206 protein-coding genes, 2 tRNA genes and 1 pseudogene (2 of these 209 cut by a window edge) are annotated in these 230,686 nt (G+C 45.9%); 107 read left to right on the top strand and 102 right to left on the bottom strand.

What is annotated here, in order from left to right:
• From DDZ15_RS03675 to DDZ15_RS03715, 9 genes are all read right to left on the bottom strand, one after another.
• Positions 1–698, bottom strand: the 5' portion of a protein-coding gene (locus DDZ15_RS03675) for a hypothetical protein (RefSeq protein ID WP_109645003.1). It extends 97 nt beyond the left edge of the window; 698 of the gene's 795 nt are visible here — the first part of the coding sequence; the start codon lies at positions 696–698; the stop codon falls past the left edge of the window.
• A gap of 169 nt (positions 699–867) precedes the next feature.
• Positions 868–1,074 (bottom strand): helix-turn-helix domain-containing protein, encoded by a 207-nt coding sequence (locus DDZ15_RS03680; RefSeq protein WP_109645005.1) that lies wholly within the window; start codon positions 1,072–1,074, stop codon positions 868–870.
• On the bottom strand, positions 1,071–1,634 hold the full coding sequence (locus DDZ15_RS03685; protein ID WP_109645007.1) for a DUF2975 domain-containing protein: 564 nt from the start codon (positions 1,632–1,634) through the stop codon (positions 1,071–1,073). Before DDZ15_RS03685 ends, DDZ15_RS03680 begins: the two co-directional genes overlap by 4 nt.
• 214 nt (positions 1,635–1,848) lie before the next feature.
• On the bottom strand, positions 1,849–2,520 hold the full coding sequence (locus DDZ15_RS03690) for a hypothetical protein (protein ID WP_109645009.1): 672 nt from the start codon (positions 2,518–2,520) through the stop codon (positions 1,849–1,851).
• 9 nt (positions 2,521–2,529) lie between these two features.
• Positions 2,530–3,162: a CatB-related O-acetyltransferase gene (locus DDZ15_RS03695; protein WP_109645011.1), complete on the bottom strand. Its 633-nt coding sequence runs from the start codon at positions 3,160–3,162 to the stop codon at positions 2,530–2,532.
• A gap of 102 nt (positions 3,163–3,264) precedes the next feature.
• Complete coding sequence (locus tag DDZ15_RS03700; protein ID WP_109645013.1) at positions 3,265–3,942, bottom strand: DUF4386 domain-containing protein; 678 nt, start codon at positions 3,940–3,942, stop codon at positions 3,265–3,267.
• Positions 3,943–4,003: 61 nt separating this feature from the next.
• Entirely contained in the window at positions 4,004–4,567 is a 564-nt protein-coding gene (locus DDZ15_RS03705; RefSeq protein WP_109645015.1) for a hypothetical protein, read from the bottom strand.
• A 70-nt stretch (positions 4,568–4,637) separates the two neighbouring features.
• Entirely contained in the window at positions 4,638–5,201 is a 564-nt protein-coding gene (locus tag DDZ15_RS03710) for a hypothetical protein (RefSeq protein ID WP_109645017.1), read from the bottom strand.
• Between the two features lie 16 nt (positions 5,202–5,217).
• Positions 5,218–6,084 carry an SDR family oxidoreductase gene (locus tag DDZ15_RS03715; RefSeq protein ID WP_109645019.1) on the bottom strand — a complete coding sequence of 289 codons (867 nt, stop codon included), beginning with the start codon at positions 6,082–6,084 and terminating at the stop codon, positions 5,218–5,220.
• Between the two features lie 579 nt (positions 6,085–6,663).
• Between DDZ15_RS03715 and DDZ15_RS03720 the strand changes: the two genes are divergently transcribed.
• Both DDZ15_RS03720 and DDZ15_RS03725 read left to right on the top strand, forming a co-directional pair.
• Complete coding sequence (locus DDZ15_RS03720) at positions 6,664–7,245, top strand: Crp/Fnr family transcriptional regulator (protein WP_242978868.1); 582 nt, start codon at positions 6,664–6,666, stop codon at positions 7,243–7,245.
• Positions 7,246–7,742: 497 nt separating this feature from the next.
• Positions 7,743–9,149 (top strand): alpha/beta hydrolase family protein, encoded by a 1,407-nt coding sequence (locus tag DDZ15_RS03725; RefSeq protein ID WP_109645023.1) that lies wholly within the window; start codon positions 7,743–7,745, stop codon positions 9,147–9,149.
• Positions 9,150–9,329: 180 nt separating this feature from the next.
• On the opposite strand, the gene DDZ15_RS03730 is transcribed toward DDZ15_RS03725, so the two are convergent.
• The 10 genes from DDZ15_RS03730 to DDZ15_RS03775 all read right to left on the bottom strand — a co-directional run bounded on the left by DDZ15_RS03730 (position 9,330) and on the right by DDZ15_RS03775 (position 18,766).
• A complete protein-coding gene (locus tag DDZ15_RS03730; RefSeq protein ID WP_109645025.1) occupies positions 9,330–10,184 on the bottom strand; it encodes a glycoside hydrolase family 16 protein in 855 nt (284 codons plus the stop codon).
• Positions 10,185–10,333: 149 nt separating this feature from the next.
• Positions 10,334–11,185 (bottom strand): glycoside hydrolase family 16 protein, encoded by an 852-nt coding sequence (locus DDZ15_RS03735; protein WP_109645028.1) that lies wholly within the window; start codon positions 11,183–11,185, stop codon positions 10,334–10,336.
• 392 nt (positions 11,186–11,577) lie between these two features.
• Complete coding sequence (locus DDZ15_RS03740) at positions 11,578–12,417, bottom strand: NmrA family NAD(P)-binding protein (RefSeq protein ID WP_109645030.1); 840 nt, start codon at positions 12,415–12,417, stop codon at positions 11,578–11,580.
• A gap of 44 nt (positions 12,418–12,461) precedes the next feature.
• Entirely contained in the window at positions 12,462–12,953 is a 492-nt protein-coding gene (locus tag DDZ15_RS03745) for an anthrone oxygenase family protein (RefSeq protein WP_109645032.1), read from the bottom strand.
• Between the two features lie 101 nt (positions 12,954–13,054).
• On the bottom strand, positions 13,055–14,044 hold the full coding sequence (locus tag DDZ15_RS03750) for an AraC family transcriptional regulator (protein ID WP_109645034.1): 990 nt from the start codon (positions 14,042–14,044) through the stop codon (positions 13,055–13,057).
• A 106-nt stretch (positions 14,045–14,150) separates the two neighbouring features.
• The gene (locus tag DDZ15_RS03755) at positions 14,151–14,837 is read right to left on the bottom strand and encodes a DUF4386 domain-containing protein (protein ID WP_109645036.1); all 687 of its coding nucleotides are present in this window, start codon (positions 14,835–14,837) and stop codon (positions 14,151–14,153) included.
• A gap of 36 nt (positions 14,838–14,873) precedes the next feature.
• Entirely contained in the window at positions 14,874–15,842 is a 969-nt protein-coding gene (locus DDZ15_RS03760) for an NAD(P)-dependent alcohol dehydrogenase (protein ID WP_109645039.1), read from the bottom strand.
• A 386-nt stretch (positions 15,843–16,228) separates the two neighbouring features.
• Complete coding sequence (locus tag DDZ15_RS03765; protein ID WP_109645041.1) at positions 16,229–16,438, bottom strand: helix-turn-helix transcriptional regulator; 210 nt, start codon at positions 16,436–16,438, stop codon at positions 16,229–16,231.
• A gap of 9 nt (positions 16,439–16,447) precedes the next feature.
• Entirely contained in the window at positions 16,448–16,879 is a 432-nt protein-coding gene (locus DDZ15_RS03770; protein ID WP_109645042.1) for a DUF2178 domain-containing protein, read from the bottom strand.
• A 99-nt stretch (positions 16,880–16,978) separates the two neighbouring features.
• Positions 16,979–18,766 carry a helix-turn-helix domain-containing protein gene (locus DDZ15_RS03775; RefSeq protein ID WP_109645044.1) on the bottom strand — a complete coding sequence of 596 codons (1,788 nt, stop codon included), beginning with the start codon at positions 18,764–18,766 and terminating at the stop codon, positions 16,979–16,981.
• 509 nt (positions 18,767–19,275) lie between these two features.
• Between DDZ15_RS03775 and DDZ15_RS03780 the strand changes: the two genes are divergently transcribed.
• Positions 19,276–19,539, top strand: coding sequence for a hypothetical protein (locus DDZ15_RS03780; RefSeq protein ID WP_109645046.1), 264 nt, complete (start codon positions 19,276–19,278; stop codon positions 19,537–19,539).
• Between the two features lie 64 nt (positions 19,540–19,603).
• On the opposite strand, the gene DDZ15_RS03785 is transcribed toward DDZ15_RS03780, so the two are convergent.
• The 3 genes from DDZ15_RS03785 to DDZ15_RS03795 form a co-directional block, all read right to left on the bottom strand.
• On the bottom strand, positions 19,604–19,798 hold the full coding sequence (locus DDZ15_RS03785) for a helix-turn-helix transcriptional regulator (protein WP_109645048.1): 195 nt from the start codon (positions 19,796–19,798) through the stop codon (positions 19,604–19,606).
• Positions 19,795–20,187, bottom strand: a complete 393-nt coding sequence (locus tag DDZ15_RS03790) for a hypothetical protein (protein WP_109645752.1) — start codon at positions 20,185–20,187, stop codon at positions 19,795–19,797. The genes DDZ15_RS03785 and DDZ15_RS03790 overlap by 4 nt, the downstream gene beginning before the upstream one ends.
• A 99-nt stretch (positions 20,188–20,286) precedes the next feature.
• Complete coding sequence (locus DDZ15_RS03795) at positions 20,287–21,060, bottom strand: dimethylarginine dimethylaminohydrolase family protein (protein WP_109645050.1); 774 nt, start codon at positions 21,058–21,060, stop codon at positions 20,287–20,289.
• 269 nt (positions 21,061–21,329) lie between these two features.
• On the opposite strand from DDZ15_RS03795, the gene DDZ15_RS03800 reads away from it, so the two are divergent.
• Positions 21,330–22,694, top strand: a complete 1,365-nt coding sequence (locus DDZ15_RS03800; RefSeq protein WP_109645052.1) for a mercuric reductase — start codon at positions 21,330–21,332, stop codon at positions 22,692–22,694.
• Positions 22,695–22,744: 50 nt separating this feature from the next.
• On the opposite strand, the gene DDZ15_RS03805 is transcribed toward DDZ15_RS03800, so the two are convergent.
• The 4 genes from DDZ15_RS03805 to DDZ15_RS03820 all read right to left on the bottom strand — a co-directional run bounded on the left by DDZ15_RS03805 (position 22,745) and on the right by DDZ15_RS03820 (position 24,952).
• On the bottom strand, positions 22,745–23,197 hold the full coding sequence (locus tag DDZ15_RS03805) for an SRPBCC family protein (RefSeq protein WP_109645055.1): 453 nt from the start codon (positions 23,195–23,197) through the stop codon (positions 22,745–22,747).
• 89 nt (positions 23,198–23,286) lie between these two features.
• The gene (locus DDZ15_RS03810) at positions 23,287–23,784 is read right to left on the bottom strand and encodes a DUF4199 domain-containing protein (RefSeq protein ID WP_109645057.1); all 498 of its coding nucleotides are present in this window, start codon (positions 23,782–23,784) and stop codon (positions 23,287–23,289) included.
• 16 nt (positions 23,785–23,800) lie between these two features.
• Positions 23,801–24,190: a VOC family protein gene (locus tag DDZ15_RS03815; RefSeq protein ID WP_109645059.1), complete on the bottom strand. Its 390-nt coding sequence runs from the start codon at positions 24,188–24,190 to the stop codon at positions 23,801–23,803.
• A 168-nt stretch (positions 24,191–24,358) separates the two neighbouring features.
• Entirely contained in the window at positions 24,359–24,952 is a 594-nt protein-coding gene (locus DDZ15_RS03820) for a Crp/Fnr family transcriptional regulator (protein WP_199222871.1), read from the bottom strand.
• A 163-nt stretch (positions 24,953–25,115) separates the two neighbouring features.
• Here DDZ15_RS03820 and DDZ15_RS03825 point away from each other — a divergent pair, with 163 nt between their 5' ends.
• Complete coding sequence (locus DDZ15_RS03825; protein WP_109645061.1) at positions 25,116–26,537, top strand: amidohydrolase family protein; 1,422 nt, start codon at positions 25,116–25,118, stop codon at positions 26,535–26,537.
• Between the two features lie 184 nt (positions 26,538–26,721).
• Here the strand turns inward: DDZ15_RS03825 and DDZ15_RS03830 are convergent, their stop codons facing one another.
• The 4 genes from DDZ15_RS03830 to DDZ15_RS03845 all read right to left on the bottom strand — a co-directional run bounded on the left by DDZ15_RS03830 (position 26,722) and on the right by DDZ15_RS03845 (position 32,494).
• Positions 26,722–28,986, bottom strand: a complete 2,265-nt coding sequence (locus DDZ15_RS03830) for a TonB-dependent receptor (protein WP_158278614.1) — start codon at positions 28,984–28,986, stop codon at positions 26,722–26,724.
• Positions 28,987–28,999: 13 nt separating this feature from the next.
• Entirely contained in the window at positions 29,000–29,812 is an 813-nt protein-coding gene (locus tag DDZ15_RS03835) for a hypothetical protein (RefSeq protein WP_109645065.1), read from the bottom strand.
• A gap of 253 nt (positions 29,813–30,065) precedes the next feature.
• On the bottom strand, positions 30,066–30,497 hold the full coding sequence (locus tag DDZ15_RS03840) for a VOC family protein (RefSeq protein WP_109645067.1): 432 nt from the start codon (positions 30,495–30,497) through the stop codon (positions 30,066–30,068).
• A 530-nt stretch (positions 30,498–31,027) separates the two neighbouring features.
• On the bottom strand, positions 31,028–32,494 hold the full coding sequence (locus DDZ15_RS03845) for a Gfo/Idh/MocA family protein (RefSeq protein ID WP_109645069.1): 1,467 nt from the start codon (positions 32,492–32,494) through the stop codon (positions 31,028–31,030).
• A 193-nt stretch (positions 32,495–32,687) separates the two neighbouring features.
• Between DDZ15_RS03845 and DDZ15_RS03850 the strand changes: the two genes are divergently transcribed.
• The 6 genes from DDZ15_RS03850 to DDZ15_RS03875 all read left to right on the top strand — a co-directional run bounded on the left by DDZ15_RS03850 (position 32,688) and on the right by DDZ15_RS03875 (position 39,973).
• Positions 32,688–34,172, top strand: a complete 1,485-nt coding sequence (locus DDZ15_RS03850) for a tetratricopeptide repeat protein (RefSeq protein ID WP_109645071.1) — start codon at positions 32,688–32,690, stop codon at positions 34,170–34,172.
• Between the two features lie 328 nt (positions 34,173–34,500).
• Complete coding sequence (gene typA, locus DDZ15_RS03855) at positions 34,501–36,321, top strand: translational GTPase TypA (RefSeq protein ID WP_109645073.1); 1,821 nt, start codon at positions 34,501–34,503, stop codon at positions 36,319–36,321.
• 112 nt (positions 36,322–36,433) lie between these two features.
• A complete protein-coding gene (locus DDZ15_RS03860) occupies positions 36,434–37,915 on the top strand; it encodes a GNAT family N-acetyltransferase (protein WP_109645075.1) in 1,482 nt (493 codons plus the stop codon).
• Positions 37,893–38,183: a hypothetical protein gene (locus tag DDZ15_RS03865; protein WP_109645076.1), complete on the top strand. Its 291-nt coding sequence runs from the start codon at positions 37,893–37,895 to the stop codon at positions 38,181–38,183. The genes DDZ15_RS03860 and DDZ15_RS03865 overlap by 23 nt, the downstream gene beginning before the upstream one ends.
• 11 nt (positions 38,184–38,194) lie before the next feature.
• The gene (locus DDZ15_RS03870) at positions 38,195–38,800 is read left to right on the top strand and encodes a flavin reductase family protein (RefSeq protein WP_109645079.1); all 606 of its coding nucleotides are present in this window, start codon (positions 38,195–38,197) and stop codon (positions 38,798–38,800) included.
• Positions 38,801–38,803: 3 nt separating this feature from the next.
• Entirely contained in the window at positions 38,804–39,973 is a 1,170-nt protein-coding gene (locus DDZ15_RS03875) for a M20/M25/M40 family metallo-hydrolase (RefSeq protein ID WP_109645081.1), read from the top strand.
• 74 nt (positions 39,974–40,047) lie between these two features.
• On the opposite strand, the gene DDZ15_RS03880 is transcribed toward DDZ15_RS03875, so the two are convergent.
• Positions 40,048–41,661 carry a DUF4139 domain-containing protein gene (locus DDZ15_RS03880; RefSeq protein WP_109645083.1) on the bottom strand — a complete coding sequence of 538 codons (1,614 nt, stop codon included), beginning with the start codon at positions 41,659–41,661 and terminating at the stop codon, positions 40,048–40,050.
• A gap of 340 nt (positions 41,662–42,001) precedes the next feature.
• Here DDZ15_RS03880 and DDZ15_RS03885 point away from each other — a divergent pair, with 340 nt between their 5' ends.
• From DDZ15_RS03885 to DDZ15_RS03895, 3 genes are all read left to right on the top strand, one after another.
• Entirely contained in the window at positions 42,002–43,201 is a 1,200-nt protein-coding gene (locus tag DDZ15_RS03885) for a metallophosphoesterase (protein ID WP_109645085.1), read from the top strand.
• 88 nt (positions 43,202–43,289) lie between these two features.
• On the top strand, positions 43,290–43,994 hold the full coding sequence (locus DDZ15_RS03890) for a DUF2238 domain-containing protein (RefSeq protein ID WP_199222872.1): 705 nt from the start codon (positions 43,290–43,292) through the stop codon (positions 43,992–43,994).
• A 259-nt stretch (positions 43,995–44,253) separates the two neighbouring features.
• Positions 44,254–45,186 carry a PepSY-like domain-containing protein gene (locus DDZ15_RS03895; protein WP_109645087.1) on the top strand — a complete coding sequence of 311 codons (933 nt, stop codon included), beginning with the start codon at positions 44,254–44,256 and terminating at the stop codon, positions 45,184–45,186.
• A gap of 151 nt (positions 45,187–45,337) precedes the next feature.
• On the opposite strand, the gene nuoH is transcribed toward DDZ15_RS03895, so the two are convergent.
• From nuoH to DDZ15_RS03960, 12 genes are all read right to left on the bottom strand, one after another.
• Positions 45,338–46,339 carry an NADH-quinone oxidoreductase subunit NuoH gene (gene nuoH, locus DDZ15_RS03900; RefSeq protein WP_109645089.1) on the bottom strand — a complete coding sequence of 334 codons (1,002 nt, stop codon included), beginning with the start codon at positions 46,337–46,339 and terminating at the stop codon, positions 45,338–45,340.
• A gap of 63 nt (positions 46,340–46,402) precedes the next feature.
• Positions 46,403–48,136, bottom strand: coding sequence for an NADH-quinone oxidoreductase subunit G (locus tag DDZ15_RS03905; protein WP_109645091.1), 1,734 nt, complete (start codon positions 48,134–48,136; stop codon positions 46,403–46,405).
• A gap of 65 nt (positions 48,137–48,201) precedes the next feature.
• Positions 48,202–48,555 (bottom strand): four helix bundle protein, encoded by a 354-nt coding sequence (locus tag DDZ15_RS03910; RefSeq protein WP_109645093.1) that lies wholly within the window; start codon positions 48,553–48,555, stop codon positions 48,202–48,204.
• A gap of 80 nt (positions 48,556–48,635) precedes the next feature.
• On the bottom strand, positions 48,636–49,931 hold the full coding sequence (nuoF, locus tag DDZ15_RS03915) for an NADH-quinone oxidoreductase subunit NuoF (RefSeq protein ID WP_109645095.1): 1,296 nt from the start codon (positions 49,929–49,931) through the stop codon (positions 48,636–48,638).
• Positions 49,932–49,937: 6 nt separating this feature from the next.
• Positions 49,938–50,468, bottom strand: a complete 531-nt coding sequence (locus DDZ15_RS03920) for an NADH-quinone oxidoreductase subunit NuoE family protein (protein ID WP_109645097.1) — start codon at positions 50,466–50,468, stop codon at positions 49,938–49,940.
• A 5-nt stretch (positions 50,469–50,473) separates the two neighbouring features.
• Positions 50,474–51,766, bottom strand: a complete 1,293-nt coding sequence (gene nuoD, locus DDZ15_RS03925) for an NADH dehydrogenase (quinone) subunit D (RefSeq protein ID WP_109645099.1) — start codon at positions 51,764–51,766, stop codon at positions 50,474–50,476.
• A 9-nt stretch (positions 51,767–51,775) separates the two neighbouring features.
• Positions 51,776–52,288: an NADH-quinone oxidoreductase subunit C gene (locus tag DDZ15_RS03930; RefSeq protein WP_109645101.1), complete on the bottom strand. Its 513-nt coding sequence runs from the start codon at positions 52,286–52,288 to the stop codon at positions 51,776–51,778.
• 31 nt (positions 52,289–52,319) lie between these two features.
• Positions 52,320–52,802 carry an NADH-quinone oxidoreductase subunit B gene (locus DDZ15_RS03935; protein WP_109645103.1) on the bottom strand — a complete coding sequence of 161 codons (483 nt, stop codon included), beginning with the start codon at positions 52,800–52,802 and terminating at the stop codon, positions 52,320–52,322.
• Between the two features lie 2 nt (positions 52,803–52,804).
• On the bottom strand, positions 52,805–53,194 hold the full coding sequence (locus DDZ15_RS03940) for an NADH-quinone oxidoreductase subunit A (protein WP_109645106.1): 390 nt from the start codon (positions 53,192–53,194) through the stop codon (positions 52,805–52,807).
• Between the two features lie 446 nt (positions 53,195–53,640).
• Entirely contained in the window at positions 53,641–55,953 is a 2,313-nt protein-coding gene (locus DDZ15_RS03950; RefSeq protein ID WP_109645110.1) for a penicillin-binding protein 1A, read from the bottom strand.
• A gap of 24 nt (positions 55,954–55,977) precedes the next feature.
• Complete coding sequence (locus tag DDZ15_RS03955) at positions 55,978–56,730, bottom strand: UDP-2,3-diacylglucosamine diphosphatase (protein WP_109645112.1); 753 nt, start codon at positions 56,728–56,730, stop codon at positions 55,978–55,980.
• Positions 56,731–56,837: 107 nt separating this feature from the next.
• Positions 56,838–57,857, bottom strand: a complete 1,020-nt coding sequence (locus DDZ15_RS03960) for a polyprenyl synthetase family protein (protein WP_109645114.1) — start codon at positions 57,855–57,857, stop codon at positions 56,838–56,840.
• A gap of 133 nt (positions 57,858–57,990) precedes the next feature.
• On the opposite strand from DDZ15_RS03960, the gene pfkA reads away from it, so the two are divergent.
• From pfkA to DDZ15_RS04040, 16 genes are all read left to right on the top strand, one after another.
• Positions 57,991–58,959, top strand: coding sequence for a 6-phosphofructokinase (pfkA, locus tag DDZ15_RS03965; RefSeq protein ID WP_242978870.1), 969 nt, complete (start codon positions 57,991–57,993; stop codon positions 58,957–58,959).
• Positions 58,960–58,979: 20 nt separating this feature from the next.
• Entirely contained in the window at positions 58,980–60,272 is a 1,293-nt protein-coding gene (locus tag DDZ15_RS03970) for a glucose-6-phosphate isomerase (protein WP_109645116.1), read from the top strand.
• 2 nt (positions 60,273–60,274) lie between these two features.
• Positions 60,275–60,910, top strand: a complete 636-nt coding sequence (locus DDZ15_RS03975; RefSeq protein ID WP_109645118.1) for a deoxynucleoside kinase — start codon at positions 60,275–60,277, stop codon at positions 60,908–60,910.
• Positions 60,911–60,951: 41 nt separating this feature from the next.
• Entirely contained in the window at positions 60,952–61,485 is a 534-nt protein-coding gene (locus tag DDZ15_RS03980; protein ID WP_109645120.1) for a YceD family protein, read from the top strand.
• A gap of 16 nt (positions 61,486–61,501) precedes the next feature.
• Positions 61,502–61,681, top strand: coding sequence for a 50S ribosomal protein L32 (gene rpmF, locus DDZ15_RS17055; RefSeq protein WP_109645122.1), 180 nt, complete (start codon positions 61,502–61,504; stop codon positions 61,679–61,681).
• A 16-nt stretch (positions 61,682–61,697) separates the two neighbouring features.
• Positions 61,698–62,684, top strand: coding sequence for a phosphate acyltransferase PlsX (gene plsX, locus DDZ15_RS03990; protein ID WP_109645125.1), 987 nt, complete (start codon positions 61,698–61,700; stop codon positions 62,682–62,684).
• Between the two features lie 17 nt (positions 62,685–62,701).
• Entirely contained in the window at positions 62,702–63,688 is a 987-nt protein-coding gene (locus DDZ15_RS03995) for a beta-ketoacyl-ACP synthase III (RefSeq protein ID WP_109645127.1), read from the top strand.
• A gap of 21 nt (positions 63,689–63,709) precedes the next feature.
• Positions 63,710–64,594, top strand: coding sequence for an ACP S-malonyltransferase (gene fabD, locus DDZ15_RS04000; protein ID WP_109645129.1), 885 nt, complete (start codon positions 63,710–63,712; stop codon positions 64,592–64,594).
• An 18-nt stretch (positions 64,595–64,612) separates the two neighbouring features.
• The gene (fabG, locus tag DDZ15_RS04005) at positions 64,613–65,356 is read left to right on the top strand and encodes a 3-oxoacyl-[acyl-carrier-protein] reductase (RefSeq protein ID WP_109645131.1); all 744 of its coding nucleotides are present in this window, start codon (positions 64,613–64,615) and stop codon (positions 65,354–65,356) included.
• A 125-nt stretch (positions 65,357–65,481) separates the two neighbouring features.
• On the top strand, positions 65,482–65,718 hold the full coding sequence (locus tag DDZ15_RS04010) for an acyl carrier protein (RefSeq protein WP_109645133.1): 237 nt from the start codon (positions 65,482–65,484) through the stop codon (positions 65,716–65,718).
• Between the two features lie 27 nt (positions 65,719–65,745).
• On the top strand, positions 65,746–66,990 hold the full coding sequence (gene fabF / locus DDZ15_RS04015; protein ID WP_109645135.1) for a beta-ketoacyl-ACP synthase II: 1,245 nt from the start codon (positions 65,746–65,748) through the stop codon (positions 66,988–66,990).
• Between the two features lie 11 nt (positions 66,991–67,001).
• On the top strand, positions 67,002–67,766 hold the full coding sequence (gene rnc, locus DDZ15_RS04020) for a ribonuclease III (RefSeq protein WP_109645137.1): 765 nt from the start codon (positions 67,002–67,004) through the stop codon (positions 67,764–67,766).
• Positions 67,767–67,878: 112 nt separating this feature from the next.
• On the top strand, positions 67,879–69,261 hold the full coding sequence (gene mgtE, locus DDZ15_RS04025; protein ID WP_109645139.1) for a magnesium transporter: 1,383 nt from the start codon (positions 67,879–67,881) through the stop codon (positions 69,259–69,261).
• A gap of 20 nt (positions 69,262–69,281) precedes the next feature.
• The gene (locus DDZ15_RS04030) at positions 69,282–70,133 is read left to right on the top strand and encodes a thymidylate synthase (protein WP_109645141.1); all 852 of its coding nucleotides are present in this window, start codon (positions 69,282–69,284) and stop codon (positions 70,131–70,133) included.
• Entirely contained in the window at positions 70,130–70,600 is a 471-nt protein-coding gene (locus tag DDZ15_RS04035) for a dihydrofolate reductase (protein ID WP_109645143.1), read from the top strand. The genes DDZ15_RS04030 and DDZ15_RS04035 overlap by 4 nt, the downstream gene beginning before the upstream one ends.
• Before the next feature lie 103 nt (positions 70,601–70,703).
• Positions 70,704–71,813 (top strand): response regulator, encoded by a 1,110-nt coding sequence (locus DDZ15_RS04040; protein WP_109645145.1) that lies wholly within the window; start codon positions 70,704–70,706, stop codon positions 71,811–71,813.
• A 60-nt stretch (positions 71,814–71,873) separates the two neighbouring features.
• On the opposite strand, the gene DDZ15_RS04045 is transcribed toward DDZ15_RS04040, so the two are convergent.
• Positions 71,874–73,124, bottom strand: coding sequence for an HD domain-containing protein (locus DDZ15_RS04045; RefSeq protein WP_109645147.1), 1,251 nt, complete (start codon positions 73,122–73,124; stop codon positions 71,874–71,876).
• Entirely contained in the window at positions 73,117–73,563 is a 447-nt protein-coding gene (locus DDZ15_RS04050; RefSeq protein WP_109645149.1) for an acyl-CoA thioesterase, read from the bottom strand. The genes DDZ15_RS04045 and DDZ15_RS04050 overlap by 8 nt, the downstream gene beginning before the upstream one ends.
• Before the next feature lie 148 nt (positions 73,564–73,711).
• Between DDZ15_RS04050 and DDZ15_RS04055 the strand changes: the two genes are divergently transcribed.
• A complete protein-coding gene (locus DDZ15_RS04055; protein ID WP_109645760.1) occupies positions 73,712–74,791 on the top strand; it encodes a M20/M25/M40 family metallo-hydrolase in 1,080 nt (359 codons plus the stop codon).
• 693 nt (positions 74,792–75,484) lie between these two features.
• On the opposite strand, the gene galE is transcribed toward DDZ15_RS04055, so the two are convergent.
• The 3 genes from galE to DDZ15_RS04075 form a co-directional block, all read right to left on the bottom strand.
• Complete coding sequence (galE, locus tag DDZ15_RS04065) at positions 75,485–76,495, bottom strand: UDP-glucose 4-epimerase GalE (protein WP_109645153.1); 1,011 nt, start codon at positions 76,493–76,495, stop codon at positions 75,485–75,487.
• Between the two features lie 73 nt (positions 76,496–76,568).
• Complete coding sequence (locus DDZ15_RS04070) at positions 76,569–76,916, bottom strand: taurine dioxygenase (protein WP_242978871.1); 348 nt, start codon at positions 76,914–76,916, stop codon at positions 76,569–76,571.
• An 18-nt stretch (positions 76,917–76,934) separates the two neighbouring features.
• Positions 76,935–77,327 (bottom strand): acyl-CoA thioesterase, encoded by a 393-nt coding sequence (locus tag DDZ15_RS04075; RefSeq protein ID WP_242978872.1) that lies wholly within the window; start codon positions 77,325–77,327, stop codon positions 76,935–76,937.
• A 459-nt stretch (positions 77,328–77,786) separates the two neighbouring features.
• On the opposite strand from DDZ15_RS04075, the gene DDZ15_RS04080 reads away from it, so the two are divergent.
• Together DDZ15_RS04080 and DDZ15_RS04085 are read left to right on the top strand one after the other, a co-directional pair.
• The gene (locus DDZ15_RS04080) at positions 77,787–78,539 is read left to right on the top strand and encodes a ParA family protein (protein WP_109645155.1); all 753 of its coding nucleotides are present in this window, start codon (positions 77,787–77,789) and stop codon (positions 78,537–78,539) included.
• 25 nt (positions 78,540–78,564) lie between these two features.
• Complete coding sequence (locus DDZ15_RS04085) at positions 78,565–78,954, top strand: hypothetical protein (RefSeq protein ID WP_109645157.1); 390 nt, start codon at positions 78,565–78,567, stop codon at positions 78,952–78,954.
• A gap of 145 nt (positions 78,955–79,099) precedes the next feature.
• On the opposite strand, the gene DDZ15_RS16675 is transcribed toward DDZ15_RS04085, so the two are convergent.
• The gene (locus DDZ15_RS16675; protein WP_158278615.1) at positions 79,100–79,270 is read right to left on the bottom strand and encodes a hypothetical protein; all 171 of its coding nucleotides are present in this window, start codon (positions 79,268–79,270) and stop codon (positions 79,100–79,102) included.
• 146 nt (positions 79,271–79,416) lie between these two features.
• On the opposite strand from DDZ15_RS16675, the gene DDZ15_RS04090 reads away from it, so the two are divergent.
• The 26 genes and pseudogenes from DDZ15_RS04090 to DDZ15_RS04235 all read left to right on the top strand — a co-directional run bounded on the left by DDZ15_RS04090 (position 79,417) and on the right by DDZ15_RS04235 (position 118,487).
• Positions 79,417–82,605: an exodeoxyribonuclease V subunit gamma gene (locus tag DDZ15_RS04090; protein WP_109645159.1), complete on the top strand. Its 3,189-nt coding sequence runs from the start codon at positions 79,417–79,419 to the stop codon at positions 82,603–82,605.
• Positions 82,602–86,192, top strand: coding sequence for an exodeoxyribonuclease V subunit beta (recB, locus tag DDZ15_RS04095; RefSeq protein ID WP_109645161.1), 3,591 nt, complete (start codon positions 82,602–82,604; stop codon positions 86,190–86,192). Before DDZ15_RS04090 ends, recB begins: the two co-directional genes overlap by 4 nt.
• Positions 86,137–88,047, top strand: a complete 1,911-nt coding sequence (recD, locus tag DDZ15_RS04100) for an exodeoxyribonuclease V subunit alpha (RefSeq protein WP_109645163.1) — start codon at positions 86,137–86,139, stop codon at positions 88,045–88,047. Before recB ends, recD begins: the two co-directional genes overlap by 56 nt.
• Before the next feature lie 660 nt (positions 88,048–88,707).
• Complete coding sequence (locus tag DDZ15_RS04105; protein WP_109645165.1) at positions 88,708–89,712, top strand: NAD-dependent epimerase; 1,005 nt, start codon at positions 88,708–88,710, stop codon at positions 89,710–89,712.
• Positions 89,713–90,340: 628 nt separating this feature from the next.
• Positions 90,341–91,549 carry a Wzz/FepE/Etk N-terminal domain-containing protein gene (locus DDZ15_RS04115; RefSeq protein WP_109645169.1) on the top strand — a complete coding sequence of 403 codons (1,209 nt, stop codon included), beginning with the start codon at positions 90,341–90,343 and terminating at the stop codon, positions 91,547–91,549.
• Positions 91,550–91,958: 409 nt separating this feature from the next.
• Entirely contained in the window at positions 91,959–92,969 is a 1,011-nt protein-coding gene (pseB, locus tag DDZ15_RS04120; RefSeq protein WP_109645171.1) for a UDP-N-acetylglucosamine 4,6-dehydratase (inverting), read from the top strand.
• Positions 92,970–92,972: 3 nt separating this feature from the next.
• Entirely contained in the window at positions 92,973–94,208 is a 1,236-nt protein-coding gene (gene pseC, locus DDZ15_RS04125) for a UDP-4-amino-4,6-dideoxy-N-acetyl-beta-L-altrosamine transaminase (RefSeq protein WP_109645173.1), read from the top strand.
• Positions 94,205–94,891 carry a pseudaminic acid cytidylyltransferase gene (gene pseF / locus DDZ15_RS04130; protein WP_109645175.1) on the top strand — a complete coding sequence of 229 codons (687 nt, stop codon included), beginning with the start codon at positions 94,205–94,207 and terminating at the stop codon, positions 94,889–94,891. Before pseC ends, pseF begins: the two co-directional genes overlap by 4 nt.
• Positions 94,888–95,889, top strand: a complete 1,002-nt coding sequence (gene pseG, locus DDZ15_RS04135; protein WP_109645177.1) for a UDP-2,4-diacetamido-2,4,6-trideoxy-beta-L-altropyranose hydrolase — start codon at positions 94,888–94,890, stop codon at positions 95,887–95,889. The genes pseF and pseG overlap by 4 nt, the downstream gene beginning before the upstream one ends.
• Positions 95,880–96,755, top strand: a complete 876-nt coding sequence (locus DDZ15_RS04140; RefSeq protein ID WP_109645179.1) for a methionyl-tRNA formyltransferase — start codon at positions 95,880–95,882, stop codon at positions 96,753–96,755. The genes pseG and DDZ15_RS04140 overlap by 10 nt, the downstream gene beginning before the upstream one ends.
• The gene (gene pseI / locus DDZ15_RS04145; RefSeq protein WP_109645181.1) at positions 96,755–97,795 is read left to right on the top strand and encodes a pseudaminic acid synthase; all 1,041 of its coding nucleotides are present in this window, start codon (positions 96,755–96,757) and stop codon (positions 97,793–97,795) included. Before DDZ15_RS04140 ends, pseI begins: the two co-directional genes overlap by 1 nt.
• The gene (locus DDZ15_RS04150; protein ID WP_109645183.1) at positions 97,792–99,234 is read left to right on the top strand and encodes a lipopolysaccharide biosynthesis protein; all 1,443 of its coding nucleotides are present in this window, start codon (positions 97,792–97,794) and stop codon (positions 99,232–99,234) included. Before pseI ends, DDZ15_RS04150 begins: the two co-directional genes overlap by 4 nt.
• Before the next feature lie 4 nt (positions 99,235–99,238).
• The gene (locus DDZ15_RS04155) at positions 99,239–100,648 is read left to right on the top strand and encodes a glycosyltransferase family protein (RefSeq protein WP_109645185.1); all 1,410 of its coding nucleotides are present in this window, start codon (positions 99,239–99,241) and stop codon (positions 100,646–100,648) included.
• Positions 100,645–102,015 carry an oligosaccharide repeat unit polymerase gene (locus DDZ15_RS04160; RefSeq protein WP_109645187.1) on the top strand — a complete coding sequence of 457 codons (1,371 nt, stop codon included), beginning with the start codon at positions 100,645–100,647 and terminating at the stop codon, positions 102,013–102,015. The genes DDZ15_RS04155 and DDZ15_RS04160 overlap by 4 nt, the downstream gene beginning before the upstream one ends.
• The gene (locus DDZ15_RS04165) at positions 101,999–103,048 is read left to right on the top strand and encodes a glycosyltransferase family 4 protein (protein WP_109645189.1); all 1,050 of its coding nucleotides are present in this window, start codon (positions 101,999–102,001) and stop codon (positions 103,046–103,048) included. The genes DDZ15_RS04160 and DDZ15_RS04165 overlap by 17 nt, the downstream gene beginning before the upstream one ends.
• The gene (locus tag DDZ15_RS04170; protein WP_109645190.1) at positions 103,045–103,902 is read left to right on the top strand and encodes a sulfotransferase family protein; all 858 of its coding nucleotides are present in this window, start codon (positions 103,045–103,047) and stop codon (positions 103,900–103,902) included. The genes DDZ15_RS04165 and DDZ15_RS04170 overlap by 4 nt, the downstream gene beginning before the upstream one ends.
• Before the next feature lie 4 nt (positions 103,903–103,906).
• Positions 103,907–104,959: a polysaccharide deacetylase family protein gene (locus DDZ15_RS04175; protein WP_109645193.1), complete on the top strand. Its 1,053-nt coding sequence runs from the start codon at positions 103,907–103,909 to the stop codon at positions 104,957–104,959.
• The gene (locus DDZ15_RS04180) at positions 104,940–106,130 is read left to right on the top strand and encodes a delta-aminolevulinic acid dehydratase (protein ID WP_109645195.1); all 1,191 of its coding nucleotides are present in this window, start codon (positions 104,940–104,942) and stop codon (positions 106,128–106,130) included. Before DDZ15_RS04175 ends, DDZ15_RS04180 begins: the two co-directional genes overlap by 20 nt.
• A 3-nt stretch (positions 106,131–106,133) precedes the next feature.
• Positions 106,134–106,835 (top strand): WecB/TagA/CpsF family glycosyltransferase, encoded by a 702-nt coding sequence (locus DDZ15_RS04185; RefSeq protein WP_109645197.1) that lies wholly within the window; start codon positions 106,134–106,136, stop codon positions 106,833–106,835.
• 299 nt (positions 106,836–107,134) lie between these two features.
• A pseudogene (wecB, locus tag DDZ15_RS17060) lies at positions 107,135–108,229 on the top strand (non-hydrolyzing UDP-N-acetylglucosamine 2-epimerase).
• 764 nt (positions 108,230–108,993) lie between these two features.
• Positions 108,994–110,175 (top strand): MraY family glycosyltransferase, encoded by a 1,182-nt coding sequence (locus DDZ15_RS04200; RefSeq protein WP_109645201.1) that lies wholly within the window; start codon positions 108,994–108,996, stop codon positions 110,173–110,175.
• A 988-nt stretch (positions 110,176–111,163) separates the two neighbouring features.
• On the top strand, positions 111,164–113,638 hold the full coding sequence (locus DDZ15_RS04210) for an SLBB domain-containing protein (RefSeq protein WP_109645205.1): 2,475 nt from the start codon (positions 111,164–111,166) through the stop codon (positions 113,636–113,638).
• A 356-nt stretch (positions 113,639–113,994) separates the two neighbouring features.
• Positions 113,995–115,320, top strand: a complete 1,326-nt coding sequence (locus tag DDZ15_RS04215) for a nucleotide sugar dehydrogenase (protein WP_109645207.1) — start codon at positions 113,995–113,997, stop codon at positions 115,318–115,320.
• A 312-nt stretch (positions 115,321–115,632) separates the two neighbouring features.
• Positions 115,633–116,370 (top strand): tRNA pseudouridine(38-40) synthase TruA, encoded by a 738-nt coding sequence (truA, locus tag DDZ15_RS04225; RefSeq protein ID WP_109645209.1) that lies wholly within the window; start codon positions 115,633–115,635, stop codon positions 116,368–116,370.
• Between the two features lie 630 nt (positions 116,371–117,000).
• Entirely contained in the window at positions 117,001–117,705 is a 705-nt protein-coding gene (locus DDZ15_RS04230; protein ID WP_109645211.1) for an alpha/beta hydrolase, read from the top strand.
• Between the two features lie 74 nt (positions 117,706–117,779).
• Positions 117,780–118,487: a response regulator transcription factor gene (locus DDZ15_RS04235; protein ID WP_242978873.1), complete on the top strand. Its 708-nt coding sequence runs from the start codon at positions 117,780–117,782 to the stop codon at positions 118,485–118,487.
• A gap of 969 nt (positions 118,488–119,456) precedes the next feature.
• Here the strand turns inward: DDZ15_RS04235 and DDZ15_RS04245 are convergent.
• The 5 genes from DDZ15_RS04245 to DDZ15_RS04265 form a co-directional block, all read right to left on the bottom strand.
• On the bottom strand, positions 119,457–120,431 hold the full coding sequence (locus tag DDZ15_RS04245) for a M23 family metallopeptidase (RefSeq protein WP_109645216.1): 975 nt from the start codon (positions 120,429–120,431) through the stop codon (positions 119,457–119,459).
• Positions 120,432–120,515: 84 nt separating this feature from the next.
• Positions 120,516–121,544 carry an HPr(Ser) kinase/phosphatase gene (gene hprK, locus DDZ15_RS04250; protein WP_109645218.1) on the bottom strand — a complete coding sequence of 343 codons (1,029 nt, stop codon included), beginning with the start codon at positions 121,542–121,544 and terminating at the stop codon, positions 120,516–120,518.
• A 117-nt stretch (positions 121,545–121,661) separates the two neighbouring features.
• Positions 121,662–121,961: a ribosome hibernation-promoting factor, HPF/YfiA family gene (gene hpf / locus DDZ15_RS04255; protein WP_109645220.1), complete on the bottom strand. Its 300-nt coding sequence runs from the start codon at positions 121,959–121,961 to the stop codon at positions 121,662–121,664.
• Between the two features lie 39 nt (positions 121,962–122,000).
• Positions 122,001–122,939: a tyrosine recombinase XerC gene (locus tag DDZ15_RS04260; protein ID WP_109645223.1), complete on the bottom strand. Its 939-nt coding sequence runs from the start codon at positions 122,937–122,939 to the stop codon at positions 122,001–122,003.
• 184 nt (positions 122,940–123,123) lie between these two features.
• On the bottom strand, positions 123,124–124,236 hold the full coding sequence (locus DDZ15_RS04265; protein WP_158278616.1) for a glycosyltransferase family 2 protein: 1,113 nt from the start codon (positions 124,234–124,236) through the stop codon (positions 123,124–123,126).
• Between the two features lie 175 nt (positions 124,237–124,411).
• On the opposite strand from DDZ15_RS04265, the gene DDZ15_RS04270 reads away from it, so the two are divergent.
• Complete coding sequence (locus tag DDZ15_RS04270) at positions 124,412–125,500, top strand: hypothetical protein (protein ID WP_109645227.1); 1,089 nt, start codon at positions 124,412–124,414, stop codon at positions 125,498–125,500.
• A 277-nt stretch (positions 125,501–125,777) separates the two neighbouring features.
• Here DDZ15_RS04270 and DDZ15_RS04275 read toward each other — a convergent pair whose 3' ends face one another.
• The 5 genes from DDZ15_RS04275 to DDZ15_RS04295 all read right to left on the bottom strand — a co-directional run bounded on the left by DDZ15_RS04275 (position 125,778) and on the right by DDZ15_RS04295 (position 134,599).
• Positions 125,778–127,940, bottom strand: coding sequence for a fasciclin domain-containing protein (locus tag DDZ15_RS04275; protein ID WP_109645229.1), 2,163 nt, complete (start codon positions 127,938–127,940; stop codon positions 125,778–125,780).
• A 156-nt stretch (positions 127,941–128,096) separates the two neighbouring features.
• Positions 128,097–129,050: an L-threonylcarbamoyladenylate synthase gene (locus DDZ15_RS04280; RefSeq protein ID WP_109645231.1), complete on the bottom strand. Its 954-nt coding sequence runs from the start codon at positions 129,048–129,050 to the stop codon at positions 128,097–128,099.
• Positions 129,047–132,391 (bottom strand): transcription-repair coupling factor, encoded by a 3,345-nt coding sequence (mfd, locus tag DDZ15_RS04285; protein ID WP_109645233.1) that lies wholly within the window; start codon positions 132,389–132,391, stop codon positions 129,047–129,049. Before mfd ends, DDZ15_RS04280 begins: the two co-directional genes overlap by 4 nt.
• A gap of 166 nt (positions 132,392–132,557) precedes the next feature.
• Positions 132,558–133,556, bottom strand: coding sequence for a vWA domain-containing protein (locus tag DDZ15_RS04290; protein ID WP_109645234.1), 999 nt, complete (start codon positions 133,554–133,556; stop codon positions 132,558–132,560).
• Positions 133,553–134,599 (bottom strand): hypothetical protein, encoded by a 1,047-nt coding sequence (locus DDZ15_RS04295; RefSeq protein WP_109645235.1) that lies wholly within the window; start codon positions 134,597–134,599, stop codon positions 133,553–133,555. Before DDZ15_RS04295 ends, DDZ15_RS04290 begins: the two co-directional genes overlap by 4 nt.
• Before the next feature lie 180 nt (positions 134,600–134,779).
• Here DDZ15_RS04295 and DDZ15_RS04300 point away from each other — a divergent pair, with 180 nt between their 5' ends.
• A complete protein-coding gene (locus DDZ15_RS04300) occupies positions 134,780–136,066 on the top strand; it encodes a peptidoglycan DD-metalloendopeptidase family protein (protein ID WP_109645236.1) in 1,287 nt (428 codons plus the stop codon).
• 81 nt (positions 136,067–136,147) lie between these two features.
• Here the strand turns inward: DDZ15_RS04300 and DDZ15_RS04305 are convergent, their stop codons facing one another.
• On the bottom strand, positions 136,148–137,023 hold the full coding sequence (locus DDZ15_RS04305) for a DUF58 domain-containing protein (protein WP_109645242.1): 876 nt from the start codon (positions 137,021–137,023) through the stop codon (positions 136,148–136,150).
• Positions 137,024–137,290: 267 nt separating this feature from the next.
• Here DDZ15_RS04305 and DDZ15_RS04310 point away from each other — a divergent pair, with 267 nt between their 5' ends.
• The 5 genes from DDZ15_RS04310 to DDZ15_RS04330 all read left to right on the top strand — a co-directional run bounded on the left by DDZ15_RS04310 (position 137,291) and on the right by DDZ15_RS04330 (position 142,616).
• A complete protein-coding gene (locus tag DDZ15_RS04310) occupies positions 137,291–137,506 on the top strand; it encodes a hypothetical protein (protein ID WP_158278617.1) in 216 nt (71 codons plus the stop codon).
• 185 nt (positions 137,507–137,691) lie between these two features.
• Positions 137,692–138,804, top strand: coding sequence for an alanine dehydrogenase (ald, locus tag DDZ15_RS04315; protein ID WP_109645246.1), 1,113 nt, complete (start codon positions 137,692–137,694; stop codon positions 138,802–138,804).
• 117 nt (positions 138,805–138,921) lie between these two features.
• Positions 138,922–139,149 carry a hypothetical protein gene (locus tag DDZ15_RS16595; RefSeq protein WP_146198510.1) on the top strand — a complete coding sequence of 76 codons (228 nt, stop codon included), beginning with the start codon at positions 138,922–138,924 and terminating at the stop codon, positions 139,147–139,149.
• 570 nt (positions 139,150–139,719) lie between these two features.
• Positions 139,720–141,258: a glycoside hydrolase family 32 protein gene (locus DDZ15_RS04325; RefSeq protein ID WP_158278618.1), complete on the top strand. Its 1,539-nt coding sequence runs from the start codon at positions 139,720–139,722 to the stop codon at positions 141,256–141,258.
• Between the two features lie 20 nt (positions 141,259–141,278).
• Positions 141,279–142,616, top strand: coding sequence for a sugar porter family MFS transporter (locus tag DDZ15_RS04330; protein WP_109645252.1), 1,338 nt, complete (start codon positions 141,279–141,281; stop codon positions 142,614–142,616).
• A 1,132-nt stretch (positions 142,617–143,748) separates the two neighbouring features.
• Here DDZ15_RS04330 and DDZ15_RS04335 read toward each other — a convergent pair.
• Both DDZ15_RS04335 and DDZ15_RS04340 read right to left on the bottom strand, forming a co-directional pair.
• Positions 143,749–145,530, bottom strand: coding sequence for a DUF2207 domain-containing protein (locus tag DDZ15_RS04335; protein ID WP_109645254.1), 1,782 nt, complete (start codon positions 145,528–145,530; stop codon positions 143,749–143,751).
• Positions 145,531–146,124: 594 nt separating this feature from the next.
• Positions 146,125–147,336, bottom strand: a complete 1,212-nt coding sequence (locus DDZ15_RS04340) for a PQQ-dependent sugar dehydrogenase (protein ID WP_109645256.1) — start codon at positions 147,334–147,336, stop codon at positions 146,125–146,127.
• A gap of 740 nt (positions 147,337–148,076) precedes the next feature.
• Here DDZ15_RS04340 and DDZ15_RS04345 point away from each other — a divergent pair.
• Together DDZ15_RS04345 and DDZ15_RS04350 are read left to right on the top strand one after the other, a co-directional pair.
• Positions 148,077–148,559 carry a hypothetical protein gene (locus tag DDZ15_RS04345; RefSeq protein WP_109645258.1) on the top strand — a complete coding sequence of 161 codons (483 nt, stop codon included), beginning with the start codon at positions 148,077–148,079 and terminating at the stop codon, positions 148,557–148,559.
• 75 nt (positions 148,560–148,634) lie between these two features.
• Entirely contained in the window at positions 148,635–149,141 is a 507-nt protein-coding gene (locus tag DDZ15_RS04350; RefSeq protein WP_199222876.1) for a YciI family protein, read from the top strand.
• 11 nt (positions 149,142–149,152) lie between these two features.
• Here DDZ15_RS04350 and add read toward each other — a convergent pair whose 3' ends face one another.
• Complete coding sequence (gene add / locus DDZ15_RS04355; RefSeq protein WP_109645262.1) at positions 149,153–150,145, bottom strand: adenosine deaminase; 993 nt, start codon at positions 150,143–150,145, stop codon at positions 149,153–149,155.
• A 169-nt stretch (positions 150,146–150,314) separates the two neighbouring features.
• Between add and DDZ15_RS04360 the strand changes: the two genes are divergently transcribed.
• From DDZ15_RS04360 to DDZ15_RS04375, 4 genes are all read left to right on the top strand, one after another.
• A complete protein-coding gene (locus DDZ15_RS04360; RefSeq protein WP_109645264.1) occupies positions 150,315–152,042 on the top strand; it encodes a carbon starvation CstA family protein in 1,728 nt (575 codons plus the stop codon).
• Positions 152,043–152,173: 131 nt separating this feature from the next.
• Positions 152,174–152,677, top strand: a complete 504-nt coding sequence (locus DDZ15_RS04365) for an NfeD family protein (RefSeq protein ID WP_109645266.1) — start codon at positions 152,174–152,176, stop codon at positions 152,675–152,677.
• 3 nt (positions 152,678–152,680) lie between these two features.
• Entirely contained in the window at positions 152,681–153,616 is a 936-nt protein-coding gene (locus DDZ15_RS04370) for an SPFH domain-containing protein (RefSeq protein ID WP_109645268.1), read from the top strand.
• Positions 153,617–153,618: 2 nt separating this feature from the next.
• Positions 153,619–154,548: an SPFH domain-containing protein gene (locus DDZ15_RS04375; protein ID WP_109645270.1), complete on the top strand. Its 930-nt coding sequence runs from the start codon at positions 153,619–153,621 to the stop codon at positions 154,546–154,548.
• 152 nt (positions 154,549–154,700) lie between these two features.
• Here DDZ15_RS04375 and DDZ15_RS04380 read toward each other — a convergent pair whose 3' ends face one another.
• Complete coding sequence (locus DDZ15_RS04380; RefSeq protein ID WP_109645272.1) at positions 154,701–155,186, bottom strand: YybH family protein; 486 nt, start codon at positions 155,184–155,186, stop codon at positions 154,701–154,703.
• 326 nt (positions 155,187–155,512) lie between these two features.
• Between DDZ15_RS04380 and trpE the strand changes: the two genes are divergently transcribed.
• The 9 genes from trpE (at position 155,513) to DDZ15_RS04425 (ending at position 164,949) form a co-directional block, all read left to right on the top strand.
• Positions 155,513–156,979 (top strand): anthranilate synthase component I, encoded by a 1,467-nt coding sequence (gene trpE, locus DDZ15_RS04385; protein ID WP_109645274.1) that lies wholly within the window; start codon positions 155,513–155,515, stop codon positions 156,977–156,979.
• Positions 156,980–157,055: 76 nt separating this feature from the next.
• Positions 157,056–158,048, top strand: coding sequence for a tryptophan--tRNA ligase (gene trpS / locus DDZ15_RS04390; protein ID WP_109645275.1), 993 nt, complete (start codon positions 157,056–157,058; stop codon positions 158,046–158,048).
• A gap of 283 nt (positions 158,049–158,331) precedes the next feature.
• Positions 158,332–158,922, top strand: coding sequence for an anthranilate synthase component II (locus DDZ15_RS04395; RefSeq protein WP_109645278.1), 591 nt, complete (start codon positions 158,332–158,334; stop codon positions 158,920–158,922).
• 52 nt (positions 158,923–158,974) lie between these two features.
• Entirely contained in the window at positions 158,975–160,024 is a 1,050-nt protein-coding gene (gene trpD, locus DDZ15_RS04400) for an anthranilate phosphoribosyltransferase (RefSeq protein WP_109645769.1), read from the top strand.
• Positions 160,025–160,072: 48 nt separating this feature from the next.
• Positions 160,073–160,882 (top strand): indole-3-glycerol phosphate synthase TrpC, encoded by an 810-nt coding sequence (gene trpC, locus DDZ15_RS04405; protein ID WP_109645280.1) that lies wholly within the window; start codon positions 160,073–160,075, stop codon positions 160,880–160,882.
• A 54-nt stretch (positions 160,883–160,936) separates the two neighbouring features.
• Positions 160,937–161,602, top strand: coding sequence for a phosphoribosylanthranilate isomerase (locus DDZ15_RS04410; protein WP_109645282.1), 666 nt, complete (start codon positions 160,937–160,939; stop codon positions 161,600–161,602).
• 82 nt (positions 161,603–161,684) lie between these two features.
• A complete protein-coding gene (gene trpB / locus DDZ15_RS04415) occupies positions 161,685–162,896 on the top strand; it encodes a tryptophan synthase subunit beta (protein WP_109645284.1) in 1,212 nt (403 codons plus the stop codon).
• Between the two features lie 96 nt (positions 162,897–162,992).
• Complete coding sequence (gene trpA / locus DDZ15_RS04420; protein ID WP_109645771.1) at positions 162,993–163,811, top strand: tryptophan synthase subunit alpha; 819 nt, start codon at positions 162,993–162,995, stop codon at positions 163,809–163,811.
• Between the two features lie 19 nt (positions 163,812–163,830).
• Positions 163,831–164,949: a DUF4837 family protein gene (locus DDZ15_RS04425; protein WP_109645286.1), complete on the top strand. Its 1,119-nt coding sequence runs from the start codon at positions 163,831–163,833 to the stop codon at positions 164,947–164,949.
• Positions 164,950–164,998: 49 nt separating this feature from the next.
• Here the strand turns inward: DDZ15_RS04425 and DDZ15_RS04430 are convergent, their stop codons facing one another.
• Both DDZ15_RS04430 and DDZ15_RS04435 read right to left on the bottom strand, forming a co-directional pair.
• Positions 164,999–165,964, bottom strand: a complete 966-nt coding sequence (locus DDZ15_RS04430) for a phosphoribosylaminoimidazolesuccinocarboxamide synthase (protein WP_109645288.1) — start codon at positions 165,962–165,964, stop codon at positions 164,999–165,001.
• A gap of 15 nt (positions 165,965–165,979) precedes the next feature.
• Positions 165,980–167,008: a LacI family DNA-binding transcriptional regulator gene (locus DDZ15_RS04435; RefSeq protein ID WP_109645290.1), complete on the bottom strand. Its 1,029-nt coding sequence runs from the start codon at positions 167,006–167,008 to the stop codon at positions 165,980–165,982.
• A 171-nt stretch (positions 167,009–167,179) separates the two neighbouring features.
• On the opposite strand from DDZ15_RS04435, the gene DDZ15_RS04440 reads away from it, so the two are divergent.
• The 6 genes from DDZ15_RS04440 (at position 167,180) to DDZ15_RS04465 (ending at position 172,375) form a co-directional block, all read left to right on the top strand.
• A complete protein-coding gene (locus DDZ15_RS04440; protein ID WP_109645292.1) occupies positions 167,180–168,151 on the top strand; it encodes a phytoene/squalene synthase family protein in 972 nt (323 codons plus the stop codon).
• A 102-nt stretch (positions 168,152–168,253) separates the two neighbouring features.
• Positions 168,254–168,967 carry an alpha/beta hydrolase-fold protein gene (locus DDZ15_RS04445; protein ID WP_109645294.1) on the top strand — a complete coding sequence of 238 codons (714 nt, stop codon included), beginning with the start codon at positions 168,254–168,256 and terminating at the stop codon, positions 168,965–168,967.
• Between the two features lie 7 nt (positions 168,968–168,974).
• Positions 168,975–170,474 carry an acetyl-CoA carboxylase biotin carboxylase subunit gene (gene accC, locus DDZ15_RS04450; RefSeq protein WP_109645296.1) on the top strand — a complete coding sequence of 500 codons (1,500 nt, stop codon included), beginning with the start codon at positions 168,975–168,977 and terminating at the stop codon, positions 170,472–170,474.
• A 2-nt stretch (positions 170,475–170,476) separates the two neighbouring features.
• On the top strand, positions 170,477–171,403 hold the full coding sequence (gene murQ, locus DDZ15_RS04455) for an N-acetylmuramic acid 6-phosphate etherase (protein WP_242978874.1): 927 nt from the start codon (positions 170,477–170,479) through the stop codon (positions 171,401–171,403).
• A gap of 104 nt (positions 171,404–171,507) precedes the next feature.
• The gene (locus tag DDZ15_RS04460) at positions 171,508–172,185 is read left to right on the top strand and encodes an energy transducer TonB (protein ID WP_109645298.1); all 678 of its coding nucleotides are present in this window, start codon (positions 171,508–171,510) and stop codon (positions 172,183–172,185) included.
• Positions 172,186–172,286: 101 nt separating this feature from the next.
• Positions 172,287–172,375, top strand: a tRNA-Ser gene (locus DDZ15_RS04465).
• Positions 172,376–172,555: 180 nt separating this feature from the next.
• Here the strand turns inward: DDZ15_RS04465 and DDZ15_RS04470 are convergent.
• Complete coding sequence (locus DDZ15_RS04470) at positions 172,556–172,738, bottom strand: hypothetical protein (protein WP_109645300.1); 183 nt, start codon at positions 172,736–172,738, stop codon at positions 172,556–172,558.
• A gap of 157 nt (positions 172,739–172,895) precedes the next feature.
• Between DDZ15_RS04470 and DDZ15_RS04475 the strand changes: the two genes are divergently transcribed.
• Complete coding sequence (locus tag DDZ15_RS04475) at positions 172,896–173,252, top strand: hypothetical protein (protein WP_109645302.1); 357 nt, start codon at positions 172,896–172,898, stop codon at positions 173,250–173,252.
• 6 nt (positions 173,253–173,258) lie between these two features.
• Here DDZ15_RS04475 and pncA read toward each other — a convergent pair whose 3' ends face one another.
• Positions 173,259–173,888 (bottom strand): bifunctional nicotinamidase/pyrazinamidase, encoded by a 630-nt coding sequence (gene pncA, locus DDZ15_RS04480; RefSeq protein ID WP_109645304.1) that lies wholly within the window; start codon positions 173,886–173,888, stop codon positions 173,259–173,261.
• Positions 173,889–173,899: 11 nt separating this feature from the next.
• The gene (locus tag DDZ15_RS04485) at positions 173,900–175,306 is read right to left on the bottom strand and encodes a nicotinate phosphoribosyltransferase (RefSeq protein WP_109645306.1); all 1,407 of its coding nucleotides are present in this window, start codon (positions 175,304–175,306) and stop codon (positions 173,900–173,902) included.
• A 446-nt stretch (positions 175,307–175,752) separates the two neighbouring features.
• Between DDZ15_RS04485 and DDZ15_RS04490 the strand changes: the two genes are divergently transcribed.
• Positions 175,753–177,456: an Ig-like domain-containing protein gene (locus DDZ15_RS04490; RefSeq protein WP_146198511.1), complete on the top strand. Its 1,704-nt coding sequence runs from the start codon at positions 175,753–175,755 to the stop codon at positions 177,454–177,456.
• Between the two features lie 290 nt (positions 177,457–177,746).
• Complete coding sequence (locus tag DDZ15_RS04495; RefSeq protein WP_423242072.1) at positions 177,747–181,115, top strand: methylmalonyl-CoA mutase family protein; 3,369 nt, start codon at positions 177,747–177,749, stop codon at positions 181,113–181,115.
• A gap of 223 nt (positions 181,116–181,338) precedes the next feature.
• On the opposite strand, the gene DDZ15_RS04500 is transcribed toward DDZ15_RS04495, so the two are convergent.
• From DDZ15_RS04500 to thrS, 12 genes are all read right to left on the bottom strand, one after another.
• Positions 181,339–182,025 carry a tetratricopeptide repeat protein gene (locus DDZ15_RS04500; protein WP_109645314.1) on the bottom strand — a complete coding sequence of 229 codons (687 nt, stop codon included), beginning with the start codon at positions 182,023–182,025 and terminating at the stop codon, positions 181,339–181,341.
• A gap of 112 nt (positions 182,026–182,137) precedes the next feature.
• A complete protein-coding gene (locus DDZ15_RS04505) occupies positions 182,138–182,821 on the bottom strand; it encodes an ABC transporter ATP-binding protein (RefSeq protein WP_109645316.1) in 684 nt (227 codons plus the stop codon).
• Between the two features lie 11 nt (positions 182,822–182,832).
• Positions 182,833–183,642: a TIGR00282 family metallophosphoesterase gene (locus DDZ15_RS04510; protein ID WP_109645319.1), complete on the bottom strand. Its 810-nt coding sequence runs from the start codon at positions 183,640–183,642 to the stop codon at positions 182,833–182,835.
• A gap of 67 nt (positions 183,643–183,709) precedes the next feature.
• Positions 183,710–184,324, bottom strand: a complete 615-nt coding sequence (gene trhA / locus DDZ15_RS04515) for a PAQR family membrane homeostasis protein TrhA (RefSeq protein ID WP_109645321.1) — start codon at positions 184,322–184,324, stop codon at positions 183,710–183,712.
• A gap of 77 nt (positions 184,325–184,401) precedes the next feature.
• The gene (locus DDZ15_RS04520) at positions 184,402–184,692 is read right to left on the bottom strand and encodes a cell division protein ZapA (RefSeq protein ID WP_109645323.1); all 291 of its coding nucleotides are present in this window, start codon (positions 184,690–184,692) and stop codon (positions 184,402–184,404) included.
• 1 nt (position 184,693) lies between these two features.
• Positions 184,694–184,945 (bottom strand): hypothetical protein, encoded by a 252-nt coding sequence (locus DDZ15_RS04525; protein WP_109645325.1) that lies wholly within the window; start codon positions 184,943–184,945, stop codon positions 184,694–184,696.
• 47 nt (positions 184,946–184,992) lie between these two features.
• Positions 184,993–187,410: a phenylalanine--tRNA ligase subunit beta gene (gene pheT / locus DDZ15_RS04530; protein WP_109645327.1), complete on the bottom strand. Its 2,418-nt coding sequence runs from the start codon at positions 187,408–187,410 to the stop codon at positions 184,993–184,995.
• A 28-nt stretch (positions 187,411–187,438) separates the two neighbouring features.
• A complete protein-coding gene (gene pheS, locus DDZ15_RS04535; protein ID WP_109645329.1) occupies positions 187,439–188,449 on the bottom strand; it encodes a phenylalanine--tRNA ligase subunit alpha in 1,011 nt (336 codons plus the stop codon).
• An 87-nt stretch (positions 188,450–188,536) separates the two neighbouring features.
• The gene (gene rplT / locus DDZ15_RS04540) at positions 188,537–188,884 is read right to left on the bottom strand and encodes a 50S ribosomal protein L20 (RefSeq protein WP_109645331.1); all 348 of its coding nucleotides are present in this window, start codon (positions 188,882–188,884) and stop codon (positions 188,537–188,539) included.
• Between the two features lie 36 nt (positions 188,885–188,920).
• Complete coding sequence (gene rpmI / locus DDZ15_RS04545; protein ID WP_109645775.1) at positions 188,921–189,121, bottom strand: 50S ribosomal protein L35; 201 nt, start codon at positions 189,119–189,121, stop codon at positions 188,921–188,923.
• Between the two features lie 75 nt (positions 189,122–189,196).
• Positions 189,197–189,721, bottom strand: a complete 525-nt coding sequence (gene infC / locus DDZ15_RS04550; protein WP_109645333.1) for a translation initiation factor IF-3 — start codon at positions 189,719–189,721, stop codon at positions 189,197–189,199.
• A 40-nt stretch (positions 189,722–189,761) separates the two neighbouring features.
• On the bottom strand, positions 189,762–191,708 hold the full coding sequence (gene thrS, locus DDZ15_RS04555; RefSeq protein WP_109645335.1) for a threonine--tRNA ligase: 1,947 nt from the start codon (positions 191,706–191,708) through the stop codon (positions 189,762–189,764).
• Positions 191,709–191,895: 187 nt separating this feature from the next.
• Between thrS and DDZ15_RS04560 the strand changes: the two genes are divergently transcribed.
• Positions 191,896–194,403 (top strand): PAS domain-containing sensor histidine kinase, encoded by a 2,508-nt coding sequence (locus DDZ15_RS04560; RefSeq protein WP_109645337.1) that lies wholly within the window; start codon positions 191,896–191,898, stop codon positions 194,401–194,403.
• Between the two features lie 64 nt (positions 194,404–194,467).
• Here DDZ15_RS04560 and DDZ15_RS04565 read toward each other — a convergent pair.
• Positions 194,468–194,541, bottom strand: a tRNA-Val gene (locus tag DDZ15_RS04565).
• A gap of 39 nt (positions 194,542–194,580) precedes the next feature.
• Here DDZ15_RS04565 and nusB point away from each other — a divergent pair.
• From nusB to ychF, 3 genes are read left to right on the top strand one after another with little or no spacing between them, the layout of a single operon-like run.
• Complete coding sequence (nusB, locus tag DDZ15_RS04570) at positions 194,581–195,117, top strand: transcription antitermination factor NusB (RefSeq protein WP_242978876.1); 537 nt, start codon at positions 194,581–194,583, stop codon at positions 195,115–195,117.
• Complete coding sequence (locus tag DDZ15_RS04575) at positions 195,114–195,776, top strand: metallophosphoesterase family protein (RefSeq protein WP_109645339.1); 663 nt, start codon at positions 195,114–195,116, stop codon at positions 195,774–195,776. Before nusB ends, DDZ15_RS04575 begins: the two co-directional genes overlap by 4 nt.
• Positions 195,777–195,799: 23 nt before the next feature.
• The gene (ychF, locus tag DDZ15_RS04580; RefSeq protein WP_109645341.1) at positions 195,800–196,894 is read left to right on the top strand and encodes a redox-regulated ATPase YchF; all 1,095 of its coding nucleotides are present in this window, start codon (positions 195,800–195,802) and stop codon (positions 196,892–196,894) included.
• Between the two features lie 43 nt (positions 196,895–196,937).
• On the opposite strand, the gene DDZ15_RS04585 is transcribed toward ychF, so the two are convergent.
• From DDZ15_RS04585 to deoC, 4 genes are all read right to left on the bottom strand, one after another.
• The gene (locus DDZ15_RS04585; protein ID WP_109645343.1) at positions 196,938–197,588 is read right to left on the bottom strand and encodes an SPOR domain-containing protein; all 651 of its coding nucleotides are present in this window, start codon (positions 197,586–197,588) and stop codon (positions 196,938–196,940) included.
• 18 nt (positions 197,589–197,606) lie between these two features.
• A complete protein-coding gene (locus DDZ15_RS04590; protein WP_109645346.1) occupies positions 197,607–198,470 on the bottom strand; it encodes an aldehyde dehydrogenase family protein in 864 nt (287 codons plus the stop codon).
• Positions 198,471–198,495: 25 nt separating this feature from the next.
• Entirely contained in the window at positions 198,496–200,022 is a 1,527-nt protein-coding gene (locus DDZ15_RS04595) for an aldehyde dehydrogenase family protein (protein ID WP_109645778.1), read from the bottom strand.
• A gap of 118 nt (positions 200,023–200,140) precedes the next feature.
• Positions 200,141–201,049: a deoxyribose-phosphate aldolase gene (deoC, locus tag DDZ15_RS04600; RefSeq protein ID WP_109645348.1), complete on the bottom strand. Its 909-nt coding sequence runs from the start codon at positions 201,047–201,049 to the stop codon at positions 200,141–200,143.
• Positions 201,050–201,317: 268 nt separating this feature from the next.
• Between deoC and DDZ15_RS04605 the strand changes: the two genes are divergently transcribed.
• The 3 genes from DDZ15_RS04605 (at position 201,318) to DDZ15_RS04615 (ending at position 205,347) form a co-directional block, all read left to right on the top strand.
• Positions 201,318–202,166, top strand: a complete 849-nt coding sequence (locus DDZ15_RS04605; protein ID WP_199222877.1) for a carbon-nitrogen hydrolase — start codon at positions 201,318–201,320, stop codon at positions 202,164–202,166.
• Between the two features lie 119 nt (positions 202,167–202,285).
• Complete coding sequence (leuS, locus tag DDZ15_RS04610; RefSeq protein WP_109645350.1) at positions 202,286–204,877, top strand: leucine--tRNA ligase; 2,592 nt, start codon at positions 202,286–202,288, stop codon at positions 204,875–204,877.
• Between the two features lie 77 nt (positions 204,878–204,954).
• Positions 204,955–205,347 carry a hypothetical protein gene (locus tag DDZ15_RS04615; RefSeq protein ID WP_109645352.1) on the top strand — a complete coding sequence of 131 codons (393 nt, stop codon included), beginning with the start codon at positions 204,955–204,957 and terminating at the stop codon, positions 205,345–205,347.
• A gap of 20 nt (positions 205,348–205,367) precedes the next feature.
• Here the strand turns inward: DDZ15_RS04615 and DDZ15_RS04620 are convergent, their stop codons facing one another.
• From DDZ15_RS04620 to DDZ15_RS04640, 5 genes are all read right to left on the bottom strand, one after another.
• Positions 205,368–206,726 (bottom strand): GntP family permease, encoded by a 1,359-nt coding sequence (locus DDZ15_RS04620; protein ID WP_109645354.1) that lies wholly within the window; start codon positions 206,724–206,726, stop codon positions 205,368–205,370.
• On the bottom strand, positions 206,723–208,207 hold the full coding sequence (gene gndA / locus DDZ15_RS04625) for an NADP-dependent phosphogluconate dehydrogenase (protein ID WP_109645356.1): 1,485 nt from the start codon (positions 208,205–208,207) through the stop codon (positions 206,723–206,725). Before gndA ends, DDZ15_RS04620 begins: the two co-directional genes overlap by 4 nt.
• A 75-nt stretch (positions 208,208–208,282) precedes the next feature.
• Positions 208,283–208,762, bottom strand: coding sequence for a gluconokinase (locus DDZ15_RS04630; RefSeq protein WP_109645358.1), 480 nt, complete (start codon positions 208,760–208,762; stop codon positions 208,283–208,285).
• A gap of 5 nt (positions 208,763–208,767) precedes the next feature.
• On the bottom strand, positions 208,768–209,853 hold the full coding sequence (locus DDZ15_RS04635) for a hemolysin family protein (protein ID WP_109645360.1): 1,086 nt from the start codon (positions 209,851–209,853) through the stop codon (positions 208,768–208,770).
• Positions 209,854–209,958: 105 nt separating this feature from the next.
• Complete coding sequence (locus DDZ15_RS04640; protein WP_109645362.1) at positions 209,959–210,711, bottom strand: LytR/AlgR family response regulator transcription factor; 753 nt, start codon at positions 210,709–210,711, stop codon at positions 209,959–209,961.
• Positions 210,712–210,853: 142 nt separating this feature from the next.
• On the opposite strand from DDZ15_RS04640, the gene DDZ15_RS04645 reads away from it, so the two are divergent.
• On the top strand, positions 210,854–211,228 hold the full coding sequence (locus DDZ15_RS04645; RefSeq protein ID WP_109645364.1) for a MotA/TolQ/ExbB proton channel family protein: 375 nt from the start codon (positions 210,854–210,856) through the stop codon (positions 211,226–211,228).
• Between the two features lie 310 nt (positions 211,229–211,538).
• On the top strand, positions 211,539–212,300 hold the full coding sequence (locus DDZ15_RS04650; RefSeq protein ID WP_109645366.1) for a lysophospholipid acyltransferase family protein: 762 nt from the start codon (positions 211,539–211,541) through the stop codon (positions 212,298–212,300).
• 311 nt (positions 212,301–212,611) lie between these two features.
• Here DDZ15_RS04650 and DDZ15_RS04655 read toward each other — a convergent pair whose 3' ends face one another.
• A complete protein-coding gene (locus tag DDZ15_RS04655) occupies positions 212,612–215,104 on the bottom strand; it encodes a Plug domain-containing protein (RefSeq protein ID WP_146198512.1) in 2,493 nt (830 codons plus the stop codon).
• Positions 215,105–215,282: 178 nt separating this feature from the next.
• On the opposite strand from DDZ15_RS04655, the gene DDZ15_RS04660 reads away from it, so the two are divergent.
• Complete coding sequence (locus DDZ15_RS04660) at positions 215,283–217,277, top strand: ATP-dependent helicase (protein WP_109645370.1); 1,995 nt, start codon at positions 215,283–215,285, stop codon at positions 217,275–217,277.
• 40 nt (positions 217,278–217,317) lie between these two features.
• Here DDZ15_RS04660 and DDZ15_RS04665 read toward each other — a convergent pair whose 3' ends face one another.
• Entirely contained in the window at positions 217,318–217,551 is a 234-nt protein-coding gene (locus DDZ15_RS04665; protein ID WP_109645372.1) for a hypothetical protein, read from the bottom strand.
• A 58-nt stretch (positions 217,552–217,609) separates the two neighbouring features.
• Here DDZ15_RS04665 and der point away from each other — a divergent pair, with 58 nt between their 5' ends.
• The 5 genes from der to DDZ15_RS04690 all read left to right on the top strand — a co-directional run bounded on the left by der (position 217,610) and on the right by DDZ15_RS04690 (position 221,402).
• Positions 217,610–218,920 carry a ribosome biogenesis GTPase Der gene (der, locus tag DDZ15_RS04670; RefSeq protein WP_109645374.1) on the top strand — a complete coding sequence of 437 codons (1,311 nt, stop codon included), beginning with the start codon at positions 217,610–217,612 and terminating at the stop codon, positions 218,918–218,920.
• A gap of 95 nt (positions 218,921–219,015) precedes the next feature.
• A complete protein-coding gene (locus DDZ15_RS04675) occupies positions 219,016–219,708 on the top strand; it encodes a NuoI/complex I 23 kDa subunit family protein (protein ID WP_109645377.1) in 693 nt (230 codons plus the stop codon).
• Positions 219,709–219,732: 24 nt separating this feature from the next.
• Positions 219,733–220,308 carry a hypothetical protein gene (locus tag DDZ15_RS04680; RefSeq protein ID WP_109645379.1) on the top strand — a complete coding sequence of 192 codons (576 nt, stop codon included), beginning with the start codon at positions 219,733–219,735 and terminating at the stop codon, positions 220,306–220,308.
• Positions 220,305–220,922: a hypothetical protein gene (locus DDZ15_RS04685; protein ID WP_109645381.1), complete on the top strand. Its 618-nt coding sequence runs from the start codon at positions 220,305–220,307 to the stop codon at positions 220,920–220,922. Before DDZ15_RS04680 ends, DDZ15_RS04685 begins: the two co-directional genes overlap by 4 nt.
• Positions 220,923–220,934: 12 nt before the next feature.
• The gene (locus DDZ15_RS04690) at positions 220,935–221,402 is read left to right on the top strand and encodes a redoxin domain-containing protein (protein ID WP_109645383.1); all 468 of its coding nucleotides are present in this window, start codon (positions 220,935–220,937) and stop codon (positions 221,400–221,402) included.
• A gap of 166 nt (positions 221,403–221,568) precedes the next feature.
• On the opposite strand, the gene DDZ15_RS04695 is transcribed toward DDZ15_RS04690, so the two are convergent.
• Genes DDZ15_RS04695 through DDZ15_RS04710 form a run of 4 tightly spaced genes read right to left on the bottom strand, consistent with a single transcriptional unit; the run spans position 221,569 to position 224,244 of the window.
• Positions 221,569–221,913, bottom strand: coding sequence for a DUF952 domain-containing protein (locus tag DDZ15_RS04695; RefSeq protein WP_109645385.1), 345 nt, complete (start codon positions 221,911–221,913; stop codon positions 221,569–221,571).
• Between the two features lie 8 nt (positions 221,914–221,921).
• Positions 221,922–222,872, bottom strand: coding sequence for a succinylglutamate desuccinylase/aspartoacylase family protein (locus DDZ15_RS04700; protein ID WP_109645387.1), 951 nt, complete (start codon positions 222,870–222,872; stop codon positions 221,922–221,924).
• The gene (gene rimK, locus DDZ15_RS04705; RefSeq protein WP_109645389.1) at positions 222,865–223,800 is read right to left on the bottom strand and encodes a 30S ribosomal protein S6--L-glutamate ligase; all 936 of its coding nucleotides are present in this window, start codon (positions 223,798–223,800) and stop codon (positions 222,865–222,867) included. Before rimK ends, DDZ15_RS04700 begins: the two co-directional genes overlap by 8 nt.
• On the bottom strand, positions 223,801–224,244 hold the full coding sequence (locus DDZ15_RS04710; RefSeq protein WP_109645391.1) for an ATP-dependent zinc protease family protein: 444 nt from the start codon (positions 224,242–224,244) through the stop codon (positions 223,801–223,803).
• A gap of 110 nt (positions 224,245–224,354) precedes the next feature.
• On the opposite strand from DDZ15_RS04710, the gene DDZ15_RS04715 reads away from it, so the two are divergent.
• Together DDZ15_RS04715 and DDZ15_RS04720 are read left to right on the top strand one after the other, a co-directional pair.
• Positions 224,355–225,419, top strand: coding sequence for an alanine racemase (locus tag DDZ15_RS04715; RefSeq protein ID WP_109645393.1), 1,065 nt, complete (start codon positions 224,355–224,357; stop codon positions 225,417–225,419).
• The gene (locus DDZ15_RS04720) at positions 225,416–225,928 is read left to right on the top strand and encodes a hypothetical protein (protein WP_109645395.1); all 513 of its coding nucleotides are present in this window, start codon (positions 225,416–225,418) and stop codon (positions 225,926–225,928) included. The genes DDZ15_RS04715 and DDZ15_RS04720 overlap by 4 nt, the downstream gene beginning before the upstream one ends.
• On the opposite strand, the gene pssA is transcribed toward DDZ15_RS04720, so the two are convergent.
• The 5 genes in view from pssA to DDZ15_RS04745 are tightly spaced (at most 49 nt apart) and all read right to left on the bottom strand, a layout consistent with a single transcriptional unit that may run on beyond the window.
• Positions 225,929–226,741, bottom strand: coding sequence for a CDP-diacylglycerol--serine O-phosphatidyltransferase (gene pssA / locus DDZ15_RS04725; protein ID WP_109645397.1), 813 nt, complete (start codon positions 226,739–226,741; stop codon positions 225,929–225,931). It abuts the gene before it with no gap.
• The gene (locus DDZ15_RS04730) at positions 226,738–227,391 is read right to left on the bottom strand and encodes a phosphatidylserine decarboxylase family protein (protein ID WP_109645399.1); all 654 of its coding nucleotides are present in this window, start codon (positions 227,389–227,391) and stop codon (positions 226,738–226,740) included. Before DDZ15_RS04730 ends, pssA begins: the two co-directional genes overlap by 4 nt.
• 3 nt (positions 227,392–227,394) lie before the next feature.
• Entirely contained in the window at positions 227,395–228,738 is a 1,344-nt protein-coding gene (rseP, locus tag DDZ15_RS04735; RefSeq protein WP_109645401.1) for an RIP metalloprotease RseP, read from the bottom strand.
• Positions 228,739–228,741: 3 nt separating this feature from the next.
• Positions 228,742–229,896: a 1-deoxy-D-xylulose-5-phosphate reductoisomerase gene (gene dxr / locus DDZ15_RS04740; RefSeq protein WP_109645403.1), complete on the bottom strand. Its 1,155-nt coding sequence runs from the start codon at positions 229,894–229,896 to the stop codon at positions 228,742–228,744.
• A 49-nt stretch (positions 229,897–229,945) separates the two neighbouring features.
• Positions 229,946–230,686, bottom strand: the 3' portion of a protein-coding gene (locus DDZ15_RS04745; RefSeq protein WP_199222878.1) for a histone deacetylase family protein. 111 nt of this gene lie beyond the right edge of the window; 741 of the gene's 852 nt are visible here — the last part of the coding sequence; the start codon falls outside the window, past its right edge — the gene reads right to left on this strand; the stop codon is at positions 229,946–229,948.

A 230,686-nucleotide genomic window follows, 5' to 3' on the forward strand; every position in this document is an offset into this window, starting at 1 on the left:
TCAAAGGTTTGGTCGTTTTCAGTAAAGGATAAGATATTGTTCTCCGAAAAGAATCGGACATCCGGGAAATTGCTGCTTCCAAAAAAGGGCAGCCAAAGCTCTTTTTGAGGACTGCTCGACCCGTCGTAGGTGTACCTGCGGTCCTCCAGCTTTCGAAAGCCTGATGGATCTTCATCAGTGGCCCTGAACCGTTCATTTCGTACGATATTACCATCCGGCCCGGTGTGATAAAGCGAGTATCCGACGTAAAGTACGTCACCTGTACTGGCCTCGCGTGTCATGTCAATCCGTATCAAATCGTCTTCAGGATAGCTGAATTCATGGAAAAGGAGCACGCCGGACGATGTGAAGTAACGCGTAACAGTGGCCGGCCTGTCATTTTCCATTTCGATCGTCATAAAAGGAAATGGAGAGATAGAGTCTTGCTGATCGGTGACCTCAATTTTATTTTCGAAGTATTTGAATAAAAATGAACCTACAATTCGCGCTTCGCCCTCTTCCGGCCTGAACTCCTGCAGCACTCTGTAAATCCTGCCGCCGGAGATTGTCTGAAACTTAAGGCTGTTGAACGGATCGAACTGTATCTCTTCAAGAATACACTCGGTCTGCTTGTCTTCGTTAGATTCCAGGATGGAACAGGAACTGAACAATAGAAGCAAAAGTGCTGCTAGGGAAATTGACAGATATCTGAAAAACATAGGATGTCCGGTTTGATCATGCTCCGGTTATTCGGACGAAAGCATAGTATATAAATTATTGAAGAAAAATTAAGTGAAAATCATTCATCATGTATATCAGAGGCCTGTAGCATCGCATCGATATGCTTGTCGGGACAATCAATCTGCGATTATCAGATGAAAAATTTATTTATTCTTCCGCGTATTCAAGCAGGTCGCCGGGCTGGCAATCGAGAGCTTTGCAGATGGAGGCAAGTGTTTCAAAACGTACTCCTTTGGCCTTTCCGGTTTTCAGAAGTGAAAGGTTTGTTACCGAAATGCCCACTTCTTCAGCCAGCTCTTTGAGAAGCATTTTCCTCCGGGCCAGCATTACGTCTATTCGAACAATGATTTTCATATGATCATGTTGTTTTCTTCAAGAAGCATTTTTCCTTCACGAAACACTTCAGCCAATACCAGACAGGCCAGTGAGAACAGAAGGGGACCGGGAACGAGCCCTAGGGTAATCTGCATGCTGCCCCCGATATAGCTGAAGTTGATACCGCTTGCAATGAAGGCGATAAACCCCAGAAGTGACAAGTCGCGAAAGTGCTTTATGTTGCTGCCATAAAATGTTTTAACCTCATCAATCGATGTAAGGACCAACATTATTTTTCTGATTATCAGCACTGTAATTCCCAGGAAGAATAAGCTTCTGAATACGATCCAGCCGACCATAAAGCCGCTGAGTTCACTGAGGCTTACGGTATCCGTTGAATGGTCCGCAGTCATAAAATCGAAGCCGTTCAATCCGTATCCTGTTTCGACACCGGCTGAGACGCGTATACCCGAGAGCTGATCAGGTGCTATAAGCCAATAAAAAAAACCAATGACCAATAGAGCCATCAGTACGATGCATAGCCATTCAATCAATCGGCACGCGGTTTTGGAAAGACTGAGAATTCTGTTTTTTTCCATAAAAATTGAAGGTCTGAATGATTATTGAGTCATAAATCGTTGTATTAGTATAATAATTTTATGTAAAACATAAAAGTAATAGCATTTCACATAATCAGATTACGGTAAAACAGTAGCTCTGTTCAGCAAAGAACCGGTTCAGTTATACAGGTATCGGTGAGCGGATCAATCATGAGACCGCCGGTAAAGCGGCCGGAAAAAATGTTGATCTGTTTTAAAGCATGGCTAACGAGAGAAAGCAAAGGTAGAGAAGTACAGCCACGGGAATGCCAAGCCATTTTTCTTTCTTTGATCTGGAATTGGCATTCAAATAAGAGCTGATCAGAAAAAGGAACCCTAAGAAAGGGTATGCTTGCGGCAACAGCGGTCGGTTGGCTGCCTCAGTCCAAAGCAGCAGTAGAATAAAAACAAAGAGCAGGGATGAGAAGGCGCTGCCATAGCGGAGTTTATCAGGCAGAATTTTATACTCACCGCCCCATGCAAAATGTCCGAGCGGTAAGCCAAGAAACAGCAAGAGCTGAAAAAGAGCCATGAAGCCGGAGAGGATCAGAGCGAGGATGGTAAGCATACCCGTTAGATGAAAGTGTCGCGTATAATCAGAATCCGCTACCAGGTTTGATTCATTAAATATCACGGCGCAATCCGTACTTCCCATGTTGAATGAACTCGAGAAATAAAGGCTGTCAGAGTCAGTTCCGGTTTGGTTGTCAACATTCAGCAGGTTGGCTGTTTCAAGCGTGCTAAAAACATAATCTTTCGACTGCCCTTCGCTAAACATGGAGCAAAGAATTTCAATCTCTTTTTCGGCCTCAATCCAGTAAATGAGTCCGGCACTGGAGGCCAGCAGAAAAATTGTGAATAGCAGATTTTTTAAAAGAAGATTCATGATATAATATTATGAATTTGCTTCAATCAGTGCACGTACATCACCACCGGATAGAAGCGAGATATTATGGGATATTTTTTCAACCGGCCAGTCCCACCAGCTCATTTCCAGCAGGTGTTCAATTGTGTCATCATCAAATCGTTTTCGGAGGGTACGTGCAGGATTACCGCCCACAATGGCATAGGGTTCCACATTCCTGGTAACGGTGGCGTTGGTTGCGATAACTGCACCATCCCCGATCTGAACTCCGGGCATGATAGTGGCATTGTGCCCAATCCACACATCGTTTCCGATTACGGTATCCCCCTTATATGGGTACTCTTTTCCATCCATGGCACTTTCCCAGCCGTTTGCAAAAATGGCAAACGGATATGCGGAGATCGCTTCGGTAAGGTGATTGCCGCCGTTCATGATAAAGCTGGCACCGGAGGCTATCATACAGAATTTGCCGATGATGAGTTTATCGCCGATAAAATCGAAGTGGTATTTTACGTTTTTCTCAAAATTTCGAACATCCTCGAAATCATCGTAATAGGTGTAGTCACCCACGATGATATTGGGGTTTGTAACAAGATTTTTCAGAAAGCAAAGCTTATCGTGATCAGCCAGGGGGTAGAGGGTGTTTTTATCAGGACCTTTCATAAACTTTTGTGAGGTAGTATGACTTTTTATCACCCTGTTGAGGGATCAAAAAAACGATTAATAATAAGGTGTAAAATTTATAGATGCTTATGGAATGTGCCGTTAATCAGTTGCCGGCCGTATTCCGTAGATCAGTAAGTACCCGATCATCCAGAATTCGCCGATGGTTGCGGGAACCGTTAACAGCCTGGTAAATGATGTTTCAAAACCCGAATAATTTAAAAAGGTACTTGAAAGATACCCAATACTGCCGATGATAAGAGTCCATCCCAGCCAGACCGGCATCCTTTTTGAGCTAATGATGATATAGCCCATCGGAATAAGCCAGAGTCCAAAGAAAATGCTGCCAACACCCCAGGCATTGGAACCCAAACCTGTTAATAGTTCAGTTAACATTACCTGATTCACCGGTTCCATTGCAGATTGTGCAATTGAAATTGCTGAACTCATAGAAATGGCACTGATCATAATGGCTGCGGAATTGACCATTCCCCAGATACCAAGCGTCCAAGCAGCCCATTCATTCACAGATCTGAATAATTTATAAAACCAAACGGCGGTTAGCGCCTGGGAAATAACAATTACAAATTCCAGGAGTAACCGGGTTCTGGCTAGTCCTTCATGGTTAATTAAATTTGTCAAAGTCATTTGAGGATCATTGGCAATAAATACTTGCGGATGAACAATCATGAACCCCGAAATGCCTGATACTGCCAATATTAAATACCAGAAACCAGTAGTTCTGGCGGTGTTAAAAAGCGGATTATTGTTATTGCTCATGGAATCGATTTCATTTTATAGCAAAAACCGGTGACTGCTTTACGCATATTTCATCGAAAGGTTAGTCAATACGGGTCTTTTCTTTTTTGGATTGTTTTTGACGCATCCTCCTCAGTAACCAATAATCTATACCTAGCTTACCCGAACCGAGAATCAGCGAATACCCCGCTACGAAAACAAACACGCCAAACGTTGTATATGATGTGAAGGGGATAATTCCGTTAACTATCAACCCTTCCGATAATGTCCAGAGAATAGACAATGCGGTAAGTCTCGTGTTGAAACCCGCTAACATCATTCCGCCCATTGTCAATAAACCCAGCGAATCAAACCACTTCAACAAGCCGGTATCCAGCCATTCAATATCTTCGAGACTGGTGAAGTTCTGCTGCAGAGTTTCATGGTACACTTCCGGCGGCAGCCCCATATCAATATGCCAGATACCGCTTAAGATCATGAGTCCAATGATGACCCTTGGAACAGCGATAGCGGCATTCTTCCACAATGACTCAATTTTTATCGGAGTAAATAACTTTCTGACCAACCGAATCAGTTTGCCTGAGATTTGCAGAAAATGATTTATGATATCATCAGAGGTTAACCGGCACCGTGTTTCATTTTTCATCAGAAAGGAGAATTGAGTGATGAATACAGGGGTGAAAAGCTGGTGCTCACCCCTGGAACGTTTTCACAACTTAGTAGAAGTTGAATCCGACTCCGGCAAATACCATCCCGGCATCATAGTGGGTGTCATTTGTATGCATCCTGCCTGCCTGTATCGTACCTTGCAGATCGATTGTAAATTTTCCCTTCCGGTAGATTTCATAACCGCTGCTGATCATGAACGCGGTTCCCAAATTCAGGCTGTCCTGATCATGATCATTTTCGTAGAATGCCACGGTGTCAAGACCAAGGCCGATACCGCCGTTGATCCACCATTTCGGAAGTACCCAATGCTGAATTGAAGGAACAATGGCATCGAAACTTCTGTCCACACCTTCCGATTCATAAGCCATTCCGGGTAAGCTTAACAGCACCGCGGTGTTTGACCTGATCATCCAGCCTATTTTTAAGTTCGGCCATGAAAATTTTCCGTCCTCGTATACCGCCGGCGCCGCATCACCTTCTATGGAGAGGTACCCGGCTCCGGCACTGAGTCCGATTACGAATCCTTTCCGCGTTGGTTCTGATTCATTGTTTTGTGCAACTGCTTGCACGCTTGCCAATATCATGATGAGAAGAGGTATTATTTGTTTCATATCTGAATGTTTTTATTTATTTGTGATTTTGTTTGAGGGTTGCATTCTGGTTAAAAAAGTGCTGTAGCCGGTGTGAACCGTATCTGGGAGCCATATTGTCCTGTCCCAGGCCGGTAAGCATAAATTCCACGGGGCCATAAGTTTTCGCTGATGTAAATATTCTGAATCCGGCAATGATCGCTCTTCTTGTCCAGTCGGGCAGGTAGCTAATTTTTGGTTCTTTTCCCAAGGCTGTAAAAGCCATCTCAGCAATTTCATTATGTGTTAGAATGTCCGGTCCACCCACCGTGATTTCTTTGGATTTTTCAGAGATAGATCGAACACATATTTCGGCGAGGTCGGCGCCATGGATGGGATTCAATTTGTATTCACCATTCCCGAAGAGATAGATCTTTCCTCTTCTTGCCATCATCAGCACCTCTTTCATATCCGAGTAGAAGCCATTGGGTCGAATAATGGTATAATCCAGCCCGGATTCTTTCAGCTCATCCACAAATTTTTCTTTTGCAGACGTTAGGGCAAGGTGACGATGTGTACTCCCGTTTATGACTGAGATGTAAATAAACTTTCGAACCTGTGACCTCTGGGCCTCGCGTAAGAGGTTCATATTGGCACGGTAATCAACATCCATGTATGAGAGGCCGTCTCTCTGGCGAGTGATACCCACGGTGGAAATTACCGTATCAACTTCCTTGGCCAATCCCGTCAATGTTTCTGGGCGGGTTACGTCTGCTATGGCTACCTGAACGCTTTCTGAATTCACGTCATCGATGCCAGGCAGACGTCTTGTCAGCGCAATGGTCGGGATTCCCCATAAAGTCAATTCTTTGAGAATATGTTTTCCAAGGTACCCTGTGGCACCTGCCAGTAAAATAGTTTCCATGACGCAGTGTCTTTTTAAGATTCTGGCTCAAAGATGAGAACACCGCCGCCGCGCATCGTCCGGAATTATGAAACCGTACCTTTTAGTGAGATTCCGGACCTTTGGCTTGTTAAGGTAGCAGGGTAAAAAAACAATCAACCGCCGTTTATGGGGATAGAAAACCGTGTGTCAATCCATTGGTGAAACAATCACTATGTGAATTTTTGAAACCGCAAAACGTATAGAATCTCAACCCGGTTCACAGAGATAAAGAATTCCGGGCATTGGAATCCTTTCCGGACAGTAAGCAGTAAGATTAAATCTGTAGGAAAGTGAAGTATCTCTTTCATATAATATCCAGGTGAGTTTGAGAACAGATCCTCACCAGATTAGAGAGCGATTTATGTAACCGGTTTTTTTGACTGAATATACATCGTCGCTGAAATACAAGAACCCTTTCAAAATGAATAGCACAACCTGAAAAATTTGCAACACGGATCAGTTATATACAGGGCGTATAATTTTGGCATTATGAAGGTTCGAAACGGGATAAATCTAAACGGCAAATGACGGTATAATTTATCTGCTACGGAAAACGATATGGATAATGTGAGAATGTCGGCATTGGTGTCAGAACAGCTTCCACTTACGGAAGAGGAAGCGGCAGCCATTGATGAATGCATACCGATCAGACGGTTCAGTAAAGGCACGCTATTATTACGTGAAGGTCAAATCGCTACAGACAGCTACTTCAACCTGCAGGGTTGTGTACGACACTATTATCTCATTGACGGAGAGGAGAAAACAACGGCTTTTTATACCGAGGGTGAATCCATAGCCTCCCTGAGCAGCTACATCAACAAGACTCCTGCAAATCATTACCTGGAATGTGTGGAAGAGTGTACCCTTGCGGTATTGAATTACGATAAAGAACAGGAACTCTATGGGCGTGTGGAAGGATTTGAAAGCCTCTGCAGGGCCTCAGTAGAGGAGGATCTGGGCAAACAGCAGCAGTTGCTCGCACAGTATATCACCAAAAGCCCGGAAGACCGCTACCTTGATCTGCTCAAAAACAGGCCCGATCTGATGCAGCGTGTTCCGCAATATCATCTGGCAAGCTATATCGGTGTGAAGCCGGAATCGCTGAGCCGGATCCGGAAGAGGATTGCAGAGAGAAAATAAAGTCACCGATCATGATTCGGTCAGCTTAAAAGGATGAGATGCCTGTATTGCATAGAAGCTGTTATAACACAGATTCCGGGTTTGAATAACGGCTTAAAGCTGATTTTAAAGTCAGGTTGACTGCTCATTCAACTTGATATTCAGTTTCAAGATCTCTCAGGTCTGCACTGCTCATTCTACTGGGTCAAAACTGATTTGTGAGTGGGCGGATCTCTACCCCCGGCAATGAAATCGTTTATTCATAGCCGAATTATAAGTAAACCCCGCCAACATTGAGAGTGAGATTAAAACTAACTTGACAATTAGTAAAACAAACTTTACTATTTGTAAAGCTAAATTACCAGAGTGTGGTGATTAAGCTGATTATTGGAAATGTCGTCAAGAAAAGTACGTACCCGTTTAATTCCTGAGATCAAATATCCGGTTTTAAGTGTGGAACGGTCACTCCACGGACTCATTTTCCAGGACATAACGAATAACATTTTAAATAAGACCTCATGAATAACTTAGTAAAAGCGTTGGCTACCGTCGTTTTTGTTGTTTTTTGTGGTTTCTCAGATACACAGGCGCAAAGTTTTACAGGTGAATGGTATGGAGCCATGGATGTACAGGGCATGAAGCTTGACATAGTATTTCACATTGATGAATCTGAAGGTGGGTATACGGCTACCTTTGACAGTCCGCTGCAGGGGGCATTCGGAATTCCGTTTACCAGTACTGCTGTTGATGGGGCTAATATTTCCCTTAAACTTGAAAATATCGGTGCATCCTTTGATGGAGTGCTGGCTGATGAACTCATTTCAGGCTTGTGGAAACAGTCTGGAAGTGAATTTGAGCTGGTGTTATCAAAGGGAAAAGCGGAGAGCAGCAGACCCAACAGGCCTCAGGAGCCGACCAGGCCCTATCCGTACAAAGAAGAAGAGATCCGTTTTACCAACGTAAACGATCAGATAGAGTTGGCGGGAACGTTAACGATGCCTCATGGTGGAGGGAATTTTCCGGCGGTTATTCTGATCTCCGGAAGCGGCCCACAGGACCGGGATGAGACCTTTATGACACATAAACCATTTCTTGTGTTTGCAGATCACTTAACCAGAAACGGAATAGCTGTTTTGAGATTCGATGACCGGGGGTTTGGAGAATCGGAAGGGGATCACTCAATAGCTACATCCCTGGATTTTGCTTCCGATGTTGAGGCTGCTTTTCAATACCTGCAAGCCAGGCCGGAAATCAATAAAAAGCACATTGGCTTAGCCGGCCACAGCGAAGGAGGGCTGATCGCCCCGATTACAGCATCACAAAATGAAGAGGTTGCTTTCATCATTTTACTGGCAGGACCCGGTATAAACGGGCTTGAGATACAGAAGCAGCAGATTGAAAGTTTTGGACCTGGAATGGGGCTGACTGATGAACAGATTACAATTGAAAAAAGAAATGTTGAAGAAATAGCGGAAATAGTAAGAACGCATGAACCAGGTGAACAACTGACCCTTGCCTTAACTCAATTTTTTGAGGAAAAGCTTGGCGATATGGAACAGGTTCAGGGGATTCCCAGAGAGCAATACATTCAGGCCCAGATATCGCAGCTAAACAGGCCGTGGTTCAAATATTTTATCAATCATGAACCATCTGACTACCTGCAGCATGTCAGGGTACCCATTCTTGCCATCAATGGAGAAAAAGACATTCAGGTCACGGCGGATAATCTTGCGGCCATTGAGCAGTCTGTTATGGACAAAGAACTCATAACCATAAAGGAGTATCCGGGCATGAATCACCTCTTTCAGGAATGTACCAGCTGCATGATGAGCGAGTACGCGCAGATCGAGGAAACGATATCGCCTTTGGTTTTGACAGATATTACAGATTGGATACAAAACGTGATAACCCGGGAAAATAAATAACGTGTAATGTTCTGATCTTAAATCCGTGGTTTTATCTCACACATGCGCACATATGACCAAAGTATGAGGAATGGATCAGAATATTGCGTACCAAGTGTTGACTTGCCAGCGGTTCCAATTTCACGGTTGGGTTTCGGCGGGTGGATTCATTCACGCTTCCGGATCGGTTACATGTTCCTTTTAGCTTTTCTGATACACCCGTACCCAATCCACAACCATTTGCTGCGGGAATACGGTGGTGTCATCGGGCCGGCCGGCCCATGTTCCACCCACAGCGATGTTTAGCAGCAGAAAAAACTCTTCGTGAAATTCAGACAGTTCATCCGGGGTGATATCTGCGGTGGCGTATTCATTTCCATCGACCAGCCAGGTGATCTGATCTTCATCCCATATTAATTCGAATATGTGGAAATCATCCGCAAATGTTCCGGTTTCCAATTCATAATCGACAGCACCCATTTGGGTATGGGATCCGGATGCATCCGCATAATGTATATTTGCCTCAACAACCGAATTGCTCTTGGTTCCATAGAGCTCCAGGATATCAATTTCGCCGCTTTGCGGCCAGGGGGTATCTCCGCCGTTTTCATCGATATTGGCCCCGAGCATCCAGAAGGCGGGCCAGATGCCTTCACCGTAGGGAAGTTTTATCCGGGCTGCAATTTTTCCGTATTTGAAGGTTACTTTGTTTGCCGTATTCAGCCTGGCAGAGGTGTATTGATTCATGCCGTGGTCATCACTTTCATGAATAGCCTCAATAACCAGTTTCCCATCATCAACATAGGCATTTTCACTGTTATCCGTGTATCGCTGCCACTCTTCATTGAATCGTCCGGCGCGTACTACCTGACGGTTCCAGCTGCTTTCGTCCAGGCTTTCGCCCTCAAACTCATCGCCCCAAAACAGTTCCCAGTCCGAACCGGGGTCGTAGGTGTCATCTGGTGAATTATTGCTGCTATTTTGATTGTTCTGGCAGGAAGATGCTGTCATGATAAGTGTGACCAGGATTAATAGATGAAATATATGGCTACTCATAAGAGGGGGATTTAGTTGTGTATGAAATGCAGTACGGTATGGAGATTTTAGTTACCAAGCTTGAATGGTGCTGGTAGAACCACCCCCGGCCCCTCCTTTCAAAGGAGGGGAGGTTCATTAGTAATTATATTTACGTAAGAAATTAATGATCAATCGGAGGCATACTCGTGTTTTACCCAGTCCACTTCCATCACCCATTCACCTTCCATCGGGTTATCGGTGATTTTGGCGTAGTTCAGAATTGCAAACATGGGCTCAGGGTAATTGTCTCCCTGACCTTCGTTGCGATAGATCTCCTCGCCATTCAGGCGATACACCAGGTCGCTGCCTTCCCACTCCACGGAGTATTCGTGGTATTCGTTTAAATCAGCGGGAAAGTTCGCCCGCAGGCTCCACCAGTCACCCTGATCGCATTCACCCAGGCTTTTGATGGCTCCGGTCGTAAACTCATTGTCAAGATGGTCGCCGTGATGCTCAAAAATATCAATTTCCCCGGAACCTGTAAGCGGCCAGCAGACGTCTTCATTATCTTCCTGTACCGGTGGTTCATTGTTTCGCGCACCCAGTATCCACCATGCCGGAAACTGACTGGGCTCACCGTTACTCCAAAGCCGTAACCGTGCCGTCCATTTCCCCTTTACAAACTCCTGGCGGTTTTTGGAAGCAATACGGCCGGCAACATACTCCGTATCAGGGTGTTGATTGCCGAATTTGTCCATGTTATCGCAGGGGATCTTTTCGCCGATATTGATCACTTTCAGTTTAAGGGTTCCATCGCTGACTTCACGGGTTCCGTACTGGCCATCGGGTACGTAGCACTGGGCTTCGTTATTCACCCATATTCGCTGGTCCTGCCAGTTGTCGGGATTGAATGTGTCAAAATCATCAAAGAAATCAACCGTCCACCGGTCGGCAGTTTCAGGACTTTCTTCTGGCTTGTTATTGCAGCCTGTAAGTAGAGATAGAAGAACGATAAGGAGGGGGACAAGTATCTGTTTCATGTGCAGCGATGGTTGAATTTGTAAAAATTGTCAGATTATATACCCAATGTGATTGGATATCCGGATGGTCGATAACCTGTTTACATCTGCACAATCTAAGAGATTAGTTCAGAATATGCACGGAAAGACGTGCGGTCTGGATAAAGAGTAACCGGATTCTTCATCCGAAACGATCTGGATCCGGAGTTGAGAGATAAAATTTATGGGTTTACGTATCTCTAAGGCTGTTTCAGGATCAGCGACTGCACTGTTTGAAATATTTAACCGGTAGTTGTATCTGTCCTGCATAATGACTGGATAGAAGTAATAACTGCAGGTCGGGATCAAATCTGCCGGGCTCTATGCAAAGCCCGGCAGGCTGAATTCGGAAATGTTTAATTCTGAAATGCCCTTCAGATACTGCTTACTTTCTGTTCCCATACTCCCGTTTCAGCAGCGGCAGCGGCAAAGTCAGAGAAGTCTGTGGCTTTTCTTCCCAACACGCGTTCCACATCATGACTCACGATCTGATTGTCCGGATTGCCCAATACCTCCCTGAAAAGATATTCAAAGAGCCAGATGTAGTCTGGTGGGAGCCCGGCTGCTTTTAATCCCGCAGTATATTCATCCAATGATATCGGACGATAGTTGATATTGCTGCCGGTTGCTTTGGAGATCTCACTAACAACATCAGCGAAAGTAAGCTTCCGCGGGCCGGTTACTTCATATGTTTTTCCATTGTGTTGATCATCGGTGAGGGCAGCGGTAACCACATCCGCGATATCACCGGTGTCCACAAACGGGATCTTAACATCCGGCATCGGCAGTGCTACGTCTCCGGATAGGATGGGATCCACAAAGAAACTCTCGCTGAAGTTCTGGCTAAACCACGAAGCACGAACCAGGGTATAATCCATGCCGGAATTTGCTATCAGCTTTTCGCAGCGCTCCGCTTCTTTTTCTCCTTTTCCGGACAATAAAACAGCTTTTTGAACACCTACGGATGTTGCTATATCGATCAGTTTCTGGATAGCCTCATAAGCTCCGGGCACGGCCAGATCAGGATAGAATACGATATACATCCGATCGATATCTTTAAGCACCTCACCCCAGTTGGATGGATCCTCCCATTCGAAAGAAGGATTACTTTTTCTGGATGCAATGCGGACATTTCGTCCCGTTTCTTTCAGGTTCTTAACTACTTTTCGTCCGGTTTTTCCGGTTCCGCCAATAACGAGGTATTTGTTTTCCATGAGTCTAAGTTTATAGATTGGTTGATTATTGAATGGGTACTCTTTTATGAATGGATGAACGCAGTAAATAGAAGCAGCATGAAGGAAATCACTGCAAAAGCAGTGCGAATCAAGTGCAGGCGGTTCCAGGGTTTCTCGTACTCGTGCCTCTTGGCAGAGATCTCTTTATCGCTAAGTTTACTCAGCTCAACGGTGTCTAATGCATCATTCAGAGGTACATTTCCGGTACCGGTGACAATCACTGTCCCGGCTCCATAGATCAGTACTGAAGACAGGATGAGCCAGAAGGCAGTTGCCGCATCCCTGTAAAGATATGCGCACAAGAGTTGAATGACGACCGGACCCAGAAAGATCAGCATGAAAGGCGGGTTGATTATCGCACGATTGATTTTCTGCATCGTTTCGATGTAAACAGTATCCGTTACACGTTTTGTACCGGGAATTACCGAAACCTGCCATGCGAAGAAGAGTCCTGCAGATAATCCGGTCAGTATGATGGCTGTATATAAAGCTGCAAATTGAAAGTTGAAGTCCATTTTTCCTCCGTTTTTGGTTCAGAAGAAATATGGGCGCAGAAAAACGGCAAGACTTGACAGTACCTGCCAAATTTTTTGCAGATTTCGCCAAAAGTGCAGAATCAGGACAGGTTTCGGTACTCCAGGGGAGCTTTGCCTGTCCAGCGCTTAAAGGCGCGGTTGAAGGCACTCTGTTCAGAGAATCCGGTTTGAAAGGCAACCTCACTGACAGATTCAGAACTGTTTTTAAGAAGGTTGATACTGACTTTCTGCTGCGTATCCTGTACCAGCTGCCGGTAGGTGGTGCCTTTTTCCGAGAGACGACGGCTGAATGTGCGTGTACTCATCCCAAGGTGTCTCCCGATATCCGCTGCAAAGGGAATTCCGCTGGGTAAAGCATCCCTTATCAGATTCTGGGCATCCTTGATGAGCTTATCTGCGGCAACTTCAATGCCATCCGCTTTTTCTTTCAGCCGCTCTATCATGAACCGGTTAATACTTTCATCCGCCTTTACAGTACGAGTGTCCAGGTCCTCAGATTTGAAAACCAGCCGATTATAATCCTGCTCAAAGTGCACTTCACAGCCGAAAAAATCTTCATAACGTCCGATTTCATCCGGTCTGCCGTGAGCAAATGATACGCTTAGTGGACGGATGTCTGCACCGGTAATTTTATGGATCACAGTGAGAGTAGCTACGATGGAGGACTCATTTGAGATCTCAATCCCCCTTCGGACAGCATCCCTGTAAATGGTAATGTTGCCGGTTTCGCCTTCACCCGTAACTTTATAAATTTGAGTATCGGTCATCAGAATAAAGAAACGTTCGCACCTTTTGAACATGTCACGGGGTGAGAGGCATGTTTTCCAGGCAAGGCCCAGCACATCGAAATCATCCAGTACCATCAATTGTCCTACACGGACGGAAAATGCGGGTTCCAGGTGCTCGTCAATGATTTCATAAAGTTCAAAAAAGACGTCGGTTGGTGCATACTTGGAATCATGCTGAAGGATTTCACGAATTCCCAGATGCGAAACAGCATCATAAGGCAGGCCTTCTTTTTCCGCCAGGTCTGCAACCTTTTTGAATATGCTTTTTAGGACAAAACTCATTCTTATCTGTGAAATAGTTCTCCGTTTCTGTTTTTGAGAAAGTGATTAATATCGTGATTGCAGCGAAAAAGGACTGCATTTGATATCTGAAGCTTTCAGATTCCGGTCAGTGCCGCACTCCTTTAATCACCAGCCAAAGCATGAGGGTTACCTCGCCTATTCCGGCAGACAAACCAACAATGAGACCCAATGTGCTTTTCATTTCCGGAAAAAAGATAAAACCGAATGATTCAATCAGATATCCGAACGCGGCAGCTGCGAGTAATATCCCCAATACTTTTGGGAACAGGTCTGATTGATACAGAAGGTAACCGAGCAGCAGACAGTGAATTCCGAAAAAAGCTCCTGCTATCAGGTACCCCATGTTATGCAGTTCCATAAAAAAGAGCGAAAATTCCTGAAGCTGGGAAGGGTTGAACGATGCTGCAAATCCGTCCGACTCCAGCACTTTTAGAGCAGCAAAGTGATTCAGCAGGTTCAGGCTTCCGATGGCGGGGTGGGCGATCAGCCGGAAAGCCGCGGCTGTCATCGCCAGTCCCTTTCCTACCGGTTTGAGGAGCAGATAGAGCAAAACGGAGACTCCTGCATCGCAGATGAATGCGATCAGGTCGGTCATGAGCCCCGCATTGAACAGGTTTGTGTTTTCCAGAATATTCCGCGCGGTTGCCGCAGCATCTCCGCTGACGATCACCACTTCTCGCACAGCCCCCTGGCTGAAGCCCGCACAAACAATGATGATCAGGTATAATACCCCGGAGATGCGGGCGAGTTTCTTTGTATTCACAGAATCCATAAAATTTTGGGTTGTTTTGACTGAAGAAAATATTGATCAGATGGTTATGACGACGTTTCCTGCTTTATGTCCCTGTGAAACGTAATCAAAGGCGTCATGGATGTCATCGAGGGGAAAATCCCTGTCAATAACAGCTGTGAGACGGTGGTTCTTGAACAGATCTGCGATCATTCGCAGGTCTTCGGCCTTCTCCTCACTCTTTCGCATGCCGGTAAAGGCAAGTATACTTTTTTGGTTGCCCCGGGTCGTTCTCAGCATATCAAATACGGAACGGAGGCTCAGAACGGTAGTCAGATAGGTGCCATCCGCTCTTAGAAGATGCCGGGTTGAACTGATCGAATATTTGCCGACGGTATCAAAGATAATATCAAACTGGTCGCTTACGTCACTAAGAGGTGTTTTCCGGTAGTCAATAATATGATCGGCGCCCAGTGATTTCACCAGCAGGGCATTTTTGGAACTGGTAACACCGGTGACCTCTGCGCCGTAATATTTTGCCAGCTGTACCGCATATGTTCCCACGCTTCCGGAAGCTCCGATAATTAATACACGGTCGCCCTTTTTAATTTTCCCATGATCGCGCAGGAAGGGCAGAGCCGTCAGTGAACCGTACGTAACAGCTGCGGCCTCCTTAAAGGGGAGGTAGTCAGGTTTATGCACTACTGGATCCTGATCCGAAACAAGTACGTACTCTGCATGAGCACCATAGCGGGTACCGCTGTCGGCGATTACCTCGTCACCCTTTTTAAATGCTGTGACTTTTTCACCTGTTTTTTCTACCACTCCCGAAAGTTCGGTACCCAGTATCTTTATCTTCGGCTTGAAGATTCCTGTGGCCATTCGGGGAAAGAATTCATTTCCGGACCTGAAAAGTGCATCCACTGCGGTTACGGTTGTTGCCTTTACCCTAATCAGGATGTCATGTTCTTTTGGTTCAGGAGTATCGGTATCACCCACAACAACGGATTCGTGGACTCCGTAGGTTCTGAACAGTGCAGCTTTCATAGATATCCTCAGATGTTGAAGTGATGGTTTCGTGTTCGGCTGCAGTTTACGTCCAGTGCCACCGGGAATTCATTGACTTACGTCAATAAGTGAAATATTTTTGAAAAAAGTCTGACTATTTCAGATCAGGCGGACCAAATAACGGGTAGTCTCAATGCCGGTGGTCAGGTCAAAATGATACAAGTTCGATGCGGACTGTTATACGGAATAATGAAGGGCCCGATTAGGAAATACTTCATCGTACACACTTCAAGAGGGAACAAACGGAAGATGAGCTGCAGGGAGGGGCATAGCCATCTAAAGGTATAGTTGCCCGGTTTTGGATCCGTTCGCTGTCATGTTCATGTGATCCGCAGGCTTGGATGGATATCACACGTTCACTTTACTCAGTTGTACTGAAAGACATCCTCCAGCCCCAAATCAAATACCCTTGCGATTTTGAAAGCCAGCTCCAGGGAGGGTGAGTATTTGGCCGCTTCAAGGGCATTGATGGTCTGACGTGTAACACCCACTTTATTTGCCAGTTCTGCCTGGGTCATCTCATTGGCGTGGAACCGCAGAGAACGGATCTTATTTGTGATTTTCTTATCTCCCATGAGTCAGGTTTACATTTTTCTGTAAAAATAGATCTGGGTGCCTCTGTTGACGATCGAAGAGATCAGAACGATATAAACCAATATATGAACAAGCGATACGGTTCCGTATATAAACGATTCGAACCCAATCAATTCCTCAATCATCAGCTGGAACAATACGGATATGATGGCAACGGAAAGAAAAAGATAAGCATTTCTGAAACCTTTGCCGGCTATCCGTTCATCCCGTTCGTCTTTATCGACTTCATGTTTATTTTTGAGTATGCCGATTACAACTTCAACAATCAGGACGAAAAGGAAAATTTTGAAGAACAGAGACGATAGCTGGCTTTCAACTTCAGACCAGTTTTCCGGCAGCCCGAAAGCATAGAGCCCGTAAATGATAAGAATAGACACTGAAGACAGAATGGAAGTCCAGGCGTAAATTTCTTGTTTAGACATAGCATGTGAAGTTTAATTGAGAGTCAGCTATTTTTTACGTGATGTAAAAAAAATGTTACATGCTTTTGGAAAAAAATGCTGAATACATAAAAAACAGTACTAAAGTCTGCTTTTAAGCCATTTACGGGGGGATAAACCGGTTTTCTTTTTGAAGTAATCATTGAATGCCGACTTAGAATTGAATCCGCTTTCAAAAGCAAGGCCAAGCAGGGTGTAATTCCCGTTAGCGGGATCTGTCGCTTTCTCCTTAAACTGTTCGAGGCGAAAGCTGTTGATGTAGTCATTAAAATTCATATAAAAATGATCATTCAACAGCCAGGAAAGCTTGTTGGGATGCAAATTTATAGTATCCGCAACATCCCTTAATGAAAGACTTGCATTGAGGTATGCTTTATCTTCCTTCATCAGCAGATGTAATTTCTTGCTGGCTGCAGCAATTTCATCCGCTGATAACAGTTGTAATGGATTTTTTATTTTCAACGGGGTTTCAGTCTCATCGTCTACATTGGGTAGCTTCTCTTTTTTGAATATGCTGTCGGTAAGAACCTTAAACTCTTTACGTGCATGCAGCGGCTGCAGAAGCGGCAATGATTTAAAGTTCATGAATTGGCCCCGCTTTGCCTTTACTGCATCGTCAAGAATCCTCATGGCCTCTTCATGGTTTCCGGCCTGGGTTTCGAGAATCAAGTTCCAGGGTAAAAGGTCAACATGACCCTCACCATTACGAAGAATATTTGCAGGTGAATCGACGTGCGAACCTGATTTTGACTTGTGAATGAGATCATATAACAGAAGTGCGGCCTCGGGCTGATCAACTTTGGAAGCTTTATCAAGGAAAGACTCCAGTTCGGTTTTTCTTTTCAACTGGATATAACACAGGATAATTTTCTCAATAGCATGTGTAAAGTGCGGATCGATTCTGTAGGCAGCTAACAGGCTGCTGAGAGCTTTCTCGTAATCCTCCTGAAGATAGAAGATATTTGCGATTGTAAAGTGGTGGTTGGGTGAAAGAGGGTCGATTTGAAGGATATTCTTTGCATGATGTTCAGCCCTCTCAAAATCACCTATTGCCGTACATAATTCCGCAACGCCTTCCTCAGATTCCGTGTAGGATGGATTTGCCTCGATGGCTTTCGAGTAGAAATCATATCCCTTTTTAAAATCCCAGCGTCCCCAGAAGTGGAGGGTTGCCAAACCGTAATAGCCCAGGAAAGAGTTACTGTCAATTTCAAAACCTTTGTTAAGGTATTGCTCGGCCAAATCTATCATCTCCGGACTCCCGCTCCAGGAACCATACATGGTGTACGTAAATCCCAGACCAAAGTATGGCCAGGAAAACTCGGGGGCGGTTTTTATACATTTTTCATACAGGGTAACTGCTGTGCGGATGCCTGCTCCGTCCCATTTAAGGTGGTGGTAACGTGCCTTCAGGTAGAGATTGTAAGCATAAATATTCTCCGTTGGAGCCTGAATAAGATGATCATTGATCTCAAAATGTCCGAAATTCTCCCTGATTTGCTCCGCGATTGTGATACTGATTTCATCCTGGAGCGCAAAAATATCTTTCAGCTCCCTGTCAAATTTTCCGGACCAAATCTGGAAACCATTATCTGTACGAACCAGTTGAGCACTGATTCTGACTCTGCCGCCAGATTTACGGATGCTGCCTTCCAGTACAGTAGCAACCCCAAGTTCATTCCCTATATGGCGAATGTCCATCTGTCTGTTTTTAAATGAAAAAGATGAGGTTCTGGAAGAGACCTTCAATTCTTTGATACCACTCAACGCATTGATCACGTCCTCTGTTACTCCATCGCTGAAGTATTCATTATCCGGGTCGGAGCTCAAATTCAAAAAGGGCAGAACTGCAATGGAGGACTCATTCATAATCTCGTATCTAACAGGTAAAGCACAATAATCTACTAAAACCTGATCAAAAAGATACGTTTTGATTTTACGGATATAAGGTTGCGTATCAGGTAAGCGATACAGTACGGATGATGGTTTTGCAAGAGTCGCCTGTAGGTATCTTTGCCAGATAGTGCCGGAACGAATCTGCTTCGGATGACACATATCAAAATCGACAATCTCACTTTGATGCGGCTGGTTATCTCATTGTAGCACGGTTCATCCCCCGATTTTCTACGGTTCGTGAGATCAGGCCCTCGCGGTAAACCTAGAAAAATGAAAACACAGGGAGAGGGGACTCAAGGCGAGATGGCCAAGCTTCTGACACCGGGTTAAGGTAAAAGTTATATTTTCAATTCGCGGAAGCCGGAGTATTTTGGATTCACCATAAGAGCAAAGAAACTATTGCAAATATCGTCAGCGCATCGGAATTTGAGACGCTGACTTGACGTTAGAAAATTGGCCCGCAATACAATAGAGGAATTTGAATGGTCATTTTTAAAAAGTACAAAACCTGGTGGTTTGTCTTGTTTGTTCTCACCATCGCTGTCTCTTTTATCACTGCGGGCACTCCGAGCTTTACCGGACTTTTATTCAGTATGCTTGGGCACTTTGCATTTGCAGCCGTGGTTTCAATTCCCCCTTTAATTTTCTACTGGTTTATTAAAAAACCACTGTCACCGGAGGAGTACATGGCAACGTTTACAGTGGCCTGGCTGATCCTGGCCGTTGCCAATTTACTGGTTATGTAAGTCTGTTACTCTGCGCTGCAGACAGATGATTCCGGATTCAGATTGCAAGAATCCACTCCAGATCCTACCCCTGATCCTCAAAGATCTCCTCAATCGGCAAACCAAAGAGCCGTGAGATTTTAAACGCCAATGGCAAACTGGGATCATACTTGCCCGTCTCAATCGCGTTTACCGTCTGTCTTGAAACGTCCAGCTTTTCAGCAAGATCGGCCTGTGTGAAATCCCTTTCCGCACGCAGTACTTTCAGTCTGTTCTTCATTTGTATCGCCTGTATCCGATTACGACAGCTGCCATATAGGTTAAACCCATAAAAATAACGAGAAATGAAATCTCGGCATCTGCTGCCATCAAATTGGTGGTGTCCATTAATGAGTAACTGATTCCGGCAACAAGTGTGGCTCCGAGCGTAATTCCCATAGCTTGCAGCTGGATTTTTTGAAGCATCTCATCCAATGACGTTATGTGGTGAATATTGGCGAAAATCATACCTATTCCGACCAGAAAATTTATTCCGATGGCTCCACCGGTCAGCACCGTCTGGCTTTCCCATACAAATACAGGTCCAAATGCCGCCAGTGCGGTGGAGAGCACCCACGCTATCGTCCATATCGCAAGTGTCTTTACAGACTTTTTGTTTGTTTTATTCATAATCAAAATGTAATTGTTATTTGTCATATAGTAAAGCTTACTTTACTCATGATAGTGCGATTTGAGAACAATGTCAAGCGTGCTTTACAAAAATTAACTCTAGGACAAATGAGGCACAATTACGCTGCAGCACGTAAGACCTGCTTCAGCCTTGGCAAGCTCCGACTGATCAACGGTAAGCAGATCATATCCAAGTTTTTGCAATACTTCGGCAGTACCCGGAAAAGAGATGGGAGTGAGGGCGGTGTTATTCTTTCGCATCACGTTGGCGCCAAACGGCTCGGAGGGGTGAACTGGAATGGACCGGCATCCTTCAAAAATTGCAGGATCAATCCATTCAGGATTCATCAGGATCAGATCTTCTTCGATAGCAGATACAGCCGTTTTAAGATGCAGGCATCCGGTAACCGGAACGGCGACGACTTTGTAACCGATCGGACGGGTGATTTCAGCTACCTGCTGTATAGCGTGATGATTTGTCCGGCCGGAGCTTCCGATGTAGATCGTTTTTCCCAGAACCAAAACATCCCCGCCGTCAAGGGTGCCGGGGCTTGTGATGGGGTGCAGAACACGATACGCTTCAAGAACGGATGCCATGCTATCTGTTTCAGCCCGCCGCGATTCTGCTCCCGGTCTGGCAATAATGGCAATTTCAGGAAGAACAAAAGCCGTATCCTCTACAAATACTCCGTCGGGGTGGTCCGGTAAATCAGGCAGCCGGAGAATAGTATAGCCCATTGTCTCGAGCGCTTTTTCATAGGCCTGATGCTGCTCTGCGGCTTTGGCTATATCAATAGGTGACCGGTTCAGGTGGGTGAGTTCACATTCGGCAAGAAGAGGGCTCACGTTACGTGTAAGAGCGGTGGATTTCATCCGTAAAAGTTTTGGATGTTGAGTTTGGCAGCCTTATGGTAAGGCTTTTGCCCATTATTGGCCATTTGTAAACAAGCTGCAGGTTTGTGCCGGCAAACAGCCAGCAATCCTCACTTTTCCGATTGAGATTTAAATTTGCCTGGAGGTGCGCGTGTAAGGGCTTACGTTATGCAATCGTGATGAAATCCCCATGCTGTTTTAAGAACATGAGGATTGTGAAGCATGTTTGAAAACAGCTAAACCAACAAAATAAGAATAACGGGATTATCATGAGTCAAACATTTGACTACGTCATTTTGGGAACGGGTCAGGCCACCGGCACATTGCTGGGCAGGCTGATCCCGGAAGGAGGAACCATTGCTGTGATTGAAGGGGGGAGAATCGGCGGAAGCTGCGTCAATTACGGATGCACCCCCACAAAAACACTGGTGGCCAGTGCAAGGGCAGCACACATGGCACGCCGGGGGGAAGAGTTTGGATTTAAAACGGGCGACATTACGATTGACTTCGACCGTGTACGGGAGCGTATGAATAAAATTCGGAACAGCTCGAGCAATGGCCTTGAAAACTGGATGAAAAACACAGACTCCGTAACCCTGTTCAAGGGGTGGGGAAAATTCACGGGCCCCAAAAGCATACAGGCGGGAGAACATACCATAAAGGGCGAGACCATTTTCGTCAATACAGGTACACGGCCCTTCAAACCACCCCTAAATGGGATAGACGATGTTCCGTGGATGGACAGTGCCGGACTGTTGGACCTGAAAGAGCTCCCGGAACATCTGGTCATCCTCGGAGGCGGGTATATCGGCTGTGAACTGGGGCAGGTGTACAGACGGCTGGGCTCCCGGGTAACCATTCTGCAGCGCGATAATCAGCTGATGCCAAGAGAGGACAGCGACCTGGCGGAGACGGTTGAAGAGATTCTTCAGAATGAGGGTATTGAGGTGAAAAAGGGAACGGAAGCCATAGGAGTAAGCGAGTCAGATGACGGGATAACCGTAAGCCTGAATAACGGGAAGGAAGTTCACGGCTCACACCTTTTGGTAGCAGCCGGAAGACGCCCCAACAGTACAACGATAAATCCGGATGCTGCGGGTATCATGCTGGACAAAAAGGGTTTTATCAAGGTGGATGATCACTGCCGCACAACGGCGGGCAACATTTTTGCGGTCGGGGATGTTAACGGTGAGGGAGCATTTACCCATACGTCCGTGAATGATGCTGAGATTGTTTTGGATCTCCTTTTTTGCGGTGACAGGGCCATTTCAAAACGGAATATGATCTACAGCCTGTTTACCGACCCACCGCTTGGAAGGGTGGGTATGACCGAAAAAGAAGCCGTAGCCGCAGGATACAACGTGCTCAGGGCCATTCGTCCAATGAGCAAAATAAGCCGCGCAAAAGAGATGGGAGAGACTCAGGGATTTGCGAAGCTTCTTGTGGATGCGGATACCGACCTCATTCTGGGAGCCTCCATTCTGGGGCCCGGCGGCGATGAGATCATCAATATGTTTGCAGCCATTATGCACAGTGAAATACCCTGTCGTGAATACAGGAAAGTGGTTCTGGTGCATCCAACCGTGTCGGAACTGATGCCATGGGTTCTTGATGGCCTTGAGCCCGTTTCGTAACTCTGCCACGCCTTTTTTGCAGCAATTGCACAGAGTAAAAATATAGTTTCTTAAAGCTTTTTCTCCTTCAGTACAGACAGAAATGACGTCATGGTCTCGGTCCAGCCCTGTACACAGCTGTTATAGAACCCGTCGGCAGACTCATCCTCAGGAAAACCGGTTTGCAGGACGGTGATTACGGTTCCTCCATTCTCTTTTGAAAGTGAAAACTCCAGCTGCAGATCTGTATCAAATGGCAGGTCTCCTTCTTTTGAATGGTATTGGAAATCGGATAGTACGAGTCGCTCAGGTCTGATGAGCTCCGAAATCGTCGCAATTGAGATGTAGTCCGGATTGTCGATGTCTTCACCCCAGGTTATTGCATAAAGCCCGTTTTTCTCGGGTATCACAATTGCGGTTTGAGCAAACCACCATGTACAAATCTGACTGGGAGTGAGGAGAGCATCAAAAACATCTTCCGTGCTTCTCTGAATGCGATACGTTTGCTTGATTTGTCTGGACATACTTTAAGGACCCGGTCAGGTTTTTTTGCATTATTAAAACTATCAGCCTGCCTCATCATAAGCTTATTTGACCCAGAGGTACTCTCCGTTTACTCTGTTTCTGATTTGGGGGTGCCTCCCTTCGTAAAGAAGGCCACAACGGCTGAGGTGATGACTCCCAATACCAGGGCTCCGATCACCCCTTGCCGGATATAGCTCCTCAGATTGAAATATCCCTCTGCCTCCTCGCGTGACATCAATCCCTCACTTACCGTATACTCGATGATATTCGGAAAATAGTCGGGCGCTATGAATGCAGAGATCAGGTATTGTGTAACCGGACTCAGCAGTGCAACAATCAGGGTGATGATTAGCCCCGAAATAAATCCTTCTTTGTACGTCATTACTCCGCTGTAGTCATTTTTTCGCTTGTCAAGCAGTGCAAACACATAAACGGCAATCGCAATGACCGCAAAAACATTAGTGTAGATCATGTGTTTGTCGATATGCGTACTGTGCAGTCCCGTCAGCCGCTCTATGAACATCCACCCAAGAGAGGCGGCAATGAAGATAAGAGCCCATTTTACTTCAGTTTTACGGTTTTTCATTATGTTTTACTTAGAGTCAGGAGTTGGAATGAAGCCCAAATGTATTGCCTTCGCTATCCATGCACATAGCAACATACCCAAATTCACCGATTGAGAACTTGCTTTTCAGCACCTTGCCTCCGGCTTCTTCAACGCGGTTCTCCTCATTGCTGCAGTCGTCGCACGCGAAATAGACCATCACGCTGTTGCCACCCGGTTCCACTCCATTTGCCTTGACCAGGGCTCCGCTTGCATCGGGCTTATCCTGAACCATCGGGAAGCTCATCATCTGAAAGGAATTCACATCATCCATCTCGCCCGGAACCTCGAGCTTGTCTAACTGAATATTCAGTACCTGCTCATAGAATTTCCTGGCACGATCCATGTCGCTGACATAAATCTCAAACCAGTTAACGGGATTTTTCATGACTTTCGGTATTGATTAGTGTTGTTTATGATCTTATGGGGTACAGATATCGCTCTGTTTTTCCACCCCAGAAGAAATCACCTGGGGAAGAGGCTTACGTGTACTCCAGAGAAATCAGAAGTAAAATGTTCAGAAAAAAGGTTTTTTTACTTGTCATATGGCAAGAAATCATTCGTTTCCCTTACCCAGCTCTTTCCGGATTCTGCTAAGCGAAGTATCGGTAACCCCCAGGTAACTTGCGATATATTTCAGGGGAGCCTGCCGAATAATTTCGGGTTGCTCCTTTTGCAGAACCAGGTACCGTTCGGTTGCCGAGTCGGTGATCATCGACAATGATCGCTGTTTGGATATGAACAAAGCGCCCGACATCCATGTGCGACCCCATTCTGAAAAGCCATGAACAGTATCGAAGAGCTCCTGAAACGTGTTTAGGCTGATCCTCCAGCAGACGCAGTCCGTTAAGGCATGTATATTTTCCCTGGTGGGTGTTCCCAGGAACAGGGATGCTACCTCAATGGCGATATCACCCGGACTGAAAAATCCCGTCGTTATCTCGCGTCCCTGGTCATTTACAGCAAAAGCACGCATCAGCCCGCTTTCAAGGCAGTAGTAGTGTTGTGAGGTTTGATTCTCACGAAGAATAAAATCCCCTTTCGTAACCTGAACCTTATCGTGAGCAGATATAATTCTTTCTACGCTTTCATTGCTGAGTGCAGGGTGAGAGTAAAATCGATTGAGTATATGAGGATCTGACTGATTCAATAGATTCGTTCATTCTTGGAGCCTGAAACCTATTCTGATACTTGTATGTAGTGAAATAGATGATGAATCTCAATAATGCGGCCGGTTGAAACAGATGAATTTGATTTGATAAATATTCTGACGTAATTGGAGCTGAAAAGTTAATCCATACGTATCTTCTGCCATGTCATTAAAAAAATTCACGTCTATCCTGTTTGTTCTTCTAAGTGTGATATCCTTTTCAGGATGTATTCAGTTCAATGAAAGCAGTACGTCTCAAACGGTAGCGATCACGGGAGCCACGCTTTTTGATGGCAACGGTGGAGAGCCTGTAACCCAAAGTGTGGTTGTGGTTAGCGGAGGAGTGATTGATTGCATCGGTGCGGAGGGCGACTGCTATATTCCGACAGGAGCAGAGGTGGTTGATGCCTCCGGTCAATTTATCATGCCCGGCATGATCGACGTACACATGCACTTTTTTCAGACCGGCTTTTTTGACAGCCGTCCGGATGGAATGGACCTGAATGATACCTATCCGTTTCCCGAAGTGGCCGCCTATCAGCAGAAGAATCCGGAACGGTATTATGAGAGTTATCTCTGCTCCGGAGTTACCGGCGTATACGATGTTGGCGGAGCCTCCTGGTCCATAGCTTTTCAGGATCATGCCGAAAACCATCCCATGGCTCCGCACGTGGCTGCAGCGGGACCCCTGATTACACCGGCCCAGGGTGCACCATTCGATCTGCCCTCCGATAAAGTGCTGGTGCCGCTCAATACCGTGGATGACGGAATCAAAACTGTTCAGTACCTGTCGGAACTGGGAAGCACAGGCATCAAATTCTGGCAGCTTGATGCAGGGGATGAAGCATTCATGAGCAGGGTGGAAGCGGCGGCAGAAGAGATCGAAAGGAGAGGAAACCAGATGATTGCTCATGCCACCACTCTTGAACAGGCCAAAGCCGCACTTCGGAACAATACCAAACTGCTGGTGCACAGCGTGAGTGACACGGAAGTAGACAATGAATTTATTGAACTGGCCCTGGCTAACGGAACCGTTTATAATCCCACGCTAATTGTGAGCAGCGGATATCTCCTGGCCTACAGGGCCGCTGCGGGAATTGAGCCGTTTGAGATTGTGGATCCGAACGGCTGTGTGGATGATAAAACCAGGGAGCTGATGGAAACCGCGTCGCAGTTCAGCGATAACCCAAGATTTACGGATGGGTTTCTGAACAGAATCCGGAATTTTGACCCGGAGACAAACCGTGTGAATGAGATTGATGAAATAAATCTGATGAAAGTATATGAAGCCGGCATTCCCGTTGCGGTAGGCACCGATGCGGGCAACCCCGGAACACTGCACGGTATCTCCATCTTTGACGAATTGGAGGCCATGCAGGATGCAGGCATACCGGCGGAAGATCTGATCGTCATGGCTACCAAAAATGGTGCACAGGCGATGCGCCGCCTGGACGATTTCGGTACCCTTGAGGAAGGAAAACTGGCAAATTTATTGATTCTGAATCAGGATCCGTCTGAGGACATTTCGAATATGCGTTCAATTAAGGAGGTGATGGTGAAAGGGGCCTTTTTTAGTGAAAAGTGAAAAGGCAAAAGGGAAACGTCAGACGTCAAACGTCAAATGTGAGACGGGAAGAACGATATGCGATTCGAGTCCTGAGTGGAGTCGAAGGGTGAGGTTTGGGATTGTCGATCTCAGAAGTACATTTTTCCTTGAACCTTAACCGATACAACTCAAAACTCAAAACTCAACACTCAAAACTCACTCGCTAAATCACAAGCCTCAGCGACACATACGGAAAAAACGGCGACTGATCCACGCGTTGTAGTACGCTGTAGTCAAAATTGAAGATGTTGCTGCGATTGTAGAGGTTGATGGCCCCGGCCTGCGTCTCGAGTACCAGACCGTTTTTTAACTGAATGTCGCGGCTCAGTGAAACATCCAGGCGGTGATAGGTTGGCATGCGTCCGTTATAGGGTTCACTGAAGAGAATGCGTGCCTGTCCGGGATCTGTTTTGGGGTTTTCAAAAGGCAAACGCAGAAAAAAGTCATACCCGAAGATCTCAGTGTAGGGTTTGCCGCTGCCAAACTCCCAGCGCGTATCCAGGTTGAAGCCGGCAAGCTCAAAACCCGCAGCCACATTCAGCTTGTGGCGCTGATCGTGCGCGGGTGAATAGGAAAAAACGGGTTCCTCAACCCAAGCTCCCAGATCGCCGCTCACTGCCTCATATTCCGATTTGGACCAGCCGTAAGATATGGTTGCGTAGTATGAAGATCGCTCAAGCATCATTTTTACATCAGCACCAAACGTAAGCCCTTCTGCCCGGGCCGTTTCGATCTCAATCCGGGGTTCCGGGTTCCATTTTGAAACAGGGACATTATCATGCTGCTTAACATATCCTTCAGCGTTGAACGATAAGAAATTGCCAAGCCTTTGGTTGACTCCAATCATACCGTGAAGGGATGACGGAAGAGGGTTGTCAATTTCAACGGGCTGGTAAACCATAAATACGGTGCCTGCGTCCCGTTCATCACTGATTCCGGAGTGGGTTTGCACGTACCTGCCTGCCGCCAGTGAGAGTTGTGACCGGTCACTCTGACCCGGCTGCCAGGAAATGCGAATCCTGGGTTCAAAGGTGATGGGCATATCGAGCGTGAACTGTGAGGAGACGCCGGGATAGAAGGTGAGGCCCGTTGCGGGTTCCCATTCCGTAGCCAGATACATGTGTGTCACCGGCATCTTACGGTTCACGCTTTCAAGTGAAATAAATCTGGAAAAACGTTCATCCAGCTCAACGGAATAGCTTTTTAAATTAAAGCTGAACCCCAGATCCACCGGCAGATTCATGAGCTGCTCACGGATATCCACTTTCAGGTATACCTGGCCAATAGAAGAGAAACGCTCGCGCTGTCCCGGTGATCCCTCTTCATTGGCATACCGGGTGTAACCTGCCGAAACATTGAACGGATGGCTGAAAAATTCGGAATATCCAAGGCAACGGGCACCAGCTGCCACATTGGTCCACTTGTGATCCACGTTGCGAAGCGGGACGATTTCACCGCTGTCGTAGGTGTACAGGCCTGTAATGCTGCATGTGATATTCTCTCCCTGAATGGTATACCGGCCCGTAAAATCTCCAAACCGGATATTCTGATCCTCGCCGGTCAGGCTACTGCCGGTCCGGTCAATCAGCGAGTAGCGCCCGCTCAATAAAAAGGAGGAACGGTCGGTTTTAAAAGGGCCCTCAGCCTGAAGTGCCGTCATGTAGGGGCTGACCGACGCCGCGGCCCTGTGGTCTCTCATATTACCGGGACGCAGTGCAATATCAAGAACTGCGGAGGTTGCATCGTTAAATTTCGGGCTGAAACCGCCGGAAAACAGATCGGCATCCTGAATCAGATCGTCCGGAAAGGCGGAGAAGAGGTTGGATATGTGAAATGGTTTTACAATCGGCATATTATCTACAAGCACCAGGTTCTGGTCGGGCGTGCCTCCGCGGATGTAGAGATCTCCTCCGCGATCGCCGCTGGTAATTACACCGGGGACGGTTTGTAAAAACGTAGCCAGGTCGCCTCCTGCCACAGGTGAAGGAGTTCGGGAAATTTGCCTGCTGGTTATCCGCTGCACGCCCACTTCACCCGTTGTTATATAGCGTTGCTCGATCACTGTGAGCTCACCGATCTCTCCGACAGCCGGATTCAGTACGGCACGAATAATTTTTCGCTCGCCACCGGCAAAGGTGAGCAGTTCCGTGTAGGGTTCAAAGCCCACGTACGAGATTCTGAGCTCGAGTTCGTCACGAACGGGCACATTCCGAATTTCACAGAGTCCGTCGCGGTCGGAGATGCAAAATAGCTCGGGAGCTTGTTCGGATCCCGGTTCTTCCAGAATCACCGTAGCCCCAATCAGTGGAGTGCCGTCTTCGCCGTTCAGCGTAAGCACCCTGAGCAGTGCCCCGTCCTGTGCCTGAACGGCTTGAACCGTCAAAGTATAGAAAATAACAGAGAGCGCTATGGCAATTGTCTTCTTCACGAACAGTGTTTGTTTATTGAGACGCGTCTATAGGGATGGCCAGCGTATCGGCATAGAATCCGCCGAATTGCCGTGTGGTTTGCAGAATATTGGTCAGGTCCTCATTCAGTTTTTCATAAAAACCGGGTGAGTAGTGTGCTATGGCAACATAGATATTTCCTCTTGTAAGAAGGGAAGAGCATACACCAAATGTGCTTGCGATCCCCTGAGCTGTAATAAGCGGATTTACGGTGATACTGACCCGGTTCGTGTAGGTGGATGGCCCCAGTTCAATCAATCTTCCCCATCTCCCTTTTTGGTCAGGCGTATCCGGTTCCAATCCAAATCGAATAACAAGTGTGCCGCCGTTCATTGGGTCAAAAACCAGGTTTAATGGTGTGGTGCAGGCATCGTTTTCCCTGTTTACCTGCGGCACCGGAAGGGTGGGAGTGACAGTTTCAAGTTCTACCAGGTCGCCGTTCGAATTTTCCACTCTGAGCAGATAGGGAGTATCGGGAACCACACCGTCACTGACCTGAAATGTGTGAAGATACACCCCTTCAAACTCACGAACGGTGCTGCCCAGCGTGGTGCTGACACCCGAACGCAGATTTTGAAGTGTAACCACTGCATCCAGGTCTTCGGTGGCTTCTAAAGTAAAGGGGGCATTCAGGTCTCTAACACGGATATAGCTTTTCTCCTCCAGTAGATCCAGGGTTCCGTGGATGGAGAAGGTGCCGTTGTCGGGGCCGGATGGGTCAAACGAATTGTCGCAAGCGATAAACAGAAAGGGTGTCGCCACAACAAAAAGACCCCAAAAAAGAAAGCGGTTTACCGGAAGTTTCATGCAAAACAATATACTGGTACTGAGTGTAAAAAAAATAGCATAATGATGCGATGAGGGGGGCGAATTTCAGGTGGGTGGTTGTTCGTTGTTCGTTGTAGATAGGGTATTAAAATACTGATAAAAATTGACATAACTACGAAAAAATTAAAATTTTGCTCACGAGAATTCGGGACCTTTTGCCTTTTCAAAACTCAAGACTCAAGACTATTGACTACCAACCACCAACCTCTAACAACTAACTCAACACTCAAAACTACTTAGTCGTCGGCCCGCCCATTTCGGTAAACACACGGTCAACCGGCTCCCAGAGCTCTATCTTGTTGCCGAAGGGATCCATGATGTGCACGAACTTGCCGTAGTCGTACTCGGTGATTTCATCCACAACCGTGACGCCATTCTCCCGGAACTGCTCAACGAGACCCTCAATATTCTGAACCCTGTAATTGATCATAAATGGCTGTTCGGAGGGATTGAAGTATTCAGTATCTGCCGAAAATGGACCCCATTGCAAGTAATTGATTTCATCCGGACGATGGGCATTTCGGAACTCAAAAGAGGAGCCATATTCGTTGATCGTAAGGCCGAGATGCTTTCCATACCATTCCCGAACTTTCTCAGGATTTTTCGTTTTAAAAAAAATGCCGCCGATACCGGTTACTTTGGGTTTCAGATCTTTTTGGTTCATTTTTATTGAGTATTGAGTATTGAGTATTGAGTATTGAGTATTGAGTATTGAGTATTGAGTATTGAGTATTGAGTATTGGGTATTGGGTATTGATCAGGCAAAAGGCAAAAGGCAAAAGGCAAAAAAGCTAATGGGTTGGCAGATGACTCAATTCCTAAAGTACTTAAACACCTTAACACATTAACACCTTTTCACTGTCAGAACTAACATACTGTTGACCTGACACACTGTGAAATGACCAGTCCTTCTTCTGTACTAACTGATCTTTCCCGGAATCCCTCGATGCAATTCTCAGCGTTGTTCCAAACCTCGCCTCGGGATTATCCTTCTGTACTCTTATAACCCCGCGCTTCGCACGGGGCTATTGATGTTTAACGCCTCCGGCGTTAGAGTCGTGGACATCTGCTAATTGGACATTGTAACTGAATTAGACTTCATGCTTTTTTGACTGTGTTTTTTGCAAAGCAATGCGTAAACAAACAAACTTGCTCGGTTGCTCGGTTGCTCGGTTGCTCGGTTGCTCGGTTCCCTCAAACTTCCCATCCTTCCCGATACTCCCTGCCGACATATTGATTGGCTTCTTCCAGGTTGGTGATTCGCATATTTTCACCGTCCCACAGCAGTTTCTTCCGGCCGAAGTATTCCATTCCGCCGCGGCTGTTTTCCCTGCGAAGCATATAGCTCCGGATCGCCAGGTTGCCCATCAGCACGGTTTCGGTCATCGGACCCGCATAGTCAAATGATGAAGTGAGTGCACGGTGCTCCGCGCTGTCGTATCCGGCTTTGCAGGCATCCACCCACATGCGCTGGTGACCGTATTCGGGTTCTTCATTCTCTTCGGTTTCCGGACCGAACTCCGTGGTGCCGTCGTTCAGGTAGAGCTTCGGCATCAGCGGCGAGCTGTCGTTGATATTTGTTGTAATAACGCCATTTTCGCCAATAATGAGAACCCCGTTGGCGCTGCCCGGTCCGCCCATATCGTGGTCGGGTGGAATGATCTCCAGCCTGGAGGGACGAATACCGCCATCACTCCATGTCATGGTTATGGGGCCCCCGGTTTTTTCCGTTGCATCGTAGTGCATGGTAATAAAGGAGGACGCCGGGCAACCTTCCGGATGGTAGTCGGGTGTCCACATACGAGTAAAAATGGTGCCCACACTGCATTCAGCATCGGTGGGATAGGTGAGGCCCAGCGTGCGGTAGGGAATGTCAATAAGGTGGCATCCTACGTCGCCCAGTGCACCGGTACCATAGTCCCACCATCCCCGCCAGTTAAACGGATGCAGTTGCGGAGTATACGGGCGATAGGCTGCGGGACCCAGCCAGAGTTCCCATTCCAGGTCGTCCGGCTTTTGGGAGGGATCGGGTTCGGGCATCGCAAAGCCCTGCGGCCAGACCGGCCGGTTGGTCCAGACCTTTACGTCAGTGATATTTCCCAGAACGCCTGAGTCCACCCAGCCCTGAACCATACCCAACAGAGGATTGGATGCTCCCTGGTTGCCCATCTGGGTCACAATACGCTGTTCACGGGCCATTTCGGTTAGCAGTCGTGCCTCCCGGATATTGTGTGTTACGGGTTTTTGCACATAAACGTGGATGCCGCGTTCCATCGCAGCTTTTGCAGCCGGCGCATGAACGTGGTCGGGGGTGGAGATGGTAACTGCATCAATATCAGGTTCACGGTCGAACATCTCGCGGTAATCATGGTAGCGCGCAGCATCCGGGAAAGCCTCCACGGCGCGCGATGCCGATCCGGAAAAGTGTACATCACAGAGTGCAGCAACCCGTTCGCGTCCGTTCACGGTTGCGTTCGATATATCGCTGAATCCTTTTCCCCCGGCACCAATCGCTGCAAGGTTCAGCCGGTCGCTGGGTGCGGTATAGCCAATGCCTCCCAGGACATGGCGTGGAACAAATATAAACGATGAAGCAAGAGCACTTTTTTTGATGAATTCCTTGCGGGACAGAGCCGATTTTTCTTCGTGGTCGTTTTTCATTTTTGCGCTGGATTAATGAACAATTTGGAATATATGGATGACGATAAGGGCGATCTGTTGTATACAATCTTCAGCTGATGGATATTCAGCATTTCAGACGGATAAATCAAAAAAGGTTCGCGCTATGGATTTCATATTTGCATAAGAGTTTTGTATATCAACAAGAACTCCCCGCAAAAATTAAAAAAGCACCATGAAAAACGTTTTATTCCTCTTCCTTTCTGTCGTTCTAACAATGTCACTTGCGCGGACCAGTCAGGCCCAAAGCAAGCTGTTGGGAGAAATTGACTTTCCGAATTCTGGAGCAGAAGCTGCGCAGTCTGATTTTATAGAGGGCGTAAAATTTCTTCACAACTTTGAATATGAGGATGCAGAACGTGCATTTAAACGAGCCCGGGATATTGATCCTTCTTTTGCCCTGGCCTACTGGGGCGAGGCGATGACCCATAACCACCCTATCTGGTACCGGCAGTACCGCGACGATGCGATGGCGGTACTCAATCAGCTGGGGCAAACCGTCCGGCAGAGGCAGGAGAAAGCAGGTACGCAAAGAGAAAAAGACTATTTAATGAGCCTTGAAGTACTATACGGGAATACACCGGAATCGTCCGGGAAATCCAAGGAGGAGCGGGATGACCTGTATATGGAAACCATGAAGGAGCTCCATGAAAAGTATCCGGACGATCATGAGATAACGGCTTTTTACGGACTCTCCATACTTGGAACTGCACACGAGGGAAGAGATTATTTTATCTATATGAAAGCAGCCGCAGAGTTGTTTGATGTCTGGAATGAAAACCAAAAACATCCGGGAGCCGCGCACTACCTGATTCACTCATTTGACGATCCTGTGCACGCACCGCTGGGGCTTCCGATGGCCAAAGCCTATTCAGAGATTGCACCCGCAGCTGCGCACGCGCAGCATATGACGTCGCATATTTTCCTTGCACTGGGAATGTGGGATGGCGTTATCGATGCCAATGAAACGGCCAGGGATGTGCAGACCGCACGCCAGGCTGAACTGAACGAAGCCCTCACCGTTTGTGGCCACTACCCGTGGTGGCTCCAGTACGGGTATCTGCAGGAGGGCAGGGTTCAGGATGCGATGAGCGTGCTGGAAACCTGCAGTGAACGCATTGAAGGAGATCCAAGCCAGTCGGAAATGTGGCATTTTGCAGTAATGAGAGGTCACTATATCGTTGATACCGAAAATTGGGGAGATGCCAAAAACTGGATGGCAGAGATTGATGCAGAATCCTACGCTGCACGGAACTTCTACTTTACATCCGCACTGGCTGCTATCCACCGGGATGAAATGAGTGAAGCCAGAGACTATCTGGAAAAACTGGAGCAGTCGCCCGATGCACCGGAAAGGGATATTCAGTTGAATCAAATCAGGGGGCTGCTCTTAATTGCAGAGGGCAGAACCGATGAAGGTCTGGATCTGTTAAATCAGGCTGTAGCTGCAGAATTGGAGCTGCCGGTAGATTTCGGTCCGCCGTCGATTGTGAAGCCTTCCCTGGAGCTTCTGGGGGATGTGTTAATGGAGATGGGAAATCACAGCGAAGCTCACGAAGCCTATCAAAAACAGCTGGAGCGGACACCGAACAGGATGAGATCCGTTTCAGGAACGGAAAAGTCTGCACAGCTCTCGGGCGCTGCCGCATCCATGCAATAAGAAATGACAAATGGTACTCCTGTACAGTATTGATCAGTCCGGGAAGCTGTAGCCTGTTCTGTGTTCCCGCATGCCAAAACCGGGAGAGCGTCCTCAGAAAAGAAGGTTCTGAAAATACTGAGAACTCACCGAAATAAACCTTATCTTAAAGGCTGTCTATTTTTCGGACAAGTCATAGGTGACTTCCCGTCATCCTATGTCTCCTTACCCTGATTTGAGATTGTACATCGCTCCAAAACCGGGTTGAGAAAAAAGCACAGGGAGTGACCGGATGAAGCGACTTTATCCGTTCACGCACTACAAGATACTTTTTAGAACTTTACCTTATATGATCAAAGACATTCGAAATATCGCCATTATTGCTCACGTAGACCACGGAAAAACCACTCTTGTGGACCAGATGCTGCGTCAGAGCGGAACATTCAGAGAGAATCAGCAGGTTGACGAGCGCGTCATGGACTCCGGTGACCTGGAGAAGGAGAAGGGCATTACGATCAGCTCCAAGAATACGGCCGTTCTCTGGAAAGGCACCAAAATCAATATCGTGGATACGCCCGGTCACGCCGACTTTGGCGGTGAGGTAGAGCGCATCCTGAAAATGGTGAACGGCGTTATTCTGCTTGTGGATGCAGCCGAAGGCCCGCTGCCCCAAACCAAGTTTGTGCTCCGCAAATCTCTTGCGCTGGGGTATCGTCCCATTGTGCTCATCAATAAGATCGACCGTAAAGATGCGCGTCCCGATGAAGTGCTCAACATGATTTTTGATCTTTTTGTATCCCTGGATGCGGATGACGAACAGCTCGACTTCCCTGTTCTCTACGCCATCGGTATTGAAGGAATTGCCAAAGAGGAGCTGGAGGAGGAGGGCAAAGACCTGTCGCCCCTGTTTGATCTGATCGTAAACCATATTCCCGCACCGGAGCAAAACGCAGATGCCCCGTTCAAAATGCTCGTGAGCAGCGTGGACTGGAACGACTATGTGGGCAGGATTGCCATTGGCCGCCTGGAGCAGGGTACCATCAAAACCAACCAGGAGATCGTGCTTCTCGACCGCAAGGGGAAGCAGAAGGAGAAGGCAAAGGCAACCAAGCTGTTCACCTTTAACGGGCTGAACCGCGAGCCGGTGGATGCGGCCTATGCGGGAGATATTTTCGCTCTTGCAGGCTACGAGGACGTAGAGATCGGGGACACCCTGACCCATGTATCGGATCCTCGGCCAATCGACTACTATGACATCGATCAGCCCACCATGGCGATGTATTTCCGTGTGAACAATTCGCCTTTTGCAGGCAAGGAGGGTGACTATGTTACATCCAACATGATCAAAGACCGCCTCCAGAAGGAGATCCGTACCAACGTTTCCATTCGCGTGGAGCAGACCGACAACCCGGATGTATTCCGTGTGGCCGGACGCGGGGAACTCCAGCTGGCCATTTTGATTGAAACGATGCGCCGCGAGGGATATGAGTTTGCAGTGTCGCGTCCGGAGGTGCTTTTCCGTGAAGTGGATGGCAAGCTTCACGAGCCGTTTGAGGAAGTGGTGATCGATGTGCACAGCGATTACAGCAACCGGGTGATTGACAATCTTCAGAAGCGCAAGGGAATCATGACTTCCATGGTGCAGGAAGGAGAGAATAACCGCATTGAGTTCAAGGTACCCTCACGAGGACTGATCGGCTTTCGGGGCGAGATGCTCACCGAAACAAGAGGAACAGGAATCATGCATCAGCAATTTGACGAGTACGGTCCCTTTGCGGGTGAGATTCCGGGACGCACACGTGGTGCACTCATATCACTGGAGCAGGGTGATGTAACTCCGTATGCCCTTGAAGGCCTGCAGGATCGCGGACAGTTTATCGTCGAGCCGGGAAATCCGGTCTATACGGGTCAGGTGGTTGGAATTAACAACCGGGCCGATGATCTGGTGATTAACGTTGTGAAAAAGAAAAACCTCACAAACCACCGGGCTACGCAAACGGCTGATTCAGTAAAAATCTCCCAGGCAAAAAAGATGAGCCTGGAGCAGTGCATTGAATTTATTGACCGAGACGAACTTCTTGAGGTAACGCCAAAAAGTCTGCGAATCCGTAAGCTTTACCTCGATCATAATGAGCGAAAGAGGGCGGAGAAGAAGAAAGAGCTGGTTTAATCATCCATCCGCTTGTAGGATAAACCACCAATTTCCGCACAGGATACTACCTACAAAAAGTGTTCCGTAAATCCGTTAGGTTGGATTATACCAAACGTAATCTGCGGAACCAATGGAAGCACATCTGCTCCTGGAAGCAAAACTGGAAATGATTGGGTCTGTCACCGATTTCACATACAAATGGTGTGTGAATATGGGGCTGGATCAGCAGAGTGCTGCCCGGATGTCGCTCTGCATGGACGAAGTACTGACCGACATTGTTCTCTACGCATTTAAGGGTGAAAAAGGATATGTGGAGATCTGGTACCAGTATTCCCCTTCCGAAATAGAGCTGATCATCCAGGAGAAAGGGGAGCCCTACGACCCCGCGAAGTACACCTACAATCCTGAACATGCACTCGCCGAAAATGACTTCAAGGGAGCCTCTCAGGAAACGGTAAAGCAGATGGCGGATGATTTTCTGTTTTTAAACCGTGGAAAAGATGGAAAAGAGTATCGGATAGTCAGAAAATTCAGGTTTCCACATATTCTCGATGTTGTTCCCGCCGGGTATGATTTTAACGGTGAGGATGAGGAGGAAGACGCTGAAGCAGAGCAGAATTTCCTCATCACGCCGGTTACCAGCGAGGATGCGGAAGATATCGCCAAATTAATCTATCGCTCCTACAGTTACAGCTATCCCAAAGAGGATTTATACTTTCCGCAAAGGATTGAAACGGCAATCCGCAACGAATATAAATACGGCACCATTGTCCGAACGGAGTCGGGACGCCCCGTAGGGTATTTTGCGGTCGTAAAAAGTACCGATTCCATGATCGGAGAAGTGACCGAGGCAGTTGTATCACCCGCCTACCGCAATCGCGGCCTGATGAAAAAAATGATGCTGAACCTGATCGAAATGAGCCGGCAAAGAGGATTGTCCGGTCTCTTCGGCATGGCTCTTACAAACCACATTTTCAGTCAGAAGGTTAACAGTAAATATGGTTTTAAAAGTGCAGCACTGATCATTTCAAAGACCGGTAAACGCATTTTCAAGGGAATGGAAAAGAGCCACCTGGATATGGTGAGTGTTGTACTCGACTTTTTGCCTCTCACAAAGCAGTGGGTGCGTCCACCGGTACTGCCGGAAATCTACGCCGGTCTTATCACGGAAATCTATGATCAGTTTGACGATCCCGTTCCTGCACGATCCGACGACGAACCGGTATCAAGTCGCAAGACAAAAACAGACATGCAGCTCTCCATCAACTACGAAAGTCAGTCTGCACTGATAACGGTGAAAACGTATGGTGCCACATTCGAGGAAAGCTGTGCGCGTATGCTGAAAAGTACGGAGGAGATTACACTTACGTCACTGTATATCGATTTGCCAATGAACGACACCTATATCGATACAGCTATATCCTGGCTGAAAAAGAATGGGTTTATTCTCTCCGGACTGATGCCATTTTTCCATCAGGAACAGGATTATCTGAGAATGCAGAAAATAGTCAATGATGTGAAATTTGATGAGATCGAGACGTTTACCGATATAGCCGGAAAGCTGAAAAATGTGATTCAGAATGAATACAATGAACTACAAAAAGACCAGTGACAGATTGGAGGTTACGCTTTCGGGTGATTTTAATCTGAATGCGGTAAAGAAGATATCGGATTTACTGGATGACAGAAGTGAGCTTGCCATTGACTTCGGCCAGGCACGCTTCGCAAATAGCAAAGCAATCATATTTCTGCACAAAATAATGACGAGCAAGCAGCCCGTTAAGGTCAGTCTGAAAAATCCGCCTAAAATATTTTTCGAACTTTTGCAGACGCTGGGATTGCATGAAAACTGGAATCTTGATGACATTGTTGAACCCTAATACGCAATCCAATGGAAGACGATAAGCCCACTTTAACCACTCTCAACCTTGATTTTCCGGTATGGGAACAGATCTTTACCGTACATCCCCTGGTTATTGTCGGTACGACAGATGAGAATGACGAACCGAATTTAGCTCCCAAACATATGGCCTTTCCGCTTGGCTGGAAAAACTATTTCGGTTTTGTATGTACTCCGCGTCATGCAACGTATCAAAACATTAAGAAAACAGGTGTGTTTACCGTAACCTATCCCAAACCCGATCAGGTTGTAATCACCAGTTTAACAGCCACGCCGCGGTGTGATGACGGCACCAAACCGGACCTGGAGGCGGTTAAAACCTTCCCGGCTTCAGAGATCAAAGGTCACTTTGTGGAGGACGGTTATCTGTTTCTGGAATGCAAACTGGTGAAATTCGTGGATGGATTTGGGGATAATAGCTTGATTCTGGCTGAAATTATCGCTGCAAGAGCCTGGAATGATGTCATCAAAAATCCATCACACTCCGACAATGAGTTGATCTACAATCATCCGCAGCTGGTATATGTTGCCCCGGGACGCTATGCGATTGTCAGTGAAACACAGTCGTTTCCTTTTCCCGACGATTTTAAAAAATGAGCCATGGTCACGAAGAAAGAATCTGAAGCGATACTTGATGAATGCCTTTCACGTAAAAAGGAGTATCTGAACCTTTTAGGAAGGCTGGTAAAAATTGAGACACCACCGGCCGATTCCAGGGCACATCAAAAGTTGTTCGGCGTACTGGAGAAGGAGCTCTCATCGGTGCGATACCTTAGCAGCCACTACCCCGGCATTAACAGCGGGGGACAGATTTTAGCAAAACCGGAATCCCTGAACGGCAGCTGTTATCAATTGATGCTGGGACATATTGATACCGTCTGGCCCAAAGGAACACTTGATAAGATGCCGTTTGCACATGAGGGCGACGTGTATAAAGGGCCTGGCATTTATGATATGAAAGCCGGTATCACCATGATGATTCAGGCGCTTAAAATCATGAACGATCTTGAATTGAGCCCTCGCGTAACTCCGGTAATTTTTATCAATTCTGACGAGGAGACGGGCAGCCGGGACTCCGTTTACAGAATTCGTAACCTGGCAAGGGCGATGAACCGTGTGTACGTGCTGGAGCCGTCGCTGGATCCCGAAGGAAAGCTGAAGACACGGCGGAAGGGGGTCGGGCATTTCGATGTGATCATAAAAGGTGTATCGTCGCATGCGGGAATCGAACCCGAAAAGGGCAGAAGTGCCATTGTGGAACTCTCATTTCTAATCCAAAAACTGAATGAACTGAACGACCCGGAGAACGGAATTTCGGTAAATGTGGGGAAAATAGGCGGAGGCACCAATACGAACGTGGTTGCGGGCGAGAGCAGTGCTGCTGTTGACGTACGGGTCTTGACGAAAAAAGACGCGGAGCGAATCAGGGAAAGTATTCTGGATATTGAACCGACAACACCCGGAGTGGAACTGCAGATTACCGGGGGTTTCAAGCGCCCCCCACTGGTGCGTAACCAGAGAAACAGAACGCTTTGGAACGAAGCCGTCAAAATCAGCAAAAGACTGGGAATCGGGCTTTCAGAAGGAATATCCGGAGGCGGATCGGACGGCAGCTATACAAGTCTTTTTACTGCAACACTTGATGGCCTGGGAGCGGTAGGCGATGGCGCGCATAGTCCAACGGAAAAGATTTTTCTGGATAAAACGCTTGAACGTATCGCACTGCTGATTCACCTTCTGATGCTTCCAGAACAGAAAACTGCAGAGTAATTATTTCGGCCGGGTATGATAATGATACAGAACGATTTCGTCCGTCGCTGGCCATATCGGGTGAATCACCTCTATCACTCAAGCCGGATGTTTTGTCCCGATGGATATCTCACCTCATAGACAAGCTCAAGCGTGATCATTTCCGAAGGTTCAACAGTCAGCACCCAGTTAACAAAGCCGGTCTCATTGGTAAGATCACCGCCGCTAAGCTCGGTTGCCGTTACCTCAATTTCTTCGCGGACGCTGACGGGGATCTGGTCCATCAGCTCTATTTCAACCGGGTAGCCCTTTGTGTTCCGGATACTGATCTCATGCGCGACGGTTTGAGTGACCCTGTTTCTGAAAAAGGATCGTTCGCTTCTTTCCCCGGATTTTTCCCTGGTAACAACAATACCGTTGTCGCGGCCGAATGAGACCTCGAGGGTATCGGATACGGTTTGTGGATTCAGGTAGGTTTGTCCCACAAAGGTGTCCTCAAGGTGGAGCATCGCAGATCCAGGAAGTAAGAACGTATCTTCCCATTCAGGGATATTGGCAAGTAGAATGGCCCCCTCCTGAATCTTTGGAACGGAGAAGTAAGTGAAATCGGCAGGCACAGAATACTCTTCCAGCGTGAGACGGCTTCTCTCATTTCCGGATTCGATGGTTTGCCTGTCTCTGAGCATAAATTGTCGGGCTATCATTGATTCAGATCGGAATGACGGGGGTGGTGGGGGTGGCATTGCCAGGCTTGCGCCGAGGTCAGCAGACTCTGCATTGCCGCTTACTACAAGTTCATCCAACTCAGCTCTCCTGCGTTCCAGCACAGTCATTTGGGGTTCAAAAAAGTCCAGAAACCATGGATCCAAATTCGGAGTAGTGGTACCTCTTTGTGGTATTCGTGTGGAGAGGGTTATTTCCACATCTTGCCATGTTTGATTCGTATTGTTGTAAACTATTGCAGCCAGTTTCCCTGATATATCTTCATCGACACCTTGTACCCGCAACTCGTATTCCGGCTTCCATCCTGCTCGGCTTACCTGGTAGGAAATCTCCGTATCGAAGCTGCCGGGTGTTGGATTGTTTACCTCTACAAGAAGTTCTCCTTCAGATATATAGGGCTGATATCCCGGCTGCTGCAGGGCCCGGTTAATCTCATTAAGTCTGGTTCGCAGAGTTTGAAGGGAATCGGAAAGCTGTATTGTTTCGGTCTTCAAGTCCCGAATGCGCTCTCGGTGAAGGGTGAGCAGGTCTCTCAGTGAATCGTTATTTCCAGCTTCCGGTTCACGATTTACGGATAGCATCTCCATTTCGTAGTCGATTACCTGCTGATCAATTTGCACTGAACGGATAGTCGCTTCAAGCATCTCTTTTTCTGACTCCAGCCTGGCAATACTGTCCGCATTCACAGTTGCTCTCCGTCTGGTGACTCTGTGACTGACTGAAACGATTTCAACGTTTCCACCCAGCCCGATTGTGCTGGTTGATGCATTAATCTCCCGGTTCAGTCCTGAAAAAACGATGGTTTGATTGCCGGAGGGTATATCAACTGATACGTGATGGGTGATTTGTGCTCCTTCCGGAAAAAGGGTTACAGAGGTAACGGGCGGCTCAATATTGATTTCAGGATCCTGATTTAAATCAGTTTCAGGCGTCTGCAGCTGAAGCCCTGTTAATAGCCAGATAGTCAGTATGATTGGAATATGCATGGATACGGGTCGTTTCAGTATAGAAGTCGTTTACATTCACATCAAACAGGCATCTCTGCGATATATTGTATGATATGATTCAACTATAGTACTATAAAAGCAAAGCCTCCGCAACGTAAACCTGATCTGGTATGGAATGGAATCCGTTTTCTTCCATTTTATCCCTATTTTCAATACTTAACGTCAGTTTGAGATAAGGAAATGAACCGAAAAAGTCCCCCCTCGGGGGGGAGACTACCATTGCCCTCCGTCAGCCGACGGAGTGACACTCTTCAACAAACTCTTATGTCGAACACACGTTACTTACTAATTAACATTCATCTTATTCAACACATTACAGATGCCCTGGGCACTTCGAATGGTAACCTATGCAGCGGTTTTGCTGCTGATCTTCCTCACCTGGTTCGGATATCGCTATCTGAAAAGCCTTGACAGGATAGAGTTAAGCCATAAAATGTGGCTGAAAGCTCTGTTTTTTCTTGCAGCCGCGCTCTTTTTGGCTTATCCCGTTGGCGGACACCTGCTGTACTGGATCGGCGGATCATTCGACCGTAACGGTTTCCCGTTGCCTTTCATTTACCTTTTTTGGTATGGTCTGGTGTTTACGGGGGTGATGCTGAACTGGCTCATTATCCACGACATAACACGTCCCCTTGCGGTCAGATACGTGGACAGGCCGGCAAAGGAGGTCAACAAAAGCTGGGCGGGCGCATTTCTGATAATGACCCTTGTTACCTTCATCTATACGTCAGGAAAGATGTACGCTGATACCGGGCGTATGGTGTTGCATGAGATAGAAGCCGGTGACTATATGGAGCATTCAGATACGGGTGCGGATGCCGAAGATCTGAATGTTGTTCATATCGCAGATCTTCACGCAGACATCTATACAAAGAGGGATAAACTTTCAAGATATATCGACCTTGTAAACCGGGCAGAGCCTGATATTGTGATTGTGTCGGGTGATTTGATTACGTCAGGCCTCGATTTTATCCGGGAGGGTGCGCGAGCTCTTGGGGAGATCAATGCACCGGAGGGTGTTTTTTTCGTGATGGGCGACCACGATTACTGGACCGGGACACAGCACATTGAAAGCGCGCTTGTGGAAGAGGGGATAGACGTGCTTCAAAATGAGAACCGGACCATCACTTTCAACGGAAAAGAGATCAAAATTACGGGTGTTACGGAGCTGTACAGTTACAGGGTTGAACCGCAGCTTCTGGATTCACTGCTTGCGAAAGAAGAAGGGGACTATTTTCATATTGTGGCGGCTCATCAGGCATCGGAAAGGCTGATACGCCGGTCGCAGCTCTCGGAGGCAGACCTGCTGCTCACAGGGCATACCCACGGCGGACAGATCAACATCCCTCTCTTTTTCATGCCTTTGACTGCTGTAATGGAAGAAACACCGTATGTCCGCGGAGCCTATCAGCTGGAACGCCTGTTGTTGAATGTAAACAGCGGACTCGGGTTTACACTCTCACCTGTGCGATACAATGCACCAGCGTCGGTTTCGGTGCTTCGCATTGCCTTGCCATAGCAAGGTGGGTTCAGATCCGTGTTTTCCGCACAGCTTTTGCGGGTTTGATAACTTTTCATATTCTTAAACCGTACCCAAGGTAAAGTAGTTGAAGATTGAAAACCAGATGCCCCTCGACCCTTCACATACTGATGAATCTGTGGTAAACCGCTGGCACACCATCCTGACGAGGATTCTGTTTGTAGTGATGGCTATAGAATGGGGAATACTGGTATACCAGCAGCGCTGGCTGTCACTTTTTCTGGTAAGCCTGATCATACTGGCACTATTTGCACCTGTAGTTTTTAAAAACCGGTTGCGTATCGATCTGCCGGCAGAATTTCACCTCACAGCCGTCCTGTTCATTTTTGCTTCTTTCTACCTGGGGGAGGTGCAGGATTTTTACCAAAGAATCTGGTGGTGGGATATGGCCCTGCATGCGTCAGCAGGATTTTTAATGGGTATTGTGGGTTTTCTTCTGGTCTACATATTGAATGAAAGCGAACGTGTGGAGCTGCAAATGTCAACAGGGTTCATCGCCCTCTTTGCATGTACCTTTGCCATCTCAATTGGTTCTGTTTGGGAAATATTTGAGTTTATGATGGATCTGTTGGCAGGCACCAATATGCAAAAAGAGATGTTCAACGACCCTTCAGGACTGACGGATACCATGTGGGATATCATTGTGAACTCTTTTGGAGCCTTTTTTATCAGCCTGATAGGCTATCTGTACCTGAGAGGAGAAAAAAGCTTTTTTCTGCGCAGATGGATCCGCAAATTTATTGAGAAGAATCCGAGATTGTTTAAAAAATAGATTTGATCTGGAAATCAAGAGTCCCTTTCCTGCGGAAGAGACTGCAACAAAGATTATTGGTTTGGAGAGACGCAGCTATAAAAAGTATACTTCCCGATTTTGTGCCGGTCTCGGATTCAAAATGAACACCCAATGCTTACAAGTTCAATGGAGTAATACTTACAGAGGAGATTGAGTTTTTGGATAACATGAAAATAAGGAAAGGATGTCTCTAACAGAGTAGATGTTTCAATAGAAAATAAAACGGGGAGGTATAAAAATGAAAGCAAATCAAATGCCAGTAACCCGAATAGCATATGCTATTGTAATTCTATTCATTTTCTTTTCACAAAGTAGTGTGCTATTCGCCCAGGAAACTGAAATAGATAAGAGTGAAGTGCCTGAAGCGGTATTACAGGCTATTGAATCAGATTACATGAGTTGTAGTGGCGAAATTACGTGGTATATCCACAGTGGCTCAGATAATATCAATTACTATGTAGTTAATGCCACAGGTGATAAGATCACGTGTGAAGCTTATTATGACAGAAACGGAAATCTGATTCATTCCAAAACTGTAATGAAAGACGCTAAGCTGCCGATTCCAATTCTGGAAGCTGTCTACGAAATTTATCCTGAATGGACCATAACCGAGGATCATGTTGTGATTCGTGATTTCGACGAAAATAAAATGTATTCTGAAGTTGAGATTACCAAAGGAAGAGAAAGCAAGACGCTCTATTTCGATTCCAATGGTGAGGAACTAACACCCGGACTGGTTTTCGGACCAGGCAAGGAGATGGTATCAGCTAATGCGATTCCTAATCCTGTTACAGAACGTGTTCAATCGGATTATATGAGTTGCCGGGAGAATATTACATGGTACAGCTATACAGAAAGGCCTGGTATGCGACCAGACTACTATGTAGCCACAGCAACAGGTGATGGAATAAGGTGTGAGTCCAGGTATGACCGGAATGGTAATCTTGTCAGTTCTAAAACCGTTGCCACAAATGTGAAGCTGCCAAGTGCAATTACACGATTTATTGCCAGAGATTACCCCGGATGGACTATTACAGGTGATCAGAGGATTACAACCGATTTTGATGAAACCACAACGTATTATACGGTGGTTATCAGATCTGAAAGCGGTGAGCGTCAAACCCTCTATTTTGATAGAAACGGTAATAAAATTGACCCTGCGAATGTCTGACAACGTCTCATGAACAGGGTGTTCAAATTAATCGTTGAGATGAGATACTGCTGTTTCTGAAGGGCGCACAAAAAATAAAAAAGCCACGGTGGCCGGATATAATTTCGCCGAGCCTCCGTGGCTTTCATATTCTTTCAGAATAATAAATAAGCTAGTTGAAGAAGAAGAAAATAATCGCCGCAATAACGATGAAGTTGGCAATACTGAGCGGCAGGAGTTTTGACCACCCCAGTTTCATCACCTGATTGTATTTAAATCTTGGGATAGTCCAGCGTACCCAGATAAAAAGAAAGATGAAAAATGCCGTTTTAGCGGTGAACACGGTAACATCCAGTATTCCCTTTAGCAATGGTGACAATTCCGGAAGCCAATAGCCTGCAAACGGAAGGTGATAGCTTCCAAAAAAGAAAGTAACCATCAGCATGGAGTTGATCACGACATGCATATATTCGGCAAGGAAAAACATCCCAAACTTCATAGAACTGTATTCTGTATGAAATCCGCCGACAAGTTCCTGTTCGGCTTCCACCAGGTCGAAAGGGGTACGGTTACTCTCTGCAAATCCCGCAATGATAAAAATGACGGCTCCAATGGGGTTCAGAAAGACGAACCACCAGTTCTCCTGGGCCGCGGCAACGTCTACCACGCTCAGCGAACCCACAAATATGATTACGGAAGCAACAGCCATTCCGAGCGGCAGTTCATAACTAATCATCTGTGCAGCAGCCCGAAGCCCTCCGAGCAGGGAGTATTTGCTGTTTGATGCCCAGCCGGCAAGGGTTACTCCGTAAACTCCCAGTGAAGCTACAGCCAGAAGGTAGAGAACGCCCGCGTTGATATTTGTTGCATAGATGCCCTCGCCAAAAGGGATTACGGCAACCGTAAGCAGTGCCGTTACAACAGGTATCATGGGTGCAACGGTGTGCAGAAAGCGGTTGCCGTGGATAGGTGTGACGTCCTCTTTGAGGATCAGCTTTACCACGTCGGCAATGGGCTGCAGAAGTCCAAGAGGTCCCACGCGGTTTGGCCCCACACGATTCTGAATAAAAGCGGCAACCCTGCGCTCTGCGTACACGGTAATTGCCGCTGAATTAAGAAGCATGAACAGGGCAAGCCCCATGATGATGTATGATGTAATGGTTACTTCTACCATTCCCGGATTATGTATAGGTTAATGAATCTGTTTGTTACTGTCTGTTTTAAAATGGCTTGGTTATCAGGATTTAACGGCCGGCCGGACAGAATCAAGCTGAATGCCCAACTGTTCATCCATTGCCTGATAGCTTACACCCTCAAGAGCTTTAATCACGGTTGCGGCTTCATCCAGAATATCACGGCCGGATTCGTAGCTGTAATCGCTTAACCCGGCTTCGGACGCAACTTCGGTAAGAATCTTCCACAATGGCATACAATCCACTTTATTCTCCTCTGTAATCCAATTGTCAAAATTGGTTCCATAGCGGTCAAGGCGTCCTTCCGACATCTCAAAATCGATTCGCCTGTTTGTATACTTGGTCTCTTTTGCAGGGAGTGTTCTCTGTATTCTGCCATCCACGTTTACGTAGCTCGCAGCATGTTCAGCCGCACACGTTATTGGAACCACCAGATCGGCTGAGCGTGTGGTATCTGAGTGATTGGTTGCAAACGAAACCAGGTACTTGTCATCCAGTTGATCGGCTGTAATAATGCCGCGGTCAATCAGATGATCGCTCAATACAATTACCACCTCGCACTTCTCAATCATTTGAGAGATTTCATCCGCACTTTTTTCGGTTAGCCCAAGAATACGGCAGCCGTTAGCGTTAGGGGCCAGGTCATCCGTGATCAGAAAATCGTCGCCTTTGCCTTCTTCTTTATGCGGTGTGAATACGGGTTCGTTCAGCCCCAGAAGCGATGCAAATCGGGACAATACATAATTCTCCTCAACCGAGGCATGAGGGCTGCCGATTACGGCTACCTTATCACGGTCGGTTTTTTCGATCTGTTCTGCTATGGTTACAATCGCGTTGCTCCAGGATGAGTGAACCTGCTCGTTATCCAATTTTTGATAAGGTCTGGATATGCGATTTTCATTAAATAGCCTGTAGGCTTCACGCCCTTCATCCGGCATCCAGTGATCGTTTACCTCACCGTTGTATCGCGGCGTAATCCGGAGAACCAGGTTATCGCGTGTCCAGAGATCAATGTTGCAGCCCTTGCCGTTTGTGACATCAATGCTTGGTGTTTGATTCATCTCCCAAACCCTGGCTCTGAAACGGAAATCTGCAGATGTGAGCGCACCCACAGGGCAAAGATCCACGGTATTTAATGAGTAAGGATCGTCAAATTCTCGGCCAGGCGCTGTAATCGGATAGTTTTTATCACCGCGCTTGGTAATGGTAAGCTGATGGGTTTCACTTATTTCATCGGTAAAACGAACACAGCGGGTACAGTTGATACACCGCTCTGCGTCGAGTACAACGCGCGGGCCTAGCTGCACTCTTTTAGGCTTGTGGACTTTCTTTACTTCAAAACGGCTTCCTTCCGGACCGTATTTGTAGGTTTGTATCTGGAGCGGACATTCACCCGCCTGATCGCATATCGGGCAGTCAAGGGGGTGGTTGATCAGAATCAGCTCAAGATTATCTTTCTGCGCCCGTTTCACAAGGTCGTCGGTTTCCTGGGTGTGAACCACCATCCCGTCGGAAATCATCAAATTGCAAGAGGTCTGAAGCTTCGGGAACCACCGGATAACGCGGTCGCCTTTCTCATCCAGTTCATACTCGCCGGATTCGCGGTCTTTCACGGGCTGACCCACTTTCACCATGCACTGACGGCAATTGGCCGGTGCGGTCATCGAAGGGTGATAACAGAAAAACGGAACTTCCTTTCCCTGGTCCTGAATAAACTGAAGAAGCCTCTGTTCTCCTTCATATTCGTATCGAATTCCGTCTATAAATACTTCAGGCATCGTTTCTGGATTGATTATTAATTATTTATGATTGATTATTTTTTCAATGTGCGACCTTAGATCAATCAAGAATTTGTTTGTATTGTTTTTCTGGATGAGATAAAAATTGATGTCAATTCCCGAGCTTCAGCTATTAATGTTTCAACGTGTGTTATTGGTATCTGATTTTCATCGACCAGGAACTGAATCCAGAATTCAGATTCGTCAGCTTCTTCGATTACAGTACTAAGTTTAGCCGCAAAGGCTGCCCTGCTGTGTGCAATACAAGCAGCCCTGTAGTTCGCAGCCACCGATGTTCCGCATCTGATTAACTGATATCTAATGTGTTTACCTAATGAGTTATTTGGCAAAACCAAAGCAACCTTAACGCATCTATGCGCAAACTGTTTGGTACGTTTTTTTAACTTTTCTTTATCCATGACCGATGTCTTGAGTTATTGCGGTAATTTCAATCAGTAATCTAAACCACAATAATCAATAGTCAATCATAATTAATCAATTACGCAACTGCGTGAACCGACTTTTTGCACCTTGCTTCAAATTCGTCACGGAACCTTGTAATGGTATGGCGTACAGGCCATGCGGCTGCATCGGCCAGGGCACAGATGGTGCGGCCTTCCATTTGGGTTGTGATGTCGAGGAGAAGATCCAGGTCTTTTATCTCGCCATCTCCATTTTTAATTTTCAGCATAATTTTTTCAAGCCATCCGGTTCCTTCACGGCACGGAGTGCACTGGCCACACGATTCATGATGATAAAAGTGGGTAATGCGCCATAGCATGTCCACCATATCCGTGTCCTCATCCATTACAACGAGTCCTGCAGTTCCAAGCATTGTACCCACCGTACGAAGCGAGTCACTATCCATTGAAATTCCATCAAGCTGGTCGGCGCGTACTACGGGTGTGGATGATCCCCCGGGTATCACTGCTTTAAGCTTTTTGCCATTTCGAATACCACCGGCCATATCATGTATCAGGTCGAGTACGGGTACGCCGGACGGCAGTTCATACACACCGGGCCTGTTAACGTGTCCCGAAATACCGTAAAGAATGGGGCCGGGATGGTTCTCAGCTCCAACGCTTTTAAACCAGTCTGCACCGCGGTTTATGACGCTCGTTACATGCGCAAGTGTTTCAATATTATTGATGGTTGTGGGGCGTCCCCATAGGCCTTTCTGAGCAGGGAATGGAGGTTTGACGCGCGGATAGCCTCGTTTACCTTCAAGTGACTCAAGCATGGAGGTCTCTTCGCCGCAAATGTAGGCACCGGCGCCACCAGTTACATAGAAATCCACGCTGTAGTTACTGCCCAGGATATTTTTACCGATAAAGCCTTTTTCATAGGCATCCTCCAGGGCTTTCTCCATCATGCGGATGTATGCCTTATACTCTCCGCGAATATAGACGTAGATGGTTGTGATCTCCATTGCATAGGCGGCAATAAGCGCACCTTCTATAAATGCATGCGGATTGTATTCAAAAATTTTCCTGTCCTTGAACGTGCCTGGCTCCGATTCATCACCATTGCAAGCCAGATACCTCGGCCCGCCATCGGCAGGGGGCATGAACGACCATTTGAGGCCGGCATTGAATCCCGCACCTCCGCGTCCACGGATATTGGCTGCCTTGACCTCTTCGATGACGCTTTTTGGATTTTCCCATTTCTGCTTGTCGGTCAGTACGGATTTCAACCCCTCATAACCTCCGTTCTTGATGTAAACATCAATCTTATGGAGATCCTTGATATTGGGGATCAGTACCGGTTCATAATTTTTCCAGTCTGCAGTGCTCATTATCAATTATTTTGCGTTGCGTAATGGCATGTCAATTTGTTCGTACTCCGGAACCTCACCTTTTCTGAGCGAATCAACCAGCTGATCTGCTTTCTCTTTGGTCAGGTGATTTACATAGGTATCGTTTGTAATCTGCAGCATCGGGGCATACCCGCAGGCACCCAGGCACTCTACCTCATTGAGTGAAAACATACCGTCGTCGGTTGTTTCGCCTTTTTTAATGCCAAGCTTGTCTTCCAGATGTTCCAGAATGTCATAACCGCCACACAATTGACAGCTCAGGCACGTGCAGACGTCGAGAACAAACTTTCCTTTCTCTTCCTTATAGTACTGCGTATAAAATTCAGCCACCCCGTGAACATGTGCTTCGGGCAGATCAAGCGTTTCAGCGACAAGCCGCTGCACGTCAGGATTTACATGGCCAAACCGATTCTGTGCAACCCAGAGCACAGGTAACGTTGCCGGCATTACTTCCGGGAACTTGGCCTTGATTTTTTCAATTTCTTCGAGGTCTTCTTTTGTAAATTCGTATGCCATAATTGTTATTTGTCTGCTTCACCCAATACCGGATCCATTCCGCCAATGATAACAACCGTATCGGCAACCATTTCACCGTCAAGAATATTTTCAAGTACCTGCAGGTTTGCAAATGAAGGACCTGTGATTTTAAGCCTCCATGGGTGTCCCGTACCGTCGCTTTGAATATAGTATCCCAGTTCACCTTTGGGTGATTCAACTGCGGAGTAGGCTTCGGCACCATCCGGCGGGCAGATCCCTGTGTCTGTCATCATAAAATCATGAATCATGCCTTCCATGGAGTAATACACTTCATCCTTGGAAGGGTAGGCCTGTTTAGCGTTATCTGTACGGACGGGCCCCTTTGGAAGCTTTTCAATACACTGCTGGATAATCCGTATGCTTTCCGACATCTCTTCCATCCGAACAAAATAGCGCGCGAGGTTATCGCCTTCGAGCCGGGTCGGGATGTCAAATTCAACCTGGTCATATCTGAGGTAGGGAGAGAACTTTCTCATATCCATGGCATAACCCGAACCCCTTAAAACGGGACCCGTTGCGCCAATGCCGATCGCATCTTCCGTCTTTAAAACGCCAACGGCTTCATTTCGGTCAATAAAAATACGATTGCGGTCGAGCAGTTTGTGATAATCTTTAAGCTCTTTGGGGAATGTCTCAACAAACTCCCGGATGGCACCCATCGCTTCATCGGTGATATCATTAGCAACACCGCCGATGCGGGAGTGGGAGACGGTAAACCTGTGACCTGCCAGGCGGTCCATAATGTCATAAATTTTCTCTCGCTCCTTGAAGGTCCAGATAAAGAAAGAGATGGCTCCAGCATCCATCACCATGGTACCCAGCCAAAGCAGATGCGAAGATATCCGGGCAAGCTCACAACCTATCATTCGTATATATTGCGCCCGTTCGGGAACCTCTACATTTGCAATTTTTTCGACTGCAAGACACAAGGCTACGTTGTTGCTGTAGGGCGAGAGATAGTCCATGCGGTCGGTGTAGGGCATGAACTCCTGGTAGGTTTTGTTTTCGGCAATTTTTTCAACGCCGCGGTGCAGATAGCCTATGTCCAGCTTGGTTTTCTCAATCATTTCACCGTCGAGCTGCAGAACCAATCGGAGCACTCCATGGGTAGCAGGGTGCTGCGGACCCATATTTAAAATCATTTTAGTCTTCAGCGGGTCACCATCGTCCATCTCCTCGATCGTGGTATGCTTATCCTCGAGGCTTTGATATAATTTTTTTTGGTGCTCCTTGAAAAAAGTTGAATGAACCTTCGATTGGATATCAGTTAATTTCATAATACAGGCTTATTCGCTGTCAGGAGTTGTATTGGGCAGTTCGATTGATCCGGGTATACCCAGGAGCGGAAACTCTTTCCGCAGCGGGAAGTACTGAAAATCTTCAGGCATGTAGATTCTTCTCAGATCGGGATGATTTCTGAACCGAATACCAAACATGTCGTACACTTCCCGTTCAGCCCAATTGGCGGCAGGCCATACCCCGGATGCTGAATCCAGTTCCGGATCTTCTTCTTCGCAGCGAACTTTAAGAAAGATACGGTCTCCGTGTTTCAGGGATACAAGATTGTATGCCACTTCAAACCGTTCGTCCGAGGTGTATCGGTCAATTCCGAATATGTCGGTCAGATAGTCGAAATGCAGTTCATCTTTTAAAAAGGTGCAGATTTCAACATTGGCATCGGCTTCAACGCGTACAAACGTGTCGCCGGAAGACTGGTATACTTCAATCAACTTATCAGAGTAACGCTCCGTAAGTGCGTCAACAGTCTGCTTGAGATGTTCGGTTAATTCTAATTTCATGTCGGTTAAATATTGAATCCGTACCCTGGAATCAGGTATCGAGCATTACAGAGTGTTCACTCTTAATTTTGTCCTGAATCTTCATCAGTGCATGAAGAACCGCGTCAGGTCGGGGAGGGCATCCCGAAATATAGGTATCCACAGGAAGGAAATTATCCACTCCCTGCACAACCCCGTAGCATCGGTGCATTCCTCCCGTTGAAGCACAGGCGCCCATGGCGATGCACCATTTGGGATCTGGCATCTGGTCCCATATTCGTCGGATAGCATGCGACATTTTGTAGGTACACCATCCGGCTACAATCATGACATCGCTCTGGCGCGGTGAAAAACGCATAACTTCCGAACCAAAACGTGCAGCATCGTAACGAGGGCCGGCAAATGCCATCATTTCAATGGCACAGCAGGCAAGTCCCATTGGCATTGGCCAGGCGGCATTTGCCCGTGCCCAGTTTACCAGTGAGTCTACCTTTGTAGTTAAATAACCTTCACCAAGTGCGCTTTCTAAACCCATAATTATTGATGTGTAGCCTTGTGTTTAATATGCTTCATGTCCCAGTCCAGGGTTCCCTTTTTAAGGGTATAGACCAGTCCAATGAACAGTACAATAATAAATATAAACATTGCCATAAACGTTCCTGTACCCAATTCGGTAAAACGCACAGCCCATGGGTAAATAAAGACCACTTCAAGGTCAAAAACGATGAACTCCATAGCTACAAGATAGAAGGCGATGGAGTATCTGTCTTTCGCCTCTCCAACGGGGTCCATGCCGCTTTCGTAGGGGTTCAGTTTATTTGTGTTGGGCCGGTAGGGGCCGAGCACGCGGGAAAGTATCATAAAGACAGCCGCCAGGACGAGAGCGATGCCTACTAAAACAAGAATTGGATAATATTGTTCAAGCATGAAAAGTCTGTATTTTGATACGGATGAAATTACCGTCCGTTCTACGGAATGTCAACGCAATTGAGGCAGGAATATAGCAGTTCTGAAATCCAAAATAGAACTGTTTTTTTAAATTCTGTCCTTTTAGACCGGTTCTAAGAAGTGCATGGAGGCATCACCTCGTTTCAGCGTTATCTTATGGGGCTTATTTTATCATTAAAGGTGCTTCACTATTCGGGCCGGACTTTGCTTCCATTCACGAAAAGGGCATGCCTCAGCACGGTCATTGAATAGGCGTAAATTCGGGATGGGATTCGGGGCTTTAGCCAGATGGATCGCCCCTGTACCGGCCACGCACCTGGCCTTGTATTTGTTATCCTGTCTGATCTGATCAAATGGGTTTTCCCCGGCTTTTCGCATTAGAGTGAACACGTACCAGCTGAGTACCCTGAAATAAACGAAGTGAATTACCAGCCGATGCGCCCCCTGCGCGGATCCCTTTCAACTCCGGATGGCGCTTCAGGCATCACAAAACCGGCCGGTTGTTCAAAGGCATCCGTTCCCCATGGTGCATCCGGGTCGTTTTGAACCCTGTTGATGAATTCACCGACAATAGGAAGTGCAGTTCGTGCTCCCTGTCCGATGCTGCCCGGCAGATCATCGGGAAATCGTATTCTGCGGTCTTCACCGCCCACCCATGCACCCATCACGATGTGGGGGGTCATCCCTACAAACCAGTTGTCGGCGCTATTCTGAGTGGTGCCGGTTTTGCCGGCAATATCCTGCCTGATTCCATAAACATTTCTGAGACGCACCCCGGTGCCGTGATATCCGTCACCGCCTCGGATTACACCCCGCATCATATCAATCATGATGTAGGCCGTTTCAGGGCTCATCACCTCCTGAATATCGCTGGGTACATACTCTTTGAGAACATTGCCCTCACGGTCCTCAATCCGAGTTATAGCCGTGGGTTCAATAAATACACCCTGATTGGCAAAAGTTGTATAGGCGCTCACCAGCTCCAGGAGAGATACGTCGGCAGTGCCAAGGGCCATGGCGGGCACAATGCGTGCATCACTCATGTCAATTCCAAGATTTTCAGCCATTTGCTGAATCTTGCGTGCCGCCGGATAGAGATCATCAAGCTGATTTGTGCCCGGATTCCCCGCTATTTCGGGCAGCAGCCTGACGGTAACATTGTTCAGGCTGCGGGCCAGACCCTGACGCAAAGGAACCATTTCCGGACCTGACGGTACGCTCGGATCTTTCGGATTCCAGCGATTACCCAGACGATCGATAAAACTGATGGGGTATTTTGAAAAGGTGTGATAGGGCATATACCCGTTGTCGATTGCAACGGCATACACAAAAGGTTTGAAGGTAGACCCGGCCTGGCGACGTGCCTGGTGAACGTGGTCGAACTGCTGGGCTCCATAGTCGGCGCCGCCCACCCACGCAAGTATGTGTCCCGTGGAGGGCTCAATAGCCGTGAAACCGGCTTGAAGCCTGGTTCTGGCCCGCATCACGGAGTCAACAAAAGCAGAGTCCGCCTCCAGGTTGGCAAATACAACCGACTCCTGATCGGTGTTGAATTTAGAAAAACCGTTTTTGTAGCGGTCTGTTTCCCGGATGTAGTCACGCAGGAATGTGGGAAATTCTTCCCACAATTTGTCCATATATTCACCTTCCGGCGATGTCCATTCCTGTTCAAATATAGGCTGAAATTCGGCCAGCTTTTCACGGACTGCCTGTTCAGCATGCCGCTGCAGGCGAGAGTCGATTGTGGTGTAGATTACCAATCCGTCTGTATTGAGGTCGTACCCGTTTTCATCCGCCCATGTCTGTACCTGCTGGCGCACATATTCGCCGAAATAGCGGCTTTCACGGCCGGCCCGGGAAGGGGGCTGGTAATTAAGCGTGATCGGCTCCATTCTAAGAGACTGAAGGGTTTCTGCGCTGATAAATCCACGGTTATGCATCTGGGCTAGTACTACATTTCTGCGATATTCGGCCCTTTCGGGATTTATCCTCGGATTGTACGCATATATGGCCCTCAACTGACCGATCAGCGTAGCGGCTTCGGATACATTGATCTCTTTTGCGGGTTTGTTGTAATGAGTTTTTGAAGCCTGCTCTATACCGAATGCGGAATTGCTGAACTCCACTGTATTCAGATACATCTCAATAATTTCACGTTTCGTGTAATTGTGTTCGATCTGAATGGCGGTAATCATTTCGCGAAGCTTCCGGGTTACGGAAACCTCAAAACCTATCTTTCTGTACAGGTTTCTGGCAAGCTGCTGTGTGATGGTCGACCCTCCCTGAAGGCGCCCCTGTATCCAGTAGTAGGGCAGTCCTGCAAGCCTGACAATGTCTACGCCCCAATGCTCAAAGAAACGATGATCTTCAATGGCAACCAGCGCGTTCACAATGCTGGGTGAGATCTCATCAATTGAAACATTGGTTCGGTTTTCAACAAAATAGCGGTCGAGCACTACTCCGTCGGAGCTTCGTATTTCGGTTGCAATAGCGGTCTCCGGATTTTCCAGCTCTTCAATGGAGGGTAAACCCTGAACCAGGTAATAAAAATATCCTCCTGCAAGACCGATTATCACCAGAAGCGCAATGCCTGAATAGAGCAGCATTTTTCTTTTTAACACGCTCTTCCGCTTTGGATTGTTGCTTTGGGGTGATTTGTCTTTACCCAGCACTCGCTTTCTGTAGTCGGGATCATTGAAATAGCGATCCATATCTACATCATGATCATCATTGCTCATTTCTTTGAACCGTTATTTTCTTATTCATTTATCTTCCAGAGGGATCAGTTTGTAATCGTCTGCTGACCATTTAACGAGTTTAATCTCATTGTTGGTATAGTAAGCAACCGTATAATCTTTAAAGAAGGCACCGGGGTTTATATATGTGCCGGAGGGAAATGTTTCCTTTCGGGCTATGTGATCGTGACCTGAGAGCACAAAGTCAAAAGTACTGCTATTTAGTAAATTTTTCGACCATTGATTCAGGCGCTCCGGTTCGGATCCTGTTTTTTCACGGCTCATGGATGAAAATGATTTCATCATGTGCAATCCAGCGTCCGGCGGAAGAAGTGCCTGATAGAGCCGCGTGAACCAGATGCTGCGAATGATTCTGTGATAAAGCGGGCGGGGAAGCTGATAGGCGGGATCGGACAACCCGTCTCCATGATGCAGAAAAAACCGGTTTTCGTCTGCTTCAAAAAGATAGTAATCGGATGACACACCGAATCCCAGTTCTGTAAAGTAACCTCTGTCCCAATTATCGTGATTACCGAGGATGTAGGTTGCAGGATATACCGATCGGTTATACTGTTCGAGTGTGTCAAGCAGCTCCATTCCCAGTTCAGGCACATCTCCCGGATATTCCATCCAGTAATCAAACAGGTCGCCGAGAATATGCAGGCGAATGGAGTGTTCGGTACAGTACTGTATCAGTGCAATAATCTTTTGCTCCAGATGCCTGTTACTCCGGTCGTCAAACGCACCCAGATGAACATCGGATAGAAAAAGATGATCCATTTTAAAATCTGTTATTTGCGTTCAGAAAGGCTTCCGGACAGAGTAAGTGGTTAAATAACGCTGTGGGCACATGCGGTAAATAAATAATAAATTCGGTGCATAGATATTTATTTCCTGCGGGTAATGATGAACTGTATAAGCTCCTCAAAATCTTCCAGTCCCTCTTTGACAGGCAGCTTTTTAAGCTCCTCGAGCGCTTCGGAAGCAAACCTGTTCATCGCTTCCCTTGATCCGCTCAGACCGCCAAAGTCATTCACAAACTTAACGATCTGATCAACGTCTTCAGACCGTTTTTTTCTTTTTTTCATCAGACGCACCACATGCTTGCTGTCGGATCGGCCTGCATGCTCAAGCGCTTTGATCAGGGGAAGGGTAATTTTTCGCTCCTGGATATCGTTTCTTCTGGGCTTGCCGACGTCATCCATCCCGTAATCGAGAAGATCGTCTTTGATCTGGAAAGCAATGCCCACTTTCAATCCGATCTCACCCATCTTTTCAACCACATCCGGGTTGTCGGTAGCCGCAATCGCTCCGCAACGGCAGCAGGCAGAAATCAGGCTCGCCGTTTTCTCAGAAATTATCTGATAATATCGGTCCTCCGTCATATTAAACAGTTTGGAGGTTTTAAGCTGTCTGAGCTCACCTTCGCTCATCTTGCGTACGGCATCTGAGAGTACGTGGAGCAGGTCATACTCTTTATGGTCGAGTGCCACAAGTAGACCTTTTGAGAGCAGAAAATCACCAAGCAGAACGCCCGCTTTGTTCTTCCACAATTTATTGATGCTTAAAAAATCGCGCCGAAGGTCAGCCTCATCCACAACATCATCATGAATAAGCGTAGCGGTATGCAGCAACTCTATCATGGTTGCAGCCACGTAACTGCGCTTATTTATATCGCCAAACATGCGCGCTGTCATAAAAACCAGGGTGGGCCGAATCTCTTTTCCTTTCTGCCTCAACAGATAACGGATAATCTGATCGAGCAGAAAAACATCGCTGCTTATCTCATCTTTGAAAAACGAGCGAAAGGTTTTCAGGTGATCCTGAACGGGTTTGGTGATCTCCCGAAGAGATCGGCTGGTTATGGTAGACGTTGCCGGGTTTTGAATTGCCGCCTCAGTGGACATTCGGTACTTATGTATTTAAAATTTGGATCGGTAATAAAATAAGAATAAAGCTCATTAATTATTTGCGCAAAGATGAAGGGCTGTTTAGTTTTGTAACTTATTCAAAATCGACAGATAACCAAACCATCTTAATTTGAAAACAATCGGTGTTCTCACAAGCGGGGGAGACTCCCCGGGAATGAACGCGGCTGTACGAGCCGTAGTGCGTACCGCCCTATTTAATGAGCTGGATGTTTACGCTATCAGGCAGGGCTATAAAGGCCTTATCAGTGGCAATCTCAAAAAAGTGGACTCTTCAGACGTTTCCAACACGATACAGCGGGGTGGTACTATTCTCAAATCCGCACGCTGCGAGCAATTCAGAACTCCGGAAGGACGGGAAATTGCGGTTCAGAAATTGCGGGATAATGGAATAGATGCTCTCGTTGTGATTGGCGGTGACGGTTCTTTTCAGGGAGCCACTCTTCTGGGCAAAGAGCATGGAGTGAACGTAATTGGCGTACCGGCAACCATCGACAACGATCTGGTGGGTACCGACGAAACCATCGGTTACGATACGGCTCTTAATACGGCAACGGAAGCAATTGATAAAATCCGTGACACCGCAGATGCACACGACCGGCTTTTTCTGGTTGAGGTTATGGGGCGCGATGCAGGCTTTATCGCTCTCGAGACGGGTATTGCAGGCGGCGCAGAACTTATCTTGCTGCCGGAATCCCTCACCAACCTCAGTGAAATTAAATCTTCTCTCACCAGGGTGCTTGAGGAGCATCAGAGAAGCAGTCTTGTAATAATTGCGGAGGGTGACGAAACCGGAGGTGCACTGAAGCTATCAGAAGAACTGAAACCGGACTTCGGTAAATACGATATGAGGGTCTGTATCCTCGGTCATGTGCAGCGCGGTGGCAACCCTACGGCGAGAGACAGGGTATTGGCCAGCCGTCTGGGCTCAGCGGCGGTAACGGTTCTTATCGAAGGACACAGCGAAGTAATGGTTGGTGTGGTGAACAACAAGATAAAGCTGACGCCCCTGAAAATGACATTCGGTAAGAAGAAAGACATCAATTATGAGCTGGTTGAGCTGGCCAAAACGCTCCGTTAATCAAGCTATATAAGGATATTATGATTAAAACAGATGTTGACGGAGCCCGTCAATTTATAGATGATGAAGAGTACACAAAAACCTATGAAATGGCTGAAAATGCCTTTCGCCAGGTTGAGCAGGCAAGCGGTCCGGGTAATAACTGGCTGGGCTGGAGACGCATCCTGAAAGAGCCCAACGATGCGGAACTGGAACGGATAGAACGTCATGCGGCAGAGATCAGAAAAAATGCAGACATTTTTATTATCTGCGGCATAGGTGGGTCTTACACGGGAGCCAAGGCAATTATTGAATCGCTGACATCCGGTTTCGAGGGTAGCGGCCTGGAAATACTATACGCAGGCCATCATATGGGCGGAAGATACCTGCACGATCTGATGGAGTACCTGAAATCACCCCGTGAGGATGGAGAGCCAAAGAGAGTCTATCTTAATGTGATCTCCAAGTCGGGATCCACGCTTGAAACGGCACTTGCTTTCAGAACCATCCGGGCATGGATGCATGAAGAGTACGGTGATGAGGCGAAAAACCGCATTGTGGCTACCACCGGCGAATCCGGAGGTGTTCTGAATAATATTATTGAAGAGGAGGGGTATGCAAAGTATGTCATCCCGGGGGATATCGGCGGCCGCTTTTCTGTATTGACTCCCGTAGGACTGCTTCCGGTTGCCGTTGCAGGAATTGATATCCAAACCCTCTACTATGGTGCGGTTGCGGAATATGAGCTTACTGAATCCGACCCCGGCAAGATTCTGGAATACGCTACCATTCGTTACATACTCCATAAAAACGGGTATGCACTCGATGTAATCGGTTCGTTTGAACCTGAGATGATGGGATTTGCCGCCTGGACTCAGCAGCTGTTGGGCGAAAGTGAAGGAAAAGAGGGGAAAGGTCTGTTCCCGGCCACGGCAAGCTACTCAACCGATCTTCACAGCATAGGACAGATGATTCAGCAGGGACAAAGAAATATGCTTGAAACTCTCTTTGTGATCGAAAAACCGATTTCTGATTTGAAAATTACTTCAATGAGTGATAACACAGATGAGTTGGGGTACCTGGAAGGAAAAACATTTCATGAAATCAATCACAGTGCACAGGAAGGCACTGTGCAGGCTCACCTTGAAGGAGGTGTACCCGTAATCAGGGTGATACTCGAAAAACTGAATGCGCAGCAAATTGGCCGGTTCATCTATTTCTATGAACTGATGACGGCTGTTTATGTGTACATGCTCGATGTGAACCCCTTCAACCAGCCGGGAGTGGAAAACTATAAACAAGCCATGTACCGCTTACTTGGAAAAAAGGACTGACAATGAGTGAAATCAGACCTAAAAAATATATTGCGGTTGCCGGGAATATCGGTGCCGGAAAATCATCTCTTACCGGGTTGTTGGCAAAGAATTTTGGCTGGAAAACCTACTACGAGTCGGTAGATAACAATCCGTACCTCACTGATTTTTATGATGACATGCGGCGCTGGAGTTTTAACCTGCAAATTTACTTTTTGTCCAGCAGGTTTCGTCACCAGAAAGAAATTCAGACTGCAGCTGAAAATCTGATACAGGATCGCACGATTTATGAAGATGTTGAGATCTTCGCCAAGAACCTTCATGATATGGGACTGATGAGTAACAGAGACTTCGAGAACTACAGGAGTCTCTTTGCTGAAATGGTGCACTACCTGCAGCCGCCTGACCTGCTTATCTATCTAAGGGCCGATGTACCCACGCTGGTTCGGCAAATACAGCGAAGGGGAAGAAATTATGAGAATACGATCCGTATAGAATACCTGGAAAGGCTCAACAGTTTGTATGAAGACTGGATTGATCGCTATGAGCACGAAAAGCTGATTATTGACACCGATAACCTGGATTTTGTGAACAGTGAAGAGGACCTGGGCAAAGTAATCGGGCTGGTTGAACAGCGGTTGTTCGGACTCTTTAATTGAATTGCTTTCAAAATTATATCTTTCTATTTTTATAAGCTGTCGTGAAAACATCACCATTAACATTTGAGCTTCAGGAAATTCCGGACGGAAAGAGTACGCGTAATGTGTCTCTGGATGAAGACAGTTTAGAGCTGGATGATGATACATCACTGCTCAATGCGGACGTTCATGTTGAGTTTTTCAGGACAGACCTTTTTATCAGGGTTTGGTTTGAGGTGAGTGCCGACACAACATTGATTTGTGATCGCACGCTGAAGCCATTTACTGAAACCGTTTTGGGGGATTATGAAGTGATGTTTTATCCCGAAACACCGGAAGAACACGAAACGGATAAAGGAAAAGTAAAGGAAATTGATGCTGAAAACCTCACCATTTCAATTGATGAGGAGGTGCGGGATACGATCATGCTTCAGATTCCGATCAGAAAATTGCATCCGGACCTGATTGATCAAGACGGTAAGCCTGTTGAGTTTGAAACACAGGTATTTGGCAAAAATGTTGAAAACGAAGACGGTAGTGACCAGCCGATTGACCCGCGCTGGGAAAAACTTAAGAAACTGAAGAAGTCAAACTAAACTGAGTATATATTAAATGGCGCATCCAAAACGAAAAACCTCCAAGGCACGCAGAGACAAACGACGGTCTCACCACAAAATTTCTGACGTGGTGCTCACCGAGTGTACAAACTGCGGTGCAATGCACAAGTATCATCATGTATGTATGGAGTGTGGCTATTACCGCGGAAGGCAGGTAATCAACGTTTCCAACTAATTAACAACTTTTAAATATGATGATTGCAGTTGATGCTGTAGGTGGGGATCATTATCCCGAAAATCCGGTAGCCGGGGCAGTTCTTGCCACCGGAGAAAACCCGGATATACAGATCCTGCTCGTCGGTCCTGAAGATGTGGTATCTGAGGAGCTGTTAAAACACTCCTATGATTCATCTCGCATCCATTTGCTTCATGCTCCCCAGATTATCGGCATGGACGAGTCTCCGTCATCTGCGGTTAAAACCAAGCAGTCATCCTCTATCGCCGTCGGGCTCGCCGCGCACAAGCAGGGCAAATGCTCCGCCTTTGTGAGTGCAGGAAACACTGGTGCTCTCCTGGCCGCTTCAACGTTTATTTTAGGAAAGCTTGAAGGCGTTATCCGTCCTACAATCGTTGCGCCCTATCCAACCATAAAGGGCATCAGCCTGTTAATTGATGCCGGCGCAAACCTTGAGCCCAAACCTGAAATGATTCTCCAGTTTGCCAAGATGGGCGAAATATTCTGCAGGGAAATTATGGGCATTGAGAACCCCACCGTCGGTCAGCTGAATGTTGGTGAAGAAGCTGAAAAGGGGACTGATTTGCAAAAAAATTCACACAAGCTGCTCAGTCAGATGAAGGGATACCTTGGAAATATTGAAGGCAAGGACATACTCTTCGGGAAAACCGATATCTATATCACCGACGGCTTTACAGGAAACGTAGTTCTCAAATTCGGTGAATCCATCCCGGATGCACTCCAGCAAATGCTCTCTCTTACCATGAAAAGTGAAGCCGTTCAGGAAGAGATGCAGAGACAAATTTATTCAATTTTGGAAAAAAGCCTCAAAACCTTCAATTATGAACATGTTGGAGGTGTTCCTTTTCTGGGTGTAGACGGTACCAGCCTTGTAGGTCACGGAGGCAGTTCTCCTGTTGCAATTAAAAATATGATATTCAGTGCTGCTCAGTGTGTTGAGCACAAGGTGAATAGTAAAATCATATCATCTCTTAATAACTAACCCTCTCTCTGAATTTAATGACTTCAAACCGAGCGATTATCACCGGGGTAGGGCGCTATTTGCCCGATTACGTGCTCACAAATGAAGAGCTTGAAAAGTACGTAGACACAAATGATGAATGGATCAGAAGCCGTACGGGTATTTCAGAGCGCAGAATACTGAAAGACCCTGATAAGGCAACTTCTTTTATGGCAGCTAAAGCCGCCGAAGATGCCCTTCAGGATGCAGGCGTTCAGGCTGATGAAATTGATGCAATTATTGTTGCAACCGTTACGCCCGATTATCTCTTTCCGGCTACTGCAGGCCTTGTTCAGCGGCGTATAGGTGCATCCAACGCGTTTGCATTCGACCTCTCTGCAGCCTGCTCCGGATTTTTATATGCACTCACCACCGGCGGCAATATGATTGAATCGGGACGCTCAAAGAAAGTGCTGGTTATCGGCGCAGACAAAATGAGTTCCATAATCGACTTCACCGATCGAACCACTTGTATTCTGTTTGGTGATGCTGCTGGCGCCGTCGTTTTGGAATCAGGTGAAGAGGGCGGAATTGTCGATTACGTTCACCACACCCAGGGAGACGAAGAGTGCATGCTATATCAGCCGGCGGGGGGAAGCATGAATCCTGCAAGTGAGGAGACCGTTCGGAATAAAATGCACTATATCAGGCAGGATGGAAAAGCCGTCTTCAAGAAAGCGACCGAAGGAATGGCGGATGTGTCGCTTGAAATTATGAAAAGAAACAACCTGAGTGCAGACGATGTGGCTTGGTTGGTACCTCACCAGGCCAATCTGCGAATAATAGACGCCACTGCACGCAGAATGGGCCTTGATAAAGAGAAGGTGATGATCAATATTTCACACTATGGAAATACTACCGCCGCAACGATTCCGCTCTGTTTGTATGACTGGAAAGACCAGCTGAAGAAAGGAGACAACCTGGTGCTTTCTGCTTTTGGCGGGGGACTGACCTGGGGCGCAATCTATCTTCAGTGGACAAAATAGACCAGATTTAATTCTCATATTATGAATGCATTTCTATTTCCGGGACAGGGTTCACAGAAAGTTGGGATGGGTAAGGATCATTATGACTCGAATGACCTGTTCAGAAAGCTTGCAGACAAGGCAGATTCGGTGCTTGGTTACGCACTTACCGATATCATGTTTGAAGGTCCTCAGGACAAACTGATGCAGACCAAAAACACGCAGCCCGCTATATTTTTGCATTCGGTTGCACTCTTCAGAACCCTGAATCAGCAAGCGGATATGGTGGCAGGTCACAGCCTGGGAGAATTTTCCGCACTTGTAGCAGCCGGTGTGCTAACGTTTGATTCCGGACTTGAATTGGTTGCACTCAGGGGCCAGCTTATGCAGCAGGCCGGAGATGTGGACCCAGGCACCATGGCTGCCATTATTGGTATGGACGATGATACGGTAGACGAAATTTGTTCTGAAATTTCCGATAAAACGGGCAAACCGGTCGTTCCGGCAAACTACAACTGCCCGGGGCAGCTGGTGATATCGGGTGATATGGATGCAGTAAAAGAAGCCGTTTCCCTCGCAAAGGAGAAAGGATGCAGAATTGCAACCCTTCTGCCCGTTAGCGGAGCCTTCCATTCACCGCTGATGAAACCTGCATATGATGTCTTCGCTGATAAACTCGAGTCCGTTTCATTCTCTGAGGCAGAAATCCCCGTGTACAGCAACTATACAGGAAAACCCTCAACGGATGCGGATGTGCTTAAGGAAAATGTGCTTGAACAGCTGATGAGTCCCGTAAGATGGACCTCAACAATTCAGAATATGAAAGCTGACGGAGCTGAACGGTTCGTGGAGGTGGGGCCGGGTAAGGTGCTTCAGGGATTGGTAAAAAGAACTCTGAAAAATGTCGAAATTGAAGGTTACGAATAGCAAAAGGAGACCCTGACTATGGATTTGAAAGGAAAAAATTGTTTGGTTACGGGTGGCGGACGCGGTATAGGGAGGGCCATTGCACTACAACTTGCAGAGTATGGTGCCAATGTAGCAGTTACCTACTCACGTTCGGCAGATGCCGCAAACGAAACCGTTACTGAAATAGAAACGCTTGGAGCCAGGGGAATGGCTTTGCAGGCCGATGCAACCAACTTTGCCAAAGCCGAAGAGGTAATAAACACGTTGACGGAAGAGTGGGGGAGTATCGATGTGCTTGTAAATAATGCGGGCATTGCGCAAGACAACCTTATTCTCAGAATGAGTGAAGAAAACTGGGATGCGGTTCTGGATACCAATCTGAAAAGTGTGTTCAACTATTGCAAGGCTGCCACCAAACCGATGATGCGCGCACGCGGCGGATCGGTGATTAATATTGGTTCGGTTGTCGGAATCTCCGGAAATGCGGGTCAAAGCAACTATGCAGCATCCAAAGCCGGGATGATCGGATTTACAAAATCGTATGCCAAAGAGCTGGCAAGCAGGAATATCCGGGCCAACGTCGTTGCTCCGGGATATATACTTACAGAAATGACCGAAAAGCTGAGTGAAAACGTGTTGGAGGCCATTAAAACGGAAACACCGCTTGGCAGGGCCGGTAACCCTGATGAAGTGTCGAACGTGGTGGCGTTTTTGGCATCTGACCTGAGCTCTTATATTACAGGAGAAGTTATAAGGGTGGATGGCGGTATGGCTATGTAACCCGTTTTATTGACCTTTTTACGCAACACAATCTCGTATTTTTTTTACACTGAGATGTTGTATTTTCTCCTGACAAAAATTTTATATCATTACAATTAACCATAATTCAAATCGAAAGGACTGATATGTCACAGGATGTTGAAGCAAAAGTAAAATCAATCATTGTTGATAAACTTGGAGTAGATGAATCAGAAGTTACAGCTGATGCAAACTTCACAAACGATCTGGGAGCCGACTCTCTTGACACCGTTGAACTGATTATGGAGTTCGAAAAAGAGTTCGACCTGAGCATTCCTGATGAAGACGCCGAAAACATTGCTACCGTAGGCGACGCAGTTAAGTATATTCAGGACAAATCGTAAGCACTGTAGTAAACGAACTCACTGCTAATGACTGAACGAAGAGTTGTTGTCACCGGTGTAGGTGCAATGACGCCCGTCGGGAAGACCGCTCCCGAATTCTGGAACGGTCTTATCTCCGGTGAAAGCGGCGTCAGGCCTATCACCCATTTCGAAACAGCAGACTACCCGACAAAGTTTGCCGGACAAATAGAAGATTTCGACTCCGGTAACTATTTTGACCGGAAGGAGGCCCGCAGGCTCGATCCGGTTACCCAGTACGGGTTGATTGTTGCTGACGAGACCATCCAAGACAGTAAGATCGATCTTGACACGATCAATAAGGATCGGGTTGCTGTTCTTGTTGGCACAGGTATCGGTGGCATGAAAACATTCTACGATCAGTCAATTTCACATCATGAGCATGGGCCGCGCGGTGTAAATCCATTCTTCATTCCCATGCTTATCCCGGATATGCCGGCCGGCCAGATCTCCATTCGCTATGGTTTTCGCGGAGCCAACTTCTGCGCAGTATCGGCCTGTGCAACCGGGTCTCATAATATCGGTCTTGCATACGACTCAATACGATATGGACGATCCGATATGGCTCTCTGCGGCGGCACGGAAGCACCGGTCTGGGAAATTGGTATCGCCGGTTTTTCATCCATGAAAGCTCTGTCAAAGCGCAATGATGAACCTGAAAAAGCATCCCGTCCCTTTGATAAGGACCGCGACGGGTTCGTTTTGGGTGAAGGTGCTTCGATGATGTTTCTGGAGTCACTCGAATCGGCAAAAGCAAGAGGAGCGCGAATCTACGGGGAAATCGTGGGTTACGGATTCTCTGCCGATGCATACCATATTACCGCTCCTGACCCTGATGGTAACGGGGTTATACTGGCATTTAAAAGTGCACTTGAAATGGCGGGTATAAAACCGGAAGATGTGGATCACATCAATATGCACGGAACATCGACCCCTTTGGGCGACATTGCCGAAACCAACTCCATCAAAAAGGTTTTTGGTGACCACGCATATAAGATCAATCTCAACAGCACCAAATCGATGACAGGGCATATGCTGGGTGCTGCAGGTGCGGCTGAATCGGTGGCTACACTGCTGGCCGTATATCACGGAATGGTTCCGCCAACCATCAACTATGAGACCCCCGACCCCGAATGTGACCTGAATTACACGGTGAATGAAGCAGAAGTCAGAGATCTGACATATGCAATGAATAATGCTTTTGGATTTGGCGGGCACAACACTACGATCGTGTTCAAAAAATTTGAAGACTAACCACCCGTCTTATGATAGGCAGGCTGAGAGAATGGTTCAGGAAACACCCTGCTCCGGAACCGGATAAACCTGCTGTTGAACGGCTTACTCTGCTCAGAAAAAATCTGGGGATCTCGATACCCGATGAGGATCTTCATTTTTTCACCAAAGCACTCCGGCACCGGTCCATTGTCGATAAATCCGGATATGAGTCACACGAAACTTATGAAAGGCTTGAGTTTTTGGGGGATGCCGTTCTTGACCTGATCGTCACTGAAATCCTGTTTGAAAAATACCCCACCGAGAACGAAGGATTTCTGACAAAAATGAGAGCCAAGATAGTAAAGGGTGATACTCTTCATAAACTTGCTCTGAGCCTTGAGCTGAATAAAGCGCTTGAAATCGGAGACAGAGCCTCGGGACAGGGTGTGGAGCTCTCAAAAAGTGTTTTGGCCGATGTATATGAAGCCATCATTGCAGCAATCTATGTGAGCCAGGGTTATGAAAAAACATTCCTGTTTGTGGAGCAGAACCTGAACAGCTATCTCGATCTCAAAAAAATTGAGACCAAGGTTGATAATTTCAAAAGCGTACTGATGGAATACACGCAGGCTGAAAAGATGCCGCTGCCCGAATACAGAGTGATTTCGGAAGAGGGGCCGGGTCATAATAAAACGTTTTCGGTTGCCGTATTTGTGAATAACAGGAAAGCCGGCGAGGGTGAGGGTAAAAGCAAGAAACAGGCTGAACAGCTGGCTGCAAGGGACGCGTTGGCAAAACTGGATTTGCCGCATTAAAACAGGGTATTTCAGGTATTGCTGTCCGAGTAAAATCGGTTTGTTTTTTGTGCAGAAACCTTCGTTTCTTAGTACCGTTAATTGAGGCCGAGCAGCAGAATCAGGTTTAGCAATGATCGCACATTTATTAAAACCGGAATTTGATGAACTGATCCAGAAAAAAGACTGGATTGCCATCAAGGAGTCGCTCGACGACGTACCGGCTGTGGATATTGCAGAACTTCTTGAAGACCTTGAGCCTGAAGTGGCTGTGGTTGTATTCAGGTTGCTGAAAAAAAGCAAGGCAGCAGATGTATTTACCTATCTGAGTTCCGGGAAGGGGCTGGAACTGCTGGAGGTGTTCAGCCGGCGTCAGCTCAGTGACGTCATGAACAATCTGGAGCCCGATGAGCGTGTTGCGCTGATGGAAGAGCTTCCGGGACACCTTACCCAGAAGGTTTTTACCTCAATGGATTCGGATAACCTCGCCCAGGTTCGCAGATTGCTTGGCTATCCGCCCGAGTCGGTCGGCCGGCTCATGACTACCAACTATGTGAAAATTCGCAGTGACTGGACCGTAAGCAAAAGCTTTGAACATATCCGAAAATACGGTCGTACCGCTGAAACGGTAAACGTGATTTACGTTGTAAATGAACAGGAACAGCTTATTGATGACCTTCGCCTGAATCAGCTGATTCTGGCCAGTCCTGAATCTCACATAGAAGACATTATGGATGAGTCGTTCGAGGCGCTGAGCGCTTTCGACGATCAGGAAGAGGCCGTGAAAATGCTCAGTAAATACGATCGCGTAGCACTGCCGGTAGTTGATTCGGGGGGCGTACTGGTCGGCATTGTAACCGTGGATGACGTTCTGGACGTTGCGGAGGAGGAAACCACGGAAGATATGCAGCTGATGGCCGGTATGAGCGCCCTGGATGATTATTACTCACAGACCAACATTACCGAAATGGTTCGCAAGCGTTCGGGCTGGCTGATTCTTCTCTTTCTGGGCCAGATGTTAACCGTATCGGCAATGGCCGGATACGAAGACACTCTTGCAGCGGCAGCGGTTCTGGCTCTCTTTATCCCAATGATTATATCCAGCGGCGGAAATTCGGGTTCCCAGGCGGCCACGCTGATTATACGGGCACTGTCTACGGATGACATCAGGCTTAAAGACTGGATGATGGTTTTGAGAAGGGAGCTGTTCTCGGGGATGCTCTTAGGTACCATTCTGGGCGTTATGGGTACTGTCGTAATCAGCACCTGGATGGTATTCAGGGGAGAGCCATTTACAACGGCGGTGTTTCTTCAGGCGCTTACCGTTGGTATGAGTCTGGTTGGTGTGGTTATATTTGGAAATCTGAGCGGTTCGATGCTTCCGTTCATCATGTCGAAAGTGGGCCTTGACCCTGCAGTTACCTCGGCACCATTCGTAGCCACGCTCGTTGATGTAACAGGAATCCTAATTTACTTTTCAATTGCCGTTGCACTGCTTAGCGGTGTTGTGCTGTAATACATTTATTAAACTGTGCTATGAAGCAATATCATGACCTGGTAAAAAACGTACTGGAAAACGGAGTAAGAAAAGAGAACCGTACAGGCACGGACACTCTATCCAATTTTGCAGAGTTCTACAAAGTGGATCTATCGAAAGGATTTCCTCTCCTTACCACAAAAAAGGTCTTTTTTAAATCGGTTATCATGGAGTTGCTGTGGTACCTGAGGGGAGAAGATCATATCCGGTGGCTGCGTGATGAAAACGACGTTCACATATGGGATGCATGGGCTGAGGAAGATGGATATGTAGGCCCGATCTACCCTGTATTGTGGAGACGTTTTCCCTATCTGAAGGCGGATGACGGCTCGGTATATCGAAAACTGGGTGAGGACGATTCCCATAAAGCGTGGCGATATGAAGAATTTGACCAGGTTCAAAGGGCCATAGATATGCTTCGGAAAAATCCCAACAGCCGCAGAATTGTAGTCTCAACCTGGCATCCGGGTCTGCTGGATGAAATGGGGCTGCCTCCCTGCCATATCATGTACATTTTCAATGTTTCAAACGGCCGTCTGAACTGCCATCTTACGCAGCGATCAGGTGATATAGCATTGGGAATACCCTTTAATCTGGCCTGCTATTCAGCGCTCACGATGGCCATCGCACAGGACGTGGGGCTGGAACCCGGTGTTTTTGCACATACCATCGTTGATGCTCATATCTACGTAAACCACATAGACGGTTTGAAAGAACAGCTGACTCGCGATTTCCGTCCACTGCCCAAACTTGAAATTAACAGAAAACCGGTTGATGAACTGGAATATGACGACTTCAAACTAACCGGATATGATCCTCATCCATCCATAAAATTTCCGGTTGCTGTATGAAACTGATTTTGATTGCAGCCCATGATCCCAATTTGGTTATTGGTTCAAATGGGGAATTGCCATGGCATTACAGTGAAGACCTAAAGTTTTTCAAGAAGCAGACGATGGGGCACCCTATTGTGATGGGGCGTGTTGTATTTGAGGAGCTGAATGAGAAGCCACTACCCGGAAGAGAAAACATCGTTTTGAGCCGCAGCAGGACGTATGATCACGTAAAAACGTTCAGCGATATCGATTCAGCACTCTCTTATCTTTCTGACAGGGAATCGGTTTTTATCATAGGCGGAGGAGAGATATACCGGCAAACCCTTCCGATGGCAGACCGTCTGATAATAACACGTATCAGACAGGAGTATGAAGGGGATACAACTTTTCCAGAGTACAGGGACGATATTGGAAGCATATGGAAAGAAACGTGGAGAGAAGAGCATTCCGATTTTGATTTTATAATTTACGATCGCATATAAATCTAAATATCAATACGATACAAGGTTCTAAACTGGCGATCATTGTTATAAAAGATTAACTGAATGTCTTACATAAGATGGCGTACTTTTATATCACAAATTCGTGGGGAATTACGCCGAAATATCTCAGTTCTACCTGTTAAACGAAATCTGGTTGTACAATACGACCAACCAGGTTTTACTCATCACACTGTTGATGCTGTTTTCTCTGGTAGCCTACCTCTTTCTGAAAAGCAGGTCACGGGAGAACTTTGTGCTCACGTCCAGTGAGCGCTACAGCTACCTGAAAACGATAACGTCCAACTCCGAAACGGCAGATCTGATTCTGGATACCACCAATGTCGTTAAATTTGCAAACGACAAGTTCCTCGAGCTTTTTAACCTGATTAAACACCAGGTGGATAATAAACCGGTACGGCAGATCGGCATTCCGGACGATCTGGTGAAACAGCTGCTCAAGTATAAGATTGACAATAAAACGTTCACGTTTAATATGTGGGGGAGAAAGTTCTTTGTGAAGTATGCAACGGTAACGACGGATGAAGGACAGTTGCTGGGCAGCCTCATTAAGATCCACGAAGAGAAGAATGTCATATTGGACGATGAGTATGTAAGTCAGTGGATGCACGAACTTAATACCCCTCTGAATGCGATCATGGGATACAGTGAGCTTTTGGCGGGTGAAAAGAATCTGACCCGTGAACAAAAGCGCCAGCTTCATACGATATCAGATCACTCCGCATTGCTGAAAAAGCGAATCGAAAACCTGCTTATGGACCAGGAGATCAGCCGAATCTATAAGGTTGACAGCAAGCGTGATAATGGACTTGAAAAAATACTTATTGTCGATGATGTAACGATTAACCGTACACTTCTTAAGATTATCCTGAAAAGGAACGGATATGATGTTACTGAGGCCAAGAACGGACGGGAGGCGGTGGAAAAAATATCGGAAGAGTGGTTCGATATGATTCTGATGGACCTGAGTATGCCGGTAATGGACGGTCTCGAAGCAACAAATCAAATTCGTGAAATGAAGGGTGAGCGTGCAACCGTGCCCATTATTGCCGTCACTGCAAGTTCGCTCTACAACAGCGATAAAGCACTGAAGGAGAAGGGATTTAACGGGCTGGTAAAAAAACCTTTTAAGGAGGGCGAGCTTATCTCCATCATCCGGGAGTTTGAAAAAGTATCTAAGGTCAGTTCGGGTTAAGGAAATGAACCGAAAAAGTCCTCATTCCCCGTAGGGATCCCCTTGGGAAGCTCATGTTATCTATATAATCTCTTTCATGTGAACCAGGTACGGTTTTACCACCGGTTTGGTCAGTGCAATGATATGTTTCGTGTCTGCCGCCTTTGAAAATTCGATGGCCTTGTCGTCATCATCCAGAATCCAGATACTTTCCGTTTCATATTTATACGCCTCGCTGAAACTCTCATCAGCATCCAGGTAAAAAGATACAGAGTCATCGTCGTGTGGCAAACCGGCCCGCTTGAGCTCCCGGGATGTACGGTCCCTGAAATCACCAAGCAGCTTTTTTTGCTCTTTTTTGCTGGTAAATGTGGTCTTGAACAATTTTCTGTTAAGGAAACGGGTTGAAAGGTCTGCAAGAATAGCGTCTTCCGCTTCAGACCATGATTTGATACTGATGTACACATCATGATCGTCCAGGCGCATATAATGATTCAGCATTTCGGATGTAATCTGTTTTCTGGCAGAAGGCCTCTCGGTCAGGAAATATCGAAGCGAATGTGAGGGAATAGGGGGAAGCTTATCGTGTTTCCACAGAAAGTGGACACGGCGAAAGATCTGTTTCAGAAGGGAGTCGGCTGATAGTACGGTTTTGTGCAGATACACCTGCATGTACATCAGTCTTCTGGACAGGATGTAATTTTCAATTGCATAGATTCCCTTCTTTTCGATTACCACATTTCCCTTAAATACCCGCATTGTTTTCAGAATCCGGTTTATTCCCACAGAACCTTCAGAAACGCCGGTAAAGAAACTATCCCTTTTAAGATAGTCGAGGCGGTCTATATCAAGCTGGGAGGAGATAAGCTGGTGCAGAAATTTTTTTGGATAGCGATCCGTAAAAATCCGAATAGCAGTTTCAAGGGCACCGTCAAATTCGGTATTCAGCTCCTGCATGATTCGCAGAGACATCATTTCATGGTTAAAGTCACGGATCAGGGAGTGTTCCAGTGTATGCGAGAGAGGGCCGTGGCCAACATCGTGCAGCAGGATGGCAATCAGTGTGCCGTTCAGCTCTGCTTCGCTGATGGTGGTGTCTTTTTCCCTCAAATTTTTCAGAACCCGCTGTCCCAGCTCCAGCGCTCCTATTGCGTGTGAAAACCTGGAGTGTTCGGCGGCAGGAAATACAAGATAGCCCAGTCCAAGCTGTCTGATACGCCTGAGGCGCTGGATATAGGCATGATCTATCAGCTTCAGGATAATTCCCTTTGGAACGGTAATAAACCCGTGAATAGGGTCGCTGAAAATTTTATACTGTTTGCTCTTATCCATTCTTATTCATTTTAAACAGATATTGACCGGGATTGGAAATTTCAGGAAGCCGGGCCGGCCTGTTTCGCTGAAGATCAAACCATACGCCCGTCGTTTCGCAAACCGCATTCAGCTTTTTCGTGCTTTCCGTGTAGAGTGCCTGTATCCCTTTAACACTACTGTTCCCCAGCTCTTTCATGGAAGAACCCACAATCACTCTTTCACCGCTGTAAACGGGACTCACATAATCCATTTCCAAATGTGCGAGAATAAATGATTTTCCTTCATTCATGGAAGCTTTCATCTCCGGAACATGATGGATGAAATCAATCCGGGCTTCTTCAAAATAAGTATTGAATACCGAATTGTTGACATGATTCAGCGGATCGAGGTCTCTGAATCTAACACTCAAAGTTTTCCAGTGAAAAAAAATGTCAGGATCGTATTCAGGTCTGTACATGGATTAACTGCGTTTTGGTGATGGTGAAAAGGTACATAGAAATCTTATTAAAGATGAATGCGGATCCGTTCAAATAGGTTTCCTATGATAGAGATCCGTTATGTATATTGACCACGATAATACTCAGACAAAACAGGCCGGCTTATTTATGATATTTGATACAAAAGCATTCGATTTTCTTGAAAAACTGCTCATTACACCAAGTCCTACAGGGTATGAATCACAAGGGCAAAAGGTCTGGAAATCCTATTTGGAGAATTATTCTGACAGGGTAGAAAGCGATGCCTATGGATCGGCCATTGCACGCCTTGATATAAATGCAGACGTCATAACTGTTATGCTCGAAGCGCATGCGGACGAAATTGGCATGGTTGTGCAGCACATCAGTGACGACGGATTTATCACGCTGAATAAGCTGGGAGGCAGCGATTCGACTATTGCACGCGCCAAACGTGTTCACATTCATAACAGGAACGGAATAGTATCAGGTGTTGTGGGCAATACGGCCATTCATCTGCAGGACAAAAAAAACGGCGGCGGTACGGAGCCTTCATGGAAAGATATTTTTGTTGATATAGGAGTATCAAGCAAAGAAGAAGCTCTCAGCCTGGTCCAGGTGGGCGACCCCGTAACCTACGTTGATCAGGTTGAGCTGCTGAATGATGAAATCATAACGGCAAGGGCCCTGGATAACCGCATTGGCGGATTTGTAATTGCACAGGTGATGAGGAATTTAAAGAAGAAGCGAAAAGACCTGAGCGTGAACGTGATAGCACTGAATTCGGTACAGGAAGAAGTAGGCGGGTTTGGTGCCAGAATGATGAGTTATCGCCATATGCCCGACCTGGCGCTCGTAACGGATGTGACTCATGCAACCGATTCCCCGGGCATCAATCAAAAAGAGCATGGTGCCGTTAAGATGGGGTCCGGCCCCTCAATTCAGCATGGCGGAGCAAACCATCCGCAGGTGGTACGGTTAATTGAAAAAGTGTCTGAAGAGAAAAAAATTGATATCCAGCACGAAGCTACCAGCGTGCGCACAGGAACGGATACGGACAGTATTTTCTACCAGCGTACCGGCATACCCAGCGCACTCATTTCACTTCCGCTGCGATATATGCATTCACCGGTTGAAACCGCATCCCTGAACGATGTAAAACAGCTTATCAACCTGATGACTCACACCGTACTTGCTTTGGAGCCTGATCATAGCTTTACGGCGCTGTAGGAGAGGGGAGTTGCGACTGGGTATTTTCGACTTGTGATGAGCGATTTGCGACTGTTATCAGAGTGTCAGGTTTAAGGCAAAAGGCAGAAAATAGACGAACTCTGATTGATTATATGCGAAAGCTTATCTGAGATCTCTTTATTCTCCGGTTGTCCCGAGAGTTAGGAACCAGTCACTTTCCACATTCTGCCTGTCAATCGTCTTCCCTTCGAGAAAAACACTTGGTTATTCGGCATTCTTCTTCTGTTCGTCGGTTCCCGACATCCTGCCGCCTGCACCCTGCCGCGTGCAGTTCAATTCGCGGAAGTCGCCTTCGGCTCGGAGTACAGTCCCTCGAATTCGGTATAGCCTTCCTGAAATCAGAAATTTTGCTTGTAACCTCCGTAATGTAATTCGTGGTTTTTCAACCATTCAGCCCGGAGGTTTTGGCCGTTGGCGCCCGTTGGGCTACCGATCAGATGTTCCTCCGGAACATGGTGAGAGTCATCTATAACTGGGGAGCAGATGAACAGAACAACCGATTAATGATAATTTGTTCGACTGTCACACTGATCACTGACACATTGACCCGGATGAACTCTGATTGACGTTATGCGATAATACGATATCAGAGTATTTTCACCCTGCCGCCTGCACCCTGCACCCTGAACCCTGAACCCTGAACCCTGAACCCTGAACCCTGAACCCTGAATCCTAAAACCCTTCCGGATTTTTTGACTGCCAGTTCCATGCGTCGCGGCACATTGTAACGAGATCGCGTTCGGTTTTCCAGTTTAGTTCCGATTCTGCCCTGGCGGGGTCGGCATAACATATGGCCGCATCACCGGGCCGTCGCGGTGCGATTTTATAGGGGATGGATATACCGGTCGCTTTTTCAAATGCTTTTACCACGTCAAGAACACTTGACCCGTTGCCCGTCCCCAGGTTGTAGGTCACAACACCGGGATTCTCTTCCAGTTTTTCAAGTGCTTTCAGGTGACCCACTGAAAGATCTGTTACATGTATGTAGTCGCGGACACCGGTTCCGTCGTGCGTGGGGTAGTCATCCCCGAATATGTTCAGTTTATCCAGTTTGCCTACTGCCACCTGCGTCACAAAAGGCATCAGATTATTCGGAATTCCGTTCGGATCTTCGCCGATCAATCCGCTTTCGTGCGCTCCTACCGGATTAAAGTATCGAAGCAGTGCAATATTCCATTCCGGGTCTGAGCGGTACAGATCCTTCAGTATGTACTCTATGGTAAGTTTGGTGCGCCCGTATGGATTCACAGCGGTAACCGGCGCGGTTTCGGGTATCGGGCTGGTTTCCGGATCACCGTAAACGGTTGCAGAAGAACTGAAGACAAGATTCTTTATCCCGGCTTCACTCATTGCTTCGCATAGGTTTACAGTTCCTGATATATTATTTTTATAATAAAGAAGCGGATCCTCCACGGATTCACCTACCGCTTTCAGTCCTGCAAAATGTATTACTCCGTCAAACGTATACTGCTTAAATAGCGATGAAAGCCCTTCAGTGTCCAGAAGGTCCAGTTTATGAAAGACCACTTCCTTTCCGGTGATCTGCCGGACCCGGTTTAACGACTCTGTTTTGCTGTTGTGGAGATTGTCCATAACAACCACGTCAAAACCGGCTTCAAGTAGTTCAAGTGTCGTATGGCTTCCGATAAATCCTGTTCCGCCGGTAACTAGAATTCGTTTCATAATGGTACGATGGTGAGGTGTATCCCTTTTAATTAATTGAAAGACGAGCAGGTATGTGTTGCATCATGTACGCTCAGACAATGTTGCTGAATTCATCCAGTATCTGGTTGCAATAAGCATCCATTCGGTCTGCAACTCCGTGAAGTTTTGCATCCGGAGCGTCCTCTTCGATGAGTGTTTTAGACTCTTCATAGATATCAATAATCACGTTCAGGTTCAGCATAAGTGCAGCAGGCTTAATTTTATGTCCGGCCCGACGAAGTTCTTCCATATCACGCGCAAGAACGTACTTTCTGAACTGCTCCCTGAACTCTGAAAAAGACTGCATGGAGGCTCCCGCAAACTCTTTGATATACTTTTCATCCTGATACAGCATTTCGCTGATCAGCTCAATATCCACAAGTGGGTTCTGATTACTCATAGTCCTGTTTTCTGCATTCTATTCATTGGCAGGCTCAGATACACCGTGGGGTGTGGGACGCCCGTTTTCATCAAGATGTACGAATACAATTTTATCAATCCTGATTATTGACTGTTTGGTAAATTTGTGACGCACTTCACACTTAACGGTGATGGATGTTGTTCCGAAATGTACCGTTTCCATGCCAATTTCTATGATATCACCCAGTTTCGCAGAGCTCACAAAGTCGATCTCCGACATGAACTTGGTTGCAATGTTGCTTTTCCCCAGCTGACATATCACATAAATGGCCGCTTCTTCATCAATCCAGGCCAGAACACTGCCCCCAAAGAGGGTGCCGTGTGCATTCAGGTCCTCAGGCTTGATCAGTTTGCGGCTGAAAAACCTCATTCCGGGATAAATATCAGGCATTGTTTAAAAATTGGATCGTGTTATAAAATGCGTGACCGGCAGATCGTGCATTTGTCTGTAGATTTAGATGTATCAAATCACAAGATACAAAAAGTTGGCTGAAGTATAAGATATGTGACGACCCATCTTTTTTACTTCAATTTGTAGCCCATCAGTATTAGGACTCACATGCAACCTGTTTATTACATTGGCCAAACCTTTAAATCCAAGCTTAACCCCGCGTTAACAGTTTGGTAACATGCTCGCTTTATCATTCCCCCGTAGTAACTCCAAGACTACTATCGACAATCAAATAACGGCAAAAGGGGTGCTCCTGATAAGGCACCCTTTTTCTTTTTGCTAACCTTTTCTATAATACACTTGTAACGATCTTCTATTAGAATTATCCTTATTATTGATAAATCATTTCGTATTGTACACTACAGCGAGCTTTAATAATCAACGATTACCCATGGAGTAATGAGGAAAATAGCTTTTACAAATCAAAAGGGCGGGGTTGGGAAAACAACTACGACGGTAAATACGGGTGCCGGTCTCGCTAATTTAGGGTACAGGGTTTTACTGGTTGATATGGATCCGCAGGCTAACCTGACCTACTCGGTTAAACTCAATTCAAACCGTATTGACAAGAATGTATACCATCTACTAAAAGGTGATGTAGCTGTTACAGACATCATCATGAAGCATAAACAGTTTGATATCCTTCCGTCATCCATCGAGCTTTCCGGAGCCGAAATGGAGCTTGTAAATATTCCCGCCAGGGAGATGCTGCTCAAGGATGCACTGCAGGAGGTAAGCGGAAAGTACGATTTTGTCCTTATTGACTGTCCGCCAAACCTTGGTGTATTAACCCTGAATGCATTTACGGCTGCTGATGAACTGGTAATCGTACTTCAGTCGGAATACCTTGCACTTCACGGATTGTCGAAACTGATGGATGTCATTCAGGTGGTTCAGCGACGCCTCAACAAGAATTTGAAAGTTGAAGGTATTCTTTGTACGCTGTACGACAATCGAAAAAACCTGAACAGGGAAGTGGTTGGACACATTCGCGATTACTTCGGTGCAAAGGTCTTTAACACGGTAATCAGGGATAATGTGGCGCTTGCCGAAGCCCCAAGTCATCATAAAACGATATTTGAATATGATGGTGAAAGCAACGGAGCCATCGACTATCAAATGTTTGCCAAGGAGATCAGAAACGGCCATTAGTCATCTACTCATCAATAGGATTGATATGAATACGAAAAAAAGCCTGGGCCATTTTCCACTTGGCTCTGACTATTCGGAACAATCGGATCTTTCGTTCATTCCGAATATCAATGGCGGTCATGAAGAGACAGAAATAAAGGGTTCAGTAACATCACTTTTTGAAGCTACTGCGAGTGACAGAGCGAAACGGCGTGCACATCTTTTCTCGGATGATGCGCTTTCCTCGGAGCTTGTTGAACGGGAAGTTCCCAGTTCTGAAGAACCGGCTAAACCGGTGAAGAAAAAAGTTGTTAGCTACTACCTGGAAGAGTCTCTTATTGAGCGCCTTAAATCTTACTCAGAAGCGATTGACGCTACCTACTCTTCTGTAGCTTCGGATGCGATAGAAAACTTTATCCTGGACAGGGGTTTTTAACAGGAACCGGTTCAGGCATTTACCTGATTCCGCACGAACACAATTTCTACCCTTACGGAATCCGGAACCTGATTCCGGTCCATTCGTACAGATAAGGCATCAAAAGATTATATGATACAGCCCGCATCGTATATCAGAAGTGCAATTATTGAAGCGGGTTTTCGATAAATTCTTCTTCTGTTCTGTAGGCCAGCTTCTGGCGGCGCTTTTCTTCATACTCTTCCATCACTTCACGCCTGGATTCATAGAGCCCACGCGCCGCAACCAAGGTTACAAGTATGCCCACCACTAGTACCAGTATTGTTACAGGTTCCATAACTTTCTGATTCGTTATTACTTACTATTGTTTCCTACTACAGCAACCGGGGCATAATCGTTCATCACAGGTGACACTTCCTGTCACCTGACCTGTTTACATTCAATCCGGGAAGAAATGATACAGTACAGACCTTATATTCCGGCATGATCCATATTTACAGAAGCAACCGGTTAAAAGAACACGCCGGATTACTGGCCGAATTACCGGAGTTGAGCGGGCACTCCGACCCGTTTCAATCAACACATATAATCGTTCCAAATCTGGATTCATCGCGGTGGCTGAAGCTGGAGCTTGCCCGGCAAAATGGTTTTGCTGGCAACTTATCCTTTATGCTGCCGGCAGAGTGGCAGTGGAACCAGATTCGAAAACTCTGGCCGGATATTCCAACCCTGCTTCCATCCGATCCGGAGCCTATGGCCTGGGCCTTGTTCAGAATGCTGACGGACCCTGACTACCTTTCTCAGTTTGATCTGCTTGAGCGCTATGTTAACTCACGGCTTTCCGGAATACGTGAAAATGCCATTTTTGAACTGGCGGGCATACTTTCGTCACTATTTGATCAGTATCAGATTTATCGTCCCCACATGCTGCTCGGGTGGCAGCAAGGAAGCACAAAAAAAAGGAAGGATGAGAAATGGCAGTCACGAATCTGGAAAGACCTCAATCAGTTCAAATCGGGTTCACGTTCAGATGAAACAGGCCTGAACAGGGCCGAACTGGTTCAGAAAACGATTTCTGCCTTGAAGAACGGCCAAATAGAAACGGACAGGGATATCTATGTTTTTAATCCCGGCTTGATTCCAAAACCGGTCGCTAAAATGCTGGAATTGTGGGGCAGAAGCTCCGACGTACATCTTTTTCTGATGACATCTATTGGACAGAGCCGATCTTCGGGTCAGGATATTCACCCTCTCATCTCATCACTGGGTGCTGAGGCTGAAGCCCAATCCCTTCTTTGGTCGTTCCATCCGGAGAAGACCCGGCTCAATGAGAATGAGTCTTTTTTGTTACCCGAAGGAAATGAACTTCTCCACCTCATTCAGCGGTCCATTGTAAAAAATGAACCATCCCCCGAAATTGATAAGCCTGCTGATGGCTTCGAAACGGTAAGGGTGGTGTCGTGCCACAGCCGTCTACGTGAAATTGAGGCCCTGTACGATTTTATCATGGAGTGCTTTGATAACGACAGCTCGCTCAGTCCGGAAGAAATTCTTGTAGTTACACCAGACCTTGACCCTTACCGGTCTTCAATTCATACGGTATTCGGACAAACTGAGTCCGGGCTGCCCGATATTCCATATTACCTGTCAAAGGGCATATCTTCTGAAGAATCAGAACTAATGAGAGCTGTAATACAGCTTTTTGATCTGCCTGAGTCCAGATTTGAGTTCCGTTCAGTAATGGATCTCTTTATGATGAGGCCTGTTCATACAAATTTTGGGCTGTCGCCGGAAGATGCCGCACGGGTGAAGCACTGGATGAAAGATAATCATGTTCACTGGGGACTAGATGAGGACCATCGCAGGGAGTATGACCAGCCCGGCTCATCACTTTACCATACCTGGAGCGCGGCCATGAGAAGAGGGTGGCTGGGTCAGCTGATGGCACCCGAGCCCGGAGAAATATACAGGAATGCTCTTCTCTATCCGGGAGTACAAACTCTATCAGATAAGGAGATATGGGCGGCATTCTCGGGTTTTCTGCAAATGCTGGATCAGTTTCGTGAAGATGCACAAAAAGAACGGCCTCCATCCAAATGGGTTGAGTTCCTTGAAAAGAGCCTATCTGACTTTCTGTCAGCCGAAGCCATGGAGGCTATTGAAAGCCATTTTATTAACAAAAGCCTGCAGAGGTTCAAAGATACCGTTGATATCGCAGAAGCAGACCGGCCTGTTAGCTATGGCATTGCAACAAAATGGTTAAAAAAACAGATATCCTCAGCCGGATCAGCGGGTGCACAATTCAACAGAGGAGTAACTTTCACATCCATGGTTCCGGTTCGAAGCATCCCTTTTCGGGTCATTGCAATGGTCGGACTGAATGAGGGTGTGTTTCCGCGAAAAATGACGTCTGCTGATTTTGACCTTATGCAGCTCTATCCGGACCCGACCGATCGCAACCGTAGAAACGAAGACCGGAATCTATTTTTGGAATCGATTTTGGCTGCCGAAGACGTACACTACTGCAGTTTTATTGGGCGCAGTCAGGCGGATAATGAACCTGTGCCACCGTCACCGGTGGTAAGCGAGTGGATTGCTTTTCTGTCGCGGTTTACGGGCCTGGAAGAGAAGAAGATTGTCACGCAGGTTCCGCTGACCGGATACTCGCCGTCCGCATACTCCGACGGCTATCAGGCTTGGTCTGATTCGGGATATAATACCGCCAAAGAACTCCGGAAAGGAGGGAAGTCCATAAACGGCTTGTATCGGGCGGATGTTGATTTAAGTGATACATTTAAAGGCGACAGGTACATTGAACTTCATAAGCTGCTCAATGTTGTCTCTAATCCAATTCAGGGGTTTCTGAAAGAGCAGTTCGGGGCGCGATTTTCGGGTTATGATGAAGAGAAGCAGGAGTTCGAGATTAACGGACTTCAGCGGCACATTCTATTCGACCGGTTATTTGGCTGGAAACTTCATAAGCGGACGGATATCGACTATGAGTCCGTATTACTGGGTTCAGGTATTCTTCCGGCAGGAAGGCCCGGAAAGATGGAATTCAGAGGGCTTTTGGATTCCGTCGAGCAGGCTGTGGCAATGATTGAGCAAGCGGGATTTGAACCAACATTACGAAATATTAGCGTGGAGTTAACGCTGAGCGGAAATCAAATCATGGGAGACATTCAAAGCTACTCGGATAGTCTCTACCTCGATCTTCGGGTTGCCCGAAAAACGGCTGCTGCACTTATCAGGTCCTGGGTAAGTCATTTGATGTTTTCGCTATTAAACCCTGAAAATGCAGGTGAATCGGTGCTGATCACTGATTTAAAGAACGACCCGATAAAAATAGTTTACTCAAAAACGGAAAATCCTTCCGAACTGCTTCAGCCATATCTTGAGTTGTTTGAAGAGTGTATATCAAAGCCGGTGCCGTTCTATCCCGAAACGGTACTTACATATATTGAAAACCTCGAAAAAGGAGAAGATGCCGCACGTGAAAAAGCTGCAAGGGCATTTGAGGGTACCGGTTACAAATACTCAAGGGCAGAACGGGATAACCTTTATACATCCGTTATGATGGGAACGGGGGTCAGCTTTCGGGATGAGATGCTGGATGAGAGGTATTGCAGCCTGGTCAGGGACATGCTTCAACACCTAAGGGAGGAGAAATGAAGCGACTTGAATCGGTATTTGACCTGAACTGGAAACCCCGGTTGGTGGTAGAAGCTTCCGCCGGTACCGGAAAAACGTATACCATCGTCGGGCTCTATATCAGGCTGCTTCTCGAAAAGAAACTCAGTGTGGACCAAATCCTGGTCATGACATTCACCAATAAAGCTACGTCTGAACTGAGAGGGCGAATACAAAACAGGCTGCAGGAATGTACAGACGTACTTAAATCGGGGTATGAGGGAGATGATGTATTTCTTAAGGAATGTTCCAACCGATACGGAGGGGCAGGGAAAAGTGAGCATCTTGGCCTATTAATAAACGCAATTAGAAATTTTGACGAAAGCCGGATCTTTACCATTCACGGTTTCTGTCAGAGAGTGCTTAGTGAAGAGGCCCTTTATGCAGGAGTTCCGTTTGATATGGATATCATTCAGCATGATACCCTGTTACTTGAGGCTGCAGAAGATTACTGGCGTGATTTTGTAGACCGGAACGGTGAATCAGTGGGAGGTGAACTGGAAATTGCAAAACTGATGAAACTGGGGAAGTCTCCGCGTGAACTGATAGGCAGGGATGGTTTATTGACACTTTTCAGATCTGCTGGGGCCAGGATCGAAGGCGATCTGCATCCGGATCCATCCTCAATTTTTGAAAAGGCATGGACCTTGCGTAAGAATATGAGAGAAGAGTGGAGTGAAAATCGTGAAAAGGTTAGAGCCGAATTGCTTGTGAGTGGTTTAAGCGGTTACACGGAGAGAAATGTGACAGGCAGGGTACGCAAGATGGATGATTTTCTGCACGACCCAAAGCTGAAAAAGGATTCATTTGATCAGCTGAAATATTTTCTCGCTGAAACGGTATATGATGAATCAAACCTTACCCAAAAGAGCCGCCGCCTTCCCGAAAAGCTTCGGTTTTTTGACCTCTGCAGCGAGTACAATGCATTGCTGGATGATCTCAAACGTGCAGAGACGGCACTCATTTATAATACCTGGAAAGACATCGTAGAGAGGAGAGAAGAAAAATCATCTCAATCGGGTTCAATGACTTACGATGACCTCCTCATAAGGCTTTCTGATGTCTTGAAAGATGAAACCGTGGGGCTGCAGCTTCGAAGAAAACTTTTGCAAAGTTATCCGTTTGCTCTGGTGGACGAATTTCAGGACACCGATGGTATTCAGTACGAAATCTTTAACTCCATCTACCCGAAAGAAGGCGAGAAGTCAGGGTTACTGATGATTGGTGACCCAAAGCAGGCTATTTATGCATTCAGGGGTGCGGATGTTTACACGTATTTCAGAGCGAAAAAGGAGGGTGACCCAGAAACCTGGTCGCTTGGAAAGAACTTTCGCAGCACACCGGGTCTTATCAATGCTGTAAATCGCCTGTTTGACGCTACCGGGGCGAAACCGTTTCTTGAAGCTGAAATTGATTTTAAGCCCACGGAAGCCGGACTTCCGGAGAGGGAAAATGAATATCGTACCGGCAGCGCACCCACCGCCCCGTTTCGCTTTATCCTGAAAAAGGGTATTGAAAAGAACAAAAACAGCGCCAGACACGATATCTACAATCAGACTGTTGCGCAGGTCATAGATATTCTTAATGATGATTCGAATCGGATATTGGATGACAAGACAAACGGGATGAGGCGGGTTGAGGCCGGCGATATTGCAGTTTTGATCAACAGCCACCGTGATGCCATGCACATTAAAGAGCAGTTGAAAGAGGTGGGCATCGATTCGGTAACCTATTCGCAGCAGAAAGTATTTGATACGTTTGAGGCCTTTCGTGTTGAAATGGTGATGAACGCAATTTTAAATCCATTCGACCGCACAGCAGTTAACAATGCACTGTTAAGCGGATTGTTTGGCAGTGATCTTCGCCGGCTGGCGAAACTGAGCGATGACGATGAAGCGCATCAGGGTATATTGAATGAACTGCAGGACCTTCACGAAATCTGGAAAAAACGAGGCTTTATGCCTGCTTTCAGGAAACTGATCAGAAATGACGGTCGAATGGAGCAAATTGCGTCGTGGAAAGATGCAGAGCGTATTTTTATGAATCTTCATCAGCTGGTTGACCATGCAGCGATGGTTGAAACTCAGCAAAATCTGGATCCTGTATCACTGCATATGTGGTTTATCGACGAGATGATGAATCCTGACAAGAGTGATGAGCAGTCGCTTCTTTTGGAAAGCGATCGCAATCTGGTGAAAATCAGCACCATTCACGGCAGCAAGGGACTTGAGTTTCCCATCGTAATATGTCCTGATCTTTGGGAAGGCAAGGATTTAAAAGATCAGTTTATCAGGTATCACAAAAAAGATTCAGGCCGGCTCACCCTCAATATTGATTGCCTTGAAACAGAGGATCGGGAAACTGCAAAAAGAGAAGGGAAAATTGAATCCATTGCTGAGGAGATCAGAAAAGTATATGTGGCGCTTACCCGTGCAAAATATGAGTGCAGAGTAATTTGGGTTACCCACCAGAAGAGTCACCTTTCGGGACTTGGGGCAGCGTTACAGGGTAAAGAACCCGTTCTGGATCGGCTGGATACGAAAATTAAAGAGGGTGGGCTTCTAGACGAAGAAACATTGCTTAGTCCGCTTATGAGGCTCGCTGATGAGTATCCGCATTTGATTGCTGTAGAATCGTTCATCGAAACCAAGGGCATGGTGCAGTATTCCTACTCCGGCATGCCGTTGGAAACACTTCAAAAAAGATCCTATAACGGTAGGTCAGTGATTGAGGTTGGTCAAAGGGTCGAAAGTTTTTCATCGCTGGCGGGGCATCATTCCGATACATCCGAACCCGATTATGATCAGGTCACAGGCAGATACGCCGACCTTCTCGGAACCCCTGTAACGGCTCTTCAGGAATTAACCATTTTTGGTTTTCCCAAAGGCCCGGTTGCAGGTACCGCAATTCACAAAATATTTGAGCATAGCGATTTTCGCTTTGATACCGCTATGAAAGCGGATCATTCAGAACTGATACATCAGGTATTGGGCTCATACGGTATTGGCGATGAGTGGATCCCCGTGGTACAGACTATGATCAGGGATGTAACGGGTGCGGCCCTGGGTGAGTTGGACCTTTCGAAAATTGAGCCTGAAGATGAACTCCGGGAGATGGAGTTTCACTTTCCCATATCAAAGCCAAAGGCAGAAAACCTATATAGAATAATTAGGAATAAAGACTATAAACCAATCGGAAGTAGTAATTTAAATCATTTTTTAACAGGTTTTATAGATTTAATTGTCAGGCAGAACGGGAAGTACTATGTGCTCGATTATAAATCCAATTACCTTGGTGACATGCCGGAAGATTACAGCAGCGGGGCGCTTGAAGCGGAGATGCAGGCTGCCGGATACGATTTGCAATATCATCTGTACATGGTTGCCCTCAAAAAATATCTGCAGAGGAGGATACCCGGTTTCAGCTATAATGAGCACGTAGGCGGTGCCTGTTATCTGTTTGTAAGGGGAATGCAGAAGCAATCATCACACTCGGTTTACTTTGACAGGCCCGATGAAGAGCTTATCGTTAAGCTGGAAGAAAACCTGGAGGGGAGATCAGATGGGTGATGGCGCAGTTAAACCGGCATGGTTTCGTCAGGGTCTCGAAGCAGGGTGGATTCGCAGGTCCGAGGAGGAACTGGTCCGTTTTTTAGAGGGCGAATTTGGAGAACTGAATCAAAGTGAACTGCTGATATCAGTTTTTTTATCGCTCTTTGAAGAGGAGGGACATGTTGTTCTGCCTCTCTATAAGACACCCCCGGAGTGGGGAGAGATTCTGGGCGTGGATCATCAGGGAATATCTGTTTTACGTAGTTATGCTTCGTCATTTGAGATTAGTGAATTATCGGATAGTGCCCTGACAGGGAAGCCGGGAGAAATGGCGCCCTACATTATGGACAAAATCCGTGAAAAAAGTTTTGTGTCCATAAACAGGTACCGGAACTATGAAGAGAAAATCGACTCGCTGATACGCAAAAAAAGCAGCGCCACCGCTGAAATTTCGGAACCCGAAAAGTTGAAAAAGCAGCTTGATGAGCTATTTGACAATGTCTTGATACCCGACTGGCAAAAAGCAGCAGCGGCTCTATCTTTTTTAAAAACATTTTTGATCATCTCCGGCGGGCCCGGTACCGGAAAAACAACTACGGTAGCACGGATCATCGCCCTTCATCAGAACCTGAACCTGGGCAAACTTAAAATCGGTCTTGCCGCACCTACGGGTAAAGCGGCCGGCAGAATGGGAGAGGCTATTCAGAAAGAGATGAGCGGGTTTGAATTATCTGATGAAATGCTTGCCAATATCCCCACAGAGGCGAAAACAATTCACCGGATGCTTTCCGGGACCTCTCAAAAAGGCTTGCTTCCCGACGCGGAAAAGCGAAAGCTTCATTACGATTTGTTGATTGTGGATGAAGCGTCCATGATTGATCTTCGGATGATGTACCGGCTGTTGACCGCATTGGATGAGCGCACCCGGCTTATACTTCTGGGAGACCGAAGTCAGCTGGCATCTGTGGAGGCCGGCTCAGTATTTGCAGACCTGTGCAGAAAAACGAAAAATGGTTTCAGTGAGGAGATAGCCGAAAAGCTGTCGGATATCACCGGGTTTGATTTACCGGTGAGTGGTGCAGCTGAAGCTGACGGATTGCATGATGCAACAATCTATCTGACTAAAAGTTTTCGATTTGATGAATCAAGCGGGATTGGAAAACTGGCAGCCCTTGTAAAAGCTGATGGCAGGAAAGACCTGGTTAGGGCTGATGAACCTGAAGAACTTTTTGAATCCCTGGGTGATATTGAACATTCATCTTTCACATTTAACGGTGAAAATCTTCGGAAACTGGCCGACGACCTGCTGGACCGTCTGGAGAAAACCGCCGCGATCGATGATCCGGAGACCATGCTCAAATTCTGGAAGGAGGGTGCAATGCTCACCTGCCACAGACGGGGTCTTGAGGGTTCCGATAGGCTGAACGCATACATGGAACAGATGATAGCAGCGTCCAGAAAACTGCCAATTTCAGATGGCTGGTATCACGGGCGTCCGGTGATTATAACGAGGAACGACTACAGCCTGGGTGTATTCAACGGAGATACCGGTGTCTGCGTGAGGGAAGAAGGAAAATCGGGCTCATACAGGGTTTGGGTGGATTCGGCCGGTGGCATGAAGCCCATACACCCGAACCGGCTGATGCATGTAAATCCGGCCTACTTCCTGACAGTTCACAAAAGCCAGGGATCAGAATACAATCGCGTCACCCTCTTGCTGCCGTCCGAAGACAGCCCGGTACTCACAAGGGAGTTGCTCTATACAGCCATAACAAGAGCGAGAAGTGAATTCCGCCTCCTGGGATCGCTGGAACTGTTCTGCAAGGGGATCAACCGTGAAACCGAGCGATTTACGATGCTGGGGATGCGGTGATGGGCATTTTTCTGGAAAGATTGACCAAATGATACGTTTGGAGATCCCCCCGCTACGGTCTGCGGCCTGCGCTCGGTATGACAGGGCAATGGGAAAACAGCGGCGGCGCAATCAAATACCAAAAATGTGATCAAATCTTTCCCGCGCCGCCAAGTACCTTCCGTGCTTTCTGTGGCAATACCTGTCATGTTCCGACCTCCGCGCCCTCTGGGCCTTGGCTGTGAATCAAGCCGCCGGCAATTAATTACCGGCTCGTGCATGCCGCCCTCGATGCCTCGGGCTTGGTTGCAATGCCGTAATTACTGATTGAGAAAAAACCCGCAAAGCGGGGTGACATACACGAACGAGGGATTCAACCCTCGTGCCAGGGCGCGCAGATTCAGTCATTTTTGAGTTCAATGTCATGTTCTCACCACTTATTCCTTCCGTGCATACCGCAGCAATACCCGCCGTGTTCCAACATCCACCAACCCCTCCGTGTCCTCAGCGCCTCAGCGGTGAACCTCTTCTGATTATGTGAATATCCTCATCATTTGGGATGCCAATGCATTCTTCCCTATTTTCATCCGCTGATAGCTAAAACAACCAATCCCGAAGACTCGGGACTGCGAACTGCACGCAGCCAACAATTAAGAAACAAGTAACCAATCAGATCATCACATGAAACACGCACTCGTCACCGGGGCAGCAGGATTTATCGGATTTCATCTGTCCAAACGATTATTGAGAGAGGGATACAAGGTTACCGGATTCGATAACGTGAACGATTACTACGACGTTACGCTAAAATACGGCCGCATGAAAGAGCTAGGCGTGGATCACGAGCATCTGGATGAACAGGATCCGGATTCTGCATTTCAATTTGTGAAGGGAGAGCTGTCCGACCGTAAGGATATGGAATCACTTTTTGGCGGGAATGATTTTGATGTAGTTGTCAACCTGGCCGCGCAGGCCGGAGTGCGGTATAGTCTTGAGAACCCACACGCCTACATAGAGAGCAACATTGACGGCTTTTTAAATATCCTGGAAGGCTGCCGTTATGGCGGGGTGGAGCATCTGGTGTATGCTTCTTCAAGTTCCGTTTATGGGTCCAACAAGGAGATGCCGTTCAAAACATCCGATCGCGTGGACAATCCCGTCAGCCTCTATGCCGCCACCAAAAAGAGCAATGAGCTGATGGCACACACCTATTCTCATCTCTATGATATACCGGCTACCGGACTGCGGTTTTTCACCGTTTATGGTCCATGGGGCAGGCCGGACATGGCGCTATTCATCTTCACCAAGGCAATAGTGGAGGGCCGGCCGATCCAGGTGTTCAACTACGGTGAGATGCAGAGAGATTTTACCTATATCGACGACATTGTGGAGTCGATTACGCGTCTCATCCCCAAAGCTCCGGAATCAGATAACGGAGCACCCCACAACCTGTTCAATATCGGCCACAATAGCCCGGTGAAGCTGATGGACTTCATTCAAGAAATAGAGAAAAATCTTGGCAAGGAAGCCGACAAGCAGATGATGCCCATCCAGCCCGGCGACGTTCCCGCCACCTGGGCCGATGTTACCGATCTGTATGATATGATCGACTACAAGCCTAAAGTAGGCATGGAAGAAGGGGTAAAAGCGTTTATTGATTGGTACAAGGGTTATTATGGGGTGTAGGCATTGGCCGAAGGCCAATGGGTAGTTGAACGTTGTTGGTTGTCAGTTGTATGCAGTTCGCAGTTCTGAGAATTCAGGTTTGTCTGTTGTCAGTAGTAAGAAAAGACGGATTGAATCAACAGCTGAAGGCGCGCAATCAACAGCACGATCTGCAGGCAGGGGATAAATCTAAAAATAACGTGGAATAATGACCTGAGACTTCACAGATTAAAACCCATTGTAACCGTATGTAACGCCACTGTAGTAAACACAGGGCATGAATGTGCTATCATTCCCAAAACAATGTTCTCAATAATTCCAAGAGGTCAAATAAAAGTCGCTGACCCAGATCCTCTCATTTGATTCTTCTGAGAGCAAGATCAATCTTTTTCTGTTTCTCTGTTTCTCTGTTTCTCTGTTTCTCTGTTTCTCTGTTTCTCTGTTTCTCTGTTTCTCTGTTCCTCTGTTTCTCTGTTTCTCTGTTCCTCTGTTCCTCAGTTTCCTCCACAATCCTCTTTAATAAATCCCCCGCAAACCGTATCTTGACAAAAAATTATCAGATGCAGGTTTAAACCCAAAATCCCCAACCACCTCCGCGACCTTAGCGTCTCTGCGGTGATTCCCCCTTTTTAATACCCCGTACCAACCCGTGAGCGACGACAAAAAACAGACCCCGGAGCAGGCCCCGACAGACAAACCTGAAATCCGCTATGTACCCATTGAATACATGCCGGGGATGCACGACGATGACGACGAAATTGACCTGCTAGAGCTCGCCAAAAAAATCTGGGACGGCCGGTGGACCATCATAAAAATCACCGGTGTCTTTATTCTGCTCGGTCTCTTCTGGGCGCTCTTCAGCCCGGTGGAGTACGAGAGTGAAGCCATCCTCATGCCGGAAATACAGGTCCAGGAAACAGGTGGAACGGCAGGGCGTTTATTGCAGCAATTTGGAGGTGCTTTCGGACTTGGTGGGATTGGTGCCGAGGGTATGCCGGCAGGTACCATTCCGCCGCTGCTCTACCCGCGCATTGTGAACAGCTTGCCGTTCCAGCTGGAGCTGCTGAACCATGAAGTGGAGTTCCGCGACTATGGGGTCACCACCACATGGCCCGATTTTCTGGAGATTCACTACCCGACGCCCCTGGCAACGCTTGCAGTCGATTATACCGTGAAGCTGCCGTTAACTGTTCTGAGTGGCGTGCGCTCACTTTTTGAGGATGACCCGGATAGTCTGCTCGCAACACTTCCGGATGATCCAACCCAGTCGCAATACATCTCTATTACGGAAGAGCAGCAGGAACTGGTAAATCAGCTTCGCGAACGCATCTCGGTCAGCCAGGACGAGGAGACCGGCCTGCTCACCACCCGCGTGAAACTGCAGGATGCGCGGGCGTCGGCAGAACTGAACCGGTTTCTGATTGAACGCCTGAAGGAATACGTCATTGACTATCGCTTGGAAAAGGCACGTCAGAATTTGGAGTTTGCTCAGGATCAGCTTGCCGAGGCAGAAACACGATTTGAAGAAACCCAAGTGGCTCTCGCAGAGTTTCAGGACCGGAATGTATCACTGGGGACCGCCAGGGCCCAGATTGAGCTGGAGCGCCTGCAGGACGAAAAAAACCTGGCATTTAATGTTTACAGTTCTGTTGCCCAGCAGGTGGAACAAGCAAGGCTAACACTTCAAGAGCAGACTCCCATTTTTAAAGAGGTGCAGGCGGTGACGGTGCCTAGTGAGAATAGTGACCCGAACAGGCCTATGGTGTTGGTGGTGTTTACACTATTGGGAGGCATACTGGCTGTTGGATATGTTTTTATCAGTCCATTGGTTTCTAATCTCGGTGATCATTTAAGTTGATCTGTGGTATCCTCAGTTACTTTTAAAATAAAGCGGAATTTCTGTTTTGCATAACAGTCTAAATGATAGATTACTAAGTGTTACTCTAATTTACTGGCCTTGATGTTTTAGGAGAGAATTTGCTCTGATTGATTGGAAATGAATCTGTTAAATGAGATGTAGCTGATGTTTAAATTTGATGAGTGGACTTCCAAAAAAAGAAGAAAGAATTAAAAAGTATGGATCTAATATAGCTTTGACGATTAATCAAATGTAGTGTTGATAGTTAAGTGTTGTTTAAAAGAAAAGAAAAAACAATAATTAAATAAAACATAAAACCATCTTTAAGTGTTTCGAATATTTATTATTGAAGAAATCAGTAGTACGAATAATCTTATATTAAGAATATTAATAAAATAAATAATTAGTAATGCTAAACGGAAAATCTATACTCATTACAGGCGGTACAGGATCTTTAGGAAAAGCGTTAACTAAACATATTTTTGAGAAATATCCTGACATTAAGAGACTGGTAATATTTTCTCGGGATGAGCAGAAGCAATTCCAGATGGGTCAAGAATATCCAAATGACAAATATCCCCAAATAAGATTTTTTATTGGGGATATTCGAGATGAACAACGTATAAAACGTGCATTACAAGCAATTGATTACGTGATACATGCAGCGGCTATGAAACATGTACCGATTGCTGAATACAATCCAATGGAATGTATTCGTACGAATGTATTGGGAGCTGAGAATCTAATCAATGCATGTCTCGAAACAGAAGTTAAGAGAGTAGTTGCTCTTTCAACGGATAAAGCAGCTGCTCCAATTAACCTTTATGGGGCAACGAAGCTTACTTCTGATAAGCTGTTTATTGCAGCAAATAATATAAGAGGCTGGAATCCGATTAAATTTTCTGTGGTGAGATATGGAAATGTCATGGGATCAAATGGATCTGTTATTCCTTTCTTTTTGAAAAAGAAAAAAGAAGGGGTTTTGCCTATTACCGATCCAAATATGACGCGCTTCAATATTTCTCTTCAGGGTGGGGTAAACATGGTGATGCACGCACTTGAATATGCATGGGGAGGAGAGTTGTTTGTTCCTAAAATTCCATCGTATCGCATTATGGATGTTGCCGAAGCTATTGGACCAAAATGTGAGAAACCGATAATAGGTATCAGGCCGGGAGAAAAAGTTCATGAAGAAATGATTACGGCATCTGATTCTTTTAATACATACGACTTAGGAAAATATTATGCCATTCTTCCACAGGTGCCACGGTTTAAGTTGAAAGATTTTATTAAACAAAATAATGCCAAACCGGTGGAACAAGGCTTCCGCTACAATTCCGGTGAAAATGAGGAATGGGAAACAGTAGAAAGCCTGCGCAAGCTTATCAAAGAACATGTTGACCCAACATTTGAGGTTTAGAGCATGGAAGCAATACCTTACGGTCGCCAAAATATAACAGATGAAGATATCCAGGCTGTCGCTGAAACATTAAAATCCGACTACCTCACCCAGGGGCCCCGCATAGCCGAGTTTGAAGAAGCCTTTGCGGATTATGTAGGTTCCAAATATGCCGTAGCGGTTTCCAACGGTACGGCTGCCCTTCATCTGTGTACACTCGCTTTGAATGTGCTTGAAGGAGACAAAGTTATTACAACGCCAATTACCTTTGCGGCTTCGGCTAATTGCGTTAGGTATTGCGGCGGAGAAGTAATTTTTGCAGATATCGATCCGGACACGTATTTGCTGGATATCGACAAGGTTCAAGAGCTGTTGGAAGCATCTCCTCAAGGCACCTACAAAGGAATGATACCGGTCGATTTTGCAGGGCGAGCTGTGGATCTGGAAGCGTTTCGGAAGCTGGCAGATGATTATGATCTGTGGATCATTGAAGACTCATGCCATGCTCCGGGCGGATACTTTATCGATAGCAATGGCAAACAGCAAAATTGTGGTAACGGCCAGTTTGCTGACCTGGCAATCTTTTCATTCCATCCGGTGAAGCACATAGCCTCCGGTGAAGGCGGAATGATCACAACAAGTAACAAAGTGCTTTATGAAAAGCTTCTCAAACTCCGCACCCACGGCATCACCAAATTCGAATCTGAGTATAAAAACTCCGTTGAATTTGCAGTGGGCTCTACTCAAAACTCAAAACTTTCCGATGAGTCGGGACTGCGAAAAGCACGCAGAAATACTCAAAAATACCCAGCATGGTATATGGAAATGCAGGAACTCGGTTATAATTACCGAATTACTGATTTTCAATGTGCATTAGGCCAAAGTCAGCTAAAAAGAGCGGATGAGGGGATTGAAATAAGAAGGGAAATAGCTGAACTTTATTTCAATGCTTTTAAAGGAAAGTCGTTCGTCAAAGGACAGTCGGGCGTGGTTGAAGGACATGCCTACCATCTATATGTGATTGAAGTAGAAGACCGTTTGGGATTATATAACTATTTGAGAGAAAATAACATCTATGCTCAGATTCATTACATCCCATGTCACTTAATGCCTTATTATCGTCAGTTTGGATGGAAAGAAGAAGATATGTTAAATGCTGAAAACTATTATAAGCATTGCATTAGTTTGCCGATATATCCAACATTGACTAAAGAACAACAGGATTTCGTAATTAAAAAGATCAATGAATATTACGAATGAAAAATATAGCAATTATACCGGCTAGGGGAGGAAGTAAGCGAATCCCCAGAAAAAATATTCGTGATTTTCTGGGCAAGCCTATTATAGCATATTCCATTGAGACTGCATTGGAAAGTGGACTTTTTGACGAAGTGATGGTTTCTACCGATGATTTTGAGATTGCTGAAATTTCAGAGAAATATAGAGCGAAAGTTCCTTTTTTAAGATCAGAAGAAACTGCGGATGATTACGCAACTACGGTGAATGTGCTTCTTGAAGTATTAAAAACATATCAGAAACAAGGAAAAAAATTCGAATATGGTTGTTGTATCTATCCAACAGCACCGCTGTTGAAGCCTTCTATTATAAAAAGCGGATATAAGAAACTCATGAGTGAAAGTTTTAGTACTGTGTTTCCGGTCGTTGAGTTTTCATATCCTATACTACGATCATTGAAGCTAAGTGGGAATGATAAAGTTGAAATGAATTGGCCAGAACATCAGGAGTCTCGTTCACAAGACTTGCCTAAGGCATATCACGATGCAGGTCAGTTCTATTGGTTCAACGTCGAAGAGTTTCTTAAAGAAGAAGAACTCTTCGGAAAAAATAGTGGGGCACTAATATTGCCAAATACCAGCGTACAGGATATTGATACTGAGGAAGACTGGAAGTTGGCAGAGATGAAAGCGAAGCTCTCAGAATGAATCAGAGGGTATACATACGAACTGATGGAAGTACTGATATAGGATTAGGCCATTTGGTACGGTGTATGTCACTTGCTCATATGCTCAAAAATGATTTTTCTATTCATTTCTTTGCATTAGAAATTCCAGATTCTCTTAAAAATGAGATCACTCAAAATGGCTGGGAAGTGAATGTTGTAGAGAAAGAATTAGATTTTGTGAATGAGCTTACCGGAGATGAAATCGTGGTACTCGATGGATACCAATTTGATTCTGATTGTCAGAAGCAAATAAAGGGTAAAGAATGCAAATTGGTTTGTATTGATGATTTCCACCAAGGGCATTTCTATGCAGACTTAGTGATCAATCATGCACCTGGTGTAATTAAAGATGATTATGAGGGCGAGCCATACACAAAATATTTATTGGGTCCTGATTATGCTTTGCTTAGACCAGAGTTTCTTGGTAGTAACTCACGAGCAGAAAATAACTCGAAAGGTATAAAGTATATATTCGTCTGTTTTGGAGGCTCCGATAATAAAAACCTTACATCTAAGATTTTATCATGGCTTCCTTCAAAAAATTACTCGGTCACAGCTGTACTTGGTAATGCTTACCTACATCAAGATGAATTGAATAAAGTGATAAAGAAAAGAGAGGATCTAAAAGTTATTGTAAAAAAATCTTTGAGTGCAAAAGAGATGAAGCTTGAACTGGAACATTCAGATTTTGCGATAGTGCCTGCAAGCGGCATTCTATTTGAGGTGATTTCAACCAAGCTTCCTGCTATGTCAGGGTATTACATTGATAATCAAAAAAGAATATATGACGGATTTAAGGCTTTAGGGTGCATTATTGATGCCATAAATTTTAGTAAAGAACATTTTCACAAAGCCATGCACTCAATAGATGATAAGAGCCTTGCATTGATCAGGGAAAACCAAAATCGAGCAATAGATGGAATGTCAATGAATCGAATCAATGAAGAATTTAAAAATCTTGCAAGTATATGCTTATAGGGATATTAACATCCGGCGGTCTGGGGTATAAGGTAATATCTGAGATAATAAATCGGATTAAGAAACCTGAGTTTATTGCCACTGATAGCAACTCTGAGCAAATTATTGAGTTTTCAAATCAAAACGAGGTATTGGCATTTATTGGCAACCCAAGAGGTGGGAAATTAGTCGATTTTCTGAAAAAGAATGAAATTGAAGTGGATCTAATTCTTTCGATTAATTACCTGTTTCTTTTGGATGAAGAGTTAATTGATTCTTTGCCGATGGCTATAAACCTGCATGGAAGCCTTCTTCCTAAATACAGGGGGCGCACTCCACATGTCTGGTCTATTATTAATGGGGAAACCAAAACCGGGGTAACAGCGCATGTAATTGATACTAATTGTGATACGGGTGATGTCGTAAAACAAGTAGAAGTTCCAATAGAAAAAGACGATACGGGTGCAACAATTCTGAAAAAGTTTGAGAAGATATACCCTGAGCTATTGTTTTCTGTTATAGAGGAGGCTCAATCAGATGATCTTAAAAGAGTCAAACAAGATAACAGTAAAGCCACTTTTTTTGGAAAGAGAACCCCGGATGACGGCTTGATTAACTGGAGTTGGCATAAAGAACGCATTCGCAATTGGGTACGGGCACAGGCTAATCCTTATCCAGGAGCATTTAGCCTGTTAAATGGAGAAAGGGTTATTGTAGACGAAGTAAATTATTCCGATATAGGATTTAGTGATACAACCAAAAACGGTACAATTTTAGATGTCATAGAAAATCCTATCATAAAATGTCCTAACGGGGCAGTTGAACTTACTCGAGTTAGGAACCAAGATATTTTGAAAAAATTTAAATCAAAGATGGTACTTAAGTAATGAAGATTGCAGATTTTGAAATTTCAGGAAAAAGCAGAACATTTATTATAGCTGAGCTTTCAGCGAATCACAATGGTGATAAGCAGATTGCAATTGATACTATCCGTGCGGCAAAAAAAGCTGGGGCGGATGCCATAAAGCTTCAAACCTATACTCCGGATACTATTACGATTGATTGCGATAACGAATACTTCCAGATACAAGAAGGGCTTTGGGAAGGTAAAACACTATACGAGCTTTACGGTGAAGCTTATACTCCTTGGGAATGGCATGAAGAATTATTCCAAGTGGCTAAAGAAGAGGGTTTAATATGTTTTTCTTCACCTTTCGATAAATCAGCCGTTGATTTTCTTGAAGAGCTAAATACGCCGGCGTATAAGATTGCTTCTTTTGAAATACAGGATATTCCGTTAATAGAATATGCTGCATCAAAGGGAAAACCTATCATTATGAGTACCGGAATTGCCAAAAAAGATGATATTAAACTTGCAATAGATAGCTGCCGGAATGTTGGTAACGAAGAAATTATTCTGCTAAAATGTACCTCTTCGTATCCGGCACCGATTGAATTGGCTAATCTGAAAACTATGGTCGATATGAAAGAACGATTTAGTGTTGAAGTGGGGCTTTCTGATCACACGCTTGGAAATACCGTTCCCATTGTGGCAACCAGTCTAGGAGCAAGAATCATCGAGAAACATTTTATTTTGGATAAATCAATTGGTGGTCCAGATGCGGACTTCTCCTTAGATCTGAAAGAATTTAGTTCCATGGTAAAAGCAGTAAGGGAAGTGGAAAAGGCATTAGGAGAAGTTACCTATGTACTTTCTGAAAAAGTTGAAAATAATAAAAAATTTGCTCGGTCCCTTTTTGCTGTTAAAGATATAAAGAAAGGAGAAGTGATTACTGAGGAAAATGTTAGATCGATTAGACCAGGGTATGGAATGCATCCTAAGCATTATGATGGAATAAAAGGTAAAAGAGTCGCAACAGATATTGTAAAGGGAGAGCCCATTAGCCAAATGCACCTTAATCAATGATAAAGATTTTCAATGCATTACTAAAAAATGGAATAGTACCATTTGTAGGGGTTAAGTATGCTAGTTTGGGGCTAAGTTTTATAGCGACTCTACTAATAGCTTCAAAATTGGCGCCTTTTTATTTTGGCATATGGGGTTTTATTCTGTTGATACAGCAGTATTTAACCTATTCTAATTTTGGCGTTAATTATTCATTGAATGCGATATTATCTACCAATTTTGAAAAGGAAGATGAATATAAAAGAAAGTTATTCCACAATACGCTGTTTCTAACACTATTCATTTCTTTATTTGTTCTTCTATTGTGGATAGGGTACTATTTTTGGCCAACAGATATTTTTGGGAAATATAACTTCAAAGAATATTCATTATACCTATTAATATTTATTTCTTTTGAAAATCTTAATCAGATATTTATAAATGTCTATAGGATATATAATAAACTTTTACTGGTTGGTTTAGCCCAACTATTTGTAGCACTTTCCAAATTAATACCGGTCTTATTATTAGATGGAGAAGCTTTAATTTATGGTTTGTTGGTTTTTCAAATCATCTTTTCTTCTCTCTCATTAGTTGTTTTTTGCTGGAATTCTCCACTTAAACTTGGTCTTAGTTTTAATTTAAACACATCAAGTCTTCTGTTAAAGCGTGGCGTTAGCTTGTTATTCTATAACATTAGCTTTTATTTTATTTTAATGACCACTAAAAGCTTAATTAGTGCTCTTTATTCAGTAGAAATGTATGGGGAGTTTTCTTTCAGTCTGAAACTGGCCTCTATAGCACATCTAGGAATGAACACTATTTCATTCCTGTTTTTCCCGAAATTTTTAAATCGATTAAAAAAAGATAGGGCTACTTCTGAAATCCTAAATAACTTGGACAATATTAAAAATGTTTACTCAACGCTCTACTTTATTATTACTTTACTGTTGGTTGCTTTAGTTCCTTTAATAGATCTAATGTTTCCAGATTATAAAGAAATAAAGCGCTTAATGATTGTAATTTTATTACTGAATTTAGGACTTAGCATTAAGGCGGGGCATAATTCATTATTAATATCCTGGGGAAAAGAAATTGCTATTACAGTTATTGGTTTTGTTATTATTGTGTTAAATATGGGCTTGATTTTCATTATTTATTACTTTGTAAAAGATATTTACATAGTATTGCTCTCTACTGTCGTTTCAGGTTTTCTGTATAGTTATTTGGTAATAATTTGGGGAGAGCGGGTTTTAGGAGAGAAAAGAGGGATAATGAATTCAAAAATATTTGTAAAATACGGACTTCCACTAATAGTAACCTTATCGATCGCTTATTTGCACAGTGCATTTTATGTTGTTCCGCTATTTATTTATCTAATATTAAATAGAAGAAATGTGATGACAGTTTGCAAAAAATGTTTGTCTTTGTTAAAAAATAAAGAAGCTTTGTCACTATAATAAAATGAAATTAGAAGAAGTAGAGAATGTTTTAGTTAATAGTGGTCTTAATAAAAGCCTGAAATTGGGCAATATAGATTTACAAAAAGTAAGTTATAATATTCTAAAATATCGAGAGGGTGGTAATGGTATATATATTTCTGGACTTAGATTAACTCTATTTCATATTAAGGAGGCTTTAGAGATTATAATTCAAACTATTTCAGGTAGGTTATATTATATCTTGGACTCTCTACATAAGTGGAAGTACTTTATCAAAAAAGATGTGTGCTTAATTAAAGCAGGCTCAATTGTGGATAGATTTAAGGATAAAAGCAATAAGATATTTAATTCTATCAGTTTTATTGAATTAAGTTTTTTAACCAAATCAAATTTTTTAAAGTCATTTAAACTGTTTTTTAATAATGATATTAATTACATACCAGTTTATCACCTAACCATAAGTGGTATATTAAGTTTATATAAATATTTTGTGGAATACCGAAAGCCGTTTTTTAATGGATTAGATGGGTTAAATAGTTATCAAAAATATTCAATAGAACTGTATTTAATTAAAATGTTATTGTATCGATCGTGGGCTGATTCTTATGCGCAAGTAATTGTCAGAAGATTTCAAGCAAAGGTTTATATATTTGACGTAGATCAAGATAGAAAATTTCAAATGTTAGCGGATGCATTAAATAAACTGGGACAACAAACTGTATTACTTCAACATGGTATTTTAACTAACCCATATTTGTATATACCTACCTGTAGATATATGTTATGTTGCAGTGAAAGAGAAAAAAAAGCATTGATTAAATCAGGTATTGAGCCGTTCAGATTAAAAGTAATTGGCAGTCCTGTACAAACCATAATCCCTGAGAAATTTAAATTGGTACCTTCTACTTTTAAAAACAAGTTCTTAATCATAGCAAGTGGTCGAATATCCACTCAGAAAACCTCTTATTATATTGAGACAATAAATTCAGTCAACTATAAAGAATATAAAACAGTAGTCAGGCTACATCCCCGCAGTTCAAATGAGATTGACCAATTATGGAAGAAGAGCTTTAATGATTATGCTTTTGATAATTATTCAGATATTTTTGAGCAAATTCAACATTCCGAAATTATTATTACTTGTTCATTAGATGCATTAATAAAGTGTCTATACCTTAGAAAACCCACCATTTGTGTACTAACTAAAGAAGAGTATGGATCGGATAAACTAAGTTTTTTGAAAGATATTTCGGGATTACCTATTTCATATGATTCAAAGTCACATCAAGAAAATTTAAATAAAATTATGGATCCAGATTGCCGTTCAGGAATTGCAAAAAAAGAATTATTGTACAATTTTGGGGAAAATGATATTCAAAAGGTGTCAAAAAATATTACCTCTGCTTTAATGAATATTTTTGAGTCTAGATGACAGCTATTGGATACATAATATTGCCGCTCGTTTTTATTTCAGTTTATTTTATTATAGAAAAAGGAATAAAATTAAACTTAGCCAAATTCTTGGGTTATTCTTTTGTTCTATCGTTAACAGTTCAGCTTTTCTTTAATAAAATTATCCCTTCTCTTACAGTAATTGCCGGTACTACAGTGCTGCTTATGCTTATCATAATCTGTGCTATGAAATTAATGATGAATCCTTCAATATTATCACGGAACAAATATCTTATATATATTATAGCATTCTTTATTCTTATCAGCTTTTATTTTCTGTTCTCTTCACTGGCATCTCCTGCTTCTCTCTTTAGCTATATTTACGAATTTCGAGTACTGTTTATAGTTTATCTATATACAGCTATAATTTTTGCATTTTCTAAAAGAGAAATTCTAAACGATGCTTTTTTATTTAAAGTTTTAGTATGGATGTTTGTTTTCCAGGTAGGTATAGGTGTATTGCAATATTCAAGTTTAGATATATCTAACTTATTTAAATTTAATCAGTGGGTACATAATGGAGAGATACAAGGAAGGATAGAGGATCAGGCTAACGTAAAAGTGTTAATAGGCACATTTGGTCACATGCATTCTTATAGTGCTTATTTAGTAATGATGACTTTATTCTTTGTTGGCTCAATAAAATGCAAGATTATAAAAGGATCATGGAATTATTACTTGTTAATTTGTACATCCATTATAATAATATTATTGACTGGTATAAGAACCCCTGTATTAAGTTTAATAGTTGGTATTTTGATGTTCTACTATTTAATAGAGAAAAAAAAATTCTTTTTAATACTAATTATTTTAGTCTTAGTTGTTCCATTTGTTGCTGATTTGATTGTATCCTCAATGGGTACTTCTCAATTGTCATCAGCAAATGATTTTGACAATCCTTTACTTAGAGTTGGATCATTGTTTACATCAATTTCGGGTGGTGCAAGAAGTGAAGATTATGTATTTGTTACACGAGGCAAAGATAAAATAAATCTAATATTAAATGCATTTATTCAATCTCCATTATTTGGCGCTTCAAAAGGATATTTACTGGGTCATGAATTTGATTCTCCCACAGATTATTATTTATTCTTAACAGTAATAGAATTTGGCATCATAGGCTTTTTATTATTATTAGCCCCATTTTTATATGTATTTCAAAAGCTAAAGCAGAATAAGAAAATATTTCCAATAGTATTTTCTGTATTTACAAGTTTAATAGTTAGTACTTTAGCCCATCATACTATTAATAATATGCCCCATATTATTACATTTGCTACAATCGTAGCTTTTCTTATTTCTAAATTGAATTTGAAAACTTATCATTTTTATGACAGTTCTCATTAACACTACACCTCCAACTAATTCAGGAGGAGTAGCAAATCATTACAAGGGGCTTAAAGAATATTGGACTGAAGAAGTCCACTATAATTATATTGGTGGCCGAAAAAATGTTCCAGGATCAATTATTATATGGTATGATCTGATAAAATTAATTTGGAAATTGATAGCGATTAAGCCGGACTTAGTTTTACTTAATCCTTCTTTGAGAAAAGGGGCAATCAAAAGAGATGGTCTATTTCTGAGAGTAAGTAAGATATTTGGTAAGAATACTGTGGTATTTTTTCATGGTTGGAACCAAGAGTTAGCTAAAGAGATTTCAAACTCACCATATAAATTTATTAAACTATTTAATAAGGCTGATAAAATTTTGGTTCTGGCTTCAGCGTTTAAAGAACAACTTAAAGACTGGGGTATTACCAAACCTATTTCACTTACAACCACAAAGGTAGATGATGAGTTAGTTTCACAATTTGTGATTACAGAGAAAAAATATACAAAGACCATTTTATTTTTGGCCCGGATAGAAAAGGCTAAGGGTATATTTATTGCATTGGATGCTTTTAAAACAATCAAAGAAGTTGTTACTGATGCAAGAATGATAATTGCAGGAAATGGAAATGCTTTGAATGAAGCGAAAAATTATGTAAAAAGCTCAAAACTGCGCGATATAAATTTTACAGGTTATTTGAGGGAGGAGGAACTTATCCAAACATATATACAATCTGACTTGTATATATTACCTACTTATGGAGAAGGAATGCCTACTTCTGTTTTAGAAGCAATGTCTTTTGGCTTGCCAGTAATTTCTCGGCCGGTTGGTGGAATGGTGGATTTTTTTGAAAATGGGAAAATGGGGTATTTGGTTAATTCATTCTCTCCGGAAGATTTTGCAAAACGAGTGATAGAAATTTTATTGGAGAAAGAGAAACATCAAGCTACGGGGCGTTATAATTTTCAGTATGCCAAAGAGCATTTTTATGCTTCGCATGTAGCCCGGGAAATGGAAAAGCATTTTTATGAAGTTGTAACCTTATGAGTAAAGAATTTATCTTCATTGTAGGCCAACATCGCACTGGATCTACCTTGCTTAAAAATATTCTGGATGCCCATTCTGGAATTAATATGGCCTTTGATGAGATGAATTTGTTTGAACCTTTTCGAAAAAATACACTTGATCGGTTTGTGGAAGAACAGAAGTTAAATGCAAGAGAAGTAGTAGGTTTAATTAAAGGGCAAAAAATTTATGGTACTTTTTGGAAAGACTTTGAAGAGTCTAGAATTGATTTTGATGATCTAGAAAGATGTCTTCAAAAATCAGAGATTATAAATAGTAAAACTATATTGAAGGCGATATTAAATCTTCTAAGGAAAAAAAAAGGGAGCATTTATTCAGGTGTTAAATACCCTGTACATGCAAGGAAGGTAGATTTTTTAATCTCTCATTTTCCAGATGCAAAAATTATTTTCTTAACTCGTAATCCATCTGCAATTATTGCTTCAAAACTGAACGATGAAGCGACACGTCAAAGAAAAAATAAATCTTGGTTACATCGATTTATTATTCACTATTTTACGATTCTATATTTCGCCATTGAATACATAATTTCTATCAATGCATATGAGAAATTTAAAGATCATGTAAAATTGATACAGTATGAACATTTAGTTACAGAGCAATCTGTAGCAGTTAGAGCATTATGCAAGTGGCTTGAGGTGGAATTTGATGTAACTATGTTGAATGTTTCTGGGAAAAAAAGTAGTCATGATATTCAAGAGAAAACCAAAGTCCATGGTTCCAGTCTGGATCGCTATAAAAAAATATTGAATATATGGGACAGGGCTTTGATTTGGTTTTTAACTGCTAAACACTTTAAAAAGTTACAAGCTTGACAGCATGAAACTTATACTTACCTTTGATTACGAACTATTCGGGGACGGAACCGGGGATGTGTTTGATCAAATGATTGAGCCAACTAAAGCTATTTTGGATGTTTGTGAACAGCAAGATATAAAGACTACTATCTTTTTTGAAGTACTGGAGTATCTTAAAATCAAAGAAGAGTGGGAAAATGGAAATAAGATGGGCTATAACAAGAATCCTGTTCAGGCTATTGATAATCAGATTCAGCGGGCAGCTGTATTTGGACATGATATACAACTACATCTACATCCCCAATGGGTGGGAGCCTCCTGGCAGGAAGATAGCTGGAAATTGAATTTGGAAAACTGGCGGTTGGGTGATTTTAGCTATCCCGGTTACACGATTGAAAAGTTACTTAAAGAGGGAAAGAATGCAATTGAAAAATTGGTGCAGAAAGTAGTTCCAGATTACCAATGCACCATACTACGGGCCGGAGGTTATAATATTATGCCTTCCAGAGAGGTATATGAGGCCATGAAAAACGTTGGTTTGCAGGCGGATAGTTCGGTGTATCCCGGGGGATATGAGCATGGGAGTTTATCCCGATACGATTACAGGGAGGTGCCATTGATAAAGGGGATATGGTGGGGAGCTAGAGAAGATTTAAGAAATGAAGGAAACACCAAAGAGATCATGGAAATTCCAGTATTTGCTTTACCACAACGCCGGATTCATAAATTGTTTAACATAGATAAAATAAAGTTTCTGATATTTGAAAAAGAACAGAATATAAGTTCGGTATCACGTGAAAAAATACAGAAACGAAGTCTCGGGCAAAAGCTGGAGTTCTTACTTGGAAAAGAAGCCTTTACGTGGGACTTTTGCTTGTTTAGTACTCATCTTCACAAGGCATTTTTTCGATATATAGAACATAATCTATTACAAGAAAGGAAGATATTTGTAATTATTGGGCACCCCAAAAGTTATAAGTCTGATCGTTCACTAAAAGCATTGATTAGCTTAGCCTTAGAAAGAAAGTTTTCATTCATTACGCTGAAGGAGGCTTATGAAAACTTCGTTAGGTAATGCTTTCCAAAAACTGAAAACTTACTGCGAAAACGAAAACTACCAGGGATGGGACCCCTACGACGGGTTAAACTCTAAAATCTTCCAATCTACCCCTTTTAAGCACTCGTCTTTTGCCCGTTTGGCATGGATTCAGCTTTTTAAACGTAATCCGGTAAACCTTCGCAAGCTGTTTTTGGTGTCCAAAGGCCACAACCCTAAAGCACTCGGGCTGTTTTTAACCGGCTATTGTAATTTGTATGAATTGGCGCAGGAAGGGAATGAACAGTTTGGCAGTACCGAAGAAATAAGGGAAAAGATTCAATACTTGGCAGATTTATTGATAGAACTCCAAACTCCAGGCTATTCCGGAGCCTGCTGGGGCTATAATTTTGACTGGCAGGCTCGGGGCGGGTTATTCTTCCCGGCTTTTACACCAACCGTAGTAGCCACTACTTATGCCGTAAATGGTTTATTGGATGCAAACCAAATTCTGCAAGATAAAAAGCTGGAAGAAGCGGCCGTTTCATCGGCAGAGTTTATTTTGCAAGATCTCAATCGAACTCAAAAAAAGGAAGGCTTCTTGTTTTCTTATGCACCTAAGTTTGGCAACAATACGGTCTATAATGCGTCCCTGTTGGGCAGTCGTTTGCTGGCAAGGATCTATTCGTTGACCAAAAATAAAGAATATGCGGAAGCCGCCCGTCAGTCGGTATTAGCCTGCTGCAATGCTCAAAATGAGGATGGCTCCTGGTACTACGGAGAGCTGGATATTCAGGATTGGATCGATAGTTTTCACACCGGTTTTAACCTGGATGCCATTTACGATTATAAGCAGTATACCGGGGATGAATCTTTTCAGGAAAATTATGAAAAAGGATTTCGGTATTACATTCAACATTTTTTTCTGGATGACGGAACTCCAAAATATTATCACGATACAACTTATCCCATAGATATCCACTGTCCGGCACAGTTCATTACTACCTTGTCCAAAACTAATCGTTTTCAACAGCATGAAACATTGGCTGAAAAGGTTATAAACTGGACCATTCAAAATATGCAGAATGCCAAAGGGTATTTCTACTATCAGAAAAAGAAATCACATACCAATAAAATTCCCTACATGCGGTGGAGTCAGGCCTGGATGTTTGCGGCAATGTCTTATTATCTAAAGGAAATACAGGATTAAGTCATGAGTAAATCCGTACAAATAAACGGGTATCGAGTGTATCCATTTAAAAACCGAAAAGCTTTTCTATCCTTTTTGAAAAACGGACATTGGGAAAATATACTGGTTGCCCTGAATGCTGAAAAAATCATTCGCGAAGATGAAGAGCTCAGGGACTTGGTAAATAAGAATATCGGCTACCCGGATGGTGTGGGAGCCGTTTGGGCTTTGCGCAGGGCCGGAAAGGAGGCCATTAAAATTCCCGGAGCAGAATTCTGGCTGGATATTATTGAGGCATTTCATAAGGAAAAAACCTTTTACCTAGTGGGTGGTAAGCCGGAAGTGATGGAAGATACGATTCAAAAGTTAAAGAAACAGTTTCCAGATCTGAACCTTGCCGGTTACCGCAATGGGTACTTTAATGAAGAAGAGTACCAAATACTCAAGGAAGAGATCTTCCAAAAAAAACCAGATATAGTGTTTGTAGCAATGGGGAGCCCCAAGCAGGAATATATAATGCAGGAGCTGCAAGAGCAGCACAAAGCCCTTTACATGGGTCTCGGAGGTAGCTTTGATGTGTATACCGGCTATGTACAACGCGCTCCCAATTCGTGGATTAACCTAAACCTGGAGTGGGCTTATCGATTGCTGAAGCAACCTTCAAGAATTGGTCGTCAGCGAGTGTTGGTGAAGTTTTTGTATAAGTTGTTGCTCGGAAAGCTTTAGAAGCGGGTCATGATCGTATCCTAATCAGTTATATAAGACGTCAGATCGAGCGCGTCAAACTTGCTCAGACTGAAGTGGGGGTAGTCGAAAACACTTGTCTGTCAGTCTCTTCTTGTCTGAGTCCATATCTTGAAAAAAACTCTCAATTAAGAACCGTAGTATCTTTAATATAAATTACGAATGATTAAATTACAGTTCTAAAATATGGTTTCTCGAGAGTAATATTTCACTTTTTACCTTAATTCGCTTATTACATTACGATCAGTAAACTATTTTAAAATTAAATAGAACAAAACTTCATGTACATAGACCTCATCGCCGGAGCACGACCCAATTTTATGAAGATTGCTCCCATCATCGACGCCATCAAAGCAGAACAAGAGAACGGGACAGATATCGATTTTAGGCTGGTGCATACCGGTTAGCACTATGACAAAAATATGAGTGGTTCTTTTTTTGAACAGCTGGGGATTCCGGCCCCTGATGTAAACTTGGGAGCGGGTGGCGGAACGCAGGCGGTACAGACCGCGGCCATCATGACCGGCTACGAGAAACTGCTGATAGACAAACCTTAGGATCTATGCCCGTTGGTGGCGGATGTAACTTCCACAATGGCGTGTGCGATAACCGCCCAGAAAATGCACATACCGGTAGCACATGTGGAGGCGGGTATCCGGTCGGGCGATTGGAGGATGCCAGAGGAGATTAACCGCCTTGCCACGGACGCGGTGACCAATTGGTTTTTTACAACCTCGGAAATTGCCAATGAAAACCTGCGCAAGAGTGGGCTGGAGGATGAGAGGATCTTTTATGTGGGCAATACGATGATCTATACACTGCTGAAGCAATGTCCACGGTTCCGAAAGCCGGATGTGTGGGATTAGGTTGGCCTCGAGGAAGGTAATTATATCGTAATGACCCTTCACCGACCAGTGAATGTAGATGAAGAGGAGGCTCTCATGGGTCTGATGGATGAGCTGATTGCCAACGCTCAAGATCTGCCGCTGGTATTCCCGGTCCACCCGCGAACGGCAAAAATGCTAGAAAAGCTGGGAATTGGTTATGAGCGTCTGCACATTATCGAACCGTGGGTTACCTTGAGTTTAACTACCTGGTGGAGCGGTCGAAGGCGGTGGTGACCGACTCGGGCGGTTTTACCTAGGAGACGACAGTCATGGGCATTCAGTGCATGACACTGCGTGATAGAACCGAGCGCCCGGGAGACCATCACCATCGGTACCAACAAACTGCTGGGAGTAAACCCGGAAGCAATCAAACCGGCGATGGATAAACTATTCGCCGGCGAGTGGAAAAAGGGAGGCATCCCGGAGATGTGGGATGGGAAAACATCGGGAAGAATCGTTGGGGAGATTATGAAGTTGATTGGCAGATAGTAGATGGTCAGTGGCAGACGGGAATAAGATCAAGCATTTTCAGCGTTAAGTAAACGTCTAGAAATATTAAGTAACGTGAGTTCGAGATAAGGAACTGAACCCGAAAAGTATCACTTGAAGGGGGGAAGAGACTCGCAAGAGCCGAATGGAACGGGCAGCCCCATCGGGATCCCTGCTAAGCTGAGTGTTGATTTGACTTAAATATTAAAATTTTGGCGTTAATTTCATTACGATTCATCACCCACTACCCCTTTCTTTAATAAACTCTCTTGTCGAATTGAAGTTAATCACGAATTTTTCTGTAAAATTCTGTAACGAAAATGATCCAGCCTTCTCTTTGGGTGTAGTGACAGTGTATCCGGCCGGAGTTTTTAGGAGTGAAACAAGATACAGATCTTCGAATCGGGCTGACCCGCACATGTCACCGCGAGTACGGCAGTTTTGGATATTTGCCGGTACCAGATATATGGAACCGGTAAAAATTCTGAATAATTGCTTCATGCATTAGGTATTAACTGCATCCTGTGTGTAGTAAATTTGAAGCCCGCAACTGCTGAATAGTAAAAGTACGCAGGGAATGATTAAAAACATTGGGTTAACACGAAATTAATTCAATACATGCCAAAGTTTTTTGTTATATTCGCGCATAGATTAAAATCATCTACGGTACGAAGGCCCGGATTTGACGTTTTTCAGGAGTACAAAATAAGATTGGTGGGAAACCGTCAAACCGCACATATTGAAAGAATAAAGATATCATTTACATGAATTTGCCACTTTTGCAAACGGTCCTCGCAATGGCTGTGACGGTTGGGATTGTGTACAAACTAATTCCGCTCCTTGTCAAGGTAGCCTATTTTAAGGATCTGTATGACAAACCTGACGGGGAACGCAAACTTCACGACCGCTACATTACCTACCTCGGAGGGGTCGCTATATTTATCGGACTCTTCATCGGTTTTTCGCTTAGCGGCTATGCGGGACAGCTTCAGGGTTTTGAGTTTCTCTCCGTTGCAATGATCGCGCTCTTCTTCACAGGCCTAAAGGATGATTTGATGGGCCTATCCCCATCCAAAAAGCTGGCCATCGAGCTCTTTGCAGCTGTTTTGCTGATTGCAGGGTGCGGGGCGATGATTTCCAATTTTCATGGAATGTTTGGAATTGAATCGATTCCTGTTTACGTCTCTATCCCCGTTACCATCTTTACTGTGATTGTGGTTATGAACTCCTTCAACCTGATTGACGGCATCGATGGACTTGCCGGCGGTATCGGCATGATCGCATCACTCTTTCTGGCGGCCGGATTCTACAGCGCCGGCTATACCGCACTCATGCTGCTGGCAATCTTTACTGCTGTGTCCCTGTTCGGGTTTTTGATGCATAATTTTCATCCCGCAAGAATCTTTATGGGAGATACCGGATCGCTCGTGGTTGGACTGTTGCTCGCTTTTCTGACCATCAACTACCTGGGACTGAGCGGAAATACAGAATACGCCGGCTTGTACCATAACGCTTCGGTTATCCTGCCGGTTGCATTTCTTGCCATTCCTCTATACGATACTCTTACTGTATTTGTGAAACGCCTGGCAAGGGGCGACGGACCCTTTACACCCGGTAAAGATCATGTTCACCATCAGCTTCTGGACATGGGCTTTTCTCAAAAACAGACTACGGTCTTTCTCTACCTCGTAACCATCCTTATTGGTTTACTGGCCATCTCATTGTCCGGCCTGAATAATAACCTGATTCTGGGTGTGATCGTCCTTTTCATGGTCTCATTTCTTCCCACCAACGGCTACAAGCGCAGCATCCTCAAGAAACTGGGCATTTTCGACCTCGACCGGCACAAGCAGCTGCAGGATCTCCGGGAAGAGCGTCGAACCCTGGTCGAAGAGAAGGAACGTCCCACCCGGCAGCGCGCCGGCCAGGAGAAAGAACTGGCGTAAGAAATTACCCTCGGTATTTTGAACGAGGGTTAAAACCCTCGCTCGTGTGTGTCACCCAGCTGTCGCGGGGTTTAAGTTCGGCAAAGATGATGGCTCAAACACCAAGCCCGAGTCATCGAGGGCGACATTAACGAGCCGGTAATTCATTGCCGGCAGAATTGCATCGGAAACATATTCAGAATTCTGCAACAGTTCATTTGAAATTCCATCCGCGAACCCCTCGTTTAAAATCCGATTGTTGAATAAAATATCGCTTCGGGGTGGGTGGTGTCATTCATCACTACACCGCGCTTCTCACGGCGCTGGTGATTTCGCACCATTGGTGCTGTGGATCCTGCATTTAAGTAGCCTCACAAGAGAGTCAAATTCAACATCCAATTTCTCGGTTTATCGGTTGCTTTTTTTTTCTGTTCTCCCATGTTCCGGAGGAACATCTGGTGGGTAGCCCAAAACGGGCGCCGGCGGCCAGGCCTCCGGGCGGGGTGGACGAAAAAGCATGGGATGACGTCCGGAGGTTGCACCCAAATCACGGGAATGGGTATTGGGATGTAAATCTCCTCTGTACGTTCTGTCTTAAACCCCTCGATCTGTATGTGAACGTTGATTACAATTGCGCCTCGGGGGCTATTTTCGTGCTTCATACAACCCCGCGCTGTCGCACGGGGCTATGAACATTCAACGCCTCCGGCGTTAGTGAAGCTGCAGAGACAGCTATGTAACGCGTAAACGTGTTGAACTACTGCAAGGAGAACACTTTCTCGGTTTATCGGTTGTTCTGTTTTTCTGTTGTTCTGTTTTTTTCCCCCGTGCCCTCCGCGGCAACCCCTTATCGAGCTGGTTCCAACATCTAACCCGAACACACACATCCTCTGCGTTCTTTGCCCCGAGACTTCGGGGCGGTTAATTCCTTTCAGGAAAAAGAAATAAAATCCGTAATTTCGGTACTGATTTACAGAATGCAACCCAACCATAAAACGCCATCATCTCCATGCACAAGAAGATCCTGATTCTGCTCAGCCTCTCTGCGCTCTTCACACTGTTTCTTGCATCAGCAGTTCAAGCACAAAGTTTTGGATCGATTGATCTCAGCACCGTCAACGTCAATGAACTTAGTGAGGAGCAGATTCGTCAGGCCGATCAGGAAATCCGTGACCGCGGACTCACCCTTCAGCAGTTCGAACAGCTGGCCATCGCACAGGGTGCCAGCCGCCTGCAGGTATCACAGCTGGTGCAGCGTATTCGCTCATTTCGCGCATCATCCGGAATCGAATCCGCGGAACAATCAACCGGGGAGGCACGTGATGTTATGATCCCCCTGGACGAATCGGATGTTTACCGGGAACAGACAGACCGTCTGCCTGTAGCTGATCGCACTCAGACTGAAAATGACTCGTTGAAGGTATTCGGAATGGATCTGTTTCGGCAGGTCGCCGTCAGTTTTGAACCGTCCCTGAATCTACCCACACCGGTCGATTACGTGCTTGGGGCAGGGGATGAACTTGTGATCGATATCTGGGGAGCATCTGAGCAGACCTACAGGCTTACGGTGAGTCCGGAGGGATCCATCCGCATTCCCAACCTGAGCCCGATACAGGTTAACGGTTTGCAGATGAATGAAGCGGAGGAACGGATTTTATCGCGTCTCACAAATATTTACTCCGGTCTGAGGCCTAACAATCCCGGAGAAGGGAATACCTTTGCCCAGGTGACGCTTGGCAATGTACGCAGCATCAAGGTGACGGTAATTGGTGAGGTTACGCGGCCGGGCACGTATACCATCCCGTCTCTGGCCACAGCGTTTAATGCGCTCTTTGCTGCCGGCGGACCAACCCGAAATGGCACATTTCGGAATATTCAGATCATCCGCTCAAATGAAGTGGTTGAAACACTTGATATTTATGATTTTCTTGTGACCGGTACACAGGAGAGTAATATACGTCTCCGTGATCAGGATGTGATCAAGATTGATCCATATGTAAATCGCGTTCACGTTTGGGGAGAAACCAAGCGAAAAGGTTTTTTTGAAACTATTGATGGTGAGACGCTCAGCGATCTTTTGGAATTTACAGCAGGTTTTACCGATCAGGCCTATACACGAACGTTAACCCTGGAAGGGATGACTCCCGAAATGCGCCGTGTCACAACCATCCTCTACCCTGAAGAAGCAAATCTGGAGATCAGGAATGGTGATAAACTTCGCATAGGTGAAATTATGGACCGTTTTGTAAACCGCGTTCGGATTCGGGGAGCCGTTTACCGTCCGGGGGCATATGAGTACAAGGAAGGAATGACACTGTATGATCTGGTTACACAGGCTGATGGCCCTCTGGAAGAAGCGTTTCTGCAGCGTGCTGTGATTGAAAGGCTGAAGGAAAACCGCGAGCCTGAAATACTCTCTTTCAGCCTGGAACGGCTTTTAAATGATCCTGCCGGTTACGACATTCCTCTTCGTCCGGACGATCTCGTGCGGGTGTCAAACATTTTTGATCTGCAGGAGGAGTATACCGTTCGCGTAAGGGGTGCGGTTAACAGCAGCGGGACGTTTGAATTCCGCGACGGATTGACCCTTGAAGACGCCATTCTGCAGGCTGACGGATTTCGGGATAATGCAGCTCCATATCGTGTGGAGGTTGCCAGGAGAATAACAAACGATTCGTCGTCAGAAAGACGTATGGACAGGGTTGCAGAGGTATTTCAATTTGAGGTTGAAGAGTATCTGGGCCTGAGTGAGGATGACGGTGATTTTGAGCTGATGCCGTTTGATCAGGTCTATGTCCGAACCCGACCCAATTATCAGGTGCAGCAAACCGTTCGCATAGAAGGAGAGGTGGAGTTCCCCGGTGAATATGTATTGCCAACCAGAACCACCCGTTTGTCGGATATCATAGAGATGGCAGGCGGATTGTCGGATTATGCCTATCCGGAAGGGGCTTCATTGGATCGAACCATGTCGGATTTAACGGCCGAAGAACTTGAATTTCTGGATCCGGAGGAAAGAAGCGATCAGATGAATGGGGGTAATCGTACACTTGTGGGAATTCAATTGAATACCGCACTTCAGCGACCCGGCGGCAGGGATGATCTTATTCTTGAGAACGGAGACGTGATTACTGTGCCCAAGGAGCTTCAAACCGTTCGTATAGAGGGAGAGGTTTTGTCACCGACCAGTGTTCGGTACGAGTCCGGTAAATCATTTCAAAGCTATATCAACTCTGCAGGCGGGGTCACGGACAATGCCCGTCGCAAGCGTGCCTATATTGTGTACGCGAACGGTGAGGTGGACCGCACCCGTCGTTTTCTTTTTTTCCGGAATAATCCCAGTGTTGAGCCCGGTGCAACGATTGTTATCCCCAGGGAGCCGGAGCAGCGCGAACTAACGGCACAGGAACGCGTCAGCATTGCGGCTACGCTGGCATCCACTACTGCAACGATTGCGCTCATAATTGACCGGATTACAAGGTAATATTTGGTACTGAGTATTTAATATTGAGTATTGAGAATTGAACAGGTACCTGGCTATGTCTCAATGCAAAACCTAGTACCTTGTGGCCTGATGCCTGATGCCTGTTGCTTGTTCCTGACTTAGCCCTGCACCCTGCACACTGGGCCCTGAGCCAAGAAACTTATAAACTTTATAATGTGTACCGCTCGCCGAAACCCCTTACTTTTCTCTGGATAAAGATAATTTGTGAAAACCAATTTTTACTCCATTAAAAACATTATAAGGTACAATAATCAGTAACCGGCAACGGACAACTATCAACGGACAACTATCAACGGACAACAAGCAACCCACAACCAACCACGACCAATTTCATCATGCTGCAGGAATTACTTACTAAAATCGAGAATAAAGAATATACTATCGGAATTGCAGGCCTTGGCTATGTAGGCCTGCCCCTTATGTGGACATTTCACGAGCGCGGGATGCCGGTGATCGGCTACGATATCGATCAGAACAAGGTAGACTGTCTGAACTCCGGTACGCCTTACATTAAACACCTGGGAGAAGAGATGATGGGCAAGCTTGCCAAGTCAGAGCGGTGCGATTCAACGACCGATTTTTCAAGGCTGAAGGAAGCGGACTGTATCCTGATGTGTGTTCCCACACCGCTGAACCATCACCGGGAGCCGGATATGACCTACGTGGAGCAGACCACACGTACGGTTTCACAAAACATGCGAAAAGGCCAGCTGGTGATCCTGGAATCCACCACCTACCCGGGAACCACCGAAGAGCTGATCATCCCGATTCTGGAGGAGGGCTCCGGACTGAGTGCTGAAACAGACTTCTATGTGGCCTACAGCCCTGAAAGGGAAGATCCGGGTAATGAGAATTTCAATACGGCCAAAATACCGAAAGTGGTTGGTGCGCACGGCGAGGATGCGCTGAAACTGGCCTGCGCGCTCTACGATACGGCCATTGTTCAAACCGTTCCCGTGAGCGACTGCAAGACGGCGGAAGCGGTGAAGCTAACCGAGAATATATTCCGGTCGGTGAATATCGCGATGGTAAACGAATTGAAAGTGATCTACCAGGCGATGGGGATTGATGTACATGAGGTGCTGGATGCGGCCGGAACCAAGCCTTTCGGGTTTATGAAATTCACTCCGGGGCCGGGTCTGGGCGGACACTGTATCCCGATCGACCCTTTCTACCTTACCTGGAAAGCCCGTGAAGTGGAACAACCCACACGATTCATTGAACTGGCGGGGGAGATCAATACCGATATGCCAAGATATGTGATCCGTAAAACTCTCGAGGCAATGAATCATCACAAGAAAGCCCTGAATGGAAGTAAAGTCTTGCTTGTAGGGCTCGCTTATAAGCCCAATGTGGATGATGACCGTGAGTCGCCCACTTATAAGCTGATGGAGCTTTTTGAGGAGATGGGAGCCGAGGTTAGCTACTACGACTCCTACGTGCCAAAAATCAAACCCTCACGAGAATATGCCCATTATGCAGGAAGGGAATCCGTAAACTGGGATAAGGATACCATCAGCAAATTTGATGCTGTTGTGATTTCCACCAATCACGGTGATATCAACTATAGTGAGCTGGGAGAGTGGGCATCCTGTATCGTTGATACAAGAAATGCGATGAATGGTTACGCCACGAAGGAGGGTCAGCTGTTTAAGGCGTAAGTGCAGGGCTCGGGGTACAGGGTACAAGGTACAAGGTTTGTTAATATTCGGAATTAGGTGTTTGTTGCCTGTTGCAATTTGAAACAGAACAAATACTGATAAAATTGGAAATAAACGATGAAATAGGCAGATTTTTCCCTGAACCCTGAACCCTGAACCCTGAACCCTGAACCCTGAACCCTGAACCCTGAACCCTGAACCCTGAACCCTGAACCCTGAACCCTGAACCCTGAACCCTGAACCCTGAACCCTGAACCCTGAACCCTGAAACATAAAACCTCCGCGGCCTCTGTGTCTCTGCGGTGAATCACTATGCCCCGATACAAACTCACCTTTGAATATGACGGCACCGGCTTCAGCGGCTGGCAGGTTCAGCCCGAGGCGCGTACGGTTGAGGGAGTGGCGGAGGAGGCGTTTTCCACGCTCTACCAGCAGCCGGTGGATTTGATAGGCCAGGGGAGAACCGACGCGGGCGTTCATGCCATGGCTCAGACAGCACATGCGGACCTGCCGGACGTTTATACGGCAAAACGTATTCTTCATGCCATGAAAGGACTGCTGCCTGACGATGTTGCCCTCTTGCAGATAGAAAAATCAGACCCGCAATTTCATGCCAGGTTCAATGCCCGGTCACGCAGGTACAGGTACGATGTTCATACACGGCCTTCGCCGCTGAACAGACACAGATACTGGATAGTTAACGGAGATATCGATGAAAGTATTCTGACCGTCTGTGCGGGAAAAATTATCGGTAAACAGGATTTCAAAAATTTTTGTATCCCGCCGGATACGGAAAAGATGACCACAGAGTGCACAATTCTCTTCAGTGAATGGAAATCCTTCCCATCCGGGTTCGGATTCACATACCACATCGAGGGAAATCGATTTCTAAGGCACATGGTTCGACGTCTTGTTGGTGGCATGGTTCACACTGCCCAGGGGAAAATGTCCATAGATGATTTTGAATCCCTTTTGAACGGGCCTGAGCAAAAGCAAAAAGCCTTTTCCGCACCAGCACACGGACTCACTTTGATGGAAGTGAAGTATTGAGCATTGAGTATTGAGTATTGAGAAGCAGGTGCCTTAATAAGGTTGAGGATATTTTATTATGCTTATCCATTCTCGGTTGCTCGGTTGCTCGGTTCCTCCGTTCCACCGTTCATCTGTTCTCCATGTTACGGAGGAACATCTGATCGGTAGCCCAACGGGCACCGGCAGCCGAGCCTCTGGGCTGGATCTTGGAAAAATCACGAAACAAATTCCAGAGCTTGCAGGCAATTTCCAGAGAACGAATTTCAGGATCTGTGCCAGCTCCTGCACATTTCTACCAAGTATCCCTCGAACTGCATCTTGGCGTTGTTTGTTATCCCGCCTCGGGGTTCACATTGCAGGCTATATACAACCCCGCGCTGACGCACGGGGCTATGAACATTCAACGCCTCCAGCGTTGGGCAATCTGCAGAGCCAGCGATGTGACGCGTTAACGTTTTGAAGTACTGCAATGTGAACACTTAATCGGTTCATCGGTTCATCGGTTTTCTGTTCCTCTGTTGTTCCGTTCTTCCGTTCATTTAGTTGTGTGAACCTTATTTCAGGATTATCTTCTCTCTATAAACTGACTTTCTGCCGCTTCACATCGATTTTATTTTTTATTGATCATTAAAATGATTTTCATCACGCATGGCCGACCCCGAACTGGACGTACTGGTATCCGGAAAGACCTCGTTTAAAATTGAAGTCCCGTATCAGCTCATTGAATCCGGCCCAAAGGCCGAATCAAAACCATTGATTGTCTATTTGCACGGATTTGGAGAGAATGCTGAGACATTCCGTAATGAGTGTGAAGAGTTACTGGGTATTCCGGCTTATCACCTGTTTATTCAGGCCCCTTATCCGCTTTATGACCGCAGCAGGAAGAAGGAAGTTTCAGAGTGGGGCAGGGCATGGTATCTTTATGATGGAAATCAAAGCCAGTTTACCAGGTCCCTGGAATTGGCTTCTGAGTTTATTCAGGAGGTAATAGACAACCTGCTGAAAGTGATAAGCGTAAGCCGCATATGCGTATTCGGTTATTCAATGGGTGGTTACCTGGCAGGTTACTTTGCTCTTACCCGCTGGAAACATGTTAATGAGCTGATTGTAGTGGGTGCCCGGATTAAATCAGAAGTACTAAACGATAAGTGGGAACATGTTAAACACCTGAATGTGCTGGCGCTTCACGGATCTGAAGATGATAAAGTAAAACCGGACCCTCAGCAGGCTGAAATCGACAAAATGAAAGAAAATGGAGTTCGTGCAGAGTTTATATTGGTCGGTGAAAGTCACTCCTTCAGCCAGGGATATGTTACTGAAGCGGCAGACTGGCTAAAAAAAAGGGGATATTAAAATTTTATGGGTTTTGTTAAAATTTTTTATCAATTTAGAGACCTGAAATTAAAGAAGAATCCGATAGACAAGTTATGGCTACATCTGCAGACCATCAGAACGGAATGAAAATTCTGGTTATTGAGGATGATCCGACCGTACGCACCCTCGTTAAGGCGGTATTGGAGCATCGGGGCAATGAGGTTTCTGTTGCTGAAACAGCAACAGATGGACAAAATCTGGCTCTTGAGAACGATTTTAATATGATTATTCTGGACCTGCGTCTACCGGATGGAAACGGGTATGACGTTTGTCAGAAGATACGGGAAGAGGGGGTTACCACACCTGTATTGGTACTGTCAGCTGAGCACGAAACCGATGTAAAAATCAAAATTCTGAACGTTGGGGCTGACGATTATCTCACCAAGCCGTTCAACAGTGAAGAACTGATGGCCAGGCTGGATGCCATTGCACGGCGCTCGGTACCCAAAGGTGTTGAAAAAGAACTTGTTTGCGGAAACCTTAAGGTTGACCTGATTGCGCGAAAGATGATTATCCATGACAATGAAGTGGACCTCACCAACAACGAGTTCAATCTGCTGGTCTATTTTATGCGCAATAAAGGCAAGGTGATCTCACAAGAGGAACTTGCCAAAAATGTGTGGAATATTCATTTCGATACACAAACCAATTACATCAATGTGTATATCAGCTATCTTCGCAAAAAGATGCGTGAGCATACCGAATACGACTACATTGAAACCGTACGCAAGAAAGGCTTTATATTTCAGTGTGACGATTAATCCTGGCTTTAACTGACCTCAGGATAAGAAATTCAAAAAACCCGGACGTTCATAATTATGAGCGTTCCGGGTTTTTTTATGGTATGAATTTATAAATATCTCGCTCCGCCGCCGGCATTGTCTTATAGGAATCACAAAAGGAATAACGACTGCCTTGCTTGCCGGCACTAAAGTACCGGCTGCTATATGTTGCCCTCGATGCCTCGGGTCTGGTTGTGTAGCCATAATCTTAGCCAAGACCAAACCCCGCAACTGCGGGGTGCCATATACGAACGAGACTGCCCTGCTTGCCGGAACTAAAGTACAGGCTGCTATATGTTGCCCTCGATGCCTCGGGTCTGGTTGTGTAGCCATAATCTTAGCCAAGACCAAACCCCGCAACTGCGGGGTGCCATATACGAACGGGACTGCCCTGCTTGCCGGAACTAAAGTACCGGCTGCTATATGTTGCCCTCGATGCCTCGGGCCTGGTTTTGTAGCCATAATCTTAGCCAAGACCAAATCCAGCAACTGCGGGATGCCATATACGAACGGGACTGCCCTGCTTGCCGGCACTAAAGTACCGGCTGCTATATGTTGCCCTCGATGCCTCGGGCTTGGTTGTGTAGCCATAATCTTAGCCAAGACCAAACCCCGCAACTGCGGGGTGCCATATACGAGCGAGGGTTTCAACCCTCGTGACCACGTTGAGGAGTAATATTGGTGGATGATTAGAATAGCAACCCATTGGTATTCATACAGCTATTGAATACAATTTTTCTGCCTGCAGATCATCCGGCGATCACCATACCCAGAGTAAAGACAAGGGAATAGAGCATTGAATGCTAAAGGTAAGCTGTTTATAAAACAAGATCTTACGGCAGATGATTTGCTCATTTAATGCCAGGCCTCATAAAAGTAGAAAATTGCTTTACTTCAATCTCTGCGCCCTCCGCGCCTCCGCGGTGAATATCCTCCGCAGAGAACCGATTAATCCATCGACATCGGATTGTTCTCGGAGATCTCCCTGTACATTTGATACTCTTCAGGGGTGATATCAGCAAACAGGAAATTAAGCGGGTCAACGGATCTGCCGTTTACGCGAACTTCGTAGTGAAGATGGGGGCCTTCACTGACACCGGTATTACCTGTGTAGGCAACCAGCTGTCCCCGGTTTACCTTAGCTCCGGCACGAATTCCCTCGGCGAAACCGGATAGATGTGCATATCGTGTCGTGTACCCAAAACCGTGATCAATTTCGAGCAGGTTGCCATATGTACCCCTGCGGCCGGCAAACTTCACAACTCCTTCGCCGGTGGAAAAAACTTCGGTTCCAATATCAGCTCTGAAATCAGCACCCTCGTGAAGCCGTTGATATTTGAGTACCGGATGTACCCGCATACCGTAACCGCTCAGCAGGATGCCGCTCAGAGGGCGTATGGCGGGCAGATGGCTCATTCGCTCCTGGTTCTCATTGTAGTATGCCTTAACCTCTTCAAATGACAATTTTTGGATATTCAGCCTTCGTTCGATGTTATCCAGCTTGGATGCGGTCCAGCGAAGAATTTCAGAGGCGTCTTCACTATACAGGTCAAATTCAGAATACACATCCGCACCACCCGTACCGGCCATCCGCTCTTCGTAGGAGATAGGCTCCAGTCCCAGAACCGATCGGTACATTTCATTATCCAATTCCGCAATCGTATTCAGTCGGGTTTCCAGATCTACAATTGAACTCTTTGTAACTTCAAGCTGATCAAGCAGTACCTGGTTTTCAGCTTTCAGTGCGATTTCTGCCGGAGTACCGATACTGTAGGAGAGTATTGCAATGCCAATGCTTGCCAGCACAATTCCGTTGATAAGCCAAAAAGAGAGATTGTGTAGTGTTCGTTTTTTTCGTTCGTAGTGAACGGGAACAAACTCGCATCTTTCGGGGTCGTAGTAGTAATGGTTTGTATTCGCCATACGTCAGATGATGATCATATTTGAGCCTCAAAAATAAAAATAACGAACGCTATATATATAAAAGAGTAATTTAGAGCCAATTCGTTACTCAAAATCTCCTTCAAAATACTCAACGGCCCTTCTGGGCATGTCTGAACCGGATTTTTTTTCAGAAATATGCTTCTTCACTTTCTTCTGGAACGCTTCCGCCGCATCATAACCATAATGTTTCAGCAGATAGTTCATTGCAATCACCTCGGCGATAACGGTAATGTTTTTACCGGGGGTAATGGGCAGATGTATCAGGGGTATTTGGGTACCGAGTATCTCAACTTCATCATGGTCGAGGCCGGTCCGGTTAATTTTTTCCGTATCCTGCCAAAGAGATAATTCAAGAACAACCTCAAGCCGTTTTTGATATCGTATCGCCCGAATGCCAAACATCGACATCACGTCAATAACGCCAAGCCCCCTGATCTCCATAAAATGCTTATTCATTTCGGTGGCTGATGTCATAAGAACATTGCTCTTCTTGGTGATCATAACGACATCATCCGAAACCAGCCTGTGCCCCCTCTCAACCAGATCGAGAGCTACTTCACTCTTCCCAAGACCTGATTTACCCGCAATGAGGATGCCAATGCCGTAAACGTCAACCATGGTTCCGTGAAGCATCGTCTGCATGGCAAACAGATCTTCCAGGTAATCACGAAGCAGGTACATGAACCTCGTTGTCTCCATTTTGGTACGGAAAACCGGCACTTTGCGGTCGTCAGCCAGCCTGAGAAGGGCAGAGGAGAGTTTGTTATTATCCGTCAGAAAAATGACGGGAATGTCGAATGAAACGAGTCTGCTGAATGCTTCCTTTTGTTTGTCGGGTGACAGATTATCCAGAAACTGGCACTCCGTGTTACCGATAATCTGTATCCGCTGAAACGTAAACAGCTTTACATAGCCCGCAAGGGCGAGTCCGGGCCGATGCAGGTCTGCCTCGGTAACAAACTTCTTTTCAGCCTGTGACTCTGCTGCACAACCTTCCAGATTTACCGGAATTTGCTTGTTCAGGCTCTCTATGAGCGCTGCAACCTGTACTTTTTCCCTTATCGGAATGGCTTCCTGATCACCGAAAAGCATAGCAGAGACGATTATTTGATTTACTGTAATATACCAAAAAAAAGGCCCGCTAGTCTTTCCGGCCGGATAAAACCCTGAACATGCAGCAGGCCGCGTTTATATCAACCTAACAACCCGTTAGTAATGCTCAAAATGTTTTGTTTTATACTTTCGAAGCTGCCGAACCGCATTATCCACGGCTTCACTGATAGCTTGTTCAAACGTTGGTGCTGCCTCAGACACGTTGATCAGGGTTTTCGGGACTTTCACGTTCAACTCAGCAATAGCCGGATTCTCATCGTCCTGACCCTGTGTCAGCACAATGTCACATACCAGGATTTTATCAAAAAATTGTTCCAGTTTTTCAACGGAACTTAGTGTAAACTCTTTAAGACTTGGGCTGCAGTCGAAATGCCTGGCTGTAAATGTGGTTTTCATAATTGAGGGTCCTCCTTATGTGTAATGATAAATGGTAGATTAAATGTTCTGTCTTTTAATATTGTTTTCGGCTCTTGGGTGGGCTTTGCTGTAAACATTTTTAAGCCTTTCCACGCTGGTGTGGGTATAAATCTGTGTAGCTCCCAAACTGGCATGACCCAGAAATTCTTTAATTATCCGAATATCGGCACCTGCATCGAGCATATGAGTTGCAAAACTGTGGCGGATCACATGAGGGCTCTTCTGAGTAATTTCACTTGTCTGAAGAAGGTAATGTTTCACAATATTCTGAACCTGTCTTGGATACATTCGTCTGCCGCGTGGAGCGATGAACATCGCTTTATAATCATTTCCGTCTGTTTTGGAAGAAAAGAGTTCCTCCCGTGACTTCAAATGATTTTTACATGCTTTTATCGCTTCACCGCCAAGCGGTATAATACGCTGCTTGTTTCCTTTTCCGGTTACCTTTACCTGAGCAGCCCTGAGATCAATATCATCAACATTCAATCCGGTCAGTTCACTAAGCCTCATGCCGGTGGAGTAGAAGAGCTCAAGAATGGCCCTGTGCTGAACAGTTTTTGCATCATCTGCGGAGGCAAGCTCCATCATACGGCTGATCTCCTCGGGCTGAACGGTTTTTGGCAGCCGCTTTTCAGCTTTTGGTACAATAAGCAGGTGGGCGGGATTTTTTTCTATCACACCACGTGTAAACAGGTATTTAAAGAAAGAGCGAAGTGAAGCTGTTTTACGGGCAATTGAGTTGCGGGAAAACCCTTCTTCATTCAGTTTTCCGAGCCAGAGGCGAATATCAATGCGTTGAATATTGCCCGGATCAATTGAGAAACTATCCTGGCCCAATTCTTCCGATAGAAAAGAGACGAATTGCTCCAGGTCAGTTCTGTATGAAGTAATGGTATGTTCAGAGGCATTGCGTTCTACCTTCAGAAAACCAATATATTTCTCTATTTGGTCCGTCATTAACTGCAATATAGCTTTTTTGTTACTTCAAATTAAATACAATGACTGAACAGATTGCTCCTCGATATGTTTCCGTTCCACTTTCGCCTTGCGGACGCTATGTTAGTTAAAACGTTAATTATGCATGAACAGTTTGATTGAGATCAAGACCGTCTGTAAAAACGTTTATTCAAACGGATTGCACTTAAACATTCCTGCCTTTCCAGTTAACTTTTTTACCGGTAAAATGATCATATAATTTTACGAGTCCAAGCCACTGAAACCAAAGCACGCCAATGGGATGTGTGAATGAGTAGATGGGATCCCATTGAAACCAGATGGAAAGCATCAACCTGTGAAAGAGGATCAGGGTAACGCTTAAGGCTGAGAGACTGAAGATGGCGGCTGAAGGATAAAATAGCGACCACAACAGTGCGGCAAAGGGGAGAATGAAAACGATAAGATGAAGAATGGCTGCTGATAAAAAAAGCGGGATTGAATATCCGAATCCGGCCAGAAAATTTTTTCTGAGACCGGTAAAGAGTTCGGACTGATTTTTATACATTCTGCAGAGCACGCTGCCTGTACCATGGAACATTCTCACCGTGAGGCCGGCCCTTTTGGCAGCTTTAGCCAGCTCAACATCTTCAACAATTTGCTGTTTAACAGCTTCATGCCCTCCGATTATCTGATAGGCGTCTTTTTTGAAAGCGATGCACTGACCGTTAGCTGCTGCAAACATGGATGAAACACGGACATAAATTCTTTTTGGCATCCATCTGGGTTTACGGTAAACATAAACTGCAGGCAGTACCGAGATGAGTCCATAATAAACAAGCGGCATCACTGTTTTTTCCCAGAAGGTGCCCAATATTTGTTGAGGCCATACAGTGATCATATCTGACTTATATTCGCGAAATGCAGATGCTATGCCTTGAAGTGTTCCCGGCCTGAGCTTTGTATCTGCGTCCAGGAAAAGCAAAAGGTCTGTTTCGGGTGATGCATGGCGGGAAAGCTGCATACAGGCCCAGGGTTTTCCAAGCCAGTCGGCCGGTTTATCTATGCCGTCAACTACCCTGAGAGTATCAGCGTGGTTATTGGAAAAAGAGTTGAGTACCTCACCCGTACGGTCAGTAGACCCGTCATTCAGAACAATTACCTCAAATTCCACACCTTTTTGAGAAAAAACCGTAGGAAGCAGGACTGGAAGTGTATTTTCTTCATTGCGGGCAGGTATGCAAACCGATATCTTCAAATCGGCCTTTTTTTCAATCGATGGCAGGCCCGTTAACTCAAATCGGTTTCTGATCAGGATCACGGATGTAATTAACAACCAGCCCAATGACGCAAAAAGAGACCAAAACAAAAAACTTTCTGTCAAAATTGATGAGGGATCTTGTAGCAGGTAGTTGTGAAAATTAGGTAAACAGTTCGCAATCAGCCATCATTCATCTGCCTCAGGATGTCATAAAAAAAGTAACAACCTAAATCGAATGCATCAATATTCTGACTTTTCAAGGGATGTGCAAACCGAAAAAAAACTGCCCGGCAGTTATGAGTGGTGGTATTTTGATGCAGTGTCTGATGACGGCTATGCATTGGTTGTTATATTTTATGACGGGAATCCTTTTTCCCGGCGGTATATCAAGGCACTTGAGTCATCCCTATCTGATGAAAATGGAGTGGCCTCAAACTATCCGGCTGTCAGCATATCTGTTTACAAGGATGGAAAGCACATCTTTTACAGTTTTGAAGAAGTAGAGCCCGGAATGGCTCTGTTTTCTTCAGCGCTTCCGGAGGTTTCCATAGCAGGCAATACCCTGAGGGGAAAAAGGGATGATAACGGCCTGTGTTACCATCTCAGCCTGGATCAGATGCTGCCCAATGGAGACCGGTTGACAGGAAACCTTGATTTTATTTCAAATCCGGATGATGCCAGTGGGCTTTCCGTGTTTCAAAAGAATGCCAGTGGCAGAGCAGAAACGGAATCGCATGAATGGAATCTGGTTCAGCCCAAAGCCGAAGTTACAGGCTCATTGATAATTTCAGGATATCGTAAGGAGCAGATTACGTTCAGAGGAACCGGATATCATGATCACAATCTGGGCAGGGAACCAATGAAGGAGAGTTTTGAAGAGTGGTACTGGGGACGGTATCATTTTGAGGGTTGCACACTTGTCTATTACCTGATGAAAGAGCACGGCATATGGAAAAAAAATGCCTGGCTATTGGGTTCATCATGTGATGAGTGTGAAATTGGGATATCGGATATGGGCGACTTTGGAGTAAATCCTTTTGGACTCAACACAGCGCGTATGCTTCAGTTTGCAGGAAATAATATTTCAATTTATCTGCATAAAGACCGTGTAGCGGACAGCGGGCCGTTTTATCAGCGATTTTTAGGGAGAGCCATCATGAAAAATGGAAACACCATTCAGGAAGCAAAGGGCATTTCTGAATATATCCGTCCAGGACGTATTTACAACAAGCTTTTCTGGCCTCTGGTTAACATGCGAATTACCTATCCCGGGAAAAAACACTGGGTGCAGAAAAGCCCGGTTCTTTATAGGTGGACCTGGTAAAGAGTTTAGTTCACGTCAGAGCTTGGTGAAGGGTATTTATCTGCCAGCTGATGGAGGGCATTATGAGTCTTTTCTCCCCTTGAGGGGAGTGCCGCCTTAAGGCTGGGATGGGTGAACCCTAATGAAATCAATGCCGAATTGTAATTGATTCAAACCATCTTTCAGCTGATGCCAGGCAATTGATATGGTATCCGGTAGGTAAAGTTTATTCAAAAAAAAGGCGGCCTCAAAATGAGACCGCCTTTTTAAAATGTACCTGTAATACGGTTACCGCATCTTAGTTAAAAGACGGAATCAGTACCTCATCAATGATGTGTACCACTCCGTTGGTACCTTCCAGGTCGGCAACAGTTACAACCGCAGATGAGCCTGCCGCGTCAATGGTAACCGTACCGCCGGAAACCGTAATGGTGACGTCCTGGTCATTCAGCATCGTAATCGTTTGGGTCGGCTGAAGATCAGTTGACAGCACAAGTGCATCGTACACATGGTAGAGAAGTGTCTCAACTACCTGCGGTGTTGTCAGCGTTGCCAGTGTTGCTTCGATGGCCTCAAAAGCAGCGTTCGTCGGTGCAAACACGGTAAACGGTCCGTCTCCCTGAAGGGTAGTGACCAAGTCATTGTCAGAAAGCAGCCCTACCAGGGTGGTGAGGTCATAATTTTTCGAGACAATACCTGTAACATCAAGGAAAGCATTTGGTAAAAGTACTGAGTCAATAACATGAATTACACCGTTGGCTGATTCAACATCCGCTGCAGTTACTGTAGACGATGCATTTACCGATACACCGGCTTCACCTGAAGTGATGTAGAGTGACTCAGCTGAACCGGATTCTACAGTTTGCTCTGCCGCAAGGTCGGTTGAAAGAATCGTGCTGCCAATGATCGTGTGGTACAGCAGAATGTTCTCTACCTGCTCGGGAGTGAGTGAGTTTGGATCAACTTCCGCAAAGAGGGCATCAAAAGCCTCATTGGTAGGAGCAAATACGGTGATTTCATTATTCGCCACTGCGTCTACAAGGTTTGCCTGCACAAGCAAGTCCACCAGTGTAGTGAAATTGTAGTTTTTCTGTGCAACTTCCGCAGTATTCAGAAATGCGTTCGGCAGAAGCACGGTATCTACGGCATGAATCACGCCATTGGTGGCTTCCACATCGGCTGTTACAACTGTTGAGTTACCATTTACAACAACTCCTTCAGAATCTGCAGTAATGTAGAGTGGTTCTGTTGAGCCTGACTCTACGGTTTGCTCTGCAGCAAGGTCTGTTGAAAGAATGGTGCTGCCGATTATTGTGTGATAGAGAAGAATATTCTCAACCTGCTCGGGAGTGAGAGATGCAGGGTCTACTTCTGCAAAAAGTGCGTCAAACGCATCGTTTGTCGGTGCAAAAACTGTTATTTCAGAACTTGCAACAGCGTCCACAAGGTTCGCCTGCACAATAAGGTCAACAAGCGTGGTAAAGTTGTAGTTCTTCTGGGCTACCTGTACCGCATTCAGAAATGCATTCGGCAGAAGTACTTGATCCACTACGTGAACAACACCGTTGGAGGCTTCAAGATCAGCGGGACCTACATTGGCTGAACCGTTTACAACAACACCTTCCTGGCCGGAAGTAATATACAGAGGATCACCGTTGGCTGAGCTTACAGTTTGTTCAGCTTCAAGATCCGTGGAAAGAATCGGGCTTCCGGTTATGACGTGATACGTGAGGATAAATCCGATCTGCTCTTCGGTTAACGAGGCGGGATCGATCTCTGCGAACAGTGCATCAAAAGCATCGTCTGTTGGAGCAAACGCGGTGTATGGGCCCAGAAACTGAAGGGTAGTCTTCAGGCCGCCCTGCTCAACAAGGTCGAGCAATGTGGTAAAATTACCTGCATCCTCTGCAATTTCAACCAGAGACGGGCCTTCAACCGCTACGCGAAACTCTTTGGGAAGGAGTACTTCGTCAACTGCATGGATAATTCCGTTGGTTGCTTCTACATCGGCTACAACAACGTTGGAGCTTCCGTTAACAACTACACCGGCAGCACTTGACTGCACAAGGGTGAGCTCTTCATTCAGCATCTCAACATCCTGTTGGGGTTGCAGGTCACCGGAAGCAATGGTTCCTTCGGTAACATGGTAGCTCAATATTTCAATTATATCATCCTGTGTCAGGTCGTTAGGATTTACAACTTCAAAAAGCTCCTCGAAAGCAGCATCTGTAGGTGCAAAAACTGTTAATTCATCGGTAGACAAGAGATCCTGGAGTCCGGCATCCTGTACCAAGCCTACAAGAGTGGTAAACCGGCCGTCTTCCTGGGCTGTTTCTACAATGTTAAGCTCATCATCACCATTGTCGGTGACATCGTTATCGTCGCCGCAGGCTGTAAATAGCAATGCTGCCACCAGCGGAGCCAATAGGAGAACCAGTAGTCTGTTGAAAGGTGTCTTCATGGTTTTGTTAGTTTGATGGATTGGGGTTAAGAATCCTGATTGTTAATTATCATGTTCGATGGTCTAACAAGATTCTGTCGCCGAATCGTTTGCAAATTTCCAAAAAAAATTTGAACAACCTGAAAATCGTTGTTTAGGATTCAGAAAAGCTTTTTTTTACTTCCGGATAGCCTTCGAAATTCGGTTAAAAAGTGGCGGGATGATGTCGTTTTCTGATGGATCGGGCAGTTTTTCGATTGCAATCTGTGCGTAATTCTGATGATCTGCATATCTGAAGAGATCATACAGTCGTTTTGCAAGCAGTTGAAAGTTTCCGGAAAAGGAGAGGATGTTTTTATGCCGTTGAGCCAATCCCTTAAGCTCAGGGTTTGAATGAATCAAGTAAAGCGTGTCGTCGTGGGGGTGAAGAGGCAGACTTTCTATCCAGTAAACCGTCGCCTGCGGTTTGTAATGTGTGTATTTAACCCCGGGGCTTGCCGGTTTATCGGTGTGGGGTAACTCTGTCTCACTGATAATCTTTTGATCCAGGCACTCTTCCAATGCACGCTTCGAAACTGCACCCGGCCTCAAAATGGTAAAAGGGTGTGAGCTGAGGTCAATTACGGTTGATTCAAGTCCGATTTCACAGTCACCTCCGTCAACGACCGGAAAATCTTTGCCAAAATCGTCTTCTACGTGATCAGCTTTGGTCGGACTTGGCCTGCCTGATTTGTTGGCACTCGGTGCGGTAAGCGGGCCGCACCGGTTAATAAGTTTACGTGTGATAGGATGATCAGGCATGCGTACGGCAACCGTGCGGAGCCCTCCGCTAACGATGTCGGGTACGGATGGGTGTTTCTCAAGAACGAGTGTCAGAGGTCCCGGCCAGAACTGCGCGGTCAGCTTTTTCAGCGCTTCAGGTGGCTGGACAATAAGTTTGTCGAGCTGTCCGATATCCGATATATGTACAATCAGAGGATTGTCAGCGGGGCGCCCTTTTTTTAGAAATGTATTCCGGACTGCCTCTGTATTAAATGCATCTGCAGCCAGACCATACACCGTTTCTGTGGGTATGGCCACGATACCGCCTGATTGGATAATATGAACAGCCTGCTCCGGGTCTATCTTCATTCTGCAAGGTCCGCAACCTGGTTTTCATAGGGCGTCAGCTGCCTGAGGTAGTGAATGGCTTCTTCCGTATTGCTGATATTCTCAATCACAAGCGTAATGGCGTTCTTTTTTTGAACCACCTTGAAGGGATGGTCATTGCGTGATTGTACTTCACGCATCAGTTGCTGAAAGTAGCCGCTTCTGTAAAACTGTAACCCATAAGATGCGGAGTCCTGCGGGCCAAGGAGCCACATACGATTCGACCGAATGGTCACTTTTTTTAGCAGCAGCTTGGACGCGTTTAATTTTATCTTTGCCGCTCGTATCAGGTTTCTGCCGCTGTCGGGCAGGGGGCCAAACCGGTCCGTTATTTCGTCCTCCCACTCTGCGATTTGATTTTCATCCGACGCTTCAGATAGTTTGCGATAGAGATTGAGCCGCTCCACATTATCCTGAACGTACTCCTGTTCAAGGTAGGCGGAAAGGTCGAATTCAACCTGCGTTTCCGGATAGTCCGGTTTCACGGGTTCGCTATTGAACAGGTTTTTGTATTCTGTTTCTTTTAGCTCTTTTACGGCTTCATCCAATATTTTTGTGTAGAGTTCAAAACCAATATCCGTGATAAATCCGCTCTGTTCAGCGCCAAGTATGTCACCCGCACCGCGAATATCAAGATCTCTCATCGCAATATTGAATCCGGCTCCAAGGTCGGAGAACTCTTCGAGTGCCGTAAGCCTCTTTCTGGCTTCGGGAGTAAGCGTTCCAACCGGCGGTGTAATCAGGTAGCAGAAAGCTTTCCTGTTCGACCGGCCAACCCGCCCACGAAGCTGATGCAGCTCAGACAAACCGAAATGGTTGGCATTATTTATAATGATGGTATTGGCATTGGCAATGTCGATGCCGTTTTCAACAATATTTGTTGATACCAGTACGTCAAACTTGTGCCTGTAAAAGTCACTGATAATTTTTTCAAGCCTCGATGGCGTCATCTGGCCGTGTGCAAACCGAACCCTTACATCCGGTACAAGTTCACGAACCATATCTGCTATCTGTTCAATATTCTTCACACGATTATGGATAAAAAAGACCTGACCTCCGCGTGAGATCTCCTGGATAACCGCATCACGGATTAGAGATTCATCAAAACTATGAATCTCAGTGTAGACCGGCTGACGGTTAGGCGGCGGTGTGTTGATGATACTCAGGTCGCGAGCTCCCATCAGAGAAAACTGAAGCGTTCTCGGAATAGGAGTAGCGGTAAGAGTCAGTACATCAACGGTGGCACGGAATTCTTTAAGTTTCTCTTTCACGGAAACGCCAAACCGCTGCTCTTCATCGATGATAAGCAGGCCGAGATCCTTGAATTTAACATCCTTCGAAACAATACGGTGCGTGCCAATCAATATGTCAATCTTACCGGATTCAACACGCTCAACGATCTTTTTCTGTTCAGCGGGTGAACGGAACCTGGAGATGGCAGCAACTTCTACGGGGAATTCCTTCATTCTGCTCAGGAAGGTTTTAAAATGCTGATCTGCAAGAATCGTAGTAGGCACCAGAATTGCAACCTGTTTCTGATTCATGACGGCTTTGAATGCGGCTCGTACGGCCACCTCTGTTTTTCCGAACCCAACATCGCCGCAAATCAGGCGGTCCATGGGATGAGGTGATTGCATATCCCTTTTCACTGCCTGTATTGCATCCATCTGATCGGGTGTTTCCTCATATTCAAACCGTGCTTCCATTTCGGTTTGCCACGGATTGTCAGGGTCAAAACTGAATGCATTCAATGCTTTTCGTTTTGCATAAAGTTCAATAAGATCCCGTGCAATATCCTTGACCTTTTTCCGGGTACCCGCTTTTTTACGTGCCCATTCACCGGAACCTAATTTTGAAATACGCGGCTCTTTGCCCTCCTTGCCCGAATATTTCTGGATTTTGTGAAGGCTCGATACGTTTACATAGAGTATGGAGTCGTCTTTATATCGCAGTACGGCTGCTTCCTGTGTTGCATTGCGGACATCGATTTTTTTGAATCCTGCAAACTTTGCAATGCCGTAGTCAACGTGTACCACATAATCGCCGATATTGAGATCCTTCAGCTCCTTGAAGGAGATTCCTCCGCGAACGCGTTTTCTCTTTATTTTTGCCCTGTGATACCGGTTAAAAATCTGATGATCCGTTAAAACGGATAGGCCCGTATCCTTGAGTAAAAATCCTTCATGCAGGGTCTTTGTATGAACCCGGTAATTAAATGATTCATCAGCATCGCCAAGCAGCTCTTCAAACCGTTCCTTTTGATTTTCATGATCCGTAAGAATGATCGTTGTTCCTTTTTGATCGCTGATATAATTCCGAAGCAGTTTGAAGCTGCCGCCGAATTGCGGATGGGGAGCTGCATTTAGGGTTACATCATACACGTCGGGGATATCATCAGAAAAAGTGCCCGTATAGATAACTGCATTATCGGTGAGTGCTTTATTCCATTCATCTGGCGTCAGATAGTCCTCTTCTGGAGCAGACAGGGAGCTGTCATCCAGCTCCTGGTACGTTTTTCCAGCTTTTTCGTAGAATGCTTCGATTTCCGAATTAATTACACCCGGCTCATCAACAACCAACAGTGCATTTTCGGGAAGATAGGAGAGAAGGCTCTCTTTATTGCCGCCATCTGACGCGGCTGCGTTTGGAACCATGCGCGTCTCATTGAGATAGGCAATCGAACGCTGGGAGTCGGGATCAAACTCGCGGATGGTATCGATTTCATCACCAAAAAATTCCAGGCGTACGGGATATTCACCCGAAAAAGGGAATACGTCAAATATTCCGCCGCGTATGGCATATTCGCCGGGTGAATCCACAAAACGGACGGCCCGGTAGCCCTGGTCCGAAAGATTCTCCGAAAGAGTGTCAATCGGGATGACATCGCCCTTTTTTAAGTGAATGGATGATTCATGAAATTGTTCTGAAGGTACAAGTTTTTCAGTGAGCGCCTCTGCGGAGGTTACAATCAGCTTTGTGTTGTTTTTACCAAGCTGTTCAAGCACTTCTGAGCGCTGCACCATAATGGACAGGTCCAGCACTTTTTCATCGTCATAAGGCTTGCGGCGCAATGATGGAAAAAGGGATACCCCCTCAATTCCAATCTGTTCAAAATCGGAGGCGACGGCCGCAGCTTTCTCCAAATCCCTGGTGATGTATAGAACGGGATTTCTCTTATCAACGATTTCTGAAAGAAAGAGATTGACGGATGATCCCGCGAAGCCTTTCAGCCGGATACTTTTATCCTCATTTAGGTGATCCAGAACCTCTTGCGGGGGTATGTTCAGGCCGGATATAACCGATTTTTTCAGTGAATCAAACATTCGGTAATTGAAATTCAGTCTCTGTAAAATGGATAGTGAAAAAAGTTTGTGAGGTCGCCTGAAGGAAGGATGTTTCTTTCATTCAGGTGGTTTACTCATGTGTCATTGAGTGTATTCTTTACAAGCTGCCCGTGATTGATGTCTTGCCAAAGTAAGGATCACCTGTTCAGGGATGCAGCAACGGAGATCGTGTAATAAATCGTTCATTTACAAATCCCAGGAGAAGAAAGAGAAGCCCGCTTAACAGGTATTGCGGGTACTGCTCTTCGTAGTCAATGTAGATAATCTCCTCTACTTCCGACTGTTCAAGCTGGTCAATTTCATTGTATACCTCGATAAATTCTTCCAGATCGGTTGCGCGCCAGTAGCGACCCCCGGTTATTCCTGCAATGTGCTGAAGCATCTCTTCGTCAATTTCGACCGGCACATTCTGGTAACGGCGCCCAAAAATGGGATCGTCAATCGGATAAGGAGCCGTTCCGCGAGACCCGATACCAATGGTATATACTTTGATGTTAAAGGTAGAGGCCAGTTCACCCGCTGTAACAGGATCAATTTCGCCTGAATTGTTCATTCCGTCGGTAAGCAGGATAATCACTTTGCTCTCCGTTTCTGAATCGCGCAAACGATTGATGGCCGTAGCCAGCCCCATTCCGATTGCCGTTCCGTCACGAACCATACCAATGTCAATCGTTTCGATTAAACTGCTTACAAGGGCATAATCAAGCGTTGGAGGTACAACGGTGAAACTCTCTCGCGCAAATACATTGATTCCGATCCGGTCCGAAATCCGTTTATCTATAAAATCAACAGCTACGTCTTTGGCCGCAATGAGTCTGTTCGGTTTGATGTCTTCTGCCAGCATGGATGAAGAAATATCAATGCTGATGACAATATCTATACCCTCGGCAGAGCGTTCAATTGTAGAATTCTGCAGCTGAGGGCGTGCGAGGGAGAGTATGATAAACGTGTAGGCCGCCGTATAAAGTATGGGCGTGGCCCAGGTGAGCCATGCTCTGTAATTCCCCTTTATATCACTGAGTTTACCAAGTGAGGAGAAAGTAAGCTGTGCCTTACGTCCCGAAAAGTAATTCCAAACCTGATACCCCAGGAAAAAGGGAACCACCAGCAACAGCCAAAAATATTCCGGATTCGCCCAGCTCATACCTGTTTATCCTCTGTCTTATCTTCTGTTTCACCTTCGTCTTGCTGAACAGAGTCAACGATATCGTGATCCGTATCATTGTCATCAGTACGGTTCTCATACTCCGTGCGCAGCATATCGATACGGTTTTGATCATTTGAACGTGCCAGATCGTAAAATTTCCCTGCGAGAACCAAAACATGCTCTGCGGAATCAGTATCCGGCTTGAAGTGCGCGAATTTCACAATATCCGCTTCATTCAGAACAGTTCGGGTTATTTTAACCGTCGATGAAGCTGCCTGCTCCTTTTCGAGTTCCAGGCAAATTTCGCGCGTTGTCATCTCCAGTGCGGGAAATCTGTACGTGCGCTTTATATAACGGCGTATTGCGTCTCCAAGCTCTATATAGAAGGCTTCATACTCTTCATATTCCGACAGAGCATCAGGGGAGGCCAGGTTACTGATGGAAAGCCGCAGTTCATCAAGGGGGTTGGTAAACGGAATGGGGTCGGGTTTGGCGGAAGGCGCGGGTTCCGTCTCCCTGTTTTCCATCCACCTATACAGATAGTAACCGCCTGCGATCAAAAGTACCAACAGCAGAATATAGGGCCACCAGGTTCTTGCAAATGTAAAAACAGGCTTGAAGGGCCTGAAAGCCTCATCTTCTTCAGAGAGCACAGTTTTGAAATAGAGAGGAATTCGGTTCGACCTGAGGGTGGTATCGCCCTGAGCACGCTGCAGCCGAAAGGCAACCGCAGGTAACACTACGTCGTCAGTGCCAAAGAACTGCAGACGATAAACGAGGCTGTCCTGACCCGCTTCAATCTGGTAACGCTGGCGGGAAACCATTTCAACCTCCTCTGGAAATGCAGTCTCATCGGGCAAATCCAGATCTGTGTAGGCGCCCTGAATGACAAACGTGAGCTCTATTATATCACCAACCTGAACAGAATCGCGATCGGAAAAAGTGAACATCTGCTGGGCAAATGCAGTGCTGTGGAGTGATATCTGAATTGTGAGAATCGAAAAGAAACAGACAGCCCGTGCAAAAAAGCGTAATTTCATTATATGGTTATCAGGATCGTATAATCTGTCGATGCGTTTGAATATAACAATTTGAACCAACGAATACCGATGGATAAATATTGAAAGGGGTGAATTATGATCTGTGCCGTGAAACTTTTAATTTACAGGGATACGTTTCTGCTTTAGGAAAATAAGACTAATCACAATACCAATTAAAAGGTGCATAAAACAGTACCGATAGCCTTGTTTGGCTTTGCAGTACTCATTGCGGCTGCTTTGTTCGGACTATCACCTGAAAGTTCGAATGAAGACACGAATGCAACGGAGCTTATTAATGTCAACTCCCTGGTCGAGATCCCGCCTTCTCCATCGGTCGATCAGTTTGGCTTTGTTGTAGGGGAGTGGGAAGTGACGGAGGATATCATCCGCCGAAATGAGAGCCTCTACATTATACTCAGCCGGTTTAATGTCTCTCCTCAAAAAATCTATCAGATCCAGCAGGAAGCCAGCGGACGCGTGAACTTCAACCGTTTGATCCCCGGTCAAAGTTATCGGATATATTCAAAACAGGATGAACCGCGTGCTTTTGTATGGCACTACAGCAACACCGACTATGTAACCATCAGGTGGGATCAGGATGATGTTCATGTAGAGGAAAACAGACTGCCGATTGAACACAGGGAAGAGCGTACCGCTGCCATTATCGAAACTTCTCTTTACGATGCCGTTGATGATCAAAATGCATCTCAATTGCTCGGATATAAGCTATCTGAAATTTTTGGCTGGGAAGTCGATTTCTTTTCACTCCAAAGGGGAGATCACTTCAAAGCGGTTTATGATAACCGCTATGCAAACGGCCGGTTTATAGGCCTTGGAGATATCAAGGTAGCAGAATTTCAGCACAGGGGAGACGTATTCCGTGCATACTTTTTTGATAACGGTGAGCGCGCAGGTTACTTTGATAAAAACGGTAACAGCCTTCAAAAAAAACTTCTAAAAGCACCCTTTAGGTATAGTCAGCGAATAAGCTCCGGATTCACCCGAAACCGGTTTCATCCCATTCTGAGACAAAACCGGCCTCACTACGGAACAGATTATGCTGCTCCCACAGGCACCCCCGTGATTGCAGTGGGTGACGGAGTAATTATCGAAGCACAGCGCAGGGGAGGGAACGGTAACATTGTTCAGATCCGTCATAACAGTACCTACACAACCGCATATCTGCACCTGAACGGGTTCGCATCTGGCATTCGCAGGGGTGTGGAGGTAAAACAGGGAGATGTGATCGGGTATGTGGGCCAGACCGGTCTTGCTACGGGTCCGCACCTTTGTTACCGAATGTACGTTAATGACCGTCCTGTTAATTCACAACGCATCGATTTACCGGCGTCTGAATCACTTGAAACCGATTATATGAGTCAGTTTCTCGGAGAGGTGTATCGGCTTGATATGCTGCTGGATGATGTCAATCTGGAGCAGAGACAAAACCTGGCACTTCAGGATTAAATCGCGCACGTACATTTAATATGCTAATGCCTGGATAACTGCAGAGATACCGTAAAAGGCGGGATCTGTAATGCAAGGGGCTCAGTAACGGCCGATTCGCCGCTGAAAGAAACTCACCAGGGGCTGTATGTAGGACTCGTTGGTGAAGACATGAACGGTATCCATTTTATTTTTCAGAAAGTATTCCTTCAGCTTTTCCTGCTCTTCCAACACGTTTTTTCGATAGCTTTCTCTGACAGCCTTACTGGAGGTGTCAACAAGTTGCTGCGTATTGGTTTCAGCATCAACAAGCGGAATAATCCCAACATCCGGTAGCTGCTCTTCCAAACGGTCGTGAACCACCAGGTTTACAAGATCGTGTTTCTGGGAGGTGATTTTGTGCTGCTTTTCGAACTCCCTGTCCTCAAAGTCGGATGCCAGCACGATAATGGATCTTCGGTTCAGAAGACGGTTTACATAGGCCAGAGCGTCACCGATGGATGTGCGGCTTCCGGATGGTTCGGTTGTGTAGAGTTCGCGGATCAGCCTCAGTACATGTGTTCTCCCTTTTTTGGGAGGCACCACCTTTTCAATTTTGTCGGTAAATAGTACCAGCCCCACCTTGTCGTTATTTTTGATAGCGCTGAACGCAAGTACCGCACAAATTTCGATGGATAGCTCCATTTTGGTCTGTGAACGGCTGCCAAAGAAGCCGCTGGGAGAAATATCGACGCAGAGCATAAGGGTTTGCTCACGCTCCTCTTCAAACACCTTTATGTAGGGTGAACCGTTTCTGGCCGTTACGTTCCAGTCGATTTGACGGATATCATCCCCATAGGTGTACTCGCGTACTTCAGAAAATTCCATTCCCTGTCCCTTGAAGGCTGACTGATACTCACCGCCAAAGATATTATTTACAAGCCCTTTCGTGCGAATTTCAAGTTTTCGGATTTTTTTCAGGACTTCCTTGGATATCATCCGTGCAGAGGTAGAGATTGAGATTTAAGCGTTACAGCTTGCAAACGTGTCATGATAGGTGTTATTGACCGAGTGATTCAACTTTATTTTCATCCCTTCACAGCCAGTTCTCAATACAGCACCAGACACCTTAACAGTAGCTTAACAGTGTCATAACCTTTCGTTAAGGTCCTTTTTACATCATCAAAGTGAGAAATTCACAGAAAAATGATTATAGGCGGGGATTTTAACAGTAAATGCAGGAAACTGTTGCTTAAAGCAGGTGAAATGGCCGGTTTTGAACCGGGCGTACCTCTCAGGGTGGATAAATTAAATGCAGACCTGAAACTTGATCGCAATGAAATGAAAAGCTACCTGGAGTATTTAAGCGACCGCGACTTGATCCATTTAAAATCCATTGGCGGCCCGCTTCTCTACGGGCATATTGAACTCACCAAATCGGGCGTAAAGAAAGCAGAGGATCTCCGTAAGAAAAACAACTGATGCCTTTCCAATATCCCACGTAAGTTGATTATAATAATTATCTAACTCGCACTGCAGGAGTGTTTTAGGATGTAATGTCTATAATTAATTTATAACCCGTCTTTTTTTCGAATCCAGATCAAATCTTATTCGAAAGTTTGCTACCTTTCTGCCGCATTTTTATACGAATAAAAAGGATTTGAAAGATGATTATTGGAGTTCCAAAAGAGATAAAAACACATGAAAACCGTATTTCACTGCAGCCCGGGGGCGTGCTTCAGCTAAACCGAAACGGTCATGAGGTATTGGTTGAAAAAGGCGCCGGTGCTGGAAGCGGTTTCACGGATGAGATGTATGTTGAGCGCGGGGCAACCATTGTTGAGGATGTTGAGGAGATCTGGCAAAAGGCGGATATGATTATGAAGGTGAAAGAGCCTATTGCAGAGGAGTATCCGCGCATGAGAGAGGGACAGATCATCTTTACCTATTTTCACTTTGCGGCCAGCCGGGTGCTTACAGAAGCCGTGGTTAAGTCCAAATGCATTGCCATTGCCTATGAAACGGTTGAGAAGAAGGACGGTTCACTGCCACTATTGGTGCCAATGAGTGAAGTTGCGGGTCGTATGGCGGCCCAGGAAGGGGCTAAGTACCTGGAGAAGGCAACAGGCGGGCGCGGTGTACTGATGGGTGGTATTCCCGGAGTACCGCCGGCCAATGTGCTGGTTCTGGGCGGTGGCATCGTGGGTGTCAACGCAGCCAAGATCGCGGCCGGAATGGGTGCCAACACCACCATTCTGGATATCAATATTCCAAAATTGCGTTATCTGGATGACGTGATGCCTAAAAACGTTCGAACGCTTTACTCAACCGAGGGGGCAATACGGAATCTTCTGCCAACTACCGATTTGATTATTGGTGCGGTTCTGATTCCGGGTGCCAAGGCCCCAAGTCTCATTCGACGCGATATGTTGAGAGAGATGCGTCCGGGTACCGTGATGGTTGACGTAGCCATCGACCAGGGAGGCTGCTTTGAAACATCGAAACCAACCACACACGCCGACCCCATTTACGTCATTGATGAGGTGGTACACTACTGTGTGGCCAACATGCCCGGAGCGGTTCCCTACACGTCAACGCTGGGTCTTACCAACGTCACCCTGCCGTATGCGGTCCAGATTGCCAACAAAGGGTGGAAAGAGGCGCTTGCAGACGATCCGGAGCTGAAAATGGGACTCAATATTGCCGACGGCAGGATTGTGTACGAGGATGTGGCCTCCGCATTTGATATGGATTATACGCCCATTGAGGATGTGATGTAAGTATTTAAAAAGGGCAGGAGTAGGCGGTTAGTTTTATATTTCTACATTCTGAAGAAAAGTAATTAGAAGCAGATTACTTTTACTTCAGATCTGAAAGGCTAATGAATCTACAAAACTATGTCTGCTTTCAGTCAAAACGGTTCTTTTCATTTCAATCAACACCGGGACATCTGGGTCCCGGTTTTTTTCACTTCTCTTTGGTCCTTGTTCTTTTTCTGTCCATACTCCTTTGCTTACTATCCGGGGTTGCTCATGCCCAAGATCAACGCAATGGCGCTGAACGGCTGCTTCAAAGGAGTGACAGCAGCAGAACAGATAGCAGATTTCCTGAAATCAGAGAGCTGACGGAAGGTTCTTTTAACGGCGGCCTGAATCTTACAATTCCGGATCTGATTAAGGGAAGGGTGCCCGGAATCGGCCTATATAAAGAGGCGGCGATCCCAACGGGACATCACATACATGCTGAGAGGTCACAGGTCATTTCAGAATAACACCCCGTTGAAAGTGGGGGATGGCATGATTCTGAATTCCCCTAAGCCATTCACCGGGTTGCCTTTAAAAAAGTTACGGATTTTATCTACTTTAAATGAAGCTGCGGCAGAGCTTTGTACTGACATATGAAAGATCTCTGTAATATCCGTAATCGTGGATTAACGTACCTGCATGAATCATCTTTTCATGCCTATATCACGGTTATCATATGCCGGATGAATCGGCTGCTTGTGAACCGTTTACATTCGGCTATTCAGGCTTATTCAATAACCATTTCCGATAATTCTTTAATTCGACATGTTAAATAAACACCATTCCAGGCTGCTTTATATCTTACAAAGCAATAATAAAAAAAACATTTGTTCTGCCGCCTTTTCAATGTTCCTTCTGCTTTTGATTTGCGTACTCCCTTCATGCAGCCAAATGGATGACTCTGAGGTCGGTTATGATGCAGAACTAATCAATCAACACCTCACTGCAGATGTCACTTTTGAGGAGAAGTACAGGCCACAGTATCACTACTCCCCTAAAATCAACTGGATGAACGACCCGAACGGGCTTGTTTACCATCAGGGTACATGGCACCTTTATCATCAATATAACCCTTTCGGCACCCGGTGGGGCTATATGAGCTGGAATCACGCAACCAGTACCGATCTGATACACTGGGAGCATCGTCCCGTTGCCATACCATACGGGCAGGATGAGGAGGAAGGAATATTTTCGGGAAGTGCGGTGGTCGATCACACAAACAGCTCGGGTTTTGGTGATGGAAACGGTGCGCCGATTGTAGCGGTCTACACCAGTGCCTACGGAGGGGAGGAACCCTACCAGGCACAGTCGCTTGCCTACAGCACCGATGGAGGGATCACCTTTACAAAATATGAAGGAAATCCGGTATTGACATTTGAGGACCCCAATTTCAGGGATCCGAATGTGAAATGGGATGCAGTTAATGAACGCTGGCTGATGGTCGTTGCGCTTCCATTGCAGCATAAGGTTCAGTTTTATGCATCCGATAATCTGATTGACTGGGAGTACCTGAGCGACTTTGGTCCGGCGGGTGCAACCGGGGGCATCTGGGAATGCCCGGATCTGTTTCCGCTGGCGGTTGACGGAGATCCGGATCGCATAAAATGGGTGCTTCATGTTGATATGAATCCGGGCGCCATTGCAGGCGGGTCGGGATCGCAGTTTTTTGTGGGTGACTGGGACGGAACCCGTTTTACGGCTGATCCTGAGTTTTCGGAAGAAGATGTAATTTGGGCCGATTACGGTACCGACTACTATGCGGCGATCAGCTGGAACAATGTGCCGGAAGATGACGGTCGAAGAATTATGATTGGTTGGATGAACAACTGGGATTATGCGAACGAGATACCTACCTCGCCCTGGAGAAGCGCCATGTCGCTGCCCAGAACCGTGGAGCTGAATGAGAAGAATGGAAAAGTATGGATTATCCAGCAGCCTGTCGCAGAACTGGAACAGCTTCGTTCAGGCACCAGCAGAATTGGTCGCGTTTCGCTGAACAGTAACATTGAGGATGCTGAAATTTCAGGGAAATCCTATGAACTTTTGATGGAGATTGACCCGGGCAATTCCACGCTGGCAGGAATAAAGGTACGAAGTGGAAACGGTGAAGAGACAATCATAGGGTATGATTCATCAACCGAAACCGTATATGCTGATCGAAGTATTTCAGGCGACGTAACCTTTCATGAAAGTTTTGTGCGCACGAGCAGGGCACCGGCTCGCCTGATTGATGGAAAGGTGAGGCTGCGTATTTTTGTGGATTGGTCCTCCGTGGAGATATTTATAAATGACGGAGAGTCTGTAATAACCAAGCGTATCTTTCCGGAGCCTGAAAGTACAGGCATCCGGTTTTTTGCCGATGGGGGAGAAGCTAAGTTTACCAATATTGAGTTTCATGAAATAAAGTCGATATGGGACAATCAACCATAGTCATCCTTGAACCCTGATCTATGAAAAATCATCGAATATTCTTTTGGGCAATTACCTCCGCTTTGGGCGGATTCCTGTTCGGCTTCGATACGGCCGTTATCTCAGGTGGTGAACAGAATATACAGCTCATGTGGCAACTGAGCGATATCATGACCGGTCAGATGGTAGCCATGGCGCTTTATGGTACAATTATCGGGGCGATATTCGGCGGAGTGCCTGCCCAGAAATTCGGCAGGAAATTGTCTCTGATAGGTATTGCAGCACTCTTTCTTGTTTCCGCAGCGGGTTCAGCACTGGCTCCCGAAATCTATTCGCTGATGTTTTTCCGGTTTATCGGCGGGCTCAGCATCGGGGCTTCCTCCGTGGTTGCACCGATGTACATATCGGAAATTGCCCCCGCTGAGCAGAGAGGCAAGCTCACTGCGATGTTTCAGTTCAATATCGTGCTCGGCATTCTGATCGCCTATTTCTCCAATTATCTGATTGGCTCCGGAGATGTAGAATCCTGGCGCTGGATGCTGGGAGTGGAAGTGATACCCGCCACGCTGTTCCTGGTGATGGTATTTACGCTTCCCGAGAGTCCGCGCTGGCTCATCGTTGCCAAAAACAGGGTGGAAGAAGCACGAAAAACCCTTGCCATCATCAATCCCGACACGGTGGAAGAGTCGGTGCGTTCCATTCGCGAAAGTGATACCCATCCGGGGAGGGCCGCAAAAATCAGCGAGTTTTTTACAAAGCGATACAGTTTTCCCATTATCCTGGCATTTCTCTTTGCTTTTTTCAACCAGGTGTCCGGCATCAATGCGATCATTTACTTTGCCCCCAGGATCTTTGACCTGACCGGCATGGGTGCGGACGCGGCCCTGCTCTCCAGCGTTGGAGTTGGGGTAGTCAACCTGGTTTTTACCATGCTAGGGCTTTTGCTGATTGACAGGTTTGGCAGGCGTTTTCTGATGTATATCGGGTCTTTTGGATATATTATATCGCTGTCGGCGATTTCCTGGGCCTTTTTTACAGAGACATTTACAGGGCTGCTGGTGCCATCGCTGATCTTTCTCTTTATCGCATCGCACGCCATAGGGCAGGGCGCCGTGATTTGGGTGTTCATCTCCGAAATCTTCCCCAATGCGGTGCGTTCATTCGGAAATTCGCTTGGCAGCAGCACGCACTGGGTCTTTGCAGCTTTGATTGCGGGTAATTTTGTCTATATCGAAAGCCTGTTTGGCGGCGGACCCATATTTGCCTTTTTTGCCTTTATGATGTTTCTGCAGCTGCTGTTTGTATGGAAAGTGATGCCGGAAACAAAAAATGTATCCCTGGAAGAGATGGAGGAGAAGCTGGGGATAAGAAACGGGTGAACGGGAAAACAGATTAACAGACGAACATCCAACCGAGCTCCGGGCCGTAGGGGATTCTCACAATGTGAAACAGAATAATCGATCATTCGAACAACCGATCAACTAACCAACCGAACGACCGGCCAGATGAGTAATCAACAGCTAAACAGCGCATTTTAATGCTGATTGATGAAATGTGATATGCACCCTTAGAAATATAATTTGATGGCACATGGTTTGGACCGCTTAATCCCTGCAGCTTCCCGTAACGCCAGAGGCGTTAAATATCATTAGCCCGGTGCGAAGCGTCGGGTTGTATGAAGGCCGCAATTTGAACCCCGAGGCGGGATGTTAATCAACGCCCAGATGCAGCTCGAGGGGCAATTGGCAGCAACGTGCAGAGGCTGGCTCGGATCCCGGAATTGTCTGCAACCTCCGGAATTCATTTTGCAATTTTTCAACGATCCAGCCCGGAGGTCGGGCCTTTGGCGCCCTTTGGGCTACCGATCATATGTTCCTCCGGAACATAGCAATCGATCAACCGTGCAACCGATCAACTAACCAACCGAACGACCGGCCAGTTGAGTATTCAACAGCTAAACAGCGTATTTTAATGCTGATTGATGATATGCGATATGCACTCTTAGAAGTATAATTTGATGGTAGATGGTTTTGACCGCTTAATCCCTGTGGCCTGTAGCTAGATGCCTGCAGCTTCTCGTAACGCCAGAGGCGTTAAATATCATTAGCCCGGTGCGAAGCGCGACGTTGCATGAAGGCCGCGAATTGAACCCCGAGGCGGGATGTTAATCAACGCCCAGATGCAGGTCGAGGGGTATTTGGCAGCAACGTGCAGGGGCTGACACGGATCCGTGAATTGCCTGCAACCTCCGGAATTTATTTTGCGATTTTTCAACGATCCAGCCCGAAGGTCGGGCCTTTGGCGCCCTTTGGGCTACCGATCAAATGTTCATCCGCAACATGGAGAACAGAGCTCCGGGCCGAAGATGATTCTCACGAAGTGAAACCCAAAAAGCAGATTCGATTGAGCGTCGATTTTCTCCCCCGATGTTTCTTTTCGAATCACTTTTCATTTCTCACTTTTGCCTTTTGCCTCAATTACTGTTGGCACAAACAAACTGAACTCCGTCCGTCATCCCGCACCGCTCGAGGCGCCGCCGCCGGCTGAACCCATGGATGCACCCGTTCCTCCAACCGACCCGGTATAGCTGGACCCGCCGGTGGCCGCCAATGAAGAAATTGATTGCGATATGCTTGCCGGGGATGAAGTTGAACCTGAATAGAGAATTATCCAGGGGAGATACATCGATATCAACGAATCATCTGCAGACTGTAGCAGATTTTCGATCTGTTTCGGGCTGAGCCCGAATGCTGTGGCATAGATAAAATGCCGGTCGAGCATATCCATTCGGATCGTGCGTTTATCTGCATTTTGGAGTCCTTTTTTATAGGCTATCCAGCGTTTATACATTGCCTGGCCCTCTTCCGTTCTGCGTTTGATTAAGAATGACATGGGCAGCATCACTCCGGAAACAATAAGTGCGGCAAGTGCTATATCTGCCTCATAAAATAACAGATAGACAGAGGCCGCCACCAGAATAGCCTGGAGAAAAATATTCAACAAAACACCTTTTGTACTTTCCTGGTCAATCCAGTTATGGCCGTCATACACTTTACGAATCTCTTTTTTCCAGTCACTGAACCACTTGTTAACTTTAGTCGGGCTTTCACTAAACAGCTTTTTGATGGTTACAGAACCGAACCGGATTCGGTCATCCACAAAGCGATAGACCATCATTTCCCATTCGGCGAGATCGCGGCTTTTTTCGGGATCCTGTTCTTTATCTGTCCGTTCAATGAGGAATTCGGAATCTGATGTTGAAAAAATGCCTTTTTTCTCACTTTCTTTTTCTCTGATTTTAAAATACCCTCTCCTTGACAGATCAAAAATGGTAGCCAATATATGGCCCTGAGTGGTAATACTGTTGCTCAGGAGCTTTCCGACAAGGGCCGGGGGTGTTTGATCCGGAAGCATCACGGTTTCTCGTTCACTGATGAAATTGGTTTTAAACCTTTTTCCGTATCGGTTATACAGCAGAACAAAAAAGAGGATACTGAATACGATAATCAATGCCGTTACGGGCCGTGCTACGGAATTTATCCACTCCTGATATTCCGCACGTTCCCTTAACCTGGATTCGCGTTCCTGTTCCTCTCTGATTACATTTGCAAGAGTCAGTTCCGGTTCATTCAATCTCACATTACCGTCATCAAACAGTACACGCGGAAAAAGGAACCGGAAACGGGCAGACTGATTTCTGGAAATTCTATTTGTGTTGATGGTTATGAGCCCGTCAGGCGACTTTGTGGTCATATGGTCCGGTTCCAGCCTGTCCCATACATACATGGAATCGGGTGAAACGGGCGAGGGAAGGGAGACCTCGAGTGTGAAGTTTTCGGTTGACCTGTTGCGCCCGGACGCAAGATAATTCCAGAAAAATTCAACCCACTCTTCCCCGACAATCAGGGCCCCTTTCAGGTCATACGATATCGAAAATGTTCTGGATGTGTCCTCGGCTGCATAATGCCACTTGATTATTATTCTGCTGTCAGACTCCGAAACGCTAAAGGTACCTGGCTGCTCAGAATTGTCATTTCTGTATGACTCAGGCCCTTCAGAAACCCTGATATTTGTAATGGAGTCAAAGCCACTTCTTGAAAAGCGGTGATCTGCCCAGCTGAATGACCCCTCAAATACATACGTGAGATGCTCTGTGATTCGTACGGTACCGTCTTCAAGCAAAACGGTTTCTATACGAATTTCCGGAATGCTGTAATCGTTGGCTTCCGCAGATCGATACAGCAAAACTGAAAATAACATGACCAATGCCGGGAAGAGAATGTATCTCCGCATAATGTTAAAAATATTTGGGTTCCAACTACATCTCTTAAGTGTACGAGAGAATCTGGAAAAAGATATAAGAAATTAAATCATGATGTTAATGAAATCGAATCGAATGGATGTTTCACTGAATCTACTATGAATGGGATTCATCTGATAAGATCAATGGAGGTTATTAAGCGGGATTACATCAGGAATATCAGCCCTCAGTGTACAGATACGGGTAATGGCATGTATACGCTTTAAACAGAGCTCGTCAACTTGTCAGAAGAACCTAGACTCGGGACGCTGCAGACCGGAATTCTTACTGAAAACAAACCAGACATCCGGCTGTATGAAATAGGAGGGTCCGAGGTGGGCTAGTGCGAAAAACCACTCAACTTTCCTAATAGATCCGGTTTTTTCTGATGTGTGATTGAAGATTAGGGAATAGTGATCTCTGAGGAAAGCACAACTTTGCAGCCTTCATGAAGAGTGTTTTCACTTTTCACTTTTCATTTTTGCCTTTTGATTTCCGCCTGGAACTGCTACACTATAGCCCTGACCTACTGAACCTTGTACCCCTGTATCATAACTGAATTGTTGGTTCGGGTTTTAAAAAACGGATCAGTCCAAAGCTTCCAGAATGGCGCTGCCCGGCCGATAGATTTGCCCATTGAAAGCACACAGATAGAGCTCATTGTTCTGATCGGTTCCGAATGATGATATGTTGAGGCTCGTGTCAATGAGTTCTGTATTCACAGGGTTGGCGGGATCTGAGGCATCCAGAGCCCAGATTCGACCGGATACAAAATCACCGTAAATATACAACCCTTCCAGGCCTGGCCACTTGTCACCGCGATAAACATATCCTCCGGTAACGGATCGATCACCTGAGGTGTGGCTGTATTCAAAAAGGGGCAGTTCCAAACCGGTTTTGTCGCACGAGTCTCCGGAGGGATAGCACGCCGAGCCTTCCAGAATATTCCAGCCGTAGTTTTTTCCGTTTTCAATGATGTATATCGACTCGCGGCTGTTCTGGCCCACGTCAGCAGCCCACAATTCACCGGTATCAGCATCAAAGCTGAACCGCCAAGGATTGCGTAAACCCCACGCATAAATTTCTTCCCTGTAACCCTGATCATTATTTATGAAGGGATTATCGGATGGAATCCCGTATTCATTCCCGTTTTGCGGATTATCCACATCAATTCTCAGCAAGGCACCCAGCAGTGTCGACCGGTCCTGTCCATTGTTTTCCGGGTCGCCGCCGGATCCGCCGTCACCGGATGAGATATAAAGATACCCGTCAGGTCCGAACTCCAGATGTCCGCCATTATGATTGCTAAAGGGTTGTTCGTATGTAAGGAGTATCAATTCTGAATCCGGATTTGCCTGATTTGGATCGCCGGAGGAAACAGAAAACCTGGATATTACGGTCCGATCGGGCCCTGATGCGGTGTAATTGACATAAAAATAGCCGTTGGATTCAAAATCCGGATGGAATGCCAGGCCCAGCAGGCCCTGTTCATTTCCGGAGTCATTCACACGGCTTTCCAGATTCAAAAAGGTTGATCGCTGTTCGGTATCCGGATCATTTTCAAAAACGGATATCACGCCCCGCTGCTCAACAACAAAAAGGCGGTTGGTTTGATCACCCGGGTGGAGAATGCGCAGGGGCCGGTCGAAACTCAGATTTGGAAAAGCAGGCACAATGGCCTCTTCAGAATCATCACCGTTGTCAGGAGGGTCGTTGGTGTTATCGGAATCCGTCATGGATTCGGTTCCGCACGCCGCAAAAAACAGGAGGGAGATAAACAAATAGAATATTTTTTTCATATCGGTTGGCAGGTTAAAGTTGGGCTGTCCATTTGGATGAACGGTAAAAATGGATCGGTCGTCTGTCTTTAGTCTGAATTATTCATAATGAGTAAAAAAGTATTTGAATAAAAAGAGTTGATTTGGCGACAAACATGCAAATTAACCCTGAAAAACGCAGATTGTTTCTGAAAAAGAGCCAATCCGGTCAAAGGTTAAAACTCTATGATCCAAAAGTTTCCGGTAGCGGGATCTCTGTTAATTTTGATCTCAGATTATTCATTGCCATTTGCAAATAGAGAGTACACAGTTTCAGGAATGATGCACGAATAGGCAGGCGGGGTCTTTAATTTGTTCTTATGGGTCGTAACGTAGTACGCACGTATAAAACGAATTATAGCCGGATTCCTATAATATCCACCATTGCGTATGAAATTTATTATACCATTAATAATTCATGGTTTATGGATATATGTGAAAAAATGCATGTTTCCGTTTTCAACTGGTAAAATCCATTTGATTCTGAGCAAATTGATCCGGCCCGGATCAGTCTGACCCGATTTATAGAAAACGCATAATCTTCATAACTTAAAGCAAGGCAATGGTATGAAGAAAACATCAAATAAACTTCTAAACCCATGGTATTGCCTGTGAAATGGTAGTATAGCGATTGTATTAGATAAATCTAATCAATTAACCGGCAGATTATTAATAACATATTCGCACAAAGAGACTATTGGCTATTACACAACATTTGCAAAATGACTACACGGGGCTACATACGTGCCTGTCTCGTTCTGATTACCGTATCTGTTTTTTTAACGGGTTGCAGTCAGAACAACAACCAGGATGCATCACTGCGGAAAGCAGGTGGCATTGGTCTGTCAGAATCTTCTCTTGTACTCAATAACCCGGTTATCATTTACCTCAGTGAAGAGGATATCCTTACAGAAAATCGTTTTTTACACTCCGTTAACTGGGAGTTGAGACAACCCAGAGATTATTCAGTTGCCAGGGTTACAACCACTGCTTTATCCCAGGCGCTTTATGTCGATATCTTCTACAGTTGCGGGCAACTTTCGGATAACAAGCGACTGGAGCCTGACGAGGATTTTATTACGGATTATGTCGAGTGGCCCTGTTCTGATGTTATGGAAACGCGAATGGAAGCCGTAACAGGTGACACAATTGCCGTTTATGAGTTTGAGATCGATATACCTTTCCTGAATACATTAAGTGACTAGTTCCAGCCTTCCCTGAATCCGGCATTTTCAATAGTCCGGTTTCCGACATTCAACCTCAACTCAATAAACAACCCGATGAAGAGTGTTTTTTTCCAAATCGCGATGGTTTCCTTCCTGGTACTCTTCTTTACAATGTGTACCGATGAACAGCGAACCACCAATGAGCACCGGATAACCTCTTCCGATTCCAATGCTGTTGCATACGACAGCAGCCTTGCCGCCAGGTTGGGAGCTGATGACTATGGTATGAGACGTTACGTAATGGCATTCCTGAAAGCAGGTCCAAACCGATCGCAGGACCCTGAAGAAGCTGCGGAACTGCAGCGTGCACACCTCGATAATATCGCCAGGCTTGCTGAAGATGGGAGTTTGATTGTTGCGGGACCGTTTCTGGATGATTCAGAGATCAGGGGTATATACATTTTTGCTGTTGAAACAGTTGATGAAGCAAGAAAACTGTCTGAAACAGATCCGGCAATACAGGCGGGAAGCCTGGAGCTGGAACTTCATCCCTGGTACGGTAGCGCAGCCCTGATGCAGCTGGGTGAGGTTCATAAACGAATCAGCAAGGAAGCCCCTTAAATTGCCGTCTCTCAGCCGTCATAGGCTTGAATCAACCGATTTCTGATTGATTTCTTTACTTCATCGGGTGCAAAAGCGTGTCGTATTGCTTCCAGGTTACACCTTTTAAAATGCTCAATTTGCCAATTGAAATGCATTTCAAGCTTTTGGTACTCTTCTGCCAGGGTTACATCCGATAATGTACGGCCATCCGTGTTGATACTCATCGATATCCCATGATGGTATATTTTATCAATGTTGTGGTTGCGGATATCGGAAAACACATTTGTCTTGATATTGCTGGTGGGACACACCTCGAGGTGAATGTCTTTGTCAACAAGCCTTTTTACAAGGGTTTTCTCTTCAAGGCTTCTTACTCCATGCCCGATTCTGTGCGGCTTCAGCCGGTTAAGCGTTTCCGTTACGCTGCCTGTTCCACAGGCTTCGCCGGCATGTGATGTGCAGGGAATCTGATAATCATGAGCCAGCTCAAATGCTTTAACATGGCTATCAATCGGATAACCCGCTTCATCTCCCGCCATGTCAAATCCGCAAACCCGGGTTTCATCAATAAATTGATGCACCAGTTCGACGGTTTTAACACTCTGCTCTTCTGAGAAATGCCTGAGCGTACAAAGAATGATGCCGGCTTCAATGCCTGTACTCTGTACACACTCTTCGGTGGCATCCGCCACGGCCTGAACTACTTGTACTGCAGTAAGTCCCTCCCGCAAGTGCAGCAGGGGGGCAAAACGAATTTCAGCGTATAGTACACGATCCTTTTCAAGCTGAAGGAAAAGGTCCTCAACCACCAGTTTTAGATTTTCTGACGTCTGCATCAGCCTGATCGCGCTTTCCGCGCTATTGATATATTCGGTAAGGTCAGCACAGTTTCCTTCAATTTTATACTCTGAATTATATTTCTGACGCGTAGTGCCCGGTACCAGTGTTTTCACCACGTTGTAACTGAGCGAGCAGTCGAGGTGCAGGTGCAATTCAATTTTTGGGAGTTTGGTATAATCCATGTATCTGTTCAGAATTCTGATGAAGGAAGTTAAGGTATGAAATACGAAAGCAACTTATCAGGTTAGTACATCCGTTCCTGCCCTGTTAAAGCGGGCAGTTGCATACAGCTGCTAATTTTGCTATATCTTTTTGTTCTTACCTGAAACGGAAACAGCACTACAGTTATTTATGTCAGGAAGCCTGGTTGCAGCACTATCTCTGATACTCTTTTTTGTTGGCTACAGGTTTTATTCAAAATTTCTGGCTGAAAAGATATTCAGGCTGGACCCGGGTTATATGACGCCTGCGCATCGTTTTAATGACGGTGTGGACTACGTACCTGCCAATAAGTATGTGCTCTGGGGCCATCACTTCACTTCCATAGCAGGAGCCGCACCCATCGTAGGTCCCGCAATAGCCGTTTACTGGGGCTGGCTGCCGGCCATGCTTTGGGTTGTGCTTGGAACCATCTTTGCTGCGGGTGTTCACGATTTTGGGGTGCTGGTGCTTTCTGTCAGGAATAAAGGGCAGTCGATTGGTACGCTTGCGGACAAACTGATCGGAAAAAGAGCAAAAATCCTTTTCCTGTTTATCATTCTTGTTCTGGTATTGATGGTCAATGCCGTTTTTGCATGGGTTATATCCAATCTGTTTATATCCTTTCCGGCAAGCGTCATTTCCATTTTTATTCAGATCCCTCTTGCGGTCTGGATAGGCTACAGGGCCTATAAAAAGTCAGGCAGTATGCTGCTTCCGTCCGTATTTGTTCTCTTTGTGATGTATTTCGCGGCAATTATAGCGAGTTATGTGCCGGCCTTGCAGATCGACCTGGTCAGATATTTCGGCGGAGAGCAGAGCATAGGCCTCTTCGGGTTCAGCGGAGTTGAGCTTGCCTTTATTGCATGGATCCTGATTCTCATGGTATATGTTTATATCGCATCCACGCTTCCAGTCTGGAAGCTTCTGCAGCCGCGCGATTTTATCAATTCCCAGCAGCTGCTTATTGGTCTTCTGATTCTCTACCTTGGACTGTTCTTTTCTTCTCCGGAGATTACCGCACCCGACATCAATACAACAGCGGATGATCCGGGCTGGTTTCCTCTGCTTTTTATCACCATCGCATGCGGTGCTATTTCAGGTTTTCACGGGCTTGTATCTTCCGGAACTACGGCGAAGCAGCTGGATAAAGAGACCGACGCGCGTTTTATCGGTTATCTGGGCGCCGTCGGGGAGGGAAGTCTGGCACTAATCACCATCATTGCCGTTGTTACCTATTTCAATACAACCGGTGAGTTTCTGGATACCTACCATTCATTTTCAGGTGCAGGTGCTTCCGGATTGAACATATTTGTTCAGGGTGCCGCACAGCTTGCAACCGTTCTCTGGATTCCGCTTGAGGCAGCGCAGACGCTCATAGCCGTGATTGTGATCAGTTTTGCTGCAACCACGCTCGATACCTCCGTAAGACTGATGAGATATATTTTAAATGAACTGGGGGAGGAGTATGACCTCAAACCACTCAGGCACCTGCACGGTTCAACACTGATTGCGGTAGGTGCGAGTGCGGCTCTGGTGCTGATTCCGGAAGGTCCAAGAGGAGTAGGCTCGGGCGGATACCTGCTCTGGCCGCTGTTTGGAACATCAAACCAGCTGCTGGCCGCTATCAGCCTGATGATTGTAACCATCTGGCTGAAGCGCAACGGCAGAAGTATCATATATACACTCGTTCCCCTCATATTTTTGCTGTTCATGACGCTCTGGGCCATGAGCGAACAGGTAGTGTTTGAATGGTCCGGCCTTTCCGGCACCTCCGGGAGCAATATTCTGCTTTTCTCATTTGGATCTGTCATACTCGGCTTTGCCATCTGGATTTTAATTGAGGCATTGGTTTTACTGGGTAAAAACGAGAATCAATAGATAGGAGCAGGGTGTGATTGTCGGTAGATTGCAGCCATTCTTCAACAATTTGTAAATTATTTTATGAATGGCGGGATTTTTAATAATGAATTCCCTATCTATTCAAGAAACAAAACCCTGGACAAGATATTATGGATGTAGACGGGGAATTTCTGACCTGGCTTTTTCTGGCCGGTGGAATTCTACTTATGATTCTTGAGCTGGTCGTTCCCGGAGGCGTTGCCTTTTTTCTGGGGCTCAGCGGACTGGCTGTTGGCCTGCTTCGGTTCCTTGGCCTGTTGTCAGATCCGGTATGGGCAATCACAGCCTGGCTGCTAACGTCCATGTCTCTCACGATAGCCATCCGGCCCTTTATACGTAAGTATCTGAAGCCGGAATCATCGTTCAAACTGGCTGACGAGGATTATGAGGCGATGGACCAGATTGCGATTGTAACAGACGAACTGAATGATCGTAATAACAGCGGCAGGATACGGTTTGATGGCGTTACCTGGCAGGCACGTTCGATGGAGGGACGCATTCCGGCCGGTAAAGAGGTTGTTATTCGTCATCGCGAAAATACAACATGGATTGTTGAATCTATTGGAGGTTCAGAACTTTCATCTCAAAAACTTCAAAACCCGGAGAGGAACTAACACATGTGGTTTGTAACCTTATCATTCATAGCCTTTTTATATGTGATCCTGACAAGGCTTTTTATCATTGTCGAGATGCGCGAAGAGGTGATCCAGGAACGCCTGGGTAAGTACAAGAAAACCCTGAAACCGGGATTCCATTTTATGATTCCGTTTGTTGACCGGGCGGCCTATCGACAGGAGATGCGTGAACAGGTAATTGACGTACCGGGGCAAACCTGTATCACAAAAGATAATATTGAAGTGGTAGTAGATGGTATTGCCTACCTCAAGGTCATGGACTCTTACAAAGCGAGTTACGGGATTTCGAACTACAAAGCAGCTTCAATTAATCTTGCTCAAACAACCATGAGAAGTGAAATCGGTAAAATTACGCTGGATGACACATTTTCTGAGCGAGAGGCTATGAATGAAAACATAGTTCGCGAAATTGATAAAGCCGCCGGACCATGGGGGGTAAAAGTGATGCGGTATGAGATCAAAAACATCCGTCCGTCCAATGAAATTGTGGACACAATGGAAAAACAGATGGAAGCCGAGCGCCAAAAACGGGCTGACATTACTAATTCTGAAGGTTTCAGGGAATCGCGCATCAACGAATCCCAGGGAGAAAGAACGAGCCAGGTACTGATATCCGAAGCCGAGCGGCAGAAACGAATCAATGAAGCAAAGGGACGGGCCAAGGAAATTGAGCTGGTGGCAACAGCTACTGCTACCGGTATCAACCGTGTGGCTGAAGCAATAGCCAAACCGGGAGGAGCTCTGGCGGTTAAAACAAAACTGGTGGATCAATACATCGACCAGTTCGGGGAAATTATAAAAAGCAGTAACATATCCGTTTTGCCGGTTGAAACCGCAAACCTGAAAACATTTTTTGAGGGTGCAGCAGTTGTCAGCGATCACACTAAAAACAGGGCAGAAATTAAAGGGGAGAACTAAGTATGGATATTCTAAATCTTGTTAGTCAGGTACTGTTGGGTATTTTTGTGATTTATCTGACATATAAATTTCTGCAGGCAATCCGGATGGTGCCCAACCAGTATGAGCATATTGTTGAAAGGCTGGGTAATTATCATAAAACCCTGGGCCCCGGATTTCATGCACTGATTCCATTTATCGATAAGGTGGTTTACAAGCAGGATTTGCGGGAAGAAACCATTGAGGTAGAGCCCCAGGAGTGTTTTACAAAGGATAATGTAAAGGTTGAGGTTGACGGAGTAATCTATCTGAGCGTCATGGATTCAGTAAATGCCAGCTATGGGGTTACAAACTACCGATATGCCTCCGTTCAGCTTGCACAAACCACAACAAGATCCGTTATCGGGCAGATGGACCTGGATGAAACATTTGAGGAGCGTGCAAAAATGAGCATGGAGGTTGTCAAGGTTCTCGGTGAAGTAGAGCGTTTATGGGGTATCAAGGTGCACAGGTACGAGATCAAGAATATTGAGACTCCCCGGACGGTGCAAAAAGCAATGGAGCGGCAAATGACCGCAGAGCGTGAAAAACGTGCCGTTATTGCACGTTCTGAAGGACAGCGCGATTCAAAGGTTAATGATGCGCAAGGACGTAAGGAGGAGATTGTCAATATTTCAGAGGCTGAAATGCAGCGTAGAATTAATGAGGCTGAAGGTGAGGCCCAGGAGATTCTTGCCATTGCAGAAGCTACAGCAACCTCCATTGAGCAAATCGGAGAAGCATTAAGCAATCCGCATGGAAAACAAGCCATGAAATTACAGCTTCAGGAGAAGTATCTGGACGTTCTGAGCGGACTGGGCAAAGGTGAGAATCAGGTAATCCTTCCCAAGGATCTCTCAGACTTCGATGAAGTCGTCGACGGACTATCTCTGAGTGAACTGGATAGCAAGTAAGCGCCCGTTCAACAGTGTAGTTTGTTGAAGCGTACCCTCCGTCGGATTACGAAGGGTATGGGAGTATCGCCTTCAGGCGTGGAGAGATGTTGCGCAGTAAAAATGACATCATCATTGAGTCATTTGAGTCAATTTCACGCACCCGTATCAGCTCAGGATTCCGGCTGGTTATAAAAGAAATTTTCTATCAGCCAGTTGCCCGATTCATCTTTTTTCCATTGAATCAACGCTCTTGAGAGGTATGTCCACTCCTCACCTTCATTGTCAATCCAGTTAACAGAAAAGGTTGCATATTCAACTGCAAGATTGTCGGAGAATGAAATCGATTCAGTTTGATGAGAATACCGGCTTGACTGGTTTGAATCAAACAGCATAGAGTAAAACGCTGCAATGGATTCACGCCCTTCGTTCACCGGTAAACCGTTGGGCACGTGAAGGGCATTTTCCTTAAAAAGAGCTGCACAGGCAGCTGCATCTTCGCTTTCCCAGGCGTCAACAAATTGTTGCCAGTTCGATTCAATTGCAGCCGGGATGGAATCGGCATCTGTTTCCGTATCGGGATTGGATCCTGTACATCCACCAAAGAGAATTAAAGAGACGAGTACAAAAGGGAGGGTATATTTGAAAGTATAGATCATGACATTTCGGATTTGATTCACGAAAATTCACCTTAAGAGGCCGGTGATATTGATATGTCGAAGCTGAACTGCACCATTGTACTTACATTTTTGGATATCCTCAAAAAGACGGGCCTTTTTTTAATCATTTCCTCACTACCGGGTTGCATTTAGAATGTGGATAGCATAGCTTTGAACCCATGAGAAAAAACAACGTAAACAGAATTTGGTGGTGGCCCGGCCTGACATAAATGGCAGTGGCATACCTGTGATCTAATTACGTTAATAAAGGATTTTTTAAAACCCACTGCAGTTTCCTGGAGTGGGTTTTTTTATTTTCAGCATATATGAATTTTGAACAATTTAAAGAGCTTGCACAAAGCTATACAGCCATTCCCGTCTCGCGGCGTATGATGGCTGATGTACAAACGCCTGTCTCGCTTTTTTTATCTATTCGTGAAGAAGCCGTACGGCCTTTCCTGCTTGAATCGGTTGAAGGAGGAGAGCAGCTTGCACGGTACTCCTTTATCGGATGTAATCCGTACCAGTCATTGATCTACTCCAATGGATTGGTAACGCTGGAAAAATCCGGACGTAAAACGGAAACTCTTGACGAGGACTACTTCAGCGCGCTTAACAGGCTAACCACAGTTCACTCCGAACCGAAACTGCCCGATCTGCCCAGGCTTACAGGCGGGGCCGTGGGCTTTTCAGCCTACGATACGGTACGGCAGATAGAGCATCTGCCTTCAGTACCGGATGACGATCTGAGCCTGCCCGAAGCCATCTGGTGTTTTTATGATCAGGTATATGCTTTCGATCACGTGAAACAGCAGATCGTTCTGATGAATACCGTGTTTATAGATGAAAATACGGACCTGGAATCTGCGTTCAGCAAAGCAGAGGAATCACTTGATGAAATGGAAAAAGCAGCTATCCGTTCAGTAAGGACGCAGGGACGTTTTCAGCTTGATGCCGGCCAGCTCAGCAGCAATGTAGAAGAACCCCGATTCCATGAGATGGTGAACCGGTCGAAAGAGTATATATATGAGGGTGATATTTTTCAGGTTGTGCTCTCTCAAAGATTTCATGTTCCCTTCGAAGGAGACCGCTTTACACTTTACAGGGCGCTTCGGATGGTAAATCCTTCACCATATCTTTTTTTCCTGGATTTTGATGATTTTGCACTTGTAGGCTCCTCACCGGAGGTATTGGTGCGTGTTACGGAAAATGAGGTGCGTTTGCTGCCGATCGCGGGGACGCGTCCCAGGGGTGATACGCATGAGAAAGATCTGGAGCTGGAGCTCGACCTGAAGAATGATCCCAAAGAAATAGCCGAGCATGTTATGCTTGTTGATCTTGGCAGAAATGATCTGTCGCGAGTCTGTAAATCGGGCACGGTACATCTTGAGCGAAATCAGGCAATCGAGAGGTTTTCGCATGTAATGCACATTGTGTCGGATGTAGTGGGAGAAATTTCGCCCGGAAAATCCTCCGTGGATGCACTCATGAAGTGCTTCCCGGCGGGAACGGTGAGCGGAGCCCCCAAGATCCGTGCAATGGAGATTATTGATGAGCTGGAACCGACAAAGCGCGGCCCGTATGCGGGTGCGGTGGGTTACTTCGATTTTTCAGGCAACATGGATACATGCATTGCCATTCGGACGATGGTTGTGACCGAAGATTCGGTCTACATTCAGGCCGGAGCGGGAATAGTGGCCGACAGCGATCCCGCAAAGGAGTTCGAGGAGACAAAAAACAAGGCCGGAGCCCTTGTTGAAGCACTGAGCGTAGCACTTGAAATAACTAAATAACAGATAATGGTCGTGAGTCTTTAGAAATTAATTTCCATTCTATAGACTCACGACTCACGACTCACGACTAAATAACATGACCAAAGAAAAAACCATCCTTTCAGGCATTCAGCCATCAGGCAAGCTGCACATCGGTAATTATTTTGGAGCCATGCGTCAGCACATACGCATGCAGGAGGAGGGTGATGCGTTCTACTTTCTCGCAAATTACCACTCACTTACATCTGTTTCGGACGGTAAACGGCTAAAAGAGTACACACTTGATGTTGTCCTCGATTATCTTGCGCTTGGCCTGGATCCGGAAAAATGCACCTTTTTTGCACAGTCTGATGTGCCTCAGACTACGGAACTGGCATGGATACTCGGTTGCCACACACCGGTATCATTGATGGAAAAGGGAGTGGCCTATAAGGATAAAGTAGCCAACGGGCTGAATCCGAATATCGGCCTCTTCACATACCCGGTTCTTCAGGCTGCAGACATTCTTATTTACCATTCACACCTGGTTCCGGTCGGTGAAGATCAAAAGCAGAATATAGAGATTGCGCGAGACCTGGCCGGTAAACTAAACCGTGCCTATGATCGGGAACTGCTGATTATCCCCGAAGAGTATATTGTTAAAAGCGTTGCTACGGTGCCCGGTATCGATGGACGGAAAATGAGCAAATCCTACAACAATACCATTAACATTTTTGATGAAGGCAAGGTGCTGAAAAAGAAGGTAATGTCTATTCAGACCGACTCCACGGCACTGGAGGATCCAAAAGATCCGGACACGTGCAATGTCTTTGCACTGATCAGGCTCTTTGCCGATGACGATACCCGCGAAGAGATAGCCGGTAGGTACAGGGCCGGCGGATACGGTTATGGTCACGCAAAGAAGGAATTACTTGGCCTTATTGAAGGTTACTTTGCAGAAGCCAGGGATAGACGAAAAAAACTCACAGAAAATATGGATTACGTAATCGACGTACTGCGTGAAGGGGGAATAAAAGCCCGTGAACGTGCAGAGTCGGTAATGGAGCCCATTCGTGAAACAACCGGACTATTCAGAAGCTTTGAAATGTAGAAACTGGTAGCATGTATCAAATATCAGGTATCAGGAATCAAGACATTTATTCATTGTCTGATACTAAAGCAGTTTTTCAGTACTGTTGGAAAATCCCGGTCAAAAATCAGATTCGATCTTTTTAATGAATTTAAACAGCATTTTTTGGATTTCTATAAGCGAACCAAGCAATGATTCGAATTCAGTTCAGTATGAACCTGAAAAGTGAATTCACTTGCAGAAACACCCAATTATCAATACTCAATACCCAATACTCATTACACACTAGCTGCAACTCGATACTATGATTTTAATTATCGACAATTATGACTCTTTCACCTATAACCTGGTACACATTGTAGCCGGTGTAACCGATGAGTACCGTGTAATCCGGAACGATGATCTGACCATTGAGGAGATCCGGGAGTTAAAACCCAATAAAATCCTGATTTCGCCCGGCCCGGGCCGTCCCGAGGATGCAGGCGTATCCGAAGAGGTTATCCGTGAACTGGGTCCTGACATTCCGGTTCTGGGCGTCTGCCTTGGGCATCAGGCGATCGGACAGGTATTTGGAGCACGTGTGGTTCATGCGCCCAGCCTGATGCATGGTAAAACATCGGAAGTGTTCCACGACAGACAGACAATTTACGAAGATGTACCAGACGGGTTCACTGCAACACGCTATCACTCGCTCGCGCTCGACCCTGATTCCGTGCCGGAAGATCAGCTTACCATTACATCGACCACGAAAGACGGCGTGATAATGGGTGTTCGCCATAAAATCTATCCCATAGAGGGGATACAATTTCATCCGGAGAGTATTCTGACGGTTGAGGGACCAAAAATTGTGAGAAACTGGTTGCAGAAATCCCTTGAAAAAGCTGCAGTCGGTTAGAATCGTCACAGCAGATGTGAAGAAAGAAAAGTCAAATTTAAGAAGCGTTATCGTGTCACATACATTTACAGAGTATCTGGAAATCATCTCACTGGGTGAAAACCTCACTGAAGAACAGGCTATGGATGCAATGAAGCAGATTCTTGAAGGCCGTGTATCGGGTGAAGAGGTAGCTGCTTTTTTAATGGGAATGCGTGCCAAGGGAGAGACGGTTACGGAGCTTACAGGGTTTGTCAGACAGATGCGTGAGGAAGCCGTGAATGTGGATGTTGACACAGGAGGAGCCGTTGATCTCTGTGGTACGGGCGGCGACAAATCGGGTACGTTCAATATATCCACAGCCGCCATGTTTGTGGTGGCCGGGACCGGCGTGCCTGTGCTGAAACACGGAAACCGGTCTGTATCAAGTAAAAGCGGCAGCTTTGACGTGCTTGAGGAACTGGGAGCCGCTGCGAATCTACAGAAGGATCAAACCGAAGCACTTTTTAACGAGACGGGGATGGCTTTTATGTTCGCCCCCAACTTTCACCCCGCACTGAAATATGTTATGCCGGCCCGGAAAGCGCTGAAGCTTCGCACCTTTTTTAACATGTTGGGACCGCTGCTGAATCCTGCGGATGTCAGAAATCAGGTAATAGGAGCATTCAGCAAAGATGCTGCCGCACATATGATCCAAATTCTGGGAAATCTGCAAACCGAAAGTGCATTCACCCTCAGTTCGCATGACGGCCTGGATGAGGTAAGCCTGACATCTCAAAGTGAAATTTTTGAACTGAAGTCGCACCTTTCACGGGGTGCAACCACGTTTGATCCCCGCTCCCTTGGGTATGAACTGGTGGAACCGGAAGAGTTACTTGGCGGGGATGCGAAAGTGAACGCAGAAATTATTCGAAGTATTCTGAACGGCAGTTCCACAGAAGCACAGCGAAATATTGTTGAAATGAATGCGGCCTTTGCGGTACACGTTTCAGGTGCTGCCGGTACCCTCGAAGAGGCAAAAGCCAGGGCTGAAAAAAGCCTTGATTCCGGTGAAGCCGAAAAAAAACTGAACCTCTTTGTGAAAGAATCCAAAAAAGTTGAAAACCTGGTAAATAAACAATGACTGCTTCAACTTTTGCATATTTAGAATGACGTATTGATTGGCTGACAAATGAACATTCTGCAGAAAATTACAGATCAGACCCGGGAGGACCTTGGGAGACGAAAACGAAAGATCTCACTCAGGGATTTTGAGTCGTTCGAGTTATATGAAAAGCCCGGAAAATCTTTTAATGACGCACTGAGAAAGGAAGGCAGCGTATCCGTTATAGCCGAAGTAAAAAAAGCGTCTCCATCAAAAGGAATCATACGAAGGGATTTTGACCCTTTACATGTCGCTGAAGCATACGTTCAAAACGGTGCCTCCGCGATATCCGTACTTACCGACGAGCCATTTTTTAAAGGTTCTTTAACCTATCTGGAAATGATCTCAAAAATATCCCCTTTGCCGCTTCTTCGAAAGGATTTTATCGTGGATCCTTACCAGGTTAAAGAGGCAAGGGCTTATGGTGCGGATGCAGTGCTGCTGATTGCAACAATTTACGGGGGTAATCAGCTATCTGAACTTCTTTCGGCTGCAAAAGAATTTCAGGTGGAGGCACTGGTTGAGTTTTACCATGAGAATGAGATGAATGATGTTAATTGGAATGAAATTGATATTGCAGGTGTAAACAACCGCGATCTTTCTACGTTCGATGTTGATCTGCATCGTGGCGTAAGCTTGTTGCAGAAAACTCCTGATCACGTTGTCAGGGTATCGGAAAGCGGCATACATAAACCGGGTGACCTGAACGTGCTCTACAATAACGGAATTCACTCTGCCCTGATAGGAGAGCATTTTATGCGACAGCCCGATGTTGGCGAAGCCTTGAAAAAGTTACTGGCAGAGTTTGAGGAACTGAAATCCGACGCGTATAAGTAATTCAAAATGATCACAGGCACGCACCAAAAGCACTAAAAAAAGTTGTAAAAGCATATGTTCGCAGACCCTGAAAACAGAACAAAAGTTAAAATATGCGGGCTTACCACACTTGAAGATGCACGATTCTCTTCCGGTGCGCTGGCCGATTTTCTCGGATTCATATTCTATCCTGATAGCCCGCGTTATATTGAACCGGCGAAAGCAGGAGCCATCATCAACTGGATTGAAGGCCCGGATAAAGTAGGTGTTTTTGTAAATCAGCCCCTTGACGACGTGAACAGCATTGCAAGACAAACCGGAGTAGATCTTGTTCAGCTCCACGGAAACGAATCGCCTGAATATTGCGAACTTGTTGAAAAACCGGTTATCAAAGCTTTCCACATTACACCGGATAAATCGGAAGCCGATTTGAAAGAGGAGATAGAGGCCTATGCTGACATCGCAGACTACTATCTTTTTGATTCAAAAACAGACAGACTTTGGGGCGGAACGGGAAAAGCGTTTAACTGGCAAATTCTCAAAGGGATTACGGATGAAAAACCCTTTTTTCTTTCAGGCGGACTAAACACGCATAATATCAGTGAAGCCATTAAAACCGTAAAGCCGTTTGCTGTTGACCTCTCAAGCGGCCTGGAGGAATCGCCCGGACTTAAGGATTTTGACAAGATTGAAGCTTTTTTCGAGGAGATGAGAGGTATTTGGGAAGAACAGGAACTTTAAAACAGATTTGAGTCATGAGTATTGAGATGTAAGAGATCACCCCAATACTCATGACTCCGGACTCAAGACTCAAGACTAAACCATGAAATACACAGCACCAGATAAGAAAGGATATTTCGGAAAGTATGGCGGAAAATTTGTGCCCGAGATACTTATCCCGGCTCTCGAAGAGCTTGAGGAAGCGTACAATGAAACCCAGAACGATCCGGTATTTCAAAAGGAGTATCACGATCTGCTTCAGGAATATGTTGGCAGGCCCACCAAGCTCACCTATGCAAATCGGCTAACCGATCACTATGGACGTGCAAAGATCTATCTGAAGAGAGAGGATCTATGCCATACGGGAGCACATAAGATAAACAATGCCATCGGGCAGCTTTTACTGGCGATGAAAATGGGCAAAAACAGAATTATTGCTGAAACCGGTGCAGGTCAGCACGGGGTTGCAACAGCCACGGCTTGTGCCAAGTTCGGGTTCGATTGTGTGATCTATATGGGAGCGGAAGATATGGAGCGCCAGAAACTGAATGTGGACCGTATGCGTCTTCTGGGTGCTGAGGTACGGTCTGTAGAGAGCGGCTCCAAAACCCTGAAGGATGCAACCAACGAGGCTATACGCGATTGGGTAACCAACGTTGAAAACACGTTTTACATAATCGGATCGGTTGTAGGCCCTCATCCTTATCCAATGATGACCCGCAACTTTCACAGGGTAATTGGTGAGGAGACGAAAAGCCAGTTGCAAAAAATGGAAGCAAGAGATCCTGACTATCTTATTGCCTGCGTGGGTGGTGGGAGTAATGCCATAGGTTTTTTCTACCCGTTTATTGAGGATGAAAACGTGAAAATGATTGGCGTTGAGGCGGCAGGTCTCGGTGCAGATACAGATCAGACGGCAGCCACTCTTACAAAGGGAACACCGGGTGTGCTGCACGGTTCCATGAGCTATCTGCTCCACGATACAGAGGGACAGATTCAGCTTGCGCACTCCATCAGTGCAGGACTGGATTATCCCGGTATAGGTCCGGAACACTCTTTTTTGCACGACACAAAAAGAGTTCATTACTATGGTGTAACGGATCAACAGGCCATGAATGCGGTGAAGCTTGTATCGGAGACTGAAGGAATAATTCCCGCAATTGAGACCGCACATGCGTTTGCATACCTTGACACGCTGATGCCGCTTACCCAAAGGGATGAAATCGTGGTTGTGAACTGTTCTGGCAGGGGTGATAAAGACATGAAAACCATATCAGAGTGGTTCCGAAATCAACAGGGTCCGGCAGAGGGTTAAGGTGAATCCGTTTTAAACATCAATTCCGCTTATTTGCGAAATCATTCTTCAGGAGAATGTATTAAACCACTAAAATACAGGTATCAACAGATGGAAATGACCACGAAATCATCCCGTATACAAAACGTATTCGACAACCGAACGGGTGAGGAGAAAATCATGTCTCTTTTCATCACGGCCGGATACCCGGATCTGGAATCGACTGTAGACCTGATTCTGGGATTCGAAAAGAACGGTGCAGATCTCATTGAACTCGGAATGCCTTTCAGTGATCCGCTGGCCGACGGCCCCACTATTCAGTATGCCAGTAACGTGGCAATCAAAAACGGCATAACCATGAAGAGGATTTTTGACATGGTTCGTGCGGTGAGAAAAGAGTCGGATATACCGATTATTTTGATGGGCTACATAAACCCGGTGATACGATTCGGAGTGCAAGACTTCTGCAGGGAAGCTGCTGAAGCGGGTGTTGACGGTCTCATCATACCGGATGCACCCCTTGAAGAGTCATCCATTATTTCGAAAGAAGCCAAAGACAATGGGCTTGACATCATTTACCTCGTAGCACCCAACTCCACAGATGAGAGAATGAAGAGGGTGGATGCACAGAGCAGTGGATTCGTATACTGTGTATCCGTAACCGGTGTAACAGGTGCAAGAAGCGGTGAGGAGGTGGCTAAATCGGTAGAAAAATTTATCGAACGGGTGAAGGAAAATGTTAAAATAAATCCAAAGCTGGTTGGTTTTGGTATCAAAAGCCATGATGATGCAAAGATGATAGCCAGGGAAACCGACGGTTTTATTGTTGGCAGTGCTCTGATCGATGCTATCCGGAAAGACTATCCGGATCAAGAATGGATGGCAAACGTATTTGCGTTTGTGAAAGAACTCAAATATGGAAATATTGAAGGATAAACACTATTATAATACTAGTATGAAAAAAGCACTGTTTTTAATTCCTGTATTGGGGGCTTTTATTCTGGCTTCCTGTGAGAGTGATTACCGTCCGGCCTCTATAGGCAGCATGGATGAGATCATTGTTGTGATGGATTCCACTTCATGGGACAGCGAAACTGCTCTGGCGATTGAAGAAACATTTGGTGCTCCAATCCGCACAATACCCTATCCGATAGAACCGAAGTACAAACTCACCTACAGGGATTTTCGAACCAACGATCAGCTGGACAGGATCCAAGAGTTTAAGAACATCATTTTTGCAGCACCTATCGATTCAGAAAACAATATAGCCAGCTTTATCCGGGCTATACTGAGTGATGATGTGGAAAACCGTGTGCGTTCCGGCGACAGTTTCGCTTTTCCGCTGGAGGATCAGTGGATGAGGGATCAATGGACGTTAATACTCAGCTCAACCAGCGATCAGGAACTGGCGGAGAAAATAAGAAATGCGGACCAGTCCCTGGTCGGCCATCTGGAGTCAAGAAGCATCGACCGGCGCACAGCTGAAGTGTACAGAAGGGGAGAACAAACCGATCTGAATGAAATGCTTTGGGATAATTACGGATGGCAGGTAAGAATGCAGCACGATTACATCCCCGTAATTGACACAACGGATGCGGTTGTATTTGCAAGGTATCTGCCGGATAACAACAGAAGAATGTGGGCCTGGTGGGCCGATGAGATCAGTGATTTTTCCGTGGTTGATCAGGAATGGATCAACACAAAGCGTGATTCGCTGATGCAAATATATATGCAGGGAGAAAGAGACAGTTCGTACGTAACCACAGACTATCGCCGGCCAATTGAAATGACGGCCGTGGAGAGGGACGATCGAATTGTGGGATATGAAACGATGGGCATGTGGCAAATGGTAGGCAATTTTATGGGAGGCCCGTTTGTGAACTTCACCTACTTTGACCCCGAAACAGAGCGGCTGTTTATGGTAGAGTACTGGCAGTTTGCTCCCGGAGTAAACAAGCGCCGGTTCATTCGTCAGTTCCAGGCAATGGGACGGACCTTTGAGGCTGACTCAACCTGGAATACAAATCAACAGGATGAACAACCCGTCGCAAATGCAATATCGGTAAGAGACTAATTGGCGGTGCATTTACTCAGTAGACCGATTTGACTGATTTCGGGCAGTTTTACTTTTGATTCTCCAGATATGCCTTGAAAATCCCGTCAAGCGTTGTATCAAAGTCACTGACCGGAACCGGCGTAAAAGGCGACCCCGTTAAGGTAGAGAACAGTTCCGCATAGCGCTGATAAATACTCCATCGGAACGAATCCGGCAGGTCGGGCAGTGTTTGGCCTTCAAGGCCCTGAAAACCGTGTTCCATAAGCCATTCTCTGAGAAACTCTTTCGATAACTGTTTTTGGGGTTTGCCCTCCTCCAGTCTGCGTTCATATCCGTCAGCATAGAAGTACCTTGAAGAGTCGGAGGTATGAACCTCGTCAATCAGCGTAAGTTCACCTTTGTAGAGCCCGAATTCATACTTGGTATCCACCAGAATCAACCCCTGTTCGGCGGCTACGCGGGTACCTCTTTCAAAAAGCCTGAATGCGGTGTTGCGTATCTGGCTCCAGAGTTCCGGTTCAACGATTCCTCTCTCAAGTATTTCCTCTTCCGCGATATCCTCATCATGGCCTTCGGTTGCCTTGGTTGCGGGTGTGAGAATAGGCTCATTGAATTTTTCATGTTCTTTCATCCCCGGAGGCAGCGTTACACCGCAGAGTTCTCTTTTACCTGATTTGTAGGTGCGCCATGCGTGGCCCGTGAGATACCCCCTAACCACAACTTCGATGGGTATCAGGTCACAATTCCTGGCAATCGTCACGTTGGGATGCGGTACGTCAATAATATGTACAGGAACAATATCGCGTACCTTATCAAAAGAGAATTCTGAGAGCCTGTTCAATATCTGCCCTTTAAAGGGGATGGGCTGCTTCATGATGTGGTCAAAAGCCGAGATCCTGTCTGTGACCACAATTCCAAGAATATCCTCCTGCAGCCGGTAAACGTCTCTTACTTTACCGCGATAGGGCCGTATTGGAGTGGAGGCATGGGTTGATTCAATGCAATTCTCCAGAGCTTCCTGCATTTCTGCCATCTGATCAGTACAGATTTATGATTTTTTAGGGTTGTTCGTTGAATTTCGAACCACGAGAACCGGGTCGATAGTTGTCTGTACTTTTTCGTCGGATGGATGGCGGATAATTTCAGCCAGGCGTTTGGTGGCCATCACGCCTACGGAGTACATTTTTTGATCAATGGTGGTTAGATCCAGGTATTTTGTAAACTTGATATTGTCGTAACCCATCAGGCCGATATCATCCGGAACCCTGATGCCAAGTTTATTTAGAGCGTGATAGGCACCAATGGCCTGCGTGTCATTTGAACAGAATATGGCATCCGGAAAATCACCAAGCTTGTCATATTTGTAGATGGCTTCAAATCCGGCCTCTTCCGTAAATCCTGCATGTTTGGTGCTGTCGCCCGATAGAATAAATTTCTCTTCAACCGGCATTTTGAACTCTTTCATGGCATCCAGAAATCCAATTTTCCGGTTATGCGATGCTTTTGTTTTAATGGCAGGTTCAACCAGGCCGAGACGCTTATATCCCTGTTTAATCAGGTGCTCCCCGGCCATAAATCCGCCCTTCAGGTTATTGAGTTCGAAATAGTCGTAGTTGGGATGTGAACTGCCAATCAGTACAATCGGTACACCGGAGGAGTCAAGCTGCTTGTGGATATCATCATCAATGTCAATGCTGATGGTGATAATGGTATCGGCCGTTCCCCGGTTAAAAAAGTTTTCAATTCCTTCCTTGGGGTTTTTGGAGCCTGTGTTGTAGATCACAATATCCAAGTCCATTTCCGCAATCTCATCCTTTACCCCCTTAAGAACCTCATTGTAGTAGGGTGTCGTAAATGATGGAACGGCTATTGCCAGCATCTGAGGTTCGCGGCTGGCAAGTTTTCGCGCACTCACCTGCGGACGAAAATTCAGCTCAGCAATAACTTCATTAACCTTATCCTTGGTCTTTTTTGATACGTTCGGTGAATTATTCAGAACCCTGGAAACGGTGGATATAGCTACCCCGGCTCTGTTGGCTACCTGGTAAATGGTAATTTTTTTATTTTTAGCTTTCATCAGGTTAGAGGGCTTGACGGATAAATATTTTATGAATAATGCGGAAAATACTTTTAAATATCTTGAAGTTAAAATTACAGTTTAAAATTTATGAGGATGCAAAAATTTGAAGAGCGGGAACTATTTGAGTGATGTTATACATTGCTTATACTGTAATTCAACGCGAAGCCTATGACAAGCCTGCTTAAACTCCCGATAACCATGATCCGGCCGATCTACGAAAAGACCAGCTTCCACCGGTCTGTTATCACTGAACTCGAAGATGAAAACCTGATGCAGGCCTATGCGCACTGCCGCGCCATCACCCGGCATCATGCCAAGACGTTTTATATGGCAACGCGTTTTCTCCCCAACCACAAGCAGCGCAGTATTTTCGCAATTTACGGACTTTGCAGATATCTTGACGATCTGGTTGACGAAAGCGAAGACCTGATTAATCACAAAAAAATCAGTCACCTCGAAGTGGAGGAGAAGCTGGACCGATTCCGCACCCGCCTTATCAATACGTATCGCGGGTTTGAGCAGGACGATCCTATCCTGACTGCATTCTCAGACACTCTCAATACGTATAAAATTTCCATAGATCTGCCGCTGCTTCTGATGGAGGGCGTGATGTCGGATCTTTCAAAAAAACGATACAACACATTTTCAGAACTCTACGACTACTCCTATAAGGTTGCATCCGTTGTGGGGCTGATGACGAGTGAGGTTTTTGGCTATACGGATAGTAAGGCACTGGATCACGCTGTTGACCTGGGCGTGGCCATGCAGCTCACCAACATACTTCGCGACGTTGGTGAAGATTTAAAACGAGACAGAATTTATCTGCCCGCGGAGGATTTAAAGCGGTTTGGGATTACGGAAAGGGACCTGTTTTCCGGAAAATTATCACCTGAATTTATAAAAATGATGGAATTTCAGATTGAACGGGCACGTACGTATTACGACAGTGCTGATCTGGGGATTCCAATGCTGAATCGGGACAGCCGCATGCCCGTTTGTCTTGCACGCGAAAATTATTGCCGCATTCTCTCAAAGATTGAAGAAAACAATTACAATGTATTCGACAGGAGGGCATACCTTAACTCCACTGAAAAGCTCTCGATTGTACCCCGGGTAATGATCAAGCTTCGGTCTGCTTGATATCATAAATCTAATCTTATTAGCTGGAAAAGCGCTTACAGAAGATAAAATTTTCCCTATCTTCAGGTAAAACAGATCGGGAAAATAATCTTAAGAGATAATATGCAGCGCGAATACATCAAATGGAAAAGCCCCAGCCTGGGCAGGGATATGGAAATGCTGATTTTCGGTAAGGGAGGAACGCCCGTACTAGTATTTCCAACAGATCACGGCCGTTTTTATGAATGGGAAGATCAGGGTACGGTCGACGTTTTCTCCGAACAGATTGAACATGGATACAACCAGTTTTTTTTCGTCGATTCGGTTGCGTCTGAAAGCTTCCTGAACAAAGACGTGGATCCGTATACCCGTTTAATGAGAGAAGAGCAGTACGAACTGTACATTATTGATGAGGTTCTGCCCTATATCAATGATGAGAACAATAATCCATTTGTGATTGCCGCAGGGGCGGAACTTGGTGCCTATCAGTCGCTTCGTCTTGCCCTGAAAAACCCGGAGCTTTTCGACAAGGTCATATCCATTTCAGGCTACTATGATATCAACCTTTTTCTGGATGGATTTAAAGACGATAACAGCTACTATAATAATCCAGTCGAGTTTATCCCGAATTTGAACGATGATGCGATTCTCAAGTCAATTTCATCTTTAGATCTCAGATTAATCAGTTATCTTAATGATTCACACAAGACCGAAACATTGAAGATGAGTGATATTCTGTGGATGAAGTTTCTTCAGCACGATATAACCGTATGGAAAGAAGAGACATCCAACCCATGGGCACTCTATCCGATAATGCTCAGAGAAAATCTGATTTAATCTGAAAATGGCTGAAATTAAGAAAGTGTTGATCGCGAACAGGGGTGAAATCGCCCTGCGCGTGATCCGATCATGCAAAGAAAAAAATATCTCAACCGTAGCTGTCTATTCCGAGCCGGACTCTCAGTCCCCGCATGTTCTGGCTGCCGATGAATCTGTGTTAATTGGTAAGGCTGCCTCTTCAGAAAGCTACCTCGTAATGGAAAAAGTGATCGAAGCGGCAAAACGGACAGGTGCCGACGCTATTCATCCGGGATACGGTTTTTTAAGTGAAAATGCCGCATTTGCCGAAATGTGCGGTAAATCGGGTCTGATTTTTATCGGCCCGAAACCCTATGCAATTGAAGTGATGGGTGATAAAACCCGTGCAAGGGAACTGATGGCAAACGCAGGTGTTCCGTATCCTCCCGGAACCGAATCCGCTATGACCGATATTGATGAAGCCATGGAGATCGCTGACGATATTGGCTATCCGATTCTGGTAAAAGCGGCGGCAGGCGGCGGCGGTAAAGGAATGAGAATTGTTTCGGACAAGAGTGATTTTGTGAGCAGCGTCAAATCAGCAAAATCCGAGGCGAAAAATGCATTTGGCGATGACCGAGTTTACATTGAAAAATATCTGGAGGAACCGCGGCATATTGAGTTCCAGATTCTGGCCGACAGCCACGGTAATGTTGTGCACCTGTTCGAACGTGAATGTTCCATACAGCGGCGTCATCAAAAAGTAATTGAAGAGGCCCCGTCCTGCGTTCTCACCCCGCAACTCAGGGAGGAGATGGGCAAGGCAGCCGTGGAAGCTGCAAGGTCGTGTAAATACGAAGGCGCAGGAACGGTTGAGTTCATGGTGGATAAACACCTGAACTATTACTTCCTGGAAATGAACACAAGGCTGCAGGTTGAGCACCCCGTAACCGAATTGATTACAGGACTCGACCTGGTATCGCTTCAGATAGATATCGCGGAGGGCAAAGAGCTTCCGTTCAGCCAGTCAGACCTTTCCATAAACGGACACGCCGTTGAGTGCAGGATTTATGCTGAGGACCCAGAAAACAATTTTCTGCCGAGTACGGGTCTGCTCAGCCGCCATCGCATACCGGCAGGGCCCGGAATCAGGGTGGATGCCGGTGTTGAGGAAGGTCAGCCCGTAACCATCAATTACGACCCGATGATATCGAAGCTTTGCGCCCATGCAGAGAACCGTGAGGCAGCCATTCAACGTATGCTGAGGGCCCTCGGGGAGTATGAAATTTCCGGTGTCAGGACTACCATACCATTCTGTACGTTTACGCTGAATCATCCCGCATTCCGAGAAGGAGATTTTGATACGCATTTTGTGCCGGACCACTTCACCGGACTGCCCGTTTCGGAAGAAAGAGAATACGCTCTTGCCGCAATTATAGCTCCGCTGATTCAATCGGATGATGCCGGCTTGCACCGGGAAAGCTCAAATTCCCGCACATTGCCGGCTGATGACCGGACCAATTGGTGGGTGAAAAGGAGAGTCTGATTGTGAAATCTGATCAGGCGTTGTTCAAACAGCTGCAGAACCTGCTTACAGAACAGCAAAACCCGGAGAGCGAAAAGATCGACCTGGCTGATGCAAGAACAATCGTCGGGATAATCAACAACGAAGACAAAAAGGTCGCTTTCGCGGTTGAAGAAAGGCTCGACGTGATCGCACGCGCAATTGATGCGATTGCTGATGGGCTGGGTAAAGGAGGAAGGCTTCTCTATTTTGGTGCGGGTACCAGCGGAAGACTGGGTGTGCTCGATGCTGCAGAGTGTCCGCCTACATTTGGCACGGATCCGGAAACGGTGCAGGGGTTCATTGCCGGCGGAAAGGAAGCGATGTTCGTAGCGCAGGAAGGGGCTGAAGACAGCGAGGCCTTTGGTGCGGAAGAGGTACAGCGGCAAAACGTGTCGTCGAAAGATATTGTAGCGGGACTGGCAGCCAGCGGACGCACACCCTATGTTCATGGCGCGGTAAACGAAGCAAAAAGGCTGGGTGCAGTAACTATCTTTCTGACAACCGTTTCCGCAGATCAGGTAGAAATTGATGCAGATTATATGATTGATGTTCCGGTAGGCCCTGAAGTAATTATGGGAAGCACCCGGATGAAGAGCGCCACCGCTCAGAAAATGGTGCTGAATATGCTGACAACCGGTACAATGATCCGGCTGGGAAAAGTATTCCGGAACGTAATGGTAGATCTTCAGCTCACCAATAAAAAGCTTGAAGAGAGGGCAAAACGAATTGTAATGATGCTGGCAGGCATTGATTATGATGAGGCTACAGACTATCTGAATAAAGCAGATCATCATGTAAAAACGGCCCTTTTAATGGCTCTGACAGGCCTCGGCAAGGAAGGTGCAGAAATCAAGCTTCGCGAACATAATGGCTTTATCCGCAGTGCGTTAAAAGAATATCAGAAATAATTTTCAATGTAAGAATCTTTTAGCCGGTCATTATCGTTAGGATGCCGGAAGTATGATATTTCTCTGCAGTAAATAAGGTTCATAAACCCCATACACAGAAACTGTTGTTCAGCACCAATAAAAAATCGAAACAGTCCGAAACTGACTACAGACAGCGTTTTTTGCTGTCGGTTGTTATCGTGGAGGCACTGATCCTGCTGTCGATCCATTTCTGGCCATCATCGGAATATATTCCGCAACTTGATTTTGAAATTCCCGAACAGGAAAGAGTGTTTCTGGACGAGATACAGATTACACGGCAGCAGACCTCACCGCCTCCGCCGCCAAGGCCTATGGTTCCGCGTCCGGTTCCCAACGATGAGATTATAGAAGTGGACATTGAGATTGAGATGGATCTTGAGATTCCCGATCTGCCCGAACTGGAAGACGGATTCGGGACCGGTGAAACGGGTGAGGAAGAGCGGATTGTAAGCAATCCACAGATACCCCCAACGGTTGTTCGAATTGTAGAGGCAACCGCACCTTCGGAGGTGCCCGAAGAGTATAACGGAAAGCTGGAGATGATCGTCAATTTTCTCGTGGATACGGAGGGACGAGTGGAGGAGGTGAGCATTATGGAGATTCGTCTGTATGACGACGAGGGCAATTATGAACAGCTTCCTTTTGTGCAGTACGGCCTGATGGATGCGGTGCTCAAGGCGGCCATGCAGTGGCGGTTTCGCCCGGCCCGGCAGGACGGTGAGGTGGTCAAGGCATTCACCCGTCAGAGATTTAACTATTGAGCGCCATTGCGCATTGAATTAGGTGTTTCAATACGGTATCTTTTGCGCTCTTGTTGATCAGAGTTCAGTTGCTTTGAAAGAGGCAGCCTGAAAACTTCCCCGGAGAGGTGCCAGAGTGGTCGAATGGGCTCGCCTGGAAAGCGAGTGTGCCGTCAACGCGGTACCGAGGGTTCGAATCCCTCCCTCTCCGCACTTAAAAGATTATTTCAACCCTGTCACATTAAATCCAGACAGGGTTTTTTTATCCCTCCTCATTTCATTCTCTTTCAGTCTCCGGTACGGTCGTGAAACCGTAAAAAAAATCCGGCACCGTTTAGGCACCGGATTTATATGTAATATGGGGCAATAATGAGTACTGAGAACACAAAATCTATTCTGAATCGGGTAAAGGGACATTGACTGCTGAATTCCGGGTGATATCCGGACCCGATAGAGGCTTGTCTGAATGACTGCTGCCGTTTAAAGGAACCAACAGCAGAATGAGTAAAAAAAGAACTGAAAGCACAAAACCGGCTACTGCACGAAGAAGCCTTTCCCTGATTGTATAATGCATTTCAAATGATGAATTTTTTTCCTGATCCTTCTATAAAGATCAATCGGGAGTCCATTCGTTGCAGAAAACTTCCGAATTTTAATATTCATCGGAATTGTGTGCAGAGGCATGCGGTTATAAAAGAACCGCTCTAACATCCCAAAAACCGGAGCCGATTTTGATTCAACTGGCCATAATTGAGATCATTCTTCTGATGATGGCGCTGCCGCTAAGCTATGCCATGGCATACTGGATGAGAGAACTTTCAAAACCGGATTTCAGGGATGATATTCAGTCGGAGTTTTTGAGAGAGTGGAACGGGGAACCGGACGATGAATATTATGCCTGGCTGCGGCTGAGAAACATGTACAGGCAGAGAGATTCGCTTCCAAAGCACATCCACTACATTCAGGATCAGATCAGCAAAGCAAACAAGCGCTCTATGCTGTCGGGTTATTCCGTGAGTGAGAAGGGAAAAGTTACCGAGAACCTTCGTACAGACAAAGACAATAGCGGCGAAAAAATGAGCGGCTGATTGTCACTACGGCAGCAGCTCTTCGGACCCGACAAAAATCGCACCCTTGCTCTTCATGCCCTCCCATGCTTCATCAATTGAACCGTCCAGGTCTATTCCGCGTACTGCATCCGTCACCACATTCATTTTGAAGCCCTCGTCAATGCCGTCGAGCACCGACCATTTCACGCAGAAATCGGTTGCAAGCCCCACGGCATAGAGGGAGGTTATACCCCGCTCTTTCAGGTATCCTGTGAGGCCGGTGGTCGTTTCCTGGTCATTTTCATAAAAGGTAGAGTAGGAGTCAATCGCTTTTCGGAATCCTTTCCGGATAATCACCTGTGTTTTGAGGGTATTCAGTTCAGGATGAAATTGAGCACCTTCAGAACCCTGTACACAGTGGTCAGGCCAGAGTACCTGAGTGCCGTAGTCCATTTCAACCGTATCATACGGTTCTTTACCCTCGTGCGATGATGCAAACGAGTGGTGGCCCTCCGGGTGCCAGTCCTGCGTTTGTATTACAATATCAAAGGTGTCGATAAGCTGATTAATCACCGGAACAACTTCGTCACCATCGGGAACGGCAAGGGCCCCTCCAGGACAAAAATCATTTTGAACATCAATTACGAGTAGTGCTTTCTTCTCTTTTTGAGTCATGGTCGCAAGGGTCAGGTTTTATGAACTTTCATAAGTACATCTCTTATTTCCATTACGCTTGAACTGATTCCCACTTTGTAGATGTGCGGGAATTCAAGCCTTTTAAATTCACGCTGCAGTTTATCCAGGCGCTCTTTCCTGTAGGCTGAAATTGCTTCGATAGTCAGTTCAGGCGTCAGTATGTTTCCTTTTTCTATAACAGGAAGCATGATCTCTTCGTGCCTTCTTCGCCTGACGTCACTCTTTTGAGCCGGAAATGTGGGATGATGCATTCGCTCAATCACTTTTTCATCCTGCAACAGTATGGCGTCGCCGTAAAAGGTGCCATCCTCATTGAGATAACGGAATATTTTCTTTTTTCCGGGCAGCGTGATTTTTTCAATGTTCTCGGAAATCTTGAGCTTGGGTTCACCGCCGAATGAACTTAGTTTGTAAACGCCGTCAAGAGCAGGAGACGGGTGCCCCGTAACCAGTTTGGTTCCCACTCCAAATATGTCAATGGGAGCGTCCTGCGTTCGCAGACTTGTGATCACCCTTTCATCGAGCTGGTTGGAAGCGGCAATTTTCACGTCATGAAAGCCGGCCTGATCCAGCATATTGCGCGCCTTTCTTGAGAAGTAGGCCAGGTCGCCGCTGTCGAGGCGGATCGCTTTCAGTGAATACCCTTTTTCCTGCAGTTCCTTTGCTACACGGATGGCGTTTGGCACTCCGCTTTGCAGAGTATCGTAGGTATCAACCAGCAATACGGTATCATCCGGATAATATTTGGCGTAGGTCCGGAAAGCAGTCAGTTCATCATCAAAGGATTGAACCCAGGAGTGTGCCATGGTACCGCCCGCGGGTATATCAAAACGTCTTGCAGAATATACGTTAGACGTACCGTCGAACCCGCCGATCATGGCAGCCCGCGTGGCATGAATACCTCCCAGTCCCTGAGACCTTCTCAACCCGAAATCCAGCACTACGGATTGTTCCCCCGCAGCCACCTTGATTCGGGAGGCTTTTGTGGCTATAAGGGACTGAAAATTCAAAATATTGAGCAGTATCGTCTCAATGAGCTGCGTCTCCAGTAAATTGCCCTCAACTCTCAGGATGGGTTCGCCCGGAAAGATAATTTCGCCTTCCCTTACGGAGTAGATGTTGCCCTTGAAGCTGAAATTTTCAAGGTAGCTGATAAATTCATCGGAAAACTTCTCACGGCGAAGGTATTCTGTCTCGGATTGGCTGAATGTAAGATGCTGCAGGGTGTTGATCAGCTCCTGGAGGCCTGCAAATACTACATATCCGCCTTCAAATGGTATTTTTCTGAAGAAATAATCAAAACTGGCTCTTTTTTTATGCATTCCGGCCAGATAATATCCCTGAGCCATAGTGAGCTCATAATAGTCGGTGTAGGTAGCCGGATTGTCTATGTACATGTAGCGCCTGTGTTGATTTCTTTCTGTGACAGTGAAAATAGCAAAGCTGCTCTATAACCTAAACCCGGCGAAGCAGTTATTTTAACTGTTATGTTTCATACTGTTTTTGGTTGACTATTTTTAAGATTTGTTATTATTACAAATTCTTTTTTGGTTATGAGAAAGACCCATAACCCACTGATATGTAGTTATTTATGTTTAATCCTTTTGAGTGATCACCGGATGATCTGCAGGCGGGATAAGATGGACTTGAGGAAGACGATGGACGATGAGCGATGTTTGAAGTGAAAGGTAGTTACAGGGTCAGCTTGCAGCATTTTTGCCACCTGTAGCCTGTAGCCTGTAGCCTGAGCAAAAACTTTCAAAACAGCCATGATAAATTCACGTGAACAATAAAAATGGCTATATTTCGGGTTGTTCTGAAATAAATATTCCGGCATACCATTTTGCGCCCACTACAGATCTCCGCTTTTATCATCTTACTCCTGTTTCTTTACGGATGCGCCACTCCAATGGGGCCGAGCGGCGGAGAACCGGACCGTACGGGACCGGTTATCATCGGCACATCGCCTGAAAATGGTACCACAAACTTTGATGGAGATGAGATCAGCTTTGAATTCAATGAATTCATAGACAGAAATTCGTTTCGCAATAACGTAAGTATTGAACCGGATCTTGCGATTGAACTCGATTACAGTTTTCGAAGAAAGACGGCTACCGTAAAGTTTCAGGATGATCTTCCTGAAAATACCACGGTGGTTGTAAAAGTGGGAGTGGATGTAGCCGATGCAAGGCGAAACGATATGGGCGAATCGTTTGACCTCGCGGTATCAACGGGTGATGTGCTTGACAGCGGTGAGGTAACGGCAAAGGTACTTGATGCACGGACGGGAAGCGGAGAAAGCGGCAAGCGGGTTTTTCTGTATCGCGAACCGGTAGATTTTTCGGAACGGGCGATGTATGTGGCTCAATCCGATACAGCCGGCAGCATATCATTTGGATATCTGAGTGAGGGAATATACCGGGCCATCTGGGTGGATGACCTGAACAGAAACAGAATCTGGGATCCCGAACGTGAACCGGCACAGCCTTTTACTGAAGAGGAATTCCGTGTAGTACAGGATCAAACCATCGATCTTGGCTCACTCTATTACCTGGTTCCGGATACCACCGCACCCGCAATTGATGGGGTGGGGCTTCTGTCTGAGAACCGGCTCCGTATCAGGATGTCGGAAAACGTAACCTGGGATGAGGAATCCTATTTTTCAGTGACGGATACCCTGGGCAACGAATTTACTCGGGCCTATCCGCTTTATCTCTCTGAATCTGATCCGGGTGTGATGTTCGCCCAGTCTGTAAATGCACTTACTGAAGATTCCGTATTCACGGTTCAGCCCAATGGGTTCACCGATAATGCCGGTAACAGCCTGACAGTGAGAACAGACCCGTTTATAGGATCGTCTGAACCCGACACTACCGCTTTACGTACGGTTTCACACAATTCAGGAAGCGGCTTGTTTCCGGACGAATCCCTTGAAATTACCTATACCCGATTCATTGACGATGAATCGGTGATTGATTCTTTACTTGTATTTGAGGGTGATCAGATGTTCGATAACTGGCCCGCAACTGAAATTGATCGTCATATTCTGCGAATCTCTCCGGCTGAAGATGTCTGGGAAAGCGGGCTTCGCTACGAGTTCAGAGTGTGGAATCCGTGGGACCTTGCACGTGAACAGATCAATCCCGAATTCTGGCAGCGAAACCAGCTGGGCGGCATTGAAGTTTCTCTTGAAAACGTGCGCAGCGATGAGAGCAGACGATATATTCAGATCAATGACGCAGAAAACAGTATCCGGGTTGACTCCGTTTTCACGGGAAATGGCCCCATACTGATCGATAATCTCCCTCCGTTGACCTATAACATCACCGTATATGAAGACCTGAATGACAATGGCAGCTGGAACTCCGGCAGCATAACACCTTTTGAAGCGCCCGAACCCTACACAGTAAGAAGAAATGTGCCTGTCAGGGAAGGATTTACCTCCGAAGTGACGGTGGAATTCTCTGTTTTCGGAGCCCGCAGTGATTCAACCCAAACAGAACCGGAAATCAGTTCTGAGTCAGTCATAGAGGAATCGGAGAATTAAGGCTAAACCGGAAAAAACTCCCGGAATTGCCGTAAGAATGTAAACAATTAATTAACTAATGAGCCGAAACGGTCCGCTTGTCAGTATATGATCCCGATTGGCAACTCATCTTGCCCGGTATCTCGGATTTTGCTTCAGAATCCTTATCTTTGGAATCGCTTCCATGACGTTTAGTAACCATAATTTGATCATCAACAGTGAACCAGAAAGCAGTAAAAAATAAAAGCACGGATTCCGATAACCGACCTCAGGTACCTTCAGAGTACACACCGGTACATAAAGTACGATTTGTGACAGCGGCCAGCCTTTTTGATGGCCATGATGCAAGCATCAATATCATGAGGCGTATTCTTCAAAGCAGCGGAGCTGAAGTGATACATCTGGGCCACAACCGTTCCGTGCACGAAATTGTACACTGTGCCATTCAGGAAGACGCACAAGGCATTGCCATCAGCTCTTACCAGGGCGGCCATATGGAGTATTTTAAGTATATGGTGGACCTTCTTCGCGAGAATGACGCTTCCCATATCCGGGTGTATGGCGGTGGAGGTGGCGTAATAGTAGGCAGTGAGATTAAGGAACTGCACGACTACGGCGTTTCAAGAATCTTCTCTGTAGAAGACGGCAGTACGATGGGATTGCAGGGAATGATCAATTACATGATGAAAGAGTGCGATTACGATACCAACGAGCTTTCGCCTGCTCCCGTTGAACGGATATCACAAAAAGACACGGTAGCGGTTGCGCGATCCATTTCCGCGCTGGAAAATCATCACGAGAACCTGATTCGTTTTGAAGGGGATAAGCTGATGGCAGGCGATGAGGTCCTTTCAGCAGAAGATGGACAAATGATTCCGGTTCTGGGGATTACAGGTACCGGGGGTGCGGGTAAAAGTTCACTCACTGACGAGATCATCCGTAGGTTTCTGACTGAATTTGATGACATCACCATTGGCGTTATATCCGTTGATCCGTCCAAGCTGAGAACCGGTGGAGCACTTTTGGGCGACAGAATCAGAATGAACAGTATTGATACGGAACGCGTGTTCATGAGAAGTATGGCAACGCGTAAATCAAACAAATCGGTGAGTGATGCTGTTAAGGGAACAATAGAGATCTATAAAACTGCCGGTTACGATTTGATCATTGTTGAGACAAGCGGTATAGGTCAGTCAGGGGCCGAGATTGTGGATATTTGTGACATTCCGATCTATGTGATGACGCATGAGTACGGCGCAGCCACCCAGCTTGAGAAAATAAACATGCTTGATCTGGCAGAGTTGGTGGTACTCAACAAATTTGAAAAGAAAGGTTCTCTTGATGCACTGCGCGATATCCGCAAACAAATTCAGCGAAACAGGGGAGAGTGGCACTCGAAACCTGAATCGATGCCCGTTTATCCGACAATAGCGGCTCAGTTTAACGATGAGGGAGTACACAGACTGTTTTCCTCAATTGCAGATCGCATCAATCACCATTTTCCGCTTGATTGGAAAACGAAACTCTATACAAATTCAACACCTGCAGAAGACCTTCATACCCAGGCCGTTATTCCGGGTAAAAGGCAGAGATACCTCTCTGAAATAACTGAAACTCTTCAGAATTATCATCAGTGGGCGGATCAGCAGGTTGAAATAGCTGAAAAACTAGACCAGGTTCGCGGTACCATCAGCCAGATCAACAGCTGGAACCCCGACGACAGGGAGTTGCTGCTTTCAAGGCTCGAAGAGATGGAGGAGCACTGGAGCGTTAAGCTGGATCCTCTGCCTGTCAGGATATTGGAGGGATGGGACGAGCTCTATTCAAAATATCGTCAGGACACGTTTGATGTAAAGATTCGCGATAAAGTGATCAAGAATGAACTTTTCAGGGAATCACTAAGCGGAACCAAAATTCCCCGAATTTCGCTGCCGAAAACCAATAATCTGGGTGAGCGGCTGAAATTTGCACTTAAAGAAAACCTGCCGGGATACTTTCCATTTACTGCAGGGGTATTTCCGTTTAAAAGAGAGGGAGAGGACCCAACCCGTATGTTTGCCGGCGAAGGAACACCGGAGCGTACAAACCGCAGGTTTCACTACGTAAGCGAAGGAATGCCGGCCGCAAGGCTGTCAACAGCTTTCGATTCGGTTACGCTCTATGGAGAAGATCCCGACCACAGGCCTGACATCTATGGCAAAATCGGCAATTCTGGCGTCAGTATCTGTACGCTCGATGATATGAAGAAGCTCTATTCCGGCTTCGAACTTACTGCACCGACCACATCTGTATCGATGACCATCAACGGCCCTGCACCCATGATTCTGGCCATGTTTATGAATACGGCCATCGATCAGGAGGTGGAGCGATATCTGAAACAGCATGGCGAATGGGATGCAGCCAAAGAGAAAATGCGAAAAATTTTCAGTGAAAAAGATCTACCGCAACCGGGTTATGAGATGGATCTACCGGACACAAACGATGGTTTTGGGCTGGGAACACTGGGCATCAGCGGCGATCAACTGGTAAGCAGGGATGTTTACGAGAAGATTAAGGCCGATACTCTGCAGGTAGTCCGCGGAACGGTTCAGGCAGATATCCTGAAAGAGGATCAGGCGCAGAATACATGTATTTTTTCCACCGAATTTGCCCTTAAAATGATGGGGGATGTGCAGAAATATTTTACTCAGAATCGTGTCAGAAACTACTATTCGGTATCGATATCGGGCTATCACATTGCAGAAGCCGGTGCCAACCCCATTACGCAGGCTGCATTTACGCTTGCAAACGGCTTTACCTATGTAGAGTACTATCTATCGAGAGGGCTGAACGTGGATGATTTTGCACACAATCTGTCCTTCTTTTTCAGCAACGGACTCGATCCGGAATACGCTGTGATTGGACGCGTGGCGAGGAGAATATGGTCGGTTGCCATGAAGAATAAATACAGCGCAAATGAGCGGTCGCAAAAGCTGAAGTATCATATACAAACCAGCGGCCGGTCACTTCATGCTCAAGAGATCCAGTTTAACGACATACGCACTACGCTTCAGGCCCTGATGGCTATCTATGATAACTGTAACTCGCTGCACACCAACGCATACGATGAAGCGATAACCACACCGACCGAGGGGTCGGTACGCAGGGCTCTGGCCATACAGCTTATCATCAACAAGGAACTCGGGATGACAAAAAATGAGAACCCGCTGCAGGGTTCCTACATTATTGAAGAACTTACGGATCTTGTTGAAGAGGCCATCCTCACCGAGTTTGACAGGCTGACAGAGCGCGGAGGAGTGCTGGGGGCTATGGAAAGTATGTACCAGCGCGGAAAAATACAGGAAGAGAGTCTTTACTATGAATCACTTAAGCATTCTGGAGAACTGCCCATTATTGGCGTAAACACCTTTAAAAGCGATGTAAAAAGTGAAGAGGAAGAGAGAGAAATTGAGCTGATAAGGTCAACCGAAGATGAAAAACTACAGCAGATCAACACGCTTCGTGCATTCCAGAAACGTAATGAGAAAGAGTCTGAAGAAGCCATCCAACGGCTGAAGCAGACCGCAAGGTCGAACGGAAATCTGTTTGAGGAACTGATGGAAACCGTAAAAGTCTCTTCATTGGGTCAGATATCCCATGCCCTGTATGAGGTAGGGGGGCAATACCGTCGGAATATGTAAGTTACCCCGAATCAACACCGGAACTTTTCAGAAAATGTCCCGCTTTCCCAAGGGTTTACTTCATGGATGTTCAGCAGGGCATTCCCTAAGCAGACTAATGCCATCATCCCACTAAAAGTAGTGAACCGGAAGGAACCGGCGTTTTATTTTGGCCATCCTGTATCAGACGGTCTCACGTTTTGTCAGAGAGGTGTTGCGTACCGGTTGGCTGTGGACGCGGAGATCAGTCAGCCGTAGCAAGCAGACCTTTTAATCTTTCTGCACGAACCGAAACGGGACTATTGGGATACTCATCCAGAATTGTATCAACGATCTGCCGGGATTCATCATTTAACCCTGCTTCCCTGTAGGCTTCTGCTGCAGAATAAAGATTCAGAGGTGTAGTTGAGTCATTCTGATCCCAGTTGGCAGCACGCTCAAACATGGAAGCAGCTTCCTCGTACCGGCCAAGTTCAGACAGTATGGTTGCATGCAGCGAGATAGGGCTTACGCCAACCACGCCTTCGGGAACTTCGTAGTTTTGAATGTGCATCAGGGCCTCTTCGTACATGCCAAGCTCAAATTCGGATGCGGCTGCATAATAAAATGCGAGATTTCCCGCAGTGGTGTTTCCGTAGTTATCTGCAATCTGAACGAAACCCAGTGTAAAGTCTTCTTCGCTTCCGTTCAGTGCAATTTCATAATTACCCTGCAGATACTCCTGTTCTGCAACACTCAAAAGCTCCCTGGCTGTCTCCGCCTGCTGGGAACTTCGAATTACATAACCGACAACGAGCCCTATGATCAGAACGATGGCTATACCACCTCCCCACACAGCAGCCTTGTTCTGGTTATAGAAGTGCATGATTCGTGAGGAATATTCAATCAGCAGATCCTGTTCCAGATCTTCCTTGGATAACTTTTTACTCATCGGTTTTGGTGGTAATTAAACAGGGTTGAGGGTATCTAATTCGATTCGTTTTCAGATTGGTAAAGGTATCACTGTTTGGCGATTTGTCCAAGTAAAAACAACCCGCACGGCTTTATCCGAGCACTCCGTGATGCAGTGAGTAAACGGTGTCGCACCGGCGTGCAATGTCGTTTTCGTGGGTAATCAGAACCACTGAAACCCCTTCGGTTTCGCGAAGTTCAAAGAGAAGCTCAAGAATAGACTCCGTATTCTTCTCGTCAAGATTACCGGTTGGCTCATCAGCGAGAATGATGGATGGGTTGTTCATAAGAGCGCGGGCCATGGACACACGCTGCTGCTCTCCGCCGGATAGTTCAGTCGGGCGATGCTCAAGCCGCTCTTTGAGGCCGAATCTGTCAAGCAGATCTGCTGCGCGTTCTGAAGCTTTGGAATGTCCCGTACCTCCAATTAGAGCAGGCATCATAACATTTTCAAGGGCCGTAAACTCAGGAAGCAAATGGTGAAACTGAAAGACAAATCCAATATGCCTGTTTCTGAGATCGGCCAGTTTTTCAGGTTTATGATTGTAGATCGAATTTCCGTGCCAGAAAACATCGCCTGAATTGGGCCGGTCCAGTCCCCCCAGAATATGAAGCAGCGTACTTTTACCGCTTCCGCTGGAGCCTACGATGGAGATCAGTTCCGATCGGTTTACGTTCAGGTTCACGCCCCGTAGAATTTGCAGATCTTCTCCGTTTGACTTGGATTTATACTTTTTTTCAATATTCCGGCACTCCAGCACAGTTGTCTTTTCCATATTGAACTGAGTTAAAGGCTGTTGGTAAATTCTGGAAAAATGACTGGCTCAATATGGGTGCACTTAGCGCTCTCCGGATCAATCTGAAGGGATACACCGCAAATGCGATTGTCTTTGTCGGCTATCTTGTACTTCTGGGGAGTACCAAGCGTAAATCTGCGTATGGATGTATCTTTGTCCATTCCGATAACCGAGTCGAACGGCCCTGTCATACCGGCATCTGTCAGGTATCCGGTTCCACCCGGCAGAATACGTGCGTCATTTGTCGGAATATGCGTGTGGGTACCGATTACGGCAGACACTTTCCCGTCAAAATTCCATGCAAAGGCCAGTTTTTCAGCCGTGGCTTCCGCATGAAAATCAACGAAAACGATATCGGTCTCACTTTTTATTCGTTCAAGCGCCCATGTACACGTACTGAACGGATCATCAATTTGCGGCATAAACGTTCTGCCCTGCAGGTTGAGGACCCCTATTTTAAGTCCGGAAATACCGGTATCATAGATGCCATACCCGTACCCTGCATTACCTTTCGGATAGTTGAGAGGCCTCAGGAGCTTCTCGTCCGTTTTCATGTATGGAAAGATCTTCCACTTGTCGAACGAGTGATTGCCTCCCGTAATTACATTTACACCGATATCGTAAAGCCGCTTAACAATATGCCGGTTCAGGCCCCGTCCCTCATGTGAATTTTCTGCATTGGCAATAATGAAGTCCGGCTCATATTTATCGCGGAGAGGGGGAAACATGGTTTCAAGAAGGTTAAGCCCCGGTTCGCCTACGATATCGGCAATAAAAAAAAGACGTAATGGCTTGGCCATTGTATATTTGAACGTGAAGGTTTTCGAATGTCAGTCAGAATCTGAAGAGAAAATATGGAATGGACGGTTATACGTAAACCGAAACGGTGATAAAATGACTTACGCTGCCGGCCAGAACAAAAAGATGCCATATTCCATGTGCGAGAGGGTGGTACCTGTCAAGAACATAAAATATAAGTCCCATTGTGTAAAACAGACCACCAGCCACAAGCAGGGAAAACCCTGGTGCGGGGAATACTGATGTGAGCGGTTCTACAACGGTTACCACAAGCCAGCCCATCAGCAAATAGATAACAATGGGTAAAATCCGGTGACCTTTCCTGGGCAGCAGATCTATTACGATTCCAAGCATTGCCAGACCCCAGACTACAGCGAATAGTGTCCATCCCAGTTCACCCCGCAGTGTTACCAGCGTAAAGGGGGTATAAGTGCCTGCGATGAGAAGATAGATAGCAATGTGATCAAATTTTTGGAAAATGCGTTTTAATTTTCCACGCATGCTGTGATAGAGAGTGGAAAACAGATAAAGCAGCAGCAGTGTGGTACCGTAGACGGCAAAACTGATTGTTTTCCAGATATCGGGCTGCTGCAGGGAGAGATAGAGCAGAATAAAGAGACCGGCAGTTGCCGCTATGGTTCCCGCCAGATGAGTGTAGCTATTGAATCGTTCGCCTTTATACAATGATATAGGGTTTTAAGTAAGTGGGTGTGTGTGGGTACAAACGTACTTTTTTCCGTTTGCGTGCCTTGCTCTGTAAATCAGCTGATTTCCTGTACAAAACGTTCAAGCTGCTGGTTTACCTGATCCATTAAATCACTCTCTTTCCCTTCGATATAATCATACTGTGACCTGAGTTCAAAAACCTCTTCCGCTATGCTGAGACAGGCGAGGATCATAATTGTTGAATCGGGCTGATTGGAAAGCTGGTTTCTGTACGTTTTAAACTTGTCGTCGACATACTGGGCAATTTTGCGTGTATTTTCAACCTCACTGTCTTCCACTTTGAGGGGAATCTGCTTGCCCAGAACTGTAACCTTGATGGATTGCATACTATTTCCCCTCCAGATGGGTGTCAATTTTTTCAATCAAACCGGAAATCTTGTGGCGCATGGCTATTCTCTCAGACTCGCTGATGGATGAGAAGATGTCGGACTGTTCGTTCTGAATCTCATCAAGTTTTGACTTGAGCTTCAGATTTTCTCTGGAGAGCTCTTTATTCTGCTTTTTTAAAAGCTGAACATGGCTTCGAATCTGCTCCAGAAGATTGATAAACGTCTCTTTCTGAATTTCACTTACGGCCATAACCAATTCATCTGTATGAGTTGAATTCCATTGTGGAAATTAAAGGGTCAGGATCTGAGTATAGCACCGACTTCTTTTTCCAGGGACTGGACAATTTTTTGAACTACCGGTTCTACATCTTTGATGGTCAGTGTTTTATTAGAATCTAAAAAAGTGAGCCTAAATGCAATACTTTTTTTGTTCTCGCCAAGGTTCTCACCTTCGTAAATATCAAAAACAGTAACGTTATGTAATATAGTACCCGCTTCCTTCCGGATAGTTTCCTGCATTATGCCGGCACGGACAGATGTATCGACCACAAAAGCCGCATCGAATTCAAAAACGGGGTAGCGTGATACGGGCTTATACCGTATTTCACGTGTACCCAAATCCAGGTTATATAAAGCCGAAAGATTAATTTCCGCCGTATAGGACTGTTCATCCACATCAAACCCTTTCATTACAGAGCGATCGGTTCGCTTGAGCGTGGCAATTTCCTCTTTGCCGGATGTATAGAGCAGTACGTGATTTGATTCTGCCTTGGAAGAAAAGTTGTTCCCGAATCCCATAAAATTAAGAAAGGATTCAAGATCCGCTTTCAGGTCAAAAACCGTAAACGGCTTTGATTCATCCTGCCAGTTCTCTTTCGAAGAGGTTCCGCAAAGTCCCATCAGCAGATGAACCTCTTCTTTTACACCTTCAATCCAGGTTCCGCTTTGATCTCTTTGAAAGGTGTGGCCAATTTCAAAAAAGCGGAGTGTTTCAGCGTTTCGATTGAGATTATAGGCGGCGGCCTTCAGAAATCCACCCTCAAGATGCGTTCGCAGCGTCGTGTTTTCCTGCGAAACAGGATTGAGAGCCTGTATCTGCAGGGTTTCATCTGCAAGCATACCGGCTTCCTTCCCGGAGAGAAGAGTGTCGGTTGAAATTTCTTTATAACCGAGCGAACGAGCCGCTTTACGTGCTTTTTGCTGAAATTTTTCAACCTCGGAAAGCGGTTCAGGAGCAATAAATGGTGCTGTTTCGGGCCGGGGAATGTTGTTGTAATCATATACGCGGCCCACCTCCTCAATCAGATCAATTTCGCGTGCTACGTCGGGACGAAAGAGCGGTACTTTGCAGACAAGAGTCTCATCTTTGTTTGCTTCTATTTTAAACTCAAGCTTTTTTAGAATAGCGGCAGCACGATCCGAAGTGATATCGCTGCCGAGCACATGGTTCAGTCTCGCGATTCTCAGGGAAACCTGTTTTGGTTCATGCTCAACAGGATGGATATCTTCCTGCCCGCCAATAATTTCTCCTCCGCTTAATTCTGCAATCAATTTTGCTGCACGGTGAGCAGCTTTAAGCTGAATTGTGGGATCGACGCCTCTTTCAAAGCGGTAGCTGCTGTCTGTCTGGAGAGCAAGCTGTTTGGATGTTTTCCGTATGGAGGATGGGTTAAACCAGGCGCTTTCGATTAAAATTGTTGAGGTGTTCTCATTTACTTCGCTGTTTTCGCCCCCCATGACGCCTGCAATGGCTACCGGGCCCTCATCGTCACAGATAAAAAGTGACTCCGGAGGCACGCTGCGTGATACGCTGTCGAGAGTAGTAAACTCCTTAGCCTTATCGAAGCTTCTTACTTCAATTGTATGACCTCTGATGAGTTCATAATCGAATGCATGCAAAGGCTGGCCGATCTCGTGGAGTACAAAGTTCGTCACATCAACCACATTGTTGATCGGCCTTAATCCAATCGATAACAATCTGTTTTTAAGCCATGGGGGGGACTCACCGACGCTTACATTATCAACCATCAGGGCTGCGTATCGTCCGCATTTATCCGTATCCAAAATCCGAATGGAAATTTTTGAGTCCAGACCTTTTGAATCATCAGGTAGAGAGACTTCCCGGTAAGGATTGCGCAGCGGAAGATCAAGAACCGCAGATAAATCACGGGCCACCCCGATATGACAGGATGCATCCGGCCGGTTGGGTGTAAGGCCGATTTCAAATACGGTATCCTGTTCAATTTGTAACGCCTCGGTTAACGGTTTGCCTGCATTCAGCGAATCATCCAATACCATAATACCGGAGTGATCATCGCTGAGTCCAAGTTCAGCTTCCGAGCAGATCATTCCTTCTGAAACCTCTCCCCGAAGCTTTGCTTTTTTAATAGTCAGATAGCGTCCGTCATCCATCGGGACGGGAAGGGTAGAGCCGATTGTAGCAACAGGCACTTTTTGACCAGCCGCAACATTTTTGGCTCCGCAGGCGATTTGAACGGTTTCTGAACCAAGATTAACATCGCACAGAGACAGTTTATCGGCATTTGGATGTTTGCGGACATTGATTACGTCGCCGACAACAAACCCTTCAAAACCGGAGCCTATATGTTCAATTTCTTCAACTTCAAGCCCGAGGAGAGTGAGTTTTTCAGCCGTCTCTTCAGCACTTAATGAGAGATCAATGTATTCTTTGAGCCAGTTGTAGGAAATTTTCATGAATTAAATCAGCAACTAGGATAACGGTTTATAATTTGAACTGATTGAGGAAGCGAATGTCATTATCATAGAGCAGGCGTATATCGTCTATGCCATAACGAAGCATTGCAATCCTGTCGACCCCCATGCCGAAGGCAAATCCGGTATAGGCTTCTGAATCAACCCCCACAGCATCGAACACGTTGGGATCTACCATTCCGGCACCCAGAATTTCCAGCCACTGCCCGCCGTTTTCATTGTTCCACCAAATATCCATCTCTATACTGGGTTCCGTAAAAGGGAAAAAGGAGGGACGTACGCGATATTTTACGTCGCTTCCGTACATCAGCCTGGCAAACATGACAAGTGTTTCAATCAGTTCGCCCATGGTTACGCTGCGATCAACATACAGACCCTCTACCTGGTTAAACTGAAAATAGGATTTGGCGGTAACCGCTTCATTTCTGAAAACCCTGCCGGGCATAATCGATCGTATGGGAGGATTTTTCTCTTTCATCAGCCTGATTTGTACCGGCGATGTGTGGGTTCTCAGCACAAGGTCGTCTTTGCTCCCGGTATCATTTCTTCGAATGAAGAATGTGTCCTGCATATCCCTGGCGGGGTGGTCGGGGGGGAAATTAAGTGCAGTAAAATTGTGAAAGTCATCTTCCAGCTCAGGTCCGTCTGCTATATTAAAACCCAGCCTCAGAAAAATCTGTTTAATTTCATTGAGCGCAATGGTTAGCGGATGATAAGATCCGGTGTAGGTGGGTTCAACGGGAATGGTAATGTCGTCTTTCGGTCCGAACTGTTTGGTTTGTGCCCGTTCCAGTTTCTCTTTTTCACGGTTGAACCTCTCTTGAGCCAACACCTTAACGTCGTTCATTAACTTGCCCACGGCTGCCTTCTGATCTTTTGGGACGCTGCCCATGAGCTTGAACATATCCTGAACTTTACCATTCCTTGATAAATATTCGAGGCGGAAGGCTTCAAGTGATTGAGCATCAGTGATATCGAAATCTTCTATCTCTTCTTTTAACCGGTTGATTTTGTCGATCATAGGTACAGGTAGCGTGAAAGGGCCTGAGGTAAAAAAAAAACCGGCAAACCATGTTTCAGATCTGCCGGCTTGTAAAAAATAAGGAAATCAGTTAACTGCTTCTTTAACGAGAGCAGAGAATGTTTCCGGATCACGAACGGCAATGTCGGCCAGCATTTTGCGATTAATTTGCATGTCGTTGGTTTTCATTCCGTGTATCAACTTTGCGTAAGTGGTTCCGTTGAGACGTGCGGCAGCGTTAATACGAGTAATCCAGAGCCTTCGGAAATTTCTTTTGCGAGCTTTCCTGTCGCGGTATTGGTATTGTAAACCTTTTTCTACCGCATTTTTGGCAACAGTATAAACGTTTTTACGTCTGCCCCAGTAGCCTTTCGCCTGATTAAGAATCTTTCGGCGACGGCGACGGGAAGCCACCAGATTTGTAGAACGTGGCATTTTATGTAACGTTTAGTGGTTAATAAATTGGTTTGTTTAGTTACCGTAGGGAAGGAGATCTTTTACAGAACTTTCATCGGCTTTGTGTACCAATGTGTCCTTGCCAAGATTGTTCTTCCTTTTGGCATTTTTCTTGGTGAGAATGTGGCTTTTGTACGCTTTTTTGCGCTTAATCTTACCGGATCCGGTAAACTTAAAACGCTTTTTGGCGCCACTATTCGACTTCATTTTTGGCATTGTTTCCTTATTTAACTGAACATTATCAAAGGCGGTAAAGATAAGCACAAGTTTGCTAGGATAAAAGCTGGATCATTATCCTTTTTCAGGTGCCAGAATCATTATCATTCTGCGTCCTTCCATGGCCGGCTTTGACTCAATTTTGCTAACGTCGCTTAGTGAATCGGCCAGTTCAACCAAAAGCTTTTCACCTTGCTCAGTATAGAGCATATCACGCCCCCTGAACTGAACCGTTGCTTTTACCTTGTCGCCCCCTTCAAGAAATTCTCTCGCGTGGCGTGTTTTAAATTCCAGATCGTGATCATCCGTAGTGGGCCTGAACCGAAGCTCTTTCACCTGTATGGTGTGCTGCTTTTTCTTGGCTTCCTTCTCTTTCTTCTTCTTCTCATACATAAATTTGCCGAAATCGATCACCTTGCAGACGGGTGGTCTTGCATTTGGTGCAACTTCGACAAGGTCAAGATTGAATGACTCAGCAATCTCGAGAGCACGCTCGATAGGAACGATTTCGTGCTCCTCATCAGGTTTGATCAGCCGAACTTTGGATGAACGAATCTCATCGTTCACTTTCGGACGATCATCGTCTCGTTTTCTTCTCATGGTTGTTCTTCTTCTAGCGATAAGATACCTCTGTATTTTATTATTGGTTGGGTGGCAGTGCATAGGAAGATATCTCTTCCTTCACTGTCTTGAAAAATTCATCGAGCGAAAACGTTCCGATATCGCCCGATTTGTGTCTTCTTACTGATACGGTGCCATCTTTTTGCTCTTTGGCACCAACAATTAACATATATGGAATTTTTGCATTTTCTGCATCTCTGATTTTTCCACCAATTTTATCGGATCGATCATCGATTTCAACACGTACACCGGCATCTGAAAACATCTTTGCCACCGTTTCGGCATAGTCATTGAATTCGTCTGCAATCGGCAACACTTTCATCTGAAGGGGAGCCAGCCAAAGCGGAAAATCGCCCGCAAAATGTTCAATCAGAATACTGACAAAACGCTCCATGGATCCGAATGGTGCGCGGTGGATAATTACAGGGCGGTGTTTTTCATTATCTGACCCGACGTATGTGAGGTCAAAACGCTCCGGCATCACATAGTCTACCTGAACCGTTCCTAACTGCCATTTTCTGCCAATCGCATCCCTTATGATAAAGTCAATTTTGGGACCGTAAAAGCTGGCTTCACCCAGTGCGATGCGATAATCCAGGTTCATTTCATCGGCAACCTCCCGGATTTCCTGCTGTGCACGCTCCCAGTGTTCCTGGTCACCACCGTATTTCTCATCATTGTCGTCTCTGAAGGAGAGGCGAATATCCACGGGCATGCCAAAGGTCTTAAATACAAACTGCGTAAGATCTATTGTATGCTTGATCTCATCCTTGAGCTGATCATGCGTACAGTAGATATGGGCATCATCTTGTGTGAAGCCCCTTACCCTGGACAGCCCGTTCAGCTCACCACTTTGTTCATAACGATACACAGAACCAAATTCGGCCAGCCTGAGCGGCAAATCGCGATAGCTTCTCAGTTCGCTGGAATAGATTCTGTGATGATGGGGACAATTCATCGGCTTAAGCATGTACTCCTCATCATCTACCTGAATTGGGTCGTATTGCGAATCCTTGTAATAGGGATAGTGACCGGATGTTTTGTAGAGCTCCAGATTGGCAATGTGAGGAGTTATGACCTCTTTGTACCCTCGTTTTTTTTGTTCTTCCCTCAAAAATTGTTCGAGGGTTCGTCTCAGCACGGTGCCATTGGGAAGCCAGAGGGGAAGGCCTGAACCTACCATTCTGTCCATAAGGTAGATACTCAGCTCTCTGCCTAATTTTTTATGATCCCGTTTTTTTGCCTCTTCCAGCTGGTTAAGATGCTCATCCAGCATCTTCTGCTTTGGAAAAGCAACGCCATAAATTCTGGTCAGCTGTTCACTTTCCACATCACCGCGCCAGTATGCGCCGGCCAGACTGGTAAGCTTCACTGCTTTGATCAGCGATGTGTCAGGAATATGGGGCCCCTTGCACAGATCGGTAAATGACCCCTGCTTGTAAAATGTGATGGTGCCATCCTCAAGATCCTGGATCAGGTCCAGCTTATATTCATTGTCGCGATCCCTGTAAAACTCGAGCGCTTCCTCTTTGGAGACCTCCCTGCGCTTAAATTCCGACTTTTTACGGGCGAGCTCGATCATTTTCTTTTCAACCTTAGGCAGTTCATCCTGTCCAAAAGTTTTCTCGCCAAAGTCGATATCGTAATAAAACCCGTTTTCTATGGGCGGACCTATGCCAAATTTGGCATCCGGATAGAGTTCCTGAACGGCTTCCGCAAGCAGGTGGGCAGAAGAGTGCCAGAATGTATATTTGCCATCTTCACTGTCCCATGTGTTGATCGTAATGGTTCCGCTCTGTGAAATGGGGGCATCCAGATCTTTTATGTCACCGTTAACTGTAACACTTAGCGCATTTCGGGCCAGTCCTTTTGAAATGCTCTCCGCAACTTCAATGCCTGTTATATTTTTTGGGAATTTTTTTTGAGCGCCGTCAGGGAAAGTGAGGGTAATGAAATCGTCTGGCATTAATTTGTTAGGTAATGGACTGTGTTAAATATATATTTTATTTGTTTTATTATAGCAAAAATACAAAATCCTGAGATTCCGTTAAACCAATATCTGCTCAGGATAAATATCATGGAAACGTAACATTTTGCCTGCCCGTTTGCCCTTATCATATATAGAAGGACCACCGCAGTAAACATTTGCATGAATGAGTAACAAGTTAACCAAAGAGAAAGATAAGTCAGGTTTTTTTGAAAGTGAAGCCATGTTCATCTATGATCACTACACGTACAGGATCATTGATGTAAATGATGCAGCCGTGCGAAAGTACGGGTACAGCACAAATGAATTCAGGTCGATGAAAGTTACCGACCTGGGAGATAAAGCAGAGTTTAAGACCCTTAATACAGGCGACAGTGCCGTTCAGCCTGCCTCTGTATGGATTCACCACTCTAAGAAAGGGGATAGGTTCTACATTCAGTTTACGCGTCAGCATATTAAATACCATGGCGATCTGGTTCAGCTGGCTGTTGCACACGATATTTCCGATAAAGTGGATACCCTCGGCACCAATCTGCATACGCTCCCCCGTGTAGATACCATGAAAGCTCAGCTGCCGGTTGCTACCATTGAATGGGACAAGGATGCCAATGTGCGCGATTGGTCGGATGCGGCGACCCGTATCTTTGGATGGAGTTTTTCTGAAATTATCGGTAAAAACCTGTTCGAGATTGGGATGTTGCCCTCAAAGCTGAAAGATAAAGCAGAGGAAAACATCGGGAAATTCATCGAAAAGAAAAGCACCTATTTTTCAATCGACTCGGAACAGCGCACCAAGTCGGGAGATAAACTTTTCTGTACGTGGCACAATGCCGCAATTTATGATCAGAGCGGGAAATTGCTCAGCATTTACTCCCTTGTTGAAGATATTACAGCTAAGAAAGAGGCTGAACTTAAGCTGAAAGAGTCGGAAGAACGTTTCAGGGTTTTGAGTGATGCATCCCTGGTTGGTATTTACATGCTGCAGGACTTCAATTTCAGGTATGTTAATCCCCGTTTGTGCGAAATGAGCGGTTATCGGGAAGAGGAGCTCGTGGAGGATATCAGTCCGTTTGACCTCATCCATCGGGATGATCAGGATAAGCTCTCCAAACTGCGGGAAATGTGGCAGAATAGTGAAATTGATTCATTTGAAATTGATTTGAGAGCCGTAACGAAGCGCCAGAAAACAATTCACGTAAAAGTGTATGGCTCTAAAATCATGATGAAAGACAAACCCGCGCTGATCGGGGTTGTGGTAGACCAAACCAAGCAAATAGAGGCTACCGAAAAATACAAAACATCCGTAGAGAGCTACCGTGCGCTGTTCGATTCAATTGGTGACGCAATCTACATACAGGACAGGGATGGTAAATTTATCGAAGTCAATAAAACGGCGCTCGACATGAACGGATATTCGAGAAACGAGATCATCGGCAAGGATCCGATAATGCTGGCCGCTCCGGGTAAAGTGGATCTTGAATATTCACAGCAGCTGTTTGAAAAAGCACTGAGTGGCGAAAAACAGGAGTTTGAGTGGTGGGGAAAAAGAAAAAACGGTGAAGTGTTTCCCAAGAATGTGCGTCTGAGTCCGGGTAATTATTTTGGCGAAAAAGCCGTGATTACCATCAGCCGCGATATATCGGATCAGTATGAGCAGCAGAAGGAGCTGAGGCACAATGAGGAGCTCTTCAGGCAGCTTTTTCAAAATGCCCCCATAGGCATTGCGCTGCTCGACGATCACAAAGAGATACAAATGGCCAACCACGGTTTTGAGGAAATCTTTGGCTACAAGTTTGAAGACATCAAAGGGCTGGCCATCGATTCGGTGATTGCACCCGATGACAAGTACGAAGAGGCACAATCGCTGTCTGAGAGTAAGGAACCGTTTGAGACTACAAGTGTACGCCGTAAACGTGACGGATCTCTTATTGATGTACTTATTTACGGGGTTCCGGTACTGCTTGAGGGGAGAACGATTGCTATTTACGGCATTTATGTGGACATCACCGACCGGAAAAAAGCAGAGCGCCAGATACGGCAATCGCTCGAGGAGAAGGAGGTTTTACTTTCTGAGATTCATCACAGGGTAAAAAACAACCTTGCCGTTATTACGGGCCTGCTCGAGCTCCAGTCGCACAGAACCGCAAACGAGATTGCCAGCAAAGCCCTTAAAGACAGCCAGATGAGGATCAATTCGATGGCCCTCATTCATGAGAAACTTTACCAGAGCGAAACACTTTCCAATATTGAATTCGATCACTACGTGAAAGAGCTGATTGAAGTGATCATGAAAACCCATGCACTCAAGGCTGAAGATGTTGATGTGCAGTTTGATACGGATCCGATTCAATTTGCCATTACGCAGGCGATTCCGTGCGGACTTTTACTGAATGAGATCGTAACAAACGTATTTAAACACGCTTTTCCCGATACATTTAAGGGAGACCCAAAAATTTCAATAGCACTCAAGAATATCGGTGACAACCGCGTAGAGCTGAATGTTCGTGACAACGGAGTGGGACTGCCGGCTGATTTTGATACCCTTGGGAAAAAATCCCTGGGCATAACGCTCATTAAAACCCTTTCAAAACAGATAGAAGCAGAGGTGGATGTCGACACGCAGAATGGAACCGGTTTTCGCTTCAGGTTCGATATTGAACCCCAGCAGAGCTAAAAGAGAGTAAACGCTGCCTGCCTTTCACAATGAAATAAACCTGCCGGTTTGCGGAGAAGTAATGTGGGTTTAGGCAGATTCGAACTGCCGACCTCCACGATGTCAACGTGGCGCTCTAACCAACTGAGCTATAAACCCGGTTTCTGAATATACAGTGAACCGTGATTGAATTGCAAAGTGAAAAGAGATTCCTACTTTCAGCTGATGGGAAAGGTTTGTATTTTTCCTTCTTTGAAAACATTGAAATTCATGCATAACAGAAGAGCTGCAAGAGAAGCCGCACTCAAGTCAATATACGCGGAAGAAGTAGGCGGGAACTCAACCCAGGATGTAACCAGTAATATCTTGAAAGAAGCTCTCGGCGATGATCCCGATTCATTTCGATTTGCTGAAAAATTACTCCTGACTACGGTGGATCACGCTCCGGAACATGACCGGTTAATTCAGAAACACATTAATAACTGGGAAGTAACGAGACTTGCAATAATAGATAAGCTCATTTTACGCATGATTCTCTCCGAATTTCTTTATTTCGATGATGTGCCAACAAAGGTCAGCATTAATGAAGGCATTGAGCTTGCAAAAAAATTCTCTACCCGTAAAAGCGGAAACTTTGTGAATGGTATACTGGACGCTGTTTTAACCGAGCTCAAGAGTGAGGGGAAAATCCAAAAGAAAGGCCGTGGTCTTATCGAAAGCTCAGCATCAGAATGAAGAATAACCTGATTGCAATTGGTGATATTCACGGATGTGTGAAATCAATGAAAGCATTATGGGAGAAACTGGAGCCCTGGAGCCACTATACCCATGTGTTTGTAGGCGACTATATCGACAGGGGACCGGATTCGAAAGGGGTGGTTGATTTTCTGCTCTCGGTCAGGAACGAACGGTCTTGTGTGTTTCTTCGCGGCAATCATGAACAGATGCTACTGGATGCATACGAAAGGGGAGACGCTTACAACTGGATGATGAATGGGGGAGAGTCCACATTAAAATCTTACGGCTCAGACATTCGCGTTACAGAGCTCCCCGAAGATCATATTACCTTCTACAAGGAAACCAAAATGTACTACCAAACGGAGAGCTTTTTTGTTGTTCATGCCGGTGCTCCACCTCATCAAACCATTCAGAAGAGTATCGACGATGAAAGCTCCGGACAGTTTTTTCTTTGGGGCAGGGAACATCTGAATGTTTATCAAACTCCTTGGGAGAAAACCGTCGTATTTGGTCATACCCCCAGGCCGTCTCCTGTGCAGCGTGATAAGATGATCGGCATAGATACAGGCTGTGTCTATAATCGAATGGGGTACGGCAAACTTACAGCTGTCGTTTTACCCGAAACCAAATTCATTCAACAAAAATCATTGGATTAGCTTTAATCAACTGATATCATCTCATGAATCTAAAATGCGGTATTGTGGGGCTTCCCAATGTCGGTAAGTCAACTCTTTTTAACGCACTGAGCAATGCCGGTGCGGAATCAGCAAATTTCCCTTTTTGTACCATTGATCCTAATGTGGGACTTGTTCCCGTTCCGGATGAACGATTGAAGAAGCTGGAACTGCTGGTAGATCCCAAACAGACCATTCCCGCTACAATTGAGTTTGTAGATATAGCGGGGCTTGTGAAAGGTGCTTCAGAAGGAAAAGGCAAAGGAAATGCATTTCTCTCACACATTCGTGAAGTGGATTTAATTGTACATGTTGTTCGCTGTTTTGATGATGATGACATTATACACGTGGAGGGTTCGGTTGACCCTGAACGGGATATTCGCATCATTGAGGATGAATTAATTCTGAAAGATCTTGAATCGGTTGAAAAGCGTTATGACAATCTGAAAAAGCAGTCGAAAAGCGGAGATAAAAAAATAGCAGCGCAGCTTGAAACCGTCGAAAAACTGATAAATCATCTGCAGGATGGACAAACAGCAAGAACATTCGATACTGACCGTGATTCTGAAGAGGCATTCAAAGATCTGTTTCTGCTTTCAGCAAAACCTGTACTCTATGCATGTAACGTATCCGAGTCGGACGTAAATGACGGCAATGCATACGTGGATGCTGTGACAAGTATCGCGGACGAATTTGGTGATGAAGTAGTCATGTTTTGTGCAAAAATTGAAGCCGAAATTGCAGAGCTGGACGAAGAAGAGAAACAGATGTTCCTGGAAGAGATGGGGCTGAAAAAGTCAGGCCTTGATCGTCTTATACAGGCTGCGTATCAAAACCTGGGCCTGATTACCTACTTCACTGCAGGGCCTAAAGAGGTGCGCGCATGGACAATCCGTGAAGGTACCAGGGCACCGCAGGCTGCAGGCGTAATTCATACGGATTTTGAAAAAGGCTTTATCCGAGCAGAGACCATTTCATTTAACGACTACGAAACTCTTGGATCGGAAAAAGCTGCAAGGGATGCCGGCAAAATGCGCCAGGAGGGCAAAGAGTACGTTGTAAAGGATGGTGACGTAATGCTATTCCGTTTCAACGTCTGAGCGGGTCAGTCAGATCAGATTACTTGCTAACCCCGGATTTGCGTCAGTTAAACCGTACATCTATTGAATCGACTCCCTGTTTTTGCAAGGCCGATGGCATTTCATCAGGTCTGCGGATACGGATATCTGCTGTATCTGCAGGCATGCGGTAGGGCTCAATCCTGTCATGAACAACCCACGCATCAGGGTAATACTCTTTCAAAATACGAGAAAACTCTATAGCCAGTTCACGGTCTCTGAAATCACCCGTTCGGACCCTGTAATAGGGCTGTCGGAAGAATACATAAGCGCTTGGGTTATAACCGGCAAGTGTTGTATCGGCCCAGGCAACAAAGCCGTCTCTTGTTGTGTCAGCATGAACAACATCCCGTGTTGAGAGTATCTGAACCCTGTAACCTGCAAATTCATCCACCTCATCTTCCATTGTGGCGGCCTTTTCAGTAAACTTTTCCGGCATTTCATGATCCAGTCCCGAAGACTCATCTTCAAGCGAATTCCTGGTTTCAAAGAGCAGCCTCTCGAAGTCATTCATGTTTTCCAGAACAAATTCATCCGCTGCTTCATCCGGAATATCCAGATAAGGGCTTTCATCTCCTCTGTTACCATTGTCACCGTCGGTTGTTCGCTCTGTTGCAGAACAGCTGACGAGTAGAATCAGCGCCATAAAAACTGCCGCCGGAGTCAATATTCTCATAGTGTATAGTGATATTTTTCAGTTTCCGGCCGGATGCCAGGTAGTCTTGATTTCCTGGAATTCCAGCAGGAGGTACGGCGATTCAATCACAGAATCAGTATAGTTTTCGGTTTCAACGTGATGAACGCGCTTTACGTTTATAGATGCATTTTCATCAATAAGTTTCCTGTAATCTGAATCCTCTACGGCATTCAGGATGCCGTGAACGCTTTTATGCGAGCTGAGTGACTGAGTCATTTCATTCCTGAATCCGGTAAGGATGTTAACCACGCCACCCGGTACGTCGGAAGAGTGAAATACTTCACCGAAAGTTACGGCTGGAAGGGGGTTGGTTTCGGATGACAAAACCACACATGTATTTCCACCCGCAATAACCGGTGCAACAAGAGAGACCAGAGAGAGCAGGGGGTCTTCATCCGGACTGATAATTCCAATCACACCTGTTGGTTCCGGAACGCTGAAATTAAAGTGGGCACTGGCTACAGGGTTCACGGAACCAAATACCTGGGGATATTTATCTGTCCATCCGGCATAATAGATGAGCCGGTCAACGGTTAATTGAACTTCAAATTCCGCTTCAGCCTGTTTCATGCCTTTACGGGAAAGCTCTCCCACGAACTGTTCTTTACGTCCTTCCAGCATCTCCGCTATTCTGTAGAGAATTTGCCCGCGGTTATAAGCCGAACGCGTTTTCCATCCATTAAAGGATGATGCAGCGGCTCCAACCGCATCGCGTACATCCTTGCGGGTACAACGGCACGCATTTGCGATAACTTTATCGCTGCTGTCTTTGATCTGGTAGGTTTGCTCCGATTCACTCCTTGGAAAAGAGCCGCCTACGTAGGTTTTATAAGTTTTCAGAACATCAACTCGTTGTGACATAGCGTAAAATAGGTATAAGGTGAAATTATGATCGAACCGGTTGAGAGAGTTTTACGTAAGGATAAAGTCCGTGTAATCCTCCTTCACGGCCCATCCCGCTCTCCTTGTAGCCGCCAAAAGGTGACGTGGGATCAAATTTATTGTAGGTATTGGCCCAAACCACTCCGTTTCGTATTTCCCGGCTGATATTGAAAATTTTAGAACCTTTGTCAGACCATATCCCGCCTGCAAGTCCAAAAGGCGTATTATTGGCTTTCTCGACAGCCTCCTGAGGCGTGCGAAATGTTTGAATGGTCAGTACAGGTCCAAATATTTCTTCCTGTACAATACGATTGCTTTGACCCACGCCAGTGAAAATGGTGGGCCTGCAGTAATAACCGTTTTCAGGCAGCGGTCCATCCGACTGATACATCGCAGCGCCTTCTTTCACTCCGATCTCTAGGTAATTCTTTATTTTTTGAAGCTGGGCCTTGGAGTTGATGGCTCCAATATCGGTGTTTTTGTCGAGCGGATCGCCCACAATCAGCGTATCCATGCGGTCTTTAAGCTTGCTGATCAGTTGATCGGCAATGCCTTCCTGAACGAGCAGACGGGAGCCTGCACAGCAAACGTGTCCCTGATTAAAAAATATGGCGTTGATAATACCCTCAACGGCCTGGTCGACAGGAGCATCCTCAAAAATAATGTTGGGGCCTTTACCGCCCAGTTCAAGGGTATATTTTTTATCGGTACCCGAAACAGCTTTTTGAATAATTTTACCAACTTCGGTGGAACCCGTAAATGCGATTTTGTCGATATCCGGGTGATCAACCAGGGTGGAACCTGTTTGGCCTGCACCGGTCACAATATTGATTACACCCGGCGGAACACCTGCAACATTGCATATTTCTGCAAACATAAGAGCCGTTAGGGGAGTGGTTTCTGCGGGTTTCAGTACTACGGTATTTCCTGCAGCCAGGGCGGGTGCAATCTTCCATGCAAGCATCAGGAGCGGAAAATTCCAGGGTATTATTTGCCCGCAAACACCCAGTGGCTGTGGGTTTCGGCCTGGAAAAGCATATTCAAGCTTGTCTGCCCAGCCGGCGTAGTAAAAGAAATAGGCCGCTGCCAGAGGTACATCCACATCCCGTGATTCCCTGATAGGCTTGCCACCGTCCATGGTTTCAATCACGGCAAGTTCCCGCGACTTTTCCTGAATCATTCGCGCAACTCTGAATAGGTATTTTCCACGTTCACGGGCTGAGAGTTTGCTCCAGACCTTTTCATAAGCCTTTCGTGCCGCTTTTACAGCTTTGTCAACATCTTCCGAGGTTCCTTCGGCAAACCTGGCGAGCTCTTTTTCATTGGCCGGATTCACGGTTGTCATCATTCGCCCTTTCTCTGGTTTTACGAACGCACCGTCGATAAAATGTCCATATTCCTCTTTCAGCTCCACAAAATCGCTGCTCTGGGGTGCATCGCTGTATTCCCAGAAGGATGCAAAATCCAGTTTCAAATCCGAGTTTGGCGATGTTGGCTTGGCTGACCCATTTGATCCGGGTTCTGTTTTCATTTCTTCTGTTTGATCAGACATAGGGTTGGGTTAGAAGTCAAAAATGAAAAGGGTGTTGACAAATATGTATTGTAACCCATTGCAAGGTGCGGTTTTTGGGTTGCTTCATATTCATATTCTAATCTTCGGAAAAATATTCACGGCCTTCATAGATGCCTGTTTTCTGTTTCACAATTTGCATCAGGAGATCATTGGTAAGCGAACTGGCTCCGAACCGGAACCACTCTGGCGTAAGCCATGCAGCACCCAGGGTTTCCTTAACAAGAACCAGGTACTGCAAGGCCTGCTTGGCAGTGCGAATTCCTCCGGCCGGCTTCATACCCGTCATTCTGCCGGTCTCCCTGTAAAAATCCCGGATTGCTTCAAGCATAACCAGTGTGACCGGCTGAGTAGCTGCAGGGGAAATTTTTCCCGTGGACGTTTTAATAAAGTCTGCACCGGCGTACATCGCAATATCACTGGCTTTTCTCACATTTTCATAGGTTTCCAGCTCGCCGGTTTCCAGTATAACTTTAAGATGTGCGCTGCCGCAAGAATCCTTGATTTCAGCTATTTCGTCAAAAACGTAGCTGTAATTGCCTTTTAAAAATTCTCCCCGCGAAATCACCATGTCTATTTCATCTGCTCCCTGTTCTACGGCAAACCTGGTATCTTCCAGCTTAACGGTTCGCGGTGCCATGCCGGAAGGGAACGCTGTTGACACGCTTGCCACGTTTATGCCGGTGCCTTTCAGCGCCTTTTTGGCTGTGGCAACCATATTCGGATAAACACATACGGCGGCCACATGGGGAAGGTCGGGCATGGGTGCATAGGGAGTGCGTGCCTTTGCGCACATCTGAATTACTTTGCCTTCCGAATCTTTTCCTTCCAGCGTGGTCAGATCAATCATGCTGAGAGCCAGTTTGAGGCCCTGAAGCTTCGACTCTTTTTTAATGCTTCGCTTGTTCAGACGCGCCACGCGCTCATCAACACCGACTTTGTCGATGGGAATGGTCCGGGAAAAATCAGGTGTCGTATATGTATCCATTAGAGCATTTGTTTTTCAGTGTATAAAGGTAAGGAACTTCAGTACCGGGAAAAAACATATCGCGGCTGCTTTCAGTCGAAAATCTGCGTTGCGAATCAGGGCATGTTCTCATCCATACGGCTGGAAAGGGTTGAAAACATATTCTTTATGTAGGCTACAACGTTGATATGGTAACGATTCACCAAAAAATGATACACTGTGATTGCAGTCCAATTTACGTACATTCACTTTAAGATTGAACCATACCGTATTTCAAAAACGCGTACCCGTGAAATTTGCTGCCCTACAATACCCCTGTTCCGATAAGATCCTGGAAAATATGCAGCTGGCCGAGCATCTTATTTCAAAAGCTGCAGAGGCCGGTGCGAAAGTAATTGCGCTTCAGGAACTTTTTAACACACCATATTTTTGCAGGGAAATGGATTCCCGTTTTTTTGAGTGGGCTGAACCGGTTCCCGGAAGAACAACCGAACAATTCACCGCGCTTGCAAAAAAGCTTGGTGTCATTATCCTGCTTCCGCTTTTTGAAAAAAAAGCACCCGGTGTATATTTCAACACTATGGCTGTGATTGAAAAAGAAGGAAAACTTGCGGGTATTTACAGGAAAATGCATATACCCGACGATCCTGGCTTTTATGAAAAATACTACTTTACACCCGGTGATCTGGGTTTTAAAGTCTTTGATACCTCCGAGGGCAAAATTGGTACACTTATTTGCTGGGATCAGTGGTTTCCCGAAGCAGCCAGGCTCACGGCAATGGCGGGTGCAGAGCTTTTGGTATATCCGACTGCGATCGGTACGCTGCCCGACGAGCATGATACGGAGAAAGCGGAGTTTCTTGATGCATGGAAAACCATTCAACGCAGCCATGCTATTGCCAACGGGTGCTTTGTTGCCGGCATTAACCGGGTTGGCGAAGAGGGGGGCACACGATTCTGGGGAAACTCCTTTATTTGCAACCCTTTTGGGAAAATAATAACAGAAGCAGATGAGCAGGAAGGAATTATAACCGCTGACCTCGACTTTTCACAGATTGAAAAATACCGACAGCAGTGGCCATTTTTTAGAGACAGAAGAATAGATGAATTCGGAGCACTGACGAAGCGATTTCTCTGATGGCTAATCCGTTTGCGTTGTCAGTTGCCTGTGAGTCCGACCCTTTTTTTCCCTATCTTTAACGCTTGAAAAATGCTAAAAATAGTTAGCAGCAAATCATCGACACTTAAAATAAGTAAATGAGTTCGTACAATCCCAAATACGTAGAGCCCAGATGGCAAAAGTACTGGCTTGAGAACAAGACGTTTAAGACCCCTGAAGATCAGGATAAGCCCAAATACTATATACTGGACATGTTTCCCTATCCGAGCGGATCAGGATTGCATGTTGGCCATCCCGAAGGGTATACCGCCACAGATATTCTGGCTCGGTACAAACGGATGAAAGGATTCAATGTACTTCATCCCATTGGGTGGGATGCGTTTGGATTGCCCGCAGAACAGTATGCAGTTAAAACAGGAACTCATCCGCGGATCACTACAGAGAACAATATCAAACGTTTTCGTGAACAGCTGCAGATGCTTGGTTTCTCATACGATTGGGACCGGGAAGTAAACACAACGGATCCTGATTATTATAAATGGACGCAGTGGATCTTTCTGAAACTGTTTGAAAAAGGCCTCGCTTACGAAGACGAACAACCCGTTAACTGGTGTCCTGAACTTGGAACCGTATTGGCCAACGAAGAGGTGATAGACGGTAAGAGTGAGGTGGGAGGGTATCCGGTGGTTAGAAAGCCGATGCGACAGTGGGTGCTAAAAATTACCGCATACGCAGACCGATTGCTGGAAGACCTTGAGGAGCTCGACTGGCCCGAATCCACGAAGGAGATGCAGCGAAACTGGATAGGAAAATCAATAGGAGCTGAAATAGACTTCAGGGTTCAGGATCATGATGCGGCAATTCGCGTATTTACAACACGGCCCGATACTCTGTTTGGAGCCACATATATGGTACTCGCGCCGGAGCACTATTTGGTGGACCGGATTACCGCTGATGCTCAAAAAGAGTCTGTAGAAGAGTATAAAAGGAAAGCCGAAAACAAGTCGGATCGTGAACGGCAGGAGATCAGCAAAGAGAAAACCGGAGTTTTTACGGGCGCATATGCTGTAAATCCGGCAAATGGAGAAGAGATCCCTATTTGGATAGCCGATTATGTACTGGCTCACTACGGTACCGGGGCCATTATGGCCGTGCCCGGCCAGGACGAGCGTGACTGGGAGTTTGCAGAGGCATTTGACCTCCCGATCATTCGAACCGTGGAACCGCCGGAAGATTTTGACGGAAAAGCCTACACCGGCGATGGACCCGCAATAAATTCAGGATTTCTGAACGGACTCCACATTACGGAGGCAAAACAGAAAATCATTGACTGGCTGGAGGAGAACGGTACGGGGCAGAAGAGCGTGAATTACAAGCTGCGCGACTGGCTGTTTTCCAGACAGCGATATTGGGGTGAACCGTTCCCCATTATACACGTTGACGGCAAACCGAAAGCCGTTCCTGAAGACGAACTGCCCGTAACCCTGCCTGAAGTGGATGATTTCCAGCCCACCCAAACCGGAGAGCCGCCACTGGCCCGCGCGGTAGGCTGGGTGGAAACAACCGATCCGGAGACCGGAAAAAAAGCCCTTCGTGAAACCAATACCATGCCGCAGTGGGCAGGATCGTGCTGGTACTACCTTCGCTATATAAGTCCCGGATACGAGGAGGGGCCCGTCGATAGCTCCGGAGAGAACTATTGGATGCCGGTTGACCTCTATGTAGGCGGATCGGAACACTCGGTACTGCATCTGCTCTATGCGCGTTTCTGGCATAAGGTACTCTACGACTGCGGGGTTGTATCAACCAAAGAGCCATTCAGAAAGCTGGTTCACCAGGGCATGATTCTGGGAGAAATGGAGTATACAGCGTACAGGCATCACGGTAAAATGGTATCTGCTTCCGAAGCTGAGAAAGCCGGAGATGCAGAGCGGGTTCCCCTTTCCGAACAGGATATTGAAAAGAAAGGCGACCGGTTTGTGATGAAGGGTACGGATATTACAGTGGATGCAAGGGCGCACAAGATGTCGAAGTCGAGAGGGAATGTGATCAACCCGGATGATGTGGTTGAGACATACGGCGCCGACTCACTTCGCCTCTATGAGATGTTTATGGGCCCTCTTGAGCAGGTTAAACCATGGAGTACAAAAGGGGTGGAGGGAGTGAATCGCTTCCTGAACCGGACCTGGCGGCTCTTTTTTGGTGAGGAGGGAGATGATGAATTCATCCGCGTGAGCGGGGATGAACCCGACAGGGATCAGATTCGGATTCTTCATGAGGCGATAAAAAAAGTAACCGAAGATATTGAGGCCATGCGTTTCAATACCGCTATTTCAGCATTGATGATCTTCATTAATGAGGCCAATCAGTGGGAAAATGTTCCGGTGACCGTTGCAGAGCCATTTGTTTTATTGCTCTCACCGTTCGCTCCTCATATTGCGGAAGAGATATGGCAGCGGCTCGGTCATAGCGAGTCACTGGCTTATGCCGAATGGCCCGGGTTCAACGAAGAGTACCTGAAAAGCGACACGGTGGAGTATCCCGTTCAGGTAAATGGAAAAGTGCGTGCCAATATCGAAGTACCCGCAGAACAGGCAAAAGAGAAAGAATTTGTCTTAAGCCTGGCCAAAGAGCAGGAAAACATCATGAAATATCTCGAAGATGCCACCATAGTAAAGGAGATTTTTGTGCCCGGCAGAATCGTAAACCTGGTTATTAAACCAAACTGATTTGCAGTAAGTAGGTATCATGCTGTTTGCGGCTGTATTGTTATCAACAAAGAGCTGAATTTTACAATCTCCTGATAATGAACAGTCATAAATTGTCATTTTTTACGCTTCTAATCTTTATTGCCGGCCTGTTGCAATCCTGTGGAGTCCTGAATTCCGATGATGGCCCCCCGGTAAATACCGAGGTCGGGTTTGAAGGCATTTATGTGCAGGGATTTGAGGATTCCGGTTTCCAATCGTGTGAATACGAGGAGCCGACATGGAAGCCCGTTTTCAATGAGCACAGTTTTAATCAGCTGCAGGAGTTTTGGGAAAAGAGGGATCAGAATGGCGGACCGCAAACGAGATTGAGAATTACAGGGATACTCTCAAGCAAAGGAACCTACAGAGGAATTTATGTGACGTATAAACGGGAAATTCAGATTCTGGACATTCTGGAGATAGAGTACACTGAAGATGCGGATTGCTGATTCCAAGCTGTAACAGAAGTTTATAAGAATAGAGCGATCAAAAGGCAGAGCAGCAATCCACTCACCGATATAATGGCAGTCATGACCGACCACGATTTCAGCGTTTCCTTTTCACTCATTCCAAAGTAACGATTCACAAGCCAAAAACCGCTGTCGTTAACGTGCGAAAATGTTGTAGCACCCGCAGCAATGGCCAGAACCAATAGGGCCTTGAATGGTTCTCCATATGCAAATCCGGATAGAATGGGAGACACAATTCCTGCTGCAGTAATCATGGCCACCGTAGCCGATCCCTGTGTTAATCGCACAGCGGCCGCAATCAGCCACGCAAGTAACATTACAGGAAGCCCAAGATCCTGCATCGTGGCTGCCAGCATGTCGCCCACACCGCTGTCAATCAAGACCTGCTTAAATACCCCGCCTGCACCCGTAATCAGGATAATGATACCGGCCGGCTTCATAGACTCCATGGTAATTTTTGAGAGCTGTTCTTTAGCCGTCCCCCTTTTTATCCCAAGCCAATACAGTGCAATCAGCACAGCTATGGTCAGTGCAATAAACGGATGGCCGATAAACATGACCAGATCGGTTAGTATACTGCTTTGCACGGTACCCTGATCTACCAGCGTTTGTGTAAGTGTGTTTGCCAGGATTAGCAATAGTGGCACAGATATAATGGCCAGAAGCAGGCTGAAAGGGGGAAGGGAATCTGAATCGCTCTCCTCAGATAGTTCCTGCTTGATGTAGTCCGGAACACGCACGTCAATTTTTTTACCGATATAGTTTCCAAACAGCGGTCCGGCAACGACGGCTGTGGGGAACCCCACGATAAAGCCGAAAAAAATGACCCACCCCAGATCAGCTCCGATAATATCTGCAACGGCAATGGGACCGGGGGTGGGCGGTATGAATGTATGCGTGACTGCCAGCCCGGTCAGAAGGGGTATGCCATAGTAAAGGAGAGATTTACCCGTATCCCGGCCCAATGCGTAAATCAGCGGTACAAGAATGATAAACGCAACATCAAAAAAAACAGGTATTGCTACAAAGAAACCTGTAATCATCATCGCCCAGGATGCATTTTGGCGGCCAAAACCCTTCAGCATTTTCCGTGCTACGGCTTCTGCGCCGCCCGAATGCTCCAGTATCTGACCAAAGATGGCACCAAGACCTACTACGGTTGCTACAAATCCCAGCGTGCCTCCCATGCCCTGCTGAATACTATCGATTACTGTTGAGGGGGGCATGCCTGCAGCTAATCCGGTACATACACTTGCAATAAGCAGAGAAATGAAGGCATTCAGCTTTACACGAATCACCAGGTAGAGCAGCAACACTATACCGATTAACGGTGCGATTATCAGCTGTATATCAATCATAGAGAGTTTTCAGGTTCGTCATCAGTGTTGTCTGACAGATCCTGTTTATTCCAGTTTGAGTGATAATGTGTGCCGTCCGGATCATTTATCACCCTGAATCCGTGTGAGCCGAAATAGTCGCGCTGTGCCTGGATCAGATTTGCCGGAAGATATGCAGATCGTAATGCATCATATTGCTGCAACGAGGCCGCCATTGCAGGCACGTGTATACCGCTTTTGATAGCGAGCGTAACGGTTTCTCTCCAGCCTTCCTGCAATTTTCTGAAACGGTTTGAATAAATGGGAGATAAAAGAAGATGATTAAAATTGCTTCCTTGTCCGTAGGCTGCAACGATGGTTCTGAGCAGCTCAGAGCGTATAATACAGCCGCCTTGCCAGATCCTGGCAATTTCTGAAGGGTCAATAGTCCATTTATAATGCCGGGAGGCTTCTGTAAGCAGGTAAAAACCTTCTGCAGCCGCGATCATACGCGATGCAAGGTAAGCCTGCTCAAGATGCTGCAGAGCGTTTTCTGTATTTCTGAGAAGGCCTGACGATGAATTGGGTTCGGGACCGAACAGTGAGCCTGATAGCCGCCCTCGTAAACCGGTGAGCGCAGAGAGGGACCGGGAATCAACAGAAGCAGAAACTACAGGAAGCTGTATTCCAAGCTCCGAAGCTGCTTGCACAGTCCACCGGCCGGTACCTTTTTGTTCGGCACTGTCAAGTATCTGATCAAGCAGAAGCACTCCGCTATCATCCCTTACCTGCAGAATATCGGCAGAGATAGAAAGCAGATAACTGCCAAGGGATGTATAGTTCCATTGCCGGAACTTCGCTGAAATATCAGAGGGATGCATTTTGAAAAGAGTCCGCATGATATGATATACTTCTGCAAGAATTTGCATATCAGCATACTCGATGCCGTTGTGAACCATTTTTACAAAGTGACCTGCACCGTCGCTTCCTGCAAGCAAACAGCATGGCGTATCGTCAAATGATCTGGCAGCTATGGGTTCAAGAATCTTTTCAAGGGATTTCCAGCATTTTTTTGTCGTGCCTGCCATAATGGATGGGCCATACCTTGCGCCCTCAGATCCACCGGATATGCCTACACCTGCGTAATTTATTCTTTTAAAACGCAGGGAAGCAGCCCTTCGGCGCGTCTCCTCAAAATGAGAGTTACCGCAATCAACCAGCGTATCCCAGTCATCGAGGTGGGGCAGAACAGATGATATAAAGTCATCCACAGGTTTACCCGATGTAATTGTAATCAATATGGTTCTGGGTTTCTGAATGGATGCCACAAACTCCTTTAAATCGGCTGAGGGGGTGAAGCGTTTTCCTGCTCCGTGTTCTTTCATGAATGAGGCGATCAGATTCTCGCCTTCTCCCTCAGTCCGGTTACTGACCGAGACGTTGTGTCCATGCGATTCAAAATTCAGGGCAAGGTTGCTGCCCATCAGCCCGAGGCCGTAGATCCCAATATCTGACTGGCTCATAGAGAGTATTTTATTTTTTGTACCGGATATAGCTACCGAATCAATCTGATTAATGCAAGGATGAACCACAACGGGTCATAGTTTCATTAGAATCCGGGAGACAATCTGATCAGGTGGTGCAGATATTGAAACGGTGAGTGCTTCTGGTGGTTCCTCGAGGGCTGAAAACTGCGAATCGAGGAGTGAGGGGGGCATATAGTGGTTCCGTCTCTTCTGTAAGCGATCCAAAATTTCCTTTCTGGTACCCTTCAGATAGATAAATTGAACACGTTCAGGATTTTCTGCGGCTAAGATATTTCGATATGATTGTTTAAGGGCGGAGCAGGCCAGTACAGCTCCGTTATCTTTGTTCCATACCCTGATCTGTTCAGCGAGTGCTTCCAGCCAGGGTTGTCTGTCTGAATCAGTGAGGGGAATACCCTCCTTCATTTTCTTCACATTTTGTGCGGGATGGTAGTTGTCTGCATCATAAAAGGGTATGCCCAGCTTTTCTGCGAGCAGAGTTCCGACAGTCGTTTTGCCGCAGCCCGAAACACCCATTACGATATACACCATACAGCTTATTCCTCATCTTTATTATCCGTTTTGGTCTGCATATCATCAGGGAGCGGCAGGCCAAGACGTTTTGCTCTTTCCCTCCATTTCTGACGGGCAAGTTTTTGCATATCATCAATGGCATCGGCTTCGTCAACAATTTCCATTCCCAAAAGTGTTTCAACCACATCCTCCATGGTTACCACACCCGAAAAGCCACCGTATTCGTCCACGACGGCCGCGATGTGCTCCTGAGATTCAAGCAGCTGTTCAAGCAGATGTTTAATGGAGTTTGTCTCGGGCACGAAGATGATCTTTCGCTTGAGTCCGCTGAGCGGTATGTCACCCTTTCCCTGGGAGAGGTTGAGATAGAGGTCATTTTTAAGCACGTACCCTGTGATATCCTCATCATTTTTCCCAAAGACCGGGATCCTCGACACGGTGAGATCTATATCCCTTGAAAGTATTGAAGAGACATGCTCTGCTTCCGGGAACCTGATCACGACGATTCGGGGCGTCATGATATCCTTAACCCTGAGTGAATTGAACCGAATCAGATTTTTAAAAATGTTGGACTCTTCCTCCTCAAATATACCCTCCTGGTATCCGAGTTCAGCCATAGCGCTGATCTCCTCCCGGCTGATAAGCGCATCACTGTGATTGCCTGCAATAACACGGGTGATGCCTTTTGACAACATTACGAATGGGTATGTAAGTGTGATAAGGGGACCCGTAACCCAGGCGGCAAAGCCAGAAAGTTTTTTCCAGTAGGTTGCTCCAATGGTTTTTGGGATAATCTCCGAGAATACCAGTATCAGAAGCGTCAATACGATGGACGTAACGGTTACATAGGCATTGCCAAATACAAGCTGAGCCTGTGCACCCACACCAGCTGCGCCAATGGTATGTGCAATGGTGTTAAGGCTTAAGATGGCAGCAAGCGGCTGATCAATATTTGCCTTCAGTTTCTGGAGTTTTATCGCTGATTTATGATTCTGCTGATCAAGCAGCTGAATGTATGAAGGTGTAATCGATAGCAACACCGCTTCCAATATGGAACAGAGAAACGAGACCCCGATTGCTAGCGCAAGGTATAAAAGAAGTAATTCCATGCATATATAACTTTGACATTTAAAATCCTATCGGCACAATATAGGGACTATAAGGCAAGATCTTTATTACTCTATAAATAAAGTAAACATGTAAACCCTGATAAATCAATCACTGTTCAAAAGGTCCAATACCTGTTTTTTGTACGTTCTGCTGATTGGCAGATCTATGTTGTTTACATGTACTTCACTTGAAGAGTATCTTTCGATGCAGTCACGGTTAACAATGAATGAACGGTGAATGCGAATAAAGCTGTACGGCAGGGATTCATCAAGATCAGAAATATTTTTTCTTGTAGTTACCACTCTGTCCCGGGTATGTATCTTTACATAGTCACCAAAACTTTCCAGATAAAGTATCTCTTTTAGTAACAGATGCTCGAAATTTCTGTTCGATCGAACCGTGATGGAACCTTCTTCAAGCTGTGCAACGTTTTTTTCGAGTTTTGAAATTTTTGAATCACTGCGCTGAATGCGCAGATACAACAGGATGAATGCTTTAAGTAAAACCAGGACATACACTGCAATGAAGAGAACAAAAATATTGCTCATCAGCGGGTTTAAGCTCCCGTAGTTATAATTTGCTATGACAATGAAAGCAATAGTGATTACAATCATCTGCAAGAGGAGGGATATCACAATGGTGTAGAGCAGATAGACAGTAAACCTGATGATTCGACGCTGAAACAGGTATGAAGGCACCAGGTAGTAGTTGAAGAAATAGGAAGTACCCATGGCAACCGGAAGCAGAAAAGAGACAAAGTAAAAAGCTTGGCCATAGTTCTGATATGTCCGTCCAAACCCGGCAACAAGCAGGAGTACTGAAAATATCCAAAAGAGTATGTGATAATGTACCGGCATCTTTTTATCGTGAAAATCGCAAACAGCCCCTCAAAAATCAGACTTTATCGGTGAATGACAGTTTAAATGCCCGATTCAGCATTGTATACGATACACGTGATCAGGTAGATTTTACAGAACCATAAATTAAGCTATCAATACAATGATTCAATTATTTAATGCAGGCGGACCAGTTTTCATGGGAATCATGACACTAATTCTGCTTTTTTGCTTTATTCTTGCCGTGATGTCTTTTTTCATGTACAGAAGAGGAGATGAAAAAAAATCAGATCAATTTTCAGGACTTCTTAAAGAGGCCGGGTTGCTGGCACTTGTAGTTGGGGCACTCGGCCAATTCCTCGGTTTATACGAGGCTTTTTCTGCCATCGAACAGATGGGGCAGGTTTCTCAGGCAATGCTTATGGGAGGGTTGAAAGTTTCATCCATCACAACGATATATGGATTTATCATCCTTGTGATATCCTATGTTATGAAAATCGGACTCGATTTAATCAGGGTAAATCACGTTGAAGCTTGACAAATGGTGGAAACCACATCTTTATTGAACCGTACCCTTAACGCAACTATCTTTCCGGCAGTAGAATACAACCGAGTTCAAGTTCTGAACATAGCAGTGTACCGGTCTCACCCTGAGCAAGATGCTGCGATTTTGTTCGTGTAAGTAACTTCAAACGGTTCGGTTACCCATTTTATCCGACAGATAATTTCAGTATAGATCAAATATCGTCAATCACCCAGGAATCGAGTGTCACCGTCACGTTAATAATCGACGATTTACACCTTTTCTTCTGTAGAATTGATTTCCGGGAACCCGCGAAAACCAAGGCATGACTCAATTGCGCGCTATTTTTAAACTCTGCATGCTCTTTTTGTACACGGTAGCTGCCTATTCAGTGTACTTCATTTGGTACCTGTTTTTGAAACTTTTCCGAAAACCTGTTGAGCCCTGGCGAAACATCCTTTTGAAATACTGGAGCCGAGGCATATGTGCAATATTGAATATGAAGATGCGCGTTGAGGGCAAAGCACCGCAAGCACCGTTCGTGGTCGTATCCAATCATGTAAGCTATCTGGACGTAGTTCCCCTTTACGGCGTACTTGATTGTACATTCATCGCCAAAAAAGAGATAAGATCCTGGCCTCTCATCGGCTTTATGGCTAAAACACTGGGTGTCATTTTTATCGACAGGGCGCGGAGAAGTGATGTAAACAGGGTTAACAGGGAGCAGATGGAGAACCTGAACGAGCACCAGGGAATACTCATATTCCCTGAGGGTACGACATCCGACGGTTCAAGGATTTTGCGGCTTCGGTCACCATTGCTCCAAACTGCAATCGATACAGGCCTTCCGGTGCACGTAGTTACCCTCTATTATGAAACAGCCGATTCTGACATTGCTGCTACGGATTCAATTTGCTGGCACGGGGACATTTCGCTGGGCCGACATGCACTACGGATGGCTAAAACAACCCGAATAGATTGTGTTATAACAATTAATGATGAACCCGTAGAGGGGTTAGACCGTAAAGTGCTTGTTGAAAATCTCCAGAAAAAAATGCGCGGCCAGTTTAAACCTATGAAAGCCTGATTTAACCTGATGTAAGGTAATTCCATCATCGCTTTTGTCAATAATTCGCTCTTTCAGCTGACTATGAGCACTGGGAGACTCCCCTGAAAGGAGTGAAGGGGTACCGGCTTGTTAAGGGCAGGGGTGTTAAGCGGTAAGCCAAACGCCAGAATGCAATTGACTGAGACGGATAACACATAGACCCGAATGCATCGATGGATGACGGGTTAACCTCCTCATCCGTCCAGAGCCCTGGCAAGAACTTCTGCCCATTCGCCGGGGCTTATTTATTTCAATTCATTTTTTTTAAGGTGAACCAACGTTAATCCGGTTTAATCGGTCACCTCAAACGTTTCAGTAGCTGAAAACGGAACGCCGGTTTGGGTTATACCCTGCAGTACCACTCTGTATCTGGATGGAACGTCATTGGTCCAGAATTGCAGCGTACCGCCCGTTTCGGGGATGCTCAGATCACCTTCCCAATGCAGTGTAATTCGCTCATCCGGTTCTTCTATGTCCCGGGGTACCGTAATTCCATATCGGGGTGAGTAAAATTGTGTGGGCTGCTGATAACCCTGAATACGGCCTGCAAGCGTACCCCGTTCATTTTCCACATATCCTGTTTCACCGCGTCGTGTGCGTACCGATATTACCCCGCCTGTACCTGAAATGCCAAACGATGCCAGTTCCACTGATCGTCTGAACACATTGATCGTTTTGACATCCGCAGGTGAAAGACTGAGAAGATAGGAGGCATCTGTTTCAATATTATCCACCAAAATAAGAGGGCTAGGGGGTGCAGACCCGCCTAAGTTGGTAAATCCGGTGCTTATTTCCACCTGGTTGCCTACCACGCTCACACCCGGAATTTGATTCAGGACGATGTTGATTGGCAGTGTGGAAAGATGCTCCTGCTCATCAAAATCGACTCTCTGGCCAGGTCTTTCCCCAAACCTTCTGAACTGCTCCTCTTCATCGACTTCTTCCCGTTCGCCCGTTACGGTAATCTCGTCAAGTTCGCCGAACAGTTCAGCTTCAAGATAACGTTCAGTGCCGGATCTGGCACTTTGAGAGCGCTCCTTGAGGCTGTTAATAGCGACAGAACCAGTTGCGCCGCGTTCGTCCTCTGTATTGCTAAAGTACGATTGCGTCAGCTCTTCAGCAGGGGGGACAGCGGAATTTTCAAGGTTAGCAAACTGGTTATCCAGCTCTATTTGTACACGGTCACCGCCACTTTCATTGTTGGCACGCAGCACAAATGAAGCCGCTCCTGTAACATCGAGTCCGGAAATCATAAATTTACCATCAGGACCCGTTGTTACGATATCCAGGTTCTCTTCATCATCGTCCAATGAAAAAGCTACGGTGGCATTTTCAAGTGGCCTTCCGCGAAACCCGCTTTTAATTGTCCCCGTAAGTGAAAAGCCTTCCTCGGGCAAAGAAAAAAGAGTTATATCATCTCTTTGCAAAACGGCATCCATATCGTACGAACGCCAGCCCTGTGTAAGAAGAAGGTAGTCGAGGTGCAGTCCGGCTTCTGGTTCATCGCTGAAATAGTATCCCGGATCCTCAATATAACCCCGTAATTCGGTTTCAAGGTACAGCCTGCTTCGGATATCGGTTGCATACTGCTGATAGTCTGCATAGGCATCATCAAATACAGTCAGACTGACATCTGCCGGAATCAGAACACGCTCGCCGTCTGATATGGCAATATCCAGCGCCACTTCTTCCCGCAATGAGTACGTCTGCTGATCCGGGGAAAGATCCGTCTCAATCCGGTCAAGCTCATTTTCATTGAATGAGAGCCTTTCTGATACCGGGTTGCCGCTGGGTCCCAGCAGCGTAAAGTGGACTATGCCCGAGGGAAACTGCATTCTTGGTATTGCAGTTTCACCCGAACCGTTTTCCATCAGGATTAGCGATGCGTAATAGATCTCACCCCGAACATGTGCAAAAAGCAGCAACTGGCCGTTTTGCGTTTCAGGGTCATTGCTTCGAACCGTGATCAGAAAGTCGGAGGGATTCCCGTCAACACGCAGCATGGAACCGCTTGAGACAGGCGCTGGAAGCTCTGTTCGTATCATTTCCCCGTCAATTTCTGCCACAGCAAAAGAACCGGACTCTTCAGACGTCCAGTTTTCAATTACCCCCATGCCGTTGTGTTCAGAGGCAAAGCGAACAGAATCGGTGCGATCCTGGCTGAAAACCCAGCCTGACACATCCCGGCTCAGCCCGTCATTTCCAATGGCTTTAAATGCAACCCTCTGCGAAAGCCCTGCAATCAGTTCTCCTCCTTCAGCAAAAAACTGCAGGTCCGGTGATCCATTTGGCGATTCGGCGGTATCATCAGTCTCTTCGTCTGACAGTACGGCAATATCAGCTTTGTGAATGTAGGATTCGCCAAAATTTTTGGCCCATGCCGTATACGCCTGAATGCGGTAGGTGCCTGCTTCAGGTTCCGTATTATTAAACGTCAGACTTCCCGAAGCTCTGCCGCTCTCAATGCGAACGGGAATACGCTCAATAAGTGAGCCTTCAGGATCAAACAGTTCAACGTAAAGTACACTGCTGATGGCAGAAGGGAGGTTTTGCGGGCCGGCGGTTACGAAGGCTGAAAACCAGATTCTGTCTCCATGAACATACCACTGCCGGTCGGTGTGCAAGTAGACCCTTTCGCGGATAAAATCATTCTGCAGTTCCCTGAAGTACTGAACGAACTCAACCGACTGCTGCTGGGCATGTAAAGGCTGAGCAGGGATGCTTGCGATAATTGATATAATCGCTGCAATGAATATTCCCCGCGATATGAAACGTCCCTTCATGGGCGTATTGAATATTTTTTTCAAACTTACTCCGTATTGCCTGATAAATATAGATTTTTGTTAACTACGTAGATGGTAGTAAAAATATCTCCTAAAAGGAAATGATGAAAATGAATAACCTGAAGTTACTTGTTGAAACATACTTTTTACATATCCTCAACTTTTGATAGTTTAGGGCATGAAAAAATTTGTGCTCTCAAAGGATGATAAAAGTGCGGTCAGCTACTCCATCAGTTATGAGAACTTGCTCAACGAGGCACAGTTTGAGGCTGTAACCCATGTTGATGGTCCAGTACTGCTTGTTGCGGGTGCTGGAACCGGTAAAACAAGAACACTGATCTACAGGGTTGCCCGCCTGGTTGAAAACGGTACGGATCCGTCCGAAATTCTATTGCTAACGTTTACCCGAAGGGCGGCCCACGAAATGCTGAGGAGAGCCAGCCATATTCTTGATGAACGATGCCGGCGTGTGGAAGGAGGGACATTTCACCACTACTGCAGTAAAATTCTGCACCGACACGCAGAATCGATTGGTTATCCTGATAACTTCACAATTATTGATTCTCAGGATGCGATGGAAGCTGTTAACCTGGTTAGAAACAGGCTTGACCTTCCAAAAAGGAAAAGCCGTTTTCCAAAGAAGTCAACGCTTTATTTCATGTTCAGCTCATCAATTAACCGGCAGATTCCGGTTCGGGAGCTGGTGGAAAATGAATATCCGCAGTTTACGGTGCATATCGATTTAATTGAAGAGATTTATGCAAAATATCAGGAGTACAAAGAGCTGAATTATGTAATGGATTTTGACGATTTGCTGGTAAAAACCCGTGACCTGCTTCGCGACAATGATGACCTGCGAAATGTGATTGCTTCGCGACACCGTTACGTTATGGTGGATGAATACCAGGATACCAACGCTCTTCAGGCTGAACTCACATCCCTGTTTTCATCTGTCCACCATAATGTAATGGCGGTCGGTGATGATGCGCAAAGTATCTACTCTTTCAGGGGTGCAGATCATAAAAATATGCTTGCCTTTCCGGAACTGTTTGAGGGTACGAAAGTAATCAAGCTTGAAGAAAATTATCGGTCCACGCAGCGTATACTGGATGTGGCAAACCGCGTTCTCGAGGAAGCTGAAGAAAAATTCGATAAGCAACTCTATACAAAAAACGAGGAGGGTGATCTGCCCGGGCTGGTAAAGGCTGCAAATATGAACGATCAAAGCCGCTTTGTGGCCCAAATGATCCTCAACCTCAGAGAGCAGGGATACGAGCTGAGCGACACGGCCGTTCTTTTCAGAAACGGGAGGGACTCTTTTGACCTGGAAGTCGTTTTGAACAATAAAAATATACCCTATGTGAAATACGGCGGGCAGAAGTTTACGGAGGCTGCACATGTTAAAGATGTTCTTGCACATCTTCGCGTCTTATTGAACCCCAAAGACTTAATTTCATGGAACAGGGTGCTTATGCTGATTGACGGCATCGGGCCCAAAACCGCAGAAGACCTCTTTCAGTGGGCGCATACGCGGGGCAACCCATTCGAGCCCGACCGTGCTCCAAATGCAAGTGAGAAGTACCTTGTTCAGCTAAAGGCGCTGAGCGAGCTTTTCGCCAAACTGAAAAAACTGGACGGATCGGTTACCGAGCAGCTGCAGGAAGTTGTTTCGTACTATTCGGTATTTTGCAGAAAACAATTTGACGATTACCCGAAGCGGATGAAAGACCTGGAGACATTCGTTGATATTTCCGGCACGTATCAAAGCCTGAACCAGCTGATAGAACAGCTTGCACTGGATCCCATTGAAGCCACTGTGATAGATACCGAGGCGTCTGAAAAAGACGAATCACCGCTTGTATTGAGCACCATCCATTCGTCAAAAGGACTGGAGTGGAGAAATGTTTTTCTAATTCAGTGCCTTGACGGTATTTTGCCCTCGGGTTATGCAATGGATGATCCCCGGCAGATGGATGAAGAGGTGAGGCTTCTCTACGTAGCCGTAACACGGGCTAAAGAGAATCTCTTTATTACCTATCCGGCACTTTTTCAAAGCCGGTACGGGGACTATTTTTCTCAGCCCTCCAGGTTTATTGAAGATATCGGGGAGAGGTTGCTCGAACCATGGTTACTGGTCGAGGAGCATGAAAATAATAATCTTCTTGAAGAGTAATTGAAAACAGGGGATGAGTACGTATCGTCGGAGAAGGCGTTCAGAGTCTTCTGAGTTCGCGCTTTTGCTTCACCATATCCACAATTAACCATGCAACCGGGTAAGGCGGAATGAGTACGGCTAAAAAAATGAAAAAAATCTGCCTTGCAGGTTTTCTTCTGCCAAGTGTAATTCCAGCAACCCCTGCAATCCAGAATACAAGGAACATAAATGACAGAAAAGCTACAACCAGCGAGCCTGCAAATCCAAAATAATTATAAAGCGTTTCAAGCATTGGCTTAAACTAAAAATCCTTACCTTTAGTACATAAATTAATTTGAGAAATCCACTTCATGCAACCAACCGTTTCCATCGTCGGACGACCCAATGTAGGAAAATCTACTCTTTTTAACCGGCTTATTGGTGAACGAAAAGCAATTGTTCACGACGAATACGGAGTTACGCGCGACAGACACTACGGAGAAAGTTTCTGGAATGGCAGAAACTTTACAGTGATCGATACGGGCGGTTATCTTCCTGACGATCCTGATGTGATTACATCGGGTGTTCGTGAACAGGTTCATATCGCTATAGATGAATCTGACCTTATCCTATTCGTGGTGGATACGGAGAGCGGAGTCAATTCACTGGATAAGGCAGTGGCTGAAATTCTCAGAAAGCAGGATAAACCTGTTCTTTGTGTTGTTAATAAGGCAGATAACGAGGAGAAAGTACACCAGGCGTATGAATTTTACGAGCTGGGCTTTGATACCATATATCCCGTATCCTCAATTAGCGGCAGCGGAACGGGAGACCTTCTTGACAGAGTCGTTGAACTACTTCCTGATGATACAGAAGAGGAAGAAGAGCACAAGTACCCAAGAATAGCATTTGTGGGCCGGCCTAATGTGGGCAAAAGCAGTCTGATGAACGCTCTTCTGAAAAGCGACCGGTGTATTGTAACGGATGTTCCGGGAACAACAAGGGATTCCATCAACAGCCTGCTGGAGTATAAAGGCAATACCTATACGCTGGTGGATACCGCCGGACTAAGAAAAAAGGCGAAAGTAAAAGAGAACATTGAGTTTTACAGCACCGTAAGAACCGATAAATCCATTCGCGAGGCGGATGTGGTCGTCTTGCTGCTTGATGCTATGCAGGGTTTTGATGAACAGGATAAACGAATTCTCAGGGAGGCCGAAAAGTTTAATAAAGGTATTCTGATTGCGCTCAATAAATGGGACAGCGTGCCTGAGAAGGATACAAACCTGCTTAAAGAGTTTCAGGAGTATATTCACGGGAAAGTAGCAACAATGAACTACGTACCCATCATATCCATATCAGCGCTTACGGGCCAGCGTATCGAGAGGGTACTCGATGTGGCAGATCAGGTTCTGGAACAGAGAAAAAAGAAGATTTCGACACCCGCACTAAACAGCTTTGTAGAAAAAATACTAAAAGATCGGCCATTGCCGGTTAAAAGAGGCAAGAAGCTGAAGATTCAGTATGCAGTGCAGGTGAAGAGCAATCCCCCTGTATTTAAGTTCTTTATGAATAATCCAGAGGAACTCCCGCCCAATTACAGACGTTTTATCGAAAATAAAATTCGTGAAGAGTTCAGTTTTGAAGGCGTACCCATTACAATGGTATTTCGTCAAAAATAACAGCGAAAACAAGTCAATATCTTTTGAAAGCCAAGGTTCAAAGGGTTATTTTCCATTTGAATAAATTCACAGACATTTAAACTGCACGTACAGGCATGCAACAGAATCTCGACAAACCTGCAGCAAACTCCCTCAGTGAAGATTTTACGAGGGAAAGAAAGCTATCTTTTCTGGAGCGTATTTATCTGCCCGAAATATTTAAAGGGCTTTGGTATTCGTTCAAACAGATGTTTGCTCCGCAGTTTACACTGAACTATCCGGAAGAAAAATGGGATCCGCCCGCAATATTCAGAGGCCGGCCTGTTTTAGTTGAAGACGATGGGAGAGAGAGGTGCGTAGCATGCGGGTTATGTGCAAGAGCTTGTCCTCCGCTTGCGATCAGCATGCAGGCCAATGAAGATTCGGAAGATCCCAAAGAGAGATATCCGGACTTCTTTGAAATAAATATGCTTCGCTGTATCTACTGCGGATATTGCGAAGAAGTTTGCCCGGAAGAAGCGATTGTCATGAGCAAGGATTACGACATCGTTTTTGAATCCCGTGAAGACGCTGTGTATGATAAAGATCGCCTCCTGGTGCCCAAGGAGGACCTGAAAGAGAGACTTGATTATCTCAAAGAGTATAGAAACAGGCAGTTCGGTCAGTTCTGGGACTTTCAGGAAGAGAATAATATTCATTCGGTTCGCGACAGAGACAGAGAGTGGAATACCGGTCTATCCCTGGTTGATATGCTCGAACAGCAGAAACGCAATGATGCCACAAAAGCATCCTCAAACTGGTCTGTTTAATCTGAAAAATTCAACGCAAACTGAATGATGGCCCACCGTGAGGTTACACAGGAACAGTTTGAGCACTTGTTGGATGATGTTACCTACCTGCAGGATGAGGCTGAGGCTTTAAAATATGTCATCGACCAGGTGCCGTATTCAGAGACACCTCCCGACCAGATGTCGATTCTGGACATGCTCCGCTATCTTGATTTTCTGCAGGTACATCATTTCAGGCCCGTTGTGGAAGAAGTATTCAGCGAGAACAGGATACTTTCCGTAACACCGCTTTCAGAAAAAGAGAAAGACTTTCAGACTGCCACAGATAGTGCGGAGAAAGAGGAAACCGATGTTTTTACCGTGCTGAAGAAGATAATAAAGCACAGGGCAGCGCTTACAAATGTTGTTAGAAAAATACCCTTAATTGATTGGGAGAGAGAACTTAAAGATAGTGATGGAAACCGAAAAAACCTGTTCACATTTGCTTCAGAAATGGTATCTGCGGAGCGTAAGATTCTGAAAGAAATAGCTGATCTGGTGTTGATTCATCAAAATGAAAAGCTGAGTAATCGCGAAATTAATCAAAAAGTTGAGCAGCGTAAATCGGAAATGGACCAATGACCGATTGGAGCCAGGTTCTTTTACTGCTGGTGCTGCCGATTTCCCTGTATCTTTATATCACCCGAATGGGAAAGGATAGAAGAGATGCGCTGTTTACGGGCGCAATCGTGCTAATTCTGATGTTTTTTCGGGAGATTGTATCATTAACTGACGTTACAGGGCGGGAATTGTTAAAAGAGTATTCGGCTATATTACTGCTTGTACTGCTGCTCATACTTATCCTGATGTCAATCAGGCGCCTGAGGCCCGAGATATCGCGCTATCCGTATCCATTTGTTTATGTGCCTTTCATCATACTTCTTTTTTATCCCTTAGTACAGGGTACCGAGGCGCTTACCAATATCATCTTTATCATCATAGAAGGCGGATCTGTATTGTCACTTCTTTTTTTAACCATTGCGCATTTTTCGCTTTTTGAAAAAAAGTGGGTTGCTGTTTTGAATGTGGTTGTATTGTTTCTGGCCTACATCTTTTTTTGGTTTGAACCACAATTTTTTGCTGCCGAACAGTGGATGTGGCAGTCGCTGCTGTCCATTGGAATGATAACCTCTTCAATAGCATTTCCTGTGATATTATCAGAAACAAACTTGTACAAAGAACCCGCACAACTCTAAACACTGCCGCCGATGACATTGAAAACCGGAGATACCGTAGAAGACTTTTCACTTCAGAATACTGAAGGCAAACCAGTAGCGCTCAGTGAACTTATCGGTGAAGATAGGGTGGTGCTTCTTTTTTTTCCTCTGGCATTTTCCGGAGTATGTACCGAAGAGTTGTGCAGTACGCGCGATAATATGAAAATGTTCAATTCATTGAACGCAAATGTAGCAGCAATCAGTGCAGATAGTTTTTTTACTTTGAGGGAGTACAAAAAAGTTAACAATCTCAACTTTGAGCTCTTAAGTGACTTTAACAAAGAAGTATCTGCACAATTCAATTCTCTCTATGAAGAGTACTTTGGTATGAAAGGGGTTCCCAAACGTTCTGCCTTTGTCATCAATTCGAATATGCAGATAGAGCATATGGAGATACTGGAAGATTCGGATCGAATTCCGGACTTTCAGGAGATCATAAATGTGCTAAGCGGCAGTTAGCGATCCTTAACTGCAAATCATTTCAGGTAGCAATAGATGGTTTTTTAGAAAGGGGGATATGTGGAATAATCTCTACTTTACATAATATATATTATACGTAATATATCCATGCCGAATCTAAAGTATGCAGATATCGATATATTGCTTCTGCTTTACAACTTTAAGCCTATTTATCCCCAACCTCTACATCAAAGCTGCCATCGGTATTACAGTCAATCCTGATCTTATCCAATATTGCATCTGTGTTAACCCCGCCCATGATATGAACACGGCCGGTTTCCCCGTGCTTCTTATATCGGCTCGATAACCTGTATAAATCGATGACCAGAATCAGTAAATTTTTTCGTCCTTGAAAACGGTCATTCAGAAAACTGTTTAAGTCACCGGCCGTCACGCATTCCACAAATTCTTTTTCATGGAAATCTTCAGGCTTGTAATATCCGCCTTTATTAAGGTCACGCCATTTGCGCCTCGATACTACATGAAAGATCAAATCTGATTTTAAAGACATAATAATTCTTACGTTTTATTTCTTGCAATGTGAAACAATGCATCTCCTTTGTGAATTACCGGACTGTTATTGAGTCCGATGATCCTTCCGTCATGCGGATTTACGATTCTGAAGCTTTCATTGCCATACGGGTCTGTTATGAAGCCCAGAACCTGTCTCTTTTTAATGTGGTCGCCAAGAATTACTTTCGGATGAAACAATCCTGCATACCGTGCCCGTATCCAGCTGCTTTTCATGTAGAGCTCTGTGCCATTTGCCTGCTCTGAGGCTTTTTCAATCATGCCCAGATACCTCATCAACCGTAAGGTACCCTCAATTCCCTCGCGGATACCGCTCTGGTCCAGCCGCAGAGATTCACCGGTTTCAAACACAAGGATACGCTTGCCCTTGCTGAAAGCAGCCTTGCGAAATGTTTTTTGAATCAGGGGTGAATGAAGGATAACCGGAGGCGCAAAAGCACGTGCAAGTTCAAGATTTTTTTCATTATCGAAACTGCATCGTATTTGCGGATAGTTGGATCGGCTTGCACCCCCGGTGTGAAAATCGATACCGTAATCGATTGCCGGTATCAGCTGTTTCATGATGCTGTATGCTACAAGCTTAGCCAGCGATCCCCCTTTAACCCCCGGAAAACTGCGGTTTATGTCTTTTCCATCCGGAACTCCCCGCACATTTTGAATAAAACCATACACATTCATTAGCGGTACGGCAATTACTGTCCCGGTTTCAGGAACAACCATATTCCTGGCAATCATTCGCCGTACGATTTCGATGCCGTTTATTTCATCTCCATGCATACCGCCGCTCAGTAAAAGTACCGGTCCGTCTTTCTTAGCACGAATTACCCGAACAGGAAGCGTTATGTCAGTGTATGTCGGAAGCCGCGATATGCTGATTTCAATCATCCGATCTTCACCGCGGCTAACGCGCTCACCGTTAATCTCAACAATGTCAGGCATTGGACTTAATCCTTCGTCTTGTCTTTTTCTTTCTGTGCCCTTCAATCATGCCGACTACATATGAGATTATATCACTTGCAATGTCCCGGTTTGTTGTTTTTTCAATGCCTTCCAGGCCAGGTGACGAGTTCACTTCGAGTACCAGCGGGCCGCGCTCCGACTGCAGCATATCGACTCCGGCTATCGAAAGACCCATTGCTTTTGCAGCTGTGAGAGCCACTTCTCTCTCCTTTTTACTGAGTTTTATTAACTTTCCGGAGCCGCCCTGATGCAGATTGGATCGGAATTCTCCCTCCTTTCCCTGCCTCTTCATCGATCCTACCACTTTATTCCCGATTACAAAGGCACGAATATCAGCCCCTTTGGCTTCTTCAATAAACTCCTGAACAATCACCCTGGCTTTCATACTATGAAAGGCCTCAATAATAGATTCTGCTGCTTTTTTAGTGGGTGCAAGCACAACACCATACCCCTGGGTTCCCTCTAAAAGCTTCACAATCAACGGAGCACCACCAACACTGTCGATGATGTTTTTGACCTCTTTACTGTAATTGGTAAATACGGTTTTAGGCATACCCACATTCGATCTTGCAAGTATCTGAAGACTTCGCAGTTTATCTCTTGAACGAACCAATGCCTGTGATTCGACCGCGGTTGGCACATTCATCATTTCAAACTGACGAACCACAGCTGCGCCATAAAATGTGACCGATGCACCTATTCTGGGTATGACTGCATCAATGTGGGTAATTTTTTTACCGCCATAAAAGATGGCAGGCTGGTCCTGTTCAATAACGATATCGCACTTTAAGTGATCAAGTACAATGGCTTCATGCCCCTTATTTTCAATGGCTTCAATCAACCTTTTTGTAGAATACAAAGAGCGGTTTCTGGAAAGTATTGCGATGCGTAAAGCCTTATGCTGCATTTATTTGATAGATTGTGATAAATATTTTTTAGATACATCTACAACAAATCTGTTTTTAATAAACCGCCGTCCTATTAAAACGGGATATTTCATTTCAGATCTGTCTGTCAGGGATAGCTGAATCCGGCCGCTTTCACCGTTAAAAATTGCCTTCTGTTCGATAATGACCCGTTCCTCTGCCCTTCCGTTTGAGCTTTTTACGCTTTTTATACGATGTACCGGAGATCTGAACTCAATCTCCTCGTACTCCGGATGTTTGGGATCCAGCACATGAAAACGCACCCACAAAACGCCTTTATTCTGAAATAGTTCAATCCTATGGCAATGAAGGCTGGAAGTATAGGCACCGGTATCAATTTTAGCATCCAGGTTACGGATAGAAAGGTCGGGCAGGTCAATCTTTTCCAGTCTGCCTATAACCGGTTTTCTGTTTTCAGTTTGCAATGGGTTCAGTTTTGATGAGCCGTAAAATAAGAGGTTTTCTCTTCGTGTGCATTCATTATTTTATACCCGGTTAGTAAGAAAACGGTTACCAAGCCCTGATCATATACAGAATGCCGCAAAGACCCAGACTAATTATCGATGAGAAACGGTGCAGAAGAAACATTGAACGCATCGTCCATAAAGCTGCCCGAACTTCAACAGAGTTCAGGCCGCATTTTAAAACCCACCAGTCTCATGAAGTGGGAAACTGGTTCAGGGAAGCCGGTGTAACCGGAATTACCGTAACCTCACCGGAAATGGCGGAGTATTTTGTTCAGGACGGATGGAAGGATATCACGATAGCCTTTCCATTTTATCCGGGGATGATTAAAAAACTAAACACCCTCAGTCAGAATTGTGCAGTGCGGCTGTTTATCAACTCCGTTGAAGATCTGAAAATGGTTCACAGGCAGATAAAACAACCTGTCAGCTTTTATGTTGAGCTTGATGCCGGATACGGCCGAAGCGGAATGCCTGTTTCAAACCCTGATGCAATTCACCGGCTCATTCAATCAGCAGATTCGCTTGACTCTGTACGGTTCCATGGATTCTATATTCATGACGGCGGAACCTATCGCGCCAGAAATCGTGGAGAGATTCTGAAACGGATTGAGGGTTCCCTCAATGCTCTCCGATTGTTTAAAAGTGAGTATCCCACTTCAAAAACCTCTCTCGGCGATACACCATCTGCTTCCGTTCTAAACTCGTTTGAAGGACTTGATGAGTGCACGCCCGGAAACCTGGTTTTCTATGATCGCATGCAGGTAGCCATCGGCAGCTGTACACCGGATGATGTTGCACTTTTTGCGGAATTACCTGTAGCACAGGTATATGAAGCCCAAAACAGGGCAATGATACATGGAGGAGCTGTTCATCTGTCCAAAGATTCCATAGAAGTTGGCAATAAACAGGTATACGGACAGCGAATTTCCGGCTATCCTGACTCCGTAGAGCTTATAGAGGGCTCCATCCTGACGGCCCTGTCGCAGGAACACGGTACGCTTACGGGTGTTGAGGGATTGCGTGCAGGCGATTGGATTACAGTAATGCCTATACACTCCTGTTTAGCGGCTAACCTTTTTTCACACTACGAAACACTTGATGGCCGTATAATCAACAAACGAGTGCTTTCATGAGTGAGCATCTTACAACAGTGCATGAAAAGTTTTCGGGCTCCTGGCCTTTTATTGCAGCACTAAGCTCGGTTTTAGCAATCATACTATTTGTTTATTCCAGAGTAAACAGTGATGTACTTATATCCGGTTATCTTGAACTCAGCTCATTTATTCTGTTTGCGGTGGCCGTACTGAGTTTTTTTAAACTGAGAGATGGAAGGATTTCGATCCGGATAGATTTCGACAGGGAAAGCAGCGAACTTCTTTTTTCCTATTACCTGAACCGATCCGTTGTAACAAACGAAACTCTGTCCATTACAAATAAGATAGAGTTTAAAACAGGCAGAATGCCCGATACATCACTCTATTCTGAGATTAACCGGTCTGATCGTACCATCCGGTTCAGAGAACACCCGACAGATTCCTGGCGCTATTTATTTCAGTACAACAGCCGTGTGATACCGGTGAGTGCAGAGAATGCTGAAAAGACAGTTGAGATTCTTCGAGAGGCAGCGTCGAAACACCCATAGTCAGGAATCCGAATCAAAGAGGTCCGGTTCGTCCGAAAAGGCCTGCTTCCAAAATATGTAGGCTCCAAGCAGAAGCCCTTTCAGAATGAAAAAGCTGAACACCACCATTAAGCCAATATCCTGAAAAATGACTATGACCAGAAAATAGACGAAGATCAGGATCAGTTTGGTCTTGTTCTGCCGTATTGATGTCTGGTCAAAACGGGGAATCTTGTCGAATGGGATCGTGCTTACCATCAGAAAGGAAAGAAGTACCACTACAGGAATCAGAACAGAAATCACCCCTTCATTAAGCATTTGGAACCACTCCAGACGGTTTCTGAATGTGAGATAAAATGCAGAAAGCATGATTGCCTGAACGGGAATCGGCAATCCTTTGAAAAAAAGCGGATCACTGTATTTGGCTTCAACATTGTACCTGGCAAGTCGGATTGCACCACACAAAGGCGGGAGTGCGCTTAGCAGCATACCGGCTACATTAAGCTCATTGAGAGCAAATGTATAAATCAGAAAACCCGGAGCCACACCAAAAGAGACGACATCACTGATGGAGTCGAGCTCTACGCCAAAATCGCTGGTGGCATTGGCCAAGCGGGCCATGAAACCGTCGAGTGCATCAAAAAGGCCAGCCAGCACAATAAGCCATGCTCCCAAAAACAGCTTGCCTTCCGCTACCATCAGAATAGAGAGAAATCCTGAAAACAGATTCATCAGAGTGAAAAAACTGGGTACTACAATTCGTGGGATAGGCTTTAGTTTCGGTCTCTTTTTGAGACTTTTTCTAAATTGTTTTTTCTGAATCGGGTATTTCATGATTCAACAAGTTCCCCAATAACAGACTCGCCTGCAACTGTTCTGTCCCCTTTTTTTACGCGAATCTTAACGTTTTCAGGCAGAAGCAGATCCATCCGTGAACCAAATTTCATGATACCGAACCGATCTCCCGCTTTAATTTCATCACCTTCGCCGATATGATACACGATTCGTCTGGCAAGAAAACCTGTAATTTGCTTAAACATCATTTTCATCCCTGAAGGGTGCATTACACCAAAGTGAGCCCTCTCGTTTAGTTCGGATGCATGATCTTCCCATGCCATGAGGTACTTACCGGGATAGTACTTTACATACTCCAGCTTTCCGGTAATGGGTACCCGGTTAACATGAACGTCAAGCGGAGACAAGAAGATGCTGACCTGAGTCACTTTCCTGCCTATATATTCGTTTTCCTCCACTTCCTGAATCAGAACCACCCTGCCGTCGGCCGGTGATAGAATAAGGTTGTCATCTTCGGGCGAAACCCGATCAGGATCCCTGAAAAAAAAGATGACCAGGCCACATAAAACAACCAATAGCGGATATACGGATAACTGTAGCCACTGCGGTCCGTAGGATACTGCCACGCCGGCAACGGCAGAAACAAGGAAAACTATTATAATGGTGGAAAACCCTTCTTTGGCAAGCATCACTTATCCACCGAACGTTCGAAGTATATCATTAAACGTGATGAGTATGAATAATCCAATAAGAAATACAAAACCTATCTGCTGAAGTGCCATTCGTACTTTCGGGGATGGTTCTCTTCTGGTAATACCCTCATAAACCAAAAACATGAAATGGCCTCCGTCGAGTGCGGGTATGGGAAGCATATTCATGATAGCCAGTGTAATACTTAAGAAAGCAGTGATATTCCAAAATCCAAGCCATCCGCCCCGGTCTGTTGCTTCTCGGGTAAAATTGGCAATTGCAACGGGCCCGCCTACGTTGTCGCGAACTGATATATCGCCTGAAAACATCCTTCCAAGCCCCTGGATAATTCCGACAAACGTAGCATTCGACCTGTTTACGCCCCTTTGCACGGATTCGGCTAAGTTGTAGTTCAGACGTTCTACCGTAAATGCCTCTTCAGCTGAAGTTTGTGCAATACCGATCATGTTGGTTTCAGGATCGGGTGTAACGGTTGTGCTGAACAGTTCCCCATTTCGCTCAACCTGAATATCTAGAGACCCTTCTGCGCTTTGTATCTTTTCAACAAGCTGCTGCCAGTAATCAACGGGTTCGCCGTTAACCGCACGTACAATATCACCTTCCTCAAGCCCGGCCTCCTCCGCAGGGCTGTCTTCAAGTACCCTTGAAAATCGACTCGGCAGAAAACTGAGTTGATTGATAAAGCCTTCCTGTCCAACAAGGTCCAGAAAATTAGCTGGCGTTTCCAGGGTTAATAATTCACCGTTGCGTTCAACCATAAAGGTTAATTCACGTCCGGTGATTTCTGAAGGGTCCAGAATATCCTGAAAATATTTTGCTCTTTCGCCATTTACGCCTACAAGCCTGTCGCCGGTCTGCAAGCCGATCTGGTCCGCAACAGACCCTTCGGCAACATATATACCCTTAATCGAATCAACCGGTATCACTGTTTCGCCATAGGTAAATGCGATGGAGGAAAAAATGACTACCGCCAGTAAAAAATTGAAAATGACGCCTGCCGTAATAACAATGATGCGCTGCCAAACTGGTTTTGCCCTGAATTCATCCGGTTTAACTTCCTCGTCAACAAAATCGGTGTCCATCGACTCGTCAATCATGCCGGCAATCTGGACATATCCTCCAAGCGGAGTAGCGCCGACTACATATTCTGTCTCTCCTTTTTTAAAACCGAAGATTTTTGGAGGAAAACCAATAGAAAACTTATTGACCCTCATTCCAAACACTTTGGCTGCAATGAAATGCCCTAATTCATGAACCGTCACCAATATAAAAATGGCTGCGATAAAAATGAGAACCGTGTTGGCAAAACTTAAAATCCATTCCATAAATTACTTCAACAGTGAATTCGAAAATACTCGTGTTTCTTTATCAATGTACTGTAACGAGTCAGGACTCAATTCGTTGTCTGCAGAAATTTCTTCCAGCGACTTTTCTATGATTTGATGGATATCAATATAACGAATTTCGCCGTTCAAAAATCGTTCAACGGCAATCTCATTCGCAGCGTTCAGGATCGCAGGCTTGGCTCCCCCCTCCTTTAGTGCAGAAACAGCCAGGTCGAGACATGGAAAGAGATCCCTGTTAACAGGTTCAAAATCCATTCGAAATGACGATGTATAGTCAAGTGTTTGGTTGGGATAGGGTTCCCTTGACGGGTACGTTAATGAATAGAGAATGGGTACTTTCATGTCTGGGGGACCCAGCTGCGCCTTGGATGAACCGTCTACAAATTCCACAATCGAATGTATAATGCTTTGTGGATGGATAACCGGCTCAATTGCTTCGGCCGGCAGGTCAAACAGCCATTTTGCCTCGATAATTTCAAGACCCTTATTCATCATGGTTGCAGAGTCAATGGTGATTTTGTTCCCCATCGACCAATTGGGATGGTTCAGGGCATCCTCTACGGTTACTTTTTCAAGTTCTTCTTTTGTGCAGGTTCGAAAAGGCCCGCCGCTCGCCGTAATAATGATCTTTTTAATACTTTCCTTTTCTTCACCGATCAGTGACTGCAGCATTGCTGAATGTTCCGAATCTACGGGTATCAGGTTTCCATTGAGAAATCCCGGAAGTTTTGAGAGCAGTTCTCCTCCCACAACAAGCGACTCCTTATTGGCCAGTGCTACTTTTTTGTTCAGCCGAATAGCGTGATAGGTGCTCATAAAACCTGCAAACCCAACCAGGCTGTTTAGAAGCAGGTCGTATGTAGACTCAATGGCGGCATGGATCAGGGCTTCTTGCCCAAAATGAAGCTGTGAAGGCTTGTACGTAAGCAACGATTGAAACTGTTTTGAAACAGATTCATCACAAAGAACAATCATATCCGGTTGAAAACGATTGGCCTGTTCCGCGAGAAGCCGGTAATTGCTGTTTGCGGTAAGAAGCGACACAGTGAAGAGCTCAGGTTTATCAGAAATGATATCAAGTGCCTGAGTGCCTATTGAGCCGGTTGAACCTAGTATCGCAATGTTTTGATGTTTCACTGAATCAGTAATTTTTGAATCTTTATATGCCTATAAGATAGAAAAATGATTACGAGAAATAAGGAGCCGTAATATCCCGTGCTACCCGGTACATGATGCTGTGAGCTTCAACGGTTTTTCGAAGTGTGGGTGCATAGCCTCCCGACAGCAGAAGTACGACGGGAATATCTTTTTGGACAACAGTCTCAATGACCAGTCGTTCACGTTCTTCCAGCCCTTTCAGGGATAGAGACAGCCTGCCAAAATGATCCGTTTCAAGAGGGTCAATGCCACCCAGATAAAACACAAGATCGGGTTTAAATGAATTAAAAATTTGATCGAGTGAATCACCCAAATGCCGGATATAGGCTTTGTCGCCGGTTTTGTCGGGAAGTGCCACATCGAGCGTAGACGGCGGTTTTACAAAAGGGTAGTTTTTTTCGCCGTGGATGGAAAATGTAAACACGTCCGCTTCTTCACGGAATATTTCTGCCGTACCGTTACCCTGATGCACATCACAATCGATAACCAGGACCCTTCGCACCCACTTTGATTGCCTCAGAACCCTGATCGCAATCGCCACATCATTAAAAACACAAAAACCTTCTCCATGTCCGGGCATTGCGTGGTGGGTTCCTCCCGCAAGATTGCCGGCAGCCCCATCCTGAAGTGCCATCAAAGCCGCATTGACCGTTCCCTGCACCGCAAGCCTGGAACGCACTGCAAGTTTTTTACTCCATGGAAGCCCCATTCTTCTCTCCTCCTTTCTGTTCAGAGTGCCGTTCCAGACCTTGTTGCTGTACTCCGGAGA

The organism is Rhodohalobacter mucosus (genome assembly GCF_003150675.1).
GTDB lineage: Bacteria > Bacteroidota > Rhodothermia > Balneolales > Balneolaceae > Rhodohalobacter > Rhodohalobacter mucosus.

Bases quoted from the DNA above. Each gene is read 5' to 3' on its own strand.
- DDZ15_RS03955 (WP_109645112.1), bottom strand. From the start codon at position 56,730: ATGGATCATCTTTTTCTATCCGATGTTCATCTGGGTGCGTTTGACGAC.
- DDZ15_RS04615 (WP_109645352.1), top strand. From the start codon at position 204,955: ATGAACAGTCATAAATTGTCATTTTTTACGCTTCTAATCTTTATTGCC.
- DDZ15_RS04365 (WP_109645266.1), top strand. From the start codon at position 152,174: ATGGATGTAGACGGGGAATTTCTGACCTGGCTTTTTCTGGCCGGTGGA.
- DDZ15_RS03845 (WP_109645069.1), bottom strand. From the start codon at position 32,494: ATGAAAAACGACCACGAAGAAAAATCGGCTCTGTCCCGCAAGGAATTC.
- recD (WP_109645163.1), top strand. From the start codon at position 86,137: ATGAAGAGCTTATCGTTAAGCTGGAAGAAAACCTGGAGGGGAGATCAG.
- rimK (WP_109645389.1), bottom strand. From the start codon at position 223,800: ATGCAGCATAAGGCTTTACGCATCGCAATACTTTCCAGAAACCGCTCT.
- DDZ15_RS04185 (WP_109645197.1), top strand. From the start codon at position 106,134: ATGAGTAAATCCGTACAAATAAACGGGTATCGAGTGTATCCATTTAAA.
- fabG (WP_109645131.1), top strand. From the start codon at position 64,613: ATGGATTTGAAAGGAAAAAATTGTTTGGTTACGGGTGGCGGACGCGGT.
- DDZ15_RS03755 (WP_109645036.1), bottom strand. From the start codon at position 14,837: ATGGATTCTGTGAATACAAAGAAACTCGCCCGCATCTCCGGGGTATTA.
- mgtE (WP_109645139.1), top strand. From the start codon at position 67,879: ATGATCGCACATTTATTAAAACCGGAATTTGATGAACTGATCCAGAAA.
- DDZ15_RS03730 (WP_109645025.1), bottom strand. From the start codon at position 10,184: ATGAGTAGCCATATATTTCATCTATTAATCCTGGTCACACTTATCATG.
- DDZ15_RS04345 (WP_109645258.1), top strand. From the start codon at position 148,077: ATGACTACACGGGGCTACATACGTGCCTGTCTCGTTCTGATTACCGTA.
- trpC (WP_109645280.1), top strand. From the start codon at position 160,073: ATGAACATTCTGCAGAAAATTACAGATCAGACCCGGGAGGACCTTGGG.
- accC (WP_109645296.1), top strand. From the start codon at position 168,975: ATGGCTGAAATTAAGAAAGTGTTGATCGCGAACAGGGGTGAAATCGCC.
- DDZ15_RS03995 (WP_109645127.1), top strand. From the start codon at position 62,702: ATGACTTCAAACCGAGCGATTATCACCGGGGTAGGGCGCTATTTGCCC.
- DDZ15_RS03795 (WP_109645050.1), bottom strand. From the start codon at position 21,060: ATGAAATCCACCGCTCTTACACGTAACGTGAGCCCTCTTCTTGCCGAA.
- DDZ15_RS04675 (WP_109645377.1), top strand. From the start codon at position 219,016: ATGCAACAGAATCTCGACAAACCTGCAGCAAACTCCCTCAGTGAAGAT.
- DDZ15_RS04305 (WP_109645242.1), bottom strand. From the start codon at position 137,023: ATGATATCCAAGGAAGTCCTGAAAAAAATCCGAAAACTTGAAATTCGC.
- DDZ15_RS04340 (WP_109645256.1), bottom strand. From the start codon at position 147,336: ATGAAAAAAATATTCTATTTGTTTATCTCCCTCCTGTTTTTTGCGGCG.
- DDZ15_RS04075 (WP_242978872.1), bottom strand. From the start codon at position 77,327: ATGCCTGATATTTATCCCGGAATGAGGTTTTTCAGCCGCAAACTGATC.
- DDZ15_RS03895 (WP_109645087.1), top strand. From the start codon at position 44,254: ATGAAAGCAAATCAAATGCCAGTAACCCGAATAGCATATGCTATTGTA.
- DDZ15_RS04210 (WP_109645205.1), top strand. From the start codon at position 111,164: ATGCACAAGAAGATCCTGATTCTGCTCAGCCTCTCTGCGCTCTTCACA.
- DDZ15_RS04280 (WP_109645231.1), bottom strand. From the start codon at position 129,050: ATGAAGATAGACCCGGAGCAGGCTGTTCATATTATCCAATCAGGCGGT.
- DDZ15_RS04650 (WP_109645366.1), top strand. From the start codon at position 211,539: ATGACTCAATTGCGCGCTATTTTTAAACTCTGCATGCTCTTTTTGTAC.
- DDZ15_RS16675 (WP_158278615.1), bottom strand. From the start codon at position 79,270: ATGGAACCTGTAACAATACTGGTACTAGTGGTGGGCATACTTGTAACC.
- galE (WP_109645153.1), bottom strand. From the start codon at position 76,495: ATGAAACGAATTCTAGTTACCGGCGGAACAGGATTTATCGGAAGCCAT.
- DDZ15_RS04685 (WP_109645381.1), top strand. From the start codon at position 220,305: ATGACCGATTGGAGCCAGGTTCTTTTACTGCTGGTGCTGCCGATTTCC.
- DDZ15_RS03865 (WP_109645076.1), top strand. From the start codon at position 37,893: ATGAACTACAAAAAGACCAGTGACAGATTGGAGGTTACGCTTTCGGGT.
- DDZ15_RS03700 (WP_109645013.1), bottom strand. From the start codon at position 3,942: ATGAGCAATAACAATAATCCGCTTTTTAACACCGCCAGAACTACTGGT.
- pheS (WP_109645329.1), bottom strand. From the start codon at position 188,449: ATGATCGACAAAATCAACCGGTTAAAAGAAGAGATAGAAGATTTCGAT.
- DDZ15_RS03950 (WP_109645110.1), bottom strand. From the start codon at position 55,953: ATGAGCAATGATGATCATGATGTAGATATGGATCGCTATTTCAATGAT.
- DDZ15_RS03800 (WP_109645052.1), top strand. From the start codon at position 21,330: ATGAGTCAAACATTTGACTACGTCATTTTGGGAACGGGTCAGGCCACC.
- pseG (WP_109645177.1), top strand. From the start codon at position 94,888: ATGAATCAGAGGGTATACATACGAACTGATGGAAGTACTGATATAGGA.
- DDZ15_RS04635 (WP_109645360.1), bottom strand. From the start codon at position 209,853: ATGGAATTACTTCTTTTATACCTTGCGCTAGCAATCGGGGTCTCGTTT.
- DDZ15_RS04500 (WP_109645314.1), bottom strand. From the start codon at position 182,025: ATGAGTAAAAAGTTATCCAAGGAAGATCTGGAACAGGATCTGCTGATT.
- DDZ15_RS04645 (WP_109645364.1), top strand. From the start codon at position 210,854: ATGATTCAATTATTTAATGCAGGCGGACCAGTTTTCATGGGAATCATG.
- DDZ15_RS04445 (WP_109645294.1), top strand. From the start codon at position 168,254: ATGCAGCGCGAATACATCAAATGGAAAAGCCCCAGCCTGGGCAGGGAT.
- DDZ15_RS03930 (WP_109645101.1), bottom strand. From the start codon at position 52,288: ATGAAATTAGAATTAACCGAACATCTCAAGCAGACTGTTGACGCACTT.
- pseF (WP_109645175.1), top strand. From the start codon at position 94,205: ATGAAAAATATAGCAATTATACCGGCTAGGGGAGGAAGTAAGCGAATC.
- DDZ15_RS03685 (WP_109645007.1), bottom strand. From the start codon at position 1,634: ATGGAAAAAAACAGAATTCTCAGTCTTTCCAAAACCGCGTGCCGATTG.
- DDZ15_RS04730 (WP_109645399.1), bottom strand. From the start codon at position 227,391: ATGCTTGCCAAAGAAGGGTTTTCCACCATTATAATAGTTTTCCTTGTT.
- DDZ15_RS03860 (WP_109645075.1), top strand. From the start codon at position 36,434: ATGGAAGCACATCTGCTCCTGGAAGCAAAACTGGAAATGATTGGGTCT.
- pheT (WP_109645327.1), bottom strand. From the start codon at position 187,410: ATGAAAATTTCCTACAACTGGCTCAAAGAATACATTGATCTCTCATTA.
- DDZ15_RS03815 (WP_109645059.1), bottom strand. From the start codon at position 24,190: ATGAAAAATCCCGTTAACTGGTTTGAGATTTATGTCAGCGACATGGAT.
- DDZ15_RS04665 (WP_109645372.1), bottom strand. From the start codon at position 217,551: ATGCTTGAAACGCTTTATAATTATTTTGGATTTGCAGGCTCGCTGGTT.
- DDZ15_RS04080 (WP_109645155.1), top strand. From the start codon at position 77,787: ATGAGGAAAATAGCTTTTACAAATCAAAAGGGCGGGGTTGGGAAAACA.
- DDZ15_RS04200 (WP_109645201.1), top strand. From the start codon at position 108,994: ATGAATTTGCCACTTTTGCAAACGGTCCTCGCAATGGCTGTGACGGTT.
- DDZ15_RS04180 (WP_109645195.1), top strand. From the start codon at position 104,940: ATGAAAACTTCGTTAGGTAATGCTTTCCAAAAACTGAAAACTTACTGC.
- DDZ15_RS04170 (WP_109645190.1), top strand. From the start codon at position 103,045: ATGAGTAAAGAATTTATCTTCATTGTAGGCCAACATCGCACTGGATCT.
- DDZ15_RS03870 (WP_109645079.1), top strand. From the start codon at position 38,195: ATGGAAGACGATAAGCCCACTTTAACCACTCTCAACCTTGATTTTCCG.
- DDZ15_RS04270 (WP_109645227.1), top strand. From the start codon at position 124,412: ATGCATCAATATTCTGACTTTTCAAGGGATGTGCAAACCGAAAAAAAA.
- DDZ15_RS04325 (WP_158278618.1), top strand. From the start codon at position 139,720: ATGGATGACTCTGAGGTCGGTTATGATGCAGAACTAATCAATCAACAC.
- pssA (WP_109645397.1), bottom strand. From the start codon at position 226,741: ATGAAATACCCGATTCAGAAAAAACAATTTAGAAAAAGTCTCAAAAAG.
- DDZ15_RS03735 (WP_109645028.1), bottom strand. From the start codon at position 11,185: ATGAAACAGATACTTGTCCCCCTCCTTATCGTTCTTCTATCTCTACTT.
- rseP (WP_109645401.1), bottom strand. From the start codon at position 228,738: ATGGAATGGATTTTAAGTTTTGCCAACACGGTTCTCATTTTTATCGCA.
- hprK (WP_109645218.1), bottom strand. From the start codon at position 121,544: ATGCTTTTCGGTGATCAGGAAGCCATTCCGATAAGGGAAAAAGTACAG.
- DDZ15_RS04680 (WP_109645379.1), top strand. From the start codon at position 219,733: ATGATGGCCCACCGTGAGGTTACACAGGAACAGTTTGAGCACTTGTTG.
- DDZ15_RS04175 (WP_109645193.1), top strand. From the start codon at position 103,907: ATGAAACTTATACTTACCTTTGATTACGAACTATTCGGGGACGGAACC.
- thrS (WP_109645335.1), bottom strand. From the start codon at position 191,708: ATGCCAGACGATTTCATTACCCTCACTTTCCCTGACGGCGCTCAAAAA.
- nuoF (WP_109645095.1), bottom strand. From the start codon at position 49,931: ATGAGCACTGCAGACTGGAAAAATTATGAACCGGTACTGATCCCCAAT.
- DDZ15_RS04150 (WP_109645183.1), top strand. From the start codon at position 97,792: ATGATAAAGATTTTCAATGCATTACTAAAAAATGGAATAGTACCATTT.
- DDZ15_RS03835 (WP_109645065.1), bottom strand. From the start codon at position 29,812: ATGAAACTTCCGGTAAACCGCTTTCTTTTTTGGGGTCTTTTTGTTGTG.
- DDZ15_RS04160 (WP_109645187.1), top strand. From the start codon at position 100,645: ATGACAGCTATTGGATACATAATATTGCCGCTCGTTTTTATTTCAGTT.
- DDZ15_RS04430 (WP_109645288.1), bottom strand. From the start codon at position 165,964: ATGGCAGAAATGCAGGAAGCTCTGGAGAATTGCATTGAATCAACCCAT.
- DDZ15_RS03775 (WP_109645044.1), bottom strand. From the start codon at position 18,766: ATGAATGAGTCCTCCATTGCAGTTCTGCCCTTTTTGAATTTGAGCTCC.
- DDZ15_RS04510 (WP_109645319.1), bottom strand. From the start codon at position 183,642: ATGGCCAAGCCATTACGTCTTTTTTTTATTGCCGATATCGTAGGCGAA.
- infC (WP_109645333.1), bottom strand. From the start codon at position 189,721: ATGAGAAGAAAACGAGACGATGATCGTCCGAAAGTGAACGATGAGATT.
- DDZ15_RS04070 (WP_242978871.1), bottom strand. From the start codon at position 76,916: ATGAGTAATCAGAACCCACTTGTGGATATTGAGCTGATCAGCGAAATG.
- DDZ15_RS04035 (WP_109645143.1), top strand. From the start codon at position 70,130: ATGAAACTGATTTTGATTGCAGCCCATGATCCCAATTTGGTTATTGGT.
- DDZ15_RS03690 (WP_109645009.1), bottom strand. From the start codon at position 2,520: ATGAATCTTCTTTTAAAAAATCTGCTATTCACAATTTTTCTGCTGGCC.
- DDZ15_RS04215 (WP_109645207.1), top strand. From the start codon at position 113,995: ATGCTGCAGGAATTACTTACTAAAATCGAGAATAAAGAATATACTATC.
- DDZ15_RS04700 (WP_109645387.1), bottom strand. From the start codon at position 222,872: ATGCCTGACATTGTTGAGATTAACGGTGAGCGCGTTAGCCGCGGTGAA.
- DDZ15_RS04055 (WP_109645760.1), top strand. From the start codon at position 73,712: ATGATATTTGATACAAAAGCATTCGATTTTCTTGAAAAACTGCTCATT.
- mfd (WP_109645233.1), bottom strand. From the start codon at position 132,391: ATGTTTGATTCACTGAAAAAATCGGTTATATCCGGCCTGAACATACCC.
- DDZ15_RS04590 (WP_109645346.1), bottom strand. From the start codon at position 198,470: ATGTCACAACGAGTTGATGTTCTGAAAACTTATAAAACCTACGTAGGC.
- trpS (WP_109645275.1), top strand. From the start codon at position 157,056: ATGACCAAAGAAAAAACCATCCTTTCAGGCATTCAGCCATCAGGCAAG.
- DDZ15_RS03905 (WP_109645091.1), bottom strand. From the start codon at position 48,136: ATGCCTGAAGTATTTATAGACGGAATTCGATACGAATATGAAGGAGAA.
- DDZ15_RS04395 (WP_109645278.1), top strand. From the start codon at position 158,332: ATGATTTTAATTATCGACAATTATGACTCTTTCACCTATAACCTGGTA.
- DDZ15_RS03740 (WP_109645030.1), bottom strand. From the start codon at position 12,417: ATGGAAAACAAATACCTCGTTATTGGCGGAACCGGAAAAACCGGACGA.
- DDZ15_RS04620 (WP_109645354.1), bottom strand. From the start codon at position 206,726: ATGATTGATATACAGCTGATAATCGCACCGTTAATCGGTATAGTGTTG.
- DDZ15_RS04230 (WP_109645211.1), top strand. From the start codon at position 117,001: ATGGCCGACCCCGAACTGGACGTACTGGTATCCGGAAAGACCTCGTTT.
- DDZ15_RS04660 (WP_109645370.1), top strand. From the start codon at position 215,283: ATGAAAAAATTTGTGCTCTCAAAGGATGATAAAAGTGCGGTCAGCTAC.
- DDZ15_RS04310 (WP_158278617.1), top strand. From the start codon at position 137,291: ATGGCCGGTTTTGAACCGGGCGTACCTCTCAGGGTGGATAAATTAAAT.
- DDZ15_RS04290 (WP_109645234.1), bottom strand. From the start codon at position 133,556: ATGAGCTGGGCGAATCCGGAATATTTTTGGCTGTTGCTGGTGGTTCCC.
- DDZ15_RS03725 (WP_109645023.1), top strand. From the start codon at position 7,743: ATGAATAACTTAGTAAAAGCGTTGGCTACCGTCGTTTTTGTTGTTTTT.
- DDZ15_RS04030 (WP_109645141.1), top strand. From the start codon at position 69,282: ATGAAGCAATATCATGACCTGGTAAAAAACGTACTGGAAAACGGAGTA.
- DDZ15_RS04695 (WP_109645385.1), bottom strand. From the start codon at position 221,913: ATGTCTTTAAAATCAGATTTGATCTTTCATGTAGTATCGAGGCGCAAA.
- DDZ15_RS03715 (WP_109645019.1), bottom strand. From the start codon at position 6,084: ATGGAAACTATTTTACTGGCAGGTGCCACAGGGTACCTTGGAAAACAT.
- DDZ15_RS03840 (WP_109645067.1), bottom strand. From the start codon at position 30,497: ATGAACCAAAAAGATCTGAAACCCAAAGTAACCGGTATCGGCGGCATT.
- DDZ15_RS04335 (WP_109645254.1), bottom strand. From the start codon at position 145,530: ATGCGGAGATACATTCTCTTCCCGGCATTGGTCATGTTATTTTCAGTT.
- hpf (WP_109645220.1), bottom strand. From the start codon at position 121,961: ATGAAAACCACATTTACAGCCAGGCATTTCGACTGCAGCCCAAGTCTT.
- DDZ15_RS03705 (WP_109645015.1), bottom strand. From the start codon at position 4,567: ATGAAAAATGAAACACGGTGCCGGTTAACCTCTGATGATATCATAAAT.
- DDZ15_RS04690 (WP_109645383.1), top strand. From the start codon at position 220,935: ATGACATTGAAAACCGGAGATACCGTAGAAGACTTTTCACTTCAGAAT.
- DDZ15_RS03975 (WP_109645118.1), top strand. From the start codon at position 60,275: ATGAGTGAAATCAGACCTAAAAAATATATTGCGGTTGCCGGGAATATC.
- DDZ15_RS03750 (WP_109645034.1), bottom strand. From the start codon at position 14,044: ATGAGTTTTGTCCTAAAAAGCATATTCAAAAAGGTTGCAGACCTGGCG.
- DDZ15_RS04105 (WP_109645165.1), top strand. From the start codon at position 88,708: ATGAAACACGCACTCGTCACCGGGGCAGCAGGATTTATCGGATTTCAT.
- DDZ15_RS04595 (WP_109645778.1), bottom strand. From the start codon at position 200,022: ATGAAAACAGAACCCGGATCAAATGGGTCAGCCAAGCCAACATCGCCA.
- DDZ15_RS04715 (WP_109645393.1), top strand. From the start codon at position 224,355: ATGCCGCAAAGACCCAGACTAATTATCGATGAGAAACGGTGCAGAAGA.
- DDZ15_RS03920 (WP_109645097.1), bottom strand. From the start codon at position 50,468: ATGGCATACGAATTTACAAAAGAAGACCTCGAAGAAATTGAAAAAATC.
- DDZ15_RS03720 (WP_242978868.1), top strand. From the start codon at position 6,664: ATGGATAATGTGAGAATGTCGGCATTGGTGTCAGAACAGCTTCCACTT.
- DDZ15_RS04010 (WP_109645133.1), top strand. From the start codon at position 65,482: ATGTCACAGGATGTTGAAGCAAAAGTAAAATCAATCATTGTTGATAAA.
- DDZ15_RS04245 (WP_109645216.1), bottom strand. From the start codon at position 120,431: ATGGCGAATACAAACCATTACTACTACGACCCCGAAAGATGCGAGTTT.
- DDZ15_RS03940 (WP_109645106.1), bottom strand. From the start codon at position 53,194: ATGCTTGAACAATATTATCCAATTCTTGTTTTAGTAGGCATCGCTCTC.
- DDZ15_RS03825 (WP_109645061.1), top strand. From the start codon at position 25,116: ATGTCATTAAAAAAATTCACGTCTATCCTGTTTGTTCTTCTAAGTGTG.
- DDZ15_RS04505 (WP_109645316.1), bottom strand. From the start codon at position 182,821: ATGGAAAAGACAACTGTGCTGGAGTGCCGGAATATTGAAAAAAAGTAT.
- truA (WP_109645209.1), top strand. From the start codon at position 115,633: ATGCCCCGATACAAACTCACCTTTGAATATGACGGCACCGGCTTCAGC.
- fabF (WP_109645135.1), top strand. From the start codon at position 65,746: ATGACTGAACGAAGAGTTGTTGTCACCGGTGTAGGTGCAATGACGCCC.
- DDZ15_RS04640 (WP_109645362.1), bottom strand. From the start codon at position 210,711: ATGCCGGTACATTATCACATACTCTTTTGGATATTTTCAGTACTCCTG.
- DDZ15_RS04375 (WP_109645270.1), top strand. From the start codon at position 153,619: ATGGATATTCTAAATCTTGTTAGTCAGGTACTGTTGGGTATTTTTGTG.
- DDZ15_RS03785 (WP_109645048.1), bottom strand. From the start codon at position 19,798: ATGAAGAACAGACTGAAAGTACTGCGTGCGGAAAGGGATTTCACACAG.
- DDZ15_RS04720 (WP_109645395.1), top strand. From the start codon at position 225,416: ATGAGTGAGCATCTTACAACAGTGCATGAAAAGTTTTCGGGCTCCTGG.
- DDZ15_RS03970 (WP_109645116.1), top strand. From the start codon at position 58,980: ATGATTAAAACAGATGTTGACGGAGCCCGTCAATTTATAGATGATGAA.
- nuoH (WP_109645089.1), bottom strand. From the start codon at position 46,339: ATGGTAGAAGTAACCATTACATCATACATCATCATGGGGCTTGCCCTG.
- DDZ15_RS03880 (WP_109645083.1), bottom strand. From the start codon at position 41,661: ATGCATATTCCAATCATACTGACTATCTGGCTATTAACAGGGCTTCAG.
- rplT (WP_109645331.1), bottom strand. From the start codon at position 188,884: ATGCCACGTTCTACAAATCTGGTGGCTTCCCGTCGCCGTCGCCGAAAG.
- trpB (WP_109645284.1), top strand. From the start codon at position 161,685: ATGAAATACACAGCACCAGATAAGAAAGGATATTTCGGAAAGTATGGC.
- deoC (WP_109645348.1), bottom strand. From the start codon at position 201,049: ATGGATACATATACGACACCTGATTTTTCCCGGACCATTCCCATCGAC.
- DDZ15_RS16595 (WP_146198510.1), top strand. From the start codon at position 138,922: ATGTCTGCTTTCAGTCAAAACGGTTCTTTTCATTTCAATCAACACCGG.
- DDZ15_RS04425 (WP_109645286.1), top strand. From the start codon at position 163,831: ATGAAAAAAGCACTGTTTTTAATTCCTGTATTGGGGGCTTTTATTCTG.
- DDZ15_RS03780 (WP_109645046.1), top strand. From the start codon at position 19,276: ATGGTCATTTTTAAAAAGTACAAAACCTGGTGGTTTGTCTTGTTTGTT.
- plsX (WP_109645125.1), top strand. From the start codon at position 61,698: ATGATGATTGCAGTTGATGCTGTAGGTGGGGATCATTATCCCGAAAAT.
- DDZ15_RS04275 (WP_109645229.1), bottom strand. From the start codon at position 127,940: ATGAAGACACCTTTCAACAGACTACTGGTTCTCCTATTGGCTCCGCTG.
- typA (WP_109645073.1), top strand. From the start codon at position 34,501: ATGATCAAAGACATTCGAAATATCGCCATTATTGCTCACGTAGACCAC.
- fabD (WP_109645129.1), top strand. From the start codon at position 63,710: ATGAATGCATTTCTATTTCCGGGACAGGGTTCACAGAAAGTTGGGATG.
- DDZ15_RS04235 (WP_242978873.1), top strand. From the start codon at position 117,780: ATGGCTACATCTGCAGACCATCAGAACGGAATGAAAATTCTGGTTATT.
- DDZ15_RS04045 (WP_109645147.1), bottom strand. From the start codon at position 73,124: ATGGATAAGAGCAAACAGTATAAAATTTTCAGCGACCCTATTCACGGG.
- DDZ15_RS03790 (WP_109645752.1), bottom strand. From the start codon at position 20,187: ATGAATAAAACAAACAAAAAGTCTGTAAAGACACTTGCGATATGGACG.
- pncA (WP_109645304.1), bottom strand. From the start codon at position 173,888: ATGACTCAAAAAGAGAAGAAAGCACTACTCGTAATTGATGTTCAAAAT.
- pseI (WP_109645181.1), top strand. From the start codon at position 96,755: ATGAAGATTGCAGATTTTGAAATTTCAGGAAAAAGCAGAACATTTATT.
- DDZ15_RS04525 (WP_109645325.1), bottom strand. From the start codon at position 184,945: ATGGCCGTAAGTGAAATTCAGAAAGAGACGTTTATCAATCTTCTGGAG.
- DDZ15_RS04085 (WP_109645157.1), top strand. From the start codon at position 78,565: ATGAATACGAAAAAAAGCCTGGGCCATTTTCCACTTGGCTCTGACTAT.
- DDZ15_RS04560 (WP_109645337.1), top strand. From the start codon at position 191,896: ATGAGTAACAAGTTAACCAAAGAGAAAGATAAGTCAGGTTTTTTTGAA.
- DDZ15_RS04155 (WP_109645185.1), top strand. From the start codon at position 99,239: ATGAAATTAGAAGAAGTAGAGAATGTTTTAGTTAATAGTGGTCTTAAT.
- DDZ15_RS03810 (WP_109645057.1), bottom strand. From the start codon at position 23,784: ATGAAAAACCGTAAAACTGAAGTAAAATGGGCTCTTATCTTCATTGCC.
- DDZ15_RS04165 (WP_109645189.1), top strand. From the start codon at position 101,999: ATGACAGTTCTCATTAACACTACACCTCCAACTAATTCAGGAGGAGTA.
- DDZ15_RS03935 (WP_109645103.1), bottom strand. From the start codon at position 52,802: ATGGGTTTAGAAAGCGCACTTGGTGAAGGTTATTTAACTACAAAGGTA.
- trpE (WP_109645274.1), top strand. From the start codon at position 155,513: ATGAATTTTGAACAATTTAAAGAGCTTGCACAAAGCTATACAGCCATT.
- DDZ15_RS03765 (WP_109645041.1), bottom strand. From the start codon at position 16,438: ATGGGAGATAAGAAAATCACAAATAAGATCCGTTCTCTGCGGTTCCAC.
- DDZ15_RS04435 (WP_109645290.1), bottom strand. From the start codon at position 167,008: ATGAAAGCTAAAAATAAAAAAATTACCATTTACCAGGTAGCCAACAGA.
- DDZ15_RS04295 (WP_109645235.1), bottom strand. From the start codon at position 134,599: ATGAAATTACGCTTTTTTGCACGGGCTGTCTGTTTCTTTTCGATTCTC.
- DDZ15_RS03745 (WP_109645032.1), bottom strand. From the start codon at position 12,953: ATGGACTTCAACTTTCAATTTGCAGCTTTATATACAGCCATCATACTG.
- gndA (WP_109645356.1), bottom strand. From the start codon at position 208,207: ATGAGCCAGTCAGATATTGGGATCTACGGCCTCGGGCTGATGGGCAGC.
- DDZ15_RS04440 (WP_109645292.1), top strand. From the start codon at position 167,180: ATGACAAGCCTGCTTAAACTCCCGATAACCATGATCCGGCCGATCTAC.
- DDZ15_RS04360 (WP_109645264.1), top strand. From the start codon at position 150,315: ATGTCAGGAAGCCTGGTTGCAGCACTATCTCTGATACTCTTTTTTGTT.
- DDZ15_RS03760 (WP_109645039.1), bottom strand. From the start codon at position 15,842: ATGAAAGCTGCACTGTTCAGAACCTACGGAGTCCACGAATCCGTTGTT.
- DDZ15_RS03875 (WP_109645081.1), top strand. From the start codon at position 38,804: ATGGTCACGAAGAAAGAATCTGAAGCGATACTTGATGAATGCCTTTCA.
- pseC (WP_109645173.1), top strand. From the start codon at position 92,973: ATGGAAGCAATACCTTACGGTCGCCAAAATATAACAGATGAAGATATC.
- DDZ15_RS04350 (WP_199222876.1), top strand. From the start codon at position 148,635: ATGAAGAGTGTTTTTTTCCAAATCGCGATGGTTTCCTTCCTGGTACTC.
- DDZ15_RS04485 (WP_109645306.1), bottom strand. From the start codon at position 175,306: ATGTACATAGACAATCCGGCTACCTACACCGACTATTATGAGCTCACT.
- DDZ15_RS04585 (WP_109645343.1), bottom strand. From the start codon at position 197,588: ATGAGAATATTGACTCCGGCGGCAGTTTTTATGGCGCTGATTCTACTC.
- add (WP_109645262.1), bottom strand. From the start codon at position 150,145: ATGGATTATACCAAACTCCCAAAAATTGAATTGCACCTGCACCTCGAC.
- pseB (WP_109645171.1), top strand. From the start codon at position 91,959: ATGCTAAACGGAAAATCTATACTCATTACAGGCGGTACAGGATCTTTA.
- rnc (WP_109645137.1), top strand. From the start codon at position 67,002: ATGATAGGCAGGCTGAGAGAATGGTTCAGGAAACACCCTGCTCCGGAA.
- DDZ15_RS04330 (WP_109645252.1), top strand. From the start codon at position 141,279: ATGAAAAATCATCGAATATTCTTTTGGGCAATTACCTCCGCTTTGGGC.
- der (WP_109645374.1), top strand. From the start codon at position 217,610: ATGCAACCAACCGTTTCCATCGTCGGACGACCCAATGTAGGAAAATCT.
- DDZ15_RS03885 (WP_109645085.1), top strand. From the start codon at position 42,002: ATGCCCTGGGCACTTCGAATGGTAACCTATGCAGCGGTTTTGCTGCTG.
- DDZ15_RS04470 (WP_109645300.1), bottom strand. From the start codon at position 172,738: ATGCATTATACAATCAGGGAAAGGCTTCTTCGTGCAGTAGCCGGTTTT.
- DDZ15_RS03850 (WP_109645071.1), top strand. From the start codon at position 32,688: ATGAAAAACGTTTTATTCCTCTTCCTTTCTGTCGTTCTAACAATGTCA.
- trpA (WP_109645771.1), top strand. From the start codon at position 162,993: ATGACCACGAAATCATCCCGTATACAAAACGTATTCGACAACCGAACG.
- DDZ15_RS03680 (WP_109645005.1), bottom strand. From the start codon at position 1,074: ATGAAAATCATTGTTCGAATAGACGTAATGCTGGCCCGGAGGAAAATG.
- leuS (WP_109645350.1), top strand. From the start codon at position 202,286: ATGAGTTCGTACAATCCCAAATACGTAGAGCCCAGATGGCAAAAGTAC.
- DDZ15_RS04090 (WP_109645159.1), top strand. From the start codon at position 79,417: ATGATCCATATTTACAGAAGCAACCGGTTAAAAGAACACGCCGGATTA.
- DDZ15_RS04520 (WP_109645323.1), bottom strand. From the start codon at position 184,692: ATGCAATCCATCAAGGTTACAGTTCTGGGCAAGCAGATTCCCCTCAAA.
- DDZ15_RS03910 (WP_109645093.1), bottom strand. From the start codon at position 48,555: ATGGATAAAGAAAAGTTAAAAAAACGTACCAAACAGTTTGCGCATAGA.
- DDZ15_RS04380 (WP_109645272.1), bottom strand. From the start codon at position 155,186: ATGATCTATACTTTCAAATATACCCTCCCTTTTGTACTCGTCTCTTTA.
- rpmI (WP_109645775.1), bottom strand. From the start codon at position 189,121: ATGCCAAAAATGAAGTCGAATAGTGGCGCCAAAAAGCGTTTTAAGTTT.
- DDZ15_RS04630 (WP_109645358.1), bottom strand. From the start codon at position 208,762: ATGGTGTATATCGTAATGGGTGTTTCGGGCTGCGGCAAAACGACTGTC.
- DDZ15_RS03770 (WP_109645042.1), bottom strand. From the start codon at position 16,879: ATGTCTAAACAAGAAATTTACGCCTGGACTTCCATTCTGTCTTCAGTG.
- DDZ15_RS03710 (WP_109645017.1), bottom strand. From the start codon at position 5,201: ATGAAACAAATAATACCTCTTCTCATCATGATATTGGCAAGCGTGCAA.
- DDZ15_RS04370 (WP_109645268.1), top strand. From the start codon at position 152,681: ATGTGGTTTGTAACCTTATCATTCATAGCCTTTTTATATGTGATCCTG.
- DDZ15_RS04410 (WP_109645282.1), top strand. From the start codon at position 160,937: ATGTTCGCAGACCCTGAAAACAGAACAAAAGTTAAAATATGCGGGCTT.
- DDZ15_RS03960 (WP_109645114.1), bottom strand. From the start codon at position 57,857: ATGTCCACTGAGGCGGCAATTCAAAACCCGGCAACGTCTACCATAACC.
- DDZ15_RS04260 (WP_109645223.1), bottom strand. From the start codon at position 122,939: ATGACGGACCAAATAGAGAAATATATTGGTTTTCTGAAGGTAGAACGC.
- DDZ15_RS03805 (WP_109645055.1), bottom strand. From the start codon at position 23,197: ATGTCCAGACAAATCAAGCAAACGTATCGCATTCAGAGAAGCACGGAA.
- ychF (WP_109645341.1), top strand. From the start codon at position 195,800: ATGAATCTAAAATGCGGTATTGTGGGGCTTCCCAATGTCGGTAAGTCA.
- nuoD (WP_109645099.1), bottom strand. From the start codon at position 51,766: ATGAAATTAACTGATATCCAATCGAAGGTTCATTCAACTTTTTTCAAG.
- recB (WP_109645161.1), top strand. From the start codon at position 82,602: ATGAAGCGACTTGAATCGGTATTTGACCTGAACTGGAAACCCCGGTTG.
- DDZ15_RS04575 (WP_109645339.1), top strand. From the start codon at position 195,114: ATGAAGAATAACCTGATTGCAATTGGTGATATTCACGGATGTGTGAAA.
- ald (WP_109645246.1), top strand. From the start codon at position 137,692: ATGATTATTGGAGTTCCAAAAGAGATAAAAACACATGAAAACCGTATT.
- DDZ15_RS04140 (WP_109645179.1), top strand. From the start codon at position 95,880: ATGCTTATAGGGATATTAACATCCGGCGGTCTGGGGTATAAGGTAATA.
- DDZ15_RS04655 (WP_146198512.1), bottom strand. From the start codon at position 215,104: ATGAAGGGACGTTTCATATCGCGGGGAATATTCATTGCAGCGATTATA.
- rpmF (WP_109645122.1), top strand. From the start codon at position 61,502: ATGGCGCATCCAAAACGAAAAACCTCCAAGGCACGCAGAGACAAACGA.
- DDZ15_RS04050 (WP_109645149.1), bottom strand. From the start codon at position 73,563: ATGTACAGACCTGAATACGATCCTGACATTTTTTTTCACTGGAAAACT.
- DDZ15_RS03695 (WP_109645011.1), bottom strand. From the start codon at position 3,162: ATGAAAGGTCCTGATAAAAACACCCTCTACCCCCTGGCTGATCACGAT.